Here is a 221,433-nt window from a genome sequence, read left to right as displayed (position 1 = left end):
GCCACTGCCGGCGGCCAGGAAGAGCTGATGCTGGCCGACCGACTTCAGGCCGAAGTCACCGTCGGCCTGGCCCAACTCCAGGTAGTCGCCCACCTTGAGCTGATCATGCAGCCAGTTGGAGACCAGACCGCCTTCGCTGCGCTTGACGGCGATTTCCAGCAGGCCCTTGCGGCGCGTGGCGGCGCAAGGGCTGTAGTAACGGGTATGGCGCACACCATTGATTTCCACGGTGAGCGGCAGGTGCTGGCCCGCCAGCGCGCCCAGCCAATGCGCGCTGGGTGCCAGCGTGATGGCCACGGTATCGCGGCCCTGCGCCTGCTTGGCCAGCACGCGGGCAAACACGCGTTTCAGGGTCAGTTGAGGATGGAACCAGCCTGCGTAGTAGTCGAAAACCGACTCGCGCAGAAAGCCGGCCAGGGGACTGCGTTGCAGGGCAGTCAGCGCTGGCAGAGCAAAATTCACCAGCGAGGTAGGCAGCAATGCCACGGACAAACTCCGATTTCAGTGAACAATTGTTCACAATGTTGCCGCGCGCTCGCATTTCAGTCAACATCTGTTCACTAAACATCGATCGGCGCCTGCCCTAGTTCAAACGCAGGCCCGGTATCTGCTACATTGCAGCGCGTTGCCATGCCCGCGCACCCAAACCCATAGCGGTAGAGATAAAGACCCCAAGCCTTGCTGATGCGCGCCGAAAAGAAACTACAGACCCGCCAGTCGCTACTCGACGCCGCCCTGGCGTTGATGGAGACCGGTCGCGGCTTCAGTGGCATCAGCCTGCGCGAGATCACCCGCGAGGTCGGCATCGTGCCGACCGCCTTCTATCGGCACTTCCCCGATATGGAGAGCCTGGGCTTGGCGCTGGTCGAGGAAGTCAGCAGCTCCTTCCGCGAAGCGATTCGTCTCGTGCGCAGTAATCAGTTCGAGCATCTGGGGGCGATCAGCGCCTCGGTTCAGATCTTCGTCGACTATGTGGTGGCCCACCGTCAGCTATTTCTGTTTCTGGCCCGTGAGCAATACGGCGGCGCCAGTGTGGTGCGCCAGGCCATCGAGGACATGCAGCAGCGCTTTATCACCGACCTGGTGGCCGACTTGAAGCTGATGCCCAAGCAGCGCCATCTGCGTGACGATGACTTAGAGATTCTGGCCGACCTGATCGTGAAGACGGTGTTTTCCAGCCTGCCCGAGCTGATCAACCCGGCCGAGCTTAAGGGTGCGCCGCTGCAACTGGCTCAGGACAGGCTGGAATCCAAGCTGCGCTTCATCTTCATGGGCGCCAAGTACTGGCGCGGCATACGCTGGGCCGCCAGCAGTAGCGATGGTGCCACTGCCAGCGAATAAAAAAGCCGCGCAGCTGCGCGGCTTTTTTCATGCCCAGACTCAGCGACTGGGCAAGGGGATGAAATCGGTCTCACCCGGTACTGGCGGGAAGCGCCCTTCCTGCCAACGCAGCTTGGCCGCCTCGATCCGTTCGCGCGAGCTGGCAACGAAGTTCCACCAGATATAGCGCGGCCCATCGAGCGGCTCGCCGCCCAGCACCAGCAGGCGCACCTCTTCCAGCGCTTCCACCCACAAGGTGACACCCGGCTGCAGCACCGCTAACTGGCCGGCTTCGACCCGCTCACCGTCAATCTCCACTACGCCGCGCGCCACATACACGCCGCGCTCGGCATGCTCGGATGGAATATCAAAGCGCGCGCCCTGCTCGAGCTCGCCGGCCACATACAGCGTATCGCCATAGGTGTGCACGGGCGAGGTGCGCCCATAGGCCGAGCCCAGGATCACCCGCAGGCTGAGGCCGGGCTGCTCGATCAGCGGCAGCGTGCTGGCCGGGTGGTGCCAAAAACCGGGTTCGGCATCCTCATGCGCCAGCGGCAGGGCAAACCAGGTCTGCAGACCATGCAGATGCTGGCCACTCTCGCGCAAGCCGGGCGAGGTCCGCTCCGAATGCACGACGCCATGCCCGGCCGTCATCCAGTTCACATCGCCCGGACGGATGGTCTGCACCGAGCCAAGGCTGTCGCGATGCAGGATCTCACCCTCGTACAGATAGGTAACGGTGGCGAGGCCGATATGCGGATGCGGCCGCACATCGATGCCATCGCCCGGTGCAAAGCTGGCCGGCCCCATATGGTCGAAGAAGATAAACGGCCCGACCGCCTGCTTGGGCAGGCTAGGTAAGAGGCGCCGCACCGAAAAGCCGCCCAGGTCGCGCTCATGCGGCTTCAATAAATGCTGAATGCTGGACATGCTCGCTCCTTGTTTACAGTCGGCCGGCATGGAAATCTTCCACTGCCTGCATCACTTCTTCACGCGTATTCATTACGAATGGGCCCCATTGGGCAATCGGCTCGCGCAAGGGCTTGCCGGCAATCAATAAGAGGCGCACCGGCTCGGCACCGGCCGCAACCAGCACACCATCGTGGCCAGCGCGGTTCTCCAGAATCCCCATCTGCTTTTCCTGGACCGGTTGGGCACGCGTGCCGAGCAAGGCTGTGCCCTGGTAAACATAGACAAAGCCGTTGAAGTCCTCGGGCAGCGCCTGCTCAAAGCGGCTACCGGCCGGCAGATGCAGGTCGAGATAGAGCGGTTCGGTATCCGGCTTCTGTACCGCACCCTGCACGCCTTCGGCCTCACCGGCAATCACCTTGACGGCCACGCCCGCCGCGGTGTGTAGCAGCGGAATCTCATCAGCCGGGATATCGCGGTAACTGGGCTCGCTCATTTTGTGCTTACCGGGCAGATTGACCCAGAGCTGGAAGCCCTGCATCAGCCCGTCCTGCTGCTCAGGCAATTCGCTATGCACAAGGCCACGCGCGGTGGTCATCCATTGCACGCCACCTGGTCCGAGCAGGCCCTCATTGCCAGCGCTGTCGCGATGGCGCATGCGACCCGCCAGCATATAGGTGACGGTCTCGAAGCCACGATGCGGATGGTCGGGGAAACCGGCCAGGTAATCATCCGGATTATCTGAATGAAAGTAGTCGAGCATCAGGAAGGGATCGAGGCGGCGCTGTAGGTCCTGCGTCAACACACGCAGGAGCTTGACCCCGGCGCCATCCGAGGTCGGCATGCCATTCACCAGGCGTTCGATTTCACGGGGCTTGCTCAGCGGGGCAGTCATGACAGAGTCCTTTCTGTGCGCACGGCGATCTGCCGCGCATGCCAGGCATTCTGGGCGGAAAGTGCCGGGCTGGATAGCGAAGGGTTTTGCTCTGAATGATCGTATTTTTTGAACAAGTGCTCATCAGCACGCGCCGGTGCGTCCAAGTGCCCATGCTAGAATCGCGCCCTAATCATGAACCTGCTTACACTCGACACCTCCACCGACTATCTGTCGCTGGCCTTGCACTACCGGGGCGACACGCTGCTGCGCGACTGGCATGCGCCGCAAAAGCATGCCGAGCTGACGCTGCCGCAGATCCAGCTGCTGCTGGCCGAAGCAGGCGCCAGCCTGAAGGACCTGGATGGCATTGCCCTGGCCATCGGCCCGGGCTCCTTCACCGGTCTGCGTATTGGTTGCGGCATCGTGCAAGGGCTGGCTTTCGGACTCGATATTCCCACCCTGGGCGTGAATACCCTGGCGGCTCTGGCCGCCGATTGCCCGGCGTCACGCGTGCTGAGCGTGCTGGATGCACGCATGGGCGAGTTGTATCTGGCAGGTTTCGAACGCCAGGGCGACGGCTGGCAGGAAGTAGTCGCGACCCAGGTGTGCGGCCCGCAGGCCTTGCCCGATTTGCCACCCGGCGACTGGTATGGCGTGGGCAGCGGCTTTGCCGTGCAGGCAGCGGCGCTGCAGGGGCGCTATGCCGGCCAATTGCTCGGCCAGGATGCGCAATGTTTCCCCCATGCGCGCGGCGTGCTCAAGCTCGCCCTGCCCGCGTTTGCCGCCGGCCAGGGCGTGCCCGCGCATCTGCTCGAACTGCTGTATATCCGCGATAAGGTGGCGCTGAAGACCAACGAGCGCCAAAAGGCCTAGGACGTCAGTCGCGGCGGACCGCTGACCGGGATGTCCTGAATTTCCACCACTTCGATCGGCTCGGCGGTATTCAGATCGATGCGCGTGGCGCGCTCATAGCAGTAGAAATCGCGCACGGCCTCGATGCCCGAGTAGCCGAGCGATTGAAAGGTCGGTTCCAGATCCTGCATGACCTGTTTGGCGCGATGGATCACATCCACACCGCGACGAGCCACGAATACCCGCCCCTCCAGCTCGAAACCGGCTTCCAGCATCGTGCGCTCGATAATCAGCCACAGCATGCGACAGGTGTCGTAAGGCAGGCTCAGGTAATCGAGATTGATCACGACGGCGAGATCGGCAGAGCGTTTAAGCATCGCGGCGGTATTTGTTGTCTTTATCTTGGTTAAAATTATCCTTTTCATCCTACATGCCAAGCGATTATTTGCTGGCCATTCCGCGTAATTAATGACATCCCGCCTGTGACCACCACCTCCTCCATTGCACTCCGCCCTTTCCAGGAAAGTGACCTCGCCGCCATGGCAGCCATCGAGGCCGAGCTGCAGAGCTTTCCCTGGACTGCCTTGCAGTTCATCCAGTCCTATAGCGAAGGACATCGCGGCCTGGTGGCAATGGCAGGCGAGGAACTGGTCGGCTTCGCAGTGACCCAGCTGGTGCTCGACGAATTGTCCTTGCTGACCCTGGGCGTGAAACGGGACTGGCAAAGGCGCGGCATTGCCCGCCAGCTGGTGGAGGCCATTGCGGAACAGGGTTGTGAACAAGGGGCGGCTGTCTTAATGCTGGAAGTGCGCAAGAGCAATACGCCCGCCCGCTCGCTGTACCGCCGGCTCGGCTTCGTGGAAACTGGCTTGCGCAAAGGCTATTACCGGGCCGAGGAAGGCCGCGAGGATGCGGTGCTGATGGCACTGACCCTGGACGAAGGCGGACGATGAGCGATCAATACACCGAACTGGTATTGGAAGAACTGGGCCTGCTGCCGCTCTGGCTGCCGCCCGAGCGCATGCCGACACCGGCAAGCTGCCCGCGCACGGCGCCGCCCGCCGCTGCCGCGCAAGAAGCCAGCCCGGCCATCGACAAGCCAAGCGACACGGCCAATCCGCCTCAAGCGCTACGCAGCCGCCCGCCCCTGCCCGCTACGCAGCCAGCAGCGCCTACGCCGGCACCGCAAACCGAAGCCAGCCCCGCAGGCAGCGTCAACCGCGACGAGCGCGCCCTGAGGATTGCCACGCTGGACTGGGAAGGCCTACAAGCCGAGGCGCAGGCCTGCACGGCCTGCGGCCTGTGCAAAACACGTAACAAGGTGGTGTTCGGCGTGGGCCAGCCCAGCACCGACTGGCTGGTGGTGGGCGAAGCGCCCGGTGCCGAGGAAGATCGCCAGGGCGAGCCCTTTGTCGGTCAGGCCGGCAAGCTGTTGGACAATATGCTGGCCGCCGTCGGCCGTTCGCGCCAGGAAAATGTCTACATCCTGAACACGCTCAAATGCCGGCCACCGCAGAACCGTAACCCGCAGCCAGATGAAATGGCGCTATGCGCACCCTTCCTGCAAAGACAGGTGGCGCTGATTCAACCCAAGGTGATCTTCGCCGTCGGGCGTTTCGCGGTTCAGGCCTTGCTGGGCCGCGATGCCAGCATTGCCAGCCTGCGCGGTCAGCTACACGAGTATCAGGGCATCCCGGTGGTGGTCAGCTACCACCCCGCCTATCTGCTACGCAATCTGCCTGACAAGATCAAGGCCTGGCAGGACCTGCTGCTGGCACGCAAGACCCTGGCCGAGCGCAAGGCGCCCGGCACCCAGCCCTAGTCGCGCAGGTATTTGTCGTAGATGGCCTGGTAGCGGCCCGATTTCTTCAGCTCAGCCAGGCCAAGATTGAAGTCGTCGCGTACCTGCTGGCTGCGGAACACCGGCCGGTAGTCCTGCGGATTGACCGCCGTGAACGGATGCTGACTGACCGGCAGCAACTCGAAGCCCTCGGCTTTCAGCTGCAGGCTGAAATAGCGAAAAATGCTGATATCGCTAAGCACCACATCGTAGCGCCCCTTCATCAAGGTCTTCACCTGTATCGACTGATCGTTCTGCTCGATATAGCGCCCGGCCTTCTGCGCGGCGCGTAGCCATTGCGGATAGCGGTTCACCGCGCCGGCAAAGGAGACAATGGTCAAGCCGTTCAGATCGGCCGGCTTATTGATGCTGAGCTTGCGGCTGGCCAGGGTGAAGAACACATTCTGATAGATGACCGCCGGATCGCCGTAGTGGGCACCCCAGGGTTGCAAATCCTCGCCCAGATCGGTCATCGCTGCATCCACCTGGCCGTTCTTGAATGCCACCGGCACACGGGCAAATGGATAGTAGAAGGGCTTGAGCACATGGCCCTTGTAGGCGAGCGCCGCGCCGATGACTTCCAGCTCGATGCCGGAATTGGTCTTCGGGAAGCAGAACGGGGGAATCTTCTCGCCGAAGGCCATGCGTACATCATCCGCCAGTACGAACATGCTGCCCAGCAGGCAGATCAGCCAAGCCCAGCGCATCATGACGGTACTCCCGCGGGCAATAAGGCAGCGGATACCCAGCCGGCATCCGGCACGCCATCTGTCAGATATGCCTGCTCCAGCCAAAGATGGGCGGCCAACAGGCCCAGGTGCAGGCGTGGTGCCATGCCGATGGGATAGCAGACACGTCCCTGCGCATCACATAACTGCCAGTCGCCCGGATGGCGCTGGCAGTATTCGCCGGCCTCGCGTTCGCTACGGAAGCAATGCAGGGTGTTGGTGGCAAAACAGAGTGCGTAGATCATGCTTTTCCTCCGCGCCCAAGCCGCCTCGCTAGCCGTCGAGCGCTTCTTCCAGTACCGCGATAAAGCGGTCGTTTTCTCCCGTCAGGCCAATCGAGACCCGCAAGCTGTCTCTCATACCATAGCTCGCCAGCGGGCGAATGATGACCCCGCGTTGCAGCATGAACTGATTCAGCGCCGGGCCATCACCCACATGGAAGGTGATGAAGTTGCCGTAGCTGGGGATAAAGGGAATGCCCAGGCGCACGAAGGCGGAAGTAATCTGCTCCATGCCGGCGCGGTTGACGCGCACCGTCTCGCGTAGATAGTCGAGGTCGTCGAGCGCCGCCACGGCCGCGGCCTGCGCAAGGCTGTTCACATTGAAGGGCTGGCGCACGCGGTTCATCAGATCAGCCACCTCGGGCGCGGCAATGGCAAAACCAATGCGCAAACCGGCCAGGCCGTAGGCCTTGGACAGGGTGCGGCTGATGATCAGATTGGGAAACTGGCGCTGCAGGGCTAGCGAGTCGCTGCGCTTCTCGGCCGGCAGGTATTCGGTATACGCCTCGTCCAGCACCACCAGCACCGTGGCTGGACACTTTTCCATGAACTCGACCAGATCGCCGGGCCGGCACATCGTGCCGGTCGGGTTGTTCGGGTTGGCGATAAACACCAGCTTGGTGCTCGGCTCGATGGCGGCCAACATGGCATCCAGATCATGACCGAAATCGACCGCGCGTACCTCGATGCCACGCGCGCCGACCGCCTGGGTGGCCAGCGGATACACGGCGAACGAGTATTGCGAGTAGACGACGCTGTCAGCCGGGGTCAGGAAGGTACGCGCCGCGAGTTCAAGAATATCGTTCGAGCCATTGCCCAGCACGATCTGCCCTAGCCCCACGCCGAATTTTTTTGCCAGCGCGCTCTTCAGGGCAAAGCCATTACCATCCGGGTAACGCGCCAGCTCATCCATGGCCTGCAGCATGGCGGCGCGCGCCTTGGGGCTGATGCCGAGCGGGTTCTCGTTCGAGGCGAGCTTGACGATATCGGCCTCATTCAGCTGCATCTCGCGCGCGAGTTCCGCAATCGGCTTGCCGGGCTGGTAGGGCGCAATCGTGCGGATATAAGCAGGGGCGAGTTGACTCAGAGACATCGGACTTCCTTCCAGTAGCGCCGGGCCCGGCCCGGGACAAACAGTGCGCTCAGGCCTCGCGGGTCACGCGCAGCACTTCTTCCAGCGTGGTTTTGCCGGCCAGGACCTGAGCGACACCATCGCTGCGCAGGCTGTGCATGCCGCAGCTGGCACCGTGCTCGCGGATGCGCGCCTCGCTGGCGCCGTCGTGGATCAGGCGGCGGATCTCATCGTCCACCGTCAGCAGCTCGTACACGCCGGCACGGCCCTTGTAACCGAGCTGATTGCAATGCTCACAGCCGACCGCGCGATAGAGCGCACGTGGTTCGCTCAGGCCCAGGGCGGCCATCTCGGCGCTATCGGGCGTGTAGGCCTGCTTGCAGGCCGGGCAGAGCTGGCGATACAGGCGCTGGGCCAGCACGCCGATCAGCGAGGAGGCGAGCAGGAAGGGCTCAATGCCCATATCCACCATACGCGTCACCGCGCCGGGCGCATCATTGGTGTGGATGGTGGCCAGCACCAGATGGCCGGTCAGCGAGGCCTGCACGGCGATCTGCGCGGTTTCCAGATCACGGATTTCACCGATCATGATCACATCCGGGTCCTGGCGCAGAATCGCGCGCAGGGCACGGGCGAAGCTCATATCGATGCGCGCATTGACCTGGGTCTGCCCCACGCCGTCGAGGTCGTATTCGATCGGGTCTTCCACCGTCATGATATTGGTGGTGGAGGCATCCATGGCTGCCAGCGCCGCATACAGCGTGGTGGTCTTGCCCGAGCCGGTTGGGCCGGTCACCAGCACGATGCCATGCGGCTCGGCGATCAGCTTGTGCATGACTTCCAGCGTGCGGCCTTCCATGCCCAGCTTCTTCAGGTCGAGGCGGCCGGCGGATTTATCCAGCAGACGCAGCACGGCACGCTCGCCATGCCCGGTGGGCAGGGTCGACACGCGCACATCCACCGGTCGACCGGCAATACGCAAGGTGATGCGGCCATCCTGCGGCAGGCGCTTCTCGGAGATATCCAGATTCGCCATCACCTTGATGCGCGACACGATGGCCGAATGCAGCTGGCGCTTCGGTTCGATCACATCGCTGAGCTTGCCGTCGATGCGAAAGCGCACAACCGAGCGGGTCTCGAACGGTTCGATATGGATATCAGACGCGCCCTCGCGCAGCGCCTCGGTCAGCAAGGCATTGATCAGCTTGATGATGGGCGCGTCGTCTTCCGCTTCCAGCAGGTCTTCGATGGCGGGCAGGTCCTGAGCTAGCCGGCTCAGATCCATATCGGCCGCCACATCCTCGGCCACATCGGCCGAGTGATTGTCCTGGCGGGCGAACAGGGTAGCGAGGCGCGCGTCGAACGCTGCGCCGTCCAACATTTCCACATTCACCGGCCGACCCAACAGGCGGCGCAGCTCCATCAGGCCTGCCAGATCGCTGCCCTTCTTCATCAGGACATTGACCGTACCGCCCTGCTCGGCGATATCCACCACGCCGCGCTGGCGGGCAAAACCATAGCTGGCGAGCTTCTGATAGCTCATGGCTGCTTGGCCTCGCCTTCAGGCTTGGCATCCGGCTTGGCGGCATCCAGCGGCACCAGGCCCTTGCCCGGGCGTGCATCCAAGGCGGGCAGCACCACATCGGGCAAATCGGGCAAGAGCGCGCGCTTGGGCGGCTGATAGGCCTGCTGGGCTTCTCGCAGCATCTGGTAGCGATCATTGCTCAAGGCAGCGGCGCTCTGACCATCACGCAGGATGACCGGGCGCAGGAAGACCATCAGATTGGTGCGGGTGTTCTGGCGCTTTTCATAGCGGAACAGGCGGCCCAGCAGGGGGATATCGCCAAGCAGCGGCACCTTGTTGTCGGTCTGGGTCACATTGTTCTGGATCAGCCCACCGAGCACGATGATCTGGCCATCATCAACCAGCACCTTGGAATCGATCGAGCGCTTCTTGGTGGCAATGCCGGCACCATTGGTCACCACGGTGGTATCGATGCTCGACACCTCCTGGTAGACCTGCATGGTGATCGCACCGCCCTCCGAGACCTGCGGCTTGACCTTCAGATTGATACCGACGTCCTTGCGCTCCACCGTGGTGAAGGGATTCTGGTTGCTGCCGGTCGAGGACTGCGTGCCGGTCACGATAGGGATGTTCTGACCGACCAGAATGGTCGCCTCCTCATTGTCGAGGGTGAGCAGATTTGGCGTGGACAGCACATTGCCGTCGCCGTTTGATTCCAGCATGGTGGCCAGCACGCCCAGGGTCTGATTGCTATTCGCCACCCCCAGGGTCAGCCCCTGCGGCAGCGAGGTATAGGCCTTGGTAGCAATCGCCGTGGCGATCGAACCAATACTGCTGCTGCCAGCACCCAGATTGCTCAGGCCGCCGCCCGAGGCATCCGAGCCCTGCCCGGCCAGCAACCACTGCACGCCGAACTCACCGACCTTGTCCACCGACACCTCGGCAATCATCGCCTCGACATAGACCTGGGCACGGCGCGCATCCAGGCGGTCGATCACCGCGCGAATATTGTTATAGATATTGTCCGGCGCAGTAATGATCAGCGCATTGGTGGTCGCATCCGCCTGCACGGCCACACCGGGGGAAATCTGTCCGCCGCCGCTGCTGACCGAGGTGCTGGCCGCCGCGGCATTGGCCGCTGCATTGCCGCCACTGGGCGTGGCCGCGGCCTGCGGCACATCGGTGCCAGTCAGAATGGCCTTCAAGGTCGCCGCCAGCTTGGTCGCCTCGGCATTCTTCAGATATACGACATGGATATTGCCGCCCGCGGCCCCGGGGCGATCGAGGCTATCCACCACCTGCTTGATCTGGCCGAGGTGGGCGGCATTGTCGCCGCGCACGATCAGGGTATTGGCGCGACTGTCCGGTATCAGCGTGGTCTTGCGCACGCCTTCCATCTGCGCACCGGCCGGCGCGGCCGAGGCCACGCCCGGTACGGTCACCTCGGGCATCAGCTTGCCAATCATCTGCGCCACTTCCAGCGCCGATGCATATTTGAGCGGCAGGGTGATCAGATCATTGGCGGCCGGGCGGTCGATATTGGCGATGATCTGATTGAGCCGCTTCACATTGTCGGCATAGTCGGTGATCACCAGCACATTCGAGCCTGGGTAGGCGGCAATCGAATTATTCGGCGTGATCAGCGGACGCAGGATGGGCACCAGCTGGGCGGCTGATTCATGCGTAAGCGGATAGACCTGGGTCACGATGCGATCGCCACCCACATTCAGCTTCTGGTTCACTGTTACGCCATAGTTCTGCTTGGCATCGGCCTCGGGCACGATCTTGATCGCACCGGGTGTTTCCACCACGGCAAAGCCCTGCAGGCGCAGGGCCGAGAGCAGAATCGTATACACCTCGCGCTTTTGCACCGGGCTGGATGACACGATATTCACCGTGCCCTTTACGCGCGGATCGAGCACGAAATTCTTGCCGGTGATCAGACCCACGGCCTTCACGGTCGATTCGATATCCGAATTGACGAAGTTGAGCATCACCTTGTCTTCGGCGGCCATTACCTGGCCGGCCAGCATCAGGGCAAGAACGAGCGTTTTCAAAGGTTTCATGGTGCAGTTTGGCTCTCGATGCTGAAGCGCAGATTCATGGGCGTGCCATTGCGCAGAAGTTCGATATTGACGTTTTTGGCGCGGCTGAACGCCGAGTACAAGGAAGAGATATCCGCAGCGCGTTGCAGCGCGGTGCCATTCACACTGGTCAGCACATCACCGCTCTGCAGACCGAGCGGACCGGCCAAAGGTTGCGCGGCAGCGTTATCCACCAGCACGCCCGCATTGCCGGGCGCATCGTTCAGACCACGCGTCCAGTCGTTCACATTCAGGCTTTGCATGCCGGCAGCCAGCGCCTGGCGGCTCAGTGTACGCACATCACCCTCACGCCCACCGCCCTGCGCCCCTATCGGCACGGCACGGCCCGGGCGCACCTGATTCTGCGGCGCAGGGGGTGGGGGCGGCATGCCCTGTGCCACCAGGGGCGGTGGCGCGCTGGCAGGGTTATAAGCAGTCAGCCCCTCAGCCGCCGGCTTGGCATCCAGATCAATCCGCTCACGCCGACCGCGGTTATCCAGAATCGCGTGATCGGCATTCACTTCCACGAGGCGCACGCCCCCTTCCACTTCCTCGCCAGTCTTCACCGCCATGGCCGGCGAGCCTGGGCGCTCGAAAATGGCCGCAGCGGGCGACACAGTGGCAATCACACCGCGCAGCTTTAAACCCAGGGAAGACAAGGAGACAGCCTGCTCGGATTGTTCGCTGAACAAGGCATTCAGCGCCGACATATCTAGACTGGCGACGGGCGCGACGATGGCACTGGGCGCAGCGACGGGGGCGGGCGAGCGCGGCGCGAATAACTGCCAGATCAGGCCCGCGGCCAGCCAGGCGAGCACAACAATAAGCAGGCCATGCAGGCAGCGATAGAACCAGGGCGAAGCAGGTAGGGAGACAATCATCCGAGGCTGGAGCCGATGTTCGGGTCGAAATATGCAAAGTGATTACTCACCTGCGACAGCCGGCATTTATAGCAGCAAGACATGACCGCCGCCATCAAAGCAAAAATTATTCGAATCCGTTGACACAAAACGAAACACCGTGCTTTAATCCGCCCCCTCGCAACGACGCCAAGTCGCAGCGAGCCAACGCGGAGTGGTAGTTCAGTTGGTTAGAATACCGGCCTGTCACGCCGGGGGTCGCGGGTTCGAGTCCCGTCCACTCCGCCAAGGATTACTTAGATTGTTGCCCAGCAGTACGCAGCAATCGATCAAACAGCGAATGACTTGACGCAGTTTGATCAGGCGTGTTTCAATGCGCGCCTTTCCGAAATCGGAAATACAGATTTCGGGCGGTTAGCTCAGGGGTAGAGCACTGCCTTCACACGGCAGGGGTCACTGGTTCGATCCCAGTATCGCCCACCAAGTCAATGCCAAGGCCGCAAGGCTTGACGCATAGGAGTGGTAGTTCAGTTGGTTAGAATACCGGCCTGTCACGCCGGGGGTCGCGGGTTCGAGTCCCGTCCACTCCGCCAACGTAAAGCCCAGTCTTCGGACTGGGCTTTTTGCATTGGCGCGCCGGCATCCAACTATCAGCCCCCTGCCCGGCCCGGTTAGAATCGCCGCCTGCCTAGATACTGCCAAGACCATGCTGCCAGCCCAGTTCGACCAAGCCCTGCAAACCTGTTTACTGCGCGACCAGCACGGCCTGCGCCAAAAGGCGCGCACGCTGCGCGAGCGCATCAAACAAAAACAGCCGGCCGACAAGCTGGCGCAGGAACTCGAACAGGCGATCGGCGTATCGCAGGCCAAATACCAGGCACGCCTGGGCAAGTTGCCCAAGCCCCAGTTTGACGAAGCCCTGCCGGTCAACCAGCGCCGTGATGAATTGCTGAAGGCGATCAGCGAGCATCAGGTGGTGATCGTCTGCGGCGAAACCGGCTCGGGCAAGACCACCCAGCTGCCCAAGCTCTGCCTGCAACTGGGCCGCGGCGTGGCCGGCCTGATCGGCCATACCCAGCCGCGCCGGCTGGCCGCACGCACGGTGGCGACGCGGATCGCCCAGGAACTGAAGACCGAGATCGGCGACACCGTCGGCTATAAGGTGCGCTTTACCGACAAATCGTCCGAACTGAGCCTCGTGAAGCTGATGACCGACGGCATTCTGCTGGCCGAGACCCAGACCGACCGCTTCCTCAGTCAGTACGACACCATCATTGTCGACGAGGCACATGAGCGTTCGCTCAATATCGATTTCCTCTTGGGCTTCCTGAAGCAGCTCTTACCCAAGCGCCCCGACCTCAAGGTCATCGTCACCTCGGCCACCATCGATGCCGAGCGTTTCAGCCAGCACTTCAATGGCGCGCCGGTCATTGAAGTCAGCGGCCGTACCTATCCGGTTGAGGTGCGCTACAAGGAACTGCGCTCAAATGACGCCGATGACGCCGATCTGGAGATGGAAGAGGCGGTGGTCGATGCGGTGCAGGAAGTGTGGCGCCATGATGGTCTTGGTGATGTGCTGGTATTTCTGCCGGGTGAGCGCGAAATCCGTGAAACCGCCGAGCAGCTACGCCGAGCCAAGATCATGGGGGCCGAGATCGTGCCGCTGTTTGCGCGCCTGTCGGTCGAGGACCAGCAGAAGGTGTTCAAACCGAGCAATGGCCGGCGCATCGTGCTGTCCACCAATGTGGCGGAAACCTCGCTGACCGTACCCGGTATTAAATATGTGATCGACTCGGGCCTCGCGCGCGTGAACCGCTATTCGCCGCGCGCCAAGGTCGAGCAGCTGCAGATCGAGAAGATCTCGCAGGCCAGTGCGCGCCAGCGCGCCGGTCGATGCGGCCGGGTGGCGGCCGGCGTCTGTATCCGCCTCTACTCCGAAAAAGACTTCAACACGCGCCCGGCGTTTACCGACCCGGAAATCATCCGCTCCTCGCTGGCAGCGGTCATCCTGCGCATGCAGGCGCTGCGCCTCGGCAAGGTCGAGGACTTCCCTTTTCTGGAAGCGCCGTCGGGCCGCCTGATTGCCGACGGCTATGCGCTCTTGCACGAGCTGGGGGCCGTGGACGAGCAAGGCACGCTGACCCGCCTCGGCACCGAGATGGCGCGCCTGCCCATTGACCCGAAGATTGGCCGCATGCTGCTGGCCGGGCGTGACGAGGGCTGCCTGAGCGAGATGCTGATCATTGCCTCAGCGCTCAGTATCCAGGACCCGCGCGAGCGGCCGTTCGAAGCACGCGACGCCGCCGACCGCGCCCAGGCGAAGTTCGCCGACGAAAAGTCCGACTTCGTCAGCCTGCTCAATCTGTGGGCTTTCTTTGAAGCAGCGCTGAAAAACAAGCAATCGAACCGCCTGCTGGTACAGGAATGCCATGCGCACTTCCTCAGCTATCTGCGCATGCGCGAATGGCGCGAGCTACACAAGCAGCTGGCCGATATTGTCGAGGACATGGGCTGGAAGCCCAGCGCCGCGCCAAAAACCGAAGCGCCTGCCGCACGTAACGATGTACCGCATCTACCCAAGAAGGCGGAGAAGGAACGCCAGCAGGCCGCCCAGCACGCTTACGACGCGCTGCACCGCGCGCTGTGCGCGGGCCTCTTGGGCCAGGTCGGCTTCAAGCAGCCTGAGGACGATGAATACCTCGGTGCGCGCGGCATCAAGTTCAGCATCTTCCCCGGCTCGGCACTGAAGAAGGCACGCCCGAAATGGGTGGTCAGCGCCGAACTGGTGGAAACCACCAAGCTGTATGCGCGCTGTGTGGCGGCCATCCAGCCCGAATGGCTGGAGAAGCTGGCTGGCCATCTAGTGCAGCGCGACTACTTCGAACCGCATTGGGATGAAGGTATGGGCCAGGTGGTGGCCAGCGAACGGGTCACCCTGTATGGCCTGCCGGTGATTGCCAAGCGCCGAATCCATTACGGCGCGGTACGACCCGAGCATGCACGCGAGATTATGCTGCGCGAGGGCCTGGCCGGACGCCGCTTCAATACCCGCGCCGCCTTCTGGCTGCACAACGAGAAGCTGATCAGCGAAATTGAGGAGCTCGAGCACAAGGCGCGCCGCCAGGATGTGCTGGTGGACGAGGAAGTGCTGTTCGCCTTCTATGAGCAGAAGGTACCGGCCGACATCATCAATGCCCAGGGTTTCGAAGCCTGGCGCAAGCAGGCCGAGAAGGACACACCGCAGCTCCTGTTCCTTAGCCGCGACGACCTGATGCGCCATGCGGGCGAATCGATTACCGAGCAGCAGTTCCCGCCCGAACTGGTGCTCGACGGCCTGCCCCTGCCGCTGGCCTACCGCTTCGAGCCCGGCCATGCGCTCGATGGCGTGACCGTGCAGCTGCCGCTGCATCTGTTGAACAAGGTCAATGGCGCGGCGTTCGACTGGCTGGTGCCGGGCCTGATCCGCGAAAAGATCACCCTCTTGGTCAAGTCGCTACCGAAGAGCATCCGCCGCCAGTGCGTGCCGGTGCCCGAGTTTGTCACGCGCATGATGACCGAGCTGGACCGCGCCGACCGGCGTGCGCCGCTGTTGCCCCAGCTGGCCCATGCGGTCGGTCGTGGCATTGGCGCGCCGGTCAGCGTGGATGAATTCGACGCGAGCGAATTGCCCAAGCATCTGCAGATGAATATCCGCGTGGTGGACGACGCCGGCCAGGAATTGGCCAGCGAACGTGATCTGGTGCTGTTGCGCAGCAAGCTCGGCGAAGCGGCACAGATGACCTTCCGCGAAGTGGCGGCCGCGCCGGTTTCCAGCAGCAAGCCTGGCCAGCCGCCAGCGAAAGGTCAGCAGGCCAAGGCACAAGCCGCGGTACCCGCGCAGCCCAAAGCCAGCGGCCCGGCCATCGAAAAGGACGGCATCAGCAGCTGGGACTTTGGTGACCTGCCGGCCAAGCTCAATTTTGAGCGCCACGGCGCCATGCTCAGCGGCTATCCGGCCCTGGTGCCGCATGAGGGCGCCTGTGCAATCCGCCTGTTCGATGTGGAAAGCATGGCCGCAGCCGAACACCGCCGTGGCGTGGTGCGCCTGATGCAGCTGGAACTGAAGGAACAGGTCAAGCAGCTGCCCAAATGCTTCGCCAACTTCACCCAGACCGCGCTCTTGCTGCGCGGCCTGGCTGATTCGGACAGCCTGATGGACGACCTGGTGGCGGCCGTGTGCGACCGCGCCTTTGTCGGTGACGATGAGCTGCCGCGCAGCAAGAAGGATTTCGACAACCAGAAACAGCGCGCCAAGACCCGCCTGCCCGCGGTGCGCGATGCAGCGTATCGTGCGCTGCAGGAAGTGACCGCCGAATACCAGCAGCTGCAGGGCATCCTGGCCAAGCCGGTGCGGCTGCAGAGCGAACTCAAGCAGCAGCTCGGTCGCCTCGTTTACAAGGGCTTCCTGAGCGCCACGCCCTGGGAGCAGCTACCGCATCTGCCGCGCTACCTGAAGGCCATGAAGGGCCGCCTGGCCAAGTACAACGACAACCAGGCACGCGATGCGCAGCGTGGCGCCGACGTGGCGGCGCTGTGGGCGCGCTGGGAGGCCGAGCAGGACAAATGGCGCAAACAGGGCCGCGACCCGGCGCCGCTACTGCCCTTCCGCTGGATGCTGGAAGAGCTGCGCGTGAGCCTGTTCGCCCAGGAGCTGCGCACGCCCTATCCGGTATCGGTCAAGCGCCTGGAGAAAATCTGGGCGGAGCTGATTAGACAGTAGCCAGCACGCAGCCATCAGGTTCTACACTGCAGGTGGGAATCGGAAAGGGGGCGGCAATGCGGTTTTTTCTGGCTTGGCTGGGCTTGCTGGCCCTGACCAGCTTTGCGCAAGCCAGATCTTTGGCGGAGCTGGTGTTTGCCGTGCGTCCGCTACCGCCCTATATGGAACCGACGCCGAACGGTTATCGCGGCGCGCATATCGACATCATGCAGACCCTGGCCAAACGCCTGGGCGTGAACCTGAGGCTGCAGGAATGCCCTACCCTGCGCTGCCTGCGCATGCTGGAAGACGGCTCGGTGGATGTGAGCATGGGCTTTGCGCGCGAACCGAGCCGCGAGGCCTATCTGTATTTTGTACAGCCACCGTATGCAAGCCCAACCCGCACGCTGTTCTATCTGCGCCAGAACGAGGTGCGCCCGCTCGCTACACTAAGCGAGCTCAATAGCTTCCGGGTCGGCTTGGTGCGCGGGGTGTTCTACTCCGATGCGCTGGCGAAGATTCCCGAGCATCAACGCGATTACGCGCCCGATATGGAGAGCAATTTCCGCAAGCTGGTGGCCGGTCGGGTCGATGTGGTGCCGGCGGGTATCAATGTCGGCACCCGGGTGGTCGAGAAGCTAAGCCTGGCGGCGGACGTGAAGCTGGCCCAGCTGAGCCTGGTGGTGAACACCGAGCGGTATATCTCGCTCTCGCGCCTATCGCCCTGGTATGCGCAGCGCGGACTACTGGAGCGCGAGTTCGCCGCCATGCTGGCCGCCGGCCAGGTCGCGGCGATTCTGGCCCGTTACGAGGAAGGCCAGCACTCGACCCGCCCTGCCGCCCCTTCAGGCCAGTAGGGCCTTAGCCGCGGCATGCAGCTCGGCCGTGGCCGCCACCAACACGCTGCCGTCCGAATCCTTGTGCAACGCGTTCCCCTGCCAATCGGTCATCAAGCCGCCCGCACCCTGTACCACCGGCACCAGGGCAGCGAAGTCATGCAGCTTGAGGCCGCTTTCCACCACCAGGTCATAGCCGCCGGTGGCCAGCAAGGCATACAGATACGCGTCGCCACCCCAGACCGTGAAACGGCACTGCGCTTGCAGCGCGGCGAAGCGCTCGCCCGCCTGGCCAGGCAGATATTGGGTGCCGGTGGAACCCAGGCGCGCTTCACCCAGCGCGGTGATCGCCGAGCTGTGTACGGCCTGGCCATTCAGCGTACTGGTCTGGTCAGCCACGCCTACCCAGCGCTCCTGCAGCACCGGCTGGTCGATGATGCCGAGCACCGGCTTACCATGGTGTAGAAGGCCAATCAGCGTGCAGAAGGTCGGCCGGCCGACGATGAAGCTCTTGGTACCATCCACCGGGTCGAGCACCCAGACCCATTCGGCGTCCTCGCGGTCGCGGCCGAATTCCTCGCCGATGATGCCGTGGCCGGGCAGCTCGGCCGCCAGCAAGGCACGCATCGCCTGCTCGGCGCCACGGTCGGCCAGGGTCACCGGGCTGGCATCGGCCTTGTCGTCAATGGCAAGCCGGGAACGGTAGTAAGGCAGGATGGCGGCTCGGGCCGCATCGGCCAGGCGGTGGGCAAGGGGCAGGAAATCGGCAGCTGCTGACATGGGGCTCTCGTTATTGGGGAACGGCATGGGGCGGCCATGATAAACGAGGCCGTTGCCAAGCAGGCGGCGCACTGCATGCTAGGTGCAGCGCCACGCCCACTCAGCGCTTCTCGCTGCCCTCGGCCGGCTTGTCCGACTTGGGCTTGAACTTGCCACTGAGCTTGTCCAGCACATCGGGCACTAGGCGCTCGGCAAAACCGCACAGAAAGCTCCACACCCCGAGCTTGGTCACATCCTCGGCGCTGCGCGGCAGCGGCAGACCCAGCTCAGGCAAGGGGGCAAACTGCGGGAACAGGGTCTTGCTCAGGCCGTCCTGCAAGATCTGCCCGATCAGCCCGCTGGCCAGCAGGCCGTAGCCGATCAGCGCGAACAGGCCGGCCAGCAGCATGGCCTGCACCACGCTGCCCTGACCGATATCGAGCGCGCACAGATTGCCGAAGGCGGTGCTGCGGCTCGATTCGCCCGGCCGGGTGGCGCTGGCCGATTGCGAACGACGCGCGATGCTCGCATAGCCGCCGCTCACGCCCAGCCAATACACCATCGCCACCATGGCCAGGGTGGGCACCTCGATCAGCCAGGCGAACCAACCCAGGGTCAGCATCAGCACGCTGATCATCAGCAGGGTTTCGCCTAGGCGCTTGCGCAGACGCCACGCTTCCTGCTCGCGCAGCAGATTCTTGCGAAACGCCCACTGGCGCTCGGACTGCAGATTGAGCGCCCAGGCCAGCAGGCGGGCCGGGTAATCGTCGCAGCCCGGTTCGGGCCGGTTGCTGGCCGGATGGGCGAAGATCTGCGCGAGGATGGCCGCGCGCTCTTCCAGCTGGTGCAAGGGCATCAGCTGCAGCACCCATAGCTCCAGCGTGAACAGCTGCTGCCAATCAAGCTGATCGCAGCCATCGGCCAGCGCCTTGGCCTCAGCATAGCGTTCGCTCTGGGCGCTCTCGGCCGGCAGGGCGCGAAAATCGGCCACCACCTGGTCCACATAGGCACCGCCCACCGCACGCACCTGGGCCAGTGGGCGATAGGCCCGACTCGATGTACTCATGGTTTCCTCCGGCAATTTTGTGCGCACAGCATCGGCATGCTCGCGCGCAATTGCAAGCCTGGCCTGAAGCCAGCGAGAATCGGCGCTTTCTGACCGATGGAATACCCGATGCGCGCGCTCGTACTGCTGTTTGCCCTCCTGGGCCTAGCACAGGCCCAGACCGTGGAGGAAGCGCGCCTGACGCGTGCCGAGCTGGCCATGCCCGAGGTGCGTGCGGCCTTTCAGGGTCTGGAACGCGATTTCGCGCATGACTGGCAGCGCACGACCAGCACCGACGAGGCGACGCGGCTGGCGCGCGAGACCGGCCGCCGCCTGTGGCTGGGCGCCCGCGCGCGCCTGAAGCAGCTGGCCGACTATGACGACCGCCCGCTGTACTGGAGCCGGCTAGCGCTCAGCCGCACCGTGCGCGATACGGCGCCAGGCTTTGCCATCAGCACCGCGCAGCGTGACGCGGCGCTGTCCGCGCTGGAACTGGCCAGCCGCGGTCAGGATGAGCTGCAGTTCGCCGCGCGCAGCGCGCAAAAGCGCGTACTGATCACCGGCTTCGACCCCTTTCTGCTCGAACGCAATCTGAACCAGAGCAATCCCTCGGGCGTGGCCGCACTGTGGCTGGACGGACGCGAGTTGATGCTGGACGGCCAGCTCGTACGCATTGAAGCCGCCGTGTTCCCGGTCCGCTATGCCGACTTCGATGCCGGCGCGGTCGAGCGCTTTCTGCGCCCCTGGCTAGGCCAGATCGACCTGCTGGCCACCATCAGCATGGGCCGGCAGGATTTCGACCTCGAGCGCTTTCCGGGTCGGCGCCGCTCGGCCAATGTGGTGGACAACCAGGACCTGCTGCCCGGCGCCAGCCGCCAAGACCCGCAGCCGCCCAAGCTCGATGGGCAGCCATTGAACGGGCCGGAATTCGTCGAGTTCTCGCTGCCGGTGGCCGCCATGCAGCGCGCCCAGGGGCCGTATCGCATCGTCGATAACCGTTGGGTGCGCGTGCTGCCCGATACGCGCCTGGAAGCGCCCTCCCTGGCTGCGTTGGGCGGCAAGATCGCGGTCGAGGGCGGGGGCGGGGGCTATCTGAGCAATGAGATTTCCTACCGCGCCGTGCGCCTGCGCGATGAGCTGGGCCTGCGCCAGCTGCCGGTCGGGCATATCCACACCCCGGCAATTGCCGCCTTCGAGCCAGACAAGACCCGCGACATCGTGGCCCAGATCGAGGCCATGCTGCGCGCAGCGCTACAGCCGGGCTAGCCGCGCCGCTTGGCACCATGTGCATCGGGCTGGCGCGCGCCAGGGCAGAAGCCAGCCGGATGTCTAGGGCCTGTTGACACTGATTTCATGGTCAACAGGCCCTAGTATTAGCTGGTCAAGCACGGCAGCGCCCCGGCTGCCCAAGGCCAGCCCATGCTCCCGTCCCTCCGCCCCGCGCTGTTCGCCAGCCCGGCCACGCCCAGCAGCATGGCGCAGTGGCGCGAGCATGTACTCGGGCGCATTCTGGCCCTGCTGCTGGTACTCGGCTGCGTGGCGGCACTGCCCTCGGCCGTGGTCGCCTTGCGCGCCGGTCAGTGGTTCGTGCCACTGGTCGATCTGCTCGCCCTGGGCTGGCTAGGCCTGATCCTGCGCCCCGGCCGCTTCAGCCTGCGCACCCGCACCTGGCACTTCCTAGCCCTGCTCTATCTGTTTGCCCTCAGCCTCTTGCTCAGCGTGGGCGCGGTCGCGCAGATATTCCTGCTTGCCTGCCCAGTCATGGCAGCCTTGCTGCTTGGCAAGCGCCCGGCGGTGGCAGCGCTGCTGCTGACTTCGCTCAGCCTGCCCACGCTCGGCTATCTGGCCGATCTCGAACTGCGCGTGATCGGCTTCGAGCAGGATGCGCTGGTCAAATGGCTGCTGGTGGGGCTGAACTTCAGCTTGGTCAATGCGGCGCTCACGCTGTCCAGCGCAGTGCTGATCGACGGTCTGCAGCTTTCCCTGCAGCGCCAGGAAGCCAGCAGCCGTTCGCTGGCCGAGGAGCAGGCACGCCTGCAGGCGGCCAATGAGGAGCTGCGCCTGATCAGCGCGGCCGTGGCCCATCTGAACGATATCGTGGTCATCATCGAAGCGGCGCTACGCGATACGCTCGGGCGGCGCATCGTGTTCGTGAATGCCGCGCTGACGCGGCGCACCGGCTATAGCCCGACCGAGGCCATCGGCCAGACCCTGCAGCTATTCCAGGGGCCCAAGACCAGCAACACCGAGATGGAACGCCTGCGCGCCGCGCTGGATAGCGAAAGCGCGCTGGAGACCGAGCTGATGGCCTATGCCAAGGACGGCGAGGCTTTCTGGCTGGAACTGGAACTGAACCCCATCTACGCCGAGAACGGGCAGTGCAGCCATTTCGTGATGATTCTGCGCGATATCGGCGAGCGTAAGCAGGCCGAGGAGGACATCCACCGCCTCGCCTATTTCGACAGCCTGACCGGCCTGCCCAATCGGCGCCTGCTGCATGACCGGCTCGGCCAGAGCCTGATGGCGGCCAAGCGCAGCGGCATGGTGGGGGCGGCCATCTACCTCGACCTGGACAACTTCAAGCATGTGAACGATGCGCGCGGCCACCCTACGGGCGACGCGCTGCTGGCCCAGGTGGCCCAGCGCCTGTGCGCAACGGTGCGCGAGGAGGACACGGTGGCGCGCCTGGGCGGCGATGAGTTCGTGCTGCTCCTGCCCCGGCTGGATCAGGACGTCGCCCACGCCGGGCGGCTGGCGCTGCAGGTGGCGGAAAAAGTGCTCGCCTGCCTCGCCCAGCCTTTCGAGCTGGATGGCCAGCACTACCATTCGGGCGGCAGCCTCGGGGTCACGCTGTTTCCGCGCCCGGGGCAGAGCGCCGATATGGTGCTGCGCGAAGCCGATATGGCCATGTACCGCGCCAAATCGGCCGGCCGCCAACGCATCGTGTTCTTCCAGGCCCAGATGCAGGCCGAGATCGAGGAGCGGCTGGCCATCCAGCACCAGCTGGAACTGGCAATTGCCCAGCGCCAGCTCGCGCTGTATCTGCAGCCGCAGGTGGATGCGGCCGGCATGGCCCTAGGCGCCGAGCTCTTGCTGCGCTGGCAGCACCCGGTACTTGGGCCGGTGCCGCCCGGGCGCTTTATCCCGATTGCCGAGGAAAGCAGCCTGATCCTGCGGCTGGGAAACTGGGTGCTGCAGGAGGGCTGTCGCACCCTGGTGCAGCTGGCCAAGGCCGGTCGGCCGCTCCCCCTGTCGATCAATGTCAGCCCGCAGCAGTTTCACGAGGCGGATTTCGTCGCGCAGGTAAAGGCGGCGCTGCAGGACAGCGGCGCCCGCGCCGACTACCTGATACTCGAGCTGACCGAGGGGCTACTGATCCGCAATCTGGACGACACCAGCGCCAAGATGCGCGAGCTGGCCGCGCTGGGCCTGCGCTTTTCCATCGATGACTTCGGCACTGGCTATTCCAGCCTGGCCTACCTGAAGCGCCTGCCGCTGCAGGAGCTGAAGATAGACCGCAGCTTTGTGCAGGATGCCGAGGCCAGCCGCGATACCGCCATCATCGAGCTGATCCTGTCCATGGCCGAACATCTGGCTTTACGCGTGGTGGCCGAAGGGGTGGAGAGCGAGGCGCAGGCGGCCTTTCTGCGCACACATGGTTGCCATGCCATGCAAGGCTATCTGTTCGCCCGCCCGATGCCGCTGGCCGACTGGCTGGCGCTGCCGGCCGGACATTGCTTCCTGCCTGCCGCCTCGTCTAGTAACGGCAGGACAGACTCAGGGTCAGCGAGAGCTGCAGATTGATGCCGCCGCCATTGCTGCGTAGGCGTGAGGGCATGCGCGCCAGGGTCTGGCACTGGCTAACTGGCAGGCCGATTTCACGCAGCGAACGGGTCAGCCCGGCGCTGTTCAAGCGCAGCGCGCGCTGTGGGCGCGCACGCTGAGCACCAAACGCACTGCTTGGCATGCTGACGATCTGCAGATTGCCCCAGGGACTAGCCGCCGCGGCCGGGTCGACCGTCCGGTTCACCGACCAGCGCGCCTGGCTCAAGCCCGGCTCAGGCGGCAAGTCGTCACGCAAGCCCGCCTCGGCACGCGCCTGCAGGCTGAGCAAGGCCAATACGGCCAGGCAGAACAGCGAGGTAAGCGGCAACATGGCGAGCTCCGGCATCAGTAAATTAGCTAGATCTAATTTTTACGCCTACCGCTATGACATTTCAATAACCGCTTGTCATTTTTTCTGAACGGCGCCTGCCGAAATCAGGATCAAGCGAACCGGTCCAGCACACAGCCAGCCCGAGCTCGGATCAGCTGATGCGCACCCGGCGCAAGAGCCAGCGATACAAGCCGGGGAACCAGCGCCCCAGCCAGGCCGCATGACGTTCGGCGCCACCCACGCAGAACTCGTCCCGACCACGTGCCAGGCCACGAACGATCTGCTGCGCGCAACGCGCGGCCGCCAGGCCCTGGCGTGGCAAGGCATCCGCATGCCCTTGCGGACTACCGTCACCCAGCAGGGCGGCGTGGGGCAGCTGGGTATGGATGAAACCGGGACAGACCAACTGGATAAGGATGCCGCTGCCTGCGAGCTCGGCGCGCAGCGAATCGAAATAGCCATGCAAGGCATGCTTGCTGGCCGCGTAGCCCGTGCGGCGCGGGGTGCCGACCTTGCCCATCACGCTGCTGATCACCACCAGCCGCCCCTGCCCGCGCACCAGCATGCTGGGCAGCAACGCCTTGCTCAGCGCGATGGGGCCGAGGAAGTTGATAGTCATCAGCTGTCTGTCCACCGCCACGCTGGTATCGCGCGCCCAGCTGCGCTGCGCAATACCGGCATTCAGGATCAGCACATCGATGGGCCCATGCTGGGCCTCAAGCGCCTGTACTGCCGCGGCAAAGCTGTCGGGCACAGCCATATCGAGCGGATAGACAAGGTGCTGCTCGGGTTTCGCGCAGGCCGCGCGCACCCGCTCCAGCTCGGCCACGCGGCGTGCCGACAGCACCAAACGCGCGCCCTGCCCGGCCAGCGCATAGGCCAGCGCCTCGCCGATGCCGCTGCTGGCGCCGGTAATCCAGATGCGCTGACCATCAAATGCTGGCTTGCCCATCAGGTCACACTGGCCTTGCGGATCAGCCGGTTGAACAGGCTGGGCGCGAAGCGCTTGATCATGAGGCCCAGCCGCTCGCGCGGGCCAGCCACCACAATCTCGACCTGACCGGCATCCAGACCGCGCAGGATGCGCCGCGCGCATTCATCCGGCGCAATACCGTTCTCTTGCGCCTGGTCCATGCGCCCCTGCGGGCTGCCATCGGCGGTCAAGGCCACCAGGGGCAGATTGGTCTTGATAAAGCCCGGACAGACCAGGGTGACCGCGATGCCATCGCGCCACAGCTCGGCGCGCAGCGAATCGAAAAAGCCGTGCAAAGCATGCTTGGCCGCCGCATAGCTCGAACGCATTGGCGTGCCGAACTTGCCGACCAGGCTGGTGACGGTAACGAAATGTCCGCGCCCGCGTGCCAGCATGCCGGGCAGCACCGCCTTGCTCAGCGCCACCGTACCCAGGTAGTTGACCTCGATCAGGCGACGGTCGACCTCGAAGCGGGTATCGCGCGCCAGCGCGCGCTGCGAGACACCGGCATTGTTAATCAGCATGTCGATGCGCCCGCACTGCGCCTCGACCTCGGCCACCTTGGCGGCAAAGCTGTCCGGCTCGGCCAGGTCGAGCGGCATCAGCAGATGTTGCTCGGGCCGCGCACAGGCCGCGCGCACGCGCGCCAGCTCATCCACGCGCCGCGCCGACAGCACCAGCCGCGCGCCCCGTGCCGCCAGCGCATAGGCCAGCGCCTCGCCAATGCCACTGCTGGCGCCAGTAATCCACACCACCTGCTGCTGGTAATCCATCCGTCTCCCCTTGTTCTATGTCAGGCACTGCCCGGCATCTTAACCAGTCCAAGCCACTATCACTTGAACGATGCGGCTGGCGCCCCACGCTACCCACAGCGCGACAGGATTTAATTGACGTTTACGTCAACGTGACGCTACAAAGTCGGCAGTGCTGCCCCGCAGCGGCTGATAAAAACCAGGAGCGAGACATGACCCCGACCGTGAAACTACTGATCAATGGCGAATTCGCCGAATCGCAGGCCCGCCAATGGCAGGAGGTACGCAACCCGGCCACCCAGGAAGTGCTGGCGCGCGTGCCGATGTGCGATGCCGATGAGGTAGCCAGCGCCGTTGCCGCCGCCAAGGCGGCCTTCCCGGCCTGGCGTGCCACCCCGATTGCCGAACGTGCGCGCGTGTTCCTGCGCCTGCAGGCGCTGATACGCGAGCATATGGACCTGCTGGCCACCACGCTGACCCGCGAGCAGGGCAAGACCCTGGCCGATGCCAAGGGCGATGTGTTCCGCGGCCTGGAAGTGGTCGAGCATGCCTGCGCGATCGGCAGCCTGCAGCTGGGCGAATTCGCCGAGAACGTGGCCGGCGGCGTGGATACCTACACGATTCGCCAGCCGCTGGGCGTGTGCGCGGGCATCACCCCGTTCAACTTCCCGGCCATGATTCCGCTGTGGATGTTCCCCATGGCCTGCGTGAGCGGCAATACCTTTGTGCTCAAGCCGAGCGAGCAGGACCCGCTGACCCCCATGCTGCTGGCCGAGCTGGCCCAGCGTGCCGGTCTGCCCAAGGGCGTGCTGAATGTCGTGCATGGCGGGGTGGAAGCGGTCAATGCGCTGTGCGACCACCCGAATATCAAGGCGGTGTCTTTTGTCGGCTCGGTTGGCGTTGGCACCCATGTGTACCGGCGCGCCAGCGAGCACGGCAAGCGCGTACAAGCCATGCTGGGCGCGAAGAACCATGCGGTGTTCCTGCCCGATGCCAATAAGGAGCAGGCGCTGAATGCCCTGGTCGGCGCCGCTTTTGGCGCGGCCGGCCAGCGCTGCATGGCCACCTCGGTGGCGGTGCTGGTGGGCGAGGCACGCAGCTGGATTCCCGACATCGTGGCGCGCGCGCAGACGCTCAAGGTCAGCGCCGGTCACGAGGCCGGTGCCGACCTCGGCCCGCTGATCAACCCGCAGGCACTGGCACGCGTGGAAGGCCTGATCGCCCAGGGCGTACAGGAAGGCGCGCGGCTGGAGCTGGATGGCCGCAAGCCCAGCGTGCCCGGCTATGCGCATGGCAATTTCGTCGGCCCGACCATCTTCTCGGGCGTAAAGGCCGGCATGCAGGTGTATGAACAGGAAATCTTCGGCCCGGTGCTGTGCATTGTGGAAGTGGACACGCTGGACGAGGCGATTGCCTTCGTTAACGCCAACCCCTATGGCAATGGCACCGCGCTGTTCACCCAGAGCGGCGCGGCCGCGCGGCGCTTCCAACACGATATCGATGTCGGCCAGGTCGGCATCAATGTGCCGATTCCGGTGCCTGTGCCCTTCTTCAGCTTCACCGGCTCACGCGGCTCCAAGCTCGGCGACCTCGGCCCCTATGGCAAGGAGGTGATCCGCTTCTACACCCAGACCAAGACGGTCACCGCGCGCTGGTTCGACGACGCGAGTACGGCTGGGCCGGTCAATACCACGATTGCGCTGCGCTGAAACGCTATAACGCCAGTGCCACCGCCAGCACGGTGGCCACGACCGCCCCGCGCGTGGGCGGCGCCACATAACCAGGAGCACAACATGTCCCGCATCGCCTTTATCGGCCTTGGCCATATGGGTGGCCCGATGGCCGCCAATCTCATCAAGGCCGGCCACACGCTGAAGGTCTTCGATCTGGTGCCTGCTTCGGTGCAGGCCGCGGTCGCGCTGGGCGCCGAAGCCGCGCCGAATGCGCTGCACGCGGTCATGGAGGCCGACATCGTGATCAGCATGCTGCCGGCTAGCCAGCATGTGGACGCGCTCTACCTGGGCGAGGGTCGCCTGGTCCACGCAATTGAGCCCGGCGCGCTGATCCTCGAATGCTCGACCATCTCGCCCGAGGTGGCGCGCAAGGTGCACGCCGCCGCCAAGGCGCGTGACATTGCCATGCTGGATGCGCCGGTATCGGGCGGCACCGCCGGCGCCGCGGCCGGCACGCTGACTTTTATCCTTGGTGGTGAAGCCGCCGCGCTCGACCGTGCGCGACCGGTACTGGAGGCCATGGGCAAGAATCTGTTCCACGCCGGTGCTGCTGGCGCCGGCCAGGTGGCCAAGATCGCCAATAACATGCTGCTGGCCGTGCACATGATAGGCACGGCCGAGGCGCTCAACCTCGGCGTCGCCAACGGCCTCGACCCCAAGGTGCTGTCCGACATCATGCGCGTGAGCTCGGGCGGCAACTGGAGCCTGGAGAAGTACAACCCCTGGCCGGGCGTGATGGACAGCGTGCCCGCCAGCCGCGATTACGAGGGCGGCTTCGGCGTGGACCTGATGCTGAAAGACCTGGGCCTCGCCATGGAAGCCGCCCTGGCCGCCAAGGCCAGCACCCCACTCGGCGCCACCGCACGCAGCCTGTACGCGCTGCATAGCGGCCAGGGCAAGGGCGGGCTGGATTTCTCCAGCATCCAGCAGTTGCTGCGTAAGTCGGGCTGATCGACTCCCCCTACCCTGCCGTCCAAAAAAAAGCGCGCCTACTAGGCGCGCGCATTTTGGGGAGGGGAGATTCCGATCAAAGCATCACAGCATCAGAACTTGTACTGCACGCCGGCCGAGTAGGCGTTGATGCGCTGTTCGCCGTTGTCCTTCAGGCGGTCGTAGTCGGCGCGGATCGCCCAGTTCTTGTCCAGCGCGTAGCTGGCGCCCACACCGGCGGTCAGGCCGTCCTTGGCGTGGTTGCCCAGGGTGGTGCCGGTACGGGCGTAGCCGACCTTGCCGAATACCTCGATCTGTTCAGTGACTGGCAGGATGCCGACGGCGCGGATATTCGCGCTCTGGTCGGCCATGCCGTTGTCGCGGTCCTTCAGGCCGGTGTAGCCGCCTTCCAGCGCGATGTTCTCGGTGAAACGGTAGCCGACACCGGCGCCCAGGCCGTTGGCGACATCCTTCTTGCCTTCCGTTTCCCGTGCATGGGTGGTCTGGCCGAATACATAGGCGCCAGTGCTGGCGTCGGCCATGGCCGGCACAGCGCTCAGGCCGGCGATCAGTGCGCTCAGGGCAATAGTCTGTTTGGTCATGGTCATGATGAATCCTTTCGTGGTTGCAGTAGGGCCGGCTTGAAGGCCGGGGTGCGCTTGCTTGCGTCACGGTTTGCATCTTGCCGTTTGACCATAACCAGATAAACCAGCAATCTTTCAATACATAGTTCGATATCCTTAAACAATAATCGGGAACTTTTGCCATGGACCGCTTCCGTGCCATGCAGACTTTTGTGCGGGTGGCCGAGACCGGCAGCTTTGTGAAGGCGGCCGACAGCCTTGGCCTGTCGAAGGCCTCGGTCTCGCTGATCGTGTCGGAACTGGAGCGCGAACTCGGTGTGCGACTCATGCAGCGCACCACGCGCCGCCTGTCGCTGACCGAGGCGGGCCAGACCTATCTGGCCCGTTGCCACGACATTCTGGAAGCCGTCAGCGATGCCGAGGACCAGCTGAGCACGCGCCAGCGCGAGCCAAGCGGCGTGCTGCGCGCCTATGCACCGCTCGGCTTTGCCCAGCACCATCTGGCCCCGCTGCTGCCCGCCTACCGGGCGGCCTTTCCCGAGGTGCAGGTCGAACTGGTGCTCGGCACCCGCTCGGTCGATCTGGTCGAGGAGGGCTTCGATCTGGCCCTGCTCTTCGGTCAGCAGGGCCTGGCGAGCAGCATGGTGGCGCGCAAGCTGGCTTTTTCCGAGGTCATCCTGTGCGCCTCGCCCGCCTATCTCGCCCATGCCGGCACGCCCTTGCAACCGTCCGAGCTGGCCGGCCATGCCATCCTGCAAAGCGATGGCGCGCGCAATGTGAGCAAGCTCTATCGCAGCGAGGACGAGGCGGTAGCCGTGCCCTGGCCGGTGCCGATACTGAGTTGCAATGCGGTGGAGGTGTTGCGCGCCTGTACGCTGGACGGCATGGGCATCACCCTGCTGCCGTCCTATGTGGTGAGCGAATCGCTGCGCGCCGGCAGCCTGGTGCAGGTGCTACCGGGCTGGCGCGCGGCGCGGCTCGATCTGTATATGGTCTATCCGAGCCGGCGCTTTCTGTCCGCCAAGGTGCGCGGTGCGGCCGACTTCATCATCGCCCGCTTCGCCGAATTTGCCGCCGACAGCAGCACCGACCCCTGGCTCGCCTATCAACCCGGCGCGCGCTAAGCCGCTCAGAAACCGCCGTTGATGCTCAGATACACGCGCAGATGGCGGGTATCGCCATAGCCCAGCCCCAGATAGGCGGGGCCGAGGCGCGTATCGCTGCCAAGAAAGAGCGCGCCCGAATACAGCAGCGGCCCCTCATCCAGGCCCTGCAGCACCGGCGACCAGATGCGCGCCGCCTCCAGCGACACGCCCCAGAAGCCGGCATTGCCGAGCAGCGGCGTGAGCTTGGCCACATCCTGCGAGATACGGAGCTGGGCGCTGGCGATGCGCTCGGCGCGCACCTCGCCCTGGTGATAGCCGGACAGATTGAACAGGCCGCCGGCGGTGGGGGTGAATTCGAACGGCGCCTCATTGCTGGTGTGCACATACTTGAGGCCCAGCAGGCCCGACCAGCGCCCGAAAGATGCCGCCTGCTTGAGGTCTAGCGTGGCAGTCCTGTAATCGACCAAGCCACCGAGACCAGGCAGCGAGCGATACAGCTCGAGCGCCGCATAACTGCCCTGGCGCGGGTAGCGGGCGCTATCGAGCTGGTCGTAGGCCAGGTTCAGATACAGTCCACCCTCGTTCAGGCGCTCATCCGGCAGCTCGGTGGCGCCGGTGCTGCGCGCAAAGCGCGATACCGCGCGCTCGGCCCCCACGCTGATCTGCCCCCAGCGCCCCCAGGTGGAGCCGATATCAAAGCGCAGCGCGCGGCGGGTCTGGCGGTACTCGGCCACCCGCTCGCCAAATAGATAGATCGGCACGCCGCGGCTGTTCACATTGGCCCCCAGGCGCAGGTAGAGCTCGCCATCCAGGCTGAGCGGCTGGTACAGACTGGTGTATAGGCCGCGCGCCTCGCCGATCAGCAGGCGGCTCTTCCACTCGCCACCTAGCCGGTTCAACCAGCTGCGCCGGTACTGGGCGGAGAGCTGGAAGGCAGAGTCATCCTCGAAGTCGGTGCGCATGCCCAAGCCCAGATCGAGATAGCCAGGCCCCCAGGATTTCTCGCGCGCGCTGAGGCTGATCGCATGCCCGCCCACGCCAGGCAGCAATCGGTAGTCGATCTGCTCGAAATCGTCGCGCGCATACACATTACCGAGCTTGTGCTCGAGCGCATCGAGGTCGAGCGGCTTACCCAGCTTCACATCGAGCAGATCGCGCAGGATGCTTGGGTTGACGAAGCGGGTCGGCTCCACCTCCACCGCCAGCACCGGACCCGGGTCGAAGCGACGTGCGGCCAGCTTGGCGCGCCAGGCCGCGTAATCGGCCTCGCTCACGCTCAGCGACTGCAGCATGGGCAGCAGCTCGCGCGCGGCTTTCTCGCCAGCGGCCTGGGCCATCGGGCCTTCATTGAAGCTGCTCGAAGACATGCTGCCAAGGTCAGGGCGGATCAGGATGTCGCGCGCGGCCAGCTGGCGGATCTGCTCATCCACATTGCGTTGGGTCAGCACACGCACGGTCTGGTCGGAAATGCTCAGCACATCGCTAGCCTGCTTACGGGTCAGCAGGGGCGAACCGACATCGACCGCGATCACCACCTCACCGCATACACCACGCGCCACATCCACCGGCAGGTTGCGTGCAATCCCCCCATCCACCAGGACGCGGGTATCGCGCTCCACCGGCGGGAACACGCCCGGCACCGCCATGCTGGCGCGCATGGCGGCGGCCAGGTCGCCACGCGACAGCACCACCATATCGCCGTTTTCCAGGTCGGCTGCCACCGCGCGGTAAGGCAGCGGCAGTTCGTCGAAGCGGTTCAGCGTGGCGCCATTAACCAGACGGCGGATCAACAGATCAACCTTCTGGGTGCCGAGCGCGCCCTTGGGAAACAGCATTTGGCCGCTATCGGACAGACCGAGACCCAGGTCCATCATATTCAGCCAGTCGTCCTGCTTATCGTGAAAGCTGCGCTGCTGGCGCTGCGGCCGGTCATTGAGCACATCGTCCCAGTTGATCGCCGCCACTGCCTTATCCACCTCGGCGGCGCTCTTGCCCGACGCGTACAGGCCGCCCACCAGCGCCCCCATACTGGTGCCGACCACGCAGTCGACCGGGATGCGCGCCTCCTCCAGCACCTTGAGCACGCCCACATGGGCTAGGCCACGCGCGCCGCCGCCACCCAGCACCAGGGCGACACGCGGCATCTCGGCCGCGAGGCTCAGGCTGGGCAAGAGGCAGGCGGCAAGCAGAAAGGGGCGGAAACGCAGCGGCATGGCGGCTTTCGGTTGGGCAATACGCGAGTGTGGCACAGGCAGTTTTACAAGATAGACGGGCGTATCTGTTCACGCAGCCAGTCAATAAAGGTTTGCAACACAGGCCGATGTGGCGGCGGATTCGGCGTCACTAGCCAGTAGGACCAATGAAATGGCAGGGTCTGCGCGAACAGTTGCACCAGGCGGCCGGCAGCCACATCGTCCTGGGCCAGCGAGCGGCGCGCCAGCGCAATACCCTGGCCGTCCACAGCCGCCTGCACCAATAGCCCGGAGTCGCTGAAGATCAGGCCCTGCCCCGGTTCGGCCCAGGGCAGACCGGCCAGCTCGAACCAGGGCTTCCACGGCTCGCCCGCCGCGCGCAGCAGGGGCCGCCCGGCCAGCTCGGCGGGGTGGCTGGGCAGGCCGCCAGCCAGCCTGGGACTGGCCACCACCATGAAGCACTCATCGAAGAAATGCTCGGCATGCACACCCGGCCACTGGCCCGAGCCCATGCGGATGGCCAGATCGATGCCGCCCGGCCCGCCCAGTCGCTCCAGTGTGGTCGATGACTGCACCCATAGCTCGATCTCGGGGTGATCCTCGATAAAGCGCCCGAGGCGCGGTGTCAGCCAGCGGGCGGAAAACGAGGACAGCGCGGTCACCGTCAGGCGTGGTGTTTCGTGTTCGCGCTTGATTGCCGCCAGTTCCTGCGCCACCCCGACCAGCAGGCGGTTCACCACCTGGGCGAGGCGCTTGCCCTCCGGCGTCAGCACCAGGCCACGCCCTTCACGCCCAAAGAGCGGGTAGCCCAGCTGCGCTTCTAGCGACTTGATCTGATGGCTGACGGCGCCCGGCGTCACGAACAGCTCGGCGGCGGCACGCGCCCCCGAACCCAGGCGCGCCGCGGCCTCGAAGGCGCGCAGCGCGGGTAGCGAGGGCAGCTTGCCAGGCAGATCAACCAGTGAATTCATTTCAACTATCCGCTGAAAAAGCATCGATTGTTGTGGCGCCACACCAGGCAGAGAATGCCAATCAAGCCAAGCCAAATACGGCATGAGTGGCCAGACGGAAGGAGCGGGAAAATGTTGCATCAGTTTATCGAATACGAGCAAGCCCTGCAGCGTAGCGAGCTGCGTACCGTGCGCAGCGTGGATGGCGTGATCGTGCTGTGCGAACAGGGTGATCTGTGGATTACCGAGGACAACGGTGGCGATGTGCTGCTGCAGCGCGGTGAACGCCATCTGCTGCGTGCCGGCCGCCTGGCAGTCATCGAAGCCCTGAGCGATGCTCGCCTGCAACTGAAGGCGCTGGCACCTGCACGCGGCTGGCTGGCTCAGCTGCGTCACAAGCTCGGCCATGCCTGGCCGCGTACCGCCAAGCTGCCGCAGGCTAACGGCTGCCACTAATCCCTATCACGCCAAGGAAGCACCATGGACCAGATCAGCCACTACGCCAGCAAGCTAGCTTATGAAATCGACGCCGCCGACCTGTACGCAGCCCAGCAGGAGGGCCAGCACCTAGTGGTGATCGATGCGCGCAATGCCCAGGCTTATGCCGCCGAACATATTCCCGGCGCGCTGAGCCTGCCGCATCGCAGCATGGATGCGACCAGCACGGCCGGCCTCGATCGCGCGGCGCTGTATGTCAGCTACTGCGACGGCATAGGCTGCAATGCCTCGACCAAGGGCGCGCTCAAGCTCGCCCAGCTCGGCTTCACGGTCAAGGAATTGATCGGCGGGCTGGACTGGTGGAAGCGCGACGGTTACCGCACCGTACTGGGCAGCAGCACGACTGCGGATAGCCCGAGCTGCGCTTGTAACTGAGCGATGCCTTTCGGCTGCAAAGCCAGCATGGGCGCGGCTTCCGGCGCAAAATACCCAGTGGCTGGACACATTGTCCAGCCGATCACGCCGATATACGCCAGGGTCAGAAGCCCAGGCAGCCGCTGGCAGAAGGAAGGTTGCACCGCACCGTATCCCGATGCGCTGTGTGACCCGGTTGGGAGGGAGCCCTGTACGCTCGAACCAAGACGGAGGTAAGTATCATGAGCGTGGATTTTCGGGTCGAACACCCTGATGACGCCACCCATGCCGATGAACAGAGTCAACTCAGCGATCGCCTGGAAGCCATCGTGATGCTGGCGATCGCCGTGATCCTGATCATCGGTTTCCTGATCCACTAGTACAATTTGCACCGCGTATGGCGTGCCCGCCCTGGCCGGCATGCCCAGCCGGCCGGCCTGGTGGTCCGCCGGCTTTTTCATTCCACAGGTCTTAACCATGATCCGACTGCACTACGTTCCCAGCACCGCCAGCATGGCGCCGCACATCCTGCTTGAAGAGCTGGGTGTGGACTTCGAATTGATCAAGATCGACCAGCAGAACGGTGGGTTGAATACCCCAGCCTACCGGGCGCTGAACCCGAATGGGCTGATCCCGGTGCTCGAGGACGGCGATATCGTGCTGTATGAAACCGCCGCGATCTGCCTGCACTTGGTCGATACCCACCCAGCTCAGGGCCTGATGCCGCCCCTGGGCAGCGCGGCGCGTGCCCAGGCCTATAAATGGCTAAGTTGGCTGTCCACCACCTTGCAGCAGGCACTGGTCATCTATTTCTACCCCGAGCGCTGGGCCAGCGATGCAGCCGCCATCGCTCAGGTGCGCGCGCATGCACAGCAGAAGGTGCTGCGGCTGCTCGAGCAGATTGACAGCCAGCTGGCCAGCCACGGCCAGCCCTGGCTGCTGGGCGCCGACTACAGCCTGCTCGACCCCTATGCAATGATGCTGTGCCGCTGGACGCGTAATTTCGACGGCCACAAGGCGCGCGACTATGCGCATATCGGCCCCTGGTTGCAGCGTGTGCTGGCCCGCCCGGCCGTGCAGCGGGTACTGGCCACCGAGCAGCTGGCCCAGCCCTGGGTGTAAACGCGCAGCACGTGGCCAGGCCTGCAGAGGCAATAGGCGCGGCGGCCAAGTCGGGCCTAAACTGCGGGTATCAGGCCATCGGAGCGCCCCCATGCAAATCCTCGCCCATCGCGGCTACCACGCCGCCTGCCCGGAAAACACGCTGGAAGCCTTTGCCGCCGCCTTGCAGATCGGCTTTGTCGGCATCGAGACCGATGTTCGGGTCAGCGCCGATAACGAGGCGGTGCTGTTTCACAACCGGGTGGCAAAGAACGGGGTGCCGGTTGCGGCGCTGACCCGCAAGCAGCTGTCCGATCTGTGCGGCTATAGCGTGCCCACCCTGGTGGAAGCCCTGCAGGCCTTCCCGAATACGCTGTGGAATATCGAGATCAAGACCCCAGCCGCGGCCAGCCTGGCCCTGCCCTTGCTGCGTCGCTATGAGGACAGCCATCAGCTTCTCTTGACCTCGTTCCGGCATGAAGTGGTGATCGCCGCCGCCCAGCAGCTGTCGGTCGAGTGCGGCCTGCTCAATGCGCATAGGCCGGCCGCCATCAACAGCCTGCTGCATGCCGCCCTGCACCTGCCCAATCTGCGCACCCTGGTCTGGGATTGCGAGATCGTCGACCCGGACATTCTGCGCCAGGCCAATGCCCTGGGCTTTCGCAATGCCGTCTACGGCGCCAATACGCGCTATGAGCATGAATTGATGCGCGAATTCGGCGTGCATGCGCTGATCACCGACTACCCCGAGCATATCGGCCTGCATTAGGCCTAGGGCGCGGATGCCGCCTGCGCACCGGCAGCGGCCGCAACACACGTCGCCAAGCCCGTCGATAGGCGGTCAAACGGTCGGGCAAATGCCCGCAGCATGGAACTCAAATAGGCCGGCGCAGTCCCTACATCGGCCCGGTTGATTCGGTTAGAATCGCCGCTTCCCTCTTCCTCCGCCCCACGGAATCCCACCATGTTGACAGGTAGTCTGGTCGCGCTTGTGACCCCGATGTTCGAAGACGGCAGCCTTGATTTCGCCAGTCTCGCCAAGCTCGTCGAATTCCATGTTGAAGCCGGCACCGCTGGCATCGTTGCCGTAGGCACCACCGGCGAATCCGCCACGGTGGACGTGGAAGAACATATCGCCATCGTCAAGAAAACCGTCGAACTGGCCCGCGGCCGCCTGAAGGTGATTGCCGGCACCGGTGCCAACTCGACCCGCGAAGCGATCGAACTGTCGCGCCAGGCCAAGCTGGCCGGTGCCGATATGACCCTGTCCGTGGTGCCCTATTACAACAAGCCGACCCAGGAAGGCATGTACCAGCACTACAAGGCCGTGGCCGAGGCGGTGGATATCCCGATGATCCTGTACAACGTACCGGGTCGTACCGTGGCCGATATGAGCAATGACACCGCGCTGCGTCTGGCGGCCATCCCGAATATCGTCGGCCTGAAGGATGCCACCGGCGATATCGGCCGTGCCGCCGACCTGGTGCTGCGTGCGCCCAAGGATTTCGCGCTCTACTCGGGCGACGACGCCACCGGCGCTGCCTTTATGCTGATGGGCGGCCATGGGGTGATCTCGGTCACCGCCAATGTGGCACCCAAGCTGATGAGCGAGCTGTGCGTGGCCGCGCTGGGCCGCGATGTGCTGGCCACCCGCGCCATCAATGACAAGCTGCAAGGCTTGCACAAGCATCTGTTCATCGAAGCCAACCCCATCCCGGCCAAGTGGGCGGTCAGCAAGCTCGGCCTGATGCCGGCTGGCATCCGTCTGCCGCTCACCCCGCTGTCGACCAGCGCCGAAGCCCCGGTCAGCGCCGCCATGCGCCAGGCCGGCATCGAGATTTAACGGAAACCGCGGCTCCCATGATTCGAACCACACGTATTACCGCAGCACTTGCGCTGGTGACCCTGGCTGCAGGTTGTGCCAACCTGCCCTTCATCGGCGATGACACCCCGGAAGCGCCCGAGTACACCAAGGCGCGCGGCGCCATCCAGCCCAAGCAGCTGGAACTGCCACCCGAGCTGAGCTCGCCCGAGCTGAACGGGGCTTACGCGATTCCTGGCCTCACGCTCAGCGCCGACGGCCAGCAGATCCTCGCCTCGGGCGCAGCCCTGCCCAAGTTCGACAAGGTGCGCATGGAAAGCGATGGCAATCAGCGCTGGCTGGTCATCAACGCCCCAGCCGATGCCGTGTGGCCGCAGGCACGCCAGTTCTGGCTCGACCAGGGCTTCAAGCTGACCACCGACAATGCGCTGGCTGGTCTGCTGGAAACCAACTGGCAGGAAGAGCGCCCCGACCTGCCGGTGGGCGGCATCCGCGCCGCCATCCAGCGCGGCATGAAGACGCTGTACAACAGCGGCATGGTTGACCAGTACCGCATGCGCCTCGAACGCAGTGCCGACGGCAAGGGCACCGAGATCTATATCGCCCACCGCCGCATGGAAGAGGTGTACACAGCCCAGGACAAGAGCGATACGCGTTGGACCCCGCGCCCGAATGATCCGGAACGCGAAGCGGCCAAGCTCAAGCAGCTGTTGGTACGCCTGGGTATCAGCGCCGATACCGCCGGCCAGGTGGTGGCCAGCGCCAAACCGGCCGAAGGCACACCCGCCGTGGCCACCCCGGCCGCCGGCAGCAACCGCGCCCAGTTCATCACCCTGGCCGATGGCAAGCGCGTGATCCAGCTGAACGAAAGCTTCGACCGTGCCTGGCGCCGTATCGGCCTGGCCCTGGAGCGCGCTGGCTACAACATCGCCGACCGCGACCGCTCGCTCGGTCTTTACTACATCACCAGCGGCAAGATCCAGGCCGCCAAGGCCGAGGAAGGCTTCCTGTCCTCGTTGGCCTTCTGGAAGGATGAAGAGAAGAAGCAGGCTGAGCTGCCGCAGTTCCTGGCCGTGGTATCGAGCAAGGACGCGCAGACCACCGTGCGCATCGCTGGCAAGGAGGGCGTGGTCCTGCCCGACAGCCAGGCGAATGCCATGCTCGACCCGCTGCTGGCCGAGCTACGCTAAGCCCAGCAACGACAACAGCCGCCCGAGTAATCCGGCGGCTGTTTTGTTTTACCCCCTCGCCACCTCCACACCATAAAAGAACAAGCCCGCATGCACCCGCTCAAACGCCTGTTTGCCTACGCCAGCCGCTATCGGCGCGATTTCCGCCTCGCCACCGCCTACTCGGTGCTGAACAAATTCTTCGACATCCTGCCCGAGGTGCTGATCGGGGTGGCAGTGGACGTGGTGGTCAAGGGTGAGGAGAGCTTCCTGGCAAAACAGGTGCTGGTCGGGCTTGGCATCAGCGATGTCTGGCACCAGCTGCTCTTCCTGGGCTTCATCAATGTGCTGATCTGGGGCGGTGAGTCGCTGTTCCAATATCTGTACGAGGTCAAATGGCGCCAGCTCGCGCAGGACATCCAGCACGATCTACGCCTCGATGCCTACCAGCATGTGCAAAAGCTCGAGATGGCTTATTTCGAGAACCAGCGCACCGGCAATCTGCTCTCCATCCTCAATGACGATGTGAACCAGATGGAGCGCTTTGTGAATGGCGGCGCGAACCAGATCATCCAGGTGTTCTGCTCGTCCATCATGGTCAGTGCGGTGTTCTTTGCCCTGCAACCGAGCATCGCGCTAATTGCGCTCTTGCCGGTGCCGCTCATCCTGTTCGGTGCCTTCTGGTTCCAGAACCGCCTGGCGCCACGCTACACCGAGGTGCGCGAAGCAGCGGGCGATGTGTCGGCACGCCTGAACAATAATCTGCTTGGTCTCGCCACCATCAAGGCCTTCGCCGCCGAGGGCTTCGAGGCCAGCCATATCGATGCGGCGAGCCGCCACTACCGCGCCGCCAATGCACGGGCGATCCGCATCAGCGCTGCCATCACCCCGGTCATCCGCATGGCCATTCTGAGCGGTTTCACCGCCACGCTGATCTATGGCGGCTGGCTGACCATACACGGCGAGTTGGCGGTGGGCGCCTATTCGGTGCTGGTCTTCCTGACCCAGCGCCTGTTGTGGCCGCTGACCGGTCTGGCCGAGGTGGCCGATATGTACCAGCGCTCGATGGCCGCCATCGAACGCGCGCTGAACCTGCTCGATACCCCGATCAATATCCCCTACGAAGGTCAGCACTTCCCGGCACAAGGGGTGAAGGGCGAGCTGCGCTTCGAGCAGGTCGGCTTCAGCTACGACGGGCGCCCCACCCTGGCCGATATCAACCTGACCATAGGCGCCGGCCAGACCGTGGCCTTTGTGGGCAGTACCGGCTCGGGCAAGTCCACCCTGGTCAAGCTCTTGCTGCGCTTCTACGCTGCCCAGCACGGTCGCATCCTGCTCGATGGTCAGGCCATCGACAGCCTGAATCTGCAGGACCTGCGCCGCGCCATCGGCTATGTGGCGCAGGACAGCTTCCTCACCGATGGTACGGTGGCCGAGAACATCGCCTATGGCCTCGACAGCGTCAGCGATGCGGATATCGCCGCAGCGGCCCAGGCGGCTGAAGCGACCGAGTTCATCAGCAAGCTGCCGCTGGGCTTTGCCACCCGCATCGGCGAACGTGGCCAGAAGCTGTCGGGCGGCCAGCGCCAGCGCCTGGCCTTGGCGCGCGCCATTCTGAAGAACCCGCCCATCCTGATTCTGGACGAGGCCACCAGTGCGGTAGACAACGAAACCGAGGCGGCCATCCAGCGCAGCCTGGACGTGGTCAGCCGCGGCCGCACCACCATCGTGATTGCGCACCGCCTGTCTACCGTCCGTCAGGCTGATTGCATCCATGTGCTGGAAAACGGCCGCATCGTCGAGAGCGGCCAGCATACGAGCCTGTTGGCACAAAACGGTAGCTATGCCGCACTGTGGCGGCTGCAGACCGGTGAACGCAGCAACTAGCAAGCGCTCGATTTATCCATATAAAGCAACTACTTAGCGGGAAACCCTTACGCGAAAGTTTCAAACACATCGGTGATAATCCGGGCTTTTCCGCATTGCCTTGTCCCATATCAAGGACAGAGCACGTCAGATTAGCTTGCTCGACACGATCTGTGCATCCAGCGGCTGACACCACAGGAGCTCACCGATGTTTTCCACCCTGCAGGGCCGCGTGATCGCGGCCATTTCTTTTGTGCTGCTGCCGCTGATTTTGGGGGGCGCACTGCTGTATGCCAGCAGCGAGAGCCGCCGTATCCACAGCCAGGTCGACGAGCAGGCCCAGCTGCAGCTGCGCAATCTGGTCGACCAGCTGAGCCTGATCGACCAGCAGGTGCAGGCACGCGTCAAGGCCTCGATCAAGCTGCTGACCTCGCGCGGCGCGGCGGCCGGTCCGGCCACGGCCGGTGAAGCGGTCAGCGTGAAAGACCGCTCGGTGCCCGAGCTCTTGCTGGGTGGCGCGCCCCAGGCCAATCAATTCGAGCTGGTCGATGGGGTGGTCGACATCATGGGCGGCACCGCCACCCTGTTCAGCAAATCGGGCAGCGACTATGTGCGCATCTCCACCACGGTGAAGAAGGACGGCGCACGCGCGATCGGCACCGTGCTCGATCCCAAGGGTCGCGCAATTGCCGCCATCCAGCAGGGCCAACCCTTCTACGGCCAGGTGGACATCCTCGGTGCGCCCTATCTGACCGCCTATGAGCCGATCAAGGACGCCACAGGCAATGGGGTCGGCATCTGGTATGTCGGCTACAAGGTCGACCTGCAGGCGCTGGAAGCCACGGTAGGCCGCGCCAGCCTGCTGCAAAGCGGCTTTGTGGCCGTAGTGGACGATAAGGGCAAGGTACGCTTCCACTCCAAGAGTCAGGACGAGGCGAGCGCCCAGCGCATCGTCGACAATGCGCCGGCCGACTGGGTACGCCAGGAACTGCCCTTCCCGGAATGGAACTTCAAGCTGGTCGCCACCTACCCGCTTGCCGAAGCCGACCAGGCGGCGCGCGGGCCGGCGATCATGATCTTTGTCGGCGGCCTGCTGCTGGCGGCCGTGCTGCTGGCCGTCTTGCTGGGCCTGTTGAAGAAGCTGGTGCTGACCCCGATAGGCGGCGAACCGAGCACCGCCGTGCGTGCCGCGCAGGCGATTGCCGACGGCGATCTGTCCCAGCCATTGGCAGCCGAGCAGGCCCCGCCGGGCAGCATGCTGGCCGCCATGGCGCGCATGCAGGCTTCCTTGCGCAATATGGTCAGCGAAATCCAGGGCGAGGCCGTGCAGGTGAATGAAATCGCCGAGCGCTTCAAGTCCACCTCGCGCCAGATTGCCGATGGTTCGGCGCGCCAGAGCGATGCCACTACCACCATGGCAGCGGCGCTCGAAGAGCTGAGCATCAGCATCAATCACATTACCGACAATGCCCAGGCGGCGCTGCAGGCCACCGAGCAAAGCGCCCAGCTTTCGGTGCAGGGCGAGCAGGTAATCGAGCAGACCGTGACGGAAATCCGCGGCATCGCCGGCCAGGTGGATGAGACCGCCCAGGTCATCGACGCACTGTCCGGTCAGACCGCCGATATCTTCAAGGTGGTGCAGGTGATCAAGGAAGTGGCCGAGCAGACCAATCTGCTCGCCCTGAATGCCGCCATCGAGGCGGCGCGCGCCGGTGAGCAGGGCCGCGGCTTTGCCGTGGTGGCCGACGAGGTACGCAAGCTGGCCGAACGCACCGCGCAATCGACGCGCGAGATCGCCAGCACCATCTCGGCCATCCAGGCCGGCACCCAGGATACCGCCCAGACCATGCAGCGCACCCAGCAAAGGGTCAGCCAGGGCGTGGAACTCGCCCACCAGGCCGGCGAGGCGATCAAGCAGATCGAAGTGGCTTCGGCCGATGTCTTGCGTGTCAGCGCCGAGATCAATACCGCGCTGCGCGAGCAGAGCCAGGCCAGCAATGAGATTGCCGTCAATGTCGAGCGTGTCACCGCCATGATCAGCCAGAACGAAGCCGCCTCGCGCGAGGCGGCCCAGGAGGCCGAGGAAATGCATCAGGTGGCCTTGAACCTGAATACGACTTTGCAACGCTTCCGTCTCTAAAGCGCCGCGTGGCCACAGGGCAAATAGCAGGCAGCGCGATGCGCCTGTCTATAATGCCCGGGCCAGCCAAACAAGCCGCTGGTGGAGCACAGGCCACGCCAGCAGCCGTGCTCCGCCGGTCGCGCATACACCACGCGGAGACAAGCATGAGCACATGGACCCCCTTCCCCCACGACGCAAGCGCACTCAGTTATGGCGGCGACAAGCTCTGGCAAGCCTGGGAACGCCTGCATGCGGGCGACCAGGAGCCCTGGCCGGAAGACGAGGCCAGCCAGGAAGCCTGGCGCGCCTATCACCGTGGTGACTTCCAGACCGCTGTGGCGCTCGGTCTGAAGGCGGAAACCGCCTCGGGCATGAATGCCGCCAACAAGGCGCAGAGCATCTATGCCACCTATCTGGTCGAGGATGAGGACGCCAAGAAGGAATTGTTCGAGGAAGTGGCCGACCGCGCCGAAGTAGCGGCCAAGGAGAACCCGAACAATATCAATGCCCATTACCAGCATGCCTATGCGCTGGGTCGCTACAGCCAGGCGATCTCGATTGCCAAGGCGCTGGCCCAAGGCATTGCCGGCAAGTGCAAGGCCAGCCTCGACAAGACCCTGGCCCTGGCACCCGAACATGCGGAAGCCCATATTGCCCTCGGCGCCTATCATGCCGAGATCATCGGCAAGGTCGGCAGTATGGTCGGCTCGCTGACCTATGGGGTATCCAAGGATGCGGCGGAAGCCCATTACGAGAAGGCGCTCGAGCTGATCCCCCACTCGGCCATTGCGCGCATCGAGTACGGCAACGGCCTGTTGACCCTGTATGGCAACAAGAAGGTCAAGGACGCCACCAAGCTGTACGAGGCGGCGGCCGAATGCGAGCCGCGCGATGCAATGGAGACGCTGGACGTCGCCTTCGCCAAGTCCGAGCTCAGCGACGACTAGGGCTGCTGCTCAGCCTTGCTGAGCAGGCTTTCCGATCCGGCCGGGCGGCGATGCCCGACCCCGCTCCCAAGCTGGTCAGGCCATGATGCGCACCGAGATTCTGCGTGACTTGCAAGCCGCCCTGCTGGACCAGCTCCAGCAAGCCTGGCCCGCGCTGCTGCGCACGGTGGCCGATGGCTTGTTGGCGCAGGCGGATAGGCTGGGCGGCTCGCCCGCCGCGACGGTCCTGCTTGATGCGCGTGCGGCCTGGCTGGCCTTCGATGCCGAATTGCGCCAGGCCTGGTTCGAGCAGCTGCAAAGGCTGCTCGAGCGCGGCCTGCAGACTGCCTTCCGGCGCGACAAGCCCAGCTTCGCCCAGGCCGCCGGTCATAATCTGAGCCTGCAGGCCCTGGCCGAAGTCGAGCAGGAGCTGGCGCTGGAGCGGCAGATCGCACAATTCCGCAGCGCGGCCGGCGAAGCGCTGAACGAGCTGAATGCGCGCATCGCCAATCTGTATCACCAGCCCGAAGGCAGCGAACGCGAGAACCCCTTCCGCCCCTATGTGCTGTGCGGCAGCCTGGCGCTCGGCATCGACACGCTGAATCTGCAGGGCGAGATAGGCAGTGCGCTGAAGAAGGCGGCCAATCAGGCGCTGGCCAGCCAAGTGGCGGCCCTCTACCAGGGGCTGAATGCGCTCCTGGCGGCCCATGCGATCCCGGTCGAACTCCCTTTGCAGATCCGCCGCCAAGCCGATAGCCCGGCCCCACCGCCGCATGCCGCCAGCCCAGCCCTACCTGCCACCCTGCATGCGCAGGGCCGCCACCTGCCGCGCAGCGATCTGCTGCTGCGCTGGATACAGATGAAGACCAGCCCGGATGCCGCGCGCCAGGCCATCGCGCAGAGCGAACCGCCGCACTGGCTGGACAGCCAGCTGAATGCCGGCCAGCTGCTGCGCGAGCTGTTCGGCCAGCGCCCCGGCGGCCAGACCGGCCAGGCGCCGTTCACCACCTATGCGGGCAGCACCGTGCTGGCCAGCAGCATTGCAGAGCTTGAGCAATCGGTCGCCGGCCAGGCCGATGCTAGCGATCTGCGCAACCATATCCTCGAACACCGTGCGCGTCTGTCCAGCCAGGCACGCGAGCCGAGCGAACGCATGGTGGTGGATGTGGTGGCCATGCTGTTCGAGTTCATGCTGCACGATGGCAAGCTGCCCAGCAGCGTGCGCAGCCAGCTCGGCCGTCTGCAGTTCCAGCTGCTCAAGCTCGGTCTGTTCGACCCGACCCTGTTTGCCGAACGCCAGCACCCGGCGCGCCAGCTGTTCAACCGCATCGGCTCGGTGGCCATCGCGCTCAGCGCGGATGATCCGCTCTCGGACGGACTGGGCGAGGCAATCCGGCATCTGGTCGAGCAGGCCGTCGGCGCCCCGCATAGCGATGTCGCGCTGTTCGAGCGCCTCTTGGCGGAGCTGGAAGACTATCTGCGCCGCACCATGCAGCACGACGACCCGCGCATGGTGCAGGCGGCCGCCGCGCTCAGCAGCGCGGAAGAGCGCAGCGCCCACTATCTGCACGCAATGGCCGCCATGCGCGCCGCGCTGGATGGCCTGACGCTGCCAGCCCGGCTCGAGCACTTCCTGCTGGCGACCTGGCCGCTAGCCATCGAGCGGGTTGGGCGCGATGACGCAGCTCAGGCACGCAGCTGTCGCCAGCTGGTACCCGTGCTGGTGTGGAGCGTGCAGCCCAAGACCAGCAATGGCGAACGCATGCAGATGCTCAAGCGCCTGCCCGAGCTGGTGAACCTGCTCTCACGCCACCTGGCCCAGGCCAGGCTCAACGATGCGGAGCAGCAAGACTTCCTCGACTGGCTGGTGGCCGCGCATCTGGAAGCCCTGAAGGAGGGCCATACGCGCGCTGGCGCCAGTCTGGCTGAGCTTGAGGCGCGCTTTGCCGACTTCATGCTGGGTAGCGAGGCCACGGGTGCCGCGCCCGATTACCCGGCCGGCCTGGCAGCTGGCTTCGTGGCCGAAGCGGCCGAGGCGCTGGAGGGCGGGCTGGAGCTGCTGGATGCGCAGTTCGATGCGCTGGCCCTGCCCGAAGCGGGCGCACCGCGCGACGAGGCACTGGCCGAGGCACTCAAGGCCCGCGTGCTCGAGCAGCTGAAAACCGGTGTGCTGGTGGATATCGCCTTCGGCGGCAGCGCGCGCCGTGCGCGTCTGAACTGGATCAGCCCGCGCGCGGCCAGCCTCTTGCTGACCATTGCCAATCTGGACAAGCCCGCCGCGCTGAGCGTGCAGTTATTCCGCCGCCTGCTGGCCCTCGGGCATGTGCGCTTCGTAGAAAGCGAGCCGCTGTTCGAACGCGCGGTCCAGGCCCTGCTGCGCAATGCCGACGAAATGGAGCAATGGGCACGGCAGGGCTGAAGCGCGCTCGCCACACAAAAAAGGCCGCATCAAGCGGCCTTTTTTCAGCACAGCCAGTCAAGCCGGCAGATGGGCACGGATCACCTCGGCCAGGGTGCGGATGCCTTCCTCGATCTTCTCGGGCGAGGCATGGCTGAAGTTCAGGCGCAGCTCATTCGATACCCGCTCGGTGGCATAGAAGGGCTTGCCGGGCATAAACGCCACCTTGCGCGCCAGCGCCGGTTCCAGCAGGCCATAACTGTCGATATCGGCTTTGAGCTTGAGCCAGAAGAACAGGCCGCCGGGCGGAATGGTCCAGTCGGCCAGGTCGTGGAAATGCTTGTCCAGCGCCGCCGCCATGATGTCGCGCTTCTGGTGATAGTAATCACGCAGGCGCGCGATATGCGCGGGGTAGTCGCTCGAGGTCAGCAGCTGGTGCATCGCCCACTGGCCCTGGCGGTTTGTATGCAGGTCGGCCGCCTGCTTGAGCTTGTACAGATGCGGCATCAGGCTCGGGTGGCAGGCCAGATAGGCGACGCGCAGGCCGGGGATGGCGGTCTTGGAGAAGGTGCCGAAATGGATCCACGGCGCGGTCTTCAGACGCGCGCAGATCGGGGCACGGTCGCACTTGTCGTATACCAGCTCGCGGTAGGGCTCATCTTCCAGCAGCACCACATTGTGCTCATCGAACAGCTCGGCCACGCGCTGGCGTGTCGCTTCGTCGTAGCAGACGCCGGACGGGTTCTGGAAGGTCGGGATCAGGTAGGCAAAGCGCGGCTTTTCCTCGCGCAGCTTGCGCTCCAGCTGTTCCAGATCGGGGCCGTTCGGGGTCAGGCCCACTTCGATGAAACGTGCGCCAAACAGGCTGAAACACTGCACGGCGGCCAGGAAGGTCGGCGCTTCCACCAGGACCGGGGTGTCCTGATCGACAAACAGCTTGGCGGCCAGATCCAGGCCCTGCTGCGAGCCGGTCAGGATCAGGATATCGCTGGCCGTGACCGGCACACCGTTCTTACTCATCTCGGCCGCCACGGCCTCACGCAACCAGGCCTCGCCCTCGCTCGGGCCGTATTGGCTCAGGCCGGCAGGCAGCTCGGTGAAATCGAGCTTGGGCATAGCTTGGGCGGCGGGCAGGCCGCCGGCGAAGGAAATCATGTCCGGCTGGTTGGCGACGGCGAGAATCTCGCGCACCAGCGAGCCTTGCAGACGGGAAATGCGTTCAGAAAACATGGGCTACTCCGGCAGGTTAGACCCGTACGGTGGCAAACAATTGACGTGCACGACAGGTACAGCGCGCAAACGGCCCAGGCCGACCGTACTGGTATAGGCAAGTAAACGTAGTGCCAGGGTGTGGCGGCTAGGTGGCAGGGGATGCTGCCAGGGAAAGGCGCCGGGTTTGGCGCCGTGCAATGCCCGCAGATTAGCAGCTGGGCATTGCACTTGTCTCGCGCGGCTAAGGCGTGCTTTGCATGCGCAGCATGGCTAGGTGCAGCTCGGCCAGCTCAGGGTCGGGCGGGCCATCCAGCGTGTGCATCAGCGTGGCCAGCACCAGCTTTTCGAACTCGCTGCCAAAGCGGGCAATGATGGTCTGCGGATCGGGCACCAGCTTCTTGTCGGTCATCACCCCGAAGTTGACCCGGTCGTTGTAGCTGAGGATGGACACGCCCATGCCGATCTCACCCGACTGCGGCACCCAGAACTGCAGATCCTGCACCTTGGCGCCGGCCATGAAGATCGGCTCCTTCGGCCCCGGCACATTGGTCATCACCGCGGTGGACTTGGTGCTGAAGAATTCGATGGCCGGCTGCTCGACCATATTCGGCAGCGACCCGACCACGCTGAGCAGACCAAGGGTGATGATGGCGTCGTAGCCGCCCTTGATCTCCTCCATGCGCCGCTTGACCTCGTAGACACGCTCGATCGGATTGGCGACCCCGATCGGCAGCGGCAGGAAGACCAGGCCGAAGTAGTTGCCGAGCTTGTCGAGCTTGTTCTCGGGACGCAGATTGACCGGTACCGAGGCGCGTATGGTCAACCCATCCACCTGCTCGCCACGCTCGACCAGATAGGCGCGCAGCGCGCCGGCCACACAGGACAGCAGCACATCGTTGATCGAGCAACCGAGCGCCTTGCCCACATGCTTGACCTCGGGCAGCGGTAGCGATTCGGACCAGGCGATGCGCTTGGTGGTGGACAGCTTGCCCTTGAACTTGGTGCGCGGATCGGCCGGCATGGTGGCCATCTTGGCCAGGCCCTGTCCAAGGCCCATGCCGGTCTGGGTCAGTTCGGCCAGCTTGGTCGGATTGGTCATCAGCCCATAGCTGGTGCCCAGCACTTTGGCATAGCTCTTCAGCATGCCGGCATAGACCTTGGCTACCGGCTTGTAGAGCCGCATAAAGGGATCATCCGGCTCGCGCTCTCCAGCCAGGAAGCGTGCCTTCTTCGGCACGCTCTCGACCGTCGCGTCCTCTTCCTTGTCGGTCAACGAGAGCAGCACCTGAATCAGCGCAATACCGTCGGCGATGCTGTGGTGAATGCGTGCCACCAGCACGCTGCCGCCGCAATAGTTTTCCACCACATAGAACTGCCAGAGCGGCTTGGAGAAATCCATCGGGATCGAGATCAGGTCATTGACCATGGTCTCCAGTTCGGGCTTGGATGCCGCACCGGGCAAGGCCACGCGGTGCAGATGGTTGGCCAGGTCGAAATCGGGGTCATCTTCCCAGCTGGCGCTGGTGCCGGAACGCACCACGCGCTGCTTGAAACGCTTGAATTTCAAAAGCCGGGTCTGCATGACCTGGCCCAGGCGCTGGTAATCGAGGTCACCCTCGAAAAACATGATGCCGGTGATCACCATCAGATTGGTCGGCCTGTCCATGCGCAGCCAGGCGGTATCGACCGCCGACATGGATTCGCGCTCGGAACCAAACAGATTCAATAACATAGATACTTTCCTCGCCCCGAGCTGTGGTGGTTTTGCACGACCGGACGGTCGCTCGCTTGACGTGTGCCCGTGGGGGATTATAGAACACAGGCTATTGTGGAAATCCAGCACTGGCGCGGCTTCCGGGCACGTCAACTGATGCAAAAGAATCACATCACAACGAGGAGCAGGGCCCATGACTTACTTCGTGACCGGCGCAACCGGTTTCATCGGTAACAATCTTGTCCAGACATTGCTCAAGCAGCGCAAGGGCAAGGTGTATGCGCTGGTGCGCAAGGAATCGCTGGAAAAGTTCGAGCAGATCAAGCTGCGCTGGGGCAAGGATGCCGAGCGGGTGATCCCGGTGCTGGGCGAATTGGGCAAGCCGGCCCTGGGCATTGCCAAGAAGGATGTGGCCGAGCTGAAGGGCAAGATCAAACACTTCTTCCACCTGGCCGCCCTGTATGACCTGAAAGCCACGGCCGAGGAGCAGCTGGAAGCGAATGTGAACGGCACCCGCCACGCCGTGCAGTTCGCCGAGGCGGTGGAAGCCGGCGTGTTCCACCACACCAGCTCGATTGCCGCCGCGGGCCTCTACGAGGGCGTGTTCTCGGAAGACATGTTCGAGGAGGCCGGCAAGCTCAACCACCCGTATTTCCGCACCAAGCATGATTCGGAAGCGATTGTGCGGCGCGAGTGCAAGCGCCCGTGGCGCGTGTACCGACCTGGCATCGTGGTGGGCAGCAGCCAGACCGGTGAGATCGATAAGATCGACGGCCCGTACTACTTCTTCAAGGTCTTGCAGAAGATGCGCAAGATCCTGCCACCGTGGATGCCTGCCATCGGCATCGACGGTGGGCGCATCAATATCGTGCCGGTCGACTATGTGGTGGCGGCCATGGACCACCTCGCCCATCTAAGCGGCCAGAACGGCAAGTGTTTCCACCTGACCGACCCGGATGCGCGGCGCGTGGGCGAGGTGCTGGCCATCTTCGCCGAGGCCGCACACGCCCCCAAGCTGACCGTGCGCATCAACCCGGCCATGTTCAGCTTTATCCCGAGCATGATCCGCCAGGCGCTAGCCTCGCTGACCCCGGTGCGGCGTGTACGCGATGCGGTGATGAAGGACCTGGGCCTGCCGCCCGACATCATGAACTTCGTGTCCTACCCAACCCGTTTCGACAGTCGCCAGACCCAGAAGCTGCTGGCGGGTAGCGGCATTGAGGTGCCGCGTCTGGAAGACTATGCATGGAAGCTGTGGGACTACTGGGAGCGCCATCTCGACCCAGACCTGTTCATCGACCGCACCTTGGGCGGCGTCTCGCGCGGCAAGAATGTGCTGATCACCGGCGGCTCCTCCGGTATCGGCCAGGCCAGCGCGATGAAGCTGGCGGCGGCCGGTGCGCGCGTGATCATTGTGGCGCGCGACCTGGAAAAGCTGGAAGCCACCAAGGCCGAGATCGAAGCGAATGGCGGCATCTGCCATATCTATTCCTGCGACCTGGCCAGCCTCGACTCCATCGACGGCCTGGCGCAGAAGGTGCTGGCCGAACATGGTCACATCGATGTGCTGATCAATAATGCCGGCCGCTCGATCCGCCGCGCGGTGGAGAACAGCTACGACCGCTTCCATGATTTCGAGCGCACCATGCAGCTCAACTACTTCGGCAGCCTGCGCCTGACCCTGGCCCTGCTGCCGAGCATGAGCGCCCGTAAATCGGGGCAGATCATCAATATCTCGTCCATCGGCGTGTTGACCAATTCCCCGCGCTTCTCGGCCTATGTGGCGTCCAAGGCCGCGCTGGATGCCTTCACCCGCTGCGCCGCCAGCGAGTTCTCCGACCGCGGTATCTACTTCACCACCATCAATATGCCGCTGGTGCGCACGCCGATGATTGCGCCGACCGATATCTACAAGAACATGCCCTTCATCATCAGCCCGGACGAAGCGGCCGATATGGTGGCGCAGGCAGTCATCTACAAACCGGTGCGCGTGGCCTCGGGCCTGGGCATCTTCGGCCAGATCATCCACGCCGCCGCCCCGCGCGTGGCGCAGATCATCATGAACACCGCCTACCGCATGTTCCCCGACTCCTCGGCCGCCAAGGGTGAGAAAGGCGAGCGCGCGCATGAGCTGAGCGCCGACCAGATGGCCTTTATGCAGATCATGAAGGGCATCCACCTGTAAACAGCCCCCCGCAAAGCAAACAGGCTCACCATGGTGAGCCTGTTTGCTTTATGCGCGGCGGCTACGGCAACCACGCTGCCCTAGGCAGCACGCGCATCAGGCGAAGTTTTCGCCCAGGAATTTACGTACTTCTGCCTCGATCTGCGGCTTGAGCGCCATCAGCAGAAAGCCCAGCTTGGCCTCCACCAAGACCTCGCCCGGTACCACGCTCAAACGCCCCGACACGCCCGAGCGCTCGAACAGCAGCACATCGCCGTCCCAGCGGTAGGACATGCTGAATTCACGGCCCATTTCCTCAGCCACTTTTTCGGCCAGTTGGCGGGCTTCATCGTGTGGCTTGTTGTGGGGGTAGCGGATACTGATCGACATCACGGGGCTCCGAAGCAGGATGGGAAGGGCCGAACGGCCGGATAAACACAGTCTAACCTGCGATACGGCGCGCCGACAGTAGCGCGCAGCTTGCTTGCAGTGCAGCTGCAAGCGCAGTGTTCAGTCGGCGGCAAATGGATCGGGCTGGCCAGCATAGATACGATCAAGCAGGCGCGTCTCGCGCTCGCGCACAGTATCCAGGAAGTAATCGGCGCCGTGCATCTGCAGAAACGCCGCTACGCCGCGCTCCAGGAAGTCCTGCAGCTCACCGAGTCCGGCCAGATGGGCCGGGCCATGAGCCAAGCGCAGGGCAAGTTGCACAAAGCTCTTTTGCACCACCACATCCAGCTCACAACCGAGCGCATGCACGAGCGCGATCTGCTCACAGCGCGCCGCATAGTTATCGCAGCGCCGGTAGGCCTCGGCATAACTATCGGCATCAATCTGCGCCACGCCCATCTGCTCGAACAGCATCTCGGCCAGCGCCGCATCCAGGCCCTGGGTCAGTCGGTTCAGATAGAGCGCGTTCTGGATTGCACGCATGGCGCGCTGCGGCAGGAGGCTGCGCATCTTGGCGGCCACTCGCTCGCCATCCTGATCACGACGCGAAAAATCGGTCGGTCCATAGATATCGCTGAGGAAAAAACGGGTGGCCTGGCCATAGCGTTCGCTGGCGGCCAGATCAGCATAGGTCTCGCTCAGGCGGCGGGTCTGCCACTCGGCCAGTAGATAGCGGGGCCGGCTTAGCCCGCTGCCGGCAGGGGATGCACTGAAATCGTCGGACATGGCTGTCGTAAAAATGGGCTGGGTAAAAAAAGCACAGTGGGAAAACACGCAACACCGGCAAGGCGCACCAATAGGGGCATCTGCACGAAAGCGGGGCATTCCTGCGACGTTGCCCCGGCGCAACAGTGTGGCTTAAGCCGCAGATACGCCAGGAAAAACCCGCATCAAAACTGGCACTTAGCGAATTCCCCCCACCATAATTCGCAGCAAGTGCAGTCACCAAGCAAGCGCTGCAAAGACTGCCGATTATAGAGCCGGGCAAGAGAACGGCAGCTGGGAGCAAGTTTTTTTGGCGTAGCCCGCCAAGCTGTTTCACCGTGTGATTAACAGTTTTTCATTTCTAAATCCAAGGAGCCCACCATGGCCAAGTCGTTGAAGAAAGCCACCGAAGAGAAGCAATACGCCCACGTCATCCTCGAATCCGCCAACCAGATCTGGCTGGCCGGCTTGGGCGCTTTCGCCAAGGCCCAGGGTGAAGGCGTGAAGGCTTTCGATCACCTGGTCGAAGCCGGCAAGCAAGTCGAGGAAAAGAGCCGCAAGTCGGCAGAGGAGAAAGTTGTGGCCGTTACCAGCAAAGCGACTGAAACCTGGGACAAGCTCGAGCAGGTGTTCCAAGACCGCGTAGCCCGTGCACTGAACACCTTGGGCGTGCCCAGCAACAAGGATCTGGCCGATCTGAACAAGCGCATCGATGAGCTGAACAAGAGCGTGAACGAGCTCTTGAAGAAGCAGACCGCCAAGCCGGCCGCCGCCGCCAAGGTCGAAGACAAGGCCGAAGCCAAGCCCGCCGCTGCCAAGGCGGAAGCCAAGCCGGCAGCCAAGGCCTGATGCGCAACCTGGCCAGGGCAGCCTGCCCGGCCGGGTCTACGCTGAAACGGGGCGGCGTGCTCATCGCCTGCCCCGTTTTGCTTGATACGAGCAAGCGCTCGTCATTCAAGCAATTGCTCTACAATCTGCCTCCCCGCTTCTCCCTGGAGTCGTTCATCCATGCCAGCCGCCCCATCCCATCCGCCCCGTCCAACCATAGGCTTGAATCTGGCAGCCGGCGGCCCGCTGGGCGCCATCTACGAGGTGGGTGCACTATGCGCGCTGGAGGAGGCCCTGCAGGGCATAGACTTCACCGATCTGGATGTGTATGTCGGCGTGAGCGCTGGCGGATTCATCTCCGCGGCGCTGGCCAACAAGATCAGCCCGGGCGAAATGTACGAGATCTTCATCACCAATAGCTCGGACAGCATCCCCTTCGAGCCGGATCAGTTCCTGCGCCCAGCCTACCGCGAGTATTTTCGCCGTCTGGCCGCCATCCCCGAGCTGCTGTTCGATGCCTTCTGGGAGTTCGTGACCCGCCCGCGTGAAGTCGGCCTGACCGGCGCTTTCATGCAGCTCTCGCACGCCATTCCGACCGGCATGTTCGACAACGGCGAGATCGATCGCTTCCTGACCCGGGTGTTTACCAGCGGTGGCCGTACCAATGACTTTCGCGCGCTGAAGAACAAGCTGTACATCGTTGCCACCGACCTCGACACCGGCCGCTCGGTCAAGTTTGGCGGACGTGGGCATGACCATGTGGCTATCTCCAAGGCCGTACAGGCCTCATCCGCCCTACCCGGCCTGTTCCCGCCAGTGGAAATCGATGGCGACCATTTCGTGGACGGCGCGCTGAAGAAGACACTGCACACCTCGATCAGCCTGGATGAGGATGCAGATCTGGTGATCTGCATCAACCCCATCGTGCCCTTCGATGCCCGCCTGGCACCGCGCGGCCAGCCCGGCACGCGCGACAAACTGATGCGCGGCGGCCTGCCGGTGGTGCTGTCGCAAACCTTCCGCTCCATCATCCACTCGCGCATGCGCGTGGGCATGCAGCGCTATGCGAACAGCTACGAAGGCGCAGATGTCGTGCTGTTCGAGCCCAGCCATGGGGACGAGGAGATCTTCTTCTCGAATGTGTTCAGCTACTCCGACCGCGAGAATATGTGCGAACACGCCTATCAGCACACGCGCGCCGACCTGCGCAAGCGGGCCGACGAGCTTGAGCCGCTACTGGCACGCCATGGCATCAGCTTGGACCGGGCCGGCCTGGAAGAGGAACGCTATCTGTCGCAAAAGGCCCACCGGCGCTACACGCGCAAGCAGCTCGAGCGCCCACAGCACAGCACGCCGATTGACAAGCTCTACAACACGCTGGGCGAGCTGGAACGCTGGCTGCATGCCAGGGGTGAATGAAAAAAGCCGGCTAAGCCGGCTTTTTTCTTGGGGCCGCTCAAGCTTGCCTCAATCGTCGAAATGCTCGGCGATGAACTTCACATAGGCGGCATGGCGCGATTCGACCAGAGTCTCCAGACGCGCCATATCGCGCGCGCGCAGGGCCTCCAGATATTCGTGCCGGCTCGGCCCGAGCATCGGAGCGCCCTCCAGCTGGCGCACCACCTCGGCGTAATAGCGTATCGCGCGCTTGAGATTGGTCTGGATCATCTCCAGCAGCAGCGGTCGATTGGCCTTGGCCAGCAGCACCGCGTAGTAGTCAAAAATCTTGACCATGAAGAAGGCCGCATCGGCCGCCTGGGGCGATTCCAACTCGGCGGTCAGTGTCGCCAGCCGCGCCAGCTGATCATCGTCCAGACTGGGCATGGCAATGCGGAAGGCGAGGATTTCCAGTGCATTGCGAATATCGGCGATATCGGCCGCCTCCGACTTGCGCGTGCGCGCCACGATGGCGCCACGATAAGCGAAATACTCGACCAGCCCCTCCACCTGCAGGCGCTGCAAGGCTTCACGTAGCGGAATCGGGCTCACGCCATAGCGATTCGCCAGCTCGACCTGCTTGAGCGGCTCGCCCGGGGTCAGACTGCCGCTATAGATATCGTCGCGGATCGCCTGAACGATCTTGTCCACCAATGTGCTCATGGCATTCGATAGCTGATGGAAATCAGCTCAGCGCAAGTGATTGAAAGTTTTCAAGTTTAGCAAAGGCGACCCGTCAGAACGCACTGGAAAACTAAGGGATTACCCCTAGTGACTCAGTTAGTTAATATTTTCTTACTTTTCAATCCTTAACCCGTTCGTCATAAGGCACTCACAGACATAAACCGCCTGCTAGCTTGAAGTTAGTGTAAGTGGCCGCAGATAGCAGGCAGCAGCCCGCAGAATATCCACAGCACAAGCCAGGAAAAAGCCGCCAGAAAGTACAGAAAAGCGTGCATTTGCAGCGCAACATGCCTCGCGCATAAGCGTCAGGCGCAGTAAGATTGCATCTGCTTTGACTCTTTCTGTTTTATTGCTGGGCGGGATCAAAACCGCCGGTAACAGGGTCACAAGACAGGGATAGACTGCCATTCTGCATAGGCGGACAGGATGGCAATCATGACAGGCTGATAGCCACAGACGCCGACGAGACGCGATATGAAAATCTTCGAGAAACTATTCAACCCCCGCGAAGTTCGACGCAAGCTGGGCATGAACCAGCAGGAGTTCTGGACCAAGATCGGGGTAACCCAGAGCGGTGGCTCACGCTACGAGAGCGGGCGCAATATGCCCAAGCCCGTGCGCGAACTGCTGCGCCTTGTGCATGTGGAACAGGTCGACCTGAGCCGCGTGCGCCGCGAGGACTTCGAAATCATCGATTACCTCAAGGAAAACCACCCGGACCTGTACAAGAGCCTGCAAAAAGCCGTCAAGGCGCAGGAAGGCGAGAGCAAAGACGAAGCAGCCTGATCAGCCCGTCTTGCAGCACAGATAAAAAACGCGCATCCCGGGCGCGTTTTTTATTGCCTATTGCTGGCGGGTTCGGCCTTGGATGACGGCTGGAATACGCCATCCGGGGCAGGCAGGGCTGCTTCGCCATGATCATGCCGGCCCTGAAGCACGCGCCTGCTCGCCGGCCTAGAGGCTGAGTTTGACCGGCAGACCCAGCCCTTCGATGCGCGCGGCCAGTGCCTGCATCCAGGCATCCGGCGCCTTGGCAAGGCGCGGCGCCTCGGGTTGGGTGGAAGCGCGCGCCAGACCATAGAGCAGCACGCCGGCGGGTCGTGCTCCCTCCGCCATCGCCTCGGCCAGCAGCGCCAGCCAGGCGTCCACTTCAGCCTCGCTGGGCAGCTGGCCATCCAGCATGAACATGCAGGTCTGCAACCAGGTCGGGCAATGCTCGGTGGCGGCGCGCAGATGGCGTTTGATCTGGGCAGCACTCAGCGCGATCTGATTGACCTCGCTATAACCGTTCACCGGCGCGCGGTCGTACTTGAACCAGACCTCCCCATTCAGCTCGCGCAGGCGCGCCAGCGCCGCCTGTACCGCCGGCTTGTAGAGCTGGCTGCCATTGGTGATCAGCACGAACTTGATCTGCCCGATCAAGCCGAAGCGGGTCAGTTGACGGCCGACCAGGTCGATTACATCGCCAAACTGGCGCGAGGCGGTCGGCTCGCCATTACCAGACAGCGCCACATCGTTCAGCCGCCGTGCGGTCTCTGGCACGCTGCGCTGCATGAAATCGCCGTGCACGACATCGGCCAGCAGCGCGCCCAGCTCGTCTTCCAGCACAGCCAGATCAAGCTCGGGCGCGTTGCCGCGTACCAGCCCCGGCACTTGGCAGTAGATGCAGCGCCAGTTGCAGGCATTGTTGGGGTTGAGGTTGATGCCAACGGAAACCCCGCCAGCACGCCGCGATACCACCGGGTAGACATACTGGAAGCCGAGGATATCGCGGCGGTGATCGGTGACCGCGAGCGGGACGATCGCCGAGAGTTTGCTTTCAGACACGAGATTCCACTTCGAGGTGAGGCCTATTTCTTGCGCTTGATCGGGATGATCAGCACCGGTACGGGCGCGTGGCGTACCACGCCCTCGGCCACGCTGCCCAGCAGCAGGTGATCGAGACCGGTCCAGCCGTGCGAGCCCATGACGATGATATCAGCCGGCCAGGTCTTGGCATCCTCGATCAGGGCGCTGGAGATGGCGCCGCCCCAGATCTCGATCAGCGCGGTCTCCGCTTCGATGCCATTCTCCTGCATCAGGGCCGCGGCGCCATCAAGCACCTTGCGCCCGGCGCTGCGCAGCGTGCTCTGCAATTCGCCCACATCGACGAACTCCGCCCCACCCCAGGTGAACTGGGCCAGATCGATCACATGGACCAGGCGGGTCTTGCCGTGCTGATCGCAGCAAAAACGCGTGGCCTCCAGCAAAGCCTGACGCGAGGTATCGCTATCGTCCACGGGTACAAGAATGCGTTGGTACATGGCAGCTCCTTTCCTATCGACTGTGGCGCGCAAGGGCCGCGGCCTGCTTCTACTATAGCCCCCGGGTTGCCCGTCGGGCGAGGCGAGGCTTACACTGGCCCTCACTTGCAGTCGCAGAATGGCTTTATGGCACGCGTCAAACTGGATCTCCCGAGCGCCTTCCCCTTTTCCACCCCCATCGAGGTGGGCATAGGCCATATCAACTATGGTGGGCACCTGGGCAATGATTCGGCCTTGACCCTGGTGCATGAGGCTAGACTGCGTTTCCTCAAGTCACTGGGCTTTACCGAGCTCAATATCGGCGGCCGCGGCATCATCCTTGCCGACGCCGTGGTGGTCTTCAAGGCCGAGGCCTTTTGGGGCGAAACCCTGATCGCCGAAGTAGCCAGTGCCGATTTCAACAAGTACGGCTGTGATCTGTTCTACCGATTTCGCAAGCAGGCAGACGACAAGGAAGTGCTGCACGCCAAGACCGGCGTACTGTTTTTTGACTACACCACGCGCAAGCCGGCCAGCGTGCCGGCTCCCTTCCTTAGCGCACTAGGCATGCAGGAGAGCCCGCAATGATGAAAAAGTACCCCGCCAACAGCCCGGAAGCGATGGCACGCCTGTTGGTGATGCTGATGATGAGCGACGGCAATATGGACCCGCGCGAGATCGACAGCCTGGAAACCCTGCATATTTACGAAGCGCTCGAGATCAGCCGCACGCGCTTTATCGAGGTGCTGCACGCCTACTGCAACGATCTGAGCGATGAGGCGGATGAACAAGGCAGCATCAAGCTGGTAGACCGCCAGCGCATCGATGACCTGCTGGAAACCGTGACCGAACCGAAGAAGCAGCTGCTGGTCGCCACCTTGGCCCTGGATATGACCAAGGCCGACAAGGTGCTGTCCGAGCCCGAACTGGTCATCTTCACCCGTATGTTGTCGCGCTGGCACCTGACCCTGGAAGACATCGAAGCCGCTTACGCGCGCTAAGCCCCGCTGCCTGACAACAGCGCGCAGGCCACCGCCCCCCCAATGTGGATCAGCCCCTAACAACAGGGCCTGATCCATTTTCTTTATAAGCCTTATCTAAAGTCATTATTGGCTATGCTGGGGCCGACTAAGCTATGGTCAGCCACTTCCTATAACAATCCGGCCACTTCTTAACGGAGGACAGGGCTGGAGGAGACGACGATGAGCGCCTGGCGCAATGCCTACGACGGCCTTGAAAAAGCCGTCTTCAATACCCTGACCCGCAAGTTTGCCGGCCTGTTCATGCTGGTGCTGATCGAGCTGGCCCTACTGATTCCGATTCTGTCCAGCGGCGATGCCATGCTGGCCACGCTGAAAGCGGCCAAGGTGGATGCAGCGCTACAGGCCGAGCTCAGCGCCCAGATGGATGCGCTGATCGGTGCAGTGCTCCTGCTGGCGCTGCTGTCGGCGGCCTTTATCGGCTTCATGGTCTGGTATTACCGCCATCTGATCGTGCTGCCGCTGCGACGCATGATTGCCTCGCTAGATGAGCTGTCCGGCAATGAGGGCGATCTGTCGCGCGATCTGCCCGCGCTCACCTATGACGAGATCCGCGACCTGGCCCAGGCCTATAACCGCTTCCTGGCCCGCCAGCGCGAGATCATCGCCAGCGTGCAGGGGCTGACCGTGCAGATCGCGGTCGAATCGGCCAAGTCCTTGAAGAACATTACCGACTCCACCACCAGCACCGAACAGCAGGCACGCTTTGCCGAGCAGGTGATGGCCGCCAGTCAGTCGGCCACTGGACGCATTGGCGAGGTCTCGCATGAGACCCAGCAGATTGCTGCCACCACCGCGCAGAACCTGGAACTGGCACGCGCCAGCTACCGCGAGATGCACGATGTGACCGAGCAGATCAATCGCATGGGCGAGGAGATCGGTGCCTTCAGCAGCGTGGTGGAAGGCCTGAACCAGCGCTCGGCCAGCATCAAGCAGGTGTCCGAGCTGATCCGCGAGATCGCCGAGCAGACCAATCTGCTGGCCCTGAATGCCGCCATCGAGGCGGCGCGAGCTGGCGAGGCCGGGCGCGGCTTTGCCGTGGTGGCCGACGAGGTGCGCAAGCTGGCCGAGAAGGTACGCGGCGCCACCAGCGATATCTCCAGCAATATCGATGCGATGCTGGGCGAGGTCAGCGCCACCCATGCGCAGACCCTGACCATCAACCACAGCGCACGCGATACGCGCGGCGTGGTCGAGCGTACCTCGCAGCATTTCGCGCTGCTGGTCAGCGACTTCGAAACCACCAGTCGCAGCCTGGCCGAGATCGCCAAGCATGTGGACGATTTCGCGCAGAACAATGCCGAGATCAACCAGCGTGTCGAGCATATCCACGCCGACAGCCTGGCCATCAACGAACGCATGCAGCGCTCGGCCAATGCCACGCGCGATCTGAGCCGGGTGGCCGATTCGGTGCAGGAGCTGACCGGCCGCTTCGTGCTCGGCCACGGCCCGCTCGATGCCGCGATCAGTCGCGCGCTCAAGCAGCGCGAGCAGATGCAGGCGCGCATCACCGAGCTGGCCGCCAGCGGGCTGGATGTCTTCGACCAGCGCTACCAGCCTATCGCCAGCACCGACCCGCAGAAATTCCTGACCGCCTACACCGAGCGCTTCGCGCGCGAATTCCAGCCCCAGTACGACGCGCTGGTGAAAGCCACCCCGGGCGGCAAGTTCAGCCTGCTGGTGGACAGCAAGGGCTATGGCCCCTCGCACAACAGCTGGTATTCGAAACCGCCAACGGGCGACCGCGCCACCGACCTGGTCAACAGCCGCGACAAGCGCCTGTTCAACGACCCAGCCGGCCTGCGCGCCGCCACCAATCAGCAACGCTTTCTGCTGCAGACCTATGTGCGCGATACCGGCGAGATCATGACTGAGCTTGACCTGCCGCTGTTCGTGAACGGCCGGCACTGGGGCGCGTTGCGGCTGGGCTTCGACGCGGCCACCCTGCTCGCGGCCAAGACTGACTAGCGTCCGCTTGGGTAAACTTGGGGCATTCGGATAAGGATGCCCCATGAGCCAGACCACTCGCTTCACCAGTACCGACCACTACATCGCCACGCCTGACCTCTTGCTGGCGGTTAATGCCGCCATCACCCTGCAGCGCCCGCTCTTGATCAAGGGCGAGCCGGGCACCGGCAAGACCCTGCTGGCCGAGGAAATCGCCCGCGGCCTGAATGCGCCGCTGATTTCCTGGCATATCAAGTCCACCACCAAGGCCCAGCAGGGCCTGTATGAATACGATGCCGTATCACGCCTGCGCGATGGCCAGCTCGGCGACCCGCGCGTCAACGATATCGCCAACTACATCGTGCGCGGCAAGCTGTGGGAGGCATTCGAAAGCGAGCAGCGCGCCATCCTCTTGATCGACGAGATCGACAAGGCCGATATCGAATTCCCCAACGACCTGTTGCGCGAACTCGACCGCATGGCTTTTGATGTGTACGAAACGCGCCAGACCGTGACGGCGCGCCATCGTCCCATCATCATCATCACCAGCAATAACGAGAAGGAACTGCCCGACGCCTTCCTGCGCCGCTGCTTCTTCCACTACATCCGCTTCCCCGACAAGGACACCATGCGCCAGATCGTGGACGTGCACTTCCCCAAGCTGCACGAAGCGCTGCTGGCCGAAGCGCTCGAGCTGTTCTACGCGCTGCGCGAAATGCCCGGCCTGAAGAAGAAGCCATCCACCAGCGAGCTGATCGACTGGTTGAAGCTGCTGCTGGCCGATCAAGTACCGCCCAGCGCACTCAAACAAGGCGAAGGCCTGCCACCGATGACCGGCGCGCTATTGAAGAATGAGCAGGATGTGCATCTGTTCGAGCGATTGGTGAAGATGGTGCGCAATCGCTAATCATGGACGTGGTTGGGCAGCAGGGCTCCCACCTACCTAGCTGCCCACAAAACGCAGGGAACCACTGAATGCGAGAACATTTAGGCAGCTTGCTACGCGGCCTGTCTTATTTCTGCTTGCTGCTGGCGCCACTCTGGTCGCTGTGGGGAAATTCGTCAGGCGCCAATCGAGGCTGCGCGAATGTGGCCTGTGTGGGTTCGGGCATTGGCGATGGATTGGTCTGGCTGATGATTGTTGGTCTTTTATTGGCTGCAGCAGCCGGCATCAACGCACTGGCCCTCTTGCTAATACCGACACCGGCTAACCGAGGACGAAAAATCGAGCTCGCACTTTTCTGCCTGCCCATTCTGCTCTGCCTCACCGTACTGGCCGCCTTCATCGCCCGCTAAATCACAGCCTTGTGGCGTAGGCAGGGCAGCCAAGTAGGGTGGGCAACTTGTTGCCCACGCAAGATCACTCACCAAATCGCTGACCCGGCACATTCAACCGGCTCTCACCACCCCAATCCGGCGCATATTTTCCCGCTTTTACATAACGGTGAAATGAAGAATAGGGCCAATCTGCTACCTGCACGGTCAAACCGTGTTTGACCGGATTGAAATGCAGATAATCGAGGTGATGCGCCATATCCTGTTCATTGCGGATCTGATGTTCCCAATAGCGGCGTTGCCAGAGGGTTGATTCCCGATGCTTGTGCCTGGATGCGCTCATCCGCTCGGTTTGATGCAGGCGTTCGCCGCAACGTAAGGCGACGTAGCGTTTGATCTTGCCCCAGCGCGAGGCGAAGTCGGCGTCACCGGGTGGCAAGGTCCAGATGGCATGCAGATGGTCGGGCAGCAGCACCCAGGCGTCGATGCGGAATGGTTGCTGGATACGGGTGGCTTGAATCGCTTCGCGCAAGGCGCTGCGCACATCGCTGTCGCAAAGAAAATGGCGGCGCTGGTAGGTCACCACGGTAAAAAAGTAGCTGGCGCCCGGCGTATTGGCGCGGCGGTAATAGGACATGCGGGTGAGCATAGCTGCGTGGGCAACAAGTTGCCCACCCTACCCACTGGCTCTCATGCTGATGCCGACACCGGCTAGCCGAGGACGGAAAATCGAGCTCGTACTGTTCTGCCTGCCCATTCTGCTGTGCCTCGCCGTGCTGGCCGCCTTCATCGCCCGCTGAGTCACCGCTATGTGGGGTAGACAGCGCGACACATCTCACCTCTCACCTTACCCCGCTTGGCGATACGCGCCGGTCGCGCGAGAATACGTTCGTTCACCAGACCTCGTTTTCTGCCCATGGCGGCCACGCCCCCTGTTCAACGCAAGATCATCCATATCGACTGCGACTGCTTCTATGCCTCGGTCGAGATGCGTGACGACCCCAGCCTGCGCGATAAGCCGGTGGCGGTAGGTGGGCGGCCCGAGTCGCGCGGGGTAGTGGCCACCTGCAATTACGCGGCACGGGCCTTTGGGGTGCGCTCGGCCATGGCCTCCAGCCAGGCACTCAAGCGCTGCCCGACCCTGGTGCTGCTGCCGCCACGCTTCGAGGTGTATCGCGCCGTGTCGCGCCAGATTCATGCGATCTATGCCGATTACGCCACGCTGATCGAGCCCTTGTCGCTGGATGAGGCCTATCTGGATGTCAGCGCTTCGCCCCATCACCAGGGCAGCGCCAGCCGCATTGCCGCAGAAATCCGTGCGCGGATTGCGGCCGAGGTGGGCATTACCGCCTCGGCCGGCATTGCCGCGAATAAATTCATCGCCAAGGTGGCCAGCGACTGGAACAAGCCGAATGGCCAGTTCGTGGTGCGCCCGCGCGATGCCGACGCCTTCGTGGCCGCCCTGCCGGTGGGCAAGCTGTTCGGTGTGGGCAAGGTGACGGCGGCCAAGCTCAATGAGCTGGGTGCGCAGACCTGTGCCGACTTGCGCGACTGGCCGCTGGCGAAGCTGGTCCAGCATTTCGGCCGCTTCGGCCAGCGCCTGTTCGAGCTATGCCGCGGCATCGACGAGCGCCCGGTCAGCAACGATCAGCCGCGCCGTTCGCTGTCGGTGGAGACCACCTATGTGCGCGACCTGGCCGACCTGGCCGCCTGCTGGACCGAGCTGCAGGCGCTAATCGACGACCTGCACCAGCGCCAAGGCAAGGCGCGCGACGCGGGCCGACCGCACAAGGCCTTCGTCAAGCTGCGCTTCGACGATTTCAGCCATACCACGGTGGAATGCATCAGCAGCGCGCCCGATGCCAGCATCTGGCAGGCGCTGCTGCAGGAAGGCTGGCAACGTCGCCAGCGCCCGGTGCGTTTGCTGGGCGTGGGTTTTCGCTACGAGGACGAGGCGCCTGGCGCCGCGCGCCAGCTCAATCTGTTTGCACCAGAGCCTGGCGAGCCCTGACGCATCCGCTGCCTGCCTTAGCCTGGGCGGATTGACGCTGGCAGCGTGCTCGGCCTAGCCTTGGCCGCCCCGTTCACACTCCGCCCTAGCCACACCATGCTCACCAAGCGCTGCTTTGCCCCCGTCGTGAATGCCGACACCCGCCTGCTGATTCTCGGCAGCCTGCCGGGCGAGGCGTCCTTGCAGGCTGGGCGCTACTATGCGCATCCGCAAAACCAGTTCTGGCGCCTGCTGGGCGGGGTGCTCGGGCAGGAGCTGGCCGCCCTGCCCTATGCCGAGCGCCTGGCGCTGCTGCTCGCGCACGGCATCGGCCTATGGGATGTGGTGGCCGAGGCGCAGCGTAGCGGCAGCCTGGATAGCGATATCCGCGCCGTGCAGGGCAATGATCTGGCTGGCCTGCTGGCCGAGCTGCCGGCGCTGGGCGCGCTGGCCTTCAATGGCCAGAAGGCGGCCGCCATCGGCCTGCGCCAACTCGGCGCGCTGGCACCGCGTTACACGATTCATACCCTGCCCTCCTCCAGCCCCGCCCACACACTGGCGCTGAGCCAGAAGCTGGCTGTCTGGCAGGCCTTGCGCGCCAGCCTGAGCGCTGCCTAGATGCCATGCCCGAGCAGCGCGGCGCGGCGGGTCTGCCATTGCTCGCGCAGGTGTTCGGGGCGTGCATCCTGCAGGCAGAAGGTCTGCTCGGGGCAGGCGCACAGGCTGTAGTCGCGGCAGGCGGGCGCCGCGTGTACGACGGCAACGCGATGAAAATAGTGAGAGAGCGCTTGGAACATGCTGGCCTCCTGAGCCTGAGTGGGTAGCGCTACTCTAGGCTTGGGCCGCTGTGCCGGTTAGATGCAAGGTTCAGCGATCTGCATGGTGACAGAACAGGTTTTTCTGGCACTGTGCCTATCGATGTCGCGCCCTGCTGTGTCGATACCGCGCAGCGGCCGGCCCGTATCATGCGTCCAACACGGAGAGCCGCCATGCATGCAACAAACCGCTACCAGGCGCTGGCCGATGCGCTGAGCGCCCGCATCCGCAAGGGTATTCTGCAGCCGGGCGATCGGCTGCCCTCGGTGCGCCAGCTGTGCGAGCTGCACACCGCCAGCCCAGCCACCGTTACCCATGCACTGCACCTGCTGGAGGATGCCGGCCTGATCGAAGCCCGGCCACGGCTGGGCTTTTTCGTGCGCAGCGCGCTGCGCCAGTTTGCCCAGCCCGAGCAATGTGCGGAACCCGGCCTGCCGCAGCCGATTGCGCTGGCCGGCCACCGCAAGCTGGTCATCGAATTCGCCCATCAATGTGGTCAGACGCCACTGGGCATGTCGGCACTGGATGATGGGCTGGCGCCCACCCAGGCGCTGCGCAAGCTGCTGGTGCAGGCCTTGCAGCGCGACGAGCAGATTCTGCTGCGCGCGTCCTACGAGGGCGATGCACCGCTACGCGAGCAGATTGCGCGCCGCTCGCTGCTGCTGGGCTGCGATTTCCACCCGGACGAGATCGTGCTCACCCATGGTGATACCGAGGCGCTCGACCTGTGCCTGCGCGTGCTGACCCGGCCCGGCGATGTGGTGGCGATTGCCACGCCCGGCCCGCTGCGCACGCTGGAGATGCTGGAAGGGCATGGCCTGCAGGTACTCGAGATTCCTGCCCACCCATGCAACGGCCTGTCGCTCGATGCGCTCGACTTTGCGCTGCGCCATAACCGGGTGGCGGCCTGCATCGTGAATGTGAACTTCCCCAGCCCCACCGGCAGCCTGCTCAGCGATGCGGACAAGGCGCGCCTGGCCGAGCTGGCCCAGCGCTTGGGCGTGCCGCTGATCGAGGTCGATACCTTTGGTGAGCTCGCCCATAACGGCCAGCGCCCCAAGCCGGTCAAGGCCTGGGACCGGCACGACAATATTCTTTACTGCAGCGACTTCAGCGCGGTGATCAGCCCCGGTTTCAATGTCGGCTATATCGCCGCCGGCCGGCAGCGCCTGACCCTGGCAGCCAGCCGCACCGTACATGGCGAGCCGATTCCGGCCCTGATCCAGCACGCACTGAGCGGCATGCTGGCCAGCGGGCAGTTCGAACGCTCGCTACGCCGTCTGCGCAGCCAGCTGGCCGCGAATATGCAGGCCTACCGCCGCGCCGTGTATGCACACTTCCCGCCCGGCACGCGCGTGGCCTGCGGCGAGGGCGGCTTTCTGCTCTGGCTGGAACTGCCACGCGAGCTGGATGCCACTGAGCTGCAGCGCCGTGCGCGCTGCCAGGGACAGAGCTTCGCCCCAGGTGCGCTGTTCAGCCTGGGCAGCAGCTTCAATAACTGCCTGCGCCTGAATGCCGGCTTTGCGCTCACCGCGCAGATCGAGGAAGGCCTGCGCCTGATCGGCCGGCTCGCCTACAGCCTGCTCGACGAGCTGGCGGAAACAACCTGAGCCGCCTTCAACCGAGCCCGGCTAAGCACTGCACAAGGTGCGCAGATACTGGCCGGCGCAGAACAGATCACGCTCGATACCGCGCCGCACACCGGCCGCATCACGCCGTTGCAAGGCCTGCAGCACCTCGGCATGCGCATCGTTCATCTGCGCCCACACATGCGGGTCGCCATGCAGCTGGTTCGAGATCGGCCCCACCTGCAGCCATACCGTCTCGATCAGCTGCAGCAAGAGCGGGGAGCCGCTGGCCTGGTAGAGCACAAGGTGAAAGCGCTCGTTGGCATCCAGATAGGCCTTTACATCCTGGCCGGCAATCGCCACGGCCATCCGCTCACTCAAGTCAATCAGCTCGGCCCGCTCGGCCTCGCTGAGGTTCTGCGCGCCGCGCTCGGCCGCTTCGCCTTCCAGCAGCAGGCGGTTTTGCAGGATGTCGTTGAACTGGCTGCGGCTAAGACGTGGCACGGTTACGCCGCAGTTGGGTACGTTCTGTAGTGCCCCTTCGGCCGCCAGCCTCTGCAATGCGGAACGTACCGGCATTTCGCTCACGGCCAGCTCGGTCGCCAGCGCCTTGATCTTCAGCCGCTCACCGGGCAGGAATTTGCCCACCGACAGCCACTGCTTGATGGTCTGGTAGGTCTCGTCCTGCAAGGTCGCACTGCCGGTGGTCTTCATGGCGCTTCCACATGCCGTTAGGGATGGTGGGATGATACCGAACATTTGATCAAATGTTGACACTCATTCAAATGGCAATATATGATCAAATTCTAGCGTTAACTCGAAACTCAGGAGTTGCAAAACATGCGTAATTACTTGAGCGTATTCGACTTCCGGATTGAGCGTCACACCACCGATCGAACATCCGATCAAATCCAGTGCAGCGCAGGAGCACAACATGAACGAACGGCTCGTCCAGTTCCTCAAGGAACACCAGATTCACGAAGTGGAATGCGTTATTCCCGACATGACCGGCGTAGCGCGCGGCAAGATCGTTCCACGCAATCTGTTTCTGGCCGAGGACACCATGAAGATGTCCAAGGCCGCGCTGATGCTGACGGTAAACGGCGAATTCGCTGACTACGAACGCTTTGCCGGCGCCAACGATCCGGACATGGTCTGTGTGCCGGATGCCAACACCATCCGCATGGTGCCCTGGGCCATCGAGCAGGTCGCGGTCGTCATTCACGACTGCCAGGATTTCGATGGTCGCCATGTCGGCATTTCACCGCGCGCCGTGCTACGCAAGGTGCTCAAGCTTTACGAGAACAAGGGTTGGCGCCCGGTGGTGGCGCCCGAGATGGAGTTCTACCTGATTGCGCAGAACAGCAATCCGCATGAGCCACTACGCCCCCCGGTGGGTCGCGCTGGCCGTACTGAGGTGGGTCGGCAAAGCTTTTCCATCGACGCGGTGAATGATTTCGATCCCTTCTTTCAGGAACTGTCGACGTTCTGTGAAGCCGCCAATCTGGGCGTGGAGACCCTGATTCATGAAGTGGGCGCGGGCCAGATGGAGATCAACTTCTCCCATGGCGACGCTCTGGATCTGGCCGACCGGGTCTTCCTGTTCAAGCGCGCCGTACGCGAGACCGCCTACCGCCACAAGATTTTCGCCACCTTCATGGCCAAGCCCATGGAGAACGAACCCGGCAGCGCCATGCATATCCACCAGAGCATCGTGGACATCCAGAGCGGAGAGAACATCTTCTCCAATGCGGACGGCACTGCCTCGCAGCTGTTCTTCAGCCATATCGCCGGCATGCAGAAATATCTACCGCAGGCCATGCCCATGTTTGCCCCCTATGTGAACAGCTACCGTCGTCTGAGCCGCCACACCGCCGCCCCCATCAATGTGCGCTGGGGCTACGACAACCGTACCTGCGGCATTCGCATCCCGAACTCCGGGCCGGCGGCCCGCCGCCTAGAAAACCGGGTCCCCGGCGTGGACGTGAACCCCTATCTGGCCATGGCCGCCACCCTGGCCTGCGGCTACCTCGGCATGGTCGAAAAACTGCAGCCCTCCGAGCCGATGAGTGACAGCGCTTACAGCCTCGACTACGAGCTACCGCGCAGCCTGGAAGATGCGGTGGAGTTGATGCAAGCCTGCGAGGCATTGCAGGAAGTGCTGGGGACCGAGTTCGTGGAAGCCTTCTGCAATGTGAAGGAGAAGGAATTCGAGACCTTCAACCGCGGCATTACCGCCTGGGAACGCGAACACCTACAGCTGCATGTTTGAAGGAGGAAGACCATGACACACCGTCACGGATTGAACTGGGACAAGGCGCAGGCCGTACTGCAACGCGAACGCAGCGCTTTCGCCGCCAAGATGCCGCGCTCGCGCGACCTGTCGGCTCAGGCGGGCCAGCACCTGCTGTTCGGCGTGCCCATGCACTGGATGAATGACTGGTCCACGCCGTTTTCGCTCTATGTGGAAGCGGCCAAGGGCGCGCGCTTTCGCGATGTGGATGGGCATGAGTATGTGGACTTCTGCCTCGGCGATACCGGCGCCATGTTTGGTCATGCGCCCGAGCCGGTCGGCCGGGCGCTGGCGGCCCAGGCGCAGAAGGGCTTCACCACCATGCTGCCCTCCGAAGATGCGCCATGGGTAGCCAGCGAGCTGGCGCGTCGCTTCGGGCTGCCCTACTGGCAGTTCGCCATGACCGCCTCGGATGCCAACCGCTTCGTGATCCGCTGGGCGCGCGCCGCCACCGGGCGCAGCAAGGTGCTGATCTTCAACGGCTGCTATCACGGCACGGTGGACGATGTCTTCGTCGACCTGATCGATGGTGCGCCGGTGCAGCGCGACAGCCTGCTCGGCCAGGTCTACGACCTCAAGCAGTACACCAAGGTGGTGGAATTCAACGATCTGGCGGCGCTGGAAGCCGCCTTGCAGGACGGCGACGTGGCCTGCGTGCTGGCCGAGCCGGCGCTGACCAATATCGGCATGGTGCTGCCCGACCCGGGCTACTGGGAGGCCGCCCAGGCGCTGATCCGCCGCCATGGCAGCCAATTGGCCATCGACGAGACCCATACCATCAGCACCGGTGTGGGCGGCTATACGCGGGCTTTTGGCCTGCAGCCCGACATCTTCGTGATCGGTAAGCCGATCGGCGGTGGCGTGCCCTGTGCGGCCTATGGTTTCAGCGCCGAGCTGGCGCAGCGCGTGCAGGCAGCCAAGCGGAGTGCACCACCCGGCCACTCCGGCATCGGCACCACGCTGACCGCCAATATGCTGAGCATGGCTGCCATGCGCGCCAATCTGGCCGAGGTGATGACCGAGGCCGCCTATGCGCATATGTTTCAGCTGGCCGAGCGCCTGGCCAGCGGCCTGCGTGAAGTGATTGCGCGCTATCAGCTGCCCTGGTGCGTGACCCAGGTCGGTGCTCGCACCGAGTTCCAGTTCTGCACCACGCCGCCGCGCAATGGCAGCGAGGCTGCGCAGATTCTGGATAGCGAGTTGGAGCAGATCATCCATCTTTACCTGCTCAACCGTGGCCAGCTAATCACGCCCTTCCACAATATGATCCTGGTCTGCCCGGACACCACGGCGACCGATGTGTACAAGCTGATCAGCTGCTTCGCCGACTTCGTGGCCGAAACCGTGGCCTAAGCACGACAGAGCCACAAGCAACGGCCGGGCCTTGCCCGGCCGTTTTCATGCCAGCTACCCAAGGCTGCACCGGTACCACCCGGCCAGCAAGGGGCTGTTAGCCGTGCTTACTGCGCCAGCCGTATCAGCAAGCCCAGCAGTGCGCAGGCGCCCAGCACCTCGATCACCCCGCGCTTGAAGCCAAACAGGGCCACGGCTGCGCCGAAGGCGATCAAGGCCGAGGGCGCATCAAATTGGCCGGCAAAACCCTGCGGCCAGAACAGGTGGTAGGCAAAGAACAGCGCGAGATTGAGGATGACACCGACCACGGCGGCACTGATGGCGGTGAGCGGCGCGCTGAAGCCAAGCTTGCCATGGGTGCTTTCCACCAGTGGACCACCGAGCAGGATAAACAGGAAGGACGGCAGGAAGGTGAACCAGCACACCAGGCAGGCCGCCAGCGCACCGGCCAGGAAGAGCGCGTCCGGCCCAAGCAGCGCCTGCTGGTAGCCGCCCAGGAAGGCAACGAAAGCCACCACCATGATCAGCGGGCCGGGGGTGGCCTCGCCCAGCGCCAGTCCATCCATCATCTGCCCAGCGCTCAGCCAGCCATAGTGACCGACCGCCCCCTGGAACACATAGGGCAGCACCGCATAGGCGCCGCCGAAGGTCAGCAGCGCCGCCTTGGTAAAGAGCCAGCCCATCTGGGTGTAAGCATGCTGCCAACCGAGCTGCAGGGTGAGCCAGGCCATGGGCAGGCACCACAGCGCCGCCCCGATCGCCATCAGCCAGGCCAGCCGCCCCCAGCGAAACCGGGTATGCGCGGGGCGCGGGCCGTGGTCATCGATCAGCGCCGCACCATAGTCATGCCGGGCCGGGCCATGTCCCGCCGCGGCGGCAAACACCGTCGGCGCATAGCGCCCGCCCAGATAGCCAATAAGGCCGGCCGCCAGCACGATGAGCGGGAAAGGCAGATGGAGCACAAAGATAGCCAGGAAGGCCGCGCCGGCAATCGCCCACAGCCAGCGATGCCGGAGCACCCGCCCGCCGATGCGGTGCGCGGCCTGCAGCACGATAGCGGTGACGGCCGGTTTAATGCCGAAGAACAGGCCGGCCAGCAGCGGCAGATCACCCCAGGCCACATACAGCCAGGACAGCACGATCAGGATCAGCAGCGAGGGCAGGACGAACAGCGCACCGGCCACAACGCCGCCCCAGCTGCGATGCATGAGCCAGCCGATATAGGTGGCCAGCTGCTGGGCCTCGGGGCCGGGCAGCAGCATGCAATAGTTGAGCGCATGCAGGAAACGGCGTTCAGAAATCCAGCGCCGCCGCTCGACCAACTCGGCATGCATGATGGCGATCTGGCCGGCCGGGCCGCCGAAGCTGATGAAACCGAGCTTGAGCCAGAATAGAAATGCCTGCCAGAAGCTGACCGGGGCTGGGGCCTGGGTGAGGTTTTGCTCAGCGATGGGTGCGGACATGGGAAGCAGAAGAAAGAGGACGGGATGCGGGCCGCTTGACCTTGATCAAAGTGAGCGAGGCGCGACAGGCGTGTAATGGGCTCAAGCACTTAACCCTCTGGAGGCTACCATGAACGTCGCGCTGACCGACCTGTTTACCACCGATATCGGCATCCTCAGCCTGATCACCATCGGCTTCATCATCGGCATGGCCAGCTATCTGGCCTGGTATGTGCGCCAGCATGTGTTGAGCGCCGAGGCCGAGCAAAAGCGCAAGCAGTAAGCAGTAAGCGCCCCGGCTAGCTGCTACCCGGCCACAGGCCGGGTTTGTTTTTTGGGGAGCGCCAATGCCTTAAGACGGGTCCTGCGGCGGCGTATCGTCATCATGCAGGATGCGATGGCCAGGGCCTTCCAGATCATCGAACTGGCCATCACGGCCGGCCCACCAGAACAGCACGCCGATAATGCCCGCGATCAACACGGAGAGCGGGATCAAGAGATAGAGACTTTCCATGCGCGCTATTCTCGCTGTTTTTGCACTTGGCGGCTTGGCCCGGCCAGGCGAATCGCATTGAGCACCACCAGCAGCGAGCTGCCCGCCATACCCAGGCTGGCCAGCCACGGCGTGACCCAGCCGACCAGGGCCAGCGGCAGGGCCACCAGGTTGTAGCCAAGAGCCCAGAGCAGGTTCTGGCGGATGATGCGCTGGGTCTGGGCCGCCACGCGCCAGCCCTCGGCCAGCACGGCCAGATTACCCACCAGCACCAGATCGCCGGCCGCCTGCGCGGCCTCCGCCCCGCCACCGACCGCCACCGACACATCGGCCGCCGCCAGCACCGGCGCGTCATTGATGCCATCCCCAACCATCAGCACGCGGCGCCCCTCGGCCTGCAGCGCCTGCACATAGGCGAGCTTGTCGGCCGGCAGCGCCGCCGCGCGCAGCTCGGCGATACCGAGCTGCTGGGCCACTGCCTGCACCGGCCCGAGCGCATCGCCGCTCAATACATGGGTGCGCAGGCCGGGCAAGGCGGCCAGCAGGGCTTGCGCATCCGGCTTGATCTGGTCGCCCAGGGCAAACGCCCCCAGCCAGGCCTGTTCGCTGGCCAGGCAGACCACGGTGTGCTCGGCCTGCCAATCGGCCAGAGCGGCGGGCTGCGGCGCGGCACAGAACTCGGCCACGAAATCCGGCCGACCCAGGCGCAGGCACTGACCGCCTACCGCGGCCTCCACCCCGCCGCCCGGGTAGTTGCGGTAGTCGCTGACCGCGAGCTCGGCCGGCGCGCTGGCCGTGCGCAGTGCCAGGGCAATCGGGTGCTCGGACGCCGCCTCCAGCAAGGCGGCCAGTGCCTGCAGTTCGGTCTCCCGCTGCGTGTCAAAGGCCAGTGTCGCCAACAGGCGCGGTTGGCCAAAGGTCAGCGTACCGGTTTTGTCGAACACCACATCGCTGACCTTGGCCAGGGTCTCCAGCGCATGGCCGCGCGTAACCAGCAGGCCAGCGCGCGCCAGGCGGCCGGTGGCGGCCGTCAGCGCGGCCGGGGTGGCCAGCGATAGCGCGCAGGGGCAGGAGATCACCAGCACCGCCACGGTAATCGGCAGCGCATGGGCCGGATCGTGCCAGTGCCAGAACAGATAGGCGGCGGCGGCCACCAGCAAGAGGGCCAGCACGAACCAGCCGGCAATGCGGTCGGCCAGCTGGGCCAGGGCCGGTTTCTCGGCCAGCGCCTGGTCGAGCAGGCGCACGATGGCAGCAAGGCGGGTTTCCTGACCAAGGTGGCTCACACGCACGATCAGTGGCGCATCCAGATTGATCGCCCCGCCAATCACCGCATCCCCCACCGTCTTGACCACCGGGCGTGCTTCGCCGGTCAGCAGCGCCTCGTCGGCACTGCCCTGCCCTTCCAGCACCTCGGCATCGGCCGGATACGGCTCGCCTGGTTTGACCAACAGAATATCGGCCAGCTTCAGGCTGGCCACCGGGGTCTCCTGGCTTTGCCGGCTGGCCGGGTAGTTGTCGAGACGGTGCGCGAATGCAGGAATCAGCTTGACCAGCGACTCGGCCGCCGCGCCGGCCTTGCGGCGCGCCATGCCTTCCAGATAGCGCCCGCCTAGCAAAAGGAAGACGAACATGGATACCGAGTCGAAATACACCTCGCCCCGCCCGGTCATCGTCGCGAGGCAACTGGCCAGAAAGGCCGCCCAGACGCCGATCACCACCGGTGCATCCATGCCCACGCGCCGCCGGCGTAGATCGCGCCAGAAGCCCTGGTGGAAGGTCTGGCAGGCATACAGCACCACCGGCAGGGTCAGCAGCAGGCTGCCCCAATTGAGTAGGCCCAGCCAGGTCGCACTGATCTCGCCCGGCTCGGCCACATAAACCGGGTAGGCGAGCATCATCACCTGCATCATGGACAGACCGGCGACCCACAGCCGGGTCAGCGCACGGCGGCGCTCCTGCTGGTGCAGCGCATCCTGGCGCTCGGCATCGTAAGGGTGGGCGCGGTAGCCGATGGCGGCCACCGCGGCAAGGATCTGCGACAGCTGCACGCGGCGGTTGTCCCAGCGCACGCGCGCGCGATGACTGGTGTAGTTGATGCTGACCGCCAGCACGCCGGGCAAGCGGCCGATCTGGCGTTCATTGAGCCAGATGCAGGCCGCGCAGCTGATGCCTTCCAGTATCAGTGCCGCTTCGCGTACCTCGCCCGGCTCGGCTTTCACGAAGCTGGCCTGCAACTCGGGCGCGTCATACAGCTGCATCTGCTGCAGCAACTCGTCGGGCAGGGGCGCAGCGCGCTCGGCCGGCTTGTCGCGCTGGGTGTAGTAGCTGTCCAGCCCAGCGGCCAGAATGGTTTGCGCCACGGCTTGGCAGCCGGCACAGCAGGTGGCTTGCACTTGCTGACGGTAGCTGACGGGGTAACGGGGCGGGTCGAGATCGGCCGGTGCGACCTTTTCGCCACAGTGAAAACAGGATTGCGCAGACATGGCGCGCATTCTACCGCTCACCGGTGGGCCGACCGGGCCTATCATTGCACTATCTGATGCGAATCAACTGGAACACCCGATGGAATTCGAACGCGTCACCACGGCCGACCTGGTAGCAGGCGACCGGGTTCTCTGGCACCTGCATGACGAAGCCGGCAAGGTGCTGATCCCCAAGGGCAAGATCATCACCAATGAAGCGCTGCTGGCCCGCCTGATCAATATGGGCCTGTATGCCGACAAGCAGGAATTGCTGAAAAGCCGCCAGGAATGGCGCGAGGCACGCTCACGCGAGCTGCAGAAAGACCATAAGCCCGAATCGACCGTCGGTGTGCTGATGAGTGCGCGGCGCAAGCTCGACGCCATGGTGACCCAGCTCGACCGCAGCGTGCATGGCCGCTGGTTGAGCAGCAAGGTCGGCGAGCTGGCCGATGCCGTAGTGGTGGCCTGCGAGAGTGATGCGGATGTGGCGATTGCCATGATCCTGCTGCGCCAGGAGGGCAAGTATGCGATCCGCCATATGGTCAATGCGGCCATCGTCAGCGCGCTGGTGTGCCGTTCGCTGGAAAAGCCCGCCGCCGAGACGCGCTCCATCGTCTGTGCCGCGCTGACCATGAACCTGGGCATGATCGAATTCCAGGACCAGCTCAAGGAGCAGACCACCCCGCTAACCTCATCGCAGCGCGGTCGCCTCGAGCGCCACCCGATGATGAGCGCCGATATGCTACGCGAAGCCGGTGTGGATGATCCGATCTGGCTGGCCGCGGTCGAGCAGCATCATGAATGTCTGGATGGCAGCGGCTATCCGGGCGGGCTCTGGGAAGAACAGATCAGCGAGGGCGCACGCATCGTGGCGCTGGCCGACCTGTTCTGCGCACGCGTCACGCCGCGCTCCTACCGCCCGGCGGTGGCGTCGAATGTGGCCTTGAAGGGCATTCTGCTCGAACGCGGCAAGACGGTGGACCAGAACCTGGCAGCCCACTTCATCAAGACCCTGGGCATCTTCCCACCCGGCATGCTGGTCAGGCTGGCCAATGGCGAAATCGGCGTGGTGGCGCGCGCGGGCAGCAAGGTCAGCACGCCGCAGGTGAAGAGCATTCTCAGTGCCGATGGCCACAAGCTGTCGCTGGCGATTGCACGCGATACTGGCATCGACCAGTTCGCCATCAAGGAAACTGTCGACCCCAAGCAGCTGTCGGCCTATGTGAATATGGAAGCGATCTGGGGCGGGCGCGCTGCCTACCGCGGCTAAGTGCCGTCGGCGCGCTTGGCCACGTAGTCGCCGCGAAAGCGCGCCACCAGCAGCTCGCCGCAGTACAGCGCCACCTGCAGCGTCAGCCGGGCCAGGCCACGCCGCGCAAACAGGCGGCAGAAGCGTTCGCTGTCTTCGGCAGTTAAAGGCAGCACGCAGGCGCAAAAGTCCGCCTCGGCGGGTAGCAGGTACTCGGTCTCGCCACGCTGGATGACGATCTCCACCCCCTCGCCCAAGCCGGCCTGATCGAGCTGGCGCTGGGTTTCCACCCAACCAGCCAAGGTTGCCAGCGTGGCCAAGCTGCCACCAAAGCCCGTGCCCTTATCATTCCGGTTCGGTGCCAGCGGCACGGTCAGCGCCAGCCGCCCATCGGGCTGTGCCTGCACGCGGACCTGCATGGCTTGCGCAAGCGGAATGCTTGCGTGCAGCAGGGTTTGCCAGTCTTTCTGCATGCTGAATTCCCAAATGCAAAGAGCGTGCTATGCGCACGCCCTTTTAACTTGCCGACTTACTTGCTGACCGTGTAACGCGGTGGCAGCAGCAAGGCTGGCACCTCGCGCACCACTTCGCGGCCATGGTGGAAGCGATGCACGCTGCCGGCCACGCGACCGCCCAGAGCGGCGTCGTGATTGCGGCGACGACCTTCCACCAGCGGGGTTTCCACCTGCTCGATTACGCGGCGGCCGCTTTCGCGGTGTGCACGTGGCTCGCGCGATTCACGCGGCTCATAGGATTCACGGTATTCGCGCGGGGCGGTTGGCGCTGCGCTGCTGCCATTGCTGCGCTCGCGCGGGCGGCCAAACTCCATCTGACCAGGCACTTCGCTGATTTCCAGCGGCTTATTGGTCAGCTTGCGCACCAGCACCAGCGATTTGTCCTCTTCCGGGCTGACCAGGGAGATGGCAATCCCTAAGGCGCCGGCACGACCCGTACGACCAATGCGGTGCACATAGTCTTCCGGATTGGTGGGCATCTCGAAGTTGACCACGAAGGGCAGCTCCGACACATCGAGGCCGCGCGCCGCGACATCGGTGGCCACCAGCACGCGCAAGGTACCTTCCTTGAAGGCAGCCAGCGTCTCGAGGCGCGACTGCTGGGTGCGGTCACCATGGATCGCTTCGCAGTTGAAGCCATCGCGCTTGAGTTCACGCGCCAGACGGTCGGCCATCAATTTGGTGCGGGTGAACACGATCACCTGCTGCATATCGTGATGGCGGATCAGGTGGGCGAGCACGCGGCGCTTATTGCCGGCTTCGGCGCTATGGATATGCTGCTCGACCGATTCATTGGTGGCATTGCGGCGCGCCACCTCGATCGTCTCGGGCGAGCGCATGAAATCCTCGGCCAGCTTCTTGATCTCGGGCGCAAAGGTGGCCGAGAACAGCAGGGTCTGGCGATGCGCGGGCAGGAGGCTGAGAATCTTGCGGATATCGAGGATGAAGCCCATGTCCAGCATGCGGTCGGCTTCGTCCAGGATCAGCATCTCCACCTGGGACAGATTGATGGTCTTGCCCTGCACATGGTCCAAGAGGCGGCCCGGCGTGGCGACCACGATTTCCGAGCCACGACGCAGCGACTCGGTCTGTGGCTTCATGTCCACGCCGCCGAACACGGCCGTGGCGCGGATGGGCAGGTATTTGCTATAGGTGACCACGCTGTCGAACACCTGATCGCACAGCTCGCGCGTCGGGGTCAGGATCAGCGCGCGTACCGGGTGGCGCGCCGGTGAGGCGCTGGTATTCGCATAGGGTTGCAGCTTGTGCAGCAGCGGCAGGGTAAAGGCCGCCGTCTTGCCGGTGCCGGTTTGGGCACCCGCGAGCACGTCGCGGCCGGACAGGACAACAGGAATGGCGCGGGCTTGCACCGGCGTAGGTTCGGTGTAGCCGGAATCGAGCACGGCGCGCAGAATCTCGGCATGCAAGCCGAGGCTGTCAAATGACATGCGGGTGAATCTCCAAGACAAAAACGGGCCTGACGCCCGTGAGGTTCGCACTATACGCGGGAAGACTGATACTGCAAATCTAAGCCGCGAATTCCAAAGGATTTTCCGCGTAAAAACAGCAGCACCGCCCCGCTCCGGATAGAATGCGCGCTTTGCGCCCTCCCCCATTCGCCCACCATGTTTACCGCTGCCCCCCAACACCTGTTCACCGTCCGCGACCTGCTGCGCTTCGCCGTGTCGCGCTTTAGCGAGGCCAAGCTCTTCTTCGGCCATGGCAATGGCAGTGCCTGGGACGAGGCAGCTTATCTGGTCCTGCACAGCCTGCACCTGCCGCTGCAACAGCTGGAACCCTTCCTCGATGCGCGCCTGCTGCCCGAGGAGATTGCGCGCACGCTGGCACTGATCGAAGCTCGCGTTACCACGCGCAAGCCAGCCGCCTACCTGACCCAGGAAGCCTGGCTCGGGCCATATCGCTTCTATGTGGATGAGCGGGTGATCGTGCCGCGCTCGTTTATCGCCGAACTGCTGCCTACGGCGCTGGAGCCATGGATCGAGTACCCGGAGCTCGTGCACCGCGCGCTCGATCTGTGCACGGGTTCGGGTTGCCTGGCCATCCTGCTGGCCGAGCACTATCCGGATGCCGAGGTCGATGCAGTCGATCTGTCCGAGGATGCGCTGGCCGTGGCCGCCATCAATGTGTGTGACTATGGGCTTGAGCAACGCGTGCGCCTGCTGCCTTCCGATCTGTTCGGCGCGGTCGAGGGCGAAAGCTATGACCTGATCATCTCCAATCCACCCTATGTGGACGCCCCCTCGGTTGCCGCCCTGCCGCAGGAATATCTGCACGAGCCCGAACTCGCGCTGGGCAGCGGCGAAGATGGCCTCGACATCACCCGCATCATCATTGAGACGGCCAGCCAGTACCTGAATCCGCATGGCGTGCTGGTGGTGGAGATCGGCCATAACCGCGCCGTACTGGAGCCACAGTACCCGGAGCTGGAATTCACCTGGCTGGACACCAGCTCGGGCGATGGCTTCGTCTTTCTGCTGACCCGCGAGCAGCTGCTGGAAGCCGGCTTCTAAGCTCCGGCAGGTAGCAGCTAGTAAAAACGGCCGCATCGCGGCCGTTTTTTTGCTAACAATCCAGCTCAGGCTTTGCCGCCCAGGCCGCTAAAACAGGCCTGCCACTGTAGTTCGACCACCTCGGCATCGCTATAGCCGCCGGTAGCCTTGAGTACAGCCAGCACTGGGTCGCAGGCGCGGGCAAACAGGTTGTACAGGATCAGCTGCGGCGGCAGCGCGGCATTCAAGCTGCCCTTCTCCTGCGCCAACACAATCCACTCGCCCATGCAGTCGCTGAGCTTGAACACCCGCTGCAGATAGGCCTCGTTGCGTGACAAGGTTGCCACCAGCGAGGAGTTCGCATGTGGCAGCGAAGGCATGGTGCCCGCGAGCTGGCTAAACATGGCCCAGTGCGCGACCGCCTTCAGCTTGTCCACCTCATCCTGCTCGGCCGGCAGGCTCGCGCACAGCGCCAGCACCTCATCCAGCATGCGCGCCATGGCCGCGGCAGCCAGGTCTTCCTTGGACGGGAAATGCCGGTACAGGCTGGCCTTGGCGATACCGGCTTCGGCGGCGACATCATCCACCGTCATGGCTTCGAAGCCCTTGCTGGCCAGCAGCGTATTCACCGCGCTGAGGATGGCATCCTCACGGGCAATCTGCATTTTCTGACGAAAGGTGGTGGCTTCCATGCGCGTCTATTCTCCATCGCTGACGGCCCTGCTGGACTGACAATCCGCATTCTAGCCGCTTCAGTCTCGTTTTGAAACTTGACAGTCCAAATGATACTAACTAGTCTCACATCGAAACCGATCAGTTCAGATGTGCTGTCACAGCCCTAACACTGATCGCCGACCGATCTGCTAAATGGAGCGCATCATGACCTGGGCCCTGGTAGTTGTAGATGGATTGCAATGGCAAGGCGTGTCTGCTGTCGGGCAGGCTGCGCGGGTGAGCGAACGTATTCAGGCGCTGGTACGTGGCTTCAGTGAAGCGGGCGAGAGAGTGTTCCATGTGGAGAACGCGCTGGAGCGCGCCGACCTGAGCGCTTCACCCGGCAAGGGCCAGCAGGTGCTGCGCCGCTATGGCACCGACGCCTTCGCCGGCTCGGGCCTGGCGCGCCAGCTGCGCGAGGCGGGCGTACACAGCATCGTCCTATGCGGCACCGGTACCGATAGCGCCATTGATGCCACCGCCAAGCGCGCCCTGGCCAATGGCTTTGACCTGATCCTGGCCAGTGACGCCCACCTGGCTTTCGACCGTGGCGCCTTGCGCGCCGAGAGCATTGTCGAGCATTACAACAGCGTGCTGGCCGAGCTGGTCACCCCAGGCCAGGTCATCGAAGTCCTGCCCACGGCCGAACTGCTGGCAGTACTACGCGACGAACCGGCCATGCCGGCGGCCGTGGGCTGGTAGCGCGTCACACACAAGAAAAAAGGGGCCGCAAGGCCCCTTTTGCATGGATGAAGCGAATGAAGCGACGGCTGGCTAGTGCCCTGCGAAGTCGCACACAGTGAACAGAGGAATGCCCTGCGCCTGTACAAGCTGGGAACCACCGAGCTCAGGCAGATCGACAATCGCCGCCGCCTCGATCACCTCGCCACCCAGCTTACGGATCAGCTTGGCAGCGGCAATCATGGTGCCGCCCGTGGCGACCAGATCGTCGATCAGCAGCACGCGCTGCCCGGCGTGAATCGCATCCGAGTGCAGTTCGACGGTCGCCGAGCCGTACTCGAGCTCGTATTCCTCCGCCACCGTGGTAAAGGGCAGCTTGCCCTTCTTGCGTACCGGCACAAAGCCACGATTCAGCTCATAGGCAATCACCGAACCGAGGATGAAGCCGCGCGCATCGACACCGGCCACCACATCGATCTGTTGGTCCATATAGCGGTGTACGAACAGATCGACCAGCACACGGAAGGTCTTTGGGTCCTGCAGCAGCGGGGTGATATCGCGGAACTGCACACCAGCCAGCGGCCAGTCGGGCACGGTACGGATGCGGTCGCGGATATAGGAAACAGGGTCGAGCAGCATAAGAAGGTCTCTGGAAATAAAACGCGCGAGCGCCGCGGCTGCGGCACTCGCGCCAGCTGGATCAGCTTAGGCTCAGAACAGCGCGAATTTCAGAATCCACAGCCCGGCGATCACGATCACCGCTGGCGAGATGTCCTTGTGGCGCCCAGCCAGCAGCTTCAGGCCCGCATAGCTGATAAAGCCAAACGCAATGCCGTCGGCAATCGAAAAGGTGAAGGGCATGGCCACCGCGGTGATGACAGCCGGTGCCGACTCGGTCAGGTCGTCCCAGTTGATCTCGGCCAGGCCGCGCGCCATCAGCACCGCCACGTAGCACAGGGCCGGCGCGGTCGCATAAGCCGGCACGGCGCCAGCCAGCGGCGACAGGAACAGTGCGGCCAGGAAGAGCAACGCCACCACCACGGCGGTCAGGCCGGTGCGGCCGCCCACGGCGGTGCCAGCGGCCGATTCCACATAGGCGGTGCAGCTGGAGGTGCCAAGCGCAGCGCCGGCCACGATGGCGGTCGAATCGGCCATCAGCGCCTTCTTCAGACGCGGCAGCTTGCCCTCACTATCCAGCAGGCCGGCACGGTGCGAAACGCCCACCAGGGTGCCGGTGGTATCGAACAGATCAACAAAGAAGAACACGAACACCACGCCCAACAGGCCGGCGGTCAGCGCGCCTTCCAGGTCCATCTGCATAAAGGTCGGTTCGATGCTGGGCGGCATGGAGAACACGCCATTGAACTGCTGATAGCCGAGCAGGATGGCCAGCACGGTCACCACCAGCACGCCGATGATCACGCCACCGGTGACCTTGCGGTACTCGAGCGCCAGGATCAGCAGGAAGCCGAAGATGGCCAGCAGCACCTTGGGGTCATGGACATTGCCCAGGGTGACCAGGGTGGCCGGATGGGCCACCACGATGCCGGCGTTCTTCAGCGCAATGATGGCCAGGAACAGGCCCACACCGGCCGAGATGGCCAGCTTGAGCGAGTGCGGAATCGCATTCACGATGGCCTCACGCACCTTGAACAGGCTGACCACCATGAAGATCACGCCAGACAGGAAGACGGCGCCTAGCGCCACCTGCCAGCTCACGCCCATGCCCTTGACCACGCTGAAGGTGAAATAGGCATTCAGACCCATGCCGGGCGCCAGTGCAATCGGGTAGTTGGCCACCAGGCCCATCACCGCCGAACCAAGCGCCGCAGCGATACAGGTCGCCACGAATACCGCTTTGAAGTCCATACCCGTCTCGGACAGGATGGCCGGGTTGACGAAGATGATGTAGGCCATCGTAAGGAAGGTGGTAAAGCCGGCCAGCACCTCTGTCTTCACATTGGTGCCGTGCTCACGCAGCTTGAACAGCGTTTCGAGCATGGATGGATCCCCTGAGCGTTATGAAATAAAAGAAATCGGCAAAACTGCTGTGTTATGGCTGGCCGCTCTGCGGCCCGCAAGTCAGGGCTGGCGCAGCGCGCTCACCAGACCGTCGGCCGCATCCTCAATCAGGTCGAGCACACGTTCGAAGCCGGCGTCACCGCCGTAATAGGGGTCGGGCACCTCGCCTTGCGGGTCGAGCCGACCATAGCTGAGCAAGAGCTTGAGCTTATGCTGCTGCTCGGGCGGGCATTTGTCCTTCAGCACGGCCAGATTGTGCTGGTCCATGGCCAGGATCAGATCGAAGCGCTGGAAGTCATCCGCCTTCACCTGGCGCGCGCGCTGGCGCGACAAATCATAACCACGCCGCAGTGCATGCTTTTGCGAGCGTCGATCGGGCGCCTCACCCGCGTGGTAACCATGGGTGCCGGCCGAATCAATGAGCAGCTCGAGCCCGGCCACGGCCGCCCGCTCGCGGAATACGCCTTCGGCTGTGGGCGAACGACAGATATTGCCCATACAGACGAACAACACGCTTTTCCCCTTGCTGCTCAATTGCTTACTCCCGGCTGACAACCCTCGAAGGGGCCGAACTTTAGCACTTCGGCGCGCGTCGGCATAGCCAGCCAAGCAAGCGCTCTGGGCCGGCACGGGCAAACAAAAAGCCACCGCGTGGGTGGCTTTCTGTTTTGCCTCGCGGCCGAGCTTACTTGCTGCCCAGCAGGCCCTTCTTCAGATCGCTGCTGGCGGGCTTGCCACCCAGCCAGATCTTGAGGAGGGCACGGGCGAAATCATCGCCGGCGATCACATCCTTGACCTGGCCGCGCACAGTGATCTGGGTGCCCTTGCCCGGGATGAAATCCAGCGCAATCACATCGCCCTTCTTCACTTCCTTCACCGACTGGAAGATCGCATTCATTTCCTGGATACGCGGCTTGAAGCCGGCGAATTCCGCGCTGCTGGTATTGTCCTCCAGGCCGTCGATAAACGAGGAATGCAGGTCTTCCGCAGCCACATCACGCAGCATGCTGATCTGCATGCGACGCGGCGTGGTGGCACTGATCACGGCATTCGCATCAGCCGTCTTCTGCGCGGTGTACAGCGCGCCGACATAGACCTTGGCGATGCCGAACTTCACCCGCACGCCGCCGCCATTGAGCTGCAGATCGCTACCGCCGACCTTCAGATTGTCCTCCAGCTTGACGCCGCCAATTTCGGCAGCACCGACGACCATGCTGGCCGTCATCAGTAGTAGGGCTACTGCTTTTTTCATTCTGTCTCTCCGTCTCTGGGTTCGCAGCCGGGGCCGCCTGAAATCTGTTCGCATCATAGCCGAAGCAAGCGCTCGGCAAAAAGGCCGGCGGGCAAAGCTGCCCAACCGGCCTTCAGGATGCGACAAGCTTGCTTTACAGCGACTGAATGATGCCGGCGGCACCCATACCGGTACCGATACACATGGTCACCATGCCGTACTTGCCTTGCTGGCCGTGACGGCGCATGCCGTGCACCAGGGTCGCGGTACGGATCGCACCGGTGGCACCCAACGGGTGGCCGAGAGCAATCGCACCACCTAGCGGGTTGACCTTGCTGGTATCGAGGCCCAGATCGCGGATCACCGCCAGAGCCTGTGCGGCGAAGGCTTCGTTCAGTTCCATCCAGCTGATGTCGTCCTGCTTGAGGCCCGCCACCTTGAGCGCGGCCGGAATCGCTTCCTTGGGGCCAATACCCATGATTTCCGGCGGCACGCCCTTGACGGCGAAGCCAACATAGCGGGCCAGCGGCACCAGGTTGAATTGCTTGAGGATCTTCTCGGACACGATGACCACGGCAGCAGCGCCGTCCGACATCTGCGAGGAGTTACCAGCAGTCACCGAGCCCTTGGCCGCAAACACGGTCTTCAGCTTGGCCAGACCTTCCATGCTGGTGCCGGCGCGCGGACCTTCGTCGGTGGTCAGGATCTTCTTGATGATCTCAACTTCACCGGTGGACAGGTTAGGGTTGCGGTAGATCGCCTCGATCGGGCTGATTTCCTGGGTGAACTCGCCGCCTTCGATGGCTGCAATCGCACGACGGTTGGATTCGACCGCGAAGGCGTCCTGATCTTCACGCGACACACCCCACTGCTGGGCAACCTTCTCCGCGGTCAGACCCATGCCGTAGGCGATGCCGACATTCTCGTCCTTGGCGAAGATTTCCGGGTTCAGGGAAACCTTATTACCCATCATCGGCACCAGCGACATCGACTCAGCGCCACCGGCGATCACCACATCGGCCTCACCCATACGGATGCGGTCGGCGGCGATCTGCACGGCATTGATACCGGACGAGCAGTAGCGGTTGATGGTCAGGCCGCCGGTGGTGTGTGGCAGACCGGCCAAGAGGGCCGAGATACGGGCCATATTCAGGCCTTGTTCGGCTTCCGGGAAGGCACAGCCGGCAATCACATCTTCCACCAAAGCCGGATCCAGCGTCGGCACTTGGGCCATTGCTTCACGGATGGTGTGGGCCAGCATGTCATCCGGGCGGATGAAACGCATCATGCCGCGCGGGGCCTTGCCTACCGGCGTACGGGTCGCCGCAACAATGTAGGCTTCTTGAACTTGCTTGGTCATTTCAATTCTCCTGTTTCCGGGCCACGCCCGGACTACACAGCCAGAAATTCAGTCTTAGTGTCGACGCACCGAGCGAACGGTGCGCTATCGAGCGCCAGCGAGGCTCCCTCGCGGCGGCGAGGGCGGGGGAGTCGGGTTGAAACAGGGTAACTAAGCCCTGACCACCCTGCCCCGCCGCCTCAGCCCCGGCTTTGCCGGGGCCTTCGCTCACCGCTAAAGCCACGCTGCACGCCTTAGTGACAGGCTTAGTTACGCAGCGGCTTGTTGTTCTGCAGCATGTAGGCGATACGTTCCTGGGTCTTCTCGTTCTTGAGCAGGGACAGGAAGCCCTTGCGCTCGAGGTCGAGAATCCACTGTTCGTCCACCAGGGTTCCGGCTTCCACATCGCCACCGGTGATGATGTCGGCGATCAGCGCGCCGATATGGTAGTCGTGCTTGGAGATGAAGCCGCCTTCCATCATATTGACCAGCGAACCCTTGATCGATGCGGCACCGGCGCGACCGGCCACGGCAAAGCCCTTGACCTTGAGCGGGGCACGGTAGCCCGACTCGGCCAGGGCCAGTGCTTGTTGCTTGGCCACGTAGAGCAGTTCGTACTGGTTGAACACGATCACGTCCGAGTCACGGAAGAAGCCGATCTGCTTGGCTTCTTCAGCGCTCTTGGCCACATTGGCGGTGGCGATGGACATATAGCGGTCCTTGAGCGCGGCGAACACATCACCACGCGCCTCTTGCGCAGCGCGCAGGGCGAATTCCTTGGTGCCGCCGGCGCCAGGCAAGAGGCCCACGCCCACTTCGACCAGGCCGACATAGCTTTCCAGGTGAGCAACCACGCGGTCGGCATGCAGGCAGACTTCGCAGCCGCCACCGAACACATAACCCTTGGTTGCGGCCACTACCGGGATCTGGCTGTAGCGCAGGCGCATGGTCATGGCCTGGAAGTCGCTCAGCATCTTCTCGATGCTGGCCCAGTCGCCGGCCATGAAGGCGGGCAGCATGGACGACAGATCGGCACCAACCGAGAACGGTTCTTCCGGCGCCCAGATCACCAGGCCCTTGAACTTGGCTTCAGCGATATCGATGGACTTGTTGATGCCTTCCAGCACGGCCGGGCCGATGGCATGGGCCTTGGACAGGAAGGTCACCACCAGCACGCCGTCGCCCGAGGTCCAGGCGCGCACGCCTTCGTTCTCGAATACGGTCTCGCCGTACACCGGGGCAGCTTCACCGACCAACTGGGCCGGGAAGAGCTGACGTTGGTAGATGTCGAGCGTGGAGCGCGGCACCAGCGCGTTCTTGCTGGCGCTGAACGAGCCTTCCGGCTGGTGCACGCCTTCGCGTTCGAACACCCAGGCCGGCAGCGGCGCGTTCACCATGGTCTTGCCGGCATCGATATCGGCCTTGATCCATTCGGCAACCTGCTTCCAGCCAGCGGCCTGCCAGGTTTCGAACGGACCTTCGTTCCAGCCGAAACCCCAGCGGATGGCCAGGTCGACATCGCGGGCATTGTCGGCCACGGTGTCGAGGTGGAAAGCGATGTAGTGGAACACATCACGGAAGCAGGCCCACAGGAACTGGGCTTCCGGATTGGCGGATTCCTTGAGCTTGAGGAGACGCTTGCCCGGATCCTTGATCTTCATCAGTTCCTTGACCGCGTCGTCGCCCTTCTGATTGGCTTCCACATAGGTACCAGCGGCCGGATCGAGCACCAGCTTGGTCTTGCCTTCACGCTTGTAGATACCAACCTTGCTCTTGGCGCCCAGGGCGCCGGCTTCGATCAGCTTCTGCAGCCAGACCGGGCTTTGGAACAGCGCATGCCACGGGTCGTTCGGCAGGGTGTCCTGCATGGTCTTCACCACATGGGCGAAGGTGTCGAGGCCGACCACGTCAGCGGTACGGAAGGTGGCCGACTTCGGACGACCGAGGCGCGGGCCGGTCAGGTCGTCGACAATGTCGAAGCGGATACCGAACTTCTCGGCGTTGTGGATGGCGGCCAGCATCGAGTACACACCGATGCGGTTGGCGACGAAGTTCGGGGTGTCCTTGGCGCGGATCACGCCCTTGCCCAGCGTGGTGGCCAGGAAGCCTTCCAGCTGGTCGAGCATGGCGGCGTCAGAAGTCACGCAGGGGATGATTTCCACCAGATGCATATAGCGCGGCGGATTGAAGAAGTGGATGCCGCAGAAGCGCGCGCGCATCGATTCCGGCGTACCTTCAGCCAGCTTATTGATCGACAGGCCCGAGGTATTGGTGGCGAAAATGGTGTTGGCGCCCAGATGCGGGGCGACCTTTTCGTACAGGCCCAGCTTCCAGTCCATGCGCTCGGCAATCGCCTCGATGACCAGGTCGCAATCCTTGAGCAGATGCAGGTGCTCATCGTAGTTGGCCGGGGTAATGAAATCAGCACGGGCCTTGGAGGCCAGCGGAGCCGGGTTCTGCTTCTTCAGCGCTTCGATGGCTTTCAGCGCGATACCGCTCTTGGGGCCTTCCTTGGCCGGCAGATCAAACAGAATGGCTTCCACATTGGCGTTGGCAAGGTGGGCAGCAATCTGCGCACCCATCACGCCGGCGCCGAGTACGGCTACCTTGCGGACGATGAATTTGGATTGGGACATGGTGTTCCTCGATGTAGGGAGTCGATCGGGGGCTCGCAAAATTCAACCACGAGAAAATCAGTGTAGACACTAATGCAAACGTTCGTTTTATTCAAGCGCTTGCTCGATACGCTGATCACATTGTGCCATTGAATTTTCCCAGCTTGGCATTACCGTCTGTTTTTCAACACAAAAAGCAAAAAAGCCAGCGCGGGAATAGACCCCGCACTGGCCAGATTTTACTGCGCGAGCGCTTAGAAGCGGTAGCTGGCTTGCAGACCGATCAGATGGGCGCTGCTGTCAAAGTCCACGGTACCTGCCGTATAGCTGGACACGCAGTTAACCGCCCCCGGGGTTTGCGATGGGTTGTTCTGGTAAGCAACCAGATCCGGGCGGGTGCCACCGCAGTAACCATTCACCTTGGCCGATGCGTCCTTGATCATGATGTAGGTGTAGGCCGCATCCAGGGTCAGCGACTTATTGAATGCATACTTGCCACCCAGCGACAGCCAGGTGCGGTCGCTATCAGGCAGGGTGCTCAGGCGGTCGTTCTCGCTTGGCACCGGCGACTTGTCGTGCGCCAGACCAGCACGCAGCTGCAAGGCATCAGAGAACTGATAGCTACCGCCCAGGGCGATCTTGGTGGTGTTCTTCCACTTCGGCTGCAGGCGCGTGAAGTTGGTCTTACCATCAGCAGACGTGTCGATAGTGACCTTAGGCACGGCATAGATCACATCAGCCTGGGTAAAGCTCGAATGCTTGGTGTAGCTGATATCGGCGTACAGCTTGGTGGCCGGGTTGACTTGCTGCATCAGATGCAGCGAGAACGATTCCGGCGTGGTCACAGCAACCGAGGCGGCCGAATCCACATAGCCAAGCGAGTTTTCCACCACCGAACGAACGCTGGTGCCCAGCGGGGTCAGGTTGGTATTGATCGAATCAACCGCAGCGCCAGTGGGGAGCGTCCAATCAGCCGTACCGCGCAACTCATGCTTGACCTTGGAGCGGTAGCTGAAACCCACGCGCGTGCTATCGCTGACATCCCACAGCGCACCGAAGTTGAAGCCAAAGCCCCAATCGTCGCCATTGATCTCGGCATAGCCATCCAAGGGCCCCTTACCATCCTGCGCCAAGGCCTTCCCTGCAGCAGCCTCCATCTGGTCAGCGGAAGCATAGAGGGCAGCGGCAGCAGCGGCATTACCATTGGCCGCGGCTTGATCTCCGGCCGCGTTTAATTGAGCAGCCTGACGTGTGAATCCACCAAACATAGAGGACGCAAAGTTGGCGTACTGGCGCAGCTCAGCATCGGCGTGCTGGGCGATCACACCAAAACCGACCGATACCTTGGGAGTCAATTTGAGCGACATAGCCGGATTCAGTGCCAACACTTTCAGCATGGTCTGGTTGACGTTGTAGCGCAGCACGGAGTTACGCTCATAATCGGTTCCCGAGCCGAAAGGCACGTAGACACCCAGCCCAATACCCACCTTGTCACTCAAACGCGAAGAGAGATAAGCGTGAGGCGCAGCAGCCGGATCACCAATGCTGTCATTAGTGATGGTATTACCGTTACCGTCGGTAATCTTATTGCCAAGCGGAGTGGTAGCCTGCGCATTCTTGGCCTTGATCGAGGGTGAAACCACGGTCAGCGTGCCCGAGAACTGATTGCCTTCCAGATAGCTGAGACCAGCGGGATTGTAGGAAATCGTGCTGGCATCGACGACTTCGGCCGCGCTGGAGTTGGCGGTAGCCTGGTTAGCGGCCGACTGGCTGCTGAACTGAAAGCCCGAGGCATAGGCATGTTGAGCCAGGGCGGCGCTGACCAGCAGCGTGGTTACACGAAGTGCGTGCTTGCTCATTGATGTGTCTCCGTTATTAGAAGAAGAGAAAACTAACCCAGCCTCTCAAGCGCTCGGCAGGACTGGGTCGAGAATATCACAGCCCCTAGAGTAAACAGTCGAAAACCGCACCAACAGTAGGACTAGCCACAGCTTGCGACTTTTTTGTCACACTGTTGTGGCGCGCACAAACGAAAAAAATCCCCAGCCTGGGCCGGGGATTTTTTCTTGCACAAGGTCTGTACTTATACAGGTTCGCGCGAGCTGATTTCCGTATCGTGCTTGTCGAGCATCTTGTCAAAGTCATCCACCATGATGACTTCGCGCTTGAGACGACGCGCACGGGTCACGGCATCAAACTCGGCCTGGGTGATCAGGCCAGCTTGCAGGGCCTCATCCAGACGACCCTTGGCATTCAGCGCCTTCAGCTTGCCATCGCGCTGGGCACGACGCAGCTTGCCTTCGGTGCTTTCCGCCTCGATATGGGCGTTCAGCGCGTGATTGAGCACGCCGACGGCATCGGTCTCTTCCTGCGGCACGAAACAGTCACGGGTCAGGCGGTCACGCGCAGCACCGGGTTGCATCAGGATGCGGGCGATCTTGGTACCCAGACGGTCGCGCGGCGTAGTGAAGTGACGACCGAGCGGGAAGATGATCCAGTTCAGCACGAAGGCCAGCGGGCGGTTGGGCAGATTGGCCAGGAAGCCGGTCATCGCTTCTTGGGCATCGTGCAGCGCCTGCAGCACCGACCACTTGAGCAGCGGCAGATCTTCCTTCGGGCTGCCATCATCAGCAAAGCGCTTCAACGCGGCGGTGGCGATATACAGATTGGACAGCACATCACCCAGACGGGCCGAGATCTTCTCGCGGAACTTGAGCGAGCCGCCCATGCTGAACATGGCCATGTCAGACGCCAGCGCGAAGGCTGCCGACAGACGTTCCACATCCTTGTAGTACTGGGCGATATCGCCACCAACCGGGGCCGAGGCAATCTTGGAGCCGGTAATACCGAGCACGAAGCTGCGGATGGCGTTATCGAGCACGAAACCGAGGTGACCGGAGAAGGCCTTATCGAACTCCACGCCGTCATTGGCCATCGCCGCCTTCATCTCACGCAGCACAAAGGGATGGCAGCGGATGGCGCCCTGACCGTAGATGATCATCGAACGGGTCAGGATGTTCGCACCTTCCACGGTAATGCCAACCGGAATGGTCTGGTAGGCGTTGCCCAGGTAGTTGCGCGGGCCCAGCACCACAGCCTTGCCGCCGTGCACATCCATTGCGTCGTTGAGCACCTTACGCATGCGCTCGGTGTTGTGATACTTGAGGATGGCCGAGATCACCGACGGCTTTTCGCCGCTATCCAGGCCAGCCAGCGCCAGGCGTTGCGCCGAGTCCATCTGGTAGGTGTAACCACCGATACGGGCCAGCGCCTCATCCACGCCTTCGAACTTGCCGATCGACAGGCCGAACTGTTCGCGGATGCGGGCATAAGCACCGGTCACGAAGCTGGCGAACTTGCCCGAGGCGACCGACATGGCCGGCAGGGAAATCGCACGACCGACCGACAGACATTCGACCAGCATGCGCCAGCCCTGACCCACGTAGTCCTGACCACCGATCACCCAATCCATTGGGATGAACACATCCTTACCCATGGTCGGGCCATTCATGAACACCGAACCCGGCGGGCAGTGGCGACGGCCAATCTGCACACCTTCGTGTTCAGCCGGAATCAGCGCACAGGTGATGCCGATATCTTCCTTACCGCCGAGCAGCTTTTCCGGATCGTGCAGCTTGAAAGCGAGGCCCAGCACGGTGGCGATAGGCGCGAGGGTAATCCAGCGCTTTTCCCAGTTCAGGCGGATACCGATCACGTTCTCATGACGTTGACCAGTACGCGGATCGGTGTAGGAACCGCGGCAAACCACGCCAAAGTCGGGAATCGCGCCAGCGTCGGAACCGGCGTAGGGGCTAGTCAGGGCAAAGCACGGAATTTCCAGGCCCTTGGCCAGACGCGGCAGGTAGTAGTCCTTCTGCGCTTCGGTACCATAGTGCTGCAGCAGCTCGCCCGGTCCGAGCGAGTTGGGCACCATCACCGACACGGCAGCCGAGCCACCGCGGGTGGCGATCTTGGTCACCACGCGAGCATGAGCGGTATTGGAGAACTCCACGCCGCCATACTTCTTCTTGATGATCATGCCCAGGAAGCCCTTGTCCTTGATGAACTGCCACACGTCTGGCGGCAGATCCTTCAGCTCATGGACGATCTTCCAGTCGTCGATCATGCGGCAGAGCTCTTCGGTCGGACCGTCGAGGAAGGCTTGCTCCTCGGCGGTCAGCTTGGCGGCCGGGTAGTTGTGTAGGGTCTTGAAGTTGGGCTTGCCCGAGAACAGCTCGGCATCCCACCATACGGTACCGGCATTGATCGCTTCCTGCTCGGTCTGCGACATGGCCGGGGTGATCTTCTTGAAAATGCTGAAGATCGGCCCGGTGATCAGGGCACGGCGCAGGGGCGCCAGGTTGAGGATCAGCGCAACGACGCCTGCGCCAATCAGCCAGCCGATAGGGCAGCCAGTTGCAAATACCGAATAAGCGATGCCGGCCAGAGCCGCAACCGTCCAGGCGATCAGTGGTGCGCGCAGATAGCCCAGCGCCAGAATCGCGAGCACGACGATCAGGATGGTGAGTGCCATGAGGTCTTCCTTCCCAGGTTAAGCCCGATTTACATCGGGAGAAGTACCCGCCGCGATGGCCGGGGCAGTTAAGCCCGCCACCACAAAGGGCACCAAATAAGTTGCGATCAAGCGCGGGGCGCGCGCATTGACCACCGGATCACTGACGAACAGACGCAAGATATTGTTGCCGGCGAAGGCATTGAAAATCGCCGAGAAGGCGAAGTTCAGCCGCCACTGCAATTCCACCGGATCGATATGCGGCAGCGCCTTGGCTGTCGCACTGGCATAACGCCCGACCAGTTCCTCATAGTGACGCGGCAGGCTTTCACGCAGCACCGGATGCGCCTCGATAAAGGTACGGCTCAGCAAGCGTACGAAGATCACCCCGCCCCGCTTCGGGTCGTGGGCAATATCCAATGCGGCATCCATAAAGGCATGCATGATGGCATCCACCGATAAAGGCTCGCCCTTGGCCGCCGTTTCCAGCTTGTCCAGGCTTTGCACGGCCAGCTGGGTCAACGGTGTCAGGCGGCGGGTAAACACCCCCTGGAACAACGCATCCTTGCTACCAAAGTGGTAGTTCACGGCCGCCAAGTTCACTTCCGCGCGCTGGGTAATCATGCGCATGGAGGTCGCCTCAAAGCCGTGCTCGACAAATAGCGCCTCGGCCGCATCCAGAATCCGCGTCGCCGTGTCGATCTGCCTTACCTCGCCCATACCGTTCATCTGTTCTGCCAGTCTAGATTTTCGCGCCCGCCCGCCAAGGCAGACGCTCGTTTAAGCCGAAGCATAGCTGATTCAGTCAAACGGTTGTTTGAAACATACGTCCCAGTGAAAAATCTGTCAAGCAAGCGCTCGATTGTGCAAAGCAGCATGTAGTTTCAATACAAACAAAGCGAGTGGAAAACGGACAGCCCACCGCCCATGCCACAGCAAACCGACGCCAGCAGCCACTGAGCGCAATAAAAAAGGCCACCCGAAGGCGGCCTTTTTCATTGCGCGGCAATCTGCTTAAGCAGAAGCCTTGCTGGCGCGGCGGCGCTCGTGTTCCTGCAGATGACGCTTGCGGATACGGATGCTGACCGGGGTGATTTCCACCAGCTCGTCGTCATCGATGAATTCCACGGCCGACTCGAGCGACAGCTTGATCGGCGTGGTCAGACGCACTGCCTCATCGGTGCCGGAGGCGCGCACGTTGGTCAGTTGCTTGCCCTTGATCGGGTTGACCACCAGGTCGTTGTCGCGGCTATGGATGCCGATGATCATGCCTTCGTACAGCTTGTCGCCAGGCGAAACGAACATGCGACCACGGTCTTCCAGCTTCCACAACGCGTAAGCCACAGCCTCGCCGTTATCCTGCGAAATCAGCACGCCATTGTGGCGACCGGGCATATCAGGCTTGACCGGTGCGTAGTCGTCGAACACATGACTCATCAGACCAGTACCGCGGGTCATGGTCATGAAGTCGGACTGGAAGCCGATCAGGCCACGAGCCGGAATATGGTATTCGAGGCGGGTACGACCCTGACCATCCGATTCCATATTGGTCAGCTCGCCGCGGCGGCGACCGATTTCTTCCATCACGCCGCCCTGGTGCGCATCTTCCAGGTCAATGGTCAGGTTTTCGTACGGCTCGCACTTCTGACCGTCGATTTCCTTGTACACCACGCGCGGCTTGGCCACGGCCATTTCGAAGCCTTCGCGACGCATGCTTTCCAGCAGAATGGTCAGGTGCAGCTCGCCACGGCCCGACACACGGAAGACGTCAGCATCTTCGGTGTCTTCCACGCGCAGGGCGACGTTGGTCAGCAGTTCCTTGGTCAGGCGATCGCGAATCTGGCGCGAGGTGACGAACTTGCCTTCGGTGCCGGCCAGCGGCGAGGTGTTGACCATGAAGTCCATGGTCAGGGTCGGCTCGTCCACACCCAGTACCGGCAGACCAACAGGCGCATCCTTGTCACAGATGGTGACACCGATGCCAATGTCGTCCAGACCGGAGATGATGATGATATCGCCCGCTTCGGCGCCTTCCACCGGCACGCGCTCCAGACCCTTGAAGCCCAGCACTTGGTTGATACGGCCAGACGCCACCTGCTCGTCGTGGTTCATCACCACCACCTGCTGGCCCGGCTTGATACGACCATTCACCACCTTGCCTACGCCCAGACGGCCGGTGTAGGTCGAGTAATCAAGGGCAGCCAGTTGCATCTGCAGCGGCGCGTCCGGGTTGCCCGGAGGGCTGGGAACATGCTTGAGCACGGTCTCGAACAGCGGACGCATATTATCCGACTCATGTTCGAGTTCCAGCTTGGCAAAACCATTCAGGCCCGAAGCATAGATCACCGGAAAGTCGAGCTGCTCATTGGTCGCGCCGAGCTTGTCGAACAGATCAAAAGTCTGGTCCAGCACCCAGTCGCAACGCGCGCCCGGACGGTCAACCTTGTTGATCACCACGATGGGGCGCAGGCCCAGCGCCAATGCCTTCTTGGTCACAAAGCGGGTTTGCGGCATCGGGCCTTCCACAGCATCCACCAGCAGCAGCACACCATCCACCATACCCAGCACACGCTCCACTTCACCGCCGAAGTCGGCGTGACCTGGGGTGTCAACGATATTGATATGGGTGCCTTCATATTCGATGGCGGTGTTCTTGGCCAGAATCGTAATGCCGCGCTCTTTTTCAAGATCGTTGCTGTCCATCACGCGCTCATCAACCTGTTGATTGTCGCGGAAGGTGCCGGATTGGCGCAGCAGTTGGTCAACCAGCGTAGTCTTGCCGTGGTCAACGTGGGCGATGATGGCGATATTGCGTAGTGCGCGGCTCATGATTGAGAAACCTGTCAGTTCGGAATACTGGAAACCGCCGATTTTAGCACGGCAAAACTACTGCACCGCACAAAGTATTTGAGTTTTTCTTTTGTTTTCAGGATAATGCGCAGCTTCGCCGGGCACAGTCCCTGCGAATCATCGTCCCTGACCTCCGCGCCGCAGTAGTTTCAATGGTACTTGGCGCCATTTCGGTTAGCGTCGATGTTGGCGCTGCCGATCCGCAAGACTGCCGCATTCCGGCCTCTGTCGATCCCAGCTTTCAGCCTGATAACTAGGCTTTGCAAAATACGAATTCCGCGCTCGCCGCGCTAGGCAGCTTATTGTCTGCCAGCCCAGCACTAGGGGCTTGTTTGTCTTGGCGTGCATGCTCGGCTTCGTTCGTGCTTCCCCTACTACTGTTCAAGGGGAAGCGCACCTACTTAGGAAAACGCTTTGACTCAAGTCACTTTTGCCGACCTCGGCCTCGCCCAACCCATCCTCGACACGCTGATCACCTCGGGCTACACCCAACCTACCCCGATCCAGCAAGCTGCCATCCCCACCTTGATGGCTCGCCGCGATGTGATGGCTTCGGCTGCGACCGGTACGGGCAAGACCGCCGCCTTCATGCTGCCGGCACTGAACTTCCTGACTGAAAAAACCGACAAGCCGGGCAAAGGCCCGCGCATCCTGGTGCTGTCGCCGACCCGCGAACTGGCTGCCCAGATCAAGACCGCTGCCGAAACCTATGGCAAGCAACTGCGCCACGCCAAGGTGGTGAGCGTCGTGGGTGGCATGCCCTACCCGCTGCAGATCAAGCTGCTGTCGAGCCCGGTGGAAATCCTGGTTGCCACCCCTGGCCGCCTGATCGATCTGATCGAACGTGGCCGTATCGATCTGTCGCGCCTGGAAATGCTGGTACTGGATGAAGCCGACCGCATGCTCGACCTCGGCTTCCGCGATGACATCGCCCATATCGCCACCAAGCTGCCCAAGGAGCGCGTGACCGCGCTGTTCTCGGCCACGCTGGATGGCGATATCGCCACCATCGCCCAGTCGCTGCTGAACAATCCCGAGCGTATCGAGATCGCTGCCCCGGCCCGTCGCCAGGAACAGATTGTCGAGAAGCTCCACTACGCTGACGACATCGGCCACAAGACCAAGCTGCTTGACCACATTCTGGCGGATGAGGCTGTCGGCCAGGCCATCATCTTCATCGCCACCAAGCTCGATGCCGGCGACCTCGCCGACCGTCTGCTTGGCCAAGGCAAGAAGGCCGCCGCCCTGCATGGCGACATGCCGCAGCGCGAACGTACCCGGACCCTGGCCCGCCTGAAGAAGGGTGAAGTCGATGTGCTGGTCGCCACCGATGTGGCGGCCCGTGGTATCGACGTGGCTGGCATCACCCACGTGGTGAACTTCGACCTGCCCAAGTTCGCCGAAGACTATGTGCACCGCATCGGCCGTACCGGTCGCGCCGGTCGCGAAGGCATCGCCATCTCGTTTGCCGCCAAGCATGAAGTGCCGGCCCTGCGCCGCATCGAGAAGTTCATCGGCCGCAAGATCAATCCGGTGGAATTCGACGGCCTGAAGGCACGCTTCGAACCGCGTCCGAGCAATGGCGGCAGCCGCTTTGGCGAAAAGCGCAGCTTCGGCGGCGGTCGCGATAGCAGCCGTCCAAACCGCTTCGAAGATCGCAAGCCTTATGGCGACCGCGAACAAAAGCCCTATGGCGAGCGCAAGAGCTTTGGCGATCGTGAACAGCGCCCGTTCGGCGATCGTAAGCCGCAAGGTGATCGTCCGGCCTTTGCTGGCGAGCGTCCGTATGGCGACCGCAAGCCGCAAGGCGAACGTCGCAGCTATGGCGATCGTCAACCTGCCTTCAACGATGGCAACCGCTTTGACAGCAAGCCGCGCAGCAGCGGCAACTTCAAGGGCCTGGAAGCCGACCCGACGCTGTACGCCGAGCAGCCACGCCTGACCCTGCACAGCCCGTTCGAGAACGGCAACCGCAAGAGCGGTGGTGCCCGTCCGCAAGGCAATGGTAACCGCGGTAACGGTGGCGGCTTTGGTGGCCGTAGCGACTCGCCGCGCGCCAATGCCGGCAAGCGCGGCAACCGTCCGTCCTTCCCGAGCGGCCGCGACTTCGACTAATCCGTCGCCGTCCCGCCACGAGAAAGCCGCCCCATGGGCGGCTTTTTTGCATTTGACGCCTGGCAAACGGCATTCGCGGCACACATGGGCTAATACGGAGACAGGTCTGCATTCCGCCTCATTGCCATCGAAAGCCCGCATGCGCGTCACCACCCCGCAGCTCGCGAACACCGCCCGTACTCGCCGCCTGCTAGCCACGGTTCAGATAGGAGCGGCCGCGTGAGAGCGCTTCCCCTGCCCAGCCTGCGCCAGAGCATCCTGCTGCTCTTCGTCATCCTGCTGATCGGCCAGGGTCTGCTGTTTGCGCTGGCCTGGCAGCAAGCCAGCCAGCTGATCATCGGCGGGCCGATCGATACGCGCATCGCGCAGAGCAAGGACCTGGTTGCCGACATCCTGCCGCCACCCGCCTATCTGCTCGACATCCATCTGCTGGCCAAGGAACAACTGGCCCAGCCGAGCGCAGCAAGACTGGGAGAGCTCGAGCGGCACAGCGCACTATTCCGCGCCCGCCTCGCCTACTGGCAGCGCAGCACGCTGCCCGCCGCCCTGTTGCAACCCTTGCGCGAGCGCGCCGGCCCCGTCGCGCTCGATTATCTGCAGCTACTGGAGGGCGAGCTGCTACCCGCCATCCAACGTGATGACCCGCAGCAGGCACAGGCCGTCATGGACAGGATGAATAGCCTGTTCACCCGGCACAGCCAGGCGATTGCCGAGCAGGTCGACTTGGCGCGTCAGGACGAAGCCCGCCAGCGCCAGCAGGCGGCCGACACGCTGAGGCAGAGCCGCCAGCGTCTGCTGCTACTGGCCGGCCTTGGCCTGCTTACCCTGGCCCTGGCTGGCTATCTGCTCTGGCGCCGCCTGCAGCAACAGCTGGGCGGCGAGCCGCAGCAGGCCAAGCTGGCCATGCAGCGCATCGCCCAAGGTGATCTGCTCCTGCCGGTCAGCTACCGGGCCGATGCGCAGCAAAGCCTTCTAGCCGCGCTGGACCAGATGCGCGAACAGCTATTGCGGGTGATCAGCGAGGTGCACAGTGGCAGCCAAGCCCTGGAAAGCCATGCAGCCGAGATCGCCGCCAGCACCGAGCAGCTGCGCCAGCAAAGTGAGACCCTGAGCCAGCGCATTACCTACAGCCATCAGTCACTGGCGCAGATTCGCTTCGGCATCGACCACACGCGCGATAGCGCGAACTCCAGCGCCCAGCTCAGCCGTACCGCCCAGCAGCGCACCCGGCACGGCATCGAGCTGGTGCTGACCGCCAGCGGCGAGATGCAGCGCATTTCCACTCTGCTCAGCCTGGTCGAAGACATTGCCTACCAGACCAATATGCTGGCACTGAATGCCGCGATTGAGGCCGCCCGCGCCGGCAGCTATGGGCGCGGCTTCGCCGTGGTGGCCAACGAGGTGCGCAAACTCGCCCAGCGCAGCCAGAGCGCCGCGAATGAGGTATCGGCACTGACCGCGCGCATCCAGGCGCTGGCTGCCGATAGCGCGGAGGAGTTCACCGCGCTGGACGGCAGCATGCATATGGCGGCCGAACGCGCCGCCGAGGTCGCCCAGGCCAGCGAGCTGCAGGCGGCCGGTGTGCAGGCAATGGACAGCGCGGTGCAGGAATTCGCGCGCGTGGCCCAGGCCGATAGCGCGGCGGCTGAGGAGCTGGCCAGTACGGCCGAGGAAATGAGCGCGCTGGCCGAGAATCTGCGCCAGCAGGTGCGTTACTTTCGTCTTCCAGCGGGCTAGGCAGACCGATGCCACCGACAGATTCGCGCATCCTCCCCGACCCAGTCATCAGCACCGCCAGACGAGATTCATCATGCCCCACCCTACCCTACTGCCCTGCCTGCTTGCCGGACTATTGTTGCTGCCCTCGGTACAGGCCGATGAGGCGGCCCATGCACGCGCCTTCGCCAGCTATGCTGCTGGCCAGCATGCGCAGGCCCTGGCCCAGTTCCGCCAGCTGGCCGAAGGGGGTGATGCGCTCGCCCAGTACAACTACGCGATGATGCTCAAGCGTGGTGAAGCGGGTAGCGACACCAGCGCTTGGTTGCCCTGGCTGGAGAAAGCCGCGCGGGGTGGGGTGATGAATGCCGCCTATGCGCTGGGCCTCGTGCATGAACATGGCGAGGGTGTGCCGCGTTCGCAGCCACTGGCCAGCCAGTGGTTCCAGCGTGCAGCTGAACAGGGGCACACACAGGCTCAGCTCAGCCTGGGCACCCAGTATTTCCTCGGTCGCGGGGTGGCCAAAGATTTTCGGCAAGCGGTGATCTGGTATGAACAAGCCGCGGAGGGCGGCGATATGGCGGCGCAGTATCTGGTCGCCGCTATGTATGAGCATGGCGATGGCACGGCGCCCGACCGCGCCAAGGCCCTGCTCTGGTACACGGCCGCTGCGCGTCAGGGCGACCCGGTCGCCAAGTTGAAGGCCGAGGCACTGGCGAGGCAGGCGGATTAGGCCGGCTCAGCCCTGCTTCTGCGCCAGGATGCGGTAGCGCAGCAGGCGCGCGCCCAGCTTCTCGGCCGCGGCCAGCTTGATGTTCTGCGCACCATCGCCCAGGTCGACCAGGAGATTGCGCAGCGCGCTGGGCAGCGCCTCATCAAACAGCAGGGCGGCCTGGTAGGCGTTCTCACTGGCGGGCGGCAGATACAGGGCCTGGCGTACCAATCCGCCCACTTCCACCCGCAAGGGCTCGGCCTTCTGCCCGAGCCAGCGGCCGGCCAGGAACACATCGTTGACGCCATCAGCCTGCCAACGCGTCATCTGCGCCAACCACCAGCCGCGGCTGCCCATTTCCAGCGCCATCAGCCCTCCCTTGGCCTGGGCGGCCACCTCGGCACTCATACGCAGCGCCACGCCGCCCTCGTCGGCATCCAGCAGGGCTACGCGGTGCAGGAAGGGATCATTGGCCGGACGGCGCGCCTGTTTCTGACCCAAAAGGCCGCGGATGCGCATGAAGTCGAGCGCCAGCCAGGCGTGACCGAGCTTGCGTACCGCCGGGCGCGGTGCACGATTCGCGCGCTCGAACCAGGCGTGGCGCAGCGCGGCCAGCAGCGTGGCTTCAAGCGGCATCTCCAGCGCCGTCAGCGCGGGCAGGCAGTCATCCAGGCCGTAGCAGAGCGTGGGCTCGACCCGGCCGCTGCCGTCCCAGCCCACCGCGCGCTGTGCTTCCAGCGCATCGGGCAGCTGCACCAGCGGGGTTTGCCGGTAGAAATCGGCCGCCAGCCAGACATGCCGGCTGAGCAACAGACAGACCTGCACGGCGGCGGCCACATCCTTGGCGGTATCAAGCTGCGGAAATACATCGCAGGCCAGCAGCAGATAGGCGAGCGAGCGGGCTGGCTCCTGTTCGGCACGCTGAGGCTGGGCAGACAGGGCACCGAGGCGCACCAGGGCCAGGTAGAGCTGGCTGGCACCCTGCCAGCCCTGGCTGGCTGCATGGGGGTCGAGCAAGGCACGGGCGGTACAGGCCATGCCAAACCATTGAAAATAGCCACCAGCCAGGCGATTGAGTTCCTGCAGGCGACCACTGCCCTGCTCAAGTGCACGCGTTTCGCGCACCGCCTCCGCATAGCAGGCGCCGGCCAGCAGATCGGCCAGGCGCGCCAGGCGCTGGCCGGTCAGGTCGCGCCGGGCCGGATTGTCCTCGGCGCCCGCCAGGGCTTCCAGGCCCTGGCCAGCACAGCTTTCCGCCGCCGGAGCGATCAATTCCACCAAGCGACGCGCGCTGGCGGCATCGGGTGACTGCGCGAGCCCCTCAGCCAGCAGGTCGTGCAGCGCCTCCAGCCCAGCAATGATGGGTAGTTCAGGCAGGCGGGGCAGCAGGCGGCGCGCGGCCTTGAAGTTGGCATCGGCCGGCTTGCGCGGCCGCAGGCGTTCGAACATGCGTCACTTTGATACCGCTAGGCGGTACGGAAAAAGGCAGCCGCCACGGCAATCTGGTCGGCATGCAGAAAAGTCGGCGCGTGGCCTACGCCGTCGAAATCGATCCATTGCGCGCGCGGACCACGTTCACTCATCGCGCAGGCCACTTCGGCGCTCAAGAGGTCGGACTGGCTACCGCGCGTGAGCAGCACCGGACAGGCAATCCGCTCGTAATAGGGCCACAAATCCACATCCTCGCCGGTCACACCCTGGCGAAATGGCACAGCAATGCCAGCATCATAATTCAAACGCCAGCCGCTGCCATCGGCTTTCAGCATCACATCGCACAGGCGCGCCCATTCTGCCTCGCTATGCGGGCCAAACGGCGCCGAGATCGCGCGGATGTATTGCTCAGCGGCCTCGCGCGTGGGCAGGGGCGGCGTCATGCCCACATACTGGCCGATGCGCGCCAGGGCGGCAGCCGTTAGCACCGGGCCGACATCGTTAAGCAGCAGACGCCGCAGCGGCGTGCCTGGCATGGCGGCCAGCAGCATGCCGATCAGCCCGCCCATCGAGGTACCGAACCAGTACAGCTCCTGCACCTGCAGGCGGGCGATCAGTACCAGCATGTCCTGCACATACAGCGGCAGCTGATAGCCCATCGGGTCGCGCAGCCAGTCGCTCTCGCCGCGCCCCAGTACATCGGGCGCCACCACGCGAAAGTCGGCGGCCAACGCCTCGGCCAGCAGCTCGAAATCACGCCCATTGCGGGTCAGACCATGCGCGCAGACGATCACACGCGGATTGCCTGGCTCACCCCACTCGCGGTAGGCCATCCGGTAAATGCCGCTCTCGCGGCCCACCAACACATGGTCAAGTCGGGCGTTCTGCATGCTGCGCTCCAGCGTGGGGAAGATCTTCCCTTTATAGCCCTAGGCCCCCTCGGCCGACGGCGCTGCGGCATAGTCGAGGGTCGCGCGGGCAACGCTGCCCACGGGCGCGGCACGCAGATACTGGGGCGGCCACTGGGCCGGCTCGCCCAGCTCGGCCGCCGCATTCAGCGCCCAGTAGGGGTTGCGCAGCAGTTCGCGCCCAAGCAACACCATATCCGCCTTGCCCTGCGCCAGGATGTCCTCCGCCTGCGCAGCTGCGGTGATCAAGCCCACCGCGCCAGTCGCAATGCCTGCGCCATGGCGCAGGCGCTCGGCAAAGCCGACCTGGTAGCCGGGCCCAAGCGGGATAGTGGCCGTGGCCAGCATCCCGCCCGAGGATACATCGATCAGGTCCACGCCCAGGCCACGCAGGCGTTCTGCCAGGGCCACGCTATCTTCCAGCGTCCAGCCGCCCTCGGCCCAATCGGTGGCGGAAATGCGCACCCATAGCGGCAGGCTGTCGGGCCAGACCGCGCGCACGGCCTGCACAGCTTCCAGCAGGAAGCGGATACGGTTCTCAAAGCTGCCACCGTACTGGTCGTCGCGCCGATTGCTGAGCGGCGACAGGAACTGGTGCAGCAGATAACCATGCGCGGCATGCACCTCGGCCATCTCGAAGCCGGCAGCCAGCGCGCGGCGCGCGGCGTTGGCAAAGTCCTGCACCAGGGCGGCAATCTCCGCCTCGCTCAGGGCGCTCGGCAGCGGATAGTTGTCGGCAAAACGCAGCGCAGACGGCGCCACCGTGGTCCACCCGCCTTCGGCCAGCGGCACTTCGCCACTACGGCCGGCCCAGGGACGGAAGCAGCTCGCCTTGCGCCCGGCATGGGCCAGCTGGATGCCAGCCACCGCGCCTTGCGAGCGGATAAAGCGGGTAATACGCGCCAGCGGCGCGATATGCGCATCCGACCAGATGCCAAGATCCTGCGGGCTGATGCGGCCATCGGCACGCACAGCGGTCGCCTCGCTAATCACCAGGCCCGCGCCACCGCTCGCATAGGCGCCCAGGTGAACCAGATGCCAGTCATTGGCCAGGCCATCATGGGCCGAATACTGGCACATCGGCGAAACGGCGATGCGATTGGGCAGGGTCAGACCGCGTTGGGTAAGGGGCTGGAACAGGCGGGACATGGGCAGGACTCGGGTCAGGTGGGAAGCCGCTTAGTTGAGGGTGGGACAGGCAAGTTCAAGCGCTAGCGAAACACTGATTCGCTCGACAAGCAACCGTCAGCCCACCACCTGGCAAGGTCAGGGGCAGAGCGACCAGCATAAGGCCGTGATGCCGTGCGGCTCTCTTCCGCCTCGCCGTGACGGGGACGCGCGCCACAAGGCGAGCAGGGAATGACAGCGCATTGTCCTGGGTCGCCCATGCGCTGCACTGGCAGACAGACCATGACAGTCGCCCGGGCTGTTCTGCAGCTGTCTCGGGCCAGCTTGCCGCCATGCGCGCATCATGTGCTGCCATTCCTCGCGCCTGACTCCTATGCAAACCGGCATCCTGTACGCCTGCGCCGCCTATTTCATCTGGGGCCTGTTACCGCTTTACCTGAAGGCGCTCAAGCATGTGCCGGCGCTCGAAATCCTCATGCACCGCATGGTCTGGTCGCTGGTCTTCCTGGCCGTCGTGCTGGCGCTGAAGAAGCACTGGGGCTGGATCAAGCCAGCCTTGGCCGACCGCAAGGTGATCATGCGCTTCGTGGCCAGTGCCGGTGTGTTGTCGATCAACTGGTTTATCTATATCTGGGCGGTGAATGCCGGCCGGGTGGTGGATGCCAGCCTCGGTTACTTCATCAATCCGCTTGTGAACGTGATGTTCGGCTACTTCCTGCTGCACGAACGCCTGCGCCCCGCGCAGTGGGCCGCCATCAGCGTGGCGGCGGCCGGCGTGCTGTGGCTGACCGTGCAGGCCGGCCAGCTGCCGTGGATAGGCCTGCTGCTCGCCGCCAGCTTCGGCACCTACGGCCTGCTGCGCAAGACCGCCAGCCTGGGCGCCCTGGAAGGCCTGTCGCTGGAAACCCTGCTGTTGACGCCCTTCGCGCTGGCCTGGCTGGGCTGGCTGGTCGGCCACGGTCAGAGCGGCTTCGTGAACGGCGACGCGCACACCCACTGGCTGCTGATCGCCGCCGGGCCGATCACTGCCATCCCGCTGCTGCTGTTCGCCGCTGGCGCGCGCCGTATCCCAATGTCGCTGCTCGGTCTGCTCCAGTACATCGGCCCCACCTTGCAGATGGGCCTGGGTGTGTTTCTTTGGCACGAGCCTTTTGGCCAGGGCAAGTTGATCGGCTTTGCGCTGATCTGGTCGGCCCTGTTGCTCTACACGCTGGAAAATCTGCTGCACGGCCGCAAGCAGAAGCTGGCCGCGGCCTGATCCAGGCAGACTACTCGCCGGGCCGATACCAGAGTTCGGGGCGCTGCAGGGGGGTTTGTGGCGGCAACAGCGGATTGCGCAGCTCGATCACGCGCCGCCCGCTGACATTCAATTCCTTCAGCAGGCTGCCAAAGTGCTGCTCGAACAGCGCCTGCAGCTTGCCCTCGCGCACCGCCTTATTCAGCCCGCGCTCCAGATCGGCCGCCAGCTGGCGGTTCTGCTTGCTGACAAAGAAGTACAGCGCGGCCGGGTAGCGGATCAGCAGCGTCGGCTCCACTGCCAGGCCCATCTCGGCATGGGCCAGCCACTCCTCGCGTACCTCGATCAGCGAGCGCGGAAAGTAATCGAAGCGCCCGGCCGCCAGCATCTTGAACAGGCTCTCGTACTGGTCGCTGGTGTCCACCTTCAGGCCATTGCTGCGCAGAATCGGTGTATCGGGCCAGTCGTGCATCTGGCCGGCACGATAACGCTTGAGTGCCTGCAGACTGTCGATGCGCGCGAAATCGGCCAGGCGATGCTGCTTGAGCAAGGCTACCCTCCAGCCGATCAGACCACGATCGATAGGGATGCGGATAGGCAGCACCTCACGTTCGCGCTGCGCGCTGGTCATGGTCCAGGTCAAATCGATCAGACCAGTATTGCGGCGCAGCTCATCCAGGCCACGGCTTTGCACCATGACCAGCGCGCTGATGCGCGGGCTGTAAGCCACGCCGCTCTCGCGTATCGCCAACTCGAGCACCGCGGTCACATAACGCAGCTGTGGATCTTCCTTGGCCTGATGGCGCTGGTAGACGATAGTCTTGGCCTGCGCCGGCCACAGGCAGCACAGCGCAAACAACGCAATCAACCACAGCCGCATGCTGCGCTCTCCTTATCCGAATGCTCCACTATAGCCGTTGGCCCGCGCGCTTATAATCAGGGCCTCACCTCGCAGGCAGACCATCGTGCATTACGAACATCTTATCCAGATCAATGACCCCGCCGACCCGATGCTGACCCCACTCAGCCGCCAACAGCTGTGGCGCGGCCTGTTGCGGCGCGTCGAACGGCCAGGTGAATTCCTGGTGGGCGTGGAGGCGGTGCGCATCGTCGAACGCGGCGAGGGTTGGCTCAAGCGCGAGATGCAGCTGGGCAATCTTCTGGTCTGCGACCATGTGCGTTTCGAACACCTGCACAGCGTGCATTTCGATACCGCACCGAGCGAGCAGCACCAGGGCGGCAGCATGCACATGCAGATCGAGGAACCGAGCGAGGGTGCACTGTTTGTGCGTTTCAGCTACCACACCCCGCTGCTGGAAGACGGCCAGTACAACGCCGAGGAGGCGCAGCTGATCGACTATGTGAAGCACGCCTACCGCGATACCGATGTGGATGCGATCCGCTGGATACGCGAGCTGGCAGAAACCGGCGAGCTGGACGGCGAGGGCTAAGGCCACTGCCCACCCAGGCACACAAGATCGTGTAGCCCTAAGCGGGCTGGGCCGGCAGGCTCAGCGTCATACACAGGCCGCCGCCCACTCTAGGGCTGGCGCTGATCTGCCCGCCATGCGATTCGATGGCGCGCCGCGCGATGGCGAGGCCCAGACCGAAGCCGGCCACGCCCGGCCGCTCGTCCAGGCGTCGGAATGGTTCGAACATGCGCGCCAGTTCAGCCTCGGCCACGCCTGGCCCCCGGTCAGCCACCGTTACCTGCAGCGCGCTGGGCGAAGCCTGGACGGTGATATCCACCGTGCTGCCCGGCGCCGTGTATTTGACCGCATTACGAATCACATTCTCGAAGGCACGGTACAAGAGCTCCGCGCCCACCTCGGCCACGAACTCCCCCTCGGCCTGCAGCCTTACCTCGCGGCCGCTGGCGCGCGCCTCGAACTGTGCGTCGTCGGCAATCGCCGCCACCAGCTCGACCAGATCGATGCGCTCGCGCGCCACCTCAGCCGAACCGGCTTCAAGGCGTGCCAGGGTCAAGAGCTCGCCCACCAGGCTGTCCAGGCGCTGCGCCTCGCGTTCGATGCGCTCCAAGCTGCTGTCCACCTTGTCCGGGCGCTGGCGCGCCAGGCCAATGGCCGCCTGCAGACGGGCCAGTGGCGAGCGCAGCTCGTGCGAGACGTCGTGCAGCAGGCGGCTTTGCGCGCCGACCAACTGCTGCAGCTGCTGGGCCATGCGGTCGAAGTCCTGACCCAGATCGGCAATCTCGTCGCGGCGCCGGCCCATGCGCGGCAGCACGCGGGTTTCCAGGCGGCCCTCGGCCACGGTATGGATGGCCCAGCGCAGACTGCGTATCGGCTGGGCGAAGTACCAGGCCAGCAAGGCGCTGATGGCCAGGCTGACCAGCATGGAAGCGGAGATCGGCACCCAGATGGACGGCGGCTTGCCACGCGCATTGGCCAGCAGGGCGGCCGCATCGTCGGCGCGGGCCAACACCCAGTAACGCGCGCCGTGCCGGCCGCTCACGCTGAGCACCCCGCCCAGTGGCTGGGCGGCGCGGGCGGCCAGGTCGCGTAGTTCCTGCGCCGGCAGGCTGCGCCCAAGCAGCTCACGTCCGGCCGCGTCGATCACATACAGCGTGGGCTGCAGCTGGCGTGCCTGCCAGTCGCGCAACATCGCCTGGGTGCCGGCCTCATCGCCGCTGGCCAGCACGCTGGCCGCGCTGCGCAGCATCAGGCTCAGCCTTTCCGCCTCGTAGCTGCGCTGCTCGGGTGGGTGGAAATAGCGCAGCAGCCATGCGGCGCTAATCGCCATCACAATGGTCAACATCAGGGCCAGCCAGAAGGCGGCGAAGAATTTCCAAAACAGGCGCCCCATGCTTAGTCCTTGATCAGCAGATAGCCCTGGCCGCGCAGCGTCTGTATCCAGGCGCGGCCATCGGCAGTGCTGCCCAGCTTCTGGCGGATGCTGCTGATATGTACATCGATGCTGCGGTCAAAGCGCGCCAGCGGCCGCCCCAGACCGCGCTCGGACAGGGCGGCCTTGCTGACCACCTGGCCGGCCTGGCGCGCCAGCACTTCCAGTAGGCGGAATTCCGCCCCGGTCAGGCTCAGCGGCTGGCCGCGCCATTCGGCCGCCAGGCGCGCCGGCCACAGCTGTAAATGACCAAGACTGAGCCGCTCGCTTTCCGCCGGCTGCACCTCGGCCACCACACCACGACGCAGAATCGCGCGCAGGCGCGCCACCAGTTCGCGCGGCGAACAGGGCTTGGGCACATAGTCGTCCGCGCCCAGCTCCAAGCCGAGGATGCGGTCGATATCGTCACCGCGCGCGGTCAGCATCAGCACCGGCATGCGGCTGTGCGCGCGTATCTGCCGCAGGGCCTCCACCCCGTTCAGGCGCGGCATCATCACATCCAGCACCGCGATATCGTAGCGGCCACTCAGCGCCTCGCGCACACCGGCCTCGCCGTCATACACGGCATGCGTGCTCAGGCCTTCCTGTTCCAGGTATTCGCTCAGCATGGCGCTGAGTTCGGCATCGTCGTCCACCAGAAGCACGCGGGTCATGGTCGGGGCAGCAAGGGTTCATCTCGCTGCATGATAGCCGCGGCCCGCGCGCCGGCCGCGCATCTTTACCCGTCTTTACAGTCGGCCAGCCCGCAGCCAGCCTTGACCCCGCCCCTCTTTACGCTTCTTTACCTGGGCTTAACAGCACTTAACCCGTCCTGCGGCGAGCATACGGTCAGCCCCATACCGGATGTCCGCGATGCCCCCTTTCCTACCCCGCCTCACCAGCCTGCTCGGTGTCCTGGCCCTGGCCGGCTGCGCCAGCCTCGGCCCCGACTATCAGCCACCGCAGCCCCAGCTGGCCGACAGCTGGCAAGCCGCCCTGCCCCACCAGGGCAGCACCACCAGCCTGCTGAACTGGTGGCAGAGTTTCAATGACCCCACGCTGAGCGCGCTCTTGGCCGCCGCTGAGGCCGATAGCCCCAGCCTCGCCAAGGCCGCCGCCGCCATCGCCAGTGCACGCGCCAGCCAGGACAGCAGCGCCGCCAACGCACTGCCCAGCCTGAACGTCAGTGCCAAGGCCAGCCGCAGCGGCACAGCCAAGGCTGACAGCCATACCGTTAGCAACACCCGCCTCGGCGCACTCGACGCCAGCTGGGAGATTGACCTGTTCGGCGCGCTACGCCGCCAGCAGGAAGCCGCCGACGCGCGCAGCGCTGCCAGCGAGGCAGACTGGCACGAGGCACGTGTCTCGCTGGCGGCCGAGGTGGCCAGCGAATATGTGCAGTACCGCGCCTGTCAGCTGCTCAGCGCCAGCGACAGCGCCCATCTGGTCTCGCTGCAGCAGACCGCGCGCAGCACGGCCAGTGCCGTCAGCGCCGGCCTGAGTGCGCCGGCCGATGCCGACCTGGCCCAGGCCAGCGTGGCCAGCGCGGCCGCTAGCCTGACCCAGCAGCGGGCCGAGTGCGATCTGAACATCAAGGCCCTGGTCGCCCTGACCGGCCTGAGCGAAGCAGCGCTGCGCACCCAACTGGGCCAGGAGGTCACGCCCCTGCCGCAGCCGGCCGAACTCAGCGTGAGCAGCGTACCGGTGCAGTTGCTCAGTCAGCGCCCCGACCTGGTTGCCGCCGAACGCAGCCTGGCAGCCGCCAGCGCCGAGATCGGTCAAGCCGAGGCCAATCGTTATCCACGCCTGTCCCTGCTGGGCTCGGTGTCCTTGAGCCGCGTGCACAGTGGCGGCCAGGCCAGCGAAACCGCGCCGTGGTCCTTCGGCCCCTCGCTGAGCCTGCCGCTGTTCGATGGCGGCGCCGGCAAGGCCGCCGTGCGCTCGGCCCAGGCCAGCTATGCCAGCAGCCTGGCCAGCTATCAGCAGGCGGTGCGCGATGCGGTCAAGGAGGTCGAGCAGGCGCTGGTGCGCCTCGCCAGCGCCAATGCACGCGTGACCGATGTCGCGCAAAGCGCGACCGGCTACCGGCGTTACTTCAGCGCCAGCGAACAGCTATGGCGCGCGGGCGGCAGCAGCCTGCTGAGCCTGGAACAAAGCCGCCGCGACGCCTTGAGCGCCGAGCAGAACCTGATCGGCGTGCAGCGCGACCGCGTGCTGTACGGGATTGCCCTTTACAAAGCCCTGGGCGGCGGCTGGCAGACCAGCGCTACCCCGTCTTCCGGAGACTCACGATGAAATACCCTATTCGCACTATCGCACTGGCCGTGGCCCTATTGGGCATGGCGGGCGGCCTGGCCGCGCTGCTCAGCAAGCAGGCCCAGGCGGCACCCGCAGCAGCCCCAGCCGAACAAGCCGCCCTGACAGTGGAACTGGTGCAGCCCAGCCAGGCACGCTGGCCGCAGACCCTGCAAGCAAGCGGCGCGCTGGCGCCCTGGCAGGAAGCCAGCATCAGCGCCGAAACCGGCGGCTTGCGCATCGTGGCCCTGCATGCCGACGTGGGCAGCCAGGTGAAGCGCGGCCAGCTCTTGGCCGAACTAGCCAGCGCTACCCTAGGGGCCGAGCTGCGCCAGGCCGAAGCCAATGTGGCCCAGGCGCGCGCCAGCTTGCAGGAGGCCCAGGCCAATGCGCGCCGTGGTGAGGCCGTGCGCGAGAGCGGCGCGCTGTCCAATCAGCAGATCGAGCAATACCAGCTGAGCGCCGCCAGCGCCGAAGCCAGCCTGGCCGCCAGCGAGGCCGCCCTGGCCAGCGCGCGCATCAAGCTGGCGCAAACGCGCATCGTGGCCGTGGACGACGGCGTTGTCAGCAGCCGCAGCGCGGTGCTCGGCGCGGTGGTCAGCAGCGGCACCGAGCTGTTCCGGCTGGTGCGCCAGGGCAAGCTGGAATGGCAGGCCGAGCTGAGCGCGGAGCAGCTGGCACGCCTCAAGCCCGGCCTGCACGGCCAGATCAGCCTGCCTGGCGGCGACACGGTGCGCGGCACGCTGCGCCTGGTGGCGCCCACGCTGAGCAGCAACACCCGCCATGCGCTGGCCTATCTGGCGCTGGAAGCCCACCCCAAGGCCCGTGCCGGCATGTATGCGCGCGGCAGCATCGCGCTGGGCGAGCAGGCGGCGCTGACCGTGCCGTCCAGCGCCGTCACGGTGCGTGATGGGCATAGCTATGTGTTTGAAGTCGACGCGCAAGGCAAGGTGATCCAGCGCCAGGTGCAGACCGGCCGCAGCCAGGACAGCCGCATCGAGATTGTCAGCGGCGTGGCGGCCAAGGCCCACCTGGTACGCAGCGGCGGTGCCTTCCTCAGCGATGGCGACACGGTACGCCTGGCCGCGGCCGGCAAGGAGGCCGCATGAATATCTCCGCCTGGGCCATCCGCAAGCCGGTGCCGGCCATCCTGCTCTTCGTGGTGCTGACCCTGATGGGCCTGATCGGGCTGAAGCAGCTGGGCATCCAGAACTTTCCCGATATGGACTTCCCCACCGTCACCGTCTCGGCTTCGCTGGAGGGGGCCGCGCCCGCCCAGCTGGAGACCGAGGTGGCGCGCAAGATCGAGGACCAGCTGGCCTCGCTGGGTGGCGTCGAGCACATCACGACCACCATCACCGATGGTGCGGTCAATATCAGCGTGCAGTTCGAGCTGGAGAAGGACAGCGAGGAAGCACTGAACCAGGTGCGCAATGCGGTCGACTCGGTGCGCGGCCAGCTGCCGGCCGAGATGGAGGCGCCCACGGTGTCCAAGGTCACCACCAGCGGCAACCCCATCCTCACCTATACGGTGCAGTCCAGCCGCATGGACGAGGAGGCGCTGTCCTGGTTTGTCGACAATGAGGTGAGCAAGGCGCTGCTGTCCACCAAGGGCGTGGGCAAGCTTGCCCGCCTGGGTGGCGTGGACCGCGAGGTGCTGGTGGCGCTCGACCCGGCCAAGCTCAGCGGCCTGGGCATCAGCACCGCCACCGTGGCCGGCCAGCTGAAGGCCGTGCAGCAGGATGCTTCGGGTGGCGAAGGCCGTCTGGGCGGTCAGACCCAGTCGCTGCGCACGCTGGGCGCGGTGGGCAGTGTGGCGGAGATCGCCGCGCTGCCGATCCCACTCGGCGATGGTCGCCATGTACGGCTGGACAGCCTGGCCACGGTCAGTGACAGCCATGCCGAACGCACCAGCTTCGCCTTGCTCGATGGCAAGCCGGTGATCGGTTTCCAGATCACCAAGGTCAAGGGCAGCAGCGAGGTAGCGGTAGCCGAAGCGGTGCGCGCCAGCGTGGCCAGCCTGCAGCAGCGTTATCCGCTGGTGCAGTTCAGCGAGGCCTATAACACCGTCGCGCCGATCGAGGACAACTACCAAGGCTCGATGCATCTGCTGCTGGAAGGCGCCATTCTGGCCGTGCTGGTGGTGTTCTGGTTCCTGCGTGACTGGCGCGCGACGCTGGTGTCGGCCACCGCGCTGCCGCTGTCCATCATTCCCACCTTCGCCGCCATGTATTTCCTCGACTTCAGCCTGAATGTGCTGACCCTGCTGTCGCTGGCCCTGGTGATCGGCATCCTGGTCGACGATGCGATCGTGGAAGTGGAAAACATCGTGCGCCACCTGCGCATGGGCAAGAGCCCGATCCAGGCCGCCATGGAGGCGGCCGACGAGATCGGTCTGGCCGTGGTCGCCACCACGCTGACCCTGGTGGCCGTGTTTCTACCCACCGCCTTTATGGGCGGCATTCCGGGCAAGTTCTTCCGTCAGTTCGGCATGACCGCCGCGGTGGCCGTGCTGGCCTCGCTGCTGGTGGCGCGACTGCTGACGCCGATGATGGCCGCCTATCTGCTCAAGCCCAGCCAGCACGCCGAACAGGACAGTGCGCTAATGGTGCGCTATCTGCGTTGGGTCAACTGGTGCATGCGCCACCGCAAGGCCACCATGACGGCGGCCGCGCTGTTCTTCGTCGCCTCGCTGAGCCTGGTGCCGCTGCTGCCCACCGGCTTTGTGCCAGCCAGCGACCAGAGCCAGACCCAGGTCAGTCTAGAGCTGGCGCCGGGCAGCCGTCTGGAGGACACACGCAAGCTGGCCGAGCAGGCACGCCAGCTGCTCGCACCGCTGAAAGACGTCAAGCAGGTGTTTGCCTCGGTAGGCACCGCCAGCAGTGGTAGCGGCATGGGGGCCAGTACCAGCAGCGATGTGCGCAGTGCCACGCTGACCCTGAACCTGACCCCACGCAGCGAGCGCAGCTACAAGCAGGCGGATATCGAAGCGCGCATCCGTGCGGCACTCCAGCCGCTGGCCGGCGCCCGGGTCACCGTGGGTGGCGGCAATACCGGCGAATCCCTGCAGCTGACCCTGGCGAGCGACGATGCGGATGCGCTGGAAAGCGCCAGCAAGTCGGTGGAGCGCGAGCTGCGCCAGCTCAAGGGCATAGGCTCGATCAGCTCGGGCGCCAGCTTGCAAAGACCGGAAATCCAGATCAAGCCCGACTATGCACGCGCGGCCGACCTTGGCGTCACCAGCAGCGCGCTGGCCAATGCGGTGCGCGTAGCCACCTATGGTGATTTCAGCGCCAGCCTGGGCAAACTGAATCTGCCTCAACGTCAGATCGATGTACGGGTAAGGCTGGATACACAGACGCGCGAGGATCTGGATGCACTGGGCCAGCTGCGCATTGCCGGCGCCCAGGGCGAAGTCAGCCTGGCCAGCGTGGCCGAGATCAGCATGGGCAGCGGCCCGAGCCAGATCGACCGCCGTGACCGCTTGCGCCAGGCCACCATCAAGGTCGAGCTGGGTGGCCGTAGCATGGGTGAGGTCATGCAGGAGGCCAATGCGCTGCCGGCGCTGAAGTCGCTGCCGGCCGGCGTCAAGCAGCTAGCCACCGGCGATGCCGAACGCATGGCCGAACTGTTCGGCAGCTTTGGCCTGGCCATGCTGATTGGCATCCTGTGCATCTATATCGTGCTGGTGCTGCTATTCCACGACTTCCTACAGCCGGCCACCATCCTGGCCGCCCTGCCGCTGAGCGTGGGTGGTGCCTTCCTGGCCTTGCTGATCACTGGCAATAGCTTCTCCATGCCGCCCATCATCGGCTTGCTGATGCTGATGGGGGTGGTGACCAAGAACTCCATCCTGCTGGTGGAATATGCGGTGATGGCGCGGCGCGAGCAGGGCATGAACCGCTGGGATGCGCTGCTGGACGCCTGCCACAAACGTGCGCGGCCGATTCTGATGACTACCATCGCCATGGCGGCCGGCATGCTGCCGATTGCCATGGGCCTGGGCGCCGACCCAAGCTTCCGCGCACCGATGGCCATCGCGGTGATCGGCGGTCTGCTGACCTCGACGCTGCTGAGCCTGCTGGTCATCCCGGTCGTATTCACCTATGTGGACGATCTGCTGATCTGGCTGGGCCAGCGCTTCAAGCGCCCGGCGAAGCCTGTAGTGGCGGCCACCAGTTCACCGACCTGATCCTCGTGCGCCGCGCATTGCAGGCGGCGCACCGATGGTCTGGACAATAAAAAAGCCGCGGGCCAATGCACGCGGCTTTTGTCGGAACCCCTGCTGACGCAGGAAACGACTTAACGTCGGAATAGGTAGATAAGCCAACCCATTTTGAACGCTCCTTTCACTTTCGGCATCGCGTTACTAGCGGTGAGGCCAGAACGTCAGCTGTACGCGGGCGGTTGCAACCCTTGCCATATTTGAACGACAACCACCGGCCACAGGCACATACGCCAATGTGCTACTTCGCCTGCTCCGGCCCACGGCACCCGTATGGCGCCGCGCTTTTGTTACGTATCGAATCGTAACTGCCTAATTTTACAGCAATGTTGCAAAGCAAGAAAGTGCTGCACTGCGACATACTGTTACAATAGCGGACTCGGGCACGCTCCAGTCTTCGTGTCCGCTGCCTCTATTCTGCTTTCCGTTCGTCATCCGCCACAGACTGCTGCTCTCATGAGCAGGGCCGATGCCCGCAGGAGTTCCAGCATGTCTTTCGCCTCTCTCGGCCTGTCGGACGATATCGTCCGCGCCGTGACCGAGCTCGGCTACACCGAGCCTACCCCTATCCAGCTGCAAGCCATTCCGGCCGTCTTGACCGGCCGTGACCTGCTGGCCGGCGCCCAAACCGGCACCGGCAAGACCGCCGGTTTCACCCTGCCCATCCTGCATCGCCTGGCCAATCGCACCAACAAGGGCCCGTCCGAAGGCCGTCCGCCGGTACGGGCGCTGATCCTGACCCCCACCCGCGAACTGGCCGCCCAGGTCGAGGAGTCGGTACAGAACTACGGTAAATATCTGAAGCTGACCTCGATGACCATGTTTGGTGGCGTCAGCATCAACCCGCAGATCAAGCAGCTGCGTAGCCGGGTCGACATCCTGGTCGCCACCCCCGGACGCCTGCTCGACCACGTACAGCAAGGCACGCTCGACCTATCCCGGATCGAGATCCTGGTACTGGACGAAGCCGACCGCATGCTGGACATGGGCTTTATCCGCGATATCAAGAAGATCCTCGCCCTGCTGCCGCGCGAGCGGCAGAACCTGCTGTTCTCGGCCACCTTCTCGGACGAGATCAAGGCCTTGGCCGATAGCCTGCTGAAGTCGCCCGAGCTGATCGAAGTCGCACGCCGCAATGCGACCGCCGACACCATCGCGCAAAAGATCCACCCGGTGGACCGTGACAAGAAGCGCCAGCTGCTCGCACACCTGATCAAGGAGCACAACTGGTTCCAGGTGCTGGTGTTCACCCGCACCAAGCACGGCGCGAACCGCCTGGCTGAACAGCTGGACAAGGATGGCATCAGCGCGATGGCCATCCACGGCAACAAGAGCCAGGGTGCCCGTACCCGCGCGCTAAGCGAATTCAAGAGCGGTGAGCTGCAGGTGCTGGTGGCCACCGATATCGCCGCACGCGGTATCGATATCGACCAGCTGCCGCATGTGGTCAACTTCGAACTGCCGAATGTGCCCGAAGACTATGTGCACCGCATTGGCCGTACCGGTCGCGCCGGCGCCGAGGGCGAGGCAGTGTCGCTGGTCTGCGTGGACGAGAAGAAGCTGCTGGCCGATATCGAACGGGTGATCAAGCGTGAACTGCCGCGCGAAGTCATTCCGGGCTTTGAACCCGATCCGAGCATCAAGCCCGAACCGATCCAGCAACGCTCGGGCGGCGGTGGTCGTCAAGGTCAGGGCCAAGGACGTGGCGCACCACGCAAGCCCGCCAGCAGCGGCGATAATCGCCAGGGCCAAGGTCAGGGCAAGTCGCAGGCGCGCCAGCCGGTTGCCCAGGCCGGCAATCACAATAGTCGAGGCCCCGGCGTAGGCCGTCGCCCGACAGGTCGTCATCACTAAGCGAGGCAGAGCATGAAGAAAACTGATCTGGAAAAACTGCGCGGCCTGAAGATCAACGAGAAGCTGGCCAAGAGCAGCGTGCCGGAGCGCTTCGGCAAGGGCTCGACCGGCCAGCAAGCCGCACCGGCACCGAAAGGTCTGCTCGGTGCACTGCTGAAGAAAACGCCCAAGTAAGACTTGATCAACATGAAAATCCCGCCTGCGATGGCGGGATTTTTTTGTCCGCTGCCAGTCTGGCCCGCAGACAGGCAATAAAAAACCCGGCCTAGGCCGGGCTTTCTTTGCAGCTAGTACAACAAGCGGTGATTAGACCGGCTTGATGTTCGAAGCTTGCTTACCCTTCGGGCCGGTGGTCACGTCGAAGGAAACCTTTTGGTTTTCTTGCAGCGACTTGAAGCCGTTGGATTGAATTTGCGAGAAGTGCGCGAACAGGTCGTCGCCGCCTTCGTCCGGGGTGATGAAGCCGAAGCCCTTGGAGTCATTGAACCACTTAACGGTACCGGTTGCCATGATGCTTTTCCTTGTTGGAAATAAGTAAAGAAATGCGGACGTTCAAACAAAGGAGGGGCGAATCGGCGTACCGGGTGGTACAAGAACTGCCTGAAACCTACTACTTGAAATGCCTGCGGGGCATGTTGTACGCGATTCAGCCGGGCTTGGCAAACTATTTCTGAGCGCCTGCCCCAACGCTCAGACGCGCGGCTGGCGCGGCAAGCCCAGGGCGGCCCAGCCAGCATGACCCAGCTGACGCAGGGTCTGGATATTCTTCTCGAAGATATCCGCCGCATCCGGAAAGGCCGCCACGGCGCGGTCGAGGCTTTCCTCGCGTAGCAGGTGCAGGGTCGGGTAAGGCGCGCGATTGGTGTAGTTGCTGATATCGTCAGCCTCGGTGTCGGCAAACTGATAATCGGGATGGAAGCTGGCGATCTGCAGCACGCCCTCGAGCTCATGCTCGGCCACCACACCGTCGGCCACATCGAGAAATTCGTTGAAGTCGAGAAAGTCGTTCAGCAGCTGCGGATGAATGAGTAGCGTGGTGTCGATTTGGGCTGGATCGGTTTCCGCCAGCAACAGCAGTTCGCGGTCGAGCTCTTCCAGCAAGCCATCCAGATTGCGCGCCTCGCTAACCACAAAACGAATCTGGTCCTTGATGTAGACCGCCTTGGCAAACGGACAGAGATTCAGGCCAATCACGGCTTTTTCCAGCCAGTCGCGGGTATGGGCAATTACGGTTTGGGCATCGTAGGACATCGCGGTTTCCAGTCAGAGCAGATTCGGGCCAAGCGGCGCTCACGGCTGCTATTCTATCTGCTGCAGCCCTGCCCCATGCCCACCTCATCATGACCAGCCCAGCCGAACCGAACTACATCACCCCCGATCAGCTGTGCATAGGGCTGTATATCCGCCTCGATCTGGACTGGACTGCGCATCCGTTTACCTTCAATCAATTCAAAATCAAGAGCCAGGAGCAGATCGACACGCTGCGAGCACTGGGTCTTGAGCGTATACGTTACGACGCCAAACGCAGCGATCAGTCGCCGCTGCCGGCCAGCCCCCCCAGCGCATCCGCGACGCCTGCCGCACCCAAAGGGCCAAGCACGGAGCAGCTGGGGGCCATTGCCGCCAAGAAGGCACGCATCGAGCGATTGACTCAGCACCGCGCGGCGCTGAATGAATGCGAACGTAAATTCGTCGGTGCCAGCCGCGCGGTAAAAGCGATTACCCGCAATCTGTTCGCCCGGCCGGAGGAGTCGATGAAGGAGGCACTCGCGCTGGTCGGCGACCTGGTCGACTCGATGCTGACCGACCGCGATATCGCCATCCACCTGATGAACGACAAGGTGGCCAATGAGGAAGTCTATTACCACCAGCTGAATGTGGCTGTGCTAGCCATGATGCTGGGCAAGCAGCTTGGCCTCGGGCGCGAGGCCCTGACCGATCTCGGCATGGGCGCGCTGTTCCACGACATCGGCAAGGTTGATATTCCGGAGAAGATACTGCTGAAGACCGAGCCGCTGACGCCCAGCGAGCAGGATCTGATGATGCGTCACACGCAATACGGTCTGGACATAGGCAAGAAGCTTAATCTTTCGCCCGAAGCACTGGCCATCGTGTTCCAGCACCACGAGCATGTGGATGGCAGCGGCTACCCGCATGGCTTGCGCGCCGAGGGCATCCTGCCTTTGAGCAAGATCATCAGCATCGTCAACACCTATGACAATCTGTGCAACCGGCCCAATCCGCGTGACTCGCTGACCCCCTATGAAGCGCTGGCGATGATGTTCTCGCAGCTGCGCGCACGCTTCGAGCCGCATCCGCTCGGCATCTTCATCCGTTGCATGGGGGTGTATCCGCCTGGCACGCTGGTGCAGCTCTCCAACAATGCCTTGGGCTTGGTGATGGCGGTGAACTCGAGCAAGCCGCTCAAGCCCACCGTCCTGATCTACGACCCAAGCATTCCCAAGCATGAGGCGGTAATCCTCGATCTGGAGCAGGAGGCCGAGCTGAATATCATCAAGAGCATACGGCCGGCCCAGCTGCCGCAGCAGGTATTCACCTATCTGAACCCTCGCAAGCGCATGACCTATTACTGCGATGCCGTGCCAGGTAAGGCCGCGGGCGATTAGGCCTAGCCTCAGTAGCGCCAATGGCAAAGAAACAGGTAGCAGACCGAAATCTGCACCATGATCACAAACGCACCGCTTGCGCATACGCCGGTAAAGCCTGCCAGCAGGCTGGAGGCCTGCTCAAGCATGATGCCGGACGCACCCAGCGATTCCAGACTGAAGATCAGCCCGATCAGGCTCAGGAAGATCAGCGACCATTTGGCGATATAGGCGGGCAGGTAGATGCGTTTTTCGCGGTTGTAGCGATAGGCCGCCGCCTGTTCAAGCAGATTGCCCTGATTGACATCGCGGAACATCCAGAATGGCCAGAAGTACAGGTAGAGCAGGCGGGAGAGCGATTCTTCTTCCGCGGCAGTAAGGGTCTGGGCAGCCATGGCGAGCAAGCTCCTTGCAAGCAAACAAGCACGGTGGGATCGAGAGAGCGCAGGGAGCGGACAAGTCAGAACGCGTCTTGCCCGCATGCTTCAACATGGCTGATGGCCGTGCGCTTTGCATGGCCGTCCAGCGGAAAAAATGTCCGCAACAGGTCCGTCATGCCGCATGCGAGAAAGCGCGCCCATCCGGGTTGAGCGGGCATAATGGCAGCCTGTTTGATTGCCGGATGCCGTATGTCTACCCTGCCCCAACTCTCGCTGCTGGAAACCCGCGTGCTCGGCGTGCTGGTGGAAAAGCAGCGCACCGTTCCCGACACCTACCCGCTCTCACTGAATGCGCTGCTGGCCGGTTGCAATCAGAAAACCAGCCGCGACCCGGTCATCGAGGCCAGTGAGGCCGATGTCGCCGCCACCCTAGATCGCCTGCGCGGACTGAGCCTGGTCATGGAGAGCAGCGGCGGACGGGTGAGCCGCTATGCGCATAATGTCGATAAGGTTTTGGGCCTGCCCAGCCAGTCAGTTGCCCTCCTGACCGTACTGATGCTGCGCGGCCCGCAAACCGCTGGCGAGCTGCGCCTGAACTGCGAGCGCCTGCACAAGTTTGCCGACATCTCCACCGTGGAGGCCTTCCTGCAGGAATTGGCCGAGCGCAGCAGCGGTGCGCTGGTTATGGAGCTGCCGCGCCAGGCCGGTGCGCGCGAGAATCGCTGGGCGCATCTGCTCTCAGGTGAGCCGCAGCTGGATATGATCGCCAGCCCAGCCAGCACATTGCCGCTGGGTCTGGAAAGCCGGGTTAGCGAACTGGAGGCCGAGCTGGCCGAGCTCAAGCGCATCGTCGCCCAGCTGCAAACCGACCTCGGCGCTTGAAGACGAGCCCGTACAGGCAACGCTACAAATTTGTAATTTGTACAGGACATAAATATGGCAAATAATGTCGAGGTCTACCCAAGCCGACGGCAGCTGCCATGAACAGGAAAACCAGCGTGAGCAAAGCCCCCCCCACCTATACCGCGGTCAATGATGAAGCCGTGCCCGTTTCGGCGCGCATTCGTAGCCGCATCCGCGCCGCCCAGCAGCGCTTTCATGCCAACGACAATATTGCCGCCTTTATCCAGCCCGGCGAGATGGAGCTGCTGCTGGAAGAGGTGCAGGGCAAGATGAAGGCGGTGCTGGATAGCCTGGTCATCGACACCGAGAGCGACCACAACACCCAGGACACCGCGCGCCGCGTGGCCAAGATGTACTTGAATGAAATCTTCAAGGGCCGCTATGTGGCGCAACCACCGGTCACTGAGTTCCCGAATGTCGAGCATCTGAACGAGCTGATGATCGTCGGCCCGATCACCGTGCGCAGTGCCTGCTCACATCATCTATGCCCCATCATGGGCAAGCTGTGGATAGGCATCATGCCGAATCAGCACTCCAATCTGATTGGCCTGTCCAAGTACGCGCGCCTGGCCGAGTGGATCATGTGCCGCCCGCAGATCCAGGAGGAGGCGGTCACCCAGATTGCCGATCTGCTGATGGACAAGATGAGCCCGGATGGCCTTGCCATCGTGATGGAGGCCGATCACTTCTGCATGCAGTGGCGTGGCGTGAAGGATATGGATTCCAAGATGATCAATAGCGTGATGCGCGGCTCCTTCCTCAAGGATGCCAGCCTGCGCCGCGAATTCCTTTCGCTGTTGAACAACAAGAAATAAGCCCACAGGGGAGCTGCCATGCTAGTCCGTCTTTTGTACGCCAGTCGCTCTGCCAAACCGCTGTGTGCCGAGCAGATGGATTCCATCCTCGCCCAGTCGCGCGCCCACAACCCGGAAAGTGGCGTGACCGGCATCCTCTGCTACAGCGGCGATATCTTCATGCAGGTGCTGGAAGGTGGTCGGCGCGAGGTGTCGGCGCTCTATCAGCTGATCGCCAATGACCCGCGCCATCGCGATGTGGAGCTACTGTATTTCGAGGAAATCAGCGAGCGGCGCTTTGCCAGCTGGACCATGGGCCAGGTCAATCTGGCCAAGGTCAACCCGAGCACCCTGCTCAAGTACTCGGAAAAGCCTACGCTCGACCCCTATGCGCTGAGCGGCAAGGTCTCGTTGGCCTTGCTGGAAGAGCTGATCGCCACCGCCGCGATCGTTGGACGCTAAGTAGGACAAAAAAGCCCCGCGATTGCGGGGCTTTTTACATTGGCCAAGGTGGCGCGCTACTCGCTCACATCGTAGAAGGTCTCGCCCTCTTCGCCCTTGTCGAAGGCCGCGCCGACCGGCGCATCCAGATGCGGGATGATGGTCGGGTCGTAATTGGCAACGATATTCACATCCAGCAGGCTGAAGTTCTTGGCATTGTCGAGATAGGCATCGCTCTCATTGCCGGCGAAGAAGCGCCATCCGCTGTCATCGGCCTCCTCGGGTTCGTCGCGGTACATATAGGCCACGGTATAGCCCTCCACCGTCACCATATCGCTGACCATGGCCAGGCCGTAACCCTCGGCCAGTGCTTTGATCTGATGTTTTTCCAGTCGATAGTGCTTCATGGCTAGGCCTCTTGTATGCAAGGCCTACAGCATACGCAGGCGCACGCGGCGCGTCATGCCTCTAGCGCCGCCGACGCACCAGCCAGAACACCAACACGGCCATCAGGATCAGCGGCAGGCTGACCGGCAACATCAAGAGCAGTACCCCACCGGCCAGACAACCCAGTAACAGAACCAGCAACAGCGACACGCCGGTCAGCACGATGGCCAGCAGGACGAAGCTGGCGATGATGGCCAATCCACCGATCAGCAATCCGCCCCCGGCAGCCAGCACCGCCCAGATGCCTTCCACCGGCTCGCCATTCACATCCACGGCAATGAAGTCGGTCGGCAACTGCAACCATAGCCAGCACAGGCTGGCAATGATCAGCGCGGCTAGCAGCAAGAACACGCTTGCGCGGCGGCTGCGACGTGGTGCGACGGTATTGGTGTCGGCGAGATAGTCCATTTTCTGCTCCCGTTGGCGGGCCAGCCCGGCGGCGGCCCTGTCATGGAAGTCAGCTTAGCGAGCCCTGCCTCGCAAGCGCAGCGTGCGGCGATACAGTGCAGAAAGCGGGGGGTGGAATGCAGCGGCGCGCGATAAAAATCCGCCCGGCGCCTCGGTGCGATTGCGCGCACTCAAGCAGGCGAGTCCAGTTGCTGCGATAATTCGCGCCGTCATCCAATCTTCACAAAAAATTCATGTTTGATTTCTTCAGCGGGCTGGACTTCTGGGTCGCCGCCAGCCTGGTTATTGCCTTTGGTTTCGTGATGGCTTTCGAGTTCATCAACGGTTTTCACGACACGGCCAATGCGGTCGCCACCGTGATCTACACCAAGGCCATGCCACCCAAGCAGGCCGTGGTCATGTCCGGCATCTTCAACTTCCTCGGCGTGTTGCTGGGCGGCGTGGGCGTGGCCTATGCGATCGTGCATCTGCTGCCGGTGGAGCTGCTAATCAATGTGAACACCGGCCATGGTCTGGCCATGGTGTTCTCCCTGCTCAGCGCCGCCATTCTGTGGAACCTCGGCACCTGGTATTTCGGCATTCCCGCTTCCAGCTCGCACACCCTGATCGGCTCCATCCTTGGCGTGGGCATGGCCAATGCCATCCTGACCGGCATTCCGCTCGGCGAGGGCATCAACTGGAAGAAGGCCATCGATATCGCCCTGTCGCTGGTGATTTCGCCCACCGTGGGCTTTATGCTCGCCGCGCTTATGCTGCTGTTCTTCATCAAGGTCATGCCCTTGTCGAAGATGCATAAGACGCCGGAGACCCGCAAGCTGGTGGATGGCAAGAAACACCCGCCGTTCTGGAGCCGCCTGTCCCTGGTGCTGTCGTCGATGGGTCTGAGCTTTGTGCACGGCTCGAACGATGGTCAGAAGGGTATCGGCCTGATGATGCTGGTGCTGATCGGCATCGTGCCGACCCATTTCTCGCTCGATGTGGACAGTACGACTTACCAGATCGAACGCACGCGCGATGCGGCTATCTATCTGCAAAGCTTCTACCAGGCCAATGAAAGCAAGCTCGTGCAGCAGCTGAGCGCCGGCAAGGTGAACGGCAGCGAGATGCCGAAGAAATTCAAATGCGACCCGACCCAGACGCAGCAGACCATCGGCGATCTGCTCAGCATCATCAACAATGTGCGCGACTACCGCGACCTGGCACCGGAAACCCGCTCGCTGGTGCGTCGTCAGCTGCTCTGCCTCGACGACACCGCCAAGAAGATTAGCAAGCTGCCGGGCCTCGCCAAGCGCGACAAGGATGACCTCGACAAGCTGCGCAAGGACCTGACCAGCACCACGGAATACGCACCGGTCTGGGTAATCGTGGCGGTGGCATTGGCGCTCGGTATCGGCACCATGGTGGGCTGGAAGCGCGTAGTGGAAACCGTGGGCGAGAAGATCGGCCGCCAGGGCATGACCTATGCGCAGGGCATGAGCGCCCAGGTGATTGCGGTCAGCGCGATCGGCATGGCGAATGTGTTCAGCCTGCCGGTGTCGACCACCCATGTGCTCTCATCGGGGGTGGCCGGCACCATGGTGGCCAATAAGACCGGCCTGCAAGGCGGCACGGTGCGCAATATCCTGATCGCCTGGGTGCTCACCCTGCCGGTCTCGATCTGCCTGTCTGCCGGCCTGTTCTGGCTGGCGGTCACGCTATTCGTCTAAGCACGCTGGACGGGGCACAGCCCCGCTTCACCAAGCAAGGCCACCCCACGGGTGGCTTTTTTCATGCCCGCCCGCGGCACGCATACCGGTATCAAATCGTCTTTTCCCGCCTCGGCCGCCCTACAATCGGCGCCCCATGGCCGATCTGCCCCTCTACCGACATCCGCCCTTCCTGCTGCTCTGGTTGGCCAGCGTGGCCTCCGGCCTTGGTCTGGCCGTGGCCATGCTGGCGGAGACCTGGTACGCGGTGCAGGTGTTGCAACTGAAAGCCGAGCTTGGCTATCTGATGCTGGCCGGCAGCCTGCCGCGCATTGCCCTGATGGCGCTCGGTGGGGTCTTGGCCGACCGTTGGCCGCGGGCGCGCATCATGGCCAGCAGCTTTGCGCTGCGCGCGCTCCTGCTCGGGCTGATGGCCTGGGCGGCCGCCCAGCAGCAACTCGATCTGAGCCTGCTCATCGTGCTGGCCGCCGGCTTCGGCATGCTGGATGCGCTGTTCTGGCCCGCACGCGACGCCATGCTGCCGGCCATCGTGCCCGCGGCCCAGCTCGGCCAGGCTAATGCCTGGATGCTGGCCACCAACCAGCTCGGCATGCTGCTTGGCCCGGTGGTGGGCGGCCTACTCCTGGCCGGTCTGTCCTTTACCTGGGTGTTTGGTCTGACCGCGCTGGCCATGCTGCTGGGCGCGGCGCTCGCGCTCGGCATCCGCGAGCAAGCACGCAGAGATAACACCCGCCAGGCGATCTGGCCGGCTTTGCAGGAAGGCCTGGCCTGCGTACGCGATACACCGGTGCTGCGCCTGTTGCTGCTCATCTATGCGCTGGCCAATCTGCTCTTCATGGGGCCGCTCGGTTTTGCGCCGCCCTTGCTGGCGGCCAGCCTGCCCGGCGCCAGTGCCAGCCTGCTGGCCCAGCTGCAAAGCGCCTTCGCGGCCGGCATGCTGGCCGGTGGTGTGCTGCTGGCGCTGTGCCCGCCCACGGGGCGGCGCCTGCAATGGATCTGTTGGCTGATTGCGCTGGAAGGCCTGCTACTGGCCGCGCTACCGCAACTGAATGCCGGTGGCGCCACCTTGGTGCAGTTTGCGCTCGGCTTCTGCATCGCCTGCAATAACGTACCCATGCTGTCGCTGCTGCAGCAGTACAGCCCGCCCGAGCGCATTGGCCGGGTGATGAGCTTGAACAGCATGGCCTCGCTGGGCCTCACCCCGCTTGCCTATGCACTGAGCTCGCTGCTGCTGGGCGCGGGCGCCTCGCTCGGCCTATTGGCCGCCGTGTGCGGCCTGCTGCTCAGCCTGTTCTGCGTGCTGGTCGCCCTGCTCTCACCCACGGCGCGCCACACGCGCTAGGCATCAGGCATGGCCGCCAGTAAAGGCCAGCGTACACAGCAGCTCGGTCCCCCCGCGGTTCAGCGCCATCAGCACGCCGTTTTCTCCCAGCAGCACATGTGGCTCGTCCTGCTCGCCGGGCGGCTGGGTCGGGTTGTAGAGAAACCAGCCCTGTTCATTGCGGCTGATGATGGCCGGCGCGTGCGGCAGGCCGGCTTGCAGTGCGGTGATGAAGTCGGTGTACATGGCAGAAAGCGGTTTTTGCTTACCCTGCAGATGGGGCCGGCCTAGCCCGGCTTCAAGCCAGCTAGCACGCGCCGACGCCATGCCTTTCGCATAAACAAACCGCTCGAAACGCGCAAAACCCGCGTCAATACAGGGCGAAGGTGGGCGGAATCTGGTATCGTGCGCGCCGGCCCACCCTTGCGTGGTGCCAGCGGTACGGGCCCTGCCCGCCGCGCACTTTTCCGGCGCAGGCCGGTCTACCGGCGGGGCCGCTTCATCCACGCCCCGCGCCGCACGCTTTCCTCAACACGATTTGGAGTACACCCCATGCGCTACGCCTGGCTTGCCGGCTTCGCCCTCTTCCTGTCCCCGCTGGCTCAAGCAGACAGCCTCGATCTGCAACTGAGCAGCGATGTGTTCGCCGCACGTTACTCGTCCGGCCTGTTGGGCAAGACCGCCAATATGGACTTTGGCTTCCAGCACCACAGCGATAACGGCGAAGTCGCCACCCTGGGCCTGGAAGTGGAACAGAGCTCCGGTCAGCACGACAGCCTGGCGCTGGGCGCCCAGCTGGTCGGCATCTTCAATGACTATGACGATGCCGCCGCGCTGGCCCTGGGTGGCCGCTTCAATGTCGGCCTGCCTTCAGCCCCCAAGGTGCGCTTTGGCGGTCATCTGTGGGTTGCCCCGCGTGTGACCACCTCGGGCGCGGAAGACTACCTGGACTGGGGCGTACGCCTTGGCTACCAAGCCCTGCAACGTGGCGAGATCTATATCGGCTATCGCAATACCGAAGTCGGCTACAAGCACGGCGTGGATTTCGAGATGCAGGACGATGTGCATGTCGGCATGGAACTGAGCTTCTAAGCTCAGCCCAGGCAGCACGGCACAAAAAAGCCACCGCATGCGGTGGCTTTTTGCTGGGTGCGCCAAGCGATCAAGGTAGCTTGAGCAGCCGCGTCTTCAGGCTCTGGCTACCCTTGAGCGTATCGAAACGGTCGCCCATCGCGCGATCCACGGCCTCCAGGCGCAGGCTGGCGCTCGGATGGGTGCTGAACAGCATTTCCACCGCATTCGGCTGGGCCTCGGCCAGGGCATCCAGCTTCTGCAGCACGGCCGGCAAGCCGAGCGGGTCGTAGCCGGCGCGGGCCGCCAACACGATGCCCAGGCGGTCGGCTTCGAACTCGGCGCCCTGGTCGAGCTTGCGCGCCAGCAATTCGGCGCCCTTGCCTACCACCGCGTCAGCCTGCTCGCTCTGCTTGAGCTCCTTGCCCAAGAGGCCGCTGCCGGCCTGCAGCCATTGGCCCTTCTTCAAGATCTTCAGGTGATGCTTCTGCTGCACATGGGCGATCTCATGGCCGAGCACCCCCGCCAGCTCCGCCTCATTCCCCAGCTGCTGGTAGAGACCACGGCTGATGAACACATAGCCACCCGGCAGGGCGAAGGCATTCACGCTCGGGCTATCGATCACACCGAATACCCAGGGCAGATCGGGACGCTCGCTCTGCTGCGCGACCCAGCGCCCCACCTTGTTTACGTATTGCTGCAGCTTGGTGTTGTCCACCAGCGGATACTGGCCGAGCAGACGACCCGCCACCTGCTGGCCGATCGCCCGCTCCTGCTCCCAGCTGGCCGAGCCGACCAGCATCGCGTCGCCATCCACGCCGAGCTTTTCCTGCAAGGCCTGGTTCACGCCCTGCTTAAGCAGATCCTTGAGCCCCTCGGCCCCCACCGGCACGGCACACAGGGCGGCCACACACACTCCTAGCCAGAGTTTGCGCATGCTTATTTCTCCTCCGGCAGCCAGGCCAGCTGGCGTGCCTTCAATTTACCGGCCTTGGCAAAGCTGGCCGCCGTGGCGGCGCTCACGACCTGCGCTTCCGCGCGGGCCAGCGCCTCGGCATTGAACTTGGCCTCGCTCAGCGCCCTGCTCTCTTCTGCCTTGCCGCTTTCCAGGCCACGGATGCCGGTGGTGTTGACGATCTTGCCGCTACCCAGCCGGCCGGTATTCACGCCCGCCAGGCTGCTGCTGGGCAGCACGGCCTTGCCACTCTTCAGCGACAGGCTGCGCAGCCAGCCGCTCTGGCTAGCGGTCTTGACCTGGGCCCAGGCGCCCTGCTTCTTCAGCACGGTCACACTGCTGCCGCGCGCCAGCTTGGCTTGGGCGGGGGCATCGAGGAAAGGCTTGGCGCGCAGGCTGTCTTCCTTGAGCAGGGTGGCGGTCTCGGCCGCCAGGGCGGGCAGCATCAGGCTGCACGCGGCGATCATCATCATGCGTTTCATACGCGGGCCTCGGCTTCGGTAGGGGGTTGAACGGGTTGGGCGAACGCCTGGGCCAGCAGGCCCTGCCAGACGGCACGCGCGGGCAGTTCGGCATTCAGCATGGCTTGCTGCACGCTGCAGGCGCACAGCCGGTAGCGCTGCAGGCCGGTGGCGGCAATCCAGGCCTCCGCCTGGCTACGCAGTGTGTCGGCATCCAGCAGCGGCTTGGCATCTGGGTGGGCGAGATGGCTGAACAGCAGGCCGCCTTCCAGCATGCGCCAGCTGCTGTACTGGCTGCCTGCCAGGCTCATGGCTGCTGCCTGGATGGGCTTGGGCAGACTGGCACACAGCTTATCGAGCAACGCCTCGCTCATCGGCGCACCGCGCTCATCCACCAGCTGCAGCCAGGCCAGCTCGGCGCGACGCGGCGCGGTGTCGGGCAGGGCCAGGCTCTGCGTCCAGGCATTGTCTTCCAGCGCATGGCGGGTGGCGAAGGCGTACAGCTTGGCCAGAGTGAAGTAGGCAATGCTGAAGCTGACCGGCCCAAGCAGATTGATGTAGTAGTGGCTGAGATTGAGGCTGGCATAGGACAGCGCCAGCAGAAAGACCTGCGAGAGACCGAACCAGCGCGCGAGTTTTTCCGGCGCCGCATGGCGGTAGAAGCTCCAGGCCGTGGCCCAGACCAAGCCCAGGGCCAGCAGCAGATACAGCCAGCGCAGCGGTGGTACACGCAGATAGTCGTCGTGCTTGAGGTTGTCGATGGCGGTGGCCACGATCTCCACACCGGGAAACTGGTCTGCCACCGGGCTGGCCTTGATATCGAACAGGCTGGGCGCGGTAGAGCCGATGATGACGATCTTGTCGCGCAACTCATCGCGCGGCCGCGTGGGGGTTTCGCTCAGGCTGTCGCGGTAGAGGTCGGCAAAGGAGATATAGCGGTAGCTGAAGGGCTTGCCGCGCCAGTTCAGCAGCACGTTCTCGGGCAGGTTGGCCAGCTTCAGGCCGCTATCCTGCAATACCCGCGCCGGCAGCGACGCGAGGCGTACCCCGCCCAGCGTTTCATGCACGCCGTATTTGCGGATGATGCCGTCCGGGTCAGGCGTGGTGGAGTTGAAACCAAGCCGCCCTGCCGCCAGCCCGGCCGGGAAGTAAGGCAGGATGCCGGCCACCGTGGCCTCGCCCGGCCCAACGCGGACCGCACCCGGCACCTGGGCGGCGCGCAGATCGCTCTGCCCATCCTGGCTGGCATTCAGCCGCACCCAGGGCAGATAACACTGGCGGCAATCCTTCAAGAAGGCATCGAAGGCCGCATCGCTATCGGGGTTGTAAACATCCGGCTCGCTGAACAGGATGTCGAACACCAGCGCACGCGGCTGCTGTGCCTGGATCTGCCCGAGCACATCGCCAAGCACCTGGCGTGGCCATGGCCAGCGCCCCAGCTCGGGCGCCAGCTGGGCGAGGCTCGCCTCATCGATATCGAGAATGACGATGTCGGGGTCGGGTGGCGTGGTGAGCAGGCGATGACGCACCAGGGTGTCGAAGCTGGTCTGGCGCAAGTCAAACAGCTTGTGCAGATAGAAGGCATCTACCACGGCGAACACGCTGATGATGAGCGCCAGCACCAAATAGAAATGGTGACGCAGGCGGCGCGCCAGCCAGTTGCCCAGGCGGCCATACAGGGCGGCGAAACGATCGCTAACTTGCAATTGCCAGCGGGCAAACGACATGGGGCCGGTACCGGGGAATCAGTCAGGCTGCCATTTTACCCCGCCCCCGCCTGTCGGCAGGCTGAATACGGTCTTCGCAATAAGTTGCTTTTTAAATGCATGTTTAATATGCTGGCGTTGTTCGCTTCCCGAAAACTGCCGCCATGCAATTAACCCGTTTCTCCGACCTTGGCCTGCGCACGCTCATGTATCTGCAGCAGGCCGAGCCTGACCGCAGCCAGGCAGTGACCATCGCCGAGATCGCCAGCCAGTTCGATGTGCCGCACAACCACTTGGTCAAGGTGGTGAACCGGCTTGGCAAGCTCGGCTGGCTGAGCGCCACGCGCGGCCGCAAGGGGGGGCTGGCGCTGGGTGTACCGGCGGCCAATTTGAGGCTGGGCCAGGTGCTGCAGGGCCTGGAAGGCAGCCTCGAGCTGATCAACTGCGAAGACCCTCCCTGCACGCTGCGCGGCCAGTGTCTGCTCAAAGGCGCGCTGAATGCCGGCCTGGCCGCCTTCTACGCCAAGATGGACGAGTACAGCCTGGCCGATGTGTGCGCCACCCGCACTGGCGAGGCCATCATCACCCTGCACCGGCAGTTTCTCGGCCAGCAGGCTGCACGGTGCTGAGCATGCCCACGCTTGCCGAACAGATAGGCCTGGCGCGACTCAAGGCCGTGGTGGCCCGCTTTTACGCCCAGGTACGCGCACATCCGCGCCTGGCCGCCCCGTTTGCCCGCGTGCATGACTGGCCCGAGCATCTCGACCATCTGAGCCATTTCTGGTGGGTCAGCCTCGGCGGCGCCCGCTATCTCGACTATCGCTACGCCGTGCCGGCCAAGCATGCCGCCGCCGGCTTCACACCGGCCCTGCTCGACGACTGGCTGGCGCTATTTGCCCACACGCTGGCAGCCGAATTGCCGCCTGAGCTGGCCGAACCCTGGCTGGCGCGCGCCGAGAAAATCGGCCAGTCGCTACGCCTGATGCATGAGCTTGGCCACTTTGCCCAAGCCGCACCGCTTCCCACTGCAACGGAGTCTTGATCATGTTCAGTCTGGCCTTCTTCCAACAGCTGTCGCGGCGCCTGTTCCTGCTGGCCGCCCTGCTCAGTCTGAGCGGCTTCTACCTTGCCTATCTGCACGCCGACGCACACACGCTGGGCGCCCAGGTGGCCGGCCACCTGCTGCTTCTGCTCGGCCCCAGCCTGCTCAAGTTTGGCTATGTGCTCCAACTGGCGACCGAGGAGGCCACCAAACCCCCCCGGAGCGAGGCTGCCGGCAGTGCGCGCGCCATTCGCACGCACTAAATGTTGCATTTTATTTACCAATTAAAAAGGAAAACCATGCTGTCTGAAGCCGCCCGTCCCTACATCGCCGCCAGCGTGCCAGTGCTACGCAGCCATGGGCTGCAGATCACCCAGGTCTTCTACCAGAGCCTGTTTTGCGCCCATCCGGAATTGCACAATCTGTTCAATCTGGGCAACCAGGCCAATGGCGTGCAGCAGCAATCGCTGGCCGCCGCGGTATTTGCCTATGCGGCCAATATCGACAATGCCGCGGCGCTGGCGCCGGTGATCCGCCGCATCGCGCACAAGCATGCCTCGGTCGGCATCAGCGCGCGTCATTACCCCATCGTCGGCCGCCATCTGCTTGGCGCCATCCAGACCGTGCTGCGCGAGGCGGCCACGCCGGCCCTGCTGGCCGCCTGGGAAGAGGCCTACAGCCTGCTGGCCGATAGCCTGATCGCCGCCGAGAATGCGCTGTACACGCAGGCGGACAGCCAGGCCGGCGAGCTGCGCCGCCTGACCGTGCTGGCGGTGCGCGAGGAAAGCGCACAGGTACGCTCCTACTATCTGCAGGATGCCGAGGGTGGCTCGCCCGGCAGCTTCCTGCCCGGGCAGTATGTGAGTGTGGCGGTCCAGCTGGGCGAACTACGTCAGCTGCGCCAGTACAGCCTGTCGGATGCACCCGAGCAGCCCTGGTGGCGTATCAGCGTGAAGCGGGAAGATGGGGCAGCGGCCGGGGTGGCCGGCCAGGTATCGAACTGGCTACATCGCCAGTTGCAGGTGGGCGACACGCTCTTGGTCGGCCGCCCCTACGGGGATTTTGCGCCCGAACTGGGCGGGGAGCGGCCGATCTGCCTGATTTCAGCCGGGGTGGGCATCACGCCCATGGTGTCAGTGCTGAACAGCCTGCGCAGCCGCCACCCGCAGCGCCGCGTCCTGTTTGCCCATGCCGCACGGCATGGCCGCCTGCATGCGCTGCGCAGCGATCTGGCCCTATCACGCCATGCGCACCCGGGCCTGCGCAGCGCGGTGTTTTATGAAACGCCCGAGGAAGGCGACCGGCTGGGCATTCACTACCAGCACGCCGGGCGCATGCAGCTGGCCAAGGTCTTGGACGCCGAGTTGTTGGATGGGGATTTCTATCTGTGCGGGCCGCTGGGCTTTATGCAGCAGCAATGGCAGGCCCTATTGGCCGCCGGTGTGAGCCCAGCGCGCATCCAGCGTGAGGTATTCGGCCCCGAGCTGCTCGATCAGCTCGGCTAGCGCCTAGGCGTCCGGCTCGGCCAGCCCCAGCCATGCCGCGCACAGCGGGTAGCCGTAGCGGCGCAATGCCTCGGCCAGATTATCGGCCAGGCGGCGCAGCTCGGCCGGCGTGCCGCCGGGCAGGGCCACCGGCTCGTCGAGCAGCGCCTCCAGCTGGCCGGAGGCCTCCTCGCGCAGCCAGTCAGGCAATGTTGCATCGGCGTGGGCCTGGCGCTCGGCCACGTGTGCGAGCAGCGCGCTCAGGTCAGTCAGGCGTTGCTGCCAGGCGGCCAGATTGTGCAGTTCGGGCAAGAGCAGCGCATAGGCGGCCAGCGCGGCAGCGAAATCGGCCTGCGCCCCGCCCGGCTGCGCGCTGCGCGGGGCGTCACTGGCCAATTCGGCTTGATCATCCAACGGGCCAATGCGAAAGGCCTGCGCCACACCGCTCTCATCCCAGATGCCACTGAAGTAAGTCAGGCCATCCTCACCGGGTTTCAGCTGGCCGGTCAGGCCAAATGCCACCACCTGGGTGAAAGGCTCGGGCGAATCGGCCGGTGGGTGGACGCTGTACTCGCCCTCCAGGCTCTGCACACCGTCGCGCAGGGCCAGCTCGATCTCACCACCATAGTGGCCGCCTTCGTCGGTCTCACCGCGAAACGCCAGCCTCAGCCGTTCGGCATCGCGCGCCAGCAGGCTGGCTTCCAGCTGCACGTCTTCCCACTCGGGGCTGTTCGATATCCACACTAGTTGCATGGTCGCCATCACGCTCTCCACTCAGTGCTTGCTAGCCTGCAGGGCCAGGTAAACGCGCAAGGCCACATAAGCATCATTGGCCGCATAGCGACGCTGGCCCACATTGAGTTCGGGCGCCGCCCAGTTGGACATCTTCACGCTCTTCGATTTGCGGTAATGCTGCTTGAACAGCAGCGCTACCGCCTGCACGGCACCCACGGTCTGGGTGTAGCCAAGCCGACGGAAGCGCCCGACCAGGTCTTCCACACCATGACAATGCACACCGTGGTTTCCCGCCAGCAGGGCGAGGTCGGAACGCAGATCGAAACCGATCTTGCGTACCTCGGGCGCGGCCAGCAGCTCGGCCAGCGGCGCGGGCACCTTATCGCCCAGCGGGAACAGGTAGGCGCGCGTGGCCGTGCTCAGCTGCACCAGGTGTGGACCCTGTGCATGCTCGCCCTTCTGGAAGGTCGGCTTGGATTCGGTATCGAAACCCAGCAGGCCATCACGGCGTAGCACGGCGCAAGCCTCGGCCACTTCGGCCGCTGACTGGACCACGGCAATCGCATCGAGCGGCAAGCCGGCGAAATCGGGCAGTGCGCGGATCGCCTCCTTGTCGAGCAAGACACGGCGTGGCTTGGGCTGGCGCACGCGCGGTGGCGTGTCCGGAATGGTGTCCTGGTGCGTGGACGGGCGCAGCCGGGCGCGCAGGCTGTGCCAGAGGCGGCTCAGTAGTTTCATTGGCCCACCTCGGGCCGTACAGCACCATCAATCAGCAACATAGAGCAATCAGGATTGGGGAAGCGAAGGCGCAAGACTATAGCAGCAAGGGGCCCGGACCGGACGGCGGTTTTTCCTAGTGCCCGTCGGTTTCCGCTGGCTGGATTCGGCTCTTTTGGTCCAGCCACCACTGCGCAGGCGCTAAGCGGGCAAAGCCGGCTGGATGGACTATGCTGCGAAGGCGCCCCGCCAGCCTGCACGGGCCGGGCGCGAGGAGGACACATCGCCACACGCTGCGATGTGCAATGCGCGGATGAATAACATCGAGTTCTACAGACCATGCGCTGTCAGCCTGTTCTTGCCTCGTGTGTTGCCCTGTCGAGCCGGATGGCCCGGCTGGTCCTGCTGCTGTCCGCCGTGGGCGCACTGGCGGGCGAGCTATCGGTCTGCGTGGGGCGCCAGCAACAGCCGCCCTTCGTGTTCAACGATACCGCGGGCCAGCTGACCGGCCTGGGCCTGGATGTGCTGAAGGCAGTCAGTCAGCAGCTGGAGCGCCCAACCCGCTTGCAAAGCCTGCCGCTGGCGCGCTGCATTGAGGAGCTGAAATTCGGTCGCTACGACCTGGCGCTGAATATGAGCAGCGGCATCGCACGCCGCCCTGGCCTGCTTGCCTCCCAAGCCTATTACCAGCTGCGCCCCGAACTGTATGCACTGCGCCGCCCCAACCGCCCCGCCCTGCCGGCCGAGGTCTGGCCGGAGGATTTGCAGCTGCTGCGCCTGTGCGGGCTGCGCGGCCTCAGCTACGAGGACTTCGGCGTGCGCAGTCGTGATATCGATACCGGCACCAATGTCTACCCGGAGCTGGTGCGAAAGCTGCTGCTCGGGCGCTGCGATGGCCTGCTGGAATTCCGCCAGATCGTGGCCGGCCTGTACCTGATCGACCGCGAAACCGGTGAGCTAGCCACTTCCTCGAATATCAGCCGCCACCGCCTACGCGGCCAGCCGGATGTGGGCCTGCATCTGGTGGCGCGCAGCGACAGCGCCGGCCGCGCACTGATCGCCAGCATCGACCCGGTCATCCGCCGTCTGCAGGCGCAAGGACGTATCGACACCCTGCTGAGTGCTTATCTGCAACCCTGAGCGAGATCACGCATGCCCATCCGCCCACTGCTGCTCCTGCTTGGCCTGCTGGCACTCAACCTTCCGGCAGCCCTGGCCGAGGACACACCACAGCTGCATCTATCCGGCTTTGGCAGCTTGGCTGCCACCCGCACCGATGATCCAGCCATCGGCTTCAAACGCAATTTCCAAGCACGTGCGAATGCGGATGAATGGTCATTCGAGGCGGACTCCCGCCTGGGCGTGCAGCTGGATCTGCAGCTGAACCCGAGCTGGCAGGGCGTGGTACAGGTTGTGGGTATGCAGCGCGAGCGCGGCAAATTCCAGCCTACGGTGGAATGGGCGAATCTGGCTTGGCAGGTCAACCCGAATTGGCGTTTGCGACTTGGGCGCATGGTCACGCCGGTTACCAGCACCTCCGAGTCGCGCGAAGTCGGCTATGCACAACTGGGCGCGCGGGCGCCGCTGGAAACCGTCGGCATCTACCCGATGGTCGGGCATGACGGGGCCGATCTGCGCTACCGGCAAAGCCTGGGCAGCGGCGAAGCGCGCGTGCAGGTCTTTGCCGGGCAGACCGCTTTCAAGCTGCCCTTTCTGGAATACGAGGTCGACCAGGTGGCCGGTGCGCTGTTCACCTATACGTTGAACGATTGGACGCTGCGCTATGCGCACACGCGCATCCGCGATGCGCGCGCCACCGGGGGTAGCTATCTGGAAACCACCCGCCCACTGGTAGCCGGGCTAAATATGATTGCGCCTTTCTGCGCCGCCACACTGTGCAGCGACACCATCACGCGCATCAACCGGCTCAGCTCGGGCTGGGGCGGACATTTCAATGTGCTGTCGTTGGGCTATGAGGATGGCAGCTGGAGCCTGCAAACCGAGTACGCGACACGCAAACTGGACACCTTTGTCAGCGACGGCCGCTCACTGGTCGCCCTGCTCGGTTATCACCATGGCGAGCTGACGCCGTATCTGGGCTTCAGCCGCGCCGATTCGACCAATCGCCAGCGTGCCGTGCAATTCGCGGTCAGCAATCCGGCCGTGCAGCCAACCGCCAATATGCTGGCCGGCATCGTGTCACGTAATCTGTATGAGCCACAGGCGGCCAATCGCAAGCTGTATACGCTGGGACTACGCTGGGATGTCCATGAGCAGCTGGCGCTGAAATTCCAGCTCGATCAGATTCGGCATAAATACACCGATGCCAATTACAACGGCTTCTATGTGCGGCAGCCCGATGCGGATGGCCAGCTGCGCCCCTATGACGGCAGGCTGCGCCTATACAGTCTGTCGGCTGATTTCGTGTTCTGAGGAGGACGATCATGCATATGCTCAGTCTGCCCCTCAGCCTGCTCCTGCTTTCCACCACAGCAAGGGCGGAACTGGTCGTAGTGACCTCGCACGAGTCGCCGATCTCCCAGCTATCGCGCGCCCAGCTGGCTGAAGTATTCTCGGGCCGCACCCGCATCGTAAATGGTCATGCGATCACACCGGTTGAATATGAGAATGCCGACCGTGAGCGCTTCTACCAGCAGGTGCTGGGCCGCTCGCCCAGCCAGATGCGCACCATCTGGGCCAAGCTGCTGTTCACCGGCGACGGCCAGCCACCGCGCGTCTTTGGCAGCTATGCCGAGGCGCGCAGCCAGCTACTCGCTGATCGAGGTCTGATTACCTATATCGACAGCAAGCAGCTGGGGCCGGGACTGAAAGTCATTTTCCCCTGAGCTTGCCGCTTGTCAGCGGTAGGTCCTCAAGGGAATTCAGCGCGCTTAACGCGCAGCGGCCAGGGCAGCCTCCTTGCTGATATGGATATCGCGGCTGCCCGATACGATCCAGACTTCACGCGCTTCCTTGGCGATGAAGAACATGTCCTTGCCGCCCTGATCCTTGCTCTCTCCCTTGTGCAAGATGTAGTTGACCTTGTCATCCGGAAACAGGTTCTGCTTGAGGGTGAAGATCACGCCGAAGTCATCCTTGCCACTGGGCATGACCGGCGTATTCCACTTCACGCCGGGAATTTCACCGCGCGAAGACCAGATATGCATGCCCCAGCCATCATATTTATTGTCCTTGCGCTTGTAGTGCACCACGATGGTGCCGGGCGCCGGATCGGCAAATGCTGGGGTTACAATTGCCATGGCAAGGCAAGCGAGTAGGAAAAGCAGGAACTTCCGGGACGATAGATACATGATCACTCTCTCTATGGATGGATGCCGCAGCTTATTGTTTTTGCTGGAAGGCAGCCGGCCCATCCGGCTGTCTAGGCCTGCGGCGGGCATCGATACTAGTGAGCCTCATGCAGGTACTCAAGCCTGCCGTGACTAGAAAAGACAACACCGGCCTATAGCCGGTGTTGGGAGTGAAAAACGGGTGGCCCTGGCGGGGCGGCCTACCAGAGATCCTGGCTGGCCTTGGTAAGCAGGTGGTCTTCTATCTTGCGGCGGGTGTCGCCGCGCTTGACCAGTCGCTTACTGTGTTGCTCGCCGCTCAGCGGCGCCTCGGTCATCAAACGGTGCAGAGCAACTTCGGTATCGGGTTCACCCAAGGAACGGGTCTTCGATGGTCTGGTGTTGGTCATTGCTTCCCTGTCGAACGAGTGAAAAAGGGTAACGCGAACACGACTGTAGCACCGGCGTGTTACGCAAGCATCGCGCTTAGATGACCTGTCGTTCAAATGTGACAGGCGGTGTGCATACCCACAAATAATTCGAACGATTAACTCAATAAATACCGGCTTTTTTCTGTGCCGCGGCCGGCCATACTGGTTGCTGAGCCCGCGTCCGCGAGCCCGTCCAATCAGCCAAGAGGAAAGCGCCATGAGCCAGATCGCCGTCGTCTATCACAGTGGCTACGGCCACACCAAACAAGCTGCAGAAGCCGTGCATGCCGGTGCGGCCAGCACTGGGGCCAACAGTACGCTCTACGCCATCGATGCCGAAGGCAATCTGCCCGATGGTGGCTGGGAAGCGCTAGCTGCCGCCGATGCGATCATCTTTGGCTCGCCCACCTATATGGGCAGCGTGTCCTGGCAGTTCAAGAAATTCGCTGACGCCAGCTCCAAACCCTGGTTCGGCCAGCAATGGAAGGACAAGCTCGCCGCGGGCTTCACCAATTCGGCCAGCATGAATGGCGATAAACACTCGACCCTGCACTACCTGATGACGCTGGCCATGCAGCACAGCATGCTCTGGGTAGGCACGGGCATGCTGCCCGCCAATAGCAAGGCCGCGCAGCGCAACGATCTCAACTACCTGGGTTCGTTTGCCGGACTGATGACTCAGTCGCCATCGGATGCCAGCCCAGCCGAAGGCCCGCTGCCAGGCGATCTGGAAACAGCACGCCAGTTCGGTGCCCGGGTAGCCCAACTCGCCGCCAAGCTGGGACACTGACCTCCTGCGCCAGAAACGACAACACCGGCCGCGGCCGGTGTTGTTCTGCGTGGCGATGGCCAGCCTGGGCTTACACGCCGCCTATCGTGAAGAAGCGCACCAGTGGCGTGCTGGTTTCTGGGCCGAACCAGCGCTGGAAGATGCGCGCGGCCTCGCCACTGCGCTCGGCTTCGATCAAGGCTTCGTTAACCAGCTTCAGAAAGCGTGGCTCGCCCTTACGCATGGCCATGCCATATACCTCAGTCGACAGCGAAAACACAGAAATCTCGTACTGATTGCGATTCGGCAGCTTGGCCTGCAAACCGGCCAGCGCTGGCTCATCGGCCGTTACGCCATCAATCTTGCCGTTTTGCAGGAAATTGACCGCGGCCTGGGTGTCATCCATGGAAATCAGGGTGGATTTGGGGAAGAGCTGCTTGAACTGCGACTCCGAGGTCGTGCCACGCGCGACACCGATGCTGCCACTCTGCAGTGCGTTCAGGTCAGCAAAGCGACCTTTACGCGCCAGCACCTTCTGGCCAGTCACAAAATAGCCATAGGAGAAATCCACCTGACGCTCACGCTCGGCGGTCTTGGTCATGGTGGCCACCACCAGATCGACCTTCTTGCTGCGCAGCAGATTCACCCGTTCGGCTGGATCAAGGTTCTGCACCACGAACTTCACGCCCAGCTTCTTGGCCACCAGAGCCGCCATATCCACGTCGTAACCGGAAATCGTCTTGTCACGGTTATGAAAACCAAATGGCGGGGCATCGGCATTGCAACCCACCACCAGTTGACCACGCGTCTTGATCTCGTCCACCAGGTCGGCCTGGGCAGCACCGCAAAGCAGGCCAAAGAGCGCAAACACGGCTGTAAGTCGTTTCATCATCATTTTTCTCACTGATCAGTCAATAAAAAAACGGCTGCAAGGCATTGCTGCCTCAGCCGTTTTATCCCAATAGCATGCCCTGTTTGCAGTCGGCTGTATGCTGCGGTTTACCCTGTCATAAGCAGGCAATCTGACTTAAGCCAGATCAAGGCAGGGTGGGTTTCGGGCTGACATCGAATCAGTGGCAACAGGATGCGCAACTCAATCGACCCTGTTGTTATAGCTGGCAATTGCGTGACTAGAGCAGCGTGTGCTCGGCAAGGCGTCGCTCACACTCAGCCAGCATGTCCTGCGCAAAGGGCGAGACATAGCGCGGATCGCGCGCCTCCATCATTTCATGCGCGGCATACAGGCCAGCTTCGCGCGACAGGCTAGCGGCCAGTTCGCGCGCCAGCTCATCGCCCAGGCGGGCAAAGTCGCGCTGCTGTGCGCTGGGCAGGCTGAGCTTGGCCTGGCTTAACCATTGCCCGGCCAGGGCGGATAGTTGGGTCTCGCTGAGCCAAGCAGCGTGCGCATAGAAATGCGCGAGGCTCTCGGCCAGCAAGGCAAACAGCAGGGCTTTACGCGTGGCGGGATCGGTCAGGGCGGCGCGGGACACAGTCAGCAGGGAGAAGAAAGGGCCAGGGGCCTAGCAGGAGCCTAAGTGCTCTCTGCCCGTATGGCAGAGGGCGCAGGCAGCGGGAAGGTGTTACGACTAAAACTAACGCGCAGCCAGTTGGGTGGCTTGCTCCTGCGCTTCCATGAAGTAGCGGCGGAATTCGAGCGGACGCGCAATGCCAGGAATCGGCGCCTGCGGCTCACCCGCACCAGCAATCACCAGTGAGCCGAAATTGAAGAGGCGCCCCAGCAAAGTCTGGTGCACCTGCAGACTCTCGATCTTGTTGATATTCAATTCAACTGTGCTGCGGCTGATAAACCCGAACTTGGCAATCACACGCTTATTGGTGATGGCCAGCTCAGTCGACTTCACCTTGATATAGATAGCCAGAAAAACCAGCAGACCCGCACCAAACAGCGGCAGCAGCACGACCCCCAGCAGCAGCAGCGGTAACTCGTTCCACATGCTCAGATTGGCGCGATGAATGACCCTCTCGCCGCCGATCAGTACGCTATCAATGTAATTCGCCATCTATGTCCCCAAGTTTGTTCAAGTGCAGCATAAGAGCTCGCGCGGCCTGACGAGTATGCAGCGCGGCCGGGTGGCTTGCCAGCGTAGCGCATATCTTGGGCATGATTAGCCGATTCATGCGGATCAACACAAGCACCCCATAGCCAACGGCAATAACGGAAACAAGCGAGGATTACATGGCTAAAGCTTCCCCTATCATCAATCAATAGTGTGTCTTTCCGTTCAATAAATGCGCCACCGTGGGGCGCATAGAGAGATCTTTCTCCCACTGATAGTGCGCACCTGCCGCAGTTGCAGCAGGCCAGTAAGCGCGCGTTCCGAATACTTCCCAACAAACAGCATCTTTAATAATCAATCCCTTAAAGATCCCCAAGTGGCTTACGCAGATTCGCGCCGGGAGCTGGCACGCTTACTGCAACGCACTCTGCGTTACCTAGCTCAATGTCGAGCTGGATCACTCTGGATTCGTTGGGGAGTCTGACTGGGGGCCCAAGCCTGTTCGCAGGTGGATAGCTCCAGGTTGTTGCAGCTTGCTGCACGACCAAGGACAACGGCGTCCTTCGCGCAGCTTGCTGCTCGAGGTTCGCCGTTTTTTTTGTCCCTGAATAAGGGCGGCGCGATGCGTGGGGTGGCGTGCATGGAGTCGCCAATGCCGACTACACTGCGCATGTACCCTTGCCACCTTGCTGGAGCGTGAATCATGAGTCTCTCTGTGCCCTGGTTGCCTGAAGTGGATGCCCTGCTGCTATGCGCAAGCCCGCGCGCGCAAAATGGCGATAAGGGCTTGCGCGCCTATGCCGGGGAGGCGGTGGTCATGCACACCTATGCGCGACTCCTTGAGCAAAGCTGCCCAGTCAGCAAGACCTATGTCAGCAGCAATGGTCAGCACGAGCGCTATCGGGCGCTGGGCTTCCTGCCGCTGGCCGATAACTATGCCGACTGGCCGGGTGCATTGGCTGCGATTGAGGCGGCGCTGTCGGTCAGCGAAGCTGAGTGTCTGTTGGTGCTTCCCTGCGATATGGGTGAACTGCCTTTGGATGCCATCGCCAAGCTGTGGCGTCCGCTCGCCTTGAGCGATGCGGCTTATACCTACGCTGTTTGCGAGGGCAGCGTACTTTCGGGCGTGTGCCTGCTTACCCATCGATTGCTACCACGCCTGCGCCGGCGTTTGCAGGCTGCGCGGGTTGATCTGGTGGACTGGCTGCAAGAGCCGGGTGGTGTGGCCGTGCCCTTCTCGGACGGCGCTGCTTTCTGCCCCTTGGGTACCACAGCCAATAGCTTTGCTTGATGGCACCTTTTTTCCTGCAGGGCGACTAAGCCACTATGCCTACTTTCTCGTCAGTTCAACCGCCGGGTCTGATCGATGCCTACGGGCGGCGTATCGACTATTTGCGCCTGAGCGTGACCGATCGCTGCGATTTGCGCTGCAGCTACTGCTTGCCGAAGGGATTCAAGGGCTTTGAGGAGCCTGAGCACTGGTTGCGCTTTGATGAAATCGAGCGCGTGGTGGGCGTGTTTGCCAGGCTGGGTGTCAGTCGTCTGCGCTTGACGGGAGGCGAGCCGCTATTACGTAGGCATCTTGCCGACTTGGCCGCGCGTCTGTCGGCCTTGCCTGGCGTGGAAGACCTGTCTCTGTCCACCAATGCCACCCAACTGGCTGAGCAGGCTGTAGCACTGCGCCAGGCTGGTGTACGGCGCTTGAATGTGAGCCTGGATAGCTTGCGTGCTGAGCGCTTCGCGCAGATCACTGGGCGCAATGCTTTGGCTGCCGTGCTGGATGGCTTGGCGGCGGCGCATGCGGCAGGTTTTGGACCGATCAAGCTCAATATGGTGGTTCAGGCTGGCGTGAATGAGGATGAGGTCGCCGAGATGGTGCGCTTCAGCCAGCAACAGGGCTTTATCCTACGCCTGATCGAAACCATGCCGGTTGGCGATACTGGCCGGCAAGCGGGCTTCCTGGATCTACAGCAGCTTTTGCAGCAGCTGGCGGTGGAGTTTGATCTGCAGCCTGCTGCGCTCGAATTGGGCGGCGGCCCAGCCCGCTATTGGCGTAGCAGGGACGGGCGCTTTACGGTGGGAGCGATCACCCCAATATCCCAGCGCTTCTGCGCCAGCTGCAATCGCGTGCGACTGAGCGTGGATGGCACCCTGTATCTATGCCTCGGGCAGAACGACAAACTGGCGCTACGACCGCTGCTGCGGGCCGGGATTAGCGATGCCGATCTGGAGCAGGCGATTCTGCATGCCATCGCCCAGAAACCCGAGAAGCACGAGTTCCGCGAACAACCGCAGAAGGTCGTGCGCTTTATGTCGGCAACCGGGGGTTAAGAAAAAATCTGTGAAGAAATTATTGACACGATTTTTTTGCCCCCTATAATTGCGGCTCTTCGAAACGCAGCAAGCAAGATTCGAAGCGGGAGTAGCTCAGTTGGTAGAGCGCAACCTTGCCAAGGTTGAGGTCGAGAGTTCGAGACTCTTCTCCCGCTCCAAATACAGCACACAGATTTTTAATATGCGGGAGTAGCTCAGTTGGTAGAGCGCAACCTTGCCAAGGTTGAGGTCGAGAGTTCGAGACTCTTCTCCCGCTCCAAATACAGAAAGGGAAAGTAAGACTTTCCCTTTTTCGTCTGCGATGCGCGGCGGGATAGCAAAATGGTTATGCAGCGGATTGCAAATCCGTCCATCCCGGTTCGATTCCGGGTCCCGCCTCCAGCTCTCAGTCGCTTGCCCGGATGGTGAAACTGGTAGACACAAGGGACTTAAAATCCCTCGGCGCAAGCTGTGCCGGTTCGATTCCGGCTCCGGGCACCATTTGAACGTCTGACTGTATCAAACCAAATCCAAAACCCGCATCGTTGCTAGCGATGCGGGTTTTATCGTTTCCTAGGGTGTCCGACGAAATGCTACCGAATCTGACCTCATCCCGACTAGCCGAGCGGTCTAGGCTAGAGATTTCCAGCTTCAAGGTGAGCGAGTCGAAACTCGCTCGGGGGCAGATCGCCCAGTTAACTGTCTAGCCTAAATTCGTTGTCATCCTGTCGCCAACGTTCGATCTTGTCACGAGCATCATCTAACGACAGAAACCGGCGCACGTTCAGGCACTACGTCCCGTAGACTGCCATTAAACGACTCGATGAACGCATTAACCATGGGCTTGCCTGGGCGCAAGAAATCTAAGGTCACGCCGTGCTCATACGCCCATTAAGCCAGCGCTACCGAAATGAACTCATTGCCGTTGTCAACCCGAATCCGCTGCGGCGTCCCGCGCAGCGCACGCACATGTCGCATCGTCGCCACCACATCAGCTGCATTCAGCGCGTAATCCACCGCGATGGCCAGACTTTCCCGGCAAAAATATTCGACCACAATTAACACCCGGATTTTCTGGCCATTGAACAGAGATGATCCGCGACGAAATCTATGCTCCAGTAGTCGTTAAAATTGGAGATTGCCGACCGCTTCTGCCGGGTGCGCTGCAGCCACGCGCCGCCTTGGCCGCTTTCGCCGCAGACTCAGCCCTTCCTCGCAGTAAATCCAGTAGGCCTTCTTGTGCTTGATCAGCCAACCCTCACGCCGCAACAGCACGTGAATACGTTGCGCCCCGTAATGGATCCGTGTGACGGCAATCCCCCGAATTACACCCTTTCCAACGCTCTGATCAAGTCGGACATTGCGGCTAAAAATTACAAGCTACTCGGCCTGACTACCTACTTCACGACTGGGGTCAAGGAAGTACGTGCGTGGACCATCCACGCTAGAAACACCGCGCTGCAGGCAGCCGGCATCATCCACACCGATTTCGAAGGCAGCTTCATCCACACCCAGACCATCGCTTTCGACGACTTCATCGCCTACAAAGGCGAGGCCGGCGCCAAGGATACCGGCAAGATGCACGCCGAAAGCAAGGAATACTTGGTCAAGGACGAAGACGTCCTGAATTTCCTGTTCAACGTCTAAGCGGACAGCAGAAGCGGATGGCGGCAAATGCCGCCATCACTCCGCGGCTTCACTGCGCTTGCCCTTGCTGTGCCGCCGTGCGCCGAAAAACAGCGCCAGCATCACAAAGACTACGAGACCAAGACGTTGCAACTGGTGCTTCATCTTTTCCTGCTTTTTCTGGCCGTCGCGTTCGATCACATGCTGGAGGTTTGCTGAAAAACGCTGGAACGCTTCCGGCGGCGCGCCGGTAACCAAGTATTTCAGCGGTATCTGCACCCGTTTGTCACCATCGATATAATCCTCATGCATCTGGCCTGGCTCAAAATGAATCTGCTGGGCCATGGCGAGTACCTCGGGAAAATAAACTTCGCCCAGCGAGTCACTGAAGGGGCCATCCCAGTTGGCACTAACCTGGACCAGATAGCTTCGCCCCGGAACCACGACATTGCCGACCACACCGTACCTGAAGCCCTGACCGGCGGCCTTGCCCGAATACATGTCGGAATAGCGATAGGCCCACGAAAGGATTTTTTTCGGTTGATCGAGGCGCAGAGGCGAAATCCATTCGTAACTAGAATGACCAATCACTTCCGTATCGATCCCGCCGGCATTGCGCCAGACACCGTAGATTTCCAAGGTTTCGATCAGGTCGTCGGGCGCGGGCAGGCTACTCTCGTCAAGATGCAGATAGCCGCTGGCAACAACGCGTAAGGAAGCCTGCCAACGGTCGTTTTCGTCCGCAATCATGGCCATGGGGATGACCACATCTTCCTTGTCCGCCGGTTTTTCGCCGTTCGGCTTGGTGGCAAATGCCTCGGGGAACATTTCACGCCACTGCCTTTCGCGCTTGGCGTAGTCCTCTTCCGTGATCGTTCCCGCCTGTTTCTGTTCCTGCAAAGCGAGATAGCCCGCCGGCAGGGGCAGGGGAATCGCCATTTCCGCCTTCATTCTTTCGCGCAGCGCCGCGACCTTTCCCGGCACTAGCAACTTGAGTCCGGCTGGCAACGTGATCCGCGCCGCCCCGTGCAGTGAAACTTCCTGCGCGCCACGGATCCAGCCGGCGTCTTCGACCAGTTTGCGCAGACGGTCGTCTCGTGCCGCTCTTTCCGGATACAGGCGACGCGTCATCAGGGTATAGATGTCGCCGCTATGCTTGTCGCGCTGCTCGACTTCATGCTGTCGCTCGGCATCGACACGGGCGCTGCGCCGTTTTTCCTTGAGATACGCCGCCCGCGCAGCCGGCGACAGCTTCTCCTCGTCATAGCCAAGGTTTGTTGACAATTGCTCTGCGGCGCAACGTCCCAACAGGTTTTCCGGCCAGATGCGCTCGCCCTTGGCATTGACTCCGACCTCGATACCGCACGGGTGCTGGCGCACGCTCGCCAGTAGTTGTTGGCCGTCGAAGAGCTCCTGAAGCATCGGTAGCCGAGCCACAGGCACCATCTCCGCATCGTCCGGGGTGTAGGGGCCACCAAGGCTGCCGCCGCTGCGATGGTAGGCAATCATGACACTTCGTAGATGTCCGGCATCCTGAATTTCGTCTTCGGACATACGCCGGAAGCTCTGCCCTTCTTGGGGCTTGCGCCACCATTGGCCCGTACGATCAATCACACCTTCGTGACTGTCTGCTCCCCAGACCACGGCCATCCCACCGACGAAAGGCGATGCTATGCGGAAACGCGGGGCGATCACCATCTTGCCGCTGCGATCGATGTAACCATCGCTGACATCCTTGTTGGGCAGCAGGATGCGCAGATTGGCCAGACCGTCGTTGAACATGCCGACCGACACCCAGTTGCGCTGCGGGGTGACGATGATTTTTCCTGTACGTAGATCGATGAGCCCAACGCCCTGCCCCGGTTTTTCGAAGGAGGCCAGCCCCTCACCCACATGGCGAATGTTCGCTTCTTCACCGCTCACCTGAAACAGGGTTTTCCCGTTGGCATTGACGAGATATTGGCTATTCCCGCGCTGGACAAAGATGCTGCCATCCTTCTCCAGATCGATGAATTGATCCTTCCTGGGCGGCACGATGAAACGCCCCCGATGATCGATCAGCGAGCTGAGCCCCTCACCATCGGCGCCAGCGACTTCGACCAGGTTCAGGCCGTTGACGCTGGGCGACGAACTGCTGCTGGCCAGGAATTCACGGGGAATAACCCGCTTGCCACTGGCGTCGATGAATTCCGTCGTCAGATGTGCGCCGTCCTTGGGACTGTGGATGACCTGGGCAATTCCCTTCTGGAAAGGGCGGGCACCGAAATAGCGCGGCCCAATGACCCACTTGCCGCTGGTGTCGATATATCCGTAGTTCTTGCTTTCCCTTCCCCTGGCCGGCGCCAGACCATCGACGAATTGACCGATGTCAAGAAAAGAGGGTGGAATCAATACCTTGCCCTGGGCATCGAGTAGCCCTTCGAGACCGGAAGCACGTTCGACAACCCAGTAAGGTCCCGAGGGCACCAGCTTCGAATAGTTCGGCTTGACCAGCCAGTTGCCGGAACGGTCGATCAGACCACAGCTGGCATCGACGCAGAAGGGATAAGCGGGCGCCGCTGCAAGTGCATTGCCCGAAAAATGCAGGATTAGGCCGGCAAGGGCCGCATAAAAAAAACGCATCGACGCGGGGGAGGAGAAATGAAAAATGGACAGTTTATCGCCTTGCCCTATGCCGTAGAGGTTGGTTGGCCCGATATCCGCGCGTGCTTGCCAAAAATTGTCATTTTTCCGGTCGACCGAGGCAGTTTTGGCACTGTCTTATTGGAGCAGGAAATCTGTCACTGAACCGAAAATGTGCCTTTATGCAAATTTGAGCGGCTTGGTTGGTATGGCGAAAAAGAAAACCCCGTTCAATCTATCGATTCAACGGGGTTTGTTTTGGTGGGCCCGCAGGGACTTGAACCCTGGACCAAAGGATTATGAGTCCTCTGCTCTAACCAACTGAGCTACAGGCCCGTAAGGCTTTAGCCCTCGCTAGCCAAGCTGTCGAGGAAGCTCTTCAGACGTTCCGAACGGGTCGGGTGGCGCAGCTTGCGCAAGGCCTTGGCTTCGATCTGACGAATACGTTCACGCGTCACGTCGAACTGCTTACCGACTTCTTCCAAGGTGTGGTCGGTATTCATTTCGATGCCGAAGCGCATGCGCAGCACCTTGGCTTCACGTGGGGTCAGCGTATCCAGCACATCGCGGGTTGCGTCGCGCAGGCTGGCGTAAACCGCCGCATCCACCGGGGCCAGATTGTTCTGGTCCTCGATGAAGTCGCCCAGATGACTGTCATCATCGTCACCGATCGGTGTTTCCATCGAGATCGGCTCTTTGGCGATCTTGAGGATCTTGCGGATCTTGTCTTCGGGCATGTCCATGCGCTCGGCCAGGGTAGCCGGATCGGGCTCGAGGCCGGTTTCCTGCAGAATCTGACGCGAGATGCGGTTCATCTTGTTGATCGTCTCGATCATATGCACCGGAATACGGATGGTGCGCGCCTGGTCGGCGATCGAGCGCGTGATGGCCTGGCGAATCCACCAGGTGGCATAGGTCGAGAACTTGTAACCACGGCGATATTCGAACTTGTCCACCGCCTTCATCAGACCGATATTGCCTTCCTGAATCAGATCAAGGAACTGCAGGCCACGGTTGGTGTATTTCTTGGCGATGGAGATCACCAGACGCAGGTTGGCCTCGATCATCTCGCGCTTGGCGCGACGTGCCTTGGCTTCACCTGTGGACATCTGACGGTTGATTTCCTTCAGGTCCTTGATCGGCAGCATGGCGCGGGTCTGCAGCTCGGTCAGCTTGCTCTGCTTTTCCATCACGGCGTGCTGATAGCGCTCGAGGATGCCGGCATAGGGCTTACCCGAGGCAATCTCGTTCTTCACCCAGTCAAGATTGTCTTCATTGCCGGGGAAGGTCTTGATGAAGTGCTCACGCGGCATCTTCACCTTCTGCACGCAGATATCCATGATCTCGCGCTCGTAGCCACGGATCTCGTCCACCATGCCGCGCACGCTGTCGCACAGGTTTTCCACCTGGCGCGCCGAGAAGCGGATCTTGAGGAACTCGGCCGATACCTGCTCTTGCAGCGCCAAGTACTGCTTGCTGTGCGGGCCGTGTTTTTCCAGCGCCTTGAGCATCTTGTCGAACAGGGCACGAATCACTTCGAAGTGTTCGCGCGCCTTGTTCTTCAGCTCTTCCAGATTGGCAGCGGCGGCGGCACTGCCATCGTCCTCTTCAGCGTCGTCGTCGCCACCTTCAATGGCTTCATCTTCCGCTTCCGGATCAGGCAATTCCGGCGCAGGCAACGCCTCTTCCTCAACCGCATTCGGGTCAATGAAGTCATCCACCACATCGTCGATACGAATTTCGTCCGCCAGTGCACGATCAACCATGCCGATGATGTCGGCCACGGTGGTCGGACAGGCCGAGATCGCCTGTACCATGTGCTTGAGGCCATCCTCAATACGCTTGGCGATCTCGATTTCGCCTTCGCGGGTCAGCAGCTCGACCGTGCCCATTTCGCGCATATACATACGCACGGGGTCGGTAGTACGGCCGAACTCGGAATCCACCGTCGACAACGCCGCCTCGGCTTCTTCGGCGACGTCATCGTCAGCCACTGCGGCAGGAGTCGAATCAGACATCAGCAAGGACTCGGCATCGGGTGCCTCGTCGTATACCTGGATGCCCATATTGGTGATCATGCTGATCACGCCTTCGATCTGCTCGGCGTCCAGCATGTCTTCCGGCAGATGGTCGTTGATCTCGGCGTAGGTCAGGAAACCACGCTCCTTGCCGAGCACGATTAGGGTCTTGAAGCGCGCCTTACGGGCCTCATTGTCGAGACGCGGTTCTGCGTCGCGCTGGGACTCTGACTTGCCGAGGTCTGGATTTGCCGCCATATGGGGTGATCTCGAATCTAATACGGGGAAACGTAGAATAGTACCACGGATCGCATCCTTTTGGGACGAAATCCTTGATCCAAAAGCGCAACTTGGGTAAGCAAGCGATGCGCCCAACATGATTTCGGCTGCACGGGCAGTAGGCGGTTTCCAACCCTCTACTCTGCAGCCAGCTTAGTTAGCCCAGCGCTGCTTTGCTGGCTTTTGTGCTCAACGTCCAAGCAGGACCAAGCGGCCATATTCTGCCCGCTCATCCGCACTCAGATTGCTCAAACCCTTGGCCGCCAGTTCCGCCTGCCGACGCGCCGCCTTAGGCTTTTCCATCAATAACAGATAGCGCGCGAGCGCCTGCTGCCAGGTTTGCGCCAGAATCGCCTCGTCACCCTCACGATAGATATCGCGCCCCTTTGCAAAGGCGCTCGCCAGCAAGGGGGCACAGGCATCCTCGCGCAAGGCTTCCAGCAAATGGCCGGTAGCCGGCACTTCTGGCTGCTCCACCACAAAATCCACCACACGCAGAATCGCGCGCATGGAAGCACTCAGCTCATTGGCCGGCAGCTCATTCTGCGGCAGCTCCAAGGCATATTTCGGGGCGATCAGCAGAATTTGCAATAGCTCGAAGCCCAGATCGCTCGCCTGTCGCTCGCCCGCAGGCGGCGGCGCACCTTCGTCACGACCTTGATCACGTCGCCAGCCATCGCGCGACTTGCCCTTCCAATCATTCGATTTTCCGGCCCAAGCACCGCCACTGCCAGATGCGGATTGCCTGGGTTTGAAAGCAGCTTGCGCCGCGGCTGGCGCGGGAACGGGTGCCTGGCGCGCAGCCATCGGCGAAGTACCACCCAAGAGCTGGCTGACCTCCGCCGCGTTCAAACCCGCCATCTCAGCCAGCTTCTTGCGCAACAGCACGCCCAGCGCCGGGGCACGAATCTGCTCCACCAGGGGCTTGGCTAGGAACAGAAGCTTGGCCTTGCCCTCCTCGGTACTCAAATCGACCTGTGCCGCCAGTTCGCGACAGAGAAAGGCCACCAGGCCAAGTGCCTCGTTATCGATCAGTGCCTCGAAGGCCTCGCGCCCGAACTCGCGGATATAGCTATCCGGATCGTGCTCGGCCGGCAGAAACAGAAAGGACAAGGTCTTGCCATCGCTCGCCAGCGCCAGGCTGTTCTCCAAAGCACGCCAGGCTGCCTTGCGTCCCGCGCGGTCGCCATCAAAGCTGAACACCACCTGGTCCGCCAGGCGCATCAGCTTCTTCACATGCTCGGGCGTGCAGGCGGTGCCCAGCGTAGCCACCGCATACTCAACCCCCAGCTGAGCGAGCGCCACCACGTCCATATAGCCCTCCACCACCAGCACGCGATTGCGCGCACGAATGGCAGCGCGCGCCTGCGGCAAGCCGTAGAGTTCCAAGCCCTTCTGGAATAGCGGGGTTTCCGGGGAGTTCAGGTACTTGGGCTCGCCTTGATCAATGATGCGCCCGCCGAAGCCAATCACCTGCCCCTTGCCATCCAGAATCGGGAATAGCACCCGATCGCGGAAGCGATCATAGCGGCGCCCAGAATCAGCGTTATCAATCACCAGGCCAACTTCGCCGAGCTGGGGATTGCTGGCGTAATCGCTGAAGCAGTCGGCCAGCGGATGCCAACCATCTGGCGCATACCCCAGGCCGAAGCGGGCTGCGATCTGACCACTGAGCCCGCGGCGCTTCAGATAGTCAATCGCGCGCGGATGGCGCTTCAACTGCTCACGGTAGAAATGCATGGCGCGCGTATTCAGCTCGATCAAGCTGGTTTGCAGCTGCCGGCGTGGCGCATCGTCGCGGCGCCCCTCGCGCTTGGGCATCTGCATGCCGATAGACTCAGCCAGCTTCTCCACCGTGTCCTGAAAACCCAAGCCCTCGTACTCCATGACAAAGCCGATGGCCGAGCCGTGCACACCGCAACCAAAGCAGTGATAGAACTGCTTGGTCGGGCTGACCGTGAACGAGGGAGATTTTTCCTTGTGGAAAGGACAGCAGGCCGAGTAATTCTGGCCGGCCTTTTTGAGCGGCAAATAGCGTTCCACCACCTCGACAATATCGAGGCGGTTGAGCAGGTCCTGAATGAAATCTTCCGGAATCAGCGCCATAGACAAGCTTCAGCCCAGCCTGCCTACGCGATCACCGCAACGCAGGCTAGCCGATTGCTTTACTGGATGCGCGCCTTCACCAAGGCCGACACCTTGGCCAGATCGGCACGGCCAGCTAGCTTGGGCTTGATCTCCGCCATGATCTTGCCCATGGCGGACACGGTGGCGCCATGGGCGGCAAAAGCCGCATCGATGATGGCATTGATTTCGGTCTCGTCCGCCTGCTGCGGCATATAGCCTTCCAGCACGCGCATCTCGGCTTTTTCGATATCGGCTAGATCCTGGCGATTCGCCGCTTCGTACTGGCCGATCGAGTCACGACGTTGCTTCTGCATCTTGTCGATGATGGCCACGATCTGCTCATCCGATAGCTCGATACGCTCATCAACCTCACGCTGCTTCATGGCGGCCAGCAACAGGCGGATGGTGCCCAGACGCGCGGTATCCTTTTCGCGCATGGCGGTTTTCATATCGTCGGTGATGCGTTGCTTGAGGCTCATGGCAGGACTCGATCAATGGAAGAGATGAACAAAAAAACACAAGGCCGCCAGTATAAACCGGCGGCCTTAGTGCGTAAGCGTGCAGGCAAACCTCACCCACACACTTTGTACAACCACGCATTAACGCACTAGACAACGCACGTTAACGGTACGCGGAAAACGCTGCTTAGTAGTACTTCTTCGGCAGCATCTGGCTGCGGATGCGCTTGTAATGGCGCTTCACGGCAGCAGCGAGCTTACGCTTGCGTTCGGTGGTCGGCTTTTCGTAGAACTCGCGAGCGCGCAGTTCGGTGAGAAGACCAGTCTTTTCCACCGCACGCTTGAAGCGGCGCATGGCTACTTCAAACGGCTCGTTTTCCTTGACGCGTACATTTGGCATGAAAATCAGTCCTGCTTTCTAACTGAAAGGGTTAAATAAAAAAACGTGGACCGTGATTTTAGCAGTGCGAAAACGGAAATAAAAGCCTGTTTTGCAAAAGAAATCTGCGCAGCGCAGCTCAGACGCCGCATTCCTGGCGCAGTTTGCGCAGCAGATTCAGCCGTTGCGGCAGGATCTCGCCGCGCGCCAGCGCGGCGATCAGCGCGCAGTTCGGCTCCCTGTCGTGTCGGCAATTATGGAAGCGGCACTGCCCGATATAGGGGCGGAATTCCGGGAACAGCGGCGCCAACCTATCGGCTGGCAGATGGCGCATGCCGAATTCCTGCAGACCCGGGGAATCGATCAGCTCGCCGCCATTGGGCAGCCTGTAGAGCGTGGCGTGGGTCGTCGTGTGCTTGCCGGAATCCAGCGCCAGGGAAATCTCATTGGTACGCACCTTGGCCTCGGGCAGCAAGGCATTCACCAGCGTCGACTTACCCATGCCGCTCTGGCCGACAAAGACCGAGAGCTGGCCTGCCAGATAGGGCCACAAGGGCGCTACATCCTGCTTGGCCGATAGCTCGAGCAGCGGATAGCCGAGCCGATGATAGGGTGCCAGCACCTCATGTGCCGCCGCCGTTTCGGGTAAGTCCGCCTTATTGAGCAGGATCAGCGCACGAATGTCCGCATCTTCCGCCGCCACCAGGCAGCGACTGAGCAGTTCTTCGTAAAAGCTTGGCACTGCGGCCAGCACAACGACGATCTGGGTGACATTGGCCGCGATCAGCTTTTCACGCCATTCGTCGGAGCGGTACAGCAGACTGCTGCGCGGCAGCACCTTCTCGATCACCGCCTGCTCTTCATTGATCAGCCCGACCTCGACGCGATCACCGACCGCATAGTCGGTCTTCTTCTTGCGCGCGGTCGCGATATAGCGACGGCCCTCGTCCAGCTCGACGATAAAGGACTTGCCATGCGTTTCGATGATACGGGCGATGTCAGCCATTAAATCAGGGCATCCAGCTTGGCGGCGCAGACAAAGTCATTCCGGCTCAGACCATTAACCGAATGGGTGTCGTAGGCCACCTGGCAGGCGTTGTAGCTCACATGTAGCTCGGGATGGTGATCCTCGCGATGCGAGATAAAGGCCGAGGCGTTCACGAAGGCCAGGGTCTCGTAGTAATTGGCGAAGCGGAAGGTCTTGACCAGCTTGCCGGCCTGGACCGACCAGCCCTGCACCTGCTGCAGCAGCGCGGCCAGTTCGGTGTCGTTCAAAGGGCTGACCACAGCCGGGCAATGTTCTTGAGCAAGTGACATATCAGCAATCTCTCTTCAAGCCTGGCGCAAAGCGGCAATGCGCAGCGCGGCGGGCGGATGGGAATCGTAGAACAGCGAATGAAGCGGATCCGGAGTCAGCGTGCTCGCATTGTCGCGGTAGAGCTTGACCAGACCGGACACCAGTGCATCGGCACTGCTGACCGAGGCCGCGTACTCATCAGCCTCGTATTCATGCTGACGCGAACCGCGGCTGGACAGCCAGCCGAAGGGAAAGGTGAATACCGGCAAGGCGGTAAAAAACAGCGTGAGCGCCGCGGCCGTCGAAGGCTGGTTGACCCCCAAGCCGGCGTAGAACCACTCAGCATCCTTCAGATACCCGAGCAAGGCCAGGGTCAGCAGCCCCAGGCCATACATGAGCACCATGCGTTTGATGATGTGGCGGCGCTTGTAGTGGCCAAGCTCATGCGCGAGCACAGCTTCGATCTCGGCCGGCGTTAGCCGCTCAATCAGGGTATCGAAGAACACGATGCGCTTGGTTTTGCCAAAGCCAGTGAAATAGGCATTGCCATGGCTGGAGCGCTTGCTGCCATCCATGATGAACACGCCATTGCTGGCAAAGCCGCATTTGCTCAGCAAGGCATCGATGCGCGACTTCAGGCTGGCGTCTTCCAGCGGGGTGAATTTATTGAACAGCGGGGCGATGAAACTCGGGTAGATCGCCATCAGGAAGAGGCCAAAGCTCACCCAGGCGGCCCACGCATACAACCACCACAGACTGCCCGCTGCATCCATCAGCCACAGCACCAAGGCCACCAGCGGCAGGCCAAGCGCGGCCCCAAGCAGCGTGGACTTGAGCAGATCGATGATGAACAGCTTGGCCGTCATCTTGTTGAAGCCGAAGCGCTCTTCCAGCACAAAGGTGCTGTACAGCGAGAATGGCAGGGACAGCACGCTGCTGAGCAGAGTCAGCCCGGCAATCAGGCCCAGACCCGCCCAGACACCCTCACCCAGCCCGGCGCGGCTCAGGCCATCCAGCCAACCTATGCCGCCGCCCAGAGTGAAGAAGCTGAGCACCAAGGCCTCCCAGGCAATGACCCAACGCGCCAGCCTAGCCTTGGCCACACTGTAGTCTGCCGCTTTCTGATGGGCGGCCAGCTCAATGCCAGCGGCGAAATCGGCCGGCACGGCAGCGCGATGACGCAGGATATGCTGCAAATGACGGGTTTTGAGCCACAACTGCAAGGCCGTGGAGAACAACAGGAAAAGCAGGAAAACCAGGCGGAAGTCGGTAGCGGACATGGGTGGGTGTTGTGGCGGCCACGAGGGGCTGTGAGACAATGGCGCCTATTCTACGCGACTACGGCGCGCAAAGGCCGCCCCAGCCGAATGCTGGCGCAAGCCGCACGCCGCTCGCTCACCCTCAGCTTGCAAGCAGGAATACCCCGATGGCCCAAGACGCAAACCGACTGATCTGGCTGGACATGGAAATGACCGGCCTCAACCCCGACAGCGACCGCATTATCGAACTGGCGGTGGTGATTACCGATAATGAGCTCAACACCGTGGCCGAAGGCCCGGTACTGGTCGTACACCAACCCGATAGCGTGCTGGACGGCATGGACGACTGGAACAAGAACACCCATGGCAAGTCGGGCCTGACCGATAAGGTCAAGGCATCCACCCAGGACGAGGCGGCCGTCGCCGCACAGATGCTGGCCTTCCTGGCCGAGCATGTACCCAAGGGGGCCAGCCCCATGTGCGGCAATACCATTCACCAGGATCGCCGCTTCATGGCGCGCTGGATGCCCGAGCTGGAAGACTGGTTCCACTACCGCAATCTGGATGTCAGCACGCTGAAGGAACTGTGCAAGCGCTGGAAGCCCGACGTGGCCAAGGGCCTGAAGAAGAGCGGCCGACATGAGGCGCTGGCCGATGTGTATGAGTCGATCGATGAGCTCAAGTACTACCGCGAACACTTCCTCAAGCCCTGAGCGCCTCATGCACACGGACGCCCAGATCGACACGCTGGCCCGCACACTCGGAGCGCTGCTACTGGCGCGCGGCTGGCGTGTGACGGCGGCGGAAAGCTGCACCGGCGGCGGCATCGCGCAGGCGATCACCGCGGTGGCCGGCTCATCGGGCTGGTTCGATATGGCCTTTGTCACCTATTCGAACCAGGCCAAGCAGCAATTGGTCGGCGTGCCAGCGCACACGCTAAGCGCCCACGGCGCTGTCAGCGAAGCGACTGTCTGTGCGATGGCACGGGGCGCGCTTCAGACTGCTGCGGCAGACATCGCGGTGGCGGTATCGGGCATTGCTGGCCCCAGCGGTGGCTCGCCCGACAAACCGGTCGGCACGGTCTGCTTCGCCTGGGCGCAAGCTGGCGCCGTCCACAGTGAAACCCGGATGTTTACCGGCGACCGCCATAGCGTGCGCCAACAAACCATCGCCCATGCCCTGCACGGGCTGATCCAGTTACTAGGCCAAGCCCAGTCATGACCACCATCGTCGTCGTCCGCAAGGACAATCTGGTCGCCATTGCGGCCGACACCCAGTCTACCTTTGGCGACACCCGCCTCGGCCATCTGCACGATGCGCGCCCGGACAAGATCTTCAGCTCGCACGACAGTCTGTTTGGCCTGTGCGGCGCCGCCGCGCACGATCTGGTGCTGCAGGCGATTCTGGCCAAGACCCGCGCACTCGACTTTTCCAGCCGCCCAACCATCTTCGATGCCTTCCGCAAGCTGCACCCCAAGCTCAAGGAAGACTTCTTCCTGAAGACCGAGGAAGAGGAAGACGATCCTTATGAATCGAGCCAGATCACGGCCTTAATTGCCAATTCACACGGCATCTTCGGCGTGTATTCGATGCGCGAAGTCTATGAATACCGCCATTACTGGGCGATCGGCTCGGGGCGCGACTTCGCCATCGGTGCCATGCGCGCCGTCTACGACAACCCGGCGTTCAGCGCGGCCGATATCGCCCGCATCGGCGTGGAGGTTGGCTGTGAGTTCGATGTGAATTCCTCGCTGCCAATGAGCTTGCGAACCGTGCAACTGGCCCCAACTAAGCCGGCTGAAACCTGAACGGCAGAACCAGAAAGAAACCCATGAGCCAAGACACCCTGCAACGCTTCCTGTTCGACGCCGCCCCGGTGCGCGGCGAGGTGGTGCGCCTGAGCGCCACCACACACGAAGTGCTCAAGCGCCGCGCCTATCCGCGGGTGATCCAGAAGCTGATCAGCGAGCTGATGGCCGCCTCGGCCCTGATGACCGCCATGCTCAAGTTCGAAGGCTCGCTGGTCATGCAGCTGCATGGCAAGGGCCAGCTGAAGCTGGTGGTCATCGAATGCGAATCGGATATGACCATGCGCGCCACCGCGCGCTGGGACGAGGCGGCTGGCGAGCTGCCCGATGCGCCGCTGTCCACCTTGCTGGGTGAAGGCCGCTTCGTGATCACCCTCGACCCCAAGGATGGCGGGCAGACCTATCAGGGCGTGGTCGGGCTCTCAGGCAGCAGCGTGGCGGCCATCATCGAGCACTATATGCAGAGCTCGGAGCAGCTGGACACCCGCCTGTGGCTCAGCAGCGAGAACGGCGTGGCCGCCGGCCTGATGCTGCAAAAGCTGCCGGCCGGGCATGGCGACCCGGAAGCCTGGCAGCACCTGACCACGCTGGCCGAGACCATCACCCCGCACGAGCTGAGCACGCTGGCACCGCAGGACCTGCTGTACCGTCTGTTCCACCAGGAAAGTGTGCGCGTTATGGCCGAGGAGCACCCGCATTTCGGCTGTCGCTGCTCGCAGGAACGGGTCGGCAATATGCTCAAGATGGTTGGGCGCGAAGAGGCTGAATCGGTGCTGGCCGAGCGCGGCAAGGTCGAGGTGACCTGCGACTTCTGCAATCAGCATTACCGCTTTGATGCAGTCGATGTGGCCCAGTTGTTCAGCGGCGAACTGAGCAGCGCGCCCAATCCGACCCGCCACTGAGCTGCACGCAGGCCTAGCCAGGCATGTAGCGCAGCAAGAAAAAAGGACGCCGTAGCGTCCTTTTTTCTTGCCAGCCCCAATCAGGCCACTTGCGGCGGGTTGCGCAGCTTGATGTGCAGCTCGCGCAACTGCTTCTCGTCGACCATATTCGGCGCCTGGGTCAGCAGACACTGGGCACGCTGGGTCTTCGGGAAGGCGATCACGTCGCGGATCGACTCAGCACCCGCCATCAGGGTGACCAGACGGTCGAGACCGAAGGCCAGGCCGCCGTGAGGTGGCGCACCGTAGGCGAGGTTTTCCAACAGGAAGCCGAACTTGTTCTGCGCTTCTTCCGGGCCGATGTTCAGTGCTTCGAACACGGTGGACTGCATATCGGCACGGTGGATACGGATCGAACCGCCACCCAGTTCCCAGCCATTCAGCACCATATCGTAGGCACGCGCCTTGCACTTGCCCGGCTCAGTCTTGAGCATGTCGATGTGCTCGACCTTGGGGCTAGTGAACGGGTGGTGGCAGGCGGTGTAGCGCTTGTCTTCCTCGTCGTACTCGAACATCGGGAAGTCCACCACCCACAGCGGCTTCCAGCCACGGGTGAAGTAACCGCCCGCCTCGCCCTTTTCGTGGCCGATCTTCAGGCGCAGCGCGCCGATCGCCTCATTCACCACCTTGGCCTTGTCAGCGCCGAAGAAGATGATGTCGCCGTTCTGCGCGCCGGTCAGCTCCAACGTGGCCTTCAGCGCGGCTTCGGACAGGTTCTTGACGATGGGCGACTGCAGGCCGGTTTCGTTCGGCTGGGTGATGTCGTTGACCTTGATATAGGCCAGGCCCTTGGCGCCGTAGATGCCCACGAACTGGGTCCAGGCGTCGATCTCGGAACGGGTGAAGGCAGCGCCGCCAGGCACGCGCAGACCGACCACTCGGCCGCCTTCCATGTTCGCTGCACCGGCGAACACCTTGAAGGCCACGTCCTTCATCACATGGGTCAGTTCGGTGAACTTAAGGTCCACGCGCATATCGGGCTTGTCCGAGCCGTAGTAGAACATCGCGTCGTCGTAAGCCATGCGCGGGAACTTGCCGAGCTCGACACCGATGGCTTCCTTGAACACATGGACGGCCATTTCTTCGGTGATATCCATGATCTCGTCTTCCGAGAGGAAGGAGGTCTCGATATCGATCTGGGTGAATTCGGGCTGGCGGTCAGCACGCAGGTCTTCGTCGCGGAAGCACTTGGTGATCTGGTAGTAGCGATCGAAGCCGGCCACCATCAAGAGCTGCTTAAAGAGCTGGGGCGACTGCGGCAGCGCAAAGAACTGGCCGTCGTGCACGCGGCTCGGCACCAGATAGTCACGCGCGCCTTCCGGGGTCGAACGGGTCAGCATCGGTGTTTCCACGTCGATGAAGCCACGGCTGTCGAGGAAGTTGCGCACCAAGAGCGCCACCTTGTAGCGCAGACGCAGGTTCTTCTGCATGGCCGGGCGACGCAGATCGATCACGCGATGCTGCAAACGGGTCAGCTCGCTGAGGTTTTCGTCGTCGATCTGGAACGGCGGGGTGTTGGCAGCGTTCAGGATCACCAGCTCTTTGGCCAGGATCTCGATCTCGCCCGAGATCAGGTTGGCGTTGGCGGTGCCGGCCGGGCGCTCACGCACGATGCCGGTCACTTCGATCACGAATTCCGAGCGGACGGTATCGGCCAGGGCAAAGGCTGCCGGGGTATCGGGGTCGATCACCACCTGCACCAGACCTTCGCGGTCGCGCAGGTCGATGAAGATCACGCCGCCGTGGTCGCGACGACGGTGGGCCCAGCCCTTGATGGTGACGGTTTGAGTCAGGTAACGCTTGTCGATCAAGCCACAGTAATCAGTACGCATAGCAATTCTCAAAGGGAGTACGCCCTCGTGGGGCGGAAATAAGCCGGAATGGGGTAAGGATTTAACGGGCTAAGCGTGCTGCCACGCTTAACCCGGTAGATTCGGATTGGCCGGATCGGGCCGCAACAGGGCCGCCAGCTTGGGCGTTGGCGATACCACACCCATTGAGATCACGTATTTGAGTGCCTCATCCACGCTCATATCAAGCTCTATCGTCTCGGACTTCTTGACCACGATGAAATAGCCGGAAGTCGGGTTGGGCGTGGTCGGCACATAGACCGAGACATGCTCGCCATCGAGCTGCTTGGCAATTTCATTGGCCGGCGTACCGGTCAGGAAAGCCACCGTCCAGGCCTCATTGTGCGGAAAACGCACCAGCAAGGCCTTGCGAAACGCATTACCCGAATCGGACAGCACCGTGTCGGACACCTGCTTGACCGAGCCATAGATGGACTTCACCACCGGGATGCGGTTCAGGATGTCTTCCCAGAACTTGACCAGGCGCTGACCAAGGATATTCGCGGTCAGGAAACCGGTCAGCAGCACGATCAGCACCACGCCGATCACACCGAGGCCGGGGATGTTGATGCCGAGCAGGTCACGCGGCCGGCTGCCCTCGGGCAGCAGCAGCAGGATGCCGTCCATGGCGCCCACCAGCGTGCTGATCACCCACAGGGTGATGCCGAGCGGCACCCAGATCAGCAGGCCGGTAACGAAATAGCGCTTCATGCGGTGGCTTTCTCTTGCTTCAGATGATGGGGCTTAATGGCTGTGACCGCAGTTACCCGAGCCACAGGCCGGTGCGGCGGTGGTGTCGGCCGGCTTGCTGACCGAGGTGCTGCTGGCGCCGCCGCACTTAAAATCGGTGGCGTACCAACCCGAACCCTTAAGCTGAAAGCCGGCTGCCGATACCTGCTTGGCAAAGCTGTCCTTGCCGCAGACCGGGCAGGCGGTCAGCGCCGGGTCGGAAATCTTGCGCAGCACATCGGCGCGATGGCCGCATTCGGAACATTGGAAATCGTAGATCGGCATTGCCGCTTCCCTCCAGAATCAGGAAAAGTCCAATCAAAGCCGCGCATTATAACGCAGCGCCGTGTTGGCTGTGCTGCTCTTCAATGCAGCGCAGCATGCGTGATATGGGGTCACCCGAACAAGCTTGCAACAGCCTGCCGACGCGCGTTTGACGGGCGGCGCGGCGGCCGCTTAGGCTGAGCGCTTGCTCAAAACAACGCCAATGAGGAGATCAACCATGCGCATGCTCAGCGCCCTGGCCGCCGGCCTGATCCTGTCTGTCGGCACGGCCTATGCCGACAGCCTGAGCCCGGTCGGCAACTGGAAGAATATCAGCGACAAGACTGGCAAGACCGAGGCCATCATCCAGATCTGGGAAGAGAATGGCGAGCTGCGCGGCAAACTGAGCCGCCTGTTCGAACCCAAGGAAACCGTGTGCTCTGCCTGCAAAGGCGACAAGCAGAACAAGCCACTGCTCGGGATGGAGATCATCTGGGGCGTGAAGCGCAAGGGCGAGGAATGGGGCGGCGGCAAGATCCTCGACCCCAATAGCGGCGATATCTATAGCGTGAAGATGAGCTTGGCCGAGGGCGGACGCCAACTCAAGGTGCGCGGCTTCATGGGCTTTGCCCTGCTCGGCCGCACCCAGACCTGGTTGCGCGAGTAATCAGCCGCCCTGCTCTATCCAGCCCGCCCCATGGCGGGCTTTTTACTGCACGGCCGGCCTAGAAGCGGTGCGAGACACCCAGCACATAGCCGCGCGATGGCTTGATGCGGTCTTCCAGGCGCAGCGCAAATGCCTCGCTGATGAGCTTGGTGCGGCGGCTCAGATAGCGCTCGTAACCGATGGCCAATTTATGGTCGCCATCGTGCTGATTGACGCCTGCCACCTTTAGGCTGCCGGTATCGCGGTAGCCGATGAAGGCCCCCCATTGCGAGGTGCCAGCCTCCCAGCTGGCCGACCAGCTACGCCGGCGTGCCGTCGCCTCCCCTTCGGGCAGATAGCGGTAGTGCCCGGCCATCAGATTGATGCGCCCAAACGGCAGCACATAGGAGGTCGCTAGCATCAGATTGTCGGTACGCGAGCGCGCGGCGGCCACATAGGGGTAGTAGACGGTGGGTGTGAACAGCGCGCGGCGGATGCCACCCGCCAACGGTGCCGGCATGCCGCTGGCCAACAGGCCCGCCTCCAGCTGCTGCTCGGTAGCCTGCAGACCAGCCGCGATCTGGCCGCGCAAGCTATTCGCAGCGATATGGCAATGACGCGTGTAGTCATAGGCAAGGTCGATGCGTAGCTGACCAGGCCGCTGCAGACCGTTGTGATAGCCAAGATTGCCGGAGAAGCGCCGCGTCTGTGCCTGGCCCTCGGTCTGGTTCTCATCCAGCCCCAGCATGGCCGCCCCATGCCAGCCCTGCTCGAGCTGGCCCCAGTCGTAGCGCACGGCATTATCGAACTGGATGGGCGCTTCCAGCATGCGCGCCAGCGCCGGCAGCATGGTGGCCGTGCGCACGCCACTGGCCGTGGCCTGCAACGCGGCATTCACACCCGCCATCGCCTGCTCGGCGGCCGGCTGGCCATATTGGGCGGCGACTGCTGCGCCAAACGCCGCCACCAGCGGCACGGCATGGGCCGGCTCGAGGCGCGCATAGCGCGGCAACACGGTTTCATTACGCACCGCCACGCCGGTGCCCAGGCCGGTGGAAGGATCGTAGCGGTCGGTCAGCTCTTCATAGGGGGTATGACCACGTCCGAGGCGCAGCTCGCCCCACTGGCCGCGCAGGCCCAGCCAGCCGGCGCGGTTGGCGAAGCCATCGCGCGGTGCGGCGCAATCGGTAGCTACCTTCTGCCCGCCATCCAGGCAGACATACTGCTGCAGATCGAAAAACAGCTGCCGCCCCTCATCCAGCGCCTCAACGCCGCGCAGGCCGATATAGGCGCTGGCGGTATCCACCAGCAGCATGCGCCCACCGCGGCTCTCGAAGTCGATGCTGGCAAGGCCAATGCGCAGATCGCCATACAAGCTGAGCTGGGCCCAGGCCGATTGGGCCGACAACAGTGCCATGGCCGCCGCCATTGGCTTGAAGCGATGCATACGACTCCCCCAGTAACACTTGGCGCGATTTTTCTAGGCGCAGGCCAGCCTGCTTCGCTGGGCGCGCAATATAGCCAAAATCTGATTTTGCGGGCGAATTCTGTCTAGCAGTTGCTCGCTTGCCGCGCTGAGCGCGGCTTTCCAGCATTGCCGCGCCGGGCGTCGCCCGGCAAGATGCCTAGCTTCGTCTCCGCCTTGCAGCCCCCACCATGCTCGACATCTTTACCTTAGTGCTGATTGCCTTTTCGGCGGGCCTGATCGACGCTGCCGTGGGCGGGGGCGGCCTGGTGCAGGTGCCCGGTCTGTTTGCGGTGCTGCCGCAGCAGACCCCGGCCACCCTGTTCGGCACCAATAAATTCAGCTCGGTTTTCGGCACCGCGGTAGCCAGCTGGCGCTATGCACGCCAGATTGATATCGCCTGGAAGCTGGTGCTACCGGCTGCGCTGACCGCGTTTGCCTTTTCCTTTGTCGGCGCAATGGCGGTCAGCTACATCCCCAAGGAATGGATGCGCCCATTGGTGCTCGGCTTGCTGCTGTTCATGCTCGGCTACACGCTGAAGAAGAAGGATTTCGGCGCGCTGCACCGCCCGGCCCATATCGGCCGACGCGAGTTGATCGTGGCCCTCGCCATCGGCGGCGCCATCGGTTTCTATGATGGCCTGTTCGGCCCGGGCACCGGCAGCTTCCTGATCTTCCTGTTCATCCGCTTCTTCGGCTTCGACTTTCTGCGCGCCTCCAGCGCCGCCAAAGTAGTCAATCTGTCCACCAATCTGGCCGCGCTGAGTTTCTTCATCCCCACCGGGCATGTGCTCTACCAATACGCCGTGCCGATGGCCGCAGCCAATATCGCTGGCGCGGTGTTGGGTGCCCGCCTGGCCATGCGGGGCGGCACCAGCCTGATCCGCCGCCTGTTCATCGGTCTGGTCAGCCTGCTGATCGCCAAGCTGGCCTGGGATACCGTACAAGGCCTGCTCTGAGGGCGCGCCCTACAAACGGCATCTTCTGCCGAGCCAGCACCGCCCGGTTTAGAATGCGGCCCTGCGGCCAATTAGGCCGCCATTCCAGCAAGGACAGAGCATGAAAGCACAGTACAAGCGCCCGGAATCGGTGCTGGTAGTGGTCTACACCCCGCAGCTCGAAGCGCTGATCATCGAGCGCGCCGATGTGCAGCACGCCTGGCAATCGGTGACCGGCAGCCTGGAAGACGGCGAAACCCCACGCCAGACTGCGGTGCGCGAGCTGAAGGAAGAGCTGGGCATCGATGCCGAGCGCTTTGAATTGCAGGACTGGGGACTGAGCAGCGAGTACGAGATTTATGAGGTGTGGCGGCATCGCTATGCGCCGGGCGTCACCCAGAACACCGAGCATGTGTTCGGCCTCTTGGTGCCCGAACGCTTTGAGCCGGTGCTGTCGCCGCGCGAGCACACCCATTGGTTGTGGCGCGATGCGGCCGTGGCCGCCGAGGCGGTGTTCTCGCCGTCGAACGCCGAAGCCCTGCGCCTCCTGCCAGAGATGGCCGAGAAGTTCGGTGCCCATCTGCAAGCACAGGGGCGCGCCTGAAGCGTCGCGAAAAAACGACGCTCATGCCTAGACAAGTCACCCAAAGGCCGGAATAACTGGCCGATTCCTCCCCGAACCCGCTACAACACAGGCCGCAAGCCCCACCGAGAGGGCATGTCCTGAATCTATCGCGGAGGAATCCCCTAATGCAGTTACTGACACAAAGCCTGCTGGCAGCCTGCCTATCGTCCCTGGTCCTGGCCGAAGTACCGACCAGCCCTTCCTTCGATTGGCACCAGTTGCATGCGGAAGTGAGCGCCGGCGCCTATCTGAACGAACACAGCGACGATGGGGGACCGGCAGTTGGGCTTGGTCTCGGCTATCAGTTCGGCGAAGGCGCCGTGCTGCTGCAAGCACGCCGCTACAGCAATCTGAGCGCCGAGCTCGGCTCAACCGTGGCCGCCGTCATCAACTGCTCGCTGTCCTCGCGCTGCGAACAAAAGACCGAGGACTTGAGCGGCATCAATCTGCTCTACCGCGCGAGGCCGCTATCCTGGTTCTCGTATGGGCTTGGGATCGGCACACTCAGTGCACGCAGCGTGGTCGAAGTACGTAGTTCTCAGGGCGCACTGATCCAGCGCGAGGAAACCCGTCAACGCCGCACCACCCTACCCTATGAACTGTTATTGCACCTGGGCCCAAGCCGGCAGAGCAGCCAGCAACCCTGGTCGGTCTACGTCGGCCTGCAGGGCCAGGTGTGCAAGACGCTGTGCAACCACGGCCTCTACCTAGGCGTACAGACCGGCTTGTAAGGCGGGGGCTGCAGGCGCACGGGCTGCACACGAGCGGCCGGGTCAAACTAGAATGGAAGTTAGTACGCCGACTCACTTTAGCCGCTCGGTCCAACATGGACGCCACCATCAAGATCGCCACCTACAACATCCATAAGGGCATGTCGGCCTTCAATCGCCGGCATGTGCTGCCCGATATCAAGCATGCGCTGGGCGGGCTGACTGCGGACTTGGTGTTCTTGCAGGAGGTGCAGGGCGAGCACCTGAAGCGCGCCGGCCGGCATCTCGACTGGCCGGATTCGCCCCAGCATGCTTTCCTCGCCGACGAGCAGCTGCACCATGTGTATGGCCGCAATGCCGAGTACCGGCTCGGCCACCATGGCAATGCCCTGCTCAGCCGCCACCCGATACTGCGCTGGCATAACCAGGACGTGAGCCTGAGCAAGCTCGAGCGGCGCGGCCTGCTGCACAGCGTGATCGCCCTGCCTGGGCGTGAAACGCCGCTGCATGCGCTGTGTGTGCACCTGAATCTGCGCGCCGGCGACCGCCGCCAACAGCTGCAGACCCTGATCGATTACGCACGCAGCCAAATCCCGCAGCATGAGCCGCTGATCGTGGCCGGTGACTTCAATGACTGGCAGCGTGAAGCCTGCGCGGTGCTGCGCGAAGGCCTTGATCTACGCGAGGCGTTTCAGAGCCTGCATGGCCGCCTGGCGGCTACCTTTCCAGCGCGCCTGCCCGTGCTGACGCTGGACCGCATCTATCTGCGCGGCCTGCATGTCGAGCATGCCGAGACCCATTCCGGGCGCGACTGGGGCCGGCTCAGCGACCATGCGCCGCTGACCGCCACCGTACGCCTCGATCCCCCGCCCAGCTTGGCGCCAGCACGGCTGCCGGACGACTGGGCACAGCCCGAGCTGCGCCGACGCAGCGGCAGCGCCTGATGCTCACCCGCCCTGCTATGAACGACCTTGCCCACCCCACAGGGTGCGTGGAACCGCATGCCCTGGCGTAATGGCAACCAGCTCACCCTGCTGCGCAACGGCGCCGAGTATTTCCCGGCCCTGCTGGCCGCCATTCGCGCGGCCCGCCATGAGGTGTTCCTGGAAAGCTATCTGTACAAGCCGGATAGCACCGGTCGGCAGGTCTCGGCCGCGCTGATGCGCGCGGCGCGGCGCGGGGTGCGCGTGCAGCTGCTCTTGGACGGCTTCGGCGCGCGCGATCTGCCCGACAGGTTGCAGCTAAGCCTGGCACGCGCCGGGGTGCGCCTCCTGTTCTTCCGCCCCGAGTACTCGCCGCTCTCACTCAATCGCCAACGCCTGCGCCGCATGCATCGCAAGCTGGCGGTGGTGGATGGTGAGGTCGGCTTTGTCGGCGGCATCAATATCCTCAACGACCACGACGGCCCGGCGCTGGCGCCGCGCTACGACTATGCGCTGCGTGTACAAGGCCCGCTGCTCAGCCAGCTGCATGCGGTGGCGGCCGGCCAATGGCGGCATACCTGCTGGTCGCAACTCAAGAGCGAATGGCACAAGCTGCCCAGCTTGCGCGGCGAACCCAAGCCGCAGGGCACGGTGCGCGCGCGCCTGGTGCGGCGCGACAATCTGCGCCATCGGCGAGCGATCGAGACCGCCTATATCGAGGCGATCGAGGCAGCGCATCAGGAAATCGTGCTGGCAAACGCCTATTTCCTGCCCGGCATCAGCCTGCGCCATGCGCTGCTGGCGGCCGCCAAGCGCGGCGTGCGCGTGGTGATCCTGCTGCAGGGGCGCATCGACCATGCGCTGCTGCATTACGCCACCCGTGTGCTGTATCGGCCGTTACTGGCGGCCGGGATGGAAATCCATGAGTACACGGCGGGCTTTATGCATGCCAAGGTGGCGGTGGTAGATGGCGAATGGCTGACCGTCGGCTCGTCGAATATCGACCCCTTCAGCCTGCTGACCGCGCGCGAGGCGAATATCGTCGCGCTGGACAAGACCCTGGCCAGCGCGTTGCGGCGCGATATCCAGCTGCATATCGATCGCGATGCCGAGCCGGTGCCGCCGCAGCGCGTCATGCAGGCTCGCTGGTGGCAGCGCGCGCTGCCCTGGCTCGCCTATCAGCTGGTACGCGGTCTGCTCGGGCTTACCGGCTATGGCCAGCGTGAGTATCGCGAATAGTCTGGATGTCGCGCTCGGCCTGCACGGCCAGGATGGCCTGATCCAACTCCTCGAGCAGGACTTCGATACGCCGTAACAGTTCGTCCTCGGCAGGAAGATGGCAGGCGGGATGGGCAGGAGCGACGAGAGAGGACATGGTGGCAAGGCGGCCCGGCGCGAAGCCGGGTAAATCATTCAATAAGGAATTGTTAATTTTAACAAATCCACCTCGCTACCAAGCAAGCAGCCGCTATTCGGTATCCGGCTGCCAAGAAGGGTGGGTATCGGCAAACGCCGCCAGCCCGCTCAGCGCGGCATCCACCGCCACGATATGCGGAAACGGGCTCAGATCGAGCTGGAAGCGGCGCGCATTGAACACCTGCGGCACGAGGCAGATGTCAGCCAGGCTGACCGCCTCGCCCACGCAGAAGCGCTGGCTACCAAGGCGGGCCAATTCGGCTTCCAGGCCCACGAAGCCGGTGCGTATCCAGTGCAGGTACCACTCGTCCACTTCGTCCTGACTGTGGCCAAGCTTGCCCTTCAGATACTGCAGCACGCGCAGATTATTGATCGGATGGATATCGCAGGCGATCGCATAGGCAAGCGCGCGCACCTTGGCGCGCTCGAGCAGATCGGCCGGCAGCAGCGCCGGCGTGTCCGGATAGCGCTCATCGAGGTATTCGCAGATCGCCAGCGACTGGCTTAATACCTGCGCCCCGTCGGCCAGTGCAGGCACCAGACCTTGCGGATTCAGCGCCAGATAGCGCGCCGACTTCTGCTCGCCACCATCGCGCAACAGGTGGATGGGCGCCGCCTCGTAAGGCAGGCCCTTGTGCGCAAGCGCAATGCGTACGCGCCAAGCGGCCGAGGAACGGAAATAGGTATAGAGCGTGCGCATCGCTTACTTCACCAGCTGAACCGTCTGTTCGATGCTGCCGAAGATCGAACGCCCAGCCTGGTCCCACATATCGATCTTCACCGTGTCGCCGTGCTTGAGGAAAGGGGTGGCCGGCTTGCCCTGCTCGATAGTTTCAATCATGCGCACCTCGGCAATGCAGCAGAAGCCACGCTTGCGGTCCTTGTTCGAGATGGTGCCGGAACCGACGATGGAGCCGGCGCCCAGCTTGCGCGTGGTCGCCAGGTGGGCGATCAGGTCGGCATGGCTGAAGGTCATTTCCTCGCCGGCATTCGGCTCACCAAACCACTCGCCATTGATCCAGGTGCGCAGCGGAAGGTGCAGCTTGCCCTCGCGCCAATCGCCTTCCAATTCGTCCGGCGTCACGGCCACCGGGCTGAAGGCGCTGGCTGGCTTGGACAGCACGAAGCCAAAACCCTTGGCCAGCTCGTTCGGGATCAGGCCGCGCAGGCTCACATCGTTGACCAGCATCAGCAGGCGAATATGCTTGTGCGCCTCCGCGGCCGTGGTTCCGATCGGCACATCGTCGGTGATCACCGCCACTTCAGCTTCCAGATCGGTGCCCCAGGCTTCGTCACGGATCGTGATTGGGTCACGCGCGCCCTGCAGATCGTCCGAGCCGCCCTGATACATGAGCGGATCGGTATAGAAAGACGGCGGCATCTCGGCATTGCGCGCCTTGCGCACCAGCTCAACATGGTTCAGATAGGCCGAGCCATCGACCCACTGATAGGCACGCGGCAGCGGCGCAGCGCAGTCAGCCGGGTCAAACGGCAGGGCATCGGCCAACTGGCCGGCATTGAGCGCATCGCTGATATCGCGCAGGTGGATGACCACATTGGCCCAATCGTCGAGCGCGGCCTGCAGGGTGGCGGCGATCTGCGGCACGGCAATGCAGCGGCTCAGATCGCGGCTGACGACCACCAGACGGCCATCGCGGCCGTGTTTGAGTGAGGCGAGTTTCATACTGTCTTCCTGTTCTTAAGCCTGGCGCCGCTGGCGGCGCAGTGTGATTAGGCGTGTCGTTTGGCGCTATGGTAGGCGGCGGTACCGCGGTGCAATACCTGGTCGGTATCGAGCACATCGCCCGGCTGCAGCTCGGGCTGGGCCTGGATGCGCGCATAGATGGGGCTGAAGTCGATGCGGTCGAGCTCGAGCAGCTCTTCCAGATTGTTCAGCACGAAATACACTTCCTGGAAGTCATCGATGCGGTAGTTGGTGCGCATCACCCGCTCGAGTTCGAAACGGATGCGGTTCGGCGAGGCATCGTCGAGGCAGAAAATGCTTTCGGTATAGGACGAGGCGATGCCGGCCCCATAGATGCGCAGGCCATCGGCCTGCTGCACCAAGCCGAACTCAACCGTATACCAGTACACGCGGGCCAGATTCTTCAGCATGCCCTGCCGGTGCGCCTTCAAACCACCCGCGCCATAAGCCTGGATATAGTCGGCGAACACCGGGTTCATCAGCATCGGCACATGGCCGAATACATCGTGGAACACATCCGGCTCTTCCAGATAATCGAGCTCGTGCGGCTTGCGGATGAAGTTCCCGGCCGGGAAGCGGCGATTGGCCAAGTGCTCGAAGAACACCTCGTCCGGCACCAGGCCCGGCACGGCCACCACCTGCCAGCCAGTCTGTTGCATCAGCACGGCCGACAGCTTGCGAAAGTCTGGAATCTCATCCGGCCCCATCGGCAAATCGCGCATGCCGGCCACGAAGGCATCGCAGGCGCGGCCTGCCAAGAGCTTGGTCTGGCGCTCGAATAGTGTCTTCCAGACCGCATGCTCCTCGGCCGTGTAGTTGGCCCAACCCTGGTCTATGGTCCAGTCCGGGCTGGGTGGCGCGGCATCTGCCGCGGCCAGGCCGTGCTTGACCTTGTCGGTGCTTGCGCTTGCCGCATTGGCATTCATGACCACTACCCCTGAAATTCACGCTCATGCAGAAAGGCTGCATGCTTGGGCGCACGCTTGGTGCGCGACCATTCTTCCAGCATGTCCCACTTCACCGCGTCGAGCTTTTCCAGCATGGCCGCTTCCTGCGGATCCGGGCAAGCCAGTTCCAGACGGTGGCCATTCGGATCGAAGAAATAGATCGAATGGAAAGCGCCGTGGTCAGTCACGCCCAGCACATCCACGCCATTGGCTTCGAGATGGGCGCGGAATTCGAGCAGTTCGTCCCGGTCTTTCACCTTGAAGGCGATGTGCTGGACCCAGGCCGGGGTATTCGGGTCGCGCCCCATCTCGGGCTGGGTGGGCAGTTCGAAGAAGGCCAGTACATTGCCCTGACCGGCATCCAGAAAGATATGCATATAGGGATCCGGCGCCTTGGTCGAGGGCACGAAGTCCTCAGCGATGGCCAGCACGAAATCCATCTTCAGCATCTTCTGATACCAGAGCACGGTTTCCTTGGCGTCCTTGCAGCGATAAGCCACGTGGTGGATGCGGTCGATTTTCATTGCAACTCCCAACAACAACTGGTCTGAAACATCCGCTCACCGCCCGGCAAAGCCGGGCGCGCATCAGCATCCCTGTTTGAGCGTCTGTTTACTGATCGATTCCACTCCCCCGCCCTCGCCGCCGCGACGGCAGTCCAAGTTGCACGGTCTTGGAGGGAGCCTCGCTGACGCTCGGACGGAGGTAGTGCAACCATGGCTTAGGCCTCGGCCTTCAGCACACCCCGACGGATCTGGTCTCGTTCGAGCGATTCGAACAGGGCTTTGAAATTTCCCTCGCCAAAACCATCGTCGCCCTTGCGCTGGATGAATTCGAAGAACACCGGGCCGAGCACGGTTTCCGAGAAGATCTGCAGCAAGAGGCGCTTGCTGCCATCGGCGGTACTGCCATCGAGCAGAATGCCGCGCGTTTGCAGTGCCGCCACATTCTCGCCATGGCCAGGCAGGCGCTCTTCAAGCATTTCATAGTAGGTGTCGCGCGGCGCGGTCATCAGCGGAATGCCGGCGGCGCGCAACTTGTCGATGCTGCCGATCAGGTCATCGGTGAACAGGGCGATATGCTGGATGCCCTCACCGTTGAACTTCATCAGGAATTCCTCGATCTGGCCCGCACCCTTGGACGATTCCTCGTTGAGCGGGATGCGGATCTGGCCGTCCGGCGCGGTCATGGCCTTGGAGGTCAGGCCGGTGTATTCGCCCTTGATATCGAAGTAGCGGATCTCGCGGAAGTTGAACAGGCGCTCGTAATAGTCGGCCCAGAACTTCATGCGGCCGCGGTAGACATTGTGGGTCAGGTGGTCGACCACCTTGAAGCCATGACCAAGCGGGTGGCGGTCAACGCCGTCGATGAATTCGAAGTCGATATCGTAGATCGAGCGGCCTTCCTCGAAGCGGTCGATCAGGTAGAGCGGTGCACCGCCAATACCCTTGATGGCCGGCAGCTTGAGTTCCATCGGCCCGGTGGGGATGTCGATAGGCTGGGCACCCAGTTCCAGCGCCTTTTCATAGGCCTTGTGTGAATCCTTGACGCGGAAAGCCAGACCGCAAGCCGAGGGGCCGTGCTCGGCGGCAAAATAGCCGGCCACGCTCTTGGGTTCGCGGTTGACGATGAAATTGATGCCGCCCTGGCGGTACAGCAGCACATCCTTGGAGCGATGGCGCGCCACCAGCGTGAAACCCATCTTCTCGAACAGCGGCTCCAGCACATTGGGCGTGGGCGAGGCGAATTCGACGAATTCAAAGCCCATCAGGCCCATCGGGTTTTCAAAAAGATCCGCCATGCTGCTGTCCTCTATCCATAGGTGGGGTTGGTCTGCGCTTGTTTGCGCGCCAGGTGATCCGGCAGCGAGAGCATACGAATTTGCTTGCGCAATGTGCTTGCAAATTCCTGCTTGGAGCAGCGCAGCATTGGCATAAAATGCCAATAAGCTTACAAACAGAGCATAAAAATGATCGAGCTGGACAAGATCGACCTGAAAATCCTCTCCGTGCTGCAGCAAGATGGCCGCCTCAGCAATCTGGAACTGGCCGAGGCGATCAATCTATCGCCCTCGCCCACCCTGCGCCGGCTGAAGCGTCTCGAGCAGGAGGGGGTGATTGGTCGCTACGTGGCGCTCTTGGAGCCGGCCAAGATCGGTCTGGGTCTGGAAGCCTTCGTGCGGGTGATGCTGGACAAGCGTGAGCGCCAGTTCGCCACGTTCGCCGAAGCGGTGCAGGCCTGGCCCGAGGTGGTCAGCTGCCATGCCATGGCTGGCGAAATGGATTATCTGCTGCGCGTGGTGTTCGAAGACCTCGCGCACTTCTCGCGCTTCGTGATGGACACCTTGCTGCCGCATCCAGGCGTGGTAGATGTGAAGTCCAGCTTTGTGCTGCAGGCGATCAAGCAGACCACTGCCCTGCCGCTGGCTCACCTGGTGGGTGGACGCAGCTGAGGCTTAAGTGCCGCTTCAGCCAACCGGTCTAGCCTCTGCCCCTTGTTTCGAGAGCCCTCTATGTCTGCCAGCCGCATCACCCCCCGCCATATGGCCATGCTGTCGATTGCCGCAGCCTGCATCACACTGAGCCTGAAATTCCTGGCCTATGAGCTGACCGGTTCGGTCAGCCTGTACTCGGACGCCCTGGAATCCTTCGTCAACCTGGCTGCCGCGATTGCCGGCCTGATCGCGCTCAGCATCGCCGCGAAGCCGGCCGACCGCGACCACCCCTGGGGCCATGAGAAGGCCGAGTATTTCTCCAGCGGTTTCGAAGGCGCGCTGATCATCATCGCGGCGCTGAGCATCGTGTACGAGAGTATTCACAAGCTGCTCGATCCGATGCCAATAGAGCGCATCGGCTGGGGCATCGTCATCTCCATGTTGGCCACCGCCGTCAATGCGGCCACCGCGCTGCTGCTGCTGCGCTATGCCAAGCGCCACGACAGCATCGCGCTGGAGGCTGACGCCCATCACCTGCTCTCGGATGTATGGACCTCGCTGGGGGTGGCGATTGCGCTGGGCCTGCTACTCTGGCTGCCGCCCACCTGGTATTTCCTCGACCCGCTGATCGCTATGCTGGTCGCAGTGAATATCTTGCGCATCGGCGCCCAGCTTCTGCGCCGCTCGGCCGATGGGCTGATGGACAGCGCCTTGCCCGATGCCGAGCTGGCCGAAATCGCCGCGGCCCTGCAGGCCAGCCTGCCCGCCAGCGCGCAGACCAGTGCGCTGCGCACGCGCAAGTCAGGCAATCAACGTTTCGTGGATTTCAAACTCAGCGTACCCGGCACGCTAAGCGTGGCAGACAGCCACAGCCTGTGTGACCAGCTCGAGGCCGCCATCCACGCGCGCCTGCCGCGCTGCCAGATCAGCATCCATGTGGAACCAGCCGAGCCGGCTGCGGACTAGGCCAGCTGCTTACTGCGCACCGTCTGCGGGCGGGCAACGCGTTGGGCCGCGTTGATCGCCAGCGCGGGTGCGCTAGACATGGCCACCGGCAGTTGCTGGCTGGCACGCGCCAGGCAGTACACGCTGCTGGGCGATAGCCAGGGGAAATCCTGCAACTCACCCACCGGCTGCAGACCCAGCTTGGCCAGGGTCTTGCGCGAGGGCAGATTGTCGGGGCGCACCAGGGCGTAAACCGCCGCCTGATCGAGTTCCTCGAAAGCCAGCGCCAGTGCGGCCTGGCCCAGCTCGGTGGCCAGCCCCTGCCCCCAGGCCGCCGGGCGCAGGCGAAAACCCAGGTTCAGCCGGCGCGTATCGCCATACTCGCGCCAGGACAGTCCACCAAAGCCCAACACCTGCTCGGGTGCCTCGCGCCGGCACACTACCCACATGCCAAAGCCATGCTGGGCCCAATGCAGCTGCCAGCGCCACAGCAGATGCCCGGCTGCCTCACGACTGGCCAGCGGGCCAGCCGGGTTGAAGCGCTGGGTGGCCGGGTCGGCATAGATTTCGAACAGCGCATCCAGATCGGCCGCAGTCGGCGCACGCAGGCATAGACGCGCGGTGAGGCGGACGTGAACGGGCGATGGCTGCTGGTTCATGACGATTCCTTGCGACAGGACTAGGGACCTGCGCATTGTCTAGCCGCGCCAGACATTCAGGAATACGATAGTTACTTATACTTTTTATAAGTATTGTTTATGTCTCTACTGATCAGCGATCTCGAACTGCTCTGCGATGTGGCCGAGCGCGGTAGCTTCAGCCAGGCGGCCGCGGCACGGGGCTGGTCACAGCCCCAGGTCAGCCAGCGCATTGCCCAGCTGGAAGCGAGCCTGGGTACCCAGCTGTTCCAGCGCCACCGGCGTGGTGCGGTGGCGACCGCCGCCTGCCTGGGCTATCTGGACTCGGTCAAGCGTGCGCTGGCCGAGCTCGACAATGGCCGGCGCCTGATTCAGGGCGCGCCAGCCCTGCCTGAAGCACGCGTGGGTTGCCCGCCCTCGCTGGCCTCGCTGGTGTTCGCCCCACTGCTTGCAGCACTGGCCGAGGCGCCACTCGAGCTGTTCTGCCATACCGACCACTCGCCCGAGCTGATGGAGCGCGTGCTGAGCGGGCGCCTCAAGCTGGCCTTCGTGCTGAACCGCCCCACCATCAATGGCATCCAGCTTGAGGTGCTGGCCGATTCGCCCATCCTGGCCCTGGCCGCCGCCGACCATCCGCTCGCGCAAGTCGGGCCGCTCTGCCTGGCCGATCTGGCCGATGCGCGTGTCTCCCCGCAGTGGTGGGGGCCGGATGTGGAGGACTTGATTCGCCTGTTGCGCCAGCACCGGCGCGCGCCGCTGCCCCTGCATACCAATCAGCCGGCCACCACCGCCTGCGACCTGGCACGCAAGCATGGTTTCATTGTCTTCATGCCGCGCATTGCCGCGCTGGATGAGCTGGATCGTGGCGAACTGGTCGCGCTACCGATTAGCGATCTGCCCGACTGGCGCTGGGAGATCATGATGGCCTACCGCGTCGGCAAGCGGCCAGACTCCACGCGCGAGCTTCTGCTCGCCAGCGCGCGCGAAATCGGGGCAGTATGGCGATCCCGCCTGTCTGCGCACTGAGTACCCATGTCATCTGCACTGCCCGAAGCCCTGATCGCCGGCGCCACCGGCCGCACCGGCGAAGCCTTGATCAATGCACTCCTGAGCAGCGGGCGCTATGGCAAGGTGCATTTACTGACCAATCAGCCCATGGAAACCAGCTCGCGCCACTTTGCCGACTGGCATGTGGACGAGCAGCAGCTCAGCCCCAACGCCATTGCCGGGCTTTGTGCGCCAGCCGTGCGCGATGTGTTCCTGGTCCTGTTTGCCGACCGGCTGCATTCCGGTCGCGATGTCGGCGTGCATGGGTTGACGCAGGCAATGGTGGAACCGCTCGCGCGTGCGGCAGCCGCAGCGGGCGCCGACCGCCTGTTCCTGGTCTGCCCGCTGGCGGCGCACGAGCAGATGTCGCAATTCATTCATTTCTACGGCGGCGCCGATACCACGCTGGCGCTCGCCGCCATGCCCTTCCAGCGGATTTGCATCCTGCTGCCGACCGAAATGCCGCGCAGCACGGCAAGCGATGGCTTCTGGGCTGGATTCAAACGCGCTTACCTAGGCCAGTTCCGCATGATGCTGCCGCAGAGCGTGACACCCTTCACCCCCGAGCGCTTCTGTCGCGCCGTACTCAAGGTGGCCGAGCAGGAGGGCCGCAATATTGAGGTATTCGACGCCGCGGCCTTGCACAAGCTGCTGAAGACGCAAGACGCACTGGCATAGGCCCCGCAGAGCCAATACATCCTTGCACCGACTCATCGTTTTGAGGTCGGCCAACAATTAAAGCAAGCGCTTGATTTTTTGACGTACCCCAGCCCCTCCCGCATCATTAGGCGATTTTTCTTCCCGAGGCGCTCCCGGCGCCAACAACAATAGCGAGGACCAACCCCGTGGAACGCGAATTCATGGAATACGACGTGGTGATCGTCGGTGCCGGCCCGGCGGGCCTGAGCGCCGCGATACGCCTCAAGCAACAGGCGGCCGAGAAAGGCGCCGAGATCAGTGTCTGCGTGCTGGAAAAGGGTTCGGAAGTCGGCGCGCACATCCTGTCCGGCGCGGTGATCGACCCGATTGCCATGAACGAGCTATTCCCCGACTGGCAGGAACGCGGCGCGCCGCTGAACGTGCCGGTAACGGAAGACAAGTTCCTGGTGTTGGAAGCAGACGACAGTTATCGCATCCCGAACTTCCTCCTGCCGCCGCTGATGAATAACCACGGCAACTACATCGTCAGCCTTGGCAATGTGTGCCGCTGGCTGGCCCAGCAGGCCGAGGCGCTCGGGGTGGAAATCTATCCAGGCTTTGCCGCTGCCGAGGTGCTCTACCACGACGATGGTTCGGTCAAGGGTGTGGCCACCGGCGATATGGGCGTGGCCAAGGATGGCAGCCACAAGCCCGAATACGCGCGTGGCATGGAACTGCACGCCAAGTACACGCTGATTGCCGAAGGCGTGCGTGGCTCGCTGGCCAAGGAAATCCAGGCGCGCTTCGACCTGCGCGATGGCGTGGACCCGCAGAAATTCGGCATCGGCATCAAGGAATTGTGGAAGGTCGAACCGAGCAAACATCAGCCAGGCCTCGTCATGCATTCGCAGGGCTGGCCGCTCGACGCCAAGACCGGCGGCGGCTCCTTCCTGTATCACCTCGACGATCACCAGGTGGTGGTCGGCTTCGTGGTGCATCTGAACTACGAAAACCCGCACCTGAGCCCCTACGACGAATTCCAGCGCTTCAAGACCCACCCGGCCATCCGCGCCACCTTCGAAGGCGGCAAGCGTATTGCCTATGGTGCGCGCGCGATCAATGAGGGCGGTCTGCAGTCGATTCCCAAGCTGGTCTTCCCGGGCGGCGCGCTGATCGGCTGTTCGGCCGGCTTCGTGAACGTGCCGCGTATCAAGGGCAGCCATAACGCGATGAAGAGCGGCATGCTGGCTGCCGAGGCGGCGTTCGAGGCGATCTCCGCCGGTCGCAACGGCCATGACGAGCTGAGTAGCTACGATGCCGCACTGCGCCAGTCCTGGGTGTGGGACGACCTCGACAAGGTGCGCAATGTGAAGCCGGCGCTGAGCAAGTTCGGCCTGTGGGCCGGTACGGCCTATGGCGGCTTCGATATGTGGTGCCATTCACTCGGCATCCGTCTGCCGTGGACCTTCAAACACAAGAAGGCCGACCATGAATACCTGAAACCGGCCGACGAGTGCACGCCGATTGCCTACCCCAAGCCCGATGGCAAGATCAGTTTCGACAAACTGAGCTCGGTATTCATCTCGAATACCAACCACGAGGAAGACCAGCCCAGCCATCTGACGCTCAAGGATGCCAGCGTGCCGGTGAAGCTGAACTGGGCCGTGTATGCCGGCCCCGAGCAGCGTTTCTGCCCGGCTGGCGTGTATGAATATGTGGGCCTGGAGGAAAACCAGCCGCGCCTGCAGATCAATGCGCAGAACTGCGTGCACTGCAAGACCTGCGATATCAAGGACCCCAGTCAGAACATCAACTGGGTGGTGCCCGAGGGCGGTGGCGGCCCGAACTACCCGAATATGTAAGCGTCAGCCGCCTGAAAAACCGCGCCCATGGGCGCGGTTTTTTCTTGCCCCCATCGGATCAGTTGGGCACAAAAAAAGCACCGCCGTAGCGGTGCTTTTTCATGCCCACGGGTGTGGATCAGAATGCGCGGCTATTGCTGCCATTGGCGCCGATGGCGATATAACCACCGTCCGCGCGCACCAGGTCGTAGACATCACCCGCCAGGCCGGTGCTCTTCACCGTCCAGCTGCTATTGCCCGTGCCATACAGCAGCGTACCGCCTGCCCCGGCAATCATCAGCCGGCTGCCCAGCGCAATCGCGTTCAGGTCAGCCGTGCTGCCACTGGCCTCGGCAACCCAGGTGGTCAAATCCGCCGAGCGCAGGATGGTGCCGGCACTGCCGACCACCACATAGCTGGCCACATCGTTGACCAGCACACCGGCGATATCGCGCAGATTGGCGGTGCTGCCGCTCACTTGCGCGGTCCAGGTAATGGCGTCCGGGCTGGTCAGGATGGTACCCGCGTCACCCAGGGCAATAAACTTGCCATTCTGGTAGGCCACCTTGTTCAAATTTGCCGTGGTGCCCGAGGTGCGTGCCGTCCAGGTGATGGTGGCGGTGTTCGGCGTGGTGGTGGTATCGGTCGCGCCGACGCCGGTCAGGATGGTGCCATTGGCACCTACTGCCACATAGGTCGATCCGGACAGCATCACGCTGTTCAGACGTACGGCGGTGCCGGTATTGGTGCTCTTCCAGGTCGGCGCGGTAGCCAGGAAATCGGTACTCATCCTGGCCGTACCATTGTCGCCCACCACCAAGAGGCGCGCGCCGTCATACAGCGCACTGCGCAGATTGACCGTGCTGCCCGATACGCGCGCCGTCCAGGTATCACCCAGCACCGTGGTGTACAGCGCGCCGGCGTCGCCAACGGCCACGATCAGGCCGCTCAGGTTCAAGGCCTCGTTCAGATGATTGCTGCCGGCCGTACCACCCGCCACCCAGCTATCGCCCGCCAGGCGCGGCACCACAGCCACCGACGGCGCAGCCGGGCTGGCCGGGCTACCGTCGCGCGTGGCATTGATGGTGAAGGCATAGGTCTGCCCATTGGTCAGGCCGGTGATCACCAGGCCCGAACGCACCGGCCAGAGCAGGCGCGCTTCGGGGAAACTCGCGTAATCGTCCGGGGTGATCTTGCTGGCACGTGCGCTGAACACCCAGTAGGTGAGGCCAGGATCGTCATCCCAGGTAATGGTCACGCGGCCATCGCCCGGCGTGACCACGAAGTTCTTCGGTGCATCACCCGGCGCATCCTTGGTCAGGCAGGCGCTCAACAGGAATAGAGGAAGAATCAACACCAGCTTAAGCAGTGTCTTGAACAGGGTGTGCTGCACCGCGAATTTCCTTTTAGAAACAAACCAGCAATAAGGCATGGCAACAGGCAGATACAAACGCATATGTCTCGCCAGCTTATCGATTCATGGCGGGGCCGTAGTCTCCCTGCCTTGGCAGGGCCAGCGCAAGCAATTTCCGCTCGCGTCACGCTGGCAATGGCTAAATTCTACTTACAAAGTTGTAACAGACCCGGGGCGATACGCTTTGGTTGCAACGCAGCCGCGCGCTTAGAACATTTTGGTAAGTAGCTAAGAACGACTACATCTGCGGAAAACCGAGGGACCGTTCAATTTCATCCTGTGAAACAATGATTTGGCATGATGCCGCGGCCAAGCGCTGCGGCCAGCACGTGCCGGCTGGGGATTTCCCGCTCGGACGCCCAAGCGACGCGAGCCTATAATCGCGAGCTAACCCTACCAAGACCGATGTTGGAGTTTGAGATGGATGAAGAACTGCGCAAGAGCGCACTCGAGTACCACCAGTTTCCGCGTCCCGGCAAGATTCAGGTTGCCCCGACCAAACCGCTGGCCAGCCAGCGTGACCTCGCCCTCGCCTATTCGCCCGGTGTTGCTGCCGCCTGCGATGCCATCGTCGAAGACCCGCTCAACGCCTATAAGTACACCGCGCGCGGCAATCTGGTGGCCGTGATCTCCAACGGCACCGCCGTGCTTGGCCTTGGCAATATCGGCCCCCTGGCCGGCAAGCCGGTCATGGAAGGCAAGGGTGTGCTGTTCAAGAAGTTCGCCGGTATCGACGTGTTTGATATCGAAGTGGACGAGAACGACCCGGACAAGCTGGTCGACATCATCTGCGCGCTGGAACCGACCTTCGGCGGGGTGAACCTGGAAGACATCAAGGCACCCGAGTGCTTCTATGTGGAGCAAAAGTGCCGCGAGCGGATGAAGATTCCGGTCTTCCACGATGACCAGCATGGCACCGCCATCATCACCGCCGCCGCCGTGCTGAACGGCCTGCGCATCGTCGACAAGGACATCGCGCGCGTACGCCTGGTGGTTTCGGGTGCCGGCGCGGCCGCCATCGCCTGCCTGAACCTGCTGGTGCAACTGGGCATGAAGCCCGAGAACATCATCGCCTGCGACTCGAAAGGCGTGGTGCATACCGCACGCGAGGACTGGGATAAGCTGGACGAATCGAAGAAGCGCTATGCGCAGGAAACCGAGTTCCGCACCCTGAAGGATGCGATGGTCGGTGCCGATATCTTCCTCGGCCTGTCCGGTCCCAAGCTGGTGTCGCAGGACATGGTGCGCAGCATGGCCGCTCACCCGCTGATCCTGGCTCTGGCCAACCCCGAGCCGGAAATCCTGCCGCCGCTGGCCAAGGAAGCGCGCCCCGACGCCATCATCTGCACCGGCCGCTCCGACTTCCCCAACCAGGTAAACAACGTCCTGTGCTTCCCCTTCATCTTCCGCGGCGCGCTCGATGTGGGCGCCTCGACCATCAATGACGAGATGAAGCTCGCTTGCGTGCGCGCGATTGCCGACCTCGCCATGGCGGAGCAGTCGGACGTGGTGGCCGATGCCTATAGCGGCGAGTCGCTGAAGTTCGGCCCGGACTACATCATTCCCAAGCCTTTCGACCCGCGCCTGATCGTCAAGATCGCCCCGGCTGTGGCCCAGGCGGCCATGGATTCCGGCGTGGCTACCCGCCCGATCGCGGATATGACGGCCTACCACGAATCGCTGCTGCAATTCGTCTACAAGTCGAATCTGTTCATGAAGCCGGTGTTCAGCGCCGCCAAGAAGGCCAAGGCACGCGTGGTGTATGCCGAGGGCGAGGACGAGCGCGTGCTGCATGCGGTGCAGGAAATCGTCGATCAGAAGCTCGCGCAGCCCATCCTGATCGGTCGCCCCAGCGTCATCGATATGCGTATCGAGAAGCTGGGTCTGCGTATCCGTCCGGGCGTGGATTTCGAGCTGGTCAATAACGAGAACGACCCGCGCTACCGCGAGTACTGGAACGAGTACTACCAGCTGCGCAAGCGTCATGGCGTGAGCCAGGAGTTCGCCAAGCGTGAAGTACGTCGCAAGACCACGCTGATTGGTGCGCTGATGATGCGCCGCGGCGAGGCCGATGCGATGGTCTGCGGTACTTACGGTCACTATCAGGATCACCTCGACTTCGTCTGCCAGACCATCGGCCGCCAGGAAGGTACGCATACCTATGCGGCCATGAATGCGCTGATTCTGCCCAAGGGCAATGTGTTCATCACTGATACCTATGTGAACCAGAACCCGACTGCCGAGCAGATTGCCGAGATCACCCTGATGGCCGCGCAAAGCGTGCGCAACTTCGGCATCGTGCCCAAGGTGGCGCTGCTGTCGCACTCGAGCTTCGGTTCGGTCGACTCGCCCACCTCGCTGAAGATGCGCGACGCGCTGGCCATCCTGCGCGAGCAGGCACCCGATCTGGAAGTGGACGGCGAGATGCATGGTGATGCCGCGTTGTCGGGCAGCATTCGCCAGATGGTGATGCCGGATTCGACCCTGACCGGCGACGCGAACATCCTGGTCATGCCGACCCTGGATGCCGCCAATATCGCCTTCAATCTGCTCAAGGCCAGCGCAGCCGATGGCGTGACCATCGGCCCGATGCTGCTCGGCGTGGCCAAGCCCGTGCACATCCTGACCCCGACCGCCTCGGTACGCCGCATCGTCAATATGACGGCCTTGGCTGCAGTGGAAGTCAGTCAGCGCTAAGACTTCGGTCGATTCGCCCCCGGAACGCCCCGCCTAGCGGGGCGTTCTGCTTTTACCCCCTATCCCTTTCACTAGGCACCCTGCGTTGAGACAGGCTCGGCATCGAATTCGCTGGCCGGATCGAAAGCGCGCGCGCCATCGCCCCAGTTACGCAGGCCCAAGATGCGTTCGCCCAGATCGCTCAAGGCTGCACGCGGATAGCGGGTCTGCTCCCAGCGGCGCGGGTCGCCCGGAAAGGCATGGCCTTGTGCGGCCTCACGCCGATACCAGGACTGCACGCGCTGGCGGCGCAGCGCCTGATTGGCCTCATCTGCCGGGGTAAAGCTGATGTACTGCGCAAGGCGCACGCCGTCCGCCGATAGATTGGGTTTGATGCCATGCGCCAGCAGGCTGTTGAAGATCAACAGATCGCCGGCCTGCATGGGAATGAAGCGCGGCGGCCAGGGCACGGCGCCCGGGGTGTCGAGATCAGGCCGCCAGGGGTTGCGATCTTGCGGGGCCTGGGCACGCCAGGCGGCAAAGTGCTCGAACAGTTCGGGTATGCACTGGAAGCCGCCGCTTTCCTCGCGCGTATCGGACAGCGCCAGCACGCCCTGCACATTGACCGGCAATGGGTCCAGCGTGGTATCGGCATCCCAGTGAATAAAGCCGCCAAAGCGGCGCGCACCGCGGTTCGGGGTATTCAGATTGGCGCGGTCTATGGTCACCCAGAGCGCGGTCTCGTCCCAGATATCGACGAAGGCCTCATACACGCGCCGGCTCTGCCGGTTATCCCACAGGGTCTGGTTCTGGTAGGCCTCGACCATGCCCGAGCCATTGAGCTCGGCCATCGCATGGCTGCGCAGCTCGGGCTGGTCCCATTGCTCGGGCCGCGCCGGGTCGAGCTGCTGGAATGCCCACAGGAAGTCGACTGTGCGCCGCACCTGCTCGCTGGGCACCGCCTGCTTGACGATCACATAGCCATAGCGCTGCCAATGCGCGAAGTCAGCCTCACTCAGCACGCGCAGCGGCAGGGTCTTGCGGATATCGCGCAGCTGGGGGCGTTCGGTGTAGGCCACGGTGGGGTTGCCGGGACGGGCATCGCCATAGCGGTAACGGTCATTCATCGTCTTGCTCCTGAACAGAAGGGGTGTGGCCATTCTGCCCAGCCAGGGTGCGGGCGATTTCGCCTTCCCTGTCGATGATTGATACGATTCTGACGTTCTGCATCCAAAGCTGCGTCGCCATGCGCCCACTATTCGAGCATGTAAGTATCGAGGCCGGTCAATCCTGGGCCTTGCTCTGGCGCGAGCTGCCCGAGATACCCTTCATCTGGCACTACCACCCCGAGTTCGAGCTGACGCTGACCCTGAATGCGCGCGGCCAGCGTTATATCGGCGAGCAACTGGCCGACTTCGCGCCGGGCGATCTGGTCCTGGTCGGCCCCAATCTGCCCCATACCTGGGCAGCCAGCGAGCGCCCCGATCCGAGCCAGCCCATGCTGGCCGTGGTGGTCTGGTTCACGCCGAGCTGGCTGGAAGGCCTAGTGGCCCAGCTGCCCGAGCTGGCACCGCTGCGGCGCCTGCTTCAGCAAGGCGGGCGCGGATTGGCCTTCTCGGCCGCAGCAGCGGCACGCGCCCAGCCACACTTGCTCGGCCTGCAGACGCGCAGCGCGGCCGAACGCATCCCGCTGCTGCTCGAAGCGCTGCTGATCCTGGCCCAGGACCTCAACGCCGCGCCGATTAGCAGCCAGCTGCCGCAAAGCGGTGGCGATGCCAGCCGCCAAAGGCTGGACCGGGTGCTCGCCCATCTGCACCGCCATTTCGCCGAGCCGCCCGATCTGCCGGCCCTGGCTGCACTGGCGGCGCTGTCGCTCGGCGCCTTCCAGCGCTTTTTCAAACGCCACACCGGCCATAGCGTGCTCAGCTATTTAAGCCAGCTGCGCATCGGCCATGCCTGCCAGCTGCTGATCCAGACCGATAAACCAATAGGCGTGATTGCCAGCGAGGTCGGCTATCGCAACCTTGCCCATTTCAACCGCCAGTTCCTGGCCAGCAAGCAGCTGACCCCGAGCGCCTTGCGCGCACGCTATCCGCGCGCACAAGAAGCGATGAAGGCGCGCGCTGGCCTGCCATAATGCGGACACGGCCCACCAGGAGGAAGCATGAGCGATCCCAATAACAGCAATCCGTTTGCGTTTTTCCAGCAGTTCTTCAAGCCGATGGAGAATATGCAGCCCTTTATGCCGCCGCTGACCGAGGAGGAATGCGCACGCAAGATTGCCGAGCTACGCACGGTTGAGCACTGGTTGAGCATGCAGGTTGGCATGCTGCAGATGAGCATACGGGCGCTGGAGCTACAGCAGGCCAGCCTCGCCGCACTCAAGCCGCGTGACAAGGCTGCGGGTGATAATCACTAGCCGCCTGCCGGCAAGAAGAAACGCTTCCTTGGGCAGCGTTTTTTCATCGGGCTAGCTCATCGCGATCAGTGGAACTGATCGGCCTGCACACCCGCGCGCAGCGCCATGCGCCAGCTCAGTAGGCCCAGCGCCGTGGCCGCCACCGCGCCCATCGCCAGGTAGAGCGGCTGCGGTGCCAGCCAGGGCGAGATCAGCCCGGCCACCAGCGAGCTGGTCATCAGCTGGATAAAGGCCTGCAGCGAGGAAGCCGTGCCGCGCTCCTGTGGATAAAGATCAAGCAGCAGCAGGGTCAGGGTGGGGAAAGCCAGCGAGATGCCGGCGCCATTGATCATCACCGGGATCACCGCCCAGGGCCAGGCGATACTGGGCGCCAAGGCGCAGTAAACGAGATTGGCGCCGCCGGCCAGCAGCATGACACGGTAGGCAAGCTGCACATTCGAGGCCGGGCTATAGCGGCCGGCACGCCGGCCGGACAACCAGGCGCCGCTCATCATGCCGATGATGGCCGGTACAAAGAAATAGCCGAACTCGGTTGCATCGAGCTGCAGATGCTGGAGCACGAAGGCCGGCGCCGAGGCGATATAGATGAATAGCGCGGAGAAGTTCAGCGCCCCGGACAGGCTAAGCCAGGTGAAGCGCGGATTGCGCAGCAGATCGAAGTAGCGCGCGAATAGCGGCAACGGGGCCAGTGGCACGCGCGCTGCGCGCGGATGGGTTTCCGGCAGCCAGCGCCAGCTGGTGGCCAGCAGCACCAAGGCGAACAGGGCCAGGAACCAGAAGATCGCCGCCCAGCCGAAACGGGTACCGATGATGCCGCCGATGATGGGCGCGATGGCCGGTGCCACGCCGAACACCATGGTGATGCGTGACATGACGCGCTGCGCTTCAGCACCGCTGAAACGGTCGCGGATGATGGCGCGCCCGACAATCAGCCCCGAGCCGGCCGACACCCCCTGCAGCGCACGGAACAGCAAGAGCTGCCACAGCGAGCTGGACAGCGCGCAGCCTATCGAGGCCAGCACGAACACCGCCACGCCCACTAGCACCACCACGCGCCGCCCCAAGGCATCGGACAGCGGGCCATGCAGCAGCGACATCAGACCATAGGCGAACAGATAGACGCTGATGGTCTGCTGCATCTGCACTGGGCCGATCTGCAGCGCCTGTTCCATCTGCGGGAACATGGGGAAGATGGTGTCGATGGAGAACGGGCCGAACATGGCCAGTCCGGCCAGCAGCAGGATCAGGCCGGCGCGGGACGGTTCGGAGTGGGTGGACGACATGAAAGCACTGCCATTACGAATAGATGGTGCGAAGATTACTGACTTTAAAGTCACTTTACCCGAGACAGTTGCGCACCGAATCGGCGGACAGCGCTTCAGGGCAGCAGGATGGTGGAGCCGGTGGTGCGCCGCTCGGCCAGATCGCGATGCGCCTGGGCCGCCTGCTGAAGCGGATAGCGCTGGGCAATCTCGATCTGCACCGCCCCGCTGATCACCACGGCGAACAGAGCCTCGGCGGCAGCCAAGAGCTCGGCGCGGCTAGCGATGTAATGGCCCAGCGTGGGCCGGGTCAGGAAGAGCGAGCCCTTCTGGGCCAGCAGCAGCGGCGCGATATCGGGCACCGGACCGGAGGCATTGCCATAGCTGACCATCAGGCCGCGCGGCGCCAGGCAGTCTAGCGAGCCGGCGAAGGTGTCCTTGCCGACCCCGTCGTAAACGACCCGCACGCCGCGCCCCGCGGTGGCCGCACGGGTAGCGGCCACGAAGTCCTCGCTGCGGTAGTCGATCACCACATCGGCCCCCAGCGCACGCACGCGCGCGCACTTGGCCGCCCCGCCGGCGGTGGCGATCACGGTGGCACCCAGTGCCTTCGCCCATTGCACGGCGATCTGCCCCACCCCGCCGGCTGCGGCATGAATCAGCACCGCGTCACCCGCCTGCACGGCATAGGTGCGGCGCAGCAGGTATTCGGCGGTCAGGCCCTGCAGCAGCATGGCGGCAGCCGTCTCAAAGCTGATTGCCTCGGGCAGCTTGATCAGCTTGTCGGCCGGCATGATGCGCGCCTGCGCATAAGCGCCCTGCGGGCCGCTGCAATAGCCGACCCGGTCGCCGACCTGGAACTCGCTGACGCCCTCACCCACCACCTCAATCAGCCCGGCGGCCTCACTGCCGAGGCCCGAAGGCAGTGGCAGCGGGTAGAGACCGGCACGGTGATAAATGTCGATGAAGTTGAGGCCAATCGCCTGCTGGCGGATGCGCACCTGGCCGGGGCCGGGTTCGCCCAGCTCCACCTGTTCCAGCTGCAATACCTCGGGGCCACCGGTCTGGTGGAAGCGGATCATCTCGGTCATGACGGGTTCCAATAAAAAGCCCGCATGCTTGGATGCGGGCGCCGGGAAAGCGCTGATTTACTCGATTACTCGACGACCAGCTCACCACCCGGCAAAGCCGGGTGCAAATCGACGCGATAACTCAATGATTCCTCGCTGTTTCATTCCACACCCCCCGCCCCCGCCGCCGCGACGGAAGTCCAAGTTGCACGGGCTTGGAGGGAGCCGCGCTTCGCTCGATCAGCGAATGCATCAGCGCTTCCCTAATGGGCGGGCAGTGCTCAGGTCTTGAAATACGCAACCATTTCACGCAGCTCGGCAGCCTGGTCGGTCATCGCGGTGGCGGTGGCGGACAACTCCTCGGCCGCCGCCGCATTCGACTGCATGGACAGGCTGATCTGGCTGACGCCGGAATGGATCTGCTCGATGCCATTGGTCTGGTCGCTCGATGCAGCGGATATCTCCTGCACCAAGAGCGCGGTCTTGCGGATGCTGGGCACCATCACATCGAACAACCGGCCGGCCTGATTGGCCAGCTCGACACTTTCACTCGCCAGCTCGCCGATCTCGCGCGCGGCGTTCTGGCTGCGCTCAGCCAGTTTGCGCACTTCCTGGGCCACCACGGCGAAACCCTTGCCATGCGTGCCGGCGCGCGCGGCCTCGATAGCGGCATTCAGCGCCAGCAGATTGGTCTGGTAGGCAATATCGTCGATCACGCCGATCTTCTGCGCAATCTGGTTCATGGCCGTCACCGTCTTACGCACCGCATCGCCGCCCGATTCGGCCTGCTCGACGTTCTGGTTGGCAATCGCATCGGTGGCGCGCGCATTCTCGGTGTTCAGCGCCACTGAGGCGGTCACCTGTTCCATCGAGGCGCTGGTTTCCTCCACGCTGGCAGCCTGGCTGCTGCTGCTGGCCGAGAGCGACATGGCCGCGCCGCTGATCTGCGCAGCTGCATCGCTGACGGTTTCGGTCGAGGCGCGCACCTTGCCGATGACGGCGGCCAGGGTCTGGCTCATACGCCGGGTGGCGGCCGCCAGCTGGCCAAGCTCATCACGCGTCGATTCGGGCGGCACCACGGTCAGGTCGCCCAAGGCCACGGCGGCCAGCGCCTTGTTCACATGCTGGAGCGGGTTGACCACATAGCGGCGCAGCGCCACGAACAGCGCTAGCACCAGCACTGCATCCAGCAGCACGATCTGCAGCACCATGAAGCGCAGATTGCTGCTCAGCTCCTCCTCGATATCGCGGTTGCTGAGCGTGAGTTCGATCTTGCCGACAATGCGCTGATTGCCATTGGCCATGTAGCGCAGCTCGGCCACTCTTTGCGTGGTGCCGGCCTCGGCCAGCGGTGCACCGCTTTCCACCTTGCCCTCGGGGCTGCGGCGCAGCGCCAGGAAGGCCTTGTCCTCGGCCTTGACCACCAGACCAAGAATGAAGCTGCGATTGATTTCCGAGCGGACGATCTGCTCGGATTGGGTCAGGTCGAAATTCCACACCGCCACCGGTAGCGACAGCGACAGGCGATTCAGGATGCGTGTGACCGCGGCCTGGCGATCCTGATAGAGGCGCGTCTGCGTGCGTTCGTAGTTGTAGGCGCCGAAGCTGGCCAGCACCACGGTCACAATGGCAACGAAGATCAGGTTGAGCTTGAGGCTGATGCTTTTGAAGTCGAACACGGCGGACCTATCGGAACTTCGAGACGCTTCATCCTAGCCTACGGATAGGCGCGCAAGGTAGCAAAACCGTGCTGTGTGCCACCTCCGCTGCGCGCCCAGCGCCAGCCGGGTGCAAAAAAGCCCGCCAGCGGGCGGGCTTTTTTGGGTGAAGGGCCAGGATCAGGCGTGCTCGCCTTCGCCGCCTGCCATCAGCTTCACATTGCCACCCACCGCGGCGGTATTTACGGTCACCGTGCGCTCGGCCGCGAAGCGCAGCAGATAGTGCGGGCCGCCGGCCTTAAAGCCGGTGCCGGACAGGCCTTCGCCACCAAACGGTTGCGAGCCGACCACGGCGCCGATCTGGTTGCGGTTGATATACAGATTACCAACCTTGGCCAGGCGGCGCACTAAGGCCACCGTGCTATCCAGACGCGTGTGCACGCCCATGGTCAGGCCAAAGCCGAGCTTGTTGACGCGGTGTACGGCGTCTTCCAGACCGTCGCTCTTGAAGCGGGCGATATGCAGCACCGGGCCGAAGGTTTCCACCGTAGGCAGCGCATCCAGGCTCACTTCAAACGCCTGCGGGGCGAAGAAGCAGCCGTTTTCCAGGCCTTGCGGCAGCGGCGTCTTGCCGATCAGCTTGGCGCTTTGCGCGAGCTTGTCGCAATAAGCTTGCAGATCACGCTGCGACAGCGTGTCGATGGTCGGGCCGATATCGGTTTCCAGCTGCAGCGGATCGCCCAGACGCAGCTCCTGCATGGCCTTGCCCACCCGTTCGATCACCGCATCGGCGATATCGTCCTGCACCAGCAGGATGCGCAGCGCCGAGCAGCGCTGACCGGCCGAGTTGAAGGCGCTCATCAGCACATCAAGGATCAGCTGCTCCACATGGGCCGAGCTGTCGGCAATCATCGCGTTCAGGCCGCCGGTTTCGGCGATCAGGCTGGCGATGCTGGAATCGCGCGCAGCCAGCGTGCGGTTGATCTTCCAGGCTGCACCAGTCGAGCCGGTAAAGGCCACGCCGGCCACACGCGCGTCGCCGAGTAGCTTGTCGGACAGGCCGCCCGACTCACCCGGCAGGTAGTGGAGCACATCGGCCGGGATGCCGGCATCCAGCAGCGCCTCGATGGCCCGCATGCCGATCAGCGGGGTGCGGCGCGAGGGCTTGGCGATCACGGTATTGCCGGCCGCCAGCGCGGCGGTGATCTGGCCAAGGAAGATGGCCAGCGGGAAGTTCCACGGGGCAATCGCGATAAACGGGCCACGGCCGGTCAGGCGCAACTCGTTTGCTTCACCGGTTACGCCCGGCAGGGCAATCGCGCTGCCCATCAGGCGGCGTGCTTCATGTGCGTAGTAGCGGCAGAAGTCGACTGCCTCGCGTAGCTCGCCCAGTGCATCGGGCAGGGTCTTGCCGGCCTCGCGGCTGAGCAGCCAGAGGAACTCGGCCTGGCGTGCTTCAAGCAGATCAGCAGCCTTTTCCAGCATCGCGGCGCGCTGGTTGGCGGCCGTCTCGGCCCAGGCATCCTGCGCCGCATCGGCCAAGTTCAGGGCCAGTTCGACTGCGCTGGCATCGCTGGCCACCAGGCTGCCGATTTCGCGCCGGCTGTCGATAGGGCTGACGCGCGGCTGGGCGGTACCGGTGCGGCGCTGGCCGCCGACGATGGGGCTGGCATGGAAGCGTTGGTTTTCCAGGGCAGCCAGTTGTTGGCGCAAAGGTGCGAGGGCAAGTGTGTCGGTCATGGCGAATCCTTGGCTATTGCGGCGCGGCGCGAAGACTTCGCTGGGGGCAATCACGCCGGTGGTAATCGGGTTACGAGCAATGCGTTCGGCCGGGTTGTCGGCGATCGCTTCAAGCGGCACGCGGGTATCGGCCAGCTGGTGCACGAAGGAGGAATTGGCGCCGTTTTCCAGCAGGCGGCGCACCAGATAAGGCAGCAGCGCATGGAAGCGGCCGACCGGCGCGTACACGCGGCTGGCCACGCCTTCGCGCTGGTGGATCAGCGTATGCAGCGCTTCGCCCATGCCGTGCAGGCGCTGGATTTCGAACTGCCGGTCGCTGTCGCGGGTCAGCTCCATGATCCAGGCCAGGGTCTGGGCATTGTGGCTGGCGAACTGCGGGTAGAACACGCCCGGGCCATAGTCGAGCATCTTGCGCGCACAGGCCATATAGGCGACATCGGTATGGCCCTTGCGGGTATACACCGGGTAGCCGGGCAGGCCGCCCTGCTGGGCGCGCTTGATCTCGCTATCCCAGTAAGCGCCTTTGACGAGGCGGATCGGCAGCACGCGGCCGGTGTCGCGCGCGAGGTCAGCCAGCCAGTCAATCACGAAAGGTGCGCGCTTCTGATAGGCCTGCACCACCAGGCCCATGCCGCGCCAATCCTTCAGGCTAGGTTCGCGCACCAGCTTTTCATACAGGGCGAGCGAAATCTCCAGGCGCTCGCTCTCTTCGGCATCGATGCTGAATACGAGGTCAGCCTTGGCCGCTGCCTGCGCAAGTTCCAGGAGGCGCGGGTAGAGCTCGCGCATCACCCTGTTCTGCTTGGCGAATTCATAGCGCGGATGGATGGCCGACAGCTTGACCGAGATGGACTGGCGCGCGAAGCCGGTATGGGCATCGGCCCGCTTACCCAGCGCGGCAATCGCTTCGTGATAGGCGGCGAAGTAACCGCGTGCGTCGTCTTCGGTCAGCGCCGCTTCGCCCAGCATGTCGTAGGAATAGCGCCAGCGCGGGTCGGCATTGTCGAGTGCCTGCTCAATCGTCTCGCCCACCACGAAGTGCTCGGCCATCAGCTTCATGCCGGTCTTCATCGCGGTGCGCAGCACCGGTTCACCGAGCTTGCGCAATAGGCGGTCGAACCAGTGGCGACCTTCGGACGCTTCGATCCAGCCATCGGTGAACAAGAGCGCACGGCTGGCGGCCGACACCAGCCAGGTGGCGGCCTGCGAGCGGCGCCAGTCCTTGTTCTCGAGCAGATCGCGGATCAGCCTGTCCTGGCAGTCGGTATCGGGAATACGCAGCAGCGCCTCGGCCAGCGCCATCAGCGCCAGGCCTTCTTCGCTGCCCAGGCCATAGCTTTGCAGAAAGGCCTCGAAATGGTTCTTGCTGGCCGCCTGGCGCACACCTTGCGCCAGCGATAGCGCGCGCACATGCACGGCCTTCTCGGCCTGCTCGCTCAGCCGGGCGGCTGGCAACAGGCTGCTGACCGCGTCGACCTCATCGCGGAACAGATTGGCCTGGATCGCGGCAAAGCTCGGCAAGCTGGGGGGGAGATCGGAATACAGGAGTGTCATGGAGCCCTACCTTGTGCACGGGGGCAGCGCGCCGCGCGCCACTGCCCAATCAATACTGCCCGCTGCTGCCTGCGGGCTGTCGTAGCGGCCCGGCTCACCGCTTACGCAGCGCCAGAAACCCCGCCTTGCGCCACCCCTTGCTCCAGGCAGCGCAGCGGGGCGAATCCTACGGACTCTACCTTCGAATGTGCTGCTGTTTTCAGGCCATTCAACAGGATAAAATCCGGCCTAAACACCACTTCATATTGAAATATCCAATGAACAGCCAACTTGACCGGATCGACAGAAAGATACTGCGCGAGCTGCAGACTGATGGCCGTATTGCCAATGTAGACCTTGCCAAGCGGGTCGGCCTGTCGGCTACCGCCTGCCTGGAGCGGGTCAAGCGGCTGACGCGCGAGGGCTTTATCCTCGGCTATGGCGCGCGCCTGAACCCGGAGCTGCTGGAGGCCGGCCTCTTGGTCTTCGTGGAGGTGCTGCTCGACCGCACCACGCCCGATGTGTTCGAGCGCTTCAAGGTAGCGGTGCTGGATAGAAGCGAGGTACAGGAATGCCATATGGTGGCCGGCGGCTTTGACTATCTGGTCAAGGCGCGCGTGCGCGATATGAAGGCCTACCGCGACTTCCTCGGCCACACCCTGCTCAGCCTGCCTGGCGTGCGCGAAACCCATACCTATGCGGTGATGGAGGAAGTGAAGGAATCGGGGGCCATTCACATCCCAAATTAAGTCGGCGCAAAGGACCCGGCCAAGCAGCGACCGGGTCCCACCGCACTTAGTTCAGCTGCAGGAAGGACGCCGTCACCGCGCCCCAGCTACCACCCGCATCACGTGCGCGCACATAGACAAGATGGCGCCCTACGCTGAGCCCGCTGGTGGCAATCGTACCGCTGGCCGCTTCGGTCTTGGCATTGAAGCTGCCATCGCTGGCCGCCAGCGCCACCGGCGTGGCACCGGCCACCCAGGGCGGGGTGTCGATGTAGTACTCGACCGCAGCAATGTTCTGCGTCGGTTCGGTGCCATTGCTGTTGCGGAAGCGGGTATCGGTGGCGCTGGCGCTCAGGCTGACCTGGGTACCGCGCGGCACACCGGTAGTGGCCGCCGTGCCGCCCAGGGTCACGCTGGTCACATCGGGGCCGGACGGAGTCAGATAGGGTGTGCGCACCACCTTGGCGGCGTAGATCAGCGCATTCAGGTTCTGCGGCTTGATCGTGCTGTTATAGGTCGAGCAGCTCTGGAAGAAGGAAGTGCCCAGCTCTATCGTGTAAGCCGCCACGCCCAGCTCGCCATAGCTGACCGCATCGCTGGTGCCATCAGTCGGGTAGAGACCGACCGACTGCTGCGGCGTGTAGTTATTGAAGAAGGCGAACTTGCGCCCCAGCGTCTGCAAGGCCGTGCCATTCGGCGCCGGGGTGGAGCGGTCACCCCAGGGCCACAACACCAGCTGGCTATAGCTGTGGATATCGATATGGATGCCGCTGGTGGTGGCCGGCGCCGCATCGCCGACATTCGGGCCGCGCTGATCGGGCCACAACGAGCGCACATAGTTCTGGATCGCCTGCACCTCGGGCTCGGAACCCGCCGAGGGGCCGCGATAGGTCAGATCGCAGGCATTGCCGCTGGAGCCCGAGCCGCCGGTGGAATTCCAGCTCTGGCTGAAGTTGCGGTTCAGGTCGGCACCGCGGTTATTGCTGGTTGCGCCGCAGTAAGCCTGGTTGGTGTTCTTGCGCCAGGACAGCCCGCCCTCGGCCTTCTTGCGCCCGTCCGGGTTGCTCTGCAGCAACAGGTGCACCTCGTGGTGATCGAGGATCCAGGTCGCATCGGCATTGCTGCCATAGCCATTGACCAGCCAGCGTGCGAACTCCAGCGTCAGCGGCGCGGTGGTGTACTCGCGCGCATGGATGGCGCTATTGATGAACAGCTTGGGCTTGCTGCCTGCGATCGCGCTATTGGTCAGCTTGAGCACACGCATATCGTAGCCGCCCAAACCATTCTTCTTCTGCCAGGAATCGCCGATATCAATCCAGCTGGCCAGGTTGGGCTTGCTGCTGACAAAGCCGGCCGCGGCCGCGAAGCTCTCCTCCACCGTCTCGTAGCAGGAATAGCCGGGGATCGCATACACGCCCACATCGGGCCCGCCCTCGCCCGCCGCCGCGCGCTTGAGATTCAACGCCTGCACCTGCTCAATCATCTGCTTGCGCTGGGCCAGGAACTCGGTGGCCGGCTTGATGCGAAAGCCGAAGCGGCGCAGCTCAGCCATCTCCTCGCGGTTCAGTTCCAGTACCAGATACCCCTCCTCGTAATGCGCTTCCAGCAAGGCATGGTGGAAGCTGATGGCCGCCTTGCGCGCGGTGGCCAGATTCGGGAAATACGCCTTGTAGACGTTATCGGCGGTTTTTTCTTCCTCCAAGCGCTGCTGCATCTCCATGCGGGCGGCGGCATCCGTTGCACCGTGCGCCCAGGCCAGCGGGGTGTACAAGCTCATCCCCAGCGCCAGCCATGCAATCTTCTGATCGGACATCTGTTTACTCCTTGTGGGTAGCGATGTTCGGGATCCAAGGACCCCAGCCGATGCCGGCGCGTTTGTGACGGCCGGCATCCAAGTTCACCGCCCCGTCGCCATGCAGGCCGACGGGGCGGTGAATGCTGCGGGCCCGCACTGGCTAAGCAACTCGGGCCCTGATCTGAATCAGCATGGCATATGACAAAACGGCTGCTGCGCAGCCGCCGAACGGCACGCGCGCTGTGGGGAAAATGCAAAAACGCCCCGCAAGCGGGGCGTTTTGTCGCGCAGTAACTGCTTTAGCCCGCGCGTGCCAACTTCTGGTTGCGCAGCACACATAGCAGGTCGGCGGCGATATGCGCGGCGGCCAGCGCAGTGATCTCGCTCTGGTCGAATGGTGGCGACACCTCCACCACATCCATGCCGACCAGATTCACCGGCCCCATGCCGCGCACGATGTGCAGCGCCTGGGCGCTGGACAGGCCAGCCGGCACTGGCGTGCCGGTACCAGGCGCAAAAGCGGGGTCCAGGCAGTCGATATCGAAGGTCAGATAGGCGGGGTTCTGGCCGACGATGGCCAGGATGCGCTCGAGCGTAGCCTGAGCGCCGATTGCATGCACGGTGGGGGCGTCGATGATATGGATGCCCATGAAGTCGTCGTTCCAGGTGCGGATGCCGACCTGGACCGAGGTCTTGGGATCGATCAAGCCCTCCTTGACCGCCTTGTAGAACATGGTGCCGTGGTTGAGGCTGTCCGGACTATCGTCGGCCCAGGTGTCGCAGTGGGCGTCGAAATGAATCAGCGACAGCGGTGCGCCGAATTTTTCGGCATGCGCCTTCAAAAGCGGATAGGTGACGAAATGATCACCGCCGAAGGTCAGCATCTTGGCACCCGAGGCCAGGATGGTGCGCGCGTGCTCGACGATGCTGGGCACGATGCTGAGCGGATTGTGCGCATCGAACCAGCAATCGCCGTAGTCGATGACCGCTAATTCCTCGAAGGGATCGAAGCCCCAGGGATAGGGCTTGAGCTCGGCCAGTTGCACGCTGGCGGCACGGATGGCGGCTGGCCCCAGCCGTGCGCCAGGGCGGAAGGTGACGGCCAGATCGAGCGGCACGCCGCTGATCACTACATCGGCGCCAGCCAGCTCGCGCGTGTAGCGGCGGCGCATGAAGCTGAGCACGCCGGCATAGGTGTTTTCAATACTGCTGCCATACAGGGAAGGGCGACGGATAGCGCCGTCGCCAAGGATCGGTTGGGTCATTGCGACATCTCTCCGATTGCGTCCGGCCGGTCGCAGCAATGCAGGTCCGGCCCAGGCGGCTCCCGTCCATCTTTCAACAGCCGACGCGTGGAGGCTGCGCGAGCGGGAAGACTCGCAGCGCGCAGCTTAGCGCCTTGATCGCGGATATGCATCCACCCGGGCAAGCAGCAGGCCTTTGGCATATTGTTCTAGGGAATCCGCCACCAAGAGACGGCATGTCCGCACGCCCCCTCCTCCACGCCCTGATGCTGCTCTGGCTTGCCCTGCCCATGGCGCAGGCCGCCAGCGACTGGACGGCCCTCAAGCAGCGTCTGAATGACGACCCGGTCAGCCTGAGCAGCGAGCTGCGTCAGCTGCTGGACAGCTATCGGCAACAGGGCGCGCAGCGCGATGAGCTGGCCGCCATCTTGCTGCTGATTGAAGCCAAGCTCACTATCGAGGAATTCAGCGAGCTCGGCACCCTGCTGGCGCGCGGCCAGCAGCTGGCCAAGGCCCTGGCCGACCCGCGTGCGCAGTCAAGGCTGGGCCTGGCCGAATCGCGCCGCCTGGCCCAGCTCGGTGATATCGGCGCCGCGCACCGTGCGGTGGAGGCGGTGTTCAGCCTGGCGCGCCAATATCCGCTGGGCGAGGAGCAGGCGCTCGCCTATGTGGAAAAGGCGCAGCTGCTGCAGGATGAGAGCCGCATCAGCGAAGCCTTGCCGCTGCTGCTGCGCGCGCACAAGCAGTTCAGCGAACTGGGTCTGGCCCAGGCGGCCAGCAATGCGCTCAACGACATCGGCAATCTGTACAGCGCGATGGACAACCACGGTGAGGCGGCCGCCTATTACCAGCGCGCGCTGGCCGGGCTGGACCCGCGCCATAACCGTCATGCGCTGTCGATACGCCTCTACAACCTCGGCGCCAGCCTGCATCTGAGCAATCAGCTGCCGCAGGCAGAGCGCACATTGCGCGAAGCGCTCGCCTATTCCGAAGCGCTGAAGGATGAGACCGGCGTGGCGTTTGCCCGCTACCGGCTGGGGCTGATCCTGCTCGCCCAAGGCCGGGCCAGCCAGGCACTGGGCCTATTCGACCAGGCCTTGCTCGAATTTGAGCGCGGGGACAATCTGGAAATGCGCTTTGCCAGCCAGAGCGCGCGTGCCGAGGCACTGGCGCTGAGCGGGCCGCGCTTCAGCAGCCGGGCCAGCCAGGCACTGAACCAGGCGCGCGTCCTGCTGGAAAGCGCGCCGAATCCGCGCCGCGAACTGGCCTTGCATGAGGCAGCCAGCCGCGTCTACAAGGCGCTCGGGCAATACCCAGCCGCCCTGGCCGAGCTGGAAAGCTGGGCGCGCAGCTATCGGACCAATAACGATCAGCTCAATCGCCAACTGCTGAGCGAGATGCAGGCGCGCTTCGAAACCGAGCGGCGCGAGGCCGAGAATGCGCTGCTCAAGTCGGAGCAACGCCGCCAAGCGGCCGAGCTGCAGGCCGGCCAGAGCCGCCGCCTGCTGCTGTGGCTGGGCCTGGGTTTCAGCCTTGTCTTGGCACTGGCGCTGGCGGTGCTGCTGCTGCGTCAGGTGCGCCAGAAGCGCCGCTTTGCCGACCTGGCGCTGCTGGATGAGCTGACCGGCGCACCGAACCGGCGCCATATCCTCGCCTATGCACGGCGCCAGCTGTTGATCTGCCGCGAAATCGACCAGCCTTATAGCCTGGCGGTCATCGATCTCGATCACTTCAAGGCCATCAATGATCAGTTCGGCCACGAGCAGGGCGACGCCGTGCTGCGCAGCTTTGCCAGTGCAGGCCAGGGCGTACTGCGGCGCGGCGACCGGCTTGGGCGCATCGGCGGTGAGGAATGGCTGCTGGTCATGCCCAGCACCTCACTGGCGGAAATCGACCATGTGTTCCAGCGCATGCGCGAAGCCGTGCGTGCGCAAAGTGTGGACGGTTTGCCGAGCGAGTTGCGCATCAGCTTCAGCATGGGTGCTGCCCAGGTACAGGCGGGCGAGTCCTTCGAAAAACTGCTGCAACGCGCCGATGCCGCCATGTACCAGGCCAAGCAGCGTGGTCGCGACCGGCTCTGCCTATCCGAGCCGGTCGGGCCGAACACCCAGCTCGGCCACTAGGCCATGCAATCAGACCTGCTTCACGGGTTCTCGGCCGACCAGGTCTGCATGCGTTGTTGCAGCTCGGCCTCGCTCAGGTCTTCGATATGGGTGGCGATATGCCAGCTGTGACCGAAGGGATCGCTGACGCTGCCCACCCGGTCGCCGTAGAACTGGTTGGCTACCGGGCGATCGAGCTTGGCACCGGCCGCCACCGCGCGCGCCACTACCGCGTCCACATCCTGCACATAGAACATCAGCGTGCCGCTGCGGCCACCCAGGGTCTTCGGGCTCAGCGCGCCCCAGTCGGGGAACTCATCCGACAGCATCACATGGGAATCACCAAGCTTGATCTCGGCATGGGCGAGCCGCCCATCCGGATTGGGCATGGTCAACACCACGCTGGCACCAAACGCACGCTGGTAGAAATCCAGCGCGGCCTGGCCATCGTGCACGGTCAGATAGGGGGTGATGCTGTGATAACCCTCGGGAATGGCTTGAACGGTCTTGGACATGGTGACTTCCTCCTGGTTGGGTCCCGTCAGTCTAGGCGGCCCGACCTGCGGGGCAAGCCCGCCCATCCGGGCCATTCCGCCACAGCCTTCCGTGTTATTCATGCATCGCCTTGTCAATAATATTTAACACCTTTAGCATCGGCCCGATTCCCAGCGGAGAGAGCCATGGCCCTGTTTTCCCATCAGCAGCAAACCCATATCGATACCTACTATGTGGCCAGCGCCGGAGCCATTCCCGACTTTCCCGCCCTGGATGGCAGCCAGCAATGCGATGTGTGCGTGGTGGGCGGCGGGCTCGCCGGCATCTCGGCGGCCTTGAACCTGGCCGAGCGCGGCTTTCAGGTCATCCTGCTGGAGGGTTCCAAGCTCGGCCACGCGGCTTCGGGCCGTAATGGCGGCCAGGTCATCAATGGCTATGCCTGCGATATCGACACCATTGCCAAGGCGCTAGGCGAGACGGCCGCCAAGGCGGCCTGGGATATGTCGCTGGAAGCGATCGAGATCATCGAGACGCGCGTGGCCCAGCACCAGATCGATTGCGACTGGGAACGTGGCCATGTCGTCGCTGCGGTGAGCGAGAAGAAGTACCGTGAGCTGGAAAGCTGGCACGACGATGCCGAGCGGCGCTTCGGCTATCGCGATTACACGCTATGGGATAAGCCCACACTGCGCAGCCACCTGGACAGCCCGCGCTATGCAGGCGGCCTGTACGACGCCTTGGGCGGGCATATCCATCCGCTCAAATACGCACTGGGCCTGGCACGCGCCGCCGTGGCCGCCGGGGTGAAGATCTACGAGCAGACGCCGGTCAGCCGCGTCGAGCAGGGTTCACCGGCACGGGCGCACACTGCGCAGGGCATCGTCACTGCTAGCCATATCGTGCTGGCGGCCAATGTCTTCGTGGATGAGATCGCGCCTGAGCTTGGCAGCAAAATCATGCCGGTCGGCACCTATGTGATCACTACCGCGCCCCTGGGTGCCGAGCGCGCACAGTCGCTGATCAACCCGAACTTCGCGGTGGCCGACAATCAGTTCGTGCTTGATTACTACCGGCTGACCGCCGACCACCGCCTGCTGTTCGGCGGCAAGGTCAGCTACTCGGGTCTTCCGCCGCCCAATCTGAAGCAGGCCATGCGCAGCGATATGCTGCGCGTCTTCCCCCAGCTGGCCGATGTGGCCATCGAGCATGGCTGGGGCGGCTTCGTGGACATCACCATGAATCGCGCCCCGCACTGGGGCCAGCTCAGCCCCAGCGTGTACTTCTGCCAGGGTTTCTCCGGCCATGGCGTAGCGGTGACTGGCCTGGCTGGCAAGCTGATTGCCGAGGCGATTGCCGGCGACGGGCAGCGCCTGGCGCTGTTCAGCCGTATCCAACATCAGGGCTTTCCGGGTGGCAAGCTACTGCGTACGCCCAGCCTGGTGCTGGGCATGCTCTGGTATCGGCTGATGGATTATTTTTGAGCTGCACCCGCGTGGGCGGGCTGGCATCACCGCGCTGAACTGCTACAACGTCTGTACACCCTGTGCCGCGCCAAACCGGAGACCCACCATGCTCGTACGCCTTGCCCACGCCCTGCTCGCCCTCGGCCTGTGTGTAAACGCCCTGGCCGCCGCCAATGTCACGACCGCGCGTGGCCAGGTTAATGTCACCCTGCCCGATGGCAGCATCCGCCTGCTGGAAAGCGGGGCACGGGTGGAAAGTGGCAGCAAGATCGTCACCGGCGCGAATGGCTTCGCCCTACTGCGCTTTGATGACGGTCAGCTGATCGCGCTGGAAAAGGACACCGACTTCCGCATCGAGCAATATCGCTACAACCGCGCGGAACCAGGCGCGGGCAGCGCTTTCTTCTCCATGCTACGCGGCAGCCTACGGGCCATCACCGGCCTGATCGGGCAAAGCAATAAGGCCGCCTTCCGCCTGAATACCCCGACCGCCACCATAGGCATACGCGGCAGCGATTGGATGGCCGCTTTGCTGCAAAACAATTTGTATACCGGGGTCAATTCCGGGGGCATTGGTATCAGCAACGCCGCAGGCAGCCTGGGGCTGAGCGCAGGCCAGTACAGCGCCACCTTGGGCACTAACGCCAGCCAGCTGGTGTCGTTCTCGCAGCTGCCGGCGGGCGTATTCGGTTCGTTGCCGCAGCTATCCTTGGCCGCCGCCAGCAGTACAGCCGGTTCAGCTGCCTCCGGCGCCTCAACAGCGTCTGGCGCCGGTATCGCCGGCGTCAGTACCGGTACGATTGCCGTTGGTGTAGGTATAGCGGGCGTGGTGGCCATTACCTCCAGCAACGATGATGCGACCAATAATCACGCCACCCCAAGCCATCACGGCGTCCAGTAAGTCCCCAAATAGAAAAAGCCGGCTGCTACGCCGGCTTTTTCTATCGCAACACTGAACTCAGCGTTTCCAACCACTGCGCACTTGGCTTGCAGCCAGGAAGTCAGCGCTGAGCGCCGCGGCATCGCCCGCTTCCAGCTGGGCGATGGTCTTATCCAGCTGCTGCTTGAAGGCAGCCAGATCAGCCAGCAGCGGACCACGGTTGGCCAACACGATATCGCGCCACATTTCCGGATGGCTGCCGGCAATGCGGGTGAAGTCGCGAAAGCCGCTGCCGGCCAGCTGCAAACAGCTCGCGGCATCCGGGCGCGCCAGCAGGCTGTTCACATAGGCAAAGGCCAGTACATGGGGCAGATGACTGACCGCGGCGAACACCGCATCGTGCTCGCTCGCGCTCATCTGCAGCACTTCGGCGCCACAGGCCTCCCAGAGCAGGCGCACGCGCGCCAGGGCCTCCGGGCTGGTCTCTTCCAACGGGGTCAGCACCACCTTCTTGGCCTCGAACAAGCCATAGCGGGCAGCCGCCGCACCGGATAGATCGGAGCCGGCAATCGGGTGGCCGGGCACACAGCGCGCCAGATGATGGCCGAGGTGGGCACGGTAGAGCGCTGCCACATCGCCCTTGGTGCTGCCCGCATCGGTCACGATCGCATCGTGCGGCAAGGCGCGTGCCAGCTGGGCCATGACGCCCGCCATCTGCCCGACTGGCGTGGCCAGCAGCACGAGGTCGGCATCCTGCACCGCGCTCGCAACATCCTGGCTGGCCGCATCAATCACCTTCAGTTGCAGCGCACGCGCCAGATTGGCTTCCGAGCGGCCGATGCCGACCACCTCGCGTACCAGGCGCGCACGCTTGAGGTCGAGCGCAAATGAGCCGCCGATCAGGCCGACGCCGATGATGACCAGTTTGTTCAACACCCGTGCAATCTCCGCGCTTATGCGCCCTATCCAATATTGGCTGCCGCCCTTGGCTGGGCCGGCAAGGCGCCGATACTGCCATGCTTGGCCTTAGCCTCGCCAAGACTTATCGCTTGCAAGCATATGGCGGAAGCCCTGCTTGCAAGCGCATGCGCCGGACGAGCAGTCCGCTTTACAGCTCGCGCCCCACCGCCTGAGCGATCAGGCGCAGCGAGCCCATCAGATCGATCAGTTCCTGCGGGGTCAGTGCCTGGTCGGCATCGCACCAAGCTTCGCATGGATTCGGGTGCATCTCGACCAAGAGGCCATCGGCGCCCGCTGCTACCGCGGCACGCGCCAGCGCCGGCACCATCCAGGCCTTGCCACCGGCATGGCTAGGGTCGACCAGTACCGGCAGATGGGTTTCCTTCTTCAACACCGGAATCGCTGTCACGTCGAGCACATTGCGGTAGGCGGTTTCGAAAGTGCGGATGCCGCGCTCGCACAGAATGATGTTGTTATTGCCGCCGGCGGCAATGTACTCGGCCGCCATCAGCCATTCCGAAATGGTGGCCGACAGGCCGCGCTTCAGAATCACCGGCTTGTTGACCCGGCCGACTTCCTTGAGCAAATCGAAGTTCTGCATATTGCGCGCGCCGATCTGGATCACGTCCACATCGTGCTCAAGGAAGGTATTGAGCATGCGCACATCCATCAGCTCGGTGACGATGGGCATATCGTGCTGGCGCGCGGCCTTCTGGAAGAACTCCAGGCCCTGCACACCGAGGCCCTGGAATGCGTAAGGGCTGGTACGCGGCTTGAAGGCGCCACCACGCATCATGCGACAACCGGCGGCGGCCACACCAGCGGCGGCCAGGTCCATCTGTTCCTGGGTCTCGACCGAGCACGGGCCGGCAATCACCTGCACCTGCTTGCCACCGAGCTTGATGCCGCGGATATCGATCACCGAACCGGCCGGATGACCTTCACGCGCGACCAGCTTGTAGGGTTTGACGATATGGATGGCGCGCTCCACGCCAGCCAGCTGCTCGAAAGCCTGCTCGCTCAGCGTGCGCTCGTCGCCGATGGCGCCGACGATGGTGCGCTCGCTGCCGCGCGAAATATGTTCGGTGAGCCCGGCATCGCGGATCTTGGCCACGACAGTGTCGAGATCGGCCTGGCTGGCTTGGGGGGACATAACGATGATCATGATGTTTCCTTTATCGGGGCGACGGCGGTAAGGCAGATCGGGACTTCGCGCACCGGACTATGTGATCAGGATAGTCCGCCACGCTAAGCATCGACCCACGGGAAAAGCACAAACAAAAAGGCGGGCCCGTTTGAGGGGCCCGCCTTGTTTTTTGATCCTGGTTTCTTCAGTGCGAAACCGGCCAGCCCGTGTCAAATGTGGACGGGAAGTAATAAAACGAAAAAAAGACGTTTTGCTTACGCATGGCGTGAATCTGGCTGAAAACTGAAGAAAGTGGACCGAGCTTAACCGAAAAAACGCCGCGGTGCAGCTGAGCAGGCGGCGGATTTCCCTAACAGCCGCGCTCAGGCCGTCTTGCGCTCGACGATCACATAGTGTTTTTCCATCGGTTCAAGCACCTCGAAAACCCCCTTGAAGCCGGCCGGTATCACCAGCGATTCGCCCGCCGCGCAGTCAACGGCCACGCCCGCCTCATCGATGATGCGGCAACGACCTTTGGTGACAAAGAAGAACTCATCTTCATCGGCGCCAAATTCGATGCGCCAGCTGCCAACCTCGCACGCCCATACCCCGGCAAACACCTCGCCGGAGTGGTTGGTGAAGTGGTTCCAGGTAGTGCGTTGCGGCTTGCCCTGCAGGCGGCGTGCCTCACGCGGAAAGTCGTATTCAGGCAGGGTGGTTTGCTGGGAAAAGGCGATGATGGACGACATGGCGGGCTCCGTTTCGACAGGCCGCCATTATTCCATGCTCGGCCCGTCCAGCGCAGTGGGTGGTAAGGCGCGCAGATCGGGGGGCACAAAGCGCAGGCGCGCCTCGTCCTGCAGCAGGCAGGCATCGCTGTAATAGTCGGCCAGCACCTCGCGGCTGCTGCGGAACAGCGCAGCATGGCGGCGCTCGAAGCGCTGCCACTGTGCCTGCCAGCGCCCTTCCGAATCCGCAGAGGCCGACAGCGCAGCCGCCACCAGGCGCAGCAGAGCCTCGGTGATGGTCACATGGTATTTGTCGGCTGCCTGCAGATGGGCGGTATAGGCACGCAGGGCCGGGCGAAAGCGCGCCGCGCCCTCCACCACGCCGTAGCGCAGCAGCGCCGACCAGGCGGCAAACAGATGCGCACGGTGATCAAACGCATGCGGCGCCAGGCTGCCCGCGTGCAGGGCGGCCAATACATCGGGCAGCGCAGGCAGGCGCTGGGCCGCAGCCTGGGCTGGCCGCACGATGCTTGGCGCATCCTCGTGCGCCGGGCTGTGAATTAGGGGTATCGCACTCATCAGAAGGACTGCAAGCGATCGTGTAGCTGGCCGCTGTCCACCGTGGCCAGGAACTCGTCGCCCAGTCGCTGGGTTTCCGAGCGCACCTGACGCCAGTAGCGCTGGCGCGTGGCATCGTCAAAACGGCGGAAATCGTCGCGGTCGGGAATCTTGCCCTGCGGCAGGCGAGCGACGAAATCGGCCGAGGGGGCCACCAGCAGCACATTATCGAGACGATGCGGCTTGGGCTGGCGCCAGGGCAGGCGCTTGTCGAACCAGCCCGGCACGATATGCGCGTAGAAATGCGGATAGAGCACCAGGCCATCGAGCTGCGGATAGGGCAGATCGAGGTGGTAGTCGATCAGGCCGCCATCGCGGTATTGACCGGGTGGCGCATGACGCGGATTGCGCACGCCCTCCACCACCAGCGGAATGGCCGCCGTCGCATGCAGGGCATCAAGCAGATTGTCGTCGCGCAGCGGTACCACGGTGGTCGGGAAGTCGGCGCTTAGCGCCGGGGCCGGCTGGCGCGGGTCGCTGAACCAGATGCGTTGCCAGCCGCTTGCATACAGACGGCGCGACAGCAGATTGGCCGAGGCGAGCGCCAGCACACCCGCCAGCTGTAAGGCCGAACGCTCGGATGCCAGCGGGCCGCGCGCGCGTACCGCGGTCAGGGTCAGGTGGTAGTGCGGGTGATCGAGCAGCTGTGCCGGCTCGGCCTGGAACAGATCCGCCAGCATCTGGCGCAGCGCCTGGGCAACCTCGGCGGCCGTTACGCCGGGCGCATAGGTCTCGGCCGTGTAGCGCTCAGCCAGATTGCCCAGCGCGCGGGCCGGGTCGGCCTGCATCGCGCAGACAAAGCGCCAAGCGCCAATCGAGCTGCCCAAAAGCTGGCGCTGGCGCGGTGCACGCTGCAGCCAGTCGCCGAAAATGGCCTGATCGAGCCCGGTCAGCGCCAGTGCCTTAGGGCCACCCGCCGCACCGGGCAGCAGGGCAATATCAGCCGGCTGCAGGCCCTGGGTGGCGATGCGGGCGCGGGCCTGAAGGCCAGCGCGCCAGATCAGCGCGGGGCCGTGCGGAATATGGATGTCGGGAGAGAGGGACATGGCGCGATGCGGCGTTGCAGCAAGGGCGCCATTGTAGTGGGAAGCGTGGGTCAGTAAGCGCGCTCGTTGCGCTTTTCTTGGGCCAGATAACGCTGCACGGTCTGGCTGGCGGCGCGATTGAGCGCGGCTTCACGCGAACCGCGTTCGGCGAAGATCAACCGCTCGCGCCGGCTGGGGCGATAGCGGTAAGCCACATACAGCACCAGCAAGAGCAGTACGACACCTGAGATCAACATGAACATGATGACAACCAGCGATGTTTTGGAGCCTGGATACTAGCGAGGCCGCCCGGCGCGCTCATCCACCATACAGAGGAAATGCGCGCGGATAACAACACAAAGCGTGGGTAAAATTACGCCTCAACCGTTTTCCGAGTCCGCGCATGCATCCCGAACTCTCGCCGCTGGGCAAGACCAGCGCCTATATCGAACACTACGACCCCAGCCTGCTGTTCCCGATCCCCCGCCTGGCCAAGCGCGTCGAGATCGGCGTGCCGGCCAGCCTGCCCTTCTTCGGCAGCGATATCTGGAATGCCTACGAGCTGTCCTGGCTCAACCCCAAGGGCAAGCCGCAGGTGGCACTGGCCAGCTTCGGCGTGCCGGCCGATTCGCCCAATATCATCGAATCGAAGAGCTTCAAGCTCTATCTGAACAGCTTCAACCAGACCCGGCTGGACAGCGTGGACGAGCTCAAGGCGCGCCTGCAGCGCGATCTGAGCGCGGCGGCCGGCGCTACGGTCAGCGTGCGCATCGTGCTGCCCGAGGACTTCGGCCGCGAGCGGGTTGCCGAGCTCGACGGTTACTGCATCGACAATCTGGATGTGGAAATCACGCACTACCAGCCCAGCCCCAGCCTGTTGCGCACCGTGCCGGCCGACGGTGTGGTGGAAGAGACCCTGTGTTCGAATCTGCTCAAGTCCAACTGCCTGGTGACCGGCCAACCCGATTGGGGCAGCGTGCAGATCCGCTACCGCGGCGAGGCGATCGACCGGGCCGGCCTGCTCAGCTATCTGATTTCCTTCCGCCAGCACAATGAGTTCCACGAACAGTGCGTGGAACGCATCTTCATGGATGTGTTGCGCGCATGCCGGCCACAGGCCTTGTCGGTGTATGCACGCTATACGCGGCGCGGCGGGCTGGATATCAACCCTTTCCGCACCAGCTTCACCCAGGCGGCACCGGCCAATGTGCGCAGCGCACGTCAGTAAGCCTTGCCTTATAGTGTTGGCAAACCGCGCGGAGCTGCCATGAACCGACTTTTGAGCGAGACCGATACCGCCAAGCTCTTGAAGAGCCTGACCCTGCCGGCGCTGCCCGCCGTGCTCAGCGAGCTGCGCGCCGCGCAGAGCCGCGAGGCAGGCGGGGCGGAGCTGGCCAAGATCATCGGGCGCGACCTGGGTCTGTCGGCCGCGGTGCTGAAGACGGCCAACTCGCCGTCCTTCGCCGCCGGCAAGCTCGATAGTCTGAACGATGCGCTGCACTTCCTTGGCACCGCTAATCTCGATTCGGTGGTGACCGGCGTGGCGCTCAAGCGCGCCCTGCCGCTGCCACCCATCCTGGGCATGTTTTGGGAGGAATCGACCCGCATTGCCGCCATCGCCGCCATGCTCGCGCAGCGCTGGCGCATGGTGCGCCCCGATCAGGCCTATCTGTTCTGCCTGTTCCGCGATTGCGGCATACCGGTGCTGACCCAGCGCTTTCCCAGCTATGTGAATACGCTGGCCCGCGCGATGGCCAATCCGGCGCGCTTTATCGAGATCGAGCAGAAATCGCGCGCCACCTCGCATGTGGTGGTCGGCTATCTGCTGGCACGTACCTGGTTCCTGCCTGAGCTACTCGCCCAGGCCATCCTGTATCACCATGATTTCGAGCAGCTGTACGACGAGCGCCTGCTCAGCCTCGATTCAGCCCGGCTGATTGCACTGGCGCGCCTGGCCGAGCACCTGATGCAGACGCGGCAGCGGCATGAAGCGGACCCGCACTGGGTGGACATCCAGGACTACATTCTGACCACGCTATCGATCAGCAGCGAGGCGTATGACGATGCGGCCGAGCTGGTCGAGGCAATGAGCTGAACAGCGCACCCAAGCCAAAATGCATCAGGCCGCTCGTGAGGGAGCGGCCTGATGCATTTCAATCCAGACAGGTAGATCAGCGCTTGCGATTGCCCATCAGCAGCAAGACCACGCCAAGCGCAATCGCGCCGCCCGATAACCAGGCCGGAATCGGCACCTGTTTTTCTTCCTTCACGGTCAGCTCAAGCGGGCCCAGCTTGGCGGCCTGGTTTTCCGTCGTGTAGCTGAAGCCGCCCATACCCAGGCCCAGCGCGCCGGCCAGGATCAGGGCAATCGCCACGATACGCAGTAGATTCATAGGGTTTTCTTTCGCTGTAGTGGCTGCCTAGCGCTTGCGCTTGGCAGAAAAGAACAGGGCCACGCCGGCCAGCAGCACACCGCCACTGAACCAGCGCGGGATGGAAAAGGCGATTTCCAGCTGCACCGGCCGCTGCCCGCTTACCGGCAACTCGGTCAGATAGTGAAACTGACCGAGGCTCAGACCGATTAGGCCCAGCAGCACCAGCAGTATGCTCAGTACCCTGACGGCATTCATGCTTACTTCCCCCGGGGCCTGAGCCCGCCATGGTTATACGCAGGCGGCGCGCTTCAGGCCTCCAAACTGGGCAGGGACAGTGGCTGATCCCCGCTCAGAGCCTGTGCCAGCGCCGCATCGGCCGCCACGGTATCAATACCGCGCTCGATATACCAGTCCGGCCGGTAATAGCTGTGCGCATAGCGCTCGCCGCTGTCGCACAAAATCGTCACTATCGCGCCTTTTTCGCCCGCGGCACGCATTTGCTGCGCGAGTTGCAACACGCCGATGAAGTTGGTGCCGGTGGAGCCGCCCACGCGTCGGCCCAGCTGCGCGCTCACATAGCGCATGGCCGCTAGGCTCAGCGCATCAGGCACTTTTAGCATCGCATCCACGCAGCTGGGGATGAAGCTGGCCTCCACGCGCGGTCGGCCTATGCCTTCGATGCGCGAGCCGCAGCCATGGCTAAGGCCGGCATCGGGCTGACCAGCCAGGGCCGAGCGGTAGTAGTCGAAGAACACCGAGTGTTCGGGATCGGCGCACAGGATGCGCGTCGCATGGCGCCGGTAGCGCACATAGCGCCCCAACGTGGCGCTGGTGCCGCCAGTACCGGGGCCGCAAACGATCCAGCTCGGCACCGGATACGGCTCCTCGGCCATCTGCTTGAAGATGGACTCGGCGATATTGTTGTTCGCGCGCCAGTCGGTGGCGCGTTCGGCATAGGTGAACTGATCCATGAAATGACCGCCGGTCTCACGCGCCAGGCGGGCCGATTCGGCATTGATGGCGGCAGGGTCGTCGACTAGATGGCAGCGCCCGCCATAGAAGGTAATCGCGGCGATCTTGTCCGGCGAGGTAGCGGCCGGCATCACCGCGATAAACGGCAGGCCGAGCAGGCGAGCGAAATAGGCTTCCGACACCGCGGTCGAGCCGCTCGACGCCTCGATCACCGTGCTGTGCTCGTGCAGCCAGCCATTCGCCAGCGCATACAGGAATAGCGAGCGCGCCAAGCGGTGCTTAAGGCTGCCGGTCGGATGACTGGACTCATCCTTGAAATACACGGGGATATCGGGGAAGCCGGGCAACGCCAGCGGAATCAGATGGGTATCCGCCGAGCGGTTGTAATCGGCATCGATCTTGTGAATGGCATTCGCCACCCAGTTGCGCTGGGGCATACAGAGCTCGTCTATCGGGGCTGCAGAAGCTCGCATCTTAGAAGCCTGCCCGGCGCTTGGCGAATTGGCGCTTACCCGCTTTTTCTGCAGTTCAGCCACACAGGCTGCCATTCGTCGCAGCAATTGGCGGTGCGCGCAGCCAGCTTGTCTACAATCGGCGCGATTCAAAAAATCATTGAGGGGGAGAGAGGCATGCGATTGAAGCAAGCAGGTATCGGGCTGGCCGTGTTACTGGCGTTGACGGGCGGGGTCGCCGTCAATGCGCTGTACTTCCGGCCTTGGTCCATCAATGTGTTTTTCGAGCGCACGGCGCTGCGCGAGCTGATCGAGATGCCGCAGCTAATGTCCGATCTGCGCCTCTTCGAACCCTGGGGCATACGCCGCCACAATGCGCTGCTCGACGATGCCAGCGATGCGCATGCCGATGCGGCGCTTGAGCGCGCGCAGGCGAATCTGGACACGCTGCAAGGCTATGCGCGCGACAAGCTGTCGCCCAGCGAGCAGCTGTCCTACGACACCATGGCCTGGGGCTTGCAGCAGCAACTGGCCGGGCGACCATTCCGCCTGCACAACTTCCCGGTCAACCAGATCTGGGGCGAGCAGCTGAATGTGATCAACTTCCTGACCGGCACCCACCAGGTCAACGATGTGCGCGATGCCGAGGACTATCTGGCGCGGCTGCGCGCGATTCCCACCAAGCTGGCCCAGGTGGAGGCCGCCCAAGCCCTGCGCGCCAGCCAGGGCATCGTGGCGCCGCATTTCGCGCTGCAGAAGTCGATCGAGGGCATGGGCAACCAGCTGGCCATGCCGGTCGAGCAGCATCCGCTCTACACGAGCTTTGCCGACAAGCTGCGCAAGGCCGGCCTGCGCGATATCGACCAGAGCGAGTTTCTGCAGCAGGCCAAGCTGGCACTGCAAGAGGCGGTCTACCCGGCCTACCAACGGCTGAACCAGGCCACCATTGCCCTGGCCGCCGCCCACCCGCGCAATGATGGCGCCTGGTCGCTGCCCAATGGCGATGCCTACTATGCCTGGGCGCTGCGTGGCCATCTGAGCACCGATATGACGCCGGATGCCGTGCACCAGCTCGGCCTGGCCGAGGTTGCGCGCATCCAGGCCGAGATGCGCAGCATCCTGAAAGCGGCTGGCGAGCCGCATGAGGATGTCGGTGCCGCCATGCTCAAGCTGGGCGAGGACCCGCGCTTTCTCTACCCGGATACCGAGGCCGGCCGCGCGCAGATCATTGCCGACTACAAGGCCATCCTCAGCAAGGCGCAGGCTGCCCTGCCCAAGGTGATTGGCCACCTGCCCAGCGCCGCCATGGATGTGCGCCCGGTACCCAAGGTGGCGGAAAAGACCGCCGCCGGCGCCTATTACGAGGCTCCTGCCCTGGATGGCAGCCGGCCCGGCGTGTTCTACGCCAATCTGTACGACATCAAGGCCACCCCGCGCTGGAGCATGCATACGCTTGCTTACCACGAGGGCGTGCCCGGCCATCATCTGCAGACAGCGATCGCGCGCGAGCAGACCGATCTACCCAGCTTCCGTCGCTTCAACTGGTACACCGCCTATGGCGAGGGCTGGGCGCTGTATGCGGAAAAGCTGGCCGAGGAAATCGGCCTGATTCCCGACCCTTACGACCGGCTCGGCCGTCTGCGCGACGAACTGTTCCGCGCCGTGCGCCTGGTGGTGGATACCGGCATGCATGCCAAGCGCTGGACGCGCGAGCAGGGTGTTGACTACATGATGCGCAATACCGGCATGGGCGAGGGCGAGGTGGTGGTCGAGATCGAGCGCTACCTGGTCAACCCCGGCCAAGCCTGTGCCTACAAGATCGGCATGCTGAAGATTCTTGAGCTGCGCGCGCGCGCCATCCAGCAGCTGGGCAAAGATTACGATGCGCGTCGCTTCCACGACCTGGTGCTGCGCAACGGCCCGCTGCCGCTGGCCCTGCTCGAGCGTATCGTGGACGACTGGATCAAGGCCGGCGGAAAGGCCTGATCCGCTTGCCGGGCAGGCGCGTGCCGTGAGACAAAGCGGCTCGCCCCAGCTTGGCCCAGCCACCATGCGCTCACCGACCCTCACGCCCGCGCCGTCCGCCGCCCGCTTCGACATCCTCGATGTGCTGCGCTTTGCCGCCGCCCTGGCGGTAACGGTGTTCCATTTCGGCTTTCGCGGCTGGATAGACGATGGCTCGGGCCTACTGGTCTTCCCCGCCCTCGCCCCGCTGGCCAAGTACGGCTATCTGGGCGTGGATGCCTTCTTCCTGATCAGCGGCTTCGTGATCCTGCTCACCGCCCTGCCTCGCGGGCCGGGCAGCTTTGTCGCCTCGCGCATCACCCGCCTCTATCCGGCCTACTGGTTCTGCGTGTGCACCGCCTTTGCCGGCTTTTACCTGATGGAAGGCCGCCACGACGGGCAGGCCTGGCTGATCTGGCTGGCAAACATGAGCATGTTGCAGAGCTTTGTCGGCCTGCCCGATATCGATGGCGTGTACTGGACGCTGGCGGTGGAGCTGCGCTTTTACCTGCTGATCTTCCTGCTGCTGGTCCTCGGCCAGGCCAAGCGTATCGAGGCGGCGCTGTGGCTATGGCTGCTGGCCCTGCTGGCCATGGACCTGAAGCTGCTGCTGGCGCCCGCCTGGCTGGAGGCCGCGCTGCTCAAGCCCTGGGCGCATTATTTCATCGCCGGCGCCGGCTTCTACCTGGTCTGGCTGCAGCGGCTGAGCTGGACGCGCGCGCTCTTGTTGGCGCTATGCGCGCTGCGCGCGGTCCAGCATGCCTACTGGTATATGTTGCTGAAGGCCAAGCTGACCGGGGTAGCCATGGACCGCTGGGTGGTGACGGCCGTGGTGCTCGCACTGTTCCTGCTGTTCTTGGCCATTGCGCTGCGCAAGCTCGATGGCCTGCGCCTCAGGCGCTGGGTCGGTCTCGGCGTGCTCACCTATCCGCTCTATCTGATCCACGAAGTGCTCGGCAAATGGCTGCTGTTTGGCCACCTGAACGCGACCTACCCGACGCTGCAGCTCGTGGCGGTCCTGCTGCTGGCCATTGCCTGCGCCTGGCTGATCCAGCGCCTGGTGGAACGCCCGCTGACTGGCCGGCTGAAGCGCTGGACGCAGGTACTGCATGCACGCCGCCTGCCTGCCAACGCCCTGCACCCACAAGGCGCCGAGCGCTGACGCTGCCGTCTACCTGGCCGCGCCGCTAGCCAGCTGCGTAGCCCAAGCCTGCGCAAGCACGCGCAGGCGGCCGGCCGCCTCGCGTTTTGCAGCTTCGATCTCGTCTTCATCCTCAACTTGCACCAGGCTCAGGCAGCAGCAAAAGCGCGTCGCCAACTGCGCATGCGCTTCGGCGGCAATCGCGCCCGACATCAGCACCGCCGGTACACCTTGGCGCGCCGCACGGGCTGCCATACGCCAGGGCAACTTGCCCAAGGGGGTCTGCAGATCGGAGCGCCCTTCCCCGCTGATCAGATAGTCGGCGCCACGCAGGCTGTCATCCAGACCTTGCAGATCGGCAATCTGCTCGGCCCCTGGTTCGAGCTGGGCACCGAGCACACGCAAAGCCCAGCCCAAGCCACCGGCCGCCCCACTGCCTGCCCTCCCGCGATCGGTCCGGCCTGTGCTCGCGTCGCCAAGTTCCCCGAGGTGCGCGAGGCTGGCATCGATCGCCGCCACGGCCGCCGCACTCACCCCCTTCTGCGGGCCGAACACCGCCGTGGCGCCATGCGGGCCGCTCAAGGGGCTGGCCACATCGGCCAGGGCCAGCAACTGCACGCCAGCCAGGCGCGCATCTAACTCATCCAGATCAAGCCGCGCCAAGCGGGCCAGGCCCTGTGGCGTGGCAGGTAACAGCTGGCCCTGTGCATCGAGCAAGCGCGCACCGAGCGCCTGTAATAAGCCGGCGCCACCGTCATTGCTGCCGGTGCCACCCAGGCCGATCAGGATGCGTGTGCATCCCTCGGCCAGCACGGCCAGCAGCTGCTGGCCCAGGCCCAGGCTGCTGCGCTGCTCGACCGGGCAGCCCTGGCTGAGCGGCAGGCCGAGCATCTGCGCCGATTCAAGCACGGCCACCCCATCCGGCAGCTGCAGCCAGCGTGCCTGGCAGGGCCGACCATCCAGATTGCTGACCGTCGTACTACGCCATTGCGCCTCGGGCCGGGCCGCGGCGATGGCCGCCAGCGTGCCCTCGCCGCCATCAGCCATCGGGTGCAGACGCAGCTCGGCCTGCGGCCATACCGCGCGCAGGCCGTCCGCCATGGCCTGCGCGGCGGCCTCGGCACTCAGCGAGGCTTTGAAGGAATCGGGGGCCAGCACGATGCGCATGGTGTTTTCCAGAGCAGAACGGGATGGCCACGATTATCGACACTTTGCGCACACGCTGCAGCGATGAACGGCACTTGATTTTATTACTTACGATATATATCTTACGACATATCTTACGATATAAAGGAGTAGCATCATGCGTGGACTCTTTTCGCATGGCCCGGCGCGGCATGGCGCAGGGCGACACGGCCTGGCCGCCCTGCTGGCCATGGCGCAACAACACGGTCGCGGCCACGGTGGGCACGGTGGCGGCGGACGACATGGCGACGGCTTTGGCGACGATGAGGGCCTGACCCGCGGGCGCAAATTCAGCGCTGATGATCTGCAACTGCTGCTGCTCGGTCTGCTGGCCGATGGCCCCAGCCATGGGTATGAGCTGATCAAGGCCTTGCAGACGCGCTCGAATGGCTATTACACGCCCAGCCCGGGCGTGGTTTATCCGGCGCTCACCTATCTGGAAGAAATCGGCCTCGCCAGCGTGGAAATGGTCGGCAATAAAAAGTCCTATCAGCTGACCGAGGCCGGCCAGGCACATCTGGACGCCAATCGCGAGCGCCTGGCGCTGATGCTGGCCAAGCTCCAGCATCTGGCGCGTAAATTGGACTGGATGCGCCGCGCCATGGCGGACGAGCAGGAGACACAGCCGGGCGACTGGCTGGCAGAGTTCGTTGCCGCACGTCAGGCGCTCAAGCAGGCGCTGCTGCTACGTGATGGCGCCGACCATGCTGAACAACGCCGCATCGCCGCCATCCTGCGCCGCGCCACGGCCGAGATCGAAACTCCCGCCCAGACGGAACCCAGCCTATGAAGCCAGCACTGACCGTACAACGCCTGCGCCACCCACTCGTGCTGCGCCTGCTGCAGGTGCGCCGCACCCGGCTGATCACGCCGCAGCTGCTATGCGTGACCCTGGCCGGCGAGGAATTGGCCGGCTTCACCACGGCCGGCTTCGACGATCACATCAAGGTCTTTCTGCCCGAGCCGGGCGCCAGCCGCCCCATCCTGCCCACGCTGGGGCCGAACGGCCCGCAGTTCAGCGCCGACCTGCCGCGCCCAATTGCGCGCGACTACACGCCGCGCCGCTACGACGCGCAGGCGGGTGAGCTCGATATCGAATTCGTGCTGCATGGCGATGGCCCGGCCTGCCAATGGGCCAGCCGGGCGCAGCCAGGCGACTATCTGGGCATAGGCGGGCCACGCGGCTCGATGGTGATCCCGACCGCTTTTGACTGGCATCTACTGGTCGGCGACGATAGCGCCCTACCCGCCATTGCGCGTCGGCTGGAAGAGCTACCCGCCGGCACGCAGGCCATCGTGGTGGCGGAGGTGGACGAGGCCAGCTGTCAGCCGGCGCTAAGCAGTGCCGCCCAGCTGAGCTGCCACTGGCTGCACCGCGCCGGCCAAACTGCCAGCATGCAGCTGGCCGAGGCCGTGGCGGCGCTCACGCTGCCGGCCGGCGAAGGCTTTGCCTGGGCAGCCGGGGAACTGAATGCTATCCAGGCCGTGCGTCGCGTGCTGATCGAGCAGCACGGCCTGGCCAAGCAGCAGGTGCGCGCCGCCAGCTATTGGAAGCACGGCGCGAGCAATAGCCACCAGAATCTGGACGAGTGAAACGCCGCCGAACGGATGGTGAACGAACGTTCACCACACTGCTAGAATGGCTGCATGAGCCAAGCCATTCACGGCCGGGGCACCGGCCTGCAACCCGATAACCGCTATGCCGCCGAACAGCGCATCGCCATCGATGACGGCTGGGCGGCGGAAGCGGCGACCGCAAGGCCGCGCACCATCGTGCAGCTGCATCCGGCCAAGTCCATCATCAGCCGCAATCAGTCGCCTGATTTGCGCTTCTCGCAATCCATCAACCCCTACCAGGGCTGCGAGCACGGCTGCATCTACTGCTATGCGCGCCCAAGCCATGCTTATCTGGGCTTCTCGCCCGGACTGGATTTCGAAACCCAGATCGTGGCCAAACCGAATGCGGTCGAACTGCTGCGCACCGAGCTGGCGAGGCCAGGTTACCAGCCCGAGCCGATCAGCCTGGGCAGCAATACCGACTGCTACCAGCCGCTGGAGCGCGAACTCCAGCTCACGCGCGGCCTGCTGCAGGTGTTGCTGACCACCCGTCACCCGACCTATGTGCTGACCAAGAACGCACTGATCGAGCGCGATATCGATCTGCTGGCCGAGATGGCGCAGCAAGGGCTGATCAAGGTCATGGTGTCGGTGACGACGCTGGACCGCGAACTGGCGCGGCAGATGGAACCGCGTGCCAGCCAGCCCCTGCGCCGCCTGCAGAGCATCGAAGCGCTGGCGCGGGCTGGCGTGCCGGTGGGCGTGCTGACGGCGCCGATGATTCCTGCCCTGAACGATCATGAATTGGAGAAGATTCTGCAGGCCAGCCGCGATGCGGGGGCGGTATCGGCCGGCTATGTACTGCTACGCCTGCCTTTGGAGCTGGCCAGCCTGTTCGAGGACTGGCTGGCCACGCACTACCCGCTCAAACGCGCGCATGTGCTCAGCGTGTTGCGGCAATGCCGCGGCGGGCAGGATTACGATGCGCGCTTTGGCGCGAGAATGCGCGGAGAAGGCGTGTTTGCCGAGCTATTGGCCCGGCGCTTCCGTCTGGCCACGCAGCGGCTGGGTTTAGCCGGGGCGACCTGGGCGCTGGATGGCAGCCGCTTCAGTGCTGCTGCACTGCAAGGGCAGCTCGATCTGTTCTAGTCCTGCCTCAGCCCTTCTGGCGCGCGGCAACGATTTCGATGGTGGCGACCTGCAGCACGGCCGGTTCGCCACGGCTGGCCAACTGGCCGATGCTGTGTGCGCTACGGTCTTCACCCACGAAGGCGGTGCCGACGGCTAGTACAAACAGTGCGCCGATGCTGAATACCAATACCGGCTCGAAGAAGTCATTCAGATACGTTTTCATTTCCTGCTCCTGGATTACGTTAAGGTGGTTTCCCCTGTTTTCTTGGAGTGCATGATGCGCACTGGCGACGCTGGCCGCAGCCGATATGCGACCAAGTGCGGTCCAGACGGCGCTGAATGCGATTTATCGCGATGAAATGCGCGGCGGACGGACAAAATGCCGGCAGGAATATATAAATCAAGCGCTTGCTTGTTACGTAAACTCTGATCTAGCATAGGATTTTTCTGATGGAGATCGCCGCATGACCGCCTTTCGTCACAGCCTCGAGGTCCGCTGGGCCGACTGCGACGCCAACCAGCATGTGCGCCATAGCGCCTATGCCGACTTCTGCACCCATGCGCGTATCGAATGGCTGCGCGCGGCCGGTTTCGGCTTCGAGCAATTCCAGCGCGATGCCTTCGGCCCGGTGATCTTCAAGGAGAGCACCGAGTACTTCAAGGAACTGAAGATGAGCGAGCGGCTGACGATTGCTGTGCAGGTGGCCGCGCTATCGACCGATGGCAGCCGCTTCAGCATCCGTCACGATATCTATAAGGAAGACGGCCGCTTGGCCGCGCGCCACGAGGTCAGCGGCGCCTGGCTGGACCTGCGCGCGCGCAAACTGACTGCGCCGCCCGAACGCCTGCTGGCGATCTTCGCCGACCTCGAACGCACGGCCGACTTCAGCGAAATTGCGCTCAAGCCCGCGACGAGCGACGGCGCCTAGGCCGGCAGGCCGGCGCTACTTATAGAATAAGGGAAGCAGTGCGCTGCGCGGCCCTAGCCGAGCAACCAGCGCCACAGGAAGAACACCGCCATGCCGCCTCCGATGGCGGCCAGGAGGTGCTGGAAGCGCCAGGCGATCAGGCCGCTGACCAGGGCGCCGAGCAGCCAGGCATTGCGCCAGTCCAGCTGCCAGTGCTGGCCGTCGGGCAGCAGCACCATGGGCACGGTGATCGCGGTCAGCACCGCCACCGGCACATAGCGCAGCGCGCGCTTGACCAGGGGCGGGAAATTGACCTTGTCGCCCAGCGCATAGAACGCATAGCGTATGCCGAAGGTGACCAGCGTCATGCCGGCGATCAGCAGGATTTCATCGTGCGGCATCGTCACCCTCCGCGCGCCCTTCCAGCCATAAACCCACCAGCACACCAGCCAGCGCCGCCAGCATCAGTCCAAGCTTGTAAGGCAGACCACGCGCCGCCAATGCCACTGCGGCGGCAGCCAGCGCCGCAGCCACCATGGGGCGATTCTTCAGCATCGGCACCACAATGCCGGTAAAGGTGGCGGCCATGGCGAATTCCAAGCCCAGCTGATCGAGGCCGGCCACGCTATTGCCGAGCAGCACGCCGCCCAGCGTCCAGGCAAACCAGTTGCCATACATGGCGAGGCAGGAACCCAGGTAGTACCAGTGCTTGTACGGTGCGCCATCCTGCTGACCATAACGGTGCTGAACCACCGCGAAGGTCTCGTCGGTCAGCCAGAAGGCGAGCGGAATGCGCCAGCGCTGCGATAGCGAGGCGACATGGGGCAGCAGAGTGGCCGAGTAGAGCGCATGGCGCAGATTGACCACAAAGGTGGTCAGCACGATGACCGCCAGACCCGCACCGCTGGTCAACAGGGTCAGTGCGATGAATTGCGAGGAACCGGCAAACACGAATAGCGACATGCCGAGCGCACCGAGCGCCGACAGGCCGCTGCTAGACGCCAGCGTGCCGAAGATCAGGCCGAAAGGCGCGGCGCCCACCAGCATGGGCAGCGAATCGCGTGCGCCATGCCATAACTCGCTACGCCGTTCGGGATGAATGGAAACAGACAAGGCATTACCTCCAGACCGCGAGCTTAGTGGCCGCCGGCCTAGCATGACCATAGGTATTTTCCGCGCGAGCCGGTGTGCAGCAGGCTGGCGCACGGCGAGATTGAGTGCGGCCAAGCTTTGCCCTTATGCTGGCGGAATGAGATGTCTGCGACGCCTGATCCTCTTGCTGTACTGTGCACTGCCGCTGGCCGCCCACGCGGTCGTGGTCGGCGCCGAGGACGACTGGTATCCGTATGCGGGCGTGGCCGATGGCAAGCCGGTCGGCTTCGCGGTGGACATCGTCAGCGCGGCCTTCCGCGCGGCCAAGCTGCCGCTGCAATTGAGCAGCCTGCCCTATTCGCGCTGCATGACCCTGACGCGCCAGAACAAGCTGGCGGCCTGCTTCAACACCCTGCGCAACCCGCGCCTGGAACAGCAGTATCGCTGGCATAGCACGCCGCTATTCCGCGCGCGCATCCTGATCTTTGCCGAGCGGCACAACCAGCAGTCTCAGCTTGGCGCGGCCGATCTGCTCGGCCAGCGGGTGGCCATCACCAATGGCTACGACTACGGCGCCGAGTTCGACAATGATCCGAGCATACGGCGCGACCCTGGCCTGCGTGATATCGATGCGCTACGCAAACTGGCCGCCGGCCGTGTCAGCTATGCGCTGGTCTACGAGGCGGTGGCCGAACACCTGATGCGCGGCCATCCCGAGCTGGCGCAGGCGATCAAGCCGGTCGGCACCTTGATCGAGGCCGAACTCTTCCTGTCCTTCGCGCCCAAGCGGCCCGATAGCGCCCAGCTGGTCGAACAGTTTGAGCAGGGGCTGCGTAGCCTGCATCAGAGCGGCGAGTACCAACGCATCGCCGCGCGCTGGCGCCAGCCGTTCAGGCCAGCCGGCCCAGTGGTGGGCGACTAGCGAGCCGGCACTATCCGCGCAAGCCCATCGCATATTGACGCGCGCGGCATTGGCGCGGCGCGCTCTGGCATAATCCGCGCTTTCCTGCCGCTCACACCGCAATGCCGCATATCGCCAGCCACCGCTGGAACCACCCCGCCTGCCTCGCCCCGCGCGCCCTGCACCCCTGGCTCGTGCACCCTGGATCGCTGACGGCCCGGCTGATTGCCCACTTCCCCGCCTTCAAGGTGCGCCTGTTGCGCCAGCGCTGGGCCAGGCCAAACGGCGATGAGCTGGGTGCGCTGGGCCTGCGTCGACGCGACCTGGCCATCGTGCGCGAGGTGGTGCTGATGAGTGGCGACACACCGCTGGTGTTCGCCCATTCGGTCATGCCGCGCCAGGCGTTGTTCCATGGCTACCAGGGCCTGCGCCGCCAGGGCGTCAAGCCGCTCGGCGCCACCCTGTTTGCCAATCCCAAGATACGCCGCAGCCAGCTCGCCTATCGCCAGCTCGACCGCCGCCATGCGCTCTATCGCGCCGCGCAGTCCGCAGTCGGCCCGCTGCCGGCCGCACTGTGGGCGCGCCGCTCGCGTTTCGAGCTTGGCAGCGCACGCATCCTGGTCACCGAAGTCTTTCTGCCCGCCGTAAGGGAAGCCAAGCCATGAACTGGAATCTGCTCAAGGACCGCCTCGGTCAATACGAAAAACTGATGCGCCTCGACAAGCCCATCGGCATCCTGCTGCTGCTCTGGCCCACGCTGTGGGGCATCTGGGTGGCCAGCTATGGGCGGCCCGATGTGGTGATCCTGTGGATTTTCGTGCTCGGCACAGTGCTGATGCGCTCGGCCGGCTGCGTGATCAATGACTATGCCGACCGCGACTTTGACGGCCATGTCGAACGCACCAAGGACAGGCCGATGGCGGCCGGACGGGTATCAACCAAGGAGGCGCTGCTGCTGGCCGGCGGCCTCGCACTGGCTGCCTTTGTGCTGATCCTGCCGCTGAACCAGCTGACCCTGCTGATGTCGGTGCCGGCCGTGCTGCTGGCCGCCAGCTACCCGTTCACCAAGCGCTTCCTGCCGCTGCCGCAGGCCTATCTGGGCGTGGCCTTCAGCTTCGGTATTCCGATGGCCTTCGCGGCCATCCAGGGCCAGGTGCCGGCGCTGGCCTGGTATCTGGTGGTCGCGAATCTGTTCTGGGTGCTGGCTTACGATACCGAGTATGCAATGGCCGACAAGCCCGATGATCTGAAGATCGGCATCAAGACCAGTGCCATCACCTTCGGCCGCTTCGACGCCGAGGCGGTGATGGTCTGCCATGGCCTATTCCTGGCCGGCATGATCGCCATCGGCTGGCAGCTGCAACGTGGCCTGTTCTGGTATCTGGGCCTGCTGGTGGCCGCCATCCTGATCGCGCTGCAATACCAGCAGATTCGCGGCCGCGACCGCGCCAAGTGCTTCCGCGCCTTCCTCGACAATAACTGGGTCGGTGCCGCGCTATTCGGCGCCATCGTGCTCGACTACTGGCACTTCCTGCCGCTCTGAGCGTGCGACCCTAGACGGCCTGCCTGTGCTCGCGCAGGCTGCGCGCGGCCTGGGTCACCGTCAGCCAGATCAGCTGGCGCTCGTCCTCGCTGCAGTCGGCGTGGTAGCGCTTCTTGGCGCCAAGCTGGTTCAGGATCAGGTGGGTATGGGGCGCCACGCCGGCATTGGCAAGACAGGCTTGCACACAGGCCAGCGCACAACCATCCAGGGCCAGGATGGGCCGGCCGCTACGCGCGAGCTTGACCAGGGCGCCCACCCCGCCACCCACACCGCTGATGCAGGACATCTCGGCCTCGCCCTGCCTATCGAGCGCAATCGCCACATCATTGGCCAGCTGCGCCACGCTGGAACAACCCGAGCAGGCATAGACGAGGGGGCGAGTGCGAGGGTCCATGGTATGTCCTTTCCAAGGCGCAGAGGCCGGGCGCCGCATGCGCAGCACCGACGCAAAGCCGTCCTTGGGTCGCGTGCGGGATCAAGCCGGCAGGCAGCTCGCCAGCTTGTCCAGCCAGGCCGGCCGCTCGGCGGCGTCCAACCAATTCTTCACAATCAAACCGAGTTCGGTATCGCCGCTGATCTGCAGCCTGCGCTGGAAGAACAGCGTGTCGGCATCCATCTGGCCACGCAGCATGGCCAGGAAGTCGGCCGTGCTGGCACTCAGTTCCAGGTCCACCGCCTGCGGCCAGTGTGGGCGGAACTGACCCTGGCGGCAGCAGAAAGCATGGCGCAGACCGAGGTCGCGCAAGTTGATGGCAAAGCTGCGCCCATCGAGTTCAGGCGGCGGGCTGAGCCACTTCAGGCGTCGGGCGATTTCCAGGCCAGCAGCGAAGTGCAGCGATAGCAGCGGCGCCGGCACATGGGCGGCCAGGCGCTGCAGCGGGGCTTGCAGGCGTGTCAGAACAGGGTTCATGCGCGGGTCTCCAGCCAGTGGATGCCGGGCTGGCCAAACCAGTAGCCATTGCAGCGGCCTATGCCCGCGGGCGGCGCCACCGGCACCACCGCTTCACCCAGGCGCTGCCTGTCCAGTGCGGCAATCGCATCCAGCGTGCCCTGCGATTGCGGGCTCACGCGCAGTACATCGACACCGATTTCGGCCAGCTCGCTGGCCTGGGCCAGCAGGTCCAGGCATTGGCCGGACTGGGTCTGAATGCCGTTGATGGCGAGGAACTCGCCGTCTTCCTGGGTGCGCATGGCCAGGCCGTCCGGATGTTCGAGGCAGCGAAAGCCGCAGTCATCCTTCTTCAGACGGAAATGCCGCGCAGTGAAGCAGCGCGCTGAAAACGCCAGCGGCATGCGGCCCCACACCTGCATCTCGCTCTGCAGGCCAAGCGGTTTCTCGGCCAAGAGGGCAATCAGATCAACACGGCTCAGCTCCAGCGGCAGTACAAAGCGCACCGCGCCCTGTCCGCGCAGCCAGGTCAGCGTGGCGCCGTGGTAGGCGTTCAGATGCGGGCCGGCCACGAAGGAGCGCCCACCGAGCGCACGGATCGCGCCCAGCTCGCCAATCTCGATCGGGAATTCGTCCTGGGCGGCGATGCGGCGGATCTGGCCGACTTCGGCACCCGACTCCACCAGGGTGGGGGTGGACAGGATCACCGTCTTGCCCGCCTCGCGCAGCGTGGCGGCCAGCGTCAGCCAGTCGGCCGGACGCAGCTCGTGGCGCCGGCTGCAGACGGTGTCGCCGAGGTAGACGATGTCCACCGGGCTCTTGGCCACGGCGGCATAGAAGTCGAGTACCTGCTGGCGCGGCCAGTAATACAGCAAGGGGCCGAGCGAAATCTGGTAGGAGCTCATTTCCATGGCCTTTCGAACGCACCCTGGGTGGTTTGCGAACCCTCGGCGTGGCGGGCCAGGCTGGCCTGCCAGTCGGGGCGCACGCTGTAACGCGCCGGCGCGGCCTGCGCTGCATCGATGGCAGCACGCAGCGTGGCCACCACCTGGGCCACATAGGCGGGGCTGCGCTGGCGACCCTCGATCTTGATCGCGCGCACGCCCATCTGGGCAAGCTGGGGCAACAGGCTCAGCGCATTCAGGCTGGTCGGCTCTTCCAGCGCATGGTCGAACTCGCCATCCACCTCGAAGCGGCCCTTGCACAGGGTCGGGTAGGCAGCCGGTTCGCCCGGCGCATAGCGGTCGATCAGGATGCCGTTCAGGCGCGCATCGAGCTGGCCGTTCTGCTCGGTCCAGCGCACCGCGTGGGCGGGCGAACACACGCCCTTATTATTCGGCGAATCGCCGGTGGCAAAGCTCGACAAGAGGCAGCGCCCCTCGGCCATCACGCACAGGCTGCCAAAGCCAAACACCTCGATCTCTACCGTGGTCTGGCGCGCGAGCTTGGCTATCTCGTTCAGGGTCAGCACACGCGGCAGCACCACGCGCTGGATATTGAACTGCTCGCGCATCAGCTCGATGGCATCGAGATGGGTGGCCGAGCCCTGCACCGACAGATGCAGGCGCAGATGCGGGTAGCGGTCGCGCGCATAGGCCAAGAGGCCCGGGTCGGCCAGGATCACCGCATGGGCGCCCAGATCGTGTGCCGCATCCACGGCCGCGCGCCATTCCTGGGTACGGCCCGGTTGCGGGAAGGTATTGATGGCGAACAGCACCTTGCGCCCGAGGCCGCGCGCCAGCGCCACCCCGCTGCGGATATCGGTCTCGCTGAAGTTCAGCCCGGCGAAGTTGCGCGCATTGGTGGCGTTTTTCAGGCCCAGATACACGGCATCGGCACCCGCCTGCAGCGCCGCTTTCAGGGCGGCCAGGCTGCCGGCCGGGGCCACCAGTTCCATGGAAGCATAGTTAGAAGTCATGGCCGCGAGTCTAGCCAGCCGCCCGCGCCGCCACCTTGTCGTGCATCAAGCTTTCATGGTGCGCAGCGTGCCGACCAACGGCAGGACAAGATGGCAAATCCTTGACCGCGGATAAGGAAATCGGCGCGCATTGGGCGCAAACAGCAGGGACAGCCGCAGCGAGCTGGTAGCACGCCCTCATCGACCCACGCCACAGGAGCGAGACCATGAAACCCAGTGCCTATCCCCGCCTCTTTCTGTCCTATGACACCGGCTGGCCGGACCTGCGCCGCGAAGCGCCGCCGGTACTGCGTATCTTCCTCTTGCTGGTGCTGCCTTTTTCGCTGCTGCCGGCCGCGATGATCGCCTTCGTGGCCTCGGGCAATGCCAGCTATTACGCCGAGCACATCCCGGCCAGCCGCTATAGCGAGATCGCGCAGCTCTTCCTGCTCACCGAGCTGCTTAGCGTGCCAGTGATGGCGCTGGCGATACGCTCGGTGGTGATGTTGCGCGGGCCGGCGGTCAGCTTCCGGCAGTGCTTCCTGCTGGCCGCCATGGCGCCAGTGCCGATGTGGCTATCCTCGCTCTCGCTGCTGGTGCCGAATATCGCCTTCCATCTCGCGTGCGGCTTTCTGGGTCTCTTGGGCGCCAGCGCCCTGCTGCTGCACGGCATTCCCAGCCTGCTCGGGGTCGAGCGCGGCATCGAGGCCGAGGATGTCAGCTATGTGGTGCTATCGCTGGGCGGGCTGATGTGGGCGCTGATGGTGGGCCTGCTGCTGGTGCCGCTACTGGGCATCTGAGCATGAAGGCCGGCTGGTACCGGCTGGAACTGGGCGATGCCCTGAGTGCGCCGGGCGAGATCGCGCTGCTGGCGGCGCAGTGCCAGGCCCTCCGGCTAACCGGCCAGGCCGGGGCGGCCATCTATACGCGCCAGTGCGGTACGGCAGGCCTGCATTGCCGTGTAGAGGCCTACTTCAGCCCAGCACTGGCCGAGCTGGCCCGCAAGCTGGGCACCCTGCCCTGCCGCGCGCCAGCGCTGGCGGAGCTGGCGTGTATCTGCGGCGGCTAGCGCGTGCCCGGCACGGTCTCAGCGGCGGGCTTCGCTCTGGCCCACCGCGCCAGCACCCAAGCTGCGCTGCAGGCGGATAAAGCGCCAGCCCACACTCAGTAACAAGCCGCCCAGACCCGCTTGCGACAGCGCGAACAAGAGGCCCGCCGGCAAGGCCAGGGCGGCGGGCTGCAGCGGCAAGGCCAGCAAGGCGGTCAGCGCCAGCAAGAGGCTGGCCACCTGGGCGCGCTGCCAGACCGGACGCAGCAGGCTTTGCATGGGCGGCACGCGCACCCGCGCCGGCAGGCGTCGGCGCAGATGCAGCCAGACCAGGAAGGGAATGATCTTGCCCAGCATGGCATTCACCGGCAGCACCGCCCCACCCACCAGGGCCAGCACACCGAGCCACCACCCCAGCGGCCACTGCGCGGGCAGATAGTCGCGCGCCAGGCCCAGCGCGGCCACCAGCCACCAACTGAGCAAGGCACACAGCCATAGCAACCAGGCCGGGTCGTGCTTGCGCGCCGCACGCAGCACGCCAAAGAGCCCCAGGCTGGCCAGCAGGCCCACGCCGGCCAAGGCCATCTGGCGCCAGGGCAGCAGCAAGCCGG

The 221,433-nt window shown here is 63.5% G+C and carries 215 protein-coding genes, 8 tRNA genes and 1 pseudogene (2 of these 224 cut by a window edge); 110 read left to right on the top strand and 114 right to left on the bottom strand.

The window, feature by feature from the left end; genetic code table 11:
• Positions 1 to 486: the 5' end (the start) of a ferredoxin reductase gene (locus tag BT173_RS05345; RefSeq protein WP_175545556.1), read on the bottom strand. It extends 630 nt beyond the left edge of the window; 486 of the gene's 1,116 nt are visible here — the first part of the coding sequence; its start codon is at positions 484 to 486; its stop codon lies off the left edge, out of view.
• A 198-nt stretch (positions 487 to 684) separates the two neighbouring features.
• On the opposite strand from BT173_RS05345, the gene BT173_RS05340 reads away from it, so the two are divergent.
• Positions 685 to 1,341: a TetR family transcriptional regulator gene (locus BT173_RS05340; RefSeq protein ID WP_217651407.1), complete on the top strand. Its 657-nt coding sequence runs from the start codon at positions 685 to 687 to the stop codon at positions 1,339 to 1,341.
• Positions 1,342 to 1,380: 39 nt separating this feature from the next.
• Here BT173_RS05340 and BT173_RS05335 read toward each other — a convergent pair whose 3' ends face one another.
• Together BT173_RS05335 and BT173_RS05330 are read right to left on the bottom strand one after the other, a co-directional pair.
• Positions 1,381 to 2,250 (bottom strand): pirin family protein, encoded by an 870-nt coding sequence (locus BT173_RS05335; RefSeq protein ID WP_072427583.1) that lies wholly within the window; start codon positions 2,248 to 2,250, stop codon positions 1,381 to 1,383.
• Positions 2,251 to 2,263: 13 nt separating this feature from the next.
• On the bottom strand, positions 2,264 to 3,124 hold the full coding sequence (locus tag BT173_RS05330) for a pirin family protein (protein WP_072427582.1): 861 nt from the start codon (positions 3,122 to 3,124) through the stop codon (positions 2,264 to 2,266).
• A gap of 174 nt (positions 3,125 to 3,298) precedes the next feature.
• On the opposite strand from BT173_RS05330, the gene tsaB reads away from it, so the two are divergent.
• Complete coding sequence (gene tsaB / locus BT173_RS05325; protein ID WP_072427581.1) at positions 3,299 to 3,979, top strand: tRNA (adenosine(37)-N6)-threonylcarbamoyltransferase complex dimerization subunit type 1 TsaB; 681 nt, start codon at positions 3,299 to 3,301, stop codon at positions 3,977 to 3,979.
• Here the strand turns inward: tsaB and BT173_RS05320 are convergent.
• The gene (locus BT173_RS05320; RefSeq protein ID WP_072427580.1) at positions 3,976 to 4,335 is read right to left on the bottom strand and encodes a hypothetical protein; all 360 of its coding nucleotides are present in this window, start codon (positions 4,333 to 4,335) and stop codon (positions 3,976 to 3,978) included. The genes tsaB and BT173_RS05320 overlap by 4 nt on opposite strands.
• Before the next feature lie 105 nt (positions 4,336 to 4,440).
• Here BT173_RS05320 and rimI point away from each other — a divergent pair, with 105 nt between their 5' ends.
• Both rimI and BT173_RS05310 read left to right on the top strand, forming a co-directional pair.
• The gene (rimI, locus tag BT173_RS05315; RefSeq protein WP_139256049.1) at positions 4,441 to 4,911 is read left to right on the top strand and encodes a ribosomal protein S18-alanine N-acetyltransferase; all 471 of its coding nucleotides are present in this window, start codon (positions 4,441 to 4,443) and stop codon (positions 4,909 to 4,911) included.
• On the top strand, positions 4,908 to 5,780 hold the full coding sequence (locus tag BT173_RS05310; RefSeq protein ID WP_072427578.1) for a uracil-DNA glycosylase: 873 nt from the start codon (positions 4,908 to 4,910) through the stop codon (positions 5,778 to 5,780). The genes rimI and BT173_RS05310 overlap by 4 nt, the downstream gene beginning before the upstream one ends.
• Here the strand turns inward: BT173_RS05310 and BT173_RS05305 are convergent.
• The 6 genes from BT173_RS05305 to BT173_RS05280 are packed head-to-tail and all read right to left on the bottom strand — an operon-like array spanning position 5,777 to position 12,369.
• Positions 5,777 to 6,508, bottom strand: a complete 732-nt coding sequence (locus BT173_RS05305) for a substrate-binding periplasmic protein (protein ID WP_072427577.1) — start codon at positions 6,506 to 6,508, stop codon at positions 5,777 to 5,779. The genes BT173_RS05310 and BT173_RS05305 overlap by 4 nt on opposite strands.
• The gene (locus BT173_RS05300; RefSeq protein WP_072427576.1) at positions 6,505 to 6,771 is read right to left on the bottom strand and encodes a hypothetical protein; all 267 of its coding nucleotides are present in this window, start codon (positions 6,769 to 6,771) and stop codon (positions 6,505 to 6,507) included. The genes BT173_RS05305 and BT173_RS05300 overlap by 4 nt, the downstream gene beginning before the upstream one ends.
• Positions 6,772 to 6,799: 28 nt before the next feature.
• Complete coding sequence (gene hisC, locus BT173_RS05295) at positions 6,800 to 7,900, bottom strand: histidinol-phosphate transaminase (RefSeq protein WP_072427575.1); 1,101 nt, start codon at positions 7,898 to 7,900, stop codon at positions 6,800 to 6,802.
• Between the two features lie 49 nt (positions 7,901 to 7,949).
• Entirely contained in the window at positions 7,950 to 9,422 is a 1,473-nt protein-coding gene (gene gspE / locus BT173_RS05290; RefSeq protein WP_072427574.1) for a type II secretion system ATPase GspE, read from the bottom strand.
• Positions 9,419 to 11,470: a type II secretion system secretin GspD gene (gene gspD / locus BT173_RS05285; protein ID WP_084658205.1), complete on the bottom strand. Its 2,052-nt coding sequence runs from the start codon at positions 11,468 to 11,470 to the stop codon at positions 9,419 to 9,421. Before gspD ends, gspE begins: the two co-directional genes overlap by 4 nt.
• Positions 11,467 to 12,369, bottom strand: coding sequence for a type II secretion system protein N (locus BT173_RS05280; protein WP_072427572.1), 903 nt, complete (start codon positions 12,367 to 12,369; stop codon positions 11,467 to 11,469). The genes gspD and BT173_RS05280 overlap by 4 nt, the downstream gene beginning before the upstream one ends.
• A 190-nt stretch (positions 12,370 to 12,559) precedes the next feature.
• Between BT173_RS05280 and BT173_RS05275 the strand changes: the two genes are divergently transcribed.
• From BT173_RS05275 to BT173_RS05255, 5 genes are all read left to right on the top strand, one after another.
• Positions 12,560 to 12,636 (top strand) — tRNA-Asp (locus BT173_RS05275).
• A gap of 120 nt (positions 12,637 to 12,756) precedes the next feature.
• Positions 12,757 to 12,831, top strand: a tRNA-Val gene (locus BT173_RS05270).
• Between the two features lie 33 nt (positions 12,832 to 12,864).
• Positions 12,865 to 12,941: transfer RNA gene (locus tag BT173_RS05265), tRNA-Asp, on the top strand.
• A gap of 113 nt (positions 12,942 to 13,054) precedes the next feature.
• Complete coding sequence (hrpA, locus tag BT173_RS05260; RefSeq protein WP_072427571.1) at positions 13,055 to 17,107, top strand: ATP-dependent RNA helicase HrpA; 4,053 nt, start codon at positions 13,055 to 13,057, stop codon at positions 17,105 to 17,107.
• 56 nt (positions 17,108 to 17,163) lie between these two features.
• On the top strand, positions 17,164 to 17,943 hold the full coding sequence (locus tag BT173_RS05255) for a substrate-binding periplasmic protein (RefSeq protein ID WP_072427570.1): 780 nt from the start codon (positions 17,164 to 17,166) through the stop codon (positions 17,941 to 17,943).
• Here the strand turns inward: BT173_RS05255 and BT173_RS05250 are convergent.
• Positions 17,932 to 18,702: an inositol monophosphatase family protein gene (locus BT173_RS05250; protein WP_072427627.1), complete on the bottom strand. Its 771-nt coding sequence runs from the start codon at positions 18,700 to 18,702 to the stop codon at positions 17,932 to 17,934. The genes BT173_RS05255 and BT173_RS05250 overlap by 12 nt on opposite strands.
• Before the next feature lie 100 nt (positions 18,703 to 18,802).
• The gene (locus tag BT173_RS05245; protein ID WP_072427569.1) at positions 18,803 to 19,747 is read right to left on the bottom strand and encodes a hypothetical protein; all 945 of its coding nucleotides are present in this window, start codon (positions 19,745 to 19,747) and stop codon (positions 18,803 to 18,805) included.
• Between the two features lie 108 nt (positions 19,748 to 19,855).
• Between BT173_RS05245 and BT173_RS05240 the strand changes: the two genes are divergently transcribed.
• Positions 19,856 to 20,992, top strand: a complete 1,137-nt coding sequence (locus BT173_RS05240; protein ID WP_084658203.1) for a PA0049 C-terminal domain-containing protein — start codon at positions 19,856 to 19,858, stop codon at positions 20,990 to 20,992.
• Positions 20,993 to 21,145: 153 nt separating this feature from the next.
• The gene (locus BT173_RS05235; RefSeq protein ID WP_072427567.1) at positions 21,146 to 23,530 is read left to right on the top strand and encodes a putative bifunctional diguanylate cyclase/phosphodiesterase; all 2,385 of its coding nucleotides are present in this window, start codon (positions 21,146 to 21,148) and stop codon (positions 23,528 to 23,530) included.
• Here BT173_RS05235 and BT173_RS05230 read toward each other — a convergent pair.
• The 3 genes from BT173_RS05230 to BT173_RS05220 form a co-directional block, all read right to left on the bottom strand.
• Entirely contained in the window at positions 23,484 to 23,882 is a 399-nt protein-coding gene (locus BT173_RS05230; RefSeq protein WP_139256048.1) for a hypothetical protein, read from the bottom strand. The genes BT173_RS05235 and BT173_RS05230 overlap by 47 nt on opposite strands.
• A 151-nt stretch (positions 23,883 to 24,033) precedes the next feature.
• Positions 24,034 to 24,834, bottom strand: a complete 801-nt coding sequence (locus BT173_RS05225; protein ID WP_072427565.1) for an SDR family oxidoreductase — start codon at positions 24,832 to 24,834, stop codon at positions 24,034 to 24,036.
• On the bottom strand, positions 24,834 to 25,628 hold the full coding sequence (locus tag BT173_RS05220; protein ID WP_072427564.1) for an SDR family oxidoreductase: 795 nt from the start codon (positions 25,626 to 25,628) through the stop codon (positions 24,834 to 24,836). The genes BT173_RS05225 and BT173_RS05220 overlap by 1 nt, the downstream gene beginning before the upstream one ends.
• Before the next feature lie 191 nt (positions 25,629 to 25,819).
• Here BT173_RS05220 and BT173_RS05215 point away from each other — a divergent pair, with 191 nt between their 5' ends.
• Both BT173_RS05215 and mmsB read left to right on the top strand, forming a co-directional pair.
• Entirely contained in the window at positions 25,820 to 27,316 is a 1,497-nt protein-coding gene (locus BT173_RS05215) for a CoA-acylating methylmalonate-semialdehyde dehydrogenase (RefSeq protein ID WP_072427563.1), read from the top strand.
• An 84-nt stretch (positions 27,317 to 27,400) separates the two neighbouring features.
• The gene (mmsB, locus tag BT173_RS05210) at positions 27,401 to 28,291 is read left to right on the top strand and encodes a 3-hydroxyisobutyrate dehydrogenase (RefSeq protein WP_072427562.1); all 891 of its coding nucleotides are present in this window, start codon (positions 27,401 to 27,403) and stop codon (positions 28,289 to 28,291) included.
• Between the two features lie 92 nt (positions 28,292 to 28,383).
• Here the strand turns inward: mmsB and BT173_RS05205 are convergent, their stop codons facing one another.
• Positions 28,384 to 28,878, bottom strand: coding sequence for a porin family protein (locus BT173_RS05205; RefSeq protein WP_072427561.1), 495 nt, complete (start codon positions 28,876 to 28,878; stop codon positions 28,384 to 28,386).
• A 158-nt stretch (positions 28,879 to 29,036) separates the two neighbouring features.
• Between BT173_RS05205 and BT173_RS05200 the strand changes: the two genes are divergently transcribed.
• Entirely contained in the window at positions 29,037 to 29,978 is a 942-nt protein-coding gene (locus tag BT173_RS05200) for a LysR family transcriptional regulator (RefSeq protein ID WP_072427560.1), read from the top strand.
• 5 nt (positions 29,979 to 29,983) lie between these two features.
• Here BT173_RS05200 and BT173_RS05195 read toward each other — a convergent pair whose 3' ends face one another.
• Both BT173_RS05195 and gcvA read right to left on the bottom strand, forming a co-directional pair.
• The gene (locus BT173_RS05195) at positions 29,984 to 32,173 is read right to left on the bottom strand and encodes a patatin-like phospholipase family protein (RefSeq protein ID WP_072427559.1); all 2,190 of its coding nucleotides are present in this window, start codon (positions 32,171 to 32,173) and stop codon (positions 29,984 to 29,986) included.
• A gap of 44 nt (positions 32,174 to 32,217) precedes the next feature.
• Positions 32,218 to 33,123, bottom strand: coding sequence for a transcriptional regulator GcvA (gene gcvA / locus BT173_RS05190; RefSeq protein ID WP_245794131.1), 906 nt, complete (start codon positions 33,121 to 33,123; stop codon positions 32,218 to 32,220).
• Positions 33,124 to 33,234: 111 nt separating this feature from the next.
• Here gcvA and BT173_RS05185 point away from each other — a divergent pair, with 111 nt between their 5' ends.
• From BT173_RS05185 to BT173_RS05140, 11 genes are all read left to right on the top strand, one after another.
• Positions 33,235 to 33,558, top strand: a complete 324-nt coding sequence (locus BT173_RS05185; protein ID WP_072427557.1) for a DUF2917 domain-containing protein — start codon at positions 33,235 to 33,237, stop codon at positions 33,556 to 33,558.
• 24 nt (positions 33,559 to 33,582) lie between these two features.
• On the top strand, positions 33,583 to 33,975 hold the full coding sequence (locus BT173_RS05180; protein WP_072427556.1) for a rhodanese-like domain-containing protein: 393 nt from the start codon (positions 33,583 to 33,585) through the stop codon (positions 33,973 to 33,975).
• Between the two features lie 221 nt (positions 33,976 to 34,196).
• Positions 34,197 to 34,334 (top strand): hypothetical protein, encoded by a 138-nt coding sequence (locus tag BT173_RS19600; RefSeq protein WP_175545555.1) that lies wholly within the window; start codon positions 34,197 to 34,199, stop codon positions 34,332 to 34,334.
• 97 nt (positions 34,335 to 34,431) lie between these two features.
• Positions 34,432 to 35,076: a glutathione S-transferase family protein gene (locus tag BT173_RS05175; RefSeq protein ID WP_072427626.1), complete on the top strand. Its 645-nt coding sequence runs from the start codon at positions 34,432 to 34,434 to the stop codon at positions 35,074 to 35,076.
• Positions 35,077 to 35,167: 91 nt separating this feature from the next.
• The gene (locus BT173_RS05170; protein ID WP_072427555.1) at positions 35,168 to 35,824 is read left to right on the top strand and encodes a glycerophosphodiester phosphodiesterase; all 657 of its coding nucleotides are present in this window, start codon (positions 35,168 to 35,170) and stop codon (positions 35,822 to 35,824) included.
• Positions 35,825 to 36,019: 195 nt separating this feature from the next.
• Entirely contained in the window at positions 36,020 to 36,898 is an 879-nt protein-coding gene (gene dapA / locus BT173_RS05165) for a 4-hydroxy-tetrahydrodipicolinate synthase (protein WP_072427554.1), read from the top strand.
• A 17-nt stretch (positions 36,899 to 36,915) separates the two neighbouring features.
• Complete coding sequence (gene bamC / locus BT173_RS05160; RefSeq protein WP_072427553.1) at positions 36,916 to 38,067, top strand: NlpB/DapX family lipoprotein; 1,152 nt, start codon at positions 36,916 to 36,918, stop codon at positions 38,065 to 38,067.
• A 90-nt stretch (positions 38,068 to 38,157) separates the two neighbouring features.
• Positions 38,158 to 39,933 (top strand): ABC transporter ATP-binding protein, encoded by a 1,776-nt coding sequence (locus BT173_RS05155; protein ID WP_072427552.1) that lies wholly within the window; start codon positions 38,158 to 38,160, stop codon positions 39,931 to 39,933.
• 187 nt (positions 39,934 to 40,120) lie between these two features.
• Positions 40,121 to 42,052 (top strand): methyl-accepting chemotaxis protein, encoded by a 1,932-nt coding sequence (locus BT173_RS05150; RefSeq protein WP_072427551.1) that lies wholly within the window; start codon positions 40,121 to 40,123, stop codon positions 42,050 to 42,052.
• 146 nt (positions 42,053 to 42,198) lie between these two features.
• A complete protein-coding gene (locus BT173_RS05145; RefSeq protein ID WP_072427550.1) occupies positions 42,199 to 42,981 on the top strand; it encodes a tetratricopeptide repeat protein in 783 nt (260 codons plus the stop codon).
• 82 nt (positions 42,982 to 43,063) lie between these two features.
• Positions 43,064 to 45,379, top strand: coding sequence for a DUF1631 family protein (locus tag BT173_RS05140; RefSeq protein ID WP_072427549.1), 2,316 nt, complete (start codon positions 43,064 to 43,066; stop codon positions 45,377 to 45,379).
• A gap of 57 nt (positions 45,380 to 45,436) precedes the next feature.
• Here BT173_RS05140 and BT173_RS05135 read toward each other — a convergent pair whose 3' ends face one another.
• Together BT173_RS05135 and BT173_RS05130 are read right to left on the bottom strand one after the other, a co-directional pair.
• Positions 45,437 to 46,588, bottom strand: coding sequence for an aminotransferase-like domain-containing protein (locus BT173_RS05135; RefSeq protein WP_072427548.1), 1,152 nt, complete (start codon positions 46,586 to 46,588; stop codon positions 45,437 to 45,439).
• Between the two features lie 223 nt (positions 46,589 to 46,811).
• Positions 46,812 to 48,302: a WS/DGAT/MGAT family O-acyltransferase gene (locus BT173_RS05130; RefSeq protein WP_072427547.1), complete on the bottom strand. Its 1,491-nt coding sequence runs from the start codon at positions 48,300 to 48,302 to the stop codon at positions 46,812 to 46,814.
• A gap of 175 nt (positions 48,303 to 48,477) precedes the next feature.
• On the opposite strand from BT173_RS05130, the gene BT173_RS05125 reads away from it, so the two are divergent.
• The gene (locus BT173_RS05125; RefSeq protein WP_072427546.1) at positions 48,478 to 50,469 is read left to right on the top strand and encodes an SDR family oxidoreductase; all 1,992 of its coding nucleotides are present in this window, start codon (positions 48,478 to 48,480) and stop codon (positions 50,467 to 50,469) included.
• Between the two features lie 96 nt (positions 50,470 to 50,565).
• Here BT173_RS05125 and BT173_RS05120 read toward each other — a convergent pair whose 3' ends face one another.
• Together BT173_RS05120 and BT173_RS05115 are read right to left on the bottom strand one after the other, a co-directional pair.
• Positions 50,566 to 50,838: a polyhydroxyalkanoic acid system family protein gene (locus BT173_RS05120; protein ID WP_139256047.1), complete on the bottom strand. Its 273-nt coding sequence runs from the start codon at positions 50,836 to 50,838 to the stop codon at positions 50,566 to 50,568.
• 120 nt (positions 50,839 to 50,958) lie between these two features.
• Positions 50,959 to 51,624, bottom strand: coding sequence for a DUF8198 family protein (locus tag BT173_RS05115; RefSeq protein WP_072427544.1), 666 nt, complete (start codon positions 51,622 to 51,624; stop codon positions 50,959 to 50,961).
• Positions 51,625 to 51,984: 360 nt separating this feature from the next.
• On the opposite strand from BT173_RS05115, the gene BT173_RS05110 reads away from it, so the two are divergent.
• Together BT173_RS05110 and BT173_RS05105 are read left to right on the top strand one after the other, a co-directional pair.
• Positions 51,985 to 52,452 carry a phasin family protein gene (locus tag BT173_RS05110; RefSeq protein WP_072427543.1) on the top strand — a complete coding sequence of 156 codons (468 nt, stop codon included), beginning with the start codon at positions 51,985 to 51,987 and terminating at the stop codon, positions 52,450 to 52,452.
• Between the two features lie 159 nt (positions 52,453 to 52,611).
• Positions 52,612 to 53,850, top strand: a complete 1,239-nt coding sequence (locus tag BT173_RS05105) for a patatin-like phospholipase family protein (protein ID WP_072427542.1) — start codon at positions 52,612 to 52,614, stop codon at positions 53,848 to 53,850.
• Between the two features lie 48 nt (positions 53,851 to 53,898).
• Here BT173_RS05105 and BT173_RS05100 read toward each other — a convergent pair whose 3' ends face one another.
• Positions 53,899 to 54,531: a GntR family transcriptional regulator gene (locus BT173_RS05100; RefSeq protein WP_072427541.1), complete on the bottom strand. Its 633-nt coding sequence runs from the start codon at positions 54,529 to 54,531 to the stop codon at positions 53,899 to 53,901.
• Positions 54,532 to 55,026: 495 nt separating this feature from the next.
• Between BT173_RS05100 and BT173_RS05095 the strand changes: the two genes are divergently transcribed.
• A complete protein-coding gene (locus BT173_RS05095) occupies positions 55,027 to 55,338 on the top strand; it encodes a helix-turn-helix domain-containing protein (protein WP_072427540.1) in 312 nt (103 codons plus the stop codon).
• Positions 55,339 to 55,506: 168 nt separating this feature from the next.
• Here BT173_RS05095 and BT173_RS05090 read toward each other — a convergent pair whose 3' ends face one another.
• Both BT173_RS05090 and BT173_RS05085 read right to left on the bottom strand, forming a co-directional pair.
• A complete protein-coding gene (locus tag BT173_RS05090) occupies positions 55,507 to 56,379 on the bottom strand; it encodes a radical SAM protein (protein WP_072427539.1) in 873 nt (290 codons plus the stop codon).
• Between the two features lie 23 nt (positions 56,380 to 56,402).
• On the bottom strand, positions 56,403 to 56,855 hold the full coding sequence (locus BT173_RS05085) for a universal stress protein (protein WP_072427538.1): 453 nt from the start codon (positions 56,853 to 56,855) through the stop codon (positions 56,403 to 56,405).
• A 126-nt stretch (positions 56,856 to 56,981) separates the two neighbouring features.
• Between BT173_RS05085 and BT173_RS05080 the strand changes: the two genes are divergently transcribed.
• From BT173_RS05080 to BT173_RS19230, 5 genes are all read left to right on the top strand, one after another.
• Positions 56,982 to 57,422: an acyl-CoA thioesterase gene (locus tag BT173_RS05080; protein ID WP_072427625.1), complete on the top strand. Its 441-nt coding sequence runs from the start codon at positions 56,982 to 56,984 to the stop codon at positions 57,420 to 57,422.
• Entirely contained in the window at positions 57,419 to 57,835 is a 417-nt protein-coding gene (locus BT173_RS05075; RefSeq protein WP_072427537.1) for a hypothetical protein, read from the top strand. Before BT173_RS05080 ends, BT173_RS05075 begins: the two co-directional genes overlap by 4 nt.
• Positions 57,836 to 58,036: 201 nt before the next feature.
• Complete coding sequence (locus BT173_RS05070) at positions 58,037 to 59,842, top strand: methyl-accepting chemotaxis protein (protein WP_072427536.1); 1,806 nt, start codon at positions 58,037 to 58,039, stop codon at positions 59,840 to 59,842.
• A gap of 43 nt (positions 59,843 to 59,885) precedes the next feature.
• On the top strand, positions 59,886 to 60,728 hold the full coding sequence (locus tag BT173_RS05065) for an AAA family ATPase (RefSeq protein WP_072427535.1): 843 nt from the start codon (positions 59,886 to 59,888) through the stop codon (positions 60,726 to 60,728).
• Between the two features lie 68 nt (positions 60,729 to 60,796).
• Positions 60,797 to 61,117 carry a hypothetical protein gene (locus tag BT173_RS19230; protein ID WP_139256046.1) on the top strand — a complete coding sequence of 107 codons (321 nt, stop codon included), beginning with the start codon at positions 60,797 to 60,799 and terminating at the stop codon, positions 61,115 to 61,117.
• A gap of 64 nt (positions 61,118 to 61,181) precedes the next feature.
• On the opposite strand, the gene BT173_RS05060 is transcribed toward BT173_RS19230, so the two are convergent.
• Complete coding sequence (locus BT173_RS05060) at positions 61,182 to 61,733, bottom strand: REP-associated tyrosine transposase (protein WP_072427624.1); 552 nt, start codon at positions 61,731 to 61,733, stop codon at positions 61,182 to 61,184.
• A gap of 279 nt (positions 61,734 to 62,012) precedes the next feature.
• Between BT173_RS05060 and dinB the strand changes: the two genes are divergently transcribed.
• Entirely contained in the window at positions 62,013 to 63,107 is a 1,095-nt protein-coding gene (gene dinB / locus BT173_RS05055; protein ID WP_072427534.1) for a DNA polymerase IV, read from the top strand.
• Between the two features lie 96 nt (positions 63,108 to 63,203).
• Entirely contained in the window at positions 63,204 to 63,704 is a 501-nt protein-coding gene (locus BT173_RS05050; protein WP_072427533.1) for a DNA-deoxyinosine glycosylase, read from the top strand.
• On the opposite strand, the gene BT173_RS05045 is transcribed toward BT173_RS05050, so the two are convergent.
• Positions 63,701 to 63,883 (bottom strand): hypothetical protein, encoded by a 183-nt coding sequence (locus BT173_RS05045; protein ID WP_072427532.1) that lies wholly within the window; start codon positions 63,881 to 63,883, stop codon positions 63,701 to 63,703. The two genes, BT173_RS05050 and BT173_RS05045, sit on opposite strands and share 4 nt — an antisense overlap.
• 192 nt (positions 63,884 to 64,075) lie before the next feature.
• Between BT173_RS05045 and BT173_RS05040 the strand changes: the two genes are divergently transcribed.
• Positions 64,076 to 65,512 carry an aminotransferase-like domain-containing protein gene (locus BT173_RS05040; protein ID WP_072427531.1) on the top strand — a complete coding sequence of 479 codons (1,437 nt, stop codon included), beginning with the start codon at positions 64,076 to 64,078 and terminating at the stop codon, positions 65,510 to 65,512.
• A gap of 21 nt (positions 65,513 to 65,533) precedes the next feature.
• On the opposite strand, the gene BT173_RS05035 is transcribed toward BT173_RS05040, so the two are convergent.
• Positions 65,534 to 66,184: a GntR family transcriptional regulator gene (locus BT173_RS05035; RefSeq protein WP_072427530.1), complete on the bottom strand. Its 651-nt coding sequence runs from the start codon at positions 66,182 to 66,184 to the stop codon at positions 65,534 to 65,536.
• 220 nt (positions 66,185 to 66,404) lie between these two features.
• On the opposite strand from BT173_RS05035, the gene BT173_RS05030 reads away from it, so the two are divergent.
• Positions 66,405 to 67,742 carry a glutamine synthetase family protein gene (locus BT173_RS05030; protein WP_072427529.1) on the top strand — a complete coding sequence of 446 codons (1,338 nt, stop codon included), beginning with the start codon at positions 66,405 to 66,407 and terminating at the stop codon, positions 67,740 to 67,742.
• 12 nt (positions 67,743 to 67,754) lie between these two features.
• Entirely contained in the window at positions 67,755 to 69,116 is a 1,362-nt protein-coding gene (locus BT173_RS05025) for an aspartate aminotransferase family protein (protein ID WP_072427528.1), read from the top strand.
• A 107-nt stretch (positions 69,117 to 69,223) separates the two neighbouring features.
• On the opposite strand, the gene chrA is transcribed toward BT173_RS05025, so the two are convergent.
• Entirely contained in the window at positions 69,224 to 70,579 is a 1,356-nt protein-coding gene (gene chrA, locus BT173_RS05020) for a chromate efflux transporter (protein ID WP_072427527.1), read from the bottom strand.
• A 109-nt stretch (positions 70,580 to 70,688) separates the two neighbouring features.
• Here chrA and BT173_RS05015 point away from each other — a divergent pair, with 109 nt between their 5' ends.
• Entirely contained in the window at positions 70,689 to 70,841 is a 153-nt protein-coding gene (locus BT173_RS05015; protein WP_072427526.1) for a DUF3149 domain-containing protein, read from the top strand.
• Positions 70,842 to 70,910: 69 nt separating this feature from the next.
• On the opposite strand, the gene ccoS is transcribed toward BT173_RS05015, so the two are convergent.
• Positions 70,911 to 71,072, bottom strand: coding sequence for a cbb3-type cytochrome oxidase assembly protein CcoS (gene ccoS / locus BT173_RS05010; RefSeq protein WP_072427525.1), 162 nt, complete (start codon positions 71,070 to 71,072; stop codon positions 70,911 to 70,913).
• Between the two features lie 5 nt (positions 71,073 to 71,077).
• Entirely contained in the window at positions 71,078 to 73,537 is a 2,460-nt protein-coding gene (locus BT173_RS05005) for a heavy metal translocating P-type ATPase (protein ID WP_072427623.1), read from the bottom strand.
• A 79-nt stretch (positions 73,538 to 73,616) separates the two neighbouring features.
• Here BT173_RS05005 and BT173_RS05000 point away from each other — a divergent pair, with 79 nt between their 5' ends.
• On the top strand, positions 73,617 to 74,786 hold the full coding sequence (locus tag BT173_RS05000; protein ID WP_175545554.1) for an HD-GYP domain-containing protein: 1,170 nt from the start codon (positions 73,617 to 73,619) through the stop codon (positions 74,784 to 74,786).
• Here the strand turns inward: BT173_RS05000 and BT173_RS04995 are convergent.
• Positions 74,783 to 75,238 (bottom strand): YiiD C-terminal domain-containing protein, encoded by a 456-nt coding sequence (locus BT173_RS04995; protein ID WP_072427523.1) that lies wholly within the window; start codon positions 75,236 to 75,238, stop codon positions 74,783 to 74,785. The genes BT173_RS05000 and BT173_RS04995 overlap by 4 nt on opposite strands.
• Positions 75,239 to 75,294: 56 nt before the next feature.
• Positions 75,295 to 76,728 carry a DEAD/DEAH box helicase gene (locus BT173_RS04990; RefSeq protein WP_072427522.1) on the bottom strand — a complete coding sequence of 478 codons (1,434 nt, stop codon included), beginning with the start codon at positions 76,726 to 76,728 and terminating at the stop codon, positions 75,295 to 75,297.
• A gap of 177 nt (positions 76,729 to 76,905) precedes the next feature.
• Here BT173_RS04990 and prmB point away from each other — a divergent pair, with 177 nt between their 5' ends.
• Entirely contained in the window at positions 76,906 to 77,811 is a 906-nt protein-coding gene (gene prmB, locus BT173_RS04985; protein WP_072427521.1) for a 50S ribosomal protein L3 N(5)-glutamine methyltransferase, read from the top strand.
• A gap of 65 nt (positions 77,812 to 77,876) precedes the next feature.
• Here the strand turns inward: prmB and BT173_RS04980 are convergent, their stop codons facing one another.
• Positions 77,877 to 78,482 (bottom strand): TetR/AcrR family transcriptional regulator, encoded by a 606-nt coding sequence (locus BT173_RS04980; protein WP_072427520.1) that lies wholly within the window; start codon positions 78,480 to 78,482, stop codon positions 77,877 to 77,879.
• A 187-nt stretch (positions 78,483 to 78,669) separates the two neighbouring features.
• Between BT173_RS04980 and BT173_RS04975 the strand changes: the two genes are divergently transcribed.
• Entirely contained in the window at positions 78,670 to 79,206 is a 537-nt protein-coding gene (locus BT173_RS04975; protein WP_072427519.1) for an isochorismatase family protein, read from the top strand.
• Between the two features lie 72 nt (positions 79,207 to 79,278).
• Here the strand turns inward: BT173_RS04975 and BT173_RS04970 are convergent, their stop codons facing one another.
• The 10 genes from BT173_RS04970 to typA all read right to left on the bottom strand — a co-directional run bounded on the left by BT173_RS04970 (position 79,279) and on the right by typA (position 93,734).
• Positions 79,279 to 79,824, bottom strand: a complete 546-nt coding sequence (locus BT173_RS04970; protein ID WP_072427518.1) for an adenine phosphoribosyltransferase — start codon at positions 79,822 to 79,824, stop codon at positions 79,279 to 79,281.
• A gap of 72 nt (positions 79,825 to 79,896) precedes the next feature.
• On the bottom strand, positions 79,897 to 81,186 hold the full coding sequence (locus BT173_RS04965) for an NCS2 family permease (protein WP_072427517.1): 1,290 nt from the start codon (positions 81,184 to 81,186) through the stop codon (positions 79,897 to 79,899).
• Positions 81,187 to 81,267: 81 nt separating this feature from the next.
• Positions 81,268 to 81,720, bottom strand: a complete 453-nt coding sequence (locus BT173_RS04960) for a low molecular weight protein-tyrosine-phosphatase (RefSeq protein WP_281247341.1) — start codon at positions 81,718 to 81,720, stop codon at positions 81,268 to 81,270.
• 172 nt (positions 81,721 to 81,892) lie between these two features.
• Complete coding sequence (locus BT173_RS04955) at positions 81,893 to 82,459, bottom strand: chalcone isomerase family protein (RefSeq protein WP_072427515.1); 567 nt, start codon at positions 82,457 to 82,459, stop codon at positions 81,893 to 81,895.
• 133 nt (positions 82,460 to 82,592) lie between these two features.
• Positions 82,593 to 83,798 carry an acetyl-CoA C-acyltransferase gene (locus tag BT173_RS04950; RefSeq protein WP_072427514.1) on the bottom strand — a complete coding sequence of 402 codons (1,206 nt, stop codon included), beginning with the start codon at positions 83,796 to 83,798 and terminating at the stop codon, positions 82,593 to 82,595.
• A gap of 245 nt (positions 83,799 to 84,043) precedes the next feature.
• The gene (locus BT173_RS04945; protein WP_072427513.1) at positions 84,044 to 86,413 is read right to left on the bottom strand and encodes a 3-hydroxyacyl-CoA dehydrogenase/enoyl-CoA hydratase family protein; all 2,370 of its coding nucleotides are present in this window, start codon (positions 86,411 to 86,413) and stop codon (positions 84,044 to 84,046) included.
• Between the two features lie 233 nt (positions 86,414 to 86,646).
• Positions 86,647 to 88,251, bottom strand: a complete 1,605-nt coding sequence (locus tag BT173_RS04940; protein ID WP_072427512.1) for an OmpP1/FadL family transporter — start codon at positions 88,249 to 88,251, stop codon at positions 86,647 to 86,649.
• Positions 88,252 to 88,475: 224 nt separating this feature from the next.
• A complete protein-coding gene (locus BT173_RS04935) occupies positions 88,476 to 90,926 on the bottom strand; it encodes an acyl-CoA dehydrogenase (RefSeq protein WP_072427511.1) in 2,451 nt (816 codons plus the stop codon).
• A gap of 18 nt (positions 90,927 to 90,944) precedes the next feature.
• A complete protein-coding gene (locus tag BT173_RS04930) occupies positions 90,945 to 91,634 on the bottom strand; it encodes a TetR/AcrR family transcriptional regulator (protein ID WP_072427510.1) in 690 nt (229 codons plus the stop codon).
• A 285-nt stretch (positions 91,635 to 91,919) separates the two neighbouring features.
• Entirely contained in the window at positions 91,920 to 93,734 is a 1,815-nt protein-coding gene (gene typA / locus BT173_RS04925) for a translational GTPase TypA (protein ID WP_072427509.1), read from the bottom strand.
• 435 nt (positions 93,735 to 94,169) lie between these two features.
• On the opposite strand from typA, the gene BT173_RS04920 reads away from it, so the two are divergent.
• From BT173_RS04920 to BT173_RS04910, 3 genes are all read left to right on the top strand, one after another.
• Positions 94,170 to 95,870 carry a DEAD/DEAH box helicase gene (locus BT173_RS04920; protein WP_072427508.1) on the top strand — a complete coding sequence of 567 codons (1,701 nt, stop codon included), beginning with the start codon at positions 94,170 to 94,172 and terminating at the stop codon, positions 95,868 to 95,870.
• A gap of 219 nt (positions 95,871 to 96,089) precedes the next feature.
• Positions 96,090 to 97,607: a methyl-accepting chemotaxis protein gene (locus BT173_RS04915; RefSeq protein ID WP_072427507.1), complete on the top strand. Its 1,518-nt coding sequence runs from the start codon at positions 96,090 to 96,092 to the stop codon at positions 97,605 to 97,607.
• Positions 97,608 to 97,680: 73 nt separating this feature from the next.
• The gene (locus BT173_RS04910; protein ID WP_072427506.1) at positions 97,681 to 98,319 is read left to right on the top strand and encodes a tetratricopeptide repeat protein; all 639 of its coding nucleotides are present in this window, start codon (positions 97,681 to 97,683) and stop codon (positions 98,317 to 98,319) included.
• Between the two features lie 6 nt (positions 98,320 to 98,325).
• Here BT173_RS04910 and BT173_RS04905 read toward each other — a convergent pair whose 3' ends face one another.
• Genes BT173_RS04905 through BT173_RS04895 form a run of 3 tightly spaced genes read right to left on the bottom strand, consistent with a single transcriptional unit; the run spans position 98,326 to position 101,786 of the window.
• Positions 98,326 to 99,747, bottom strand: a complete 1,422-nt coding sequence (locus BT173_RS04905) for a hypothetical protein (RefSeq protein WP_072427505.1) — start codon at positions 99,745 to 99,747, stop codon at positions 98,326 to 98,328.
• A gap of 17 nt (positions 99,748 to 99,764) precedes the next feature.
• A complete protein-coding gene (locus BT173_RS04900; protein ID WP_072427504.1) occupies positions 99,765 to 100,619 on the bottom strand; it encodes an alpha/beta fold hydrolase in 855 nt (284 codons plus the stop codon).
• 39 nt (positions 100,620 to 100,658) lie between these two features.
• Complete coding sequence (locus BT173_RS04895) at positions 100,659 to 101,786, bottom strand: NADH:flavin oxidoreductase/NADH oxidase (RefSeq protein ID WP_072427503.1); 1,128 nt, start codon at positions 101,784 to 101,786, stop codon at positions 100,659 to 100,661.
• Positions 101,787 to 102,108: 322 nt separating this feature from the next.
• Between BT173_RS04895 and rarD the strand changes: the two genes are divergently transcribed.
• Positions 102,109 to 103,023, top strand: a complete 915-nt coding sequence (gene rarD / locus BT173_RS04890) for an EamA family transporter RarD (RefSeq protein ID WP_308417554.1) — start codon at positions 102,109 to 102,111, stop codon at positions 103,021 to 103,023.
• A gap of 10 nt (positions 103,024 to 103,033) precedes the next feature.
• On the opposite strand, the gene BT173_RS04885 is transcribed toward rarD, so the two are convergent.
• A complete protein-coding gene (locus BT173_RS04885; protein ID WP_072427501.1) occupies positions 103,034 to 103,882 on the bottom strand; it encodes a substrate-binding periplasmic protein in 849 nt (282 codons plus the stop codon).
• An 85-nt stretch (positions 103,883 to 103,967) separates the two neighbouring features.
• Here BT173_RS04885 and BT173_RS04880 point away from each other — a divergent pair, with 85 nt between their 5' ends.
• On the top strand, positions 103,968 to 104,453 hold the full coding sequence (locus tag BT173_RS04880; protein WP_072427500.1) for an SRPBCC family protein: 486 nt from the start codon (positions 103,968 to 103,970) through the stop codon (positions 104,451 to 104,453).
• A gap of 37 nt (positions 104,454 to 104,490) precedes the next feature.
• Here BT173_RS04880 and BT173_RS04875 read toward each other — a convergent pair whose 3' ends face one another.
• Positions 104,491 to 105,825 (bottom strand): HAMP domain-containing sensor histidine kinase, encoded by a 1,335-nt coding sequence (locus BT173_RS04875; protein ID WP_072427499.1) that lies wholly within the window; start codon positions 105,823 to 105,825, stop codon positions 104,491 to 104,493.
• A 2-nt stretch (positions 105,826 to 105,827) separates the two neighbouring features.
• A complete protein-coding gene (locus BT173_RS04870; protein ID WP_072427498.1) occupies positions 105,828 to 106,517 on the bottom strand; it encodes a response regulator in 690 nt (229 codons plus the stop codon).
• Positions 106,518 to 106,716: 199 nt separating this feature from the next.
• Between BT173_RS04870 and BT173_RS04865 the strand changes: the two genes are divergently transcribed.
• From BT173_RS04865 to BT173_RS19595, 5 genes are all read left to right on the top strand, one after another.
• Positions 106,717 to 108,138 (top strand): efflux transporter outer membrane subunit, encoded by a 1,422-nt coding sequence (locus BT173_RS04865; protein WP_245794130.1) that lies wholly within the window; start codon positions 106,717 to 106,719, stop codon positions 108,136 to 108,138.
• Positions 108,135 to 109,247: an efflux RND transporter periplasmic adaptor subunit gene (locus BT173_RS04860; RefSeq protein WP_072427496.1), complete on the top strand. Its 1,113-nt coding sequence runs from the start codon at positions 108,135 to 108,137 to the stop codon at positions 109,245 to 109,247. The genes BT173_RS04865 and BT173_RS04860 overlap by 4 nt, the downstream gene beginning before the upstream one ends.
• The gene (locus BT173_RS04855; RefSeq protein ID WP_072427495.1) at positions 109,244 to 112,330 is read left to right on the top strand and encodes an efflux RND transporter permease subunit; all 3,087 of its coding nucleotides are present in this window, start codon (positions 109,244 to 109,246) and stop codon (positions 112,328 to 112,330) included. The genes BT173_RS04860 and BT173_RS04855 overlap by 4 nt, the downstream gene beginning before the upstream one ends.
• Positions 112,331 to 112,852: 522 nt before the next feature.
• On the top strand, positions 112,853 to 114,217 hold the full coding sequence (locus tag BT173_RS04850; RefSeq protein ID WP_084658190.1) for a DEAD/DEAH box helicase: 1,365 nt from the start codon (positions 112,853 to 112,855) through the stop codon (positions 114,215 to 114,217).
• A gap of 12 nt (positions 114,218 to 114,229) precedes the next feature.
• Positions 114,230 to 114,391, top strand: a complete 162-nt coding sequence (locus BT173_RS19595) for a hypothetical protein (RefSeq protein WP_175545553.1) — start codon at positions 114,230 to 114,232, stop codon at positions 114,389 to 114,391.
• A 132-nt stretch (positions 114,392 to 114,523) separates the two neighbouring features.
• On the opposite strand, the gene BT173_RS04845 is transcribed toward BT173_RS19595, so the two are convergent.
• Together BT173_RS04845 and BT173_RS04840 are read right to left on the bottom strand one after the other, a co-directional pair.
• Positions 114,524 to 114,727 (bottom strand): cold-shock protein, encoded by a 204-nt coding sequence (locus tag BT173_RS04845; protein WP_072427494.1) that lies wholly within the window; start codon positions 114,725 to 114,727, stop codon positions 114,524 to 114,526.
• Positions 114,728 to 114,907: 180 nt separating this feature from the next.
• A complete protein-coding gene (locus tag BT173_RS04840) occupies positions 114,908 to 115,468 on the bottom strand; it encodes a DUF1415 domain-containing protein (RefSeq protein WP_072427493.1) in 561 nt (186 codons plus the stop codon).
• Positions 115,469 to 115,557: 89 nt separating this feature from the next.
• On the opposite strand from BT173_RS04840, the gene BT173_RS04835 reads away from it, so the two are divergent.
• Complete coding sequence (locus BT173_RS04835) at positions 115,558 to 116,844, top strand: cyclic di-GMP phosphodiesterase (RefSeq protein WP_072427492.1); 1,287 nt, start codon at positions 115,558 to 115,560, stop codon at positions 116,842 to 116,844.
• An 8-nt stretch (positions 116,845 to 116,852) separates the two neighbouring features.
• Here the strand turns inward: BT173_RS04835 and BT173_RS04830 are convergent, their stop codons facing one another.
• Complete coding sequence (locus tag BT173_RS04830; RefSeq protein WP_072427491.1) at positions 116,853 to 117,218, bottom strand: hypothetical protein; 366 nt, start codon at positions 117,216 to 117,218, stop codon at positions 116,853 to 116,855.
• A 234-nt stretch (positions 117,219 to 117,452) separates the two neighbouring features.
• Here BT173_RS04830 and BT173_RS04825 point away from each other — a divergent pair, with 234 nt between their 5' ends.
• The 3 genes from BT173_RS04825 (at position 117,453) to BT173_RS04815 (ending at position 119,362) form a co-directional block, all read left to right on the top strand.
• Complete coding sequence (locus BT173_RS04825) at positions 117,453 to 118,085, top strand: YceH family protein (protein WP_072427490.1); 633 nt, start codon at positions 117,453 to 117,455, stop codon at positions 118,083 to 118,085.
• A 116-nt stretch (positions 118,086 to 118,201) separates the two neighbouring features.
• Complete coding sequence (gene folE / locus BT173_RS04820) at positions 118,202 to 118,921, top strand: GTP cyclohydrolase I (protein WP_245794129.1); 720 nt, start codon at positions 118,202 to 118,204, stop codon at positions 118,919 to 118,921.
• A gap of 18 nt (positions 118,922 to 118,939) precedes the next feature.
• The gene (locus BT173_RS04815; protein WP_072427488.1) at positions 118,940 to 119,362 is read left to right on the top strand and encodes a BLUF domain-containing protein; all 423 of its coding nucleotides are present in this window, start codon (positions 118,940 to 118,942) and stop codon (positions 119,360 to 119,362) included.
• A 56-nt stretch (positions 119,363 to 119,418) separates the two neighbouring features.
• Here BT173_RS04815 and BT173_RS04810 read toward each other — a convergent pair whose 3' ends face one another.
• Positions 119,419 to 119,748 (bottom strand): DUF2185 domain-containing protein, encoded by a 330-nt coding sequence (locus BT173_RS04810; protein WP_072427487.1) that lies wholly within the window; start codon positions 119,746 to 119,748, stop codon positions 119,419 to 119,421.
• A gap of 61 nt (positions 119,749 to 119,809) precedes the next feature.
• The gene (locus tag BT173_RS04805) at positions 119,810 to 120,196 is read right to left on the bottom strand and encodes a hypothetical protein (protein WP_072427486.1); all 387 of its coding nucleotides are present in this window, start codon (positions 120,194 to 120,196) and stop codon (positions 119,810 to 119,812) included.
• A 233-nt stretch (positions 120,197 to 120,429) separates the two neighbouring features.
• Here BT173_RS04805 and BT173_RS04800 point away from each other — a divergent pair, with 233 nt between their 5' ends.
• Both BT173_RS04800 and BT173_RS04795 read left to right on the top strand, forming a co-directional pair.
• Positions 120,430 to 121,902 (top strand): inorganic phosphate transporter, encoded by a 1,473-nt coding sequence (locus BT173_RS04800; RefSeq protein ID WP_072427485.1) that lies wholly within the window; start codon positions 120,430 to 120,432, stop codon positions 121,900 to 121,902.
• Positions 121,903 to 122,038: 136 nt separating this feature from the next.
• Positions 122,039 to 123,244: an MFS transporter gene (locus BT173_RS04795; RefSeq protein ID WP_072427484.1), complete on the top strand. Its 1,206-nt coding sequence runs from the start codon at positions 122,039 to 122,041 to the stop codon at positions 123,242 to 123,244.
• A gap of 3 nt (positions 123,245 to 123,247) precedes the next feature.
• On the opposite strand, the gene BT173_RS04790 is transcribed toward BT173_RS04795, so the two are convergent.
• Complete coding sequence (locus tag BT173_RS04790; RefSeq protein WP_139256044.1) at positions 123,248 to 123,550, bottom strand: hypothetical protein; 303 nt, start codon at positions 123,548 to 123,550, stop codon at positions 123,248 to 123,250.
• Positions 123,551 to 123,775: 225 nt separating this feature from the next.
• Between BT173_RS04790 and BT173_RS04785 the strand changes: the two genes are divergently transcribed.
• Complete coding sequence (locus tag BT173_RS04785) at positions 123,776 to 124,315, top strand: YfaZ family outer membrane protein (RefSeq protein WP_072427482.1); 540 nt, start codon at positions 123,776 to 123,778, stop codon at positions 124,313 to 124,315.
• A 70-nt stretch (positions 124,316 to 124,385) separates the two neighbouring features.
• Here the strand turns inward: BT173_RS04785 and BT173_RS04780 are convergent, their stop codons facing one another.
• From BT173_RS04780 to BT173_RS04770, 3 genes are read right to left on the bottom strand one after another with little or no spacing between them, the layout of a single operon-like run.
• On the bottom strand, positions 124,386 to 125,231 hold the full coding sequence (locus tag BT173_RS04780) for a M48 family metallopeptidase (protein WP_072427481.1): 846 nt from the start codon (positions 125,229 to 125,231) through the stop codon (positions 124,386 to 124,388).
• Between the two features lie 2 nt (positions 125,232 to 125,233).
• Positions 125,234 to 125,731 carry an SH3 domain-containing protein gene (locus tag BT173_RS04775; RefSeq protein WP_072427480.1) on the bottom strand — a complete coding sequence of 166 codons (498 nt, stop codon included), beginning with the start codon at positions 125,729 to 125,731 and terminating at the stop codon, positions 125,234 to 125,236.
• Positions 125,728 to 127,437 (bottom strand): CHASE2 domain-containing protein, encoded by a 1,710-nt coding sequence (locus BT173_RS04770; protein ID WP_084658186.1) that lies wholly within the window; start codon positions 127,435 to 127,437, stop codon positions 125,728 to 125,730. The genes BT173_RS04775 and BT173_RS04770 overlap by 4 nt, the downstream gene beginning before the upstream one ends.
• A gap of 143 nt (positions 127,438 to 127,580) precedes the next feature.
• On the opposite strand from BT173_RS04770, the gene BT173_RS04765 reads away from it, so the two are divergent.
• From BT173_RS04765 to BT173_RS04750, 4 genes are read left to right on the top strand one after another with little or no spacing between them, the layout of a single operon-like run.
• On the top strand, positions 127,581 to 128,045 hold the full coding sequence (locus BT173_RS04765; RefSeq protein WP_072427479.1) for an Rrf2 family transcriptional regulator: 465 nt from the start codon (positions 127,581 to 127,583) through the stop codon (positions 128,043 to 128,045).
• A gap of 2 nt (positions 128,046 to 128,047) precedes the next feature.
• A complete protein-coding gene (locus BT173_RS04760; RefSeq protein WP_072427478.1) occupies positions 128,048 to 128,458 on the top strand; it encodes a group III truncated hemoglobin in 411 nt (136 codons plus the stop codon).
• 2 nt (positions 128,459 to 128,460) lie between these two features.
• Positions 128,461 to 128,721, top strand: coding sequence for a hypothetical protein (locus BT173_RS04755; protein ID WP_072427477.1), 261 nt, complete (start codon positions 128,461 to 128,463; stop codon positions 128,719 to 128,721).
• A 36-nt stretch (positions 128,722 to 128,757) separates the two neighbouring features.
• Positions 128,758 to 129,963: a globin domain-containing protein gene (locus BT173_RS04750; protein WP_072427476.1), complete on the top strand. Its 1,206-nt coding sequence runs from the start codon at positions 128,758 to 128,760 to the stop codon at positions 129,961 to 129,963.
• A gap of 3 nt (positions 129,964 to 129,966) precedes the next feature.
• On the opposite strand, the gene BT173_RS04745 is transcribed toward BT173_RS04750, so the two are convergent.
• Entirely contained in the window at positions 129,967 to 130,704 is a 738-nt protein-coding gene (locus BT173_RS04745) for a hypothetical protein (RefSeq protein WP_072427475.1), read from the bottom strand.
• Positions 130,705 to 130,716: 12 nt separating this feature from the next.
• Positions 130,717 to 131,415: a 3'-5' exonuclease gene (locus BT173_RS04740; RefSeq protein WP_084658184.1), complete on the bottom strand. Its 699-nt coding sequence runs from the start codon at positions 131,413 to 131,415 to the stop codon at positions 130,717 to 130,719.
• A gap of 366 nt (positions 131,416 to 131,781) precedes the next feature.
• Here BT173_RS04740 and BT173_RS04735 point away from each other — a divergent pair, with 366 nt between their 5' ends.
• Genes BT173_RS04735 through BT173_RS04725 form a run of 3 tightly spaced genes read left to right on the top strand, consistent with a single transcriptional unit; the run spans position 131,782 to position 134,240 of the window.
• Entirely contained in the window at positions 131,782 to 132,534 is a 753-nt protein-coding gene (locus BT173_RS04735; protein ID WP_072427474.1) for a substrate-binding periplasmic protein, read from the top strand.
• Positions 132,535 to 132,546: 12 nt separating this feature from the next.
• The gene (locus BT173_RS04730) at positions 132,547 to 133,827 is read left to right on the top strand and encodes a hypothetical protein (RefSeq protein WP_072427473.1); all 1,281 of its coding nucleotides are present in this window, start codon (positions 132,547 to 132,549) and stop codon (positions 133,825 to 133,827) included.
• Positions 133,828 to 133,838: 11 nt separating this feature from the next.
• Positions 133,839 to 134,240 carry a hypothetical protein gene (locus BT173_RS04725; RefSeq protein WP_072427472.1) on the top strand — a complete coding sequence of 134 codons (402 nt, stop codon included), beginning with the start codon at positions 133,839 to 133,841 and terminating at the stop codon, positions 134,238 to 134,240.
• A gap of 45 nt (positions 134,241 to 134,285) precedes the next feature.
• Here the strand turns inward: BT173_RS04725 and BT173_RS04720 are convergent, their stop codons facing one another.
• Positions 134,286 to 134,654, bottom strand: coding sequence for a pullulanase-associated domain-containing protein (locus BT173_RS04720; RefSeq protein ID WP_072427471.1), 369 nt, complete (start codon positions 134,652 to 134,654; stop codon positions 134,286 to 134,288).
• A gap of 251 nt (positions 134,655 to 134,905) precedes the next feature.
• Positions 134,906 to 135,094 (bottom strand): hypothetical protein, encoded by a 189-nt coding sequence (locus BT173_RS19225; RefSeq protein WP_139256043.1) that lies wholly within the window; start codon positions 135,092 to 135,094, stop codon positions 134,906 to 134,908.
• 238 nt (positions 135,095 to 135,332) lie between these two features.
• On the opposite strand from BT173_RS19225, the gene BT173_RS04715 reads away from it, so the two are divergent.
• The gene (locus BT173_RS04715) at positions 135,333 to 135,905 is read left to right on the top strand and encodes a flavodoxin family protein (RefSeq protein WP_072427470.1); all 573 of its coding nucleotides are present in this window, start codon (positions 135,333 to 135,335) and stop codon (positions 135,903 to 135,905) included.
• Between the two features lie 70 nt (positions 135,906 to 135,975).
• Here BT173_RS04715 and BT173_RS04710 read toward each other — a convergent pair whose 3' ends face one another.
• From BT173_RS04710 to BT173_RS04700, 3 genes are all read right to left on the bottom strand, one after another.
• Positions 135,976 to 136,773: a transporter substrate-binding domain-containing protein gene (locus BT173_RS04710; protein WP_072427620.1), complete on the bottom strand. Its 798-nt coding sequence runs from the start codon at positions 136,771 to 136,773 to the stop codon at positions 135,976 to 135,978.
• Between the two features lie 241 nt (positions 136,774 to 137,014).
• A complete protein-coding gene (locus BT173_RS04705) occupies positions 137,015 to 137,374 on the bottom strand; it encodes a hypothetical protein (RefSeq protein WP_245794128.1) in 360 nt (119 codons plus the stop codon).
• Positions 137,375 to 137,476: 102 nt separating this feature from the next.
• Complete coding sequence (locus BT173_RS04700; RefSeq protein ID WP_072427468.1) at positions 137,477 to 137,905, bottom strand: PH domain-containing protein; 429 nt, start codon at positions 137,903 to 137,905, stop codon at positions 137,477 to 137,479.
• Between the two features lie 700 nt (positions 137,906 to 138,605).
• Here BT173_RS04700 and BT173_RS04695 point away from each other — a divergent pair.
• The 6 genes from BT173_RS04695 (at position 138,606) to BT173_RS04670 (ending at position 140,716) form a co-directional block, all read left to right on the top strand.
• Positions 138,606 to 139,193 (top strand): NTP transferase domain-containing protein, encoded by a 588-nt coding sequence (locus BT173_RS04695; protein ID WP_072427467.1) that lies wholly within the window; start codon positions 138,606 to 138,608, stop codon positions 139,191 to 139,193.
• 35 nt (positions 139,194 to 139,228) lie between these two features.
• A complete protein-coding gene (moaA, locus tag BT173_RS04690; RefSeq protein WP_072427466.1) occupies positions 139,229 to 140,233 on the top strand; it encodes a GTP 3',8-cyclase MoaA in 1,005 nt (334 codons plus the stop codon).
• Between the two features lie 85 nt (positions 140,234 to 140,318).
• Positions 140,319 to 140,394 (top strand) — tRNA-Gly (locus BT173_RS04685).
• Positions 140,395 to 140,419: 25 nt separating this feature from the next.
• Positions 140,420 to 140,495 (top strand) — tRNA-Gly (locus tag BT173_RS04680).
• Positions 140,496 to 140,543: 48 nt separating this feature from the next.
• Positions 140,544 to 140,617, top strand: a tRNA-Cys gene (locus BT173_RS04675).
• Between the two features lie 14 nt (positions 140,618 to 140,631).
• Positions 140,632 to 140,716: transfer RNA gene (locus tag BT173_RS04670), tRNA-Leu, on the top strand.
• A 255-nt stretch (positions 140,717 to 140,971) separates the two neighbouring features.
• Here BT173_RS04670 and BT173_RS20050 read toward each other — a convergent pair.
• Both BT173_RS20050 and BT173_RS20045 read right to left on the bottom strand, forming a co-directional pair.
• On the bottom strand, positions 140,972 to 141,088 hold the full coding sequence (locus BT173_RS20050) for an integrase core domain-containing protein (RefSeq protein ID WP_139256042.1): 117 nt from the start codon (positions 141,086 to 141,088) through the stop codon (positions 140,972 to 140,974).
• An 18-nt stretch (positions 141,089 to 141,106) separates the two neighbouring features.
• On the bottom strand, positions 141,107 to 141,280 hold the full coding sequence (locus tag BT173_RS20045; RefSeq protein ID WP_139256041.1) for a transposase family protein: 174 nt from the start codon (positions 141,278 to 141,280) through the stop codon (positions 141,107 to 141,109).
• A gap of 309 nt (positions 141,281 to 141,589) precedes the next feature.
• Between BT173_RS20045 and BT173_RS04655 the strand changes: the two are divergent.
• Positions 141,590 to 141,862, top strand: a pseudogene (locus BT173_RS04655) (DUF933 domain-containing protein); the annotation flags it as partial.
• A gap of 36 nt (positions 141,863 to 141,898) precedes the next feature.
• On the opposite strand, the gene BT173_RS04650 reads toward BT173_RS04655, so the two are convergent.
• The 9 genes from BT173_RS04650 to BT173_RS04610 form a co-directional block, all read right to left on the bottom strand.
• Entirely contained in the window at positions 141,899 to 144,463 is a 2,565-nt protein-coding gene (locus BT173_RS04650; protein ID WP_072427465.1) for a WG repeat-containing protein, read from the bottom strand.
• Positions 144,464 to 144,722: 259 nt separating this feature from the next.
• Positions 144,723 to 144,799, bottom strand: a tRNA-Ile gene (locus BT173_RS04645).
• Between the two features lie 8 nt (positions 144,800 to 144,807).
• Positions 144,808 to 146,739, bottom strand: coding sequence for an RNA polymerase sigma factor RpoD (rpoD, locus tag BT173_RS04640; protein ID WP_072427464.1), 1,932 nt, complete (start codon positions 146,737 to 146,739; stop codon positions 144,808 to 144,810).
• Between the two features lie 210 nt (positions 146,740 to 146,949).
• Positions 146,950 to 148,866: a DNA primase gene (gene dnaG / locus BT173_RS04635; RefSeq protein WP_072427463.1), complete on the bottom strand. Its 1,917-nt coding sequence runs from the start codon at positions 148,864 to 148,866 to the stop codon at positions 146,950 to 146,952.
• 59 nt (positions 148,867 to 148,925) lie between these two features.
• A complete protein-coding gene (locus BT173_RS04630) occupies positions 148,926 to 149,366 on the bottom strand; it encodes a GatB/YqeY domain-containing protein (protein WP_072427462.1) in 441 nt (146 codons plus the stop codon).
• A 166-nt stretch (positions 149,367 to 149,532) separates the two neighbouring features.
• A complete protein-coding gene (gene rpsU / locus BT173_RS04625) occupies positions 149,533 to 149,745 on the bottom strand; it encodes a 30S ribosomal protein S21 (RefSeq protein WP_072427461.1) in 213 nt (70 codons plus the stop codon).
• 118 nt (positions 149,746 to 149,863) lie between these two features.
• On the bottom strand, positions 149,864 to 150,730 hold the full coding sequence (gene rsgA / locus BT173_RS04620; protein WP_072427460.1) for a ribosome small subunit-dependent GTPase A: 867 nt from the start codon (positions 150,728 to 150,730) through the stop codon (positions 149,864 to 149,866).
• Positions 150,730 to 151,041 (bottom strand): 4a-hydroxytetrahydrobiopterin dehydratase, encoded by a 312-nt coding sequence (locus BT173_RS04615; protein ID WP_072427459.1) that lies wholly within the window; start codon positions 151,039 to 151,041, stop codon positions 150,730 to 150,732. Before BT173_RS04615 ends, rsgA begins: the two co-directional genes overlap by 1 nt.
• A 15-nt stretch (positions 151,042 to 151,056) precedes the next feature.
• Positions 151,057 to 152,301 (bottom strand): M48 family metallopeptidase, encoded by a 1,245-nt coding sequence (locus BT173_RS04610; RefSeq protein ID WP_072427458.1) that lies wholly within the window; start codon positions 152,299 to 152,301, stop codon positions 151,057 to 151,059.
• A gap of 146 nt (positions 152,302 to 152,447) precedes the next feature.
• On the opposite strand from BT173_RS04610, the gene orn reads away from it, so the two are divergent.
• Genes orn through hslO form a run of 4 tightly spaced genes read left to right on the top strand, consistent with a single transcriptional unit; the run spans position 152,448 to position 154,990 of the window.
• Complete coding sequence (gene orn / locus BT173_RS04605) at positions 152,448 to 152,993, top strand: oligoribonuclease (RefSeq protein WP_072427457.1); 546 nt, start codon at positions 152,448 to 152,450, stop codon at positions 152,991 to 152,993.
• A 7-nt stretch (positions 152,994 to 153,000) separates the two neighbouring features.
• Positions 153,001 to 153,501, top strand: coding sequence for a CinA family protein (locus BT173_RS04600; RefSeq protein ID WP_072427456.1), 501 nt, complete (start codon positions 153,001 to 153,003; stop codon positions 153,499 to 153,501).
• Positions 153,498 to 154,088 carry an MFS transporter gene (locus tag BT173_RS04595; protein ID WP_072427455.1) on the top strand — a complete coding sequence of 197 codons (591 nt, stop codon included), beginning with the start codon at positions 153,498 to 153,500 and terminating at the stop codon, positions 154,086 to 154,088. The genes BT173_RS04600 and BT173_RS04595 overlap by 4 nt, the downstream gene beginning before the upstream one ends.
• A 23-nt stretch (positions 154,089 to 154,111) precedes the next feature.
• Complete coding sequence (hslO, locus tag BT173_RS04590; RefSeq protein WP_072427454.1) at positions 154,112 to 154,990, top strand: Hsp33 family molecular chaperone HslO; 879 nt, start codon at positions 154,112 to 154,114, stop codon at positions 154,988 to 154,990.
• A gap of 80 nt (positions 154,991 to 155,070) precedes the next feature.
• Here hslO and aspS read toward each other — a convergent pair whose 3' ends face one another.
• The 3 genes from aspS to BT173_RS04575 all read right to left on the bottom strand — a co-directional run bounded on the left by aspS (position 155,071) and on the right by BT173_RS04575 (position 157,893).
• Positions 155,071 to 156,861 (bottom strand): aspartate--tRNA ligase, encoded by a 1,791-nt coding sequence (aspS, locus tag BT173_RS04585; protein WP_072427453.1) that lies wholly within the window; start codon positions 156,859 to 156,861, stop codon positions 155,071 to 155,073.
• An 87-nt stretch (positions 156,862 to 156,948) separates the two neighbouring features.
• A complete protein-coding gene (locus BT173_RS04580) occupies positions 156,949 to 157,590 on the bottom strand; it encodes a DUF502 domain-containing protein (protein ID WP_072427452.1) in 642 nt (213 codons plus the stop codon).
• Between the two features lie 33 nt (positions 157,591 to 157,623).
• On the bottom strand, positions 157,624 to 157,893 hold the full coding sequence (locus BT173_RS04575; RefSeq protein WP_072427451.1) for an FmdB family zinc ribbon protein: 270 nt from the start codon (positions 157,891 to 157,893) through the stop codon (positions 157,624 to 157,626).
• Between the two features lie 217 nt (positions 157,894 to 158,110).
• Here BT173_RS04575 and BT173_RS04570 point away from each other — a divergent pair, with 217 nt between their 5' ends.
• Positions 158,111 to 158,539, top strand: a complete 429-nt coding sequence (locus BT173_RS04570) for a DUF2147 domain-containing protein (protein ID WP_245794127.1) — start codon at positions 158,111 to 158,113, stop codon at positions 158,537 to 158,539.
• A gap of 58 nt (positions 158,540 to 158,597) precedes the next feature.
• Here the strand turns inward: BT173_RS04570 and BT173_RS04565 are convergent, their stop codons facing one another.
• The gene (locus BT173_RS04565) at positions 158,598 to 159,965 is read right to left on the bottom strand and encodes a porin (protein WP_072427449.1); all 1,368 of its coding nucleotides are present in this window, start codon (positions 159,963 to 159,965) and stop codon (positions 158,598 to 158,600) included.
• Positions 159,966 to 160,174: 209 nt separating this feature from the next.
• Between BT173_RS04565 and BT173_RS04560 the strand changes: the two genes are divergently transcribed.
• The 5 genes from BT173_RS04560 to clsB all read left to right on the top strand — a co-directional run bounded on the left by BT173_RS04560 (position 160,175) and on the right by clsB (position 164,418).
• Positions 160,175 to 160,942: a sulfite exporter TauE/SafE family protein gene (locus BT173_RS04560; protein ID WP_072427448.1), complete on the top strand. Its 768-nt coding sequence runs from the start codon at positions 160,175 to 160,177 to the stop codon at positions 160,940 to 160,942.
• 100 nt (positions 160,943 to 161,042) lie between these two features.
• On the top strand, positions 161,043 to 161,525 hold the full coding sequence (gene nudB, locus BT173_RS04555; RefSeq protein ID WP_072427447.1) for a dihydroneopterin triphosphate diphosphatase: 483 nt from the start codon (positions 161,043 to 161,045) through the stop codon (positions 161,523 to 161,525).
• Between the two features lie 146 nt (positions 161,526 to 161,671).
• Positions 161,672 to 162,277 carry a hypothetical protein gene (locus tag BT173_RS04550; RefSeq protein ID WP_072427446.1) on the top strand — a complete coding sequence of 202 codons (606 nt, stop codon included), beginning with the start codon at positions 161,672 to 161,674 and terminating at the stop codon, positions 162,275 to 162,277.
• A 95-nt stretch (positions 162,278 to 162,372) separates the two neighbouring features.
• Positions 162,373 to 163,200, top strand: a complete 828-nt coding sequence (locus BT173_RS04545; RefSeq protein WP_072427445.1) for an endonuclease/exonuclease/phosphatase family protein — start codon at positions 162,373 to 162,375, stop codon at positions 163,198 to 163,200.
• A gap of 27 nt (positions 163,201 to 163,227) precedes the next feature.
• Positions 163,228 to 164,418 carry a cardiolipin synthase ClsB gene (gene clsB, locus BT173_RS04540; RefSeq protein ID WP_217651400.1) on the top strand — a complete coding sequence of 397 codons (1,191 nt, stop codon included), beginning with the start codon at positions 163,228 to 163,230 and terminating at the stop codon, positions 164,416 to 164,418.
• Positions 164,419 to 164,647: 229 nt separating this feature from the next.
• Here clsB and maiA read toward each other — a convergent pair whose 3' ends face one another.
• The 5 genes from maiA to hppD all read right to left on the bottom strand — a co-directional run bounded on the left by maiA (position 164,648) and on the right by hppD (position 169,048).
• Positions 164,648 to 165,295, bottom strand: coding sequence for a maleylacetoacetate isomerase (gene maiA, locus BT173_RS04535; RefSeq protein ID WP_072427443.1), 648 nt, complete (start codon positions 165,293 to 165,295; stop codon positions 164,648 to 164,650).
• Between the two features lie 3 nt (positions 165,296 to 165,298).
• Positions 165,299 to 166,279, bottom strand: coding sequence for a fumarylacetoacetate hydrolase family protein (locus BT173_RS04530; protein WP_072427442.1), 981 nt, complete (start codon positions 166,277 to 166,279; stop codon positions 165,299 to 165,301).
• A 47-nt stretch (positions 166,280 to 166,326) separates the two neighbouring features.
• Complete coding sequence (gene phhA / locus BT173_RS04525) at positions 166,327 to 167,226, bottom strand: phenylalanine 4-monooxygenase (RefSeq protein WP_072427441.1); 900 nt, start codon at positions 167,224 to 167,226, stop codon at positions 166,327 to 166,329.
• 5 nt (positions 167,227 to 167,231) lie between these two features.
• Positions 167,232 to 167,771, bottom strand: a complete 540-nt coding sequence (locus BT173_RS04520) for a VOC family protein (protein ID WP_072427440.1) — start codon at positions 167,769 to 167,771, stop codon at positions 167,232 to 167,234.
• A 197-nt stretch (positions 167,772 to 167,968) separates the two neighbouring features.
• Complete coding sequence (gene hppD, locus BT173_RS04515) at positions 167,969 to 169,048, bottom strand: 4-hydroxyphenylpyruvate dioxygenase (RefSeq protein WP_072427439.1); 1,080 nt, start codon at positions 169,046 to 169,048, stop codon at positions 167,969 to 167,971.
• A gap of 168 nt (positions 169,049 to 169,216) precedes the next feature.
• On the opposite strand from hppD, the gene BT173_RS04510 reads away from it, so the two are divergent.
• Positions 169,217 to 169,699: an Lrp/AsnC family transcriptional regulator gene (locus BT173_RS04510; protein ID WP_072427438.1), complete on the top strand. Its 483-nt coding sequence runs from the start codon at positions 169,217 to 169,219 to the stop codon at positions 169,697 to 169,699.
• A 60-nt stretch (positions 169,700 to 169,759) separates the two neighbouring features.
• Positions 169,760 to 170,647 carry a cation diffusion facilitator family transporter gene (locus tag BT173_RS04505; RefSeq protein ID WP_245794126.1) on the top strand — a complete coding sequence of 296 codons (888 nt, stop codon included), beginning with the start codon at positions 169,760 to 169,762 and terminating at the stop codon, positions 170,645 to 170,647.
• On the opposite strand, the gene BT173_RS04500 is transcribed toward BT173_RS04505, so the two are convergent.
• Positions 170,644 to 171,285: a GNAT family N-acetyltransferase gene (locus BT173_RS04500; RefSeq protein ID WP_072427437.1), complete on the bottom strand. Its 642-nt coding sequence runs from the start codon at positions 171,283 to 171,285 to the stop codon at positions 170,644 to 170,646. The two genes, BT173_RS04505 and BT173_RS04500, sit on opposite strands and share 4 nt — an antisense overlap.
• A 99-nt stretch (positions 171,286 to 171,384) precedes the next feature.
• Here BT173_RS04500 and BT173_RS04495 point away from each other — a divergent pair, with 99 nt between their 5' ends.
• From BT173_RS04495 to BT173_RS04485, 3 genes are all read left to right on the top strand, one after another.
• Positions 171,385 to 172,290: a LysR family transcriptional regulator gene (locus BT173_RS04495; RefSeq protein ID WP_072427618.1), complete on the top strand. Its 906-nt coding sequence runs from the start codon at positions 171,385 to 171,387 to the stop codon at positions 172,288 to 172,290.
• A gap of 6 nt (positions 172,291 to 172,296) precedes the next feature.
• The gene (locus tag BT173_RS04490; protein ID WP_072427436.1) at positions 172,297 to 172,989 is read left to right on the top strand and encodes a hypothetical protein; all 693 of its coding nucleotides are present in this window, start codon (positions 172,297 to 172,299) and stop codon (positions 172,987 to 172,989) included.
• 182 nt (positions 172,990 to 173,171) lie between these two features.
• On the top strand, positions 173,172 to 174,812 hold the full coding sequence (locus tag BT173_RS04485) for an electron transfer flavoprotein-ubiquinone oxidoreductase (RefSeq protein WP_072427435.1): 1,641 nt from the start codon (positions 173,172 to 173,174) through the stop codon (positions 174,810 to 174,812).
• 118 nt (positions 174,813 to 174,930) lie between these two features.
• Here the strand turns inward: BT173_RS04485 and BT173_RS04480 are convergent, their stop codons facing one another.
• Positions 174,931 to 176,184, bottom strand: a complete 1,254-nt coding sequence (locus tag BT173_RS04480) for a hypothetical protein (protein WP_072427434.1) — start codon at positions 176,182 to 176,184, stop codon at positions 174,931 to 174,933.
• A 441-nt stretch (positions 176,185 to 176,625) separates the two neighbouring features.
• Here BT173_RS04480 and BT173_RS04475 point away from each other — a divergent pair, with 441 nt between their 5' ends.
• The gene (locus tag BT173_RS04475) at positions 176,626 to 178,902 is read left to right on the top strand and encodes an NADP-dependent malic enzyme (protein ID WP_072427433.1); all 2,277 of its coding nucleotides are present in this window, start codon (positions 176,626 to 176,628) and stop codon (positions 178,900 to 178,902) included.
• A 71-nt stretch (positions 178,903 to 178,973) separates the two neighbouring features.
• On the opposite strand, the gene BT173_RS04470 is transcribed toward BT173_RS04475, so the two are convergent.
• Positions 178,974 to 180,008: a phytanoyl-CoA dioxygenase family protein gene (locus BT173_RS04470; RefSeq protein WP_072427432.1), complete on the bottom strand. Its 1,035-nt coding sequence runs from the start codon at positions 180,006 to 180,008 to the stop codon at positions 178,974 to 178,976.
• A gap of 119 nt (positions 180,009 to 180,127) precedes the next feature.
• Between BT173_RS04470 and BT173_RS04465 the strand changes: the two genes are divergently transcribed.
• The gene (locus BT173_RS04465) at positions 180,128 to 181,018 is read left to right on the top strand and encodes a helix-turn-helix domain-containing protein (RefSeq protein ID WP_084658216.1); all 891 of its coding nucleotides are present in this window, start codon (positions 180,128 to 180,130) and stop codon (positions 181,016 to 181,018) included.
• A gap of 27 nt (positions 181,019 to 181,045) precedes the next feature.
• The gene (locus tag BT173_RS04460) at positions 181,046 to 181,300 is read left to right on the top strand and encodes a PhaM family polyhydroxyalkanoate granule multifunctional regulatory protein (protein ID WP_072427430.1); all 255 of its coding nucleotides are present in this window, start codon (positions 181,046 to 181,048) and stop codon (positions 181,298 to 181,300) included.
• A gap of 65 nt (positions 181,301 to 181,365) precedes the next feature.
• Here BT173_RS04460 and BT173_RS04455 read toward each other — a convergent pair whose 3' ends face one another.
• The 4 genes from BT173_RS04455 to putA all read right to left on the bottom strand — a co-directional run bounded on the left by BT173_RS04455 (position 181,366) and on the right by putA (position 188,584).
• Positions 181,366 to 182,583, bottom strand: coding sequence for a Bcr/CflA family efflux MFS transporter (locus tag BT173_RS04455; protein WP_139256039.1), 1,218 nt, complete (start codon positions 182,581 to 182,583; stop codon positions 181,366 to 181,368).
• A 95-nt stretch (positions 182,584 to 182,678) separates the two neighbouring features.
• Complete coding sequence (locus BT173_RS04450; RefSeq protein WP_072427429.1) at positions 182,679 to 183,653, bottom strand: quinone oxidoreductase family protein; 975 nt, start codon at positions 183,651 to 183,653, stop codon at positions 182,679 to 182,681.
• A 260-nt stretch (positions 183,654 to 183,913) separates the two neighbouring features.
• A complete protein-coding gene (locus BT173_RS04445) occupies positions 183,914 to 185,311 on the bottom strand; it encodes a methyl-accepting chemotaxis protein (protein WP_072427428.1) in 1,398 nt (465 codons plus the stop codon).
• A 159-nt stretch (positions 185,312 to 185,470) separates the two neighbouring features.
• The gene (putA, locus tag BT173_RS04440; RefSeq protein WP_072427427.1) at positions 185,471 to 188,584 is read right to left on the bottom strand and encodes a bifunctional proline dehydrogenase/L-glutamate gamma-semialdehyde dehydrogenase PutA; all 3,114 of its coding nucleotides are present in this window, start codon (positions 188,582 to 188,584) and stop codon (positions 185,471 to 185,473) included.
• A gap of 257 nt (positions 188,585 to 188,841) precedes the next feature.
• On the opposite strand from putA, the gene lrp reads away from it, so the two are divergent.
• Positions 188,842 to 189,312, top strand: coding sequence for a leucine-responsive transcriptional regulator Lrp (gene lrp, locus BT173_RS04435; protein ID WP_072427426.1), 471 nt, complete (start codon positions 188,842 to 188,844; stop codon positions 189,310 to 189,312).
• A 46-nt stretch (positions 189,313 to 189,358) separates the two neighbouring features.
• Here the strand turns inward: lrp and BT173_RS04430 are convergent, their stop codons facing one another.
• Positions 189,359 to 191,104 (bottom strand): M14 family metallopeptidase, encoded by a 1,746-nt coding sequence (locus BT173_RS04430; RefSeq protein WP_072427425.1) that lies wholly within the window; start codon positions 191,102 to 191,104, stop codon positions 189,359 to 189,361.
• Positions 191,105 to 191,385: 281 nt separating this feature from the next.
• Positions 191,386 to 192,351 carry an agmatinase gene (speB, locus tag BT173_RS04425; RefSeq protein WP_072427424.1) on the bottom strand — a complete coding sequence of 322 codons (966 nt, stop codon included), beginning with the start codon at positions 192,349 to 192,351 and terminating at the stop codon, positions 191,386 to 191,388.
• A 215-nt stretch (positions 192,352 to 192,566) separates the two neighbouring features.
• Between speB and BT173_RS04420 the strand changes: the two genes are divergently transcribed.
• Positions 192,567 to 194,453, top strand: coding sequence for a diguanylate cyclase (locus tag BT173_RS04420; protein WP_175545552.1), 1,887 nt, complete (start codon positions 192,567 to 192,569; stop codon positions 194,451 to 194,453).
• A 20-nt stretch (positions 194,454 to 194,473) separates the two neighbouring features.
• Here BT173_RS04420 and BT173_RS04415 read toward each other — a convergent pair whose 3' ends face one another.
• On the bottom strand, positions 194,474 to 194,947 hold the full coding sequence (locus BT173_RS04415; protein ID WP_072427422.1) for a VOC family protein: 474 nt from the start codon (positions 194,945 to 194,947) through the stop codon (positions 194,474 to 194,476).
• A gap of 165 nt (positions 194,948 to 195,112) precedes the next feature.
• On the opposite strand from BT173_RS04415, the gene BT173_RS04410 reads away from it, so the two are divergent.
• The gene (locus tag BT173_RS04410) at positions 195,113 to 196,408 is read left to right on the top strand and encodes an NAD(P)/FAD-dependent oxidoreductase (protein ID WP_072427421.1); all 1,296 of its coding nucleotides are present in this window, start codon (positions 195,113 to 195,115) and stop codon (positions 196,406 to 196,408) included.
• 88 nt (positions 196,409 to 196,496) lie between these two features.
• Positions 196,497 to 197,291, top strand: a complete 795-nt coding sequence (locus BT173_RS04405; RefSeq protein WP_072427420.1) for a FecR family protein — start codon at positions 196,497 to 196,499, stop codon at positions 197,289 to 197,291.
• A gap of 57 nt (positions 197,292 to 197,348) precedes the next feature.
• On the opposite strand, the gene BT173_RS04400 is transcribed toward BT173_RS04405, so the two are convergent.
• From BT173_RS04400 to BT173_RS04375, 6 genes are all read right to left on the bottom strand, one after another.
• Complete coding sequence (locus BT173_RS04400) at positions 197,349 to 198,215, bottom strand: prephenate dehydrogenase (protein ID WP_084658173.1); 867 nt, start codon at positions 198,213 to 198,215, stop codon at positions 197,349 to 197,351.
• Between the two features lie 163 nt (positions 198,216 to 198,378).
• Positions 198,379 to 199,395 carry a 3-deoxy-7-phosphoheptulonate synthase gene (aroF, locus tag BT173_RS04395; RefSeq protein WP_072427418.1) on the bottom strand — a complete coding sequence of 339 codons (1,017 nt, stop codon included), beginning with the start codon at positions 199,393 to 199,395 and terminating at the stop codon, positions 198,379 to 198,381.
• Between the two features lie 344 nt (positions 199,396 to 199,739).
• Positions 199,740 to 200,105, bottom strand: coding sequence for a cupin domain-containing protein (locus BT173_RS04390; protein WP_072427417.1), 366 nt, complete (start codon positions 200,103 to 200,105; stop codon positions 199,740 to 199,742).
• A gap of 27 nt (positions 200,106 to 200,132) precedes the next feature.
• A complete protein-coding gene (locus BT173_RS04385; RefSeq protein ID WP_072427416.1) occupies positions 200,133 to 200,663 on the bottom strand; it encodes a hypothetical protein in 531 nt (176 codons plus the stop codon).
• Entirely contained in the window at positions 200,663 to 201,748 is a 1,086-nt protein-coding gene (locus tag BT173_RS04380; protein WP_072427415.1) for a hypothetical protein, read from the bottom strand. Before BT173_RS04380 ends, BT173_RS04385 begins: the two co-directional genes overlap by 1 nt.
• Before the next feature lie 50 nt (positions 201,749 to 201,798).
• Positions 201,799 to 201,990 carry a hypothetical protein gene (locus BT173_RS04375; RefSeq protein ID WP_072427414.1) on the bottom strand — a complete coding sequence of 64 codons (192 nt, stop codon included), beginning with the start codon at positions 201,988 to 201,990 and terminating at the stop codon, positions 201,799 to 201,801.
• Between the two features lie 140 nt (positions 201,991 to 202,130).
• On the opposite strand from BT173_RS04375, the gene queF reads away from it, so the two are divergent.
• Together queF and BT173_RS04365 are read left to right on the top strand one after the other, a co-directional pair.
• Positions 202,131 to 202,955, top strand: coding sequence for an NADPH-dependent 7-cyano-7-deazaguanine reductase QueF (gene queF, locus BT173_RS04370; protein ID WP_072427413.1), 825 nt, complete (start codon positions 202,131 to 202,133; stop codon positions 202,953 to 202,955).
• Between the two features lie 39 nt (positions 202,956 to 202,994).
• Complete coding sequence (locus BT173_RS04365) at positions 202,995 to 203,822, top strand: HDOD domain-containing protein (RefSeq protein ID WP_084658171.1); 828 nt, start codon at positions 202,995 to 202,997, stop codon at positions 203,820 to 203,822.
• Between the two features lie 76 nt (positions 203,823 to 203,898).
• Here the strand turns inward: BT173_RS04365 and BT173_RS04360 are convergent, their stop codons facing one another.
• Genes BT173_RS04360 through BT173_RS04350 form a run of 3 tightly spaced genes read right to left on the bottom strand, consistent with a single transcriptional unit; the run spans position 203,899 to position 205,511 of the window.
• Positions 203,899 to 204,120, bottom strand: coding sequence for a hypothetical protein (locus BT173_RS04360; protein WP_072427411.1), 222 nt, complete (start codon positions 204,118 to 204,120; stop codon positions 203,899 to 203,901).
• Between the two features lie 27 nt (positions 204,121 to 204,147).
• Positions 204,148 to 204,357, bottom strand: a complete 210-nt coding sequence (locus BT173_RS04355) for a hypothetical protein (protein WP_072427410.1) — start codon at positions 204,355 to 204,357, stop codon at positions 204,148 to 204,150.
• A 53-nt stretch (positions 204,358 to 204,410) separates the two neighbouring features.
• On the bottom strand, positions 204,411 to 205,511 hold the full coding sequence (locus tag BT173_RS04350; protein ID WP_072427409.1) for a PLP-dependent cysteine synthase family protein: 1,101 nt from the start codon (positions 205,509 to 205,511) through the stop codon (positions 204,411 to 204,413).
• Positions 205,512 to 205,703: 192 nt separating this feature from the next.
• Here BT173_RS04350 and BT173_RS04345 point away from each other — a divergent pair, with 192 nt between their 5' ends.
• Positions 205,704 to 207,512, top strand: coding sequence for a DUF885 domain-containing protein (locus BT173_RS04345; protein WP_072427408.1), 1,809 nt, complete (start codon positions 205,704 to 205,706; stop codon positions 207,510 to 207,512).
• Positions 207,513 to 207,576: 64 nt separating this feature from the next.
• Entirely contained in the window at positions 207,577 to 208,692 is a 1,116-nt protein-coding gene (locus BT173_RS04340) for an acyltransferase family protein (RefSeq protein ID WP_072427407.1), read from the top strand.
• 9 nt (positions 208,693 to 208,701) lie between these two features.
• Here BT173_RS04340 and BT173_RS04335 read toward each other — a convergent pair whose 3' ends face one another.
• Positions 208,702 to 209,838: a glycerate kinase gene (locus BT173_RS04335; RefSeq protein WP_072427406.1), complete on the bottom strand. Its 1,137-nt coding sequence runs from the start codon at positions 209,836 to 209,838 to the stop codon at positions 208,702 to 208,704.
• 136 nt (positions 209,839 to 209,974) lie between these two features.
• Between BT173_RS04335 and BT173_RS04330 the strand changes: the two genes are divergently transcribed.
• From BT173_RS04330 to BT173_RS04320, 3 genes are read left to right on the top strand one after another with little or no spacing between them, the layout of a single operon-like run.
• On the top strand, positions 209,975 to 210,646 hold the full coding sequence (locus tag BT173_RS04330) for a PadR family transcriptional regulator (protein WP_084658166.1): 672 nt from the start codon (positions 209,975 to 209,977) through the stop codon (positions 210,644 to 210,646).
• A complete protein-coding gene (locus tag BT173_RS04325; protein WP_072427405.1) occupies positions 210,643 to 211,449 on the top strand; it encodes a siderophore-interacting protein in 807 nt (268 codons plus the stop codon). The genes BT173_RS04330 and BT173_RS04325 overlap by 4 nt, the downstream gene beginning before the upstream one ends.
• 54 nt (positions 211,450 to 211,503) lie before the next feature.
• Positions 211,504 to 212,562 carry a PA0069 family radical SAM protein gene (locus tag BT173_RS04320; protein WP_072427404.1) on the top strand — a complete coding sequence of 353 codons (1,059 nt, stop codon included), beginning with the start codon at positions 211,504 to 211,506 and terminating at the stop codon, positions 212,560 to 212,562.
• 7 nt (positions 212,563 to 212,569) lie between these two features.
• On the opposite strand, the gene BT173_RS04315 is transcribed toward BT173_RS04320, so the two are convergent.
• The gene (locus BT173_RS04315) at positions 212,570 to 212,767 is read right to left on the bottom strand and encodes a hypothetical protein (protein WP_072427403.1); all 198 of its coding nucleotides are present in this window, start codon (positions 212,765 to 212,767) and stop codon (positions 212,570 to 212,572) included.
• Positions 212,768 to 213,008: 241 nt separating this feature from the next.
• Between BT173_RS04315 and BT173_RS04310 the strand changes: the two genes are divergently transcribed.
• Complete coding sequence (locus BT173_RS04310) at positions 213,009 to 213,473, top strand: acyl-CoA thioesterase (RefSeq protein WP_072427402.1); 465 nt, start codon at positions 213,009 to 213,011, stop codon at positions 213,471 to 213,473.
• A gap of 53 nt (positions 213,474 to 213,526) precedes the next feature.
• On the opposite strand, the gene BT173_RS04305 is transcribed toward BT173_RS04310, so the two are convergent.
• Positions 213,527 to 213,853, bottom strand: a complete 327-nt coding sequence (locus BT173_RS04305) for an AzlD domain-containing protein (protein WP_072427401.1) — start codon at positions 213,851 to 213,853, stop codon at positions 213,527 to 213,529.
• Entirely contained in the window at positions 213,840 to 214,565 is a 726-nt protein-coding gene (locus BT173_RS04300; RefSeq protein WP_308417553.1) for an AzlC family ABC transporter permease, read from the bottom strand. The genes BT173_RS04305 and BT173_RS04300 overlap by 14 nt, the downstream gene beginning before the upstream one ends.
• 136 nt (positions 214,566 to 214,701) lie before the next feature.
• Between BT173_RS04300 and BT173_RS04295 the strand changes: the two genes are divergently transcribed.
• The 3 genes from BT173_RS04295 to ubiA all read left to right on the top strand — a co-directional run bounded on the left by BT173_RS04295 (position 214,702) and on the right by ubiA (position 216,988).
• Complete coding sequence (locus tag BT173_RS04295) at positions 214,702 to 215,466, top strand: substrate-binding periplasmic protein (RefSeq protein WP_072427400.1); 765 nt, start codon at positions 214,702 to 214,704, stop codon at positions 215,464 to 215,466.
• A 101-nt stretch (positions 215,467 to 215,567) separates the two neighbouring features.
• The gene (locus tag BT173_RS04290; RefSeq protein ID WP_072427399.1) at positions 215,568 to 216,110 is read left to right on the top strand and encodes a chorismate--pyruvate lyase family protein; all 543 of its coding nucleotides are present in this window, start codon (positions 215,568 to 215,570) and stop codon (positions 216,108 to 216,110) included.
• Complete coding sequence (ubiA, locus tag BT173_RS04285; RefSeq protein ID WP_072427398.1) at positions 216,107 to 216,988, top strand: 4-hydroxybenzoate octaprenyltransferase; 882 nt, start codon at positions 216,107 to 216,109, stop codon at positions 216,986 to 216,988. Before BT173_RS04290 ends, ubiA begins: the two co-directional genes overlap by 4 nt.
• Before the next feature lie 10 nt (positions 216,989 to 216,998).
• Here ubiA and BT173_RS04280 read toward each other — a convergent pair whose 3' ends face one another.
• The 4 genes from BT173_RS04280 to ubiU all read right to left on the bottom strand — a co-directional run bounded on the left by BT173_RS04280 (position 216,999) and on the right by ubiU (position 219,795).
• The gene (locus tag BT173_RS04280) at positions 216,999 to 217,382 is read right to left on the bottom strand and encodes a putative zinc-binding protein (protein WP_072427397.1); all 384 of its coding nucleotides are present in this window, start codon (positions 217,380 to 217,382) and stop codon (positions 216,999 to 217,001) included.
• An 81-nt stretch (positions 217,383 to 217,463) separates the two neighbouring features.
• A complete protein-coding gene (gene ubiT, locus BT173_RS04275; protein ID WP_072427396.1) occupies positions 217,464 to 217,898 on the bottom strand; it encodes a ubiquinone anaerobic biosynthesis accessory factor UbiT in 435 nt (144 codons plus the stop codon).
• On the bottom strand, positions 217,895 to 218,788 hold the full coding sequence (locus tag BT173_RS04270) for a U32 family peptidase (protein WP_072427395.1): 894 nt from the start codon (positions 218,786 to 218,788) through the stop codon (positions 217,895 to 217,897). The genes ubiT and BT173_RS04270 overlap by 4 nt, the downstream gene beginning before the upstream one ends.
• Complete coding sequence (ubiU, locus tag BT173_RS04265) at positions 218,779 to 219,795, bottom strand: ubiquinone anaerobic biosynthesis protein UbiU (protein WP_072427394.1); 1,017 nt, start codon at positions 219,793 to 219,795, stop codon at positions 218,779 to 218,781. Before ubiU ends, BT173_RS04270 begins: the two co-directional genes overlap by 10 nt.
• A 206-nt stretch (positions 219,796 to 220,001) precedes the next feature.
• On the opposite strand from ubiU, the gene BT173_RS04260 reads away from it, so the two are divergent.
• On the top strand, positions 220,002 to 220,574 hold the full coding sequence (locus BT173_RS04260; protein ID WP_072427393.1) for a YIP1 family protein: 573 nt from the start codon (positions 220,002 to 220,004) through the stop codon (positions 220,572 to 220,574).
• Positions 220,575 to 220,576: 2 nt separating this feature from the next.
• Positions 220,577 to 220,843 carry a hypothetical protein gene (locus BT173_RS04255; RefSeq protein ID WP_072427392.1) on the top strand — a complete coding sequence of 89 codons (267 nt, stop codon included), beginning with the start codon at positions 220,577 to 220,579 and terminating at the stop codon, positions 220,841 to 220,843.
• A gap of 18 nt (positions 220,844 to 220,861) precedes the next feature.
• Here BT173_RS04255 and BT173_RS04250 read toward each other — a convergent pair whose 3' ends face one another.
• A protein-coding gene (locus BT173_RS04250; RefSeq protein WP_072427391.1) for a hypothetical protein crosses the window boundary here: on the bottom strand, positions 220,862 to 221,433 show its 3' end. It continues 724 nt past the right edge of the window; only the last 572 of its 1,296 coding nucleotides appear in the window; its start codon lies beyond the right edge, outside the window; it ends in the stop codon at positions 220,862 to 220,864.

It is taken from the genome of Chitinimonas taiwanensis DSM 18899 (assembly GCF_900119825.1).
In the GTDB taxonomy this organism is placed as follows: Bacteria; Pseudomonadota; Gammaproteobacteria; order Burkholderiales; family Chitinimonadaceae; genus Chitinimonas; species Chitinimonas taiwanensis.
This window is presented reverse-complemented; position numbering and strand designations above follow the sequence as displayed.

Excerpts from the sequence above, each read along its gene's own strand:
- BT173_RS05340 (WP_217651407.1), top strand. The coding sequence starts at position 685 with ATGCGCGCCGAAAAGAAACTACAGACCCGCCAGTCGCTACTCGACGCC.
- BT173_RS05335 (WP_072427583.1), bottom strand. The coding sequence starts at position 2,250 with ATGTCCAGCATTCAGCATTTATTGAAGCCGCATGAGCGCGACCTGGGC.
- BT173_RS05330 (WP_072427582.1), bottom strand. The coding sequence starts at position 3,124 with ATGACTGCCCCGCTGAGCAAGCCCCGTGAAATCGAACGCCTGGTGAAT.
- tsaB (WP_072427581.1), top strand. The coding sequence starts at position 3,299 with ATGAACCTGCTTACACTCGACACCTCCACCGACTATCTGTCGCTGGCC.
- BT173_RS05320 (WP_072427580.1), bottom strand. The coding sequence starts at position 4,335 with ATGCTTAAACGCTCTGCCGATCTCGCCGTCGTGATCAATCTCGATTAC.
- BT173_RS05310 (WP_072427578.1), top strand. The coding sequence starts at position 4,908 with ATGAGCGATCAATACACCGAACTGGTATTGGAAGAACTGGGCCTGCTG.
- BT173_RS05305 (WP_072427577.1), bottom strand. The coding sequence starts at position 6,508 with ATGATGCGCTGGGCTTGGCTGATCTGCCTGCTGGGCAGCATGTTCGTA.
- BT173_RS05300 (WP_072427576.1), bottom strand. The coding sequence starts at position 6,771 with ATGATCTACGCACTCTGTTTTGCCACCAACACCCTGCATTGCTTCCGT.
- hisC (WP_072427575.1), bottom strand. The coding sequence starts at position 7,900 with ATGTCTCTGAGTCAACTCGCCCCTGCTTATATCCGCACGATTGCGCCC.
- gspE (WP_072427574.1), bottom strand. The coding sequence starts at position 9,422 with ATGAGCTATCAGAAGCTCGCCAGCTATGGTTTTGCCCGCCAGCGCGGC.
- gspD (WP_084658205.1), bottom strand. The coding sequence starts at position 11,470 with ATGAAACCTTTGAAAACGCTCGTTCTTGCCCTGATGCTGGCCGGCCAG.
- BT173_RS05280 (WP_072427572.1), bottom strand. The coding sequence starts at position 12,369 with ATGATTGTCTCCCTACCTGCTTCGCCCTGGTTCTATCGCTGCCTGCAT.
- hrpA (WP_072427571.1), top strand. The coding sequence starts at position 13,055 with ATGCTGCCAGCCCAGTTCGACCAAGCCCTGCAAACCTGTTTACTGCGC.
- BT173_RS05255 (WP_072427570.1), top strand. The coding sequence starts at position 17,164 with ATGCGGTTTTTTCTGGCTTGGCTGGGCTTGCTGGCCCTGACCAGCTTT.
- BT173_RS05250 (WP_072427627.1), bottom strand. The coding sequence starts at position 18,702 with ATGTCAGCAGCTGCCGATTTCCTGCCCCTTGCCCACCGCCTGGCCGAT.
- BT173_RS05245 (WP_072427569.1), bottom strand. The coding sequence starts at position 19,747 with ATGAGTACATCGAGTCGGGCCTATCGCCCACTGGCCCAGGTGCGTGCG.
- BT173_RS05240 (WP_084658203.1), top strand. The coding sequence starts at position 19,856 with ATGCGCGCGCTCGTACTGCTGTTTGCCCTCCTGGGCCTAGCACAGGCC.
- BT173_RS05235 (WP_072427567.1), top strand. The coding sequence starts at position 21,146 with ATGCTCCCGTCCCTCCGCCCCGCGCTGTTCGCCAGCCCGGCCACGCCC.
- BT173_RS05230 (WP_139256048.1), bottom strand. The coding sequence starts at position 23,882 with ATGTTGCCGCTTACCTCGCTGTTCTGCCTGGCCGTATTGGCCTTGCTC.
- BT173_RS05225 (WP_072427565.1), bottom strand. The coding sequence starts at position 24,834 with ATGGGCAAGCCAGCATTTGATGGTCAGCGCATCTGGATTACCGGCGCC.
- BT173_RS05220 (WP_072427564.1), bottom strand. The coding sequence starts at position 25,628 with ATGGATTACCAGCAGCAGGTGGTGTGGATTACTGGCGCCAGCAGTGGC.
- BT173_RS05215 (WP_072427563.1), top strand. The coding sequence starts at position 25,820 with ATGACCCCGACCGTGAAACTACTGATCAATGGCGAATTCGCCGAATCG.
- mmsB (WP_072427562.1), top strand. The coding sequence starts at position 27,401 with ATGTCCCGCATCGCCTTTATCGGCCTTGGCCATATGGGTGGCCCGATG.
- BT173_RS05205 (WP_072427561.1), bottom strand. The coding sequence starts at position 28,878 with ATGACCATGACCAAACAGACTATTGCCCTGAGCGCACTGATCGCCGGC.
- BT173_RS05200 (WP_072427560.1), top strand. The coding sequence starts at position 29,037 with ATGGACCGCTTCCGTGCCATGCAGACTTTTGTGCGGGTGGCCGAGACC.
- BT173_RS05195 (WP_072427559.1), bottom strand. The coding sequence starts at position 32,173 with ATGCCGCTGCGTTTCCGCCCCTTTCTGCTTGCCGCCTGCCTCTTGCCC.
- gcvA (WP_245794131.1), bottom strand. The coding sequence starts at position 33,123 with ATGAATTCACTGGTTGATCTGCCTGGCAAGCTGCCCTCGCTACCCGCG.
- BT173_RS05185 (WP_072427557.1), top strand. The coding sequence starts at position 33,235 with ATGTTGCATCAGTTTATCGAATACGAGCAAGCCCTGCAGCGTAGCGAG.
- BT173_RS05180 (WP_072427556.1), top strand. The coding sequence starts at position 33,583 with ATGGACCAGATCAGCCACTACGCCAGCAAGCTAGCTTATGAAATCGAC.
- BT173_RS19600 (WP_175545555.1), top strand. The coding sequence starts at position 34,197 with ATGAGCGTGGATTTTCGGGTCGAACACCCTGATGACGCCACCCATGCC.
- BT173_RS05175 (WP_072427626.1), top strand. The coding sequence starts at position 34,432 with ATGATCCGACTGCACTACGTTCCCAGCACCGCCAGCATGGCGCCGCAC.
- BT173_RS05170 (WP_072427555.1), top strand. The coding sequence starts at position 35,168 with ATGCAAATCCTCGCCCATCGCGGCTACCACGCCGCCTGCCCGGAAAAC.
- dapA (WP_072427554.1), top strand. The coding sequence starts at position 36,020 with ATGTTGACAGGTAGTCTGGTCGCGCTTGTGACCCCGATGTTCGAAGAC.
- bamC (WP_072427553.1), top strand. The coding sequence starts at position 36,916 with ATGATTCGAACCACACGTATTACCGCAGCACTTGCGCTGGTGACCCTG.
- BT173_RS05155 (WP_072427552.1), top strand. The coding sequence starts at position 38,158 with ATGCACCCGCTCAAACGCCTGTTTGCCTACGCCAGCCGCTATCGGCGC.
- BT173_RS05150 (WP_072427551.1), top strand. The coding sequence starts at position 40,121 with ATGTTTTCCACCCTGCAGGGCCGCGTGATCGCGGCCATTTCTTTTGTG.
- BT173_RS05145 (WP_072427550.1), top strand. The coding sequence starts at position 42,199 with ATGAGCACATGGACCCCCTTCCCCCACGACGCAAGCGCACTCAGTTAT.
- BT173_RS05140 (WP_072427549.1), top strand. The coding sequence starts at position 43,064 with ATGATGCGCACCGAGATTCTGCGTGACTTGCAAGCCGCCCTGCTGGAC.
- BT173_RS05135 (WP_072427548.1), bottom strand. The coding sequence starts at position 46,588 with ATGTTTTCTGAACGCATTTCCCGTCTGCAAGGCTCGCTGGTGCGCGAG.
- BT173_RS05130 (WP_072427547.1), bottom strand. The coding sequence starts at position 48,302 with ATGTTATTGAATCTGTTTGGTTCCGAGCGCGAATCCATGTCGGCGGTC.
- BT173_RS05125 (WP_072427546.1), top strand. The coding sequence starts at position 48,478 with ATGACTTACTTCGTGACCGGCGCAACCGGTTTCATCGGTAACAATCTT.
- BT173_RS05120 (WP_139256047.1), bottom strand. The coding sequence starts at position 50,838 with ATGTCGATCAGTATCCGCTACCCCCACAACAAGCCACACGATGAAGCC.
- BT173_RS05115 (WP_072427544.1), bottom strand. The coding sequence starts at position 51,624 with ATGTCCGACGATTTCAGTGCATCCCCTGCCGGCAGCGGGCTAAGCCGG.
- BT173_RS05110 (WP_072427543.1), top strand. The coding sequence starts at position 51,985 with ATGGCCAAGTCGTTGAAGAAAGCCACCGAAGAGAAGCAATACGCCCAC.
- BT173_RS05105 (WP_072427542.1), top strand. The coding sequence starts at position 52,612 with ATGCCAGCCGCCCCATCCCATCCGCCCCGTCCAACCATAGGCTTGAAT.
- BT173_RS05100 (WP_072427541.1), bottom strand. The coding sequence starts at position 54,531 with ATGAGCACATTGGTGGACAAGATCGTTCAGGCGATCCGCGACGATATC.
- BT173_RS05095 (WP_072427540.1), top strand. The coding sequence starts at position 55,027 with ATGAAAATCTTCGAGAAACTATTCAACCCCCGCGAAGTTCGACGCAAG.
- BT173_RS05085 (WP_072427538.1), bottom strand. The coding sequence starts at position 56,855 with ATGTACCAACGCATTCTTGTACCCGTGGACGATAGCGATACCTCGCGT.
- BT173_RS05080 (WP_072427625.1), top strand. The coding sequence starts at position 56,982 with ATGGCACGCGTCAAACTGGATCTCCCGAGCGCCTTCCCCTTTTCCACC.
- BT173_RS05075 (WP_072427537.1), top strand. The coding sequence starts at position 57,419 with ATGATGAAAAAGTACCCCGCCAACAGCCCGGAAGCGATGGCACGCCTG.
- BT173_RS05070 (WP_072427536.1), top strand. The coding sequence starts at position 58,037 with ATGAGCGCCTGGCGCAATGCCTACGACGGCCTTGAAAAAGCCGTCTTC.
- BT173_RS05065 (WP_072427535.1), top strand. The coding sequence starts at position 59,886 with ATGAGCCAGACCACTCGCTTCACCAGTACCGACCACTACATCGCCACG.
- BT173_RS19230 (WP_139256046.1), top strand. The coding sequence starts at position 60,797 with ATGCGAGAACATTTAGGCAGCTTGCTACGCGGCCTGTCTTATTTCTGC.
- BT173_RS05060 (WP_072427624.1), bottom strand. The coding sequence starts at position 61,733 with ATGTCCTATTACCGCCGCGCCAATACGCCGGGCGCCAGCTACTTTTTT.
- dinB (WP_072427534.1), top strand. The coding sequence starts at position 62,013 with ATGGCGGCCACGCCCCCTGTTCAACGCAAGATCATCCATATCGACTGC.
- BT173_RS05050 (WP_072427533.1), top strand. The coding sequence starts at position 63,204 with ATGCTCACCAAGCGCTGCTTTGCCCCCGTCGTGAATGCCGACACCCGC.
- BT173_RS05045 (WP_072427532.1), bottom strand. The coding sequence starts at position 63,883 with ATGTTCCAAGCGCTCTCTCACTATTTTCATCGCGTTGCCGTCGTACAC.
- BT173_RS05040 (WP_072427531.1), top strand. The coding sequence starts at position 64,076 with ATGCATGCAACAAACCGCTACCAGGCGCTGGCCGATGCGCTGAGCGCC.
- BT173_RS05035 (WP_072427530.1), bottom strand. The coding sequence starts at position 66,184 with ATGAAGACCACCGGCAGTGCGACCTTGCAGGACGAGACCTACCAGACC.
- BT173_RS05030 (WP_072427529.1), top strand. The coding sequence starts at position 66,405 with ATGAACGAACGGCTCGTCCAGTTCCTCAAGGAACACCAGATTCACGAA.
- BT173_RS05025 (WP_072427528.1), top strand. The coding sequence starts at position 67,755 with ATGACACACCGTCACGGATTGAACTGGGACAAGGCGCAGGCCGTACTG.
- chrA (WP_072427527.1), bottom strand. The coding sequence starts at position 70,579 with ATGTCCGCACCCATCGCTGAGCAAAACCTCACCCAGGCCCCAGCCCCG.
- BT173_RS05015 (WP_072427526.1), top strand. The coding sequence starts at position 70,689 with ATGAACGTCGCGCTGACCGACCTGTTTACCACCGATATCGGCATCCTC.
- ccoS (WP_072427525.1), bottom strand. The coding sequence starts at position 71,072 with ATGGAAAGTCTCTATCTCTTGATCCCGCTCTCCGTGTTGATCGCGGGC.
- BT173_RS05005 (WP_072427623.1), bottom strand. The coding sequence starts at position 73,537 with ATGTCTGCGCAATCCTGTTTTCACTGTGGCGAAAAGGTCGCACCGGCC.
- BT173_RS05000 (WP_175545554.1), top strand. The coding sequence starts at position 73,617 with ATGGAATTCGAACGCGTCACCACGGCCGACCTGGTAGCAGGCGACCGG.
- BT173_RS04995 (WP_072427523.1), bottom strand. The coding sequence starts at position 75,238 with ATGCAGAAAGACTGGCAAACCCTGCTGCACGCAAGCATTCCGCTTGCG.
- BT173_RS04990 (WP_072427522.1), bottom strand. The coding sequence starts at position 76,728 with ATGTCATTTGACAGCCTCGGCTTGCATGCCGAGATTCTGCGCGCCGTG.
- prmB (WP_072427521.1), top strand. The coding sequence starts at position 76,906 with ATGTTTACCGCTGCCCCCCAACACCTGTTCACCGTCCGCGACCTGCTG.
- BT173_RS04980 (WP_072427520.1), bottom strand. The coding sequence starts at position 78,482 with ATGGAAGCCACCACCTTTCGTCAGAAAATGCAGATTGCCCGTGAGGAT.
- BT173_RS04975 (WP_072427519.1), top strand. The coding sequence starts at position 78,670 with ATGACCTGGGCCCTGGTAGTTGTAGATGGATTGCAATGGCAAGGCGTG.
- BT173_RS04970 (WP_072427518.1), bottom strand. The coding sequence starts at position 79,824 with ATGCTGCTCGACCCTGTTTCCTATATCCGCGACCGCATCCGTACCGTG.
- BT173_RS04965 (WP_072427517.1), bottom strand. The coding sequence starts at position 81,186 with ATGCTCGAAACGCTGTTCAAGCTGCGTGAGCACGGCACCAATGTGAAG.
- BT173_RS04955 (WP_072427515.1), bottom strand. The coding sequence starts at position 82,459 with ATGAAAAAAGCAGTAGCCCTACTACTGATGACGGCCAGCATGGTCGTC.
- BT173_RS04950 (WP_072427514.1), bottom strand. The coding sequence starts at position 83,798 with ATGACCAAGCAAGTTCAAGAAGCCTACATTGTTGCGGCGACCCGTACG.
- BT173_RS04945 (WP_072427513.1), bottom strand. The coding sequence starts at position 86,413 with ATGTCCCAATCCAAATTCATCGTCCGCAAGGTAGCCGTACTCGGCGCC.
- BT173_RS04940 (WP_072427512.1), bottom strand. The coding sequence starts at position 88,251 with ATGAGCAAGCACGCACTTCGTGTAACCACGCTGCTGGTCAGCGCCGCC.
- BT173_RS04935 (WP_072427511.1), bottom strand. The coding sequence starts at position 90,926 with ATGGCACTCACCATCCTGATCGTCGTGCTCGCGATTCTGGCGCTGGGC.
- BT173_RS04930 (WP_072427510.1), bottom strand. The coding sequence starts at position 91,634 with ATGAACGGTATGGGCGAGGTAAGGCAGATCGACACGGCGACGCGGATT.
- typA (WP_072427509.1), bottom strand. The coding sequence starts at position 93,734 with ATGAGCCGCGCACTACGCAATATCGCCATCATCGCCCACGTTGACCAC.
- BT173_RS04910 (WP_072427506.1), top strand. The coding sequence starts at position 97,681 with ATGCCCCACCCTACCCTACTGCCCTGCCTGCTTGCCGGACTATTGTTG.
- BT173_RS04905 (WP_072427505.1), bottom strand. The coding sequence starts at position 99,747 with ATGTTCGAACGCCTGCGGCCGCGCAAGCCGGCCGATGCCAACTTCAAG.
- BT173_RS04900 (WP_072427504.1), bottom strand. The coding sequence starts at position 100,619 with ATGCAGAACGCCCGACTTGACCATGTGTTGGTGGGCCGCGAGAGCGGC.
- BT173_RS04895 (WP_072427503.1), bottom strand. The coding sequence starts at position 101,786 with ATGTCCCGCCTGTTCCAGCCCCTTACCCAACGCGGTCTGACCCTGCCC.
- rarD (WP_308417554.1), top strand. The coding sequence starts at position 102,109 with ATGTGCTGCCATTCCTCGCGCCTGACTCCTATGCAAACCGGCATCCTG.
- BT173_RS04885 (WP_072427501.1), bottom strand. The coding sequence starts at position 103,882 with ATGCGGCTGTGGTTGATTGCGTTGTTTGCGCTGTGCTGCCTGTGGCCG.
- BT173_RS04875 (WP_072427499.1), bottom strand. The coding sequence starts at position 105,825 with ATGGGGCGCCTGTTTTGGAAATTCTTCGCCGCCTTCTGGCTGGCCCTG.
- BT173_RS04870 (WP_072427498.1), bottom strand. The coding sequence starts at position 106,517 with ATGACCCGCGTGCTTCTGGTGGACGACGATGCCGAACTCAGCGCCATG.
- BT173_RS04865 (WP_245794130.1), top strand. The coding sequence starts at position 106,717 with ATGCCCCCTTTCCTACCCCGCCTCACCAGCCTGCTCGGTGTCCTGGCC.
- BT173_RS04860 (WP_072427496.1), top strand. The coding sequence starts at position 108,135 with ATGAAATACCCTATTCGCACTATCGCACTGGCCGTGGCCCTATTGGGC.
- BT173_RS04855 (WP_072427495.1), top strand. The coding sequence starts at position 109,244 with ATGAATATCTCCGCCTGGGCCATCCGCAAGCCGGTGCCGGCCATCCTG.
- BT173_RS04850 (WP_084658190.1), top strand. The coding sequence starts at position 112,853 with ATGTCTTTCGCCTCTCTCGGCCTGTCGGACGATATCGTCCGCGCCGTG.
- BT173_RS19595 (WP_175545553.1), top strand. The coding sequence starts at position 114,230 with ATGAAGAAAACTGATCTGGAAAAACTGCGCGGCCTGAAGATCAACGAG.
- BT173_RS04845 (WP_072427494.1), bottom strand. The coding sequence starts at position 114,727 with ATGGCAACCGGTACCGTTAAGTGGTTCAATGACTCCAAGGGCTTCGGC.
- BT173_RS04840 (WP_072427493.1), bottom strand. The coding sequence starts at position 115,468 with ATGTCCTACGATGCCCAAACCGTAATTGCCCATACCCGCGACTGGCTG.
- BT173_RS04835 (WP_072427492.1), top strand. The coding sequence starts at position 115,558 with ATGACCAGCCCAGCCGAACCGAACTACATCACCCCCGATCAGCTGTGC.
- BT173_RS04830 (WP_072427491.1), bottom strand. The coding sequence starts at position 117,218 with ATGGCTGCCCAGACCCTTACTGCCGCGGAAGAAGAATCGCTCTCCCGC.
- BT173_RS04825 (WP_072427490.1), top strand. The coding sequence starts at position 117,453 with ATGTCTACCCTGCCCCAACTCTCGCTGCTGGAAACCCGCGTGCTCGGC.
- BT173_RS04815 (WP_072427488.1), top strand. The coding sequence starts at position 118,940 with ATGCTAGTCCGTCTTTTGTACGCCAGTCGCTCTGCCAAACCGCTGTGT.
- BT173_RS04810 (WP_072427487.1), bottom strand. The coding sequence starts at position 119,748 with ATGAAGCACTATCGACTGGAAAAACATCAGATCAAAGCACTGGCCGAG.
- BT173_RS04805 (WP_072427486.1), bottom strand. The coding sequence starts at position 120,196 with ATGGACTATCTCGCCGACACCAATACCGTCGCACCACGTCGCAGCCGC.
- BT173_RS04800 (WP_072427485.1), top strand. The coding sequence starts at position 120,430 with ATGTTTGATTTCTTCAGCGGGCTGGACTTCTGGGTCGCCGCCAGCCTG.
- BT173_RS04795 (WP_072427484.1), top strand. The coding sequence starts at position 122,039 with ATGGCCGATCTGCCCCTCTACCGACATCCGCCCTTCCTGCTGCTCTGG.
- BT173_RS04790 (WP_139256044.1), bottom strand. The coding sequence starts at position 123,550 with ATGGCGTCGGCGCGTGCTAGCTGGCTTGAAGCCGGGCTAGGCCGGCCC.
- BT173_RS04785 (WP_072427482.1), top strand. The coding sequence starts at position 123,776 with ATGCGCTACGCCTGGCTTGCCGGCTTCGCCCTCTTCCTGTCCCCGCTG.
- BT173_RS04780 (WP_072427481.1), bottom strand. The coding sequence starts at position 125,231 with ATGCGCAAACTCTGGCTAGGAGTGTGTGTGGCCGCCCTGTGTGCCGTG.
- BT173_RS04775 (WP_072427480.1), bottom strand. The coding sequence starts at position 125,731 with ATGAAACGCATGATGATGATCGCCGCGTGCAGCCTGATGCTGCCCGCC.
- BT173_RS04770 (WP_084658186.1), bottom strand. The coding sequence starts at position 127,437 with ATGTCGTTTGCCCGCTGGCAATTGCAAGTTAGCGATCGTTTCGCCGCC.
- BT173_RS04765 (WP_072427479.1), top strand. The coding sequence starts at position 127,581 with ATGCAATTAACCCGTTTCTCCGACCTTGGCCTGCGCACGCTCATGTAT.
- BT173_RS04760 (WP_072427478.1), top strand. The coding sequence starts at position 128,048 with ATGCCCACGCTTGCCGAACAGATAGGCCTGGCGCGACTCAAGGCCGTG.
- BT173_RS04755 (WP_072427477.1), top strand. The coding sequence starts at position 128,461 with ATGTTCAGTCTGGCCTTCTTCCAACAGCTGTCGCGGCGCCTGTTCCTG.
- BT173_RS04750 (WP_072427476.1), top strand. The coding sequence starts at position 128,758 with ATGCTGTCTGAAGCCGCCCGTCCCTACATCGCCGCCAGCGTGCCAGTG.
- BT173_RS04745 (WP_072427475.1), bottom strand. The coding sequence starts at position 130,704 with ATGGCGACCATGCAACTAGTGTGGATATCGAACAGCCCCGAGTGGGAA.
- BT173_RS04740 (WP_084658184.1), bottom strand. The coding sequence starts at position 131,415 with ATGAAACTACTGAGCCGCCTCTGGCACAGCCTGCGCGCCCGGCTGCGC.
- BT173_RS04735 (WP_072427474.1), top strand. The coding sequence starts at position 131,782 with ATGGCCCGGCTGGTCCTGCTGCTGTCCGCCGTGGGCGCACTGGCGGGC.
- BT173_RS04730 (WP_072427473.1), top strand. The coding sequence starts at position 132,547 with ATGCCCATCCGCCCACTGCTGCTCCTGCTTGGCCTGCTGGCACTCAAC.
- BT173_RS04725 (WP_072427472.1), top strand. The coding sequence starts at position 133,839 with ATGCATATGCTCAGTCTGCCCCTCAGCCTGCTCCTGCTTTCCACCACA.
- BT173_RS04720 (WP_072427471.1), bottom strand. The coding sequence starts at position 134,654 with ATGGCAATTGTAACCCCAGCATTTGCCGATCCGGCGCCCGGCACCATC.
- BT173_RS19225 (WP_139256043.1), bottom strand. The coding sequence starts at position 135,094 with ATGACCAACACCAGACCATCGAAGACCCGTTCCTTGGGTGAACCCGAT.
- BT173_RS04715 (WP_072427470.1), top strand. The coding sequence starts at position 135,333 with ATGAGCCAGATCGCCGTCGTCTATCACAGTGGCTACGGCCACACCAAA.
- BT173_RS04710 (WP_072427620.1), bottom strand. The coding sequence starts at position 136,773 with ATGAAACGACTTACAGCCGTGTTTGCGCTCTTTGGCCTGCTTTGCGGT.
- BT173_RS04700 (WP_072427468.1), bottom strand. The coding sequence starts at position 137,905 with ATGGCGAATTACATTGATAGCGTACTGATCGGCGGCGAGAGGGTCATT.
- BT173_RS04695 (WP_072427467.1), top strand. The coding sequence starts at position 138,606 with ATGAGTCTCTCTGTGCCCTGGTTGCCTGAAGTGGATGCCCTGCTGCTA.
- moaA (WP_072427466.1), top strand. The coding sequence starts at position 139,229 with ATGCCTACTTTCTCGTCAGTTCAACCGCCGGGTCTGATCGATGCCTAC.
- BT173_RS04650 (WP_072427465.1), bottom strand. The coding sequence starts at position 144,463 with ATGCGTTTTTTTTATGCGGCCCTTGCCGGCCTAATCCTGCATTTTTCG.
- rpoD (WP_072427464.1), bottom strand. The coding sequence starts at position 146,739 with ATGGCGGCAAATCCAGACCTCGGCAAGTCAGAGTCCCAGCGCGACGCA.
- dnaG (WP_072427463.1), bottom strand. The coding sequence starts at position 148,866 with ATGGCGCTGATTCCGGAAGATTTCATTCAGGACCTGCTCAACCGCCTC.
- BT173_RS04630 (WP_072427462.1), bottom strand. The coding sequence starts at position 149,366 with ATGAGCCTCAAGCAACGCATCACCGACGATATGAAAACCGCCATGCGC.
- rpsU (WP_072427461.1), bottom strand. The coding sequence starts at position 149,745 with ATGCCAAATGTACGCGTCAAGGAAAACGAGCCGTTTGAAGTAGCCATG.
- rsgA (WP_072427460.1), bottom strand. The coding sequence starts at position 150,730 with ATGGCTGACATCGCCCGTATCATCGAAACGCATGGCAAGTCCTTTATC.
- BT173_RS04615 (WP_072427459.1), bottom strand. The coding sequence starts at position 151,041 with ATGTCACTTGCTCAAGAACATTGCCCGGCTGTGGTCAGCCCTTTGAAC.
- BT173_RS04610 (WP_072427458.1), bottom strand. The coding sequence starts at position 152,301 with ATGTCCGCTACCGACTTCCGCCTGGTTTTCCTGCTTTTCCTGTTGTTC.
- orn (WP_072427457.1), top strand. The coding sequence starts at position 152,448 with ATGGCCCAAGACGCAAACCGACTGATCTGGCTGGACATGGAAATGACC.
- BT173_RS04600 (WP_072427456.1), top strand. The coding sequence starts at position 153,001 with ATGCACACGGACGCCCAGATCGACACGCTGGCCCGCACACTCGGAGCG.
- BT173_RS04595 (WP_072427455.1), top strand. The coding sequence starts at position 153,498 with ATGACCACCATCGTCGTCGTCCGCAAGGACAATCTGGTCGCCATTGCG.
- hslO (WP_072427454.1), top strand. The coding sequence starts at position 154,112 with ATGAGCCAAGACACCCTGCAACGCTTCCTGTTCGACGCCGCCCCGGTG.
- aspS (WP_072427453.1), bottom strand. The coding sequence starts at position 156,861 with ATGCGTACTGATTACTGTGGCTTGATCGACAAGCGTTACCTGACTCAA.
- BT173_RS04580 (WP_072427452.1), bottom strand. The coding sequence starts at position 157,590 with ATGAAGCGCTATTTCGTTACCGGCCTGCTGATCTGGGTGCCGCTCGGC.
- BT173_RS04575 (WP_072427451.1), bottom strand. The coding sequence starts at position 157,893 with ATGCCGATCTACGATTTCCAATGTTCCGAATGCGGCCATCGCGCCGAT.
- BT173_RS04570 (WP_245794127.1), top strand. The coding sequence starts at position 158,111 with ATGCGCATGCTCAGCGCCCTGGCCGCCGGCCTGATCCTGTCTGTCGGC.
- BT173_RS04565 (WP_072427449.1), bottom strand. The coding sequence starts at position 159,965 with ATGCATCGCTTCAAGCCAATGGCGGCGGCCATGGCACTGTTGTCGGCC.
- BT173_RS04560 (WP_072427448.1), top strand. The coding sequence starts at position 160,175 with ATGCTCGACATCTTTACCTTAGTGCTGATTGCCTTTTCGGCGGGCCTG.
- nudB (WP_072427447.1), top strand. The coding sequence starts at position 161,043 with ATGAAAGCACAGTACAAGCGCCCGGAATCGGTGCTGGTAGTGGTCTAC.
- BT173_RS04550 (WP_072427446.1), top strand. The coding sequence starts at position 161,672 with ATGCAGTTACTGACACAAAGCCTGCTGGCAGCCTGCCTATCGTCCCTG.
- BT173_RS04545 (WP_072427445.1), top strand. The coding sequence starts at position 162,373 with ATGGACGCCACCATCAAGATCGCCACCTACAACATCCATAAGGGCATG.
- maiA (WP_072427443.1), bottom strand. The coding sequence starts at position 165,295 with ATGCGCACGCTCTATACCTATTTCCGTTCCTCGGCCGCTTGGCGCGTA.
- BT173_RS04530 (WP_072427442.1), bottom strand. The coding sequence starts at position 166,279 with ATGAAACTCGCCTCACTCAAACACGGCCGCGATGGCCGTCTGGTGGTC.
- phhA (WP_072427441.1), bottom strand. The coding sequence starts at position 167,226 with ATGAATGCCAATGCGGCAAGCGCAAGCACCGACAAGGTCAAGCACGGC.
- BT173_RS04520 (WP_072427440.1), bottom strand. The coding sequence starts at position 167,771 with ATGAAAATCGACCGCATCCACCACGTGGCTTATCGCTGCAAGGACGCC.
- hppD (WP_072427439.1), bottom strand. The coding sequence starts at position 169,048 with ATGGCGGATCTTTTTGAAAACCCGATGGGCCTGATGGGCTTTGAATTC.
- BT173_RS04510 (WP_072427438.1), top strand. The coding sequence starts at position 169,217 with ATGATCGAGCTGGACAAGATCGACCTGAAAATCCTCTCCGTGCTGCAG.
- BT173_RS04505 (WP_245794126.1), top strand. The coding sequence starts at position 169,760 with ATGTCTGCCAGCCGCATCACCCCCCGCCATATGGCCATGCTGTCGATT.
- BT173_RS04500 (WP_072427437.1), bottom strand. The coding sequence starts at position 171,285 with ATGAACCAGCAGCCATCGCCCGTTCACGTCCGCCTCACCGCGCGTCTA.
- BT173_RS04495 (WP_072427618.1), top strand. The coding sequence starts at position 171,385 with ATGTCTCTACTGATCAGCGATCTCGAACTGCTCTGCGATGTGGCCGAG.
- BT173_RS04490 (WP_072427436.1), top strand. The coding sequence starts at position 172,297 with ATGTCATCTGCACTGCCCGAAGCCCTGATCGCCGGCGCCACCGGCCGC.
- BT173_RS04485 (WP_072427435.1), top strand. The coding sequence starts at position 173,172 with ATGGAATACGACGTGGTGATCGTCGGTGCCGGCCCGGCGGGCCTGAGC.
- BT173_RS04475 (WP_072427433.1), top strand. The coding sequence starts at position 176,626 with ATGGATGAAGAACTGCGCAAGAGCGCACTCGAGTACCACCAGTTTCCG.
- BT173_RS04470 (WP_072427432.1), bottom strand. The coding sequence starts at position 180,008 with ATGAATGACCGTTACCGCTATGGCGATGCCCGTCCCGGCAACCCCACC.
- BT173_RS04465 (WP_084658216.1), top strand. The coding sequence starts at position 180,128 with ATGCGCCCACTATTCGAGCATGTAAGTATCGAGGCCGGTCAATCCTGG.
- BT173_RS04460 (WP_072427430.1), top strand. The coding sequence starts at position 181,046 with ATGAGCGATCCCAATAACAGCAATCCGTTTGCGTTTTTCCAGCAGTTC.
- BT173_RS04455 (WP_139256039.1), bottom strand. The coding sequence starts at position 182,583 with ATGTCGTCCACCCACTCCGAACCGTCCCGCGCCGGCCTGATCCTGCTG.
- BT173_RS04450 (WP_072427429.1), bottom strand. The coding sequence starts at position 183,653 with ATGACCGAGATGATCCGCTTCCACCAGACCGGTGGCCCCGAGGTATTG.
- putA (WP_072427427.1), bottom strand. The coding sequence starts at position 188,584 with ATGACACTCCTGTATTCCGATCTCCCCCCCAGCTTGCCGAGCTTTGCC.
- lrp (WP_072427426.1), top strand. The coding sequence starts at position 188,842 with ATGAACAGCCAACTTGACCGGATCGACAGAAAGATACTGCGCGAGCTG.
- BT173_RS04430 (WP_072427425.1), bottom strand. The coding sequence starts at position 191,104 with ATGTCCGATCAGAAGATTGCATGGCTGGCGCTGGGGATGAGCTTGTAC.
- speB (WP_072427424.1), bottom strand. The coding sequence starts at position 192,351 with ATGACCCAACCGATCCTTGGCGACGGCGCTATCCGTCGCCCTTCCCTG.
- BT173_RS04420 (WP_175545552.1), top strand. The coding sequence starts at position 192,567 with ATGTCCGCACGCCCCCTCCTCCACGCCCTGATGCTGCTCTGGCTTGCC.
- BT173_RS04415 (WP_072427422.1), bottom strand. The coding sequence starts at position 194,947 with ATGTCCAAGACCGTTCAAGCCATTCCCGAGGGTTATCACAGCATCACC.
- BT173_RS04410 (WP_072427421.1), top strand. The coding sequence starts at position 195,113 with ATGGCCCTGTTTTCCCATCAGCAGCAAACCCATATCGATACCTACTAT.
- BT173_RS04405 (WP_072427420.1), top strand. The coding sequence starts at position 196,497 with ATGCTCGTACGCCTTGCCCACGCCCTGCTCGCCCTCGGCCTGTGTGTA.
- aroF (WP_072427418.1), bottom strand. The coding sequence starts at position 199,395 with ATGATCATCGTTATGTCCCCCCAAGCCAGCCAGGCCGATCTCGACACT.
- BT173_RS04390 (WP_072427417.1), bottom strand. The coding sequence starts at position 200,105 with ATGTCGTCCATCATCGCCTTTTCCCAGCAAACCACCCTGCCTGAATAC.
- BT173_RS04385 (WP_072427416.1), bottom strand. The coding sequence starts at position 200,663 with ATGAGTGCGATACCCCTAATTCACAGCCCGGCGCACGAGGATGCGCCA.
- BT173_RS04380 (WP_072427415.1), bottom strand. The coding sequence starts at position 201,748 with ATGTCCCTCTCTCCCGACATCCATATTCCGCACGGCCCCGCGCTGATC.
- BT173_RS04375 (WP_072427414.1), bottom strand. The coding sequence starts at position 201,990 with ATGTTCATGTTGATCTCAGGTGTCGTACTGCTCTTGCTGGTGCTGTAT.
- queF (WP_072427413.1), top strand. The coding sequence starts at position 202,131 with ATGCATCCCGAACTCTCGCCGCTGGGCAAGACCAGCGCCTATATCGAA.
- BT173_RS04365 (WP_084658171.1), top strand. The coding sequence starts at position 202,995 with ATGAACCGACTTTTGAGCGAGACCGATACCGCCAAGCTCTTGAAGAGC.
- BT173_RS04360 (WP_072427411.1), bottom strand. The coding sequence starts at position 204,120 with ATGAATCTACTGCGTATCGTGGCGATTGCCCTGATCCTGGCCGGCGCG.
- BT173_RS04355 (WP_072427410.1), bottom strand. The coding sequence starts at position 204,357 with ATGAATGCCGTCAGGGTACTGAGCATACTGCTGGTGCTGCTGGGCCTA.
- BT173_RS04350 (WP_072427409.1), bottom strand. The coding sequence starts at position 205,511 with ATGCCCCAGCGCAACTGGGTGGCGAATGCCATTCACAAGATCGATGCC.
- BT173_RS04345 (WP_072427408.1), top strand. The coding sequence starts at position 205,704 with ATGCGATTGAAGCAAGCAGGTATCGGGCTGGCCGTGTTACTGGCGTTG.
- BT173_RS04340 (WP_072427407.1), top strand. The coding sequence starts at position 207,577 with ATGCGCTCACCGACCCTCACGCCCGCGCCGTCCGCCGCCCGCTTCGAC.
- BT173_RS04335 (WP_072427406.1), bottom strand. The coding sequence starts at position 209,838 with ATGCGCATCGTGCTGGCCCCCGATTCCTTCAAAGCCTCGCTGAGTGCC.
- BT173_RS04330 (WP_084658166.1), top strand. The coding sequence starts at position 209,975 with ATGCGTGGACTCTTTTCGCATGGCCCGGCGCGGCATGGCGCAGGGCGA.
- BT173_RS04325 (WP_072427405.1), top strand. The coding sequence starts at position 210,643 with ATGAAGCCAGCACTGACCGTACAACGCCTGCGCCACCCACTCGTGCTG.
- BT173_RS04320 (WP_072427404.1), top strand. The coding sequence starts at position 211,504 with ATGAGCCAAGCCATTCACGGCCGGGGCACCGGCCTGCAACCCGATAAC.
- BT173_RS04315 (WP_072427403.1), bottom strand. The coding sequence starts at position 212,767 with ATGAAAACGTATCTGAATGACTTCTTCGAGCCGGTATTGGTATTCAGC.
- BT173_RS04310 (WP_072427402.1), top strand. The coding sequence starts at position 213,009 with ATGACCGCCTTTCGTCACAGCCTCGAGGTCCGCTGGGCCGACTGCGAC.
- BT173_RS04305 (WP_072427401.1), bottom strand. The coding sequence starts at position 213,853 with ATGCCGCACGATGAAATCCTGCTGATCGCCGGCATGACGCTGGTCACC.
- BT173_RS04295 (WP_072427400.1), top strand. The coding sequence starts at position 214,702 with ATGAGATGTCTGCGACGCCTGATCCTCTTGCTGTACTGTGCACTGCCG.
- BT173_RS04290 (WP_072427399.1), top strand. The coding sequence starts at position 215,568 with ATGCCGCATATCGCCAGCCACCGCTGGAACCACCCCGCCTGCCTCGCC.
- ubiA (WP_072427398.1), top strand. The coding sequence starts at position 216,107 with ATGAACTGGAATCTGCTCAAGGACCGCCTCGGTCAATACGAAAAACTG.
- BT173_RS04280 (WP_072427397.1), bottom strand. The coding sequence starts at position 217,382 with ATGGACCCTCGCACTCGCCCCCTCGTCTATGCCTGCTCGGGTTGTTCC.
- ubiT (WP_072427396.1), bottom strand. The coding sequence starts at position 217,898 with ATGAACCCTGTTCTGACACGCCTGCAAGCCCCGCTGCAGCGCCTGGCC.
- BT173_RS04270 (WP_072427395.1), bottom strand. The coding sequence starts at position 218,788 with ATGGAAATGAGCTCCTACCAGATTTCGCTCGGCCCCTTGCTGTATTAC.
- ubiU (WP_072427394.1), bottom strand. The coding sequence starts at position 219,795 with ATGACTTCTAACTATGCTTCCATGGAACTGGTGGCCCCGGCCGGCAGC.
- BT173_RS04260 (WP_072427393.1), top strand. The coding sequence starts at position 220,002 with ATGAAACCCAGTGCCTATCCCCGCCTCTTTCTGTCCTATGACACCGGC.
- BT173_RS04255 (WP_072427392.1), top strand. The coding sequence starts at position 220,577 with ATGAAGGCCGGCTGGTACCGGCTGGAACTGGGCGATGCCCTGAGTGCG.